The organism is Streptomyces sp. NPDC051582 (assembly GCF_040681715.1).
Taxonomy (GTDB): Bacteria; Actinomycetota; Actinomycetes; order Streptomycetales; family Streptomycetaceae; genus Streptomyces.
Map to the genome: position 1 here is coordinate 1 of NZ_JBFAZJ010000011.1, position 224,943 is coordinate 224,943.

General features: G+C 72.5%; 200 protein-coding genes and 1 pseudogene (1 of these 201 only partly in view). 108 read left to right on the forward strand and 93 right to left on the reverse strand.

Annotated features, from left to right (window positions below; all coding sequences use genetic code 11):
* Positions 1-164: 164 nt before the first annotated feature.
* From AB0M92_RS16140 to AB0M92_RS16150, 3 genes are all read right to left on the reverse strand, one after another.
* Positions 165-2,156, reverse strand: a complete 1,992-nt coding sequence (locus tag AB0M92_RS16140; RefSeq protein ID WP_366102772.1) for an ABC transporter permease — start codon at positions 2,154-2,156, stop codon at positions 165-167.
* Positions 2,157-2,319: 163 nt separating this feature from the next.
* Positions 2,320-3,141: a molybdate ABC transporter substrate-binding protein gene (modA, locus tag AB0M92_RS16145; protein WP_366102773.1), complete on the reverse strand. Its 822-nt coding sequence runs from the start codon at positions 3,139-3,141 to the stop codon at positions 2,320-2,322.
* A 130-nt stretch (positions 3,142-3,271) separates the two neighbouring features.
* Positions 3,272-3,667, reverse strand: coding sequence for a molybdopterin-binding protein (locus tag AB0M92_RS16150; protein WP_053692665.1), 396 nt, complete (start codon positions 3,665-3,667; stop codon positions 3,272-3,274).
* 134 nt (positions 3,668-3,801) lie between these two features.
* Between AB0M92_RS16150 and AB0M92_RS16155 the strand changes: the two genes are divergently transcribed.
* Positions 3,802-4,266, forward strand: coding sequence for an RNA-binding S4 domain-containing protein (locus AB0M92_RS16155; protein ID WP_366102774.1), 465 nt, complete (start codon positions 3,802-3,804; stop codon positions 4,264-4,266).
* A 46-nt stretch (positions 4,267-4,312) separates the two neighbouring features.
* On the opposite strand, the gene AB0M92_RS16160 is transcribed toward AB0M92_RS16155, so the two are convergent.
* The 6 genes from AB0M92_RS16160 to AB0M92_RS16185 form a co-directional block, all read right to left on the reverse strand.
* A complete protein-coding gene (locus AB0M92_RS16160) occupies positions 4,313-4,717 on the reverse strand; it encodes a PTS fructose transporter subunit IIA (RefSeq protein WP_366102775.1) in 405 nt (134 codons plus the stop codon).
* Positions 4,714-5,316, reverse strand: coding sequence for a dihydroxyacetone kinase subunit DhaL (gene dhaL / locus AB0M92_RS16165; RefSeq protein WP_366102776.1), 603 nt, complete (start codon positions 5,314-5,316; stop codon positions 4,714-4,716). Before dhaL ends, AB0M92_RS16160 begins: the two co-directional genes overlap by 4 nt.
* Positions 5,317-5,347: 31 nt before the next feature.
* Complete coding sequence (gene dhaK / locus AB0M92_RS16170; RefSeq protein WP_366102777.1) at positions 5,348-6,352, reverse strand: dihydroxyacetone kinase subunit DhaK; 1,005 nt, start codon at positions 6,350-6,352, stop codon at positions 5,348-5,350.
* A 115-nt stretch (positions 6,353-6,467) separates the two neighbouring features.
* Positions 6,468-8,285: a glycoside hydrolase family 15 protein gene (locus AB0M92_RS16175; RefSeq protein WP_366102778.1), complete on the reverse strand. Its 1,818-nt coding sequence runs from the start codon at positions 8,283-8,285 to the stop codon at positions 6,468-6,470.
* Positions 8,286-8,331: 46 nt separating this feature from the next.
* A complete protein-coding gene (locus tag AB0M92_RS16180) occupies positions 8,332-9,912 on the reverse strand; it encodes a GMC family oxidoreductase (RefSeq protein ID WP_366102779.1) in 1,581 nt (526 codons plus the stop codon).
* A gap of 129 nt (positions 9,913-10,041) precedes the next feature.
* Positions 10,042-10,974 carry a cyclase family protein gene (locus tag AB0M92_RS16185; RefSeq protein ID WP_366102780.1) on the reverse strand — a complete coding sequence of 311 codons (933 nt, stop codon included), beginning with the start codon at positions 10,972-10,974 and terminating at the stop codon, positions 10,042-10,044.
* 293 nt (positions 10,975-11,267) lie between these two features.
* Here AB0M92_RS16185 and AB0M92_RS16190 point away from each other — a divergent pair, with 293 nt between their 5' ends.
* Positions 11,268-13,013 carry a cation:proton antiporter gene (locus AB0M92_RS16190; protein WP_366102966.1) on the forward strand — a complete coding sequence of 582 codons (1,746 nt, stop codon included), beginning with the start codon at positions 11,268-11,270 and terminating at the stop codon, positions 13,011-13,013.
* 21 nt (positions 13,014-13,034) lie between these two features.
* Here AB0M92_RS16190 and AB0M92_RS16195 read toward each other — a convergent pair whose 3' ends face one another.
* The 3 genes from AB0M92_RS16195 to AB0M92_RS16205 are packed head-to-tail and all read right to left on the reverse strand — an operon-like array spanning position 13,035 to position 16,443.
* The gene (locus tag AB0M92_RS16195) at positions 13,035-14,087 is read right to left on the reverse strand and encodes a cytochrome d ubiquinol oxidase subunit II (protein ID WP_366102781.1); all 1,053 of its coding nucleotides are present in this window, start codon (positions 14,085-14,087) and stop codon (positions 13,035-13,037) included.
* Complete coding sequence (locus AB0M92_RS16200; protein ID WP_366102782.1) at positions 14,084-15,556, reverse strand: cytochrome ubiquinol oxidase subunit I; 1,473 nt, start codon at positions 15,554-15,556, stop codon at positions 14,084-14,086. Before AB0M92_RS16200 ends, AB0M92_RS16195 begins: the two co-directional genes overlap by 4 nt.
* A gap of 44 nt (positions 15,557-15,600) precedes the next feature.
* Positions 15,601-16,443: an SDR family oxidoreductase gene (locus tag AB0M92_RS16205; protein WP_366102783.1), complete on the reverse strand. Its 843-nt coding sequence runs from the start codon at positions 16,441-16,443 to the stop codon at positions 15,601-15,603.
* A 273-nt stretch (positions 16,444-16,716) separates the two neighbouring features.
* On the opposite strand from AB0M92_RS16205, the gene AB0M92_RS16210 reads away from it, so the two are divergent.
* Positions 16,717-17,634: an aldose 1-epimerase family protein gene (locus AB0M92_RS16210; protein ID WP_366102784.1), complete on the forward strand. Its 918-nt coding sequence runs from the start codon at positions 16,717-16,719 to the stop codon at positions 17,632-17,634.
* 55 nt (positions 17,635-17,689) lie between these two features.
* Here AB0M92_RS16210 and AB0M92_RS16215 read toward each other — a convergent pair whose 3' ends face one another.
* Positions 17,690-19,657, reverse strand: coding sequence for an amino acid transporter (locus tag AB0M92_RS16215; RefSeq protein WP_366102785.1), 1,968 nt, complete (start codon positions 19,655-19,657; stop codon positions 17,690-17,692).
* A gap of 360 nt (positions 19,658-20,017) precedes the next feature.
* Here AB0M92_RS16215 and AB0M92_RS16220 point away from each other — a divergent pair, with 360 nt between their 5' ends.
* A complete protein-coding gene (locus AB0M92_RS16220) occupies positions 20,018-20,653 on the forward strand; it encodes an alpha-ketoglutarate-dependent dioxygenase AlkB (RefSeq protein WP_366102786.1) in 636 nt (211 codons plus the stop codon).
* 32 nt (positions 20,654-20,685) lie between these two features.
* On the opposite strand, the gene AB0M92_RS16225 is transcribed toward AB0M92_RS16220, so the two are convergent.
* The 3 genes from AB0M92_RS16225 to AB0M92_RS16235 all read right to left on the reverse strand — a co-directional run bounded on the left by AB0M92_RS16225 (position 20,686) and on the right by AB0M92_RS16235 (position 22,874).
* On the reverse strand, positions 20,686-21,969 hold the full coding sequence (locus AB0M92_RS16225; protein ID WP_366102787.1) for an SUKH-4 family immunity protein: 1,284 nt from the start codon (positions 21,967-21,969) through the stop codon (positions 20,686-20,688).
* Positions 21,970-22,041: 72 nt separating this feature from the next.
* Entirely contained in the window at positions 22,042-22,368 is a 327-nt protein-coding gene (locus tag AB0M92_RS16230; RefSeq protein WP_366102788.1) for a YkvA family protein, read from the reverse strand.
* Positions 22,369-22,409: 41 nt separating this feature from the next.
* Positions 22,410-22,874, reverse strand: coding sequence for a MarR family transcriptional regulator (locus tag AB0M92_RS16235; RefSeq protein ID WP_366102789.1), 465 nt, complete (start codon positions 22,872-22,874; stop codon positions 22,410-22,412).
* A 144-nt stretch (positions 22,875-23,018) separates the two neighbouring features.
* Here AB0M92_RS16235 and AB0M92_RS16240 point away from each other — a divergent pair, with 144 nt between their 5' ends.
* A complete protein-coding gene (locus AB0M92_RS16240; RefSeq protein WP_366102790.1) occupies positions 23,019-23,576 on the forward strand; it encodes a DoxX family membrane protein in 558 nt (185 codons plus the stop codon).
* A 95-nt stretch (positions 23,577-23,671) separates the two neighbouring features.
* The gene (locus AB0M92_RS16245; RefSeq protein ID WP_366102791.1) at positions 23,672-25,474 is read left to right on the forward strand and encodes a glycoside hydrolase family 15 protein; all 1,803 of its coding nucleotides are present in this window, start codon (positions 23,672-23,674) and stop codon (positions 25,472-25,474) included.
* A 145-nt stretch (positions 25,475-25,619) separates the two neighbouring features.
* On the opposite strand, the gene AB0M92_RS16250 is transcribed toward AB0M92_RS16245, so the two are convergent.
* From AB0M92_RS16250 to AB0M92_RS16260, 3 genes are all read right to left on the reverse strand, one after another.
* Positions 25,620-27,026, reverse strand: a complete 1,407-nt coding sequence (locus AB0M92_RS16250) for an APC family permease (RefSeq protein ID WP_366102792.1) — start codon at positions 27,024-27,026, stop codon at positions 25,620-25,622.
* A 324-nt stretch (positions 27,027-27,350) separates the two neighbouring features.
* The gene (locus AB0M92_RS16255; RefSeq protein ID WP_366102793.1) at positions 27,351-29,531 is read right to left on the reverse strand and encodes a SpoIIE family protein phosphatase; all 2,181 of its coding nucleotides are present in this window, start codon (positions 29,529-29,531) and stop codon (positions 27,351-27,353) included.
* Positions 29,500-30,894: an MFS transporter gene (locus AB0M92_RS16260; protein ID WP_366102967.1), complete on the reverse strand. Its 1,395-nt coding sequence runs from the start codon at positions 30,892-30,894 to the stop codon at positions 29,500-29,502. Before AB0M92_RS16260 ends, AB0M92_RS16255 begins: the two co-directional genes overlap by 32 nt.
* Positions 30,895-31,102: 208 nt before the next feature.
* On the opposite strand from AB0M92_RS16260, the gene AB0M92_RS16265 reads away from it, so the two are divergent.
* A complete protein-coding gene (locus tag AB0M92_RS16265) occupies positions 31,103-32,035 on the forward strand; it encodes a LysR family transcriptional regulator (protein ID WP_366102794.1) in 933 nt (310 codons plus the stop codon).
* A 106-nt stretch (positions 32,036-32,141) separates the two neighbouring features.
* Entirely contained in the window at positions 32,142-33,017 is an 876-nt protein-coding gene (locus AB0M92_RS16270; protein WP_366102795.1) for a class I SAM-dependent methyltransferase, read from the forward strand.
* Positions 33,018-33,094: 77 nt separating this feature from the next.
* Here AB0M92_RS16270 and AB0M92_RS16275 read toward each other — a convergent pair whose 3' ends face one another.
* Positions 33,095-34,003 carry an alpha/beta hydrolase gene (locus AB0M92_RS16275; protein ID WP_366102796.1) on the reverse strand — a complete coding sequence of 303 codons (909 nt, stop codon included), beginning with the start codon at positions 34,001-34,003 and terminating at the stop codon, positions 33,095-33,097.
* A gap of 216 nt (positions 34,004-34,219) precedes the next feature.
* Here AB0M92_RS16275 and tdh point away from each other — a divergent pair, with 216 nt between their 5' ends.
* The 3 genes from tdh to AB0M92_RS16290 all read left to right on the forward strand — a co-directional run bounded on the left by tdh (position 34,220) and on the right by AB0M92_RS16290 (position 37,593).
* Positions 34,220-35,248: an L-threonine 3-dehydrogenase gene (gene tdh, locus AB0M92_RS16280; RefSeq protein ID WP_366102797.1), complete on the forward strand. Its 1,029-nt coding sequence runs from the start codon at positions 34,220-34,222 to the stop codon at positions 35,246-35,248.
* Positions 35,249-35,383: 135 nt separating this feature from the next.
* The gene (locus AB0M92_RS16285; RefSeq protein WP_366102798.1) at positions 35,384-36,592 is read left to right on the forward strand and encodes a glycine C-acetyltransferase; all 1,209 of its coding nucleotides are present in this window, start codon (positions 35,384-35,386) and stop codon (positions 36,590-36,592) included.
* Positions 36,593-36,678: 86 nt separating this feature from the next.
* Complete coding sequence (locus tag AB0M92_RS16290) at positions 36,679-37,593, forward strand: LysR substrate-binding domain-containing protein (protein WP_366102799.1); 915 nt, start codon at positions 36,679-36,681, stop codon at positions 37,591-37,593.
* 50 nt (positions 37,594-37,643) lie between these two features.
* Here AB0M92_RS16290 and AB0M92_RS16295 read toward each other — a convergent pair whose 3' ends face one another.
* The gene (locus AB0M92_RS16295; RefSeq protein ID WP_366102968.1) at positions 37,644-38,423 is read right to left on the reverse strand and encodes a DeoR/GlpR family DNA-binding transcription regulator; all 780 of its coding nucleotides are present in this window, start codon (positions 38,421-38,423) and stop codon (positions 37,644-37,646) included.
* A 150-nt stretch (positions 38,424-38,573) separates the two neighbouring features.
* Here AB0M92_RS16295 and AB0M92_RS16300 point away from each other — a divergent pair, with 150 nt between their 5' ends.
* Entirely contained in the window at positions 38,574-39,476 is a 903-nt protein-coding gene (locus AB0M92_RS16300; protein WP_366102800.1) for an SIS domain-containing protein, read from the forward strand.
* Positions 39,473-40,309 carry a class II fructose-bisphosphate aldolase gene (locus AB0M92_RS16305; protein WP_366102801.1) on the forward strand — a complete coding sequence of 279 codons (837 nt, stop codon included), beginning with the start codon at positions 39,473-39,475 and terminating at the stop codon, positions 40,307-40,309. The genes AB0M92_RS16300 and AB0M92_RS16305 overlap by 4 nt, the downstream gene beginning before the upstream one ends.
* Positions 40,310-40,398: 89 nt before the next feature.
* Here the strand turns inward: AB0M92_RS16305 and AB0M92_RS16310 are convergent, their stop codons facing one another.
* Entirely contained in the window at positions 40,399-41,205 is an 807-nt protein-coding gene (locus AB0M92_RS16310) for a hypothetical protein (protein ID WP_366102802.1), read from the reverse strand.
* A gap of 181 nt (positions 41,206-41,386) precedes the next feature.
* On the opposite strand from AB0M92_RS16310, the gene AB0M92_RS16315 reads away from it, so the two are divergent.
* Positions 41,387-42,577: an acyl-CoA dehydrogenase family protein gene (locus tag AB0M92_RS16315; RefSeq protein ID WP_366102969.1), complete on the forward strand. Its 1,191-nt coding sequence runs from the start codon at positions 41,387-41,389 to the stop codon at positions 42,575-42,577.
* Between the two features lie 464 nt (positions 42,578-43,041).
* Positions 43,042-44,649, forward strand: a complete 1,608-nt coding sequence (locus tag AB0M92_RS16320; protein ID WP_366102803.1) for a DUF6119 family protein — start codon at positions 43,042-43,044, stop codon at positions 44,647-44,649.
* A gap of 82 nt (positions 44,650-44,731) precedes the next feature.
* Here the strand turns inward: AB0M92_RS16320 and AB0M92_RS16325 are convergent, their stop codons facing one another.
* The 3 genes from AB0M92_RS16325 to AB0M92_RS16335 form a co-directional block, all read right to left on the reverse strand.
* A complete protein-coding gene (locus AB0M92_RS16325; protein ID WP_366102804.1) occupies positions 44,732-45,385 on the reverse strand; it encodes a CBS domain-containing protein in 654 nt (217 codons plus the stop codon).
* A 10-nt stretch (positions 45,386-45,395) separates the two neighbouring features.
* On the reverse strand, positions 45,396-45,863 hold the full coding sequence (locus AB0M92_RS16330; protein WP_366102805.1) for a cyclic nucleotide-binding domain-containing protein: 468 nt from the start codon (positions 45,861-45,863) through the stop codon (positions 45,396-45,398).
* A 94-nt stretch (positions 45,864-45,957) separates the two neighbouring features.
* Positions 45,958-47,385, reverse strand: a complete 1,428-nt coding sequence (locus tag AB0M92_RS16335; protein ID WP_366102806.1) for an MBL fold metallo-hydrolase — start codon at positions 47,383-47,385, stop codon at positions 45,958-45,960.
* Between the two features lie 176 nt (positions 47,386-47,561).
* Between AB0M92_RS16335 and AB0M92_RS16340 the strand changes: the two genes are divergently transcribed.
* The 13 genes from AB0M92_RS16340 to AB0M92_RS16400 all read left to right on the forward strand — a co-directional run bounded on the left by AB0M92_RS16340 (position 47,562) and on the right by AB0M92_RS16400 (position 62,180).
* Positions 47,562-48,638, forward strand: coding sequence for a zinc-dependent alcohol dehydrogenase family protein (locus tag AB0M92_RS16340; RefSeq protein WP_366102807.1), 1,077 nt, complete (start codon positions 47,562-47,564; stop codon positions 48,636-48,638).
* Between the two features lie 5 nt (positions 48,639-48,643).
* Complete coding sequence (locus AB0M92_RS16345) at positions 48,644-49,330, forward strand: pyridoxamine 5'-phosphate oxidase family protein (protein WP_366102809.1); 687 nt, start codon at positions 48,644-48,646, stop codon at positions 49,328-49,330.
* Entirely contained in the window at positions 49,327-50,085 is a 759-nt protein-coding gene (locus AB0M92_RS16350; RefSeq protein WP_366102810.1) for an HAD-IA family hydrolase, read from the forward strand. The genes AB0M92_RS16345 and AB0M92_RS16350 overlap by 4 nt, the downstream gene beginning before the upstream one ends.
* Positions 50,082-52,481 (forward strand): glycoside hydrolase family 65 protein, encoded by a 2,400-nt coding sequence (locus tag AB0M92_RS16355; RefSeq protein WP_366102811.1) that lies wholly within the window; start codon positions 50,082-50,084, stop codon positions 52,479-52,481. The genes AB0M92_RS16350 and AB0M92_RS16355 overlap by 4 nt, the downstream gene beginning before the upstream one ends.
* Positions 52,482-52,566: 85 nt before the next feature.
* Positions 52,567-53,016 (forward strand): universal stress protein, encoded by a 450-nt coding sequence (locus AB0M92_RS16360; protein ID WP_366102812.1) that lies wholly within the window; start codon positions 52,567-52,569, stop codon positions 53,014-53,016.
* 32 nt (positions 53,017-53,048) lie between these two features.
* Entirely contained in the window at positions 53,049-53,414 is a 366-nt protein-coding gene (locus tag AB0M92_RS16365; protein WP_366102813.1) for a DUF1801 domain-containing protein, read from the forward strand.
* 397 nt (positions 53,415-53,811) lie between these two features.
* A complete protein-coding gene (ppsA, locus tag AB0M92_RS16370) occupies positions 53,812-56,253 on the forward strand; it encodes a phosphoenolpyruvate synthase (RefSeq protein WP_366102814.1) in 2,442 nt (813 codons plus the stop codon).
* Between the two features lie 43 nt (positions 56,254-56,296).
* Complete coding sequence (locus AB0M92_RS16375; protein ID WP_366102815.1) at positions 56,297-56,794, forward strand: flavodoxin domain-containing protein; 498 nt, start codon at positions 56,297-56,299, stop codon at positions 56,792-56,794.
* A gap of 111 nt (positions 56,795-56,905) precedes the next feature.
* On the forward strand, positions 56,906-57,433 hold the full coding sequence (locus AB0M92_RS16380; RefSeq protein WP_366102816.1) for a hypothetical protein: 528 nt from the start codon (positions 56,906-56,908) through the stop codon (positions 57,431-57,433).
* Positions 57,426-60,104 (forward strand): cation-transporting P-type ATPase, encoded by a 2,679-nt coding sequence (locus AB0M92_RS16385; RefSeq protein ID WP_366102817.1) that lies wholly within the window; start codon positions 57,426-57,428, stop codon positions 60,102-60,104. The genes AB0M92_RS16380 and AB0M92_RS16385 overlap by 8 nt, the downstream gene beginning before the upstream one ends.
* A gap of 18 nt (positions 60,105-60,122) precedes the next feature.
* The gene (locus AB0M92_RS16390; RefSeq protein WP_366102818.1) at positions 60,123-60,407 is read left to right on the forward strand and encodes a dsRBD fold-containing protein; all 285 of its coding nucleotides are present in this window, start codon (positions 60,123-60,125) and stop codon (positions 60,405-60,407) included.
* A gap of 37 nt (positions 60,408-60,444) precedes the next feature.
* A complete protein-coding gene (locus tag AB0M92_RS16395; RefSeq protein ID WP_366102819.1) occupies positions 60,445-61,362 on the forward strand; it encodes an ABC transporter ATP-binding protein in 918 nt (305 codons plus the stop codon).
* A complete protein-coding gene (locus AB0M92_RS16400; protein ID WP_366102820.1) occupies positions 61,359-62,180 on the forward strand; it encodes an ABC transporter permease subunit in 822 nt (273 codons plus the stop codon). The genes AB0M92_RS16395 and AB0M92_RS16400 overlap by 4 nt, the downstream gene beginning before the upstream one ends.
* A gap of 14 nt (positions 62,181-62,194) precedes the next feature.
* Here the strand turns inward: AB0M92_RS16400 and AB0M92_RS16405 are convergent, their stop codons facing one another.
* Positions 62,195-64,555, reverse strand: a complete 2,361-nt coding sequence (locus AB0M92_RS16405; RefSeq protein WP_366102821.1) for a phosphoketolase family protein — start codon at positions 64,553-64,555, stop codon at positions 62,195-62,197.
* A gap of 238 nt (positions 64,556-64,793) precedes the next feature.
* Between AB0M92_RS16405 and AB0M92_RS16410 the strand changes: the two genes are divergently transcribed.
* Complete coding sequence (locus AB0M92_RS16410) at positions 64,794-65,669, forward strand: universal stress protein (protein ID WP_366102822.1); 876 nt, start codon at positions 64,794-64,796, stop codon at positions 65,667-65,669.
* Positions 65,670-65,728: 59 nt separating this feature from the next.
* On the opposite strand, the gene AB0M92_RS16415 is transcribed toward AB0M92_RS16410, so the two are convergent.
* Positions 65,729-66,436 (reverse strand): response regulator transcription factor, encoded by a 708-nt coding sequence (locus tag AB0M92_RS16415; RefSeq protein ID WP_366102823.1) that lies wholly within the window; start codon positions 66,434-66,436, stop codon positions 65,729-65,731.
* Positions 66,437-66,691: 255 nt separating this feature from the next.
* Here AB0M92_RS16415 and AB0M92_RS16420 point away from each other — a divergent pair, with 255 nt between their 5' ends.
* Entirely contained in the window at positions 66,692-67,018 is a 327-nt protein-coding gene (locus AB0M92_RS16420; protein WP_366102824.1) for an STAS domain-containing protein, read from the forward strand.
* A gap of 127 nt (positions 67,019-67,145) precedes the next feature.
* On the forward strand, positions 67,146-67,640 hold the full coding sequence (locus AB0M92_RS16425; protein ID WP_366102825.1) for a pyridoxamine 5'-phosphate oxidase family protein: 495 nt from the start codon (positions 67,146-67,148) through the stop codon (positions 67,638-67,640).
* A gap of 14 nt (positions 67,641-67,654) precedes the next feature.
* On the opposite strand, the gene AB0M92_RS16430 is transcribed toward AB0M92_RS16425, so the two are convergent.
* Positions 67,655-69,337 carry a GAF domain-containing sensor histidine kinase gene (locus tag AB0M92_RS16430; RefSeq protein ID WP_366102826.1) on the reverse strand — a complete coding sequence of 561 codons (1,683 nt, stop codon included), beginning with the start codon at positions 69,335-69,337 and terminating at the stop codon, positions 67,655-67,657.
* Positions 69,338-69,611: 274 nt separating this feature from the next.
* Between AB0M92_RS16430 and ppk2 the strand changes: the two genes are divergently transcribed.
* Positions 69,612-70,406 (forward strand): polyphosphate kinase 2, encoded by a 795-nt coding sequence (gene ppk2 / locus AB0M92_RS16435; protein WP_366102827.1) that lies wholly within the window; start codon positions 69,612-69,614, stop codon positions 70,404-70,406.
* 23 nt (positions 70,407-70,429) lie between these two features.
* Here the strand turns inward: ppk2 and AB0M92_RS16440 are convergent, their stop codons facing one another.
* From AB0M92_RS16440 to AB0M92_RS16465, 6 genes are all read right to left on the reverse strand, one after another.
* On the reverse strand, positions 70,430-71,422 hold the full coding sequence (locus AB0M92_RS16440) for a nitroreductase family protein (protein WP_366102828.1): 993 nt from the start codon (positions 71,420-71,422) through the stop codon (positions 70,430-70,432).
* 24 nt (positions 71,423-71,446) lie between these two features.
* Positions 71,447-72,325, reverse strand: a complete 879-nt coding sequence (locus tag AB0M92_RS16445; protein WP_366102829.1) for a universal stress protein — start codon at positions 72,323-72,325, stop codon at positions 71,447-71,449.
* 112 nt (positions 72,326-72,437) lie between these two features.
* Entirely contained in the window at positions 72,438-73,034 is a 597-nt protein-coding gene (locus tag AB0M92_RS16450; protein WP_366102830.1) for a CBS domain-containing protein, read from the reverse strand.
* 13 nt (positions 73,035-73,047) lie between these two features.
* On the reverse strand, positions 73,048-73,680 hold the full coding sequence (locus AB0M92_RS16455; RefSeq protein ID WP_366102831.1) for a CBS domain-containing protein: 633 nt from the start codon (positions 73,678-73,680) through the stop codon (positions 73,048-73,050).
* Between the two features lie 68 nt (positions 73,681-73,748).
* Positions 73,749-74,618 (reverse strand): universal stress protein, encoded by an 870-nt coding sequence (locus AB0M92_RS16460; RefSeq protein ID WP_366102832.1) that lies wholly within the window; start codon positions 74,616-74,618, stop codon positions 73,749-73,751.
* A gap of 33 nt (positions 74,619-74,651) precedes the next feature.
* Positions 74,652-75,287, reverse strand: coding sequence for a CBS domain-containing protein (locus AB0M92_RS16465; RefSeq protein WP_366102833.1), 636 nt, complete (start codon positions 75,285-75,287; stop codon positions 74,652-74,654).
* A gap of 276 nt (positions 75,288-75,563) precedes the next feature.
* On the opposite strand from AB0M92_RS16465, the gene AB0M92_RS16470 reads away from it, so the two are divergent.
* The 5 genes from AB0M92_RS16470 to AB0M92_RS16490 all read left to right on the forward strand — a co-directional run bounded on the left by AB0M92_RS16470 (position 75,564) and on the right by AB0M92_RS16490 (position 82,000).
* On the forward strand, positions 75,564-76,472 hold the full coding sequence (locus AB0M92_RS16470; protein WP_366102834.1) for a universal stress protein: 909 nt from the start codon (positions 75,564-75,566) through the stop codon (positions 76,470-76,472).
* Positions 76,469-77,332 (forward strand): universal stress protein, encoded by an 864-nt coding sequence (locus AB0M92_RS16475; protein WP_366102835.1) that lies wholly within the window; start codon positions 76,469-76,471, stop codon positions 77,330-77,332. The genes AB0M92_RS16470 and AB0M92_RS16475 overlap by 4 nt, the downstream gene beginning before the upstream one ends.
* Before the next feature lie 7 nt (positions 77,333-77,339).
* On the forward strand, positions 77,340-79,913 hold the full coding sequence (locus AB0M92_RS16480) for a cation-translocating P-type ATPase (protein ID WP_366102836.1): 2,574 nt from the start codon (positions 77,340-77,342) through the stop codon (positions 79,911-79,913).
* Positions 79,910-80,194, forward strand: coding sequence for a DUF1918 domain-containing protein (locus AB0M92_RS16485; protein WP_366102837.1), 285 nt, complete (start codon positions 79,910-79,912; stop codon positions 80,192-80,194). The genes AB0M92_RS16480 and AB0M92_RS16485 overlap by 4 nt, the downstream gene beginning before the upstream one ends.
* 75 nt (positions 80,195-80,269) lie before the next feature.
* The gene (locus tag AB0M92_RS16490; protein WP_366102838.1) at positions 80,270-82,000 is read left to right on the forward strand and encodes a GAF domain-containing protein; all 1,731 of its coding nucleotides are present in this window, start codon (positions 80,270-80,272) and stop codon (positions 81,998-82,000) included.
* A gap of 15 nt (positions 82,001-82,015) precedes the next feature.
* Here AB0M92_RS16490 and AB0M92_RS16495 read toward each other — a convergent pair whose 3' ends face one another.
* The 3 genes from AB0M92_RS16495 to AB0M92_RS16505 form a co-directional block, all read right to left on the reverse strand.
* Positions 82,016-82,714 (reverse strand): response regulator transcription factor, encoded by a 699-nt coding sequence (locus AB0M92_RS16495; RefSeq protein WP_366102839.1) that lies wholly within the window; start codon positions 82,712-82,714, stop codon positions 82,016-82,018.
* A gap of 88 nt (positions 82,715-82,802) precedes the next feature.
* Positions 82,803-83,441, reverse strand: coding sequence for a CBS domain-containing protein (locus AB0M92_RS16500; protein WP_366102840.1), 639 nt, complete (start codon positions 83,439-83,441; stop codon positions 82,803-82,805).
* Positions 83,442-83,467: 26 nt separating this feature from the next.
* Positions 83,468-83,932 (reverse strand): cyclic nucleotide-binding domain-containing protein, encoded by a 465-nt coding sequence (locus tag AB0M92_RS16505; protein ID WP_366102841.1) that lies wholly within the window; start codon positions 83,930-83,932, stop codon positions 83,468-83,470.
* Between the two features lie 276 nt (positions 83,933-84,208).
* Between AB0M92_RS16505 and AB0M92_RS16510 the strand changes: the two genes are divergently transcribed.
* From AB0M92_RS16510 to AB0M92_RS16525, 4 genes are all read left to right on the forward strand, one after another.
* Positions 84,209-84,679 carry a pyridoxamine 5'-phosphate oxidase family protein gene (locus AB0M92_RS16510; RefSeq protein WP_366102842.1) on the forward strand — a complete coding sequence of 157 codons (471 nt, stop codon included), beginning with the start codon at positions 84,209-84,211 and terminating at the stop codon, positions 84,677-84,679.
* Between the two features lie 87 nt (positions 84,680-84,766).
* A complete protein-coding gene (gene sulP / locus AB0M92_RS16515) occupies positions 84,767-86,470 on the forward strand; it encodes a sulfate permease (RefSeq protein WP_366102843.1) in 1,704 nt (567 codons plus the stop codon).
* Between the two features lie 168 nt (positions 86,471-86,638).
* On the forward strand, positions 86,639-87,088 hold the full coding sequence (locus AB0M92_RS16520) for a hypothetical protein (protein ID WP_366102844.1): 450 nt from the start codon (positions 86,639-86,641) through the stop codon (positions 87,086-87,088).
* 138 nt (positions 87,089-87,226) lie between these two features.
* Positions 87,227-87,715, forward strand: a complete 489-nt coding sequence (locus AB0M92_RS16525; protein WP_366102845.1) for a hypothetical protein — start codon at positions 87,227-87,229, stop codon at positions 87,713-87,715.
* 1,162 nt (positions 87,716-88,877) lie between these two features.
* Here the strand turns inward: AB0M92_RS16525 and AB0M92_RS16530 are convergent.
* From AB0M92_RS16530 to AB0M92_RS16560, 7 genes and pseudogenes are all read right to left on the reverse strand, one after another.
* The gene (locus tag AB0M92_RS16530; protein WP_366102976.1) at positions 88,878-90,056 is read right to left on the reverse strand and encodes a hypothetical protein; all 1,179 of its coding nucleotides are present in this window, start codon (positions 90,054-90,056) and stop codon (positions 88,878-88,880) included.
* Between the two features lie 231 nt (positions 90,057-90,287).
* Positions 90,288-90,743, reverse strand: a pseudogene (locus tag AB0M92_RS16535) (TniQ family protein); the annotation flags it as partial.
* Positions 90,740-92,656 (reverse strand): TniQ family protein, encoded by a 1,917-nt coding sequence (locus AB0M92_RS16540; RefSeq protein WP_366102846.1) that lies wholly within the window; start codon positions 92,654-92,656, stop codon positions 90,740-90,742. The gene AB0M92_RS16540 and the pseudogene AB0M92_RS16535, both read right to left, overlap by 4 nt.
* On the reverse strand, positions 92,653-93,915 hold the full coding sequence (locus AB0M92_RS16545) for an AAA family ATPase (RefSeq protein ID WP_366102847.1): 1,263 nt from the start codon (positions 93,913-93,915) through the stop codon (positions 92,653-92,655). Before AB0M92_RS16545 ends, AB0M92_RS16540 begins: the two co-directional genes overlap by 4 nt.
* A complete protein-coding gene (locus tag AB0M92_RS16550) occupies positions 93,912-94,673 on the reverse strand; it encodes a hypothetical protein (RefSeq protein ID WP_366102848.1) in 762 nt (253 codons plus the stop codon). The genes AB0M92_RS16545 and AB0M92_RS16550 overlap by 4 nt, the downstream gene beginning before the upstream one ends.
* Before the next feature lie 592 nt (positions 94,674-95,265).
* Positions 95,266-96,063 carry an ADP-ribosylglycohydrolase family protein gene (locus tag AB0M92_RS16555; protein ID WP_366102849.1) on the reverse strand — a complete coding sequence of 266 codons (798 nt, stop codon included), beginning with the start codon at positions 96,061-96,063 and terminating at the stop codon, positions 95,266-95,268.
* Between the two features lie 81 nt (positions 96,064-96,144).
* Positions 96,145-97,326, reverse strand: a complete 1,182-nt coding sequence (locus AB0M92_RS16560) for an agmatine deiminase family protein (protein WP_366102850.1) — start codon at positions 97,324-97,326, stop codon at positions 96,145-96,147.
* 175 nt (positions 97,327-97,501) lie between these two features.
* Between AB0M92_RS16560 and AB0M92_RS16565 the strand changes: the two genes are divergently transcribed.
* Positions 97,502-98,161: a TetR/AcrR family transcriptional regulator gene (locus AB0M92_RS16565; RefSeq protein WP_366102851.1), complete on the forward strand. Its 660-nt coding sequence runs from the start codon at positions 97,502-97,504 to the stop codon at positions 98,159-98,161.
* A 13-nt stretch (positions 98,162-98,174) separates the two neighbouring features.
* Here the strand turns inward: AB0M92_RS16565 and AB0M92_RS16570 are convergent, their stop codons facing one another.
* From AB0M92_RS16570 to AB0M92_RS16595, 6 genes are read right to left on the reverse strand one after another with little or no spacing between them, the layout of a single operon-like run.
* Entirely contained in the window at positions 98,175-98,984 is an 810-nt protein-coding gene (locus tag AB0M92_RS16570; RefSeq protein ID WP_366102852.1) for an ATP-binding cassette domain-containing protein, read from the reverse strand.
* Entirely contained in the window at positions 98,981-100,042 is a 1,062-nt protein-coding gene (locus tag AB0M92_RS16575; protein WP_366102853.1) for an ABC transporter ATP-binding protein, read from the reverse strand. Before AB0M92_RS16575 ends, AB0M92_RS16570 begins: the two co-directional genes overlap by 4 nt.
* Positions 100,039-100,896 carry an ABC transporter permease gene (locus AB0M92_RS16580; protein ID WP_366102854.1) on the reverse strand — a complete coding sequence of 286 codons (858 nt, stop codon included), beginning with the start codon at positions 100,894-100,896 and terminating at the stop codon, positions 100,039-100,041. The genes AB0M92_RS16575 and AB0M92_RS16580 overlap by 4 nt, the downstream gene beginning before the upstream one ends.
* Positions 100,893-101,852 (reverse strand): ABC transporter permease, encoded by a 960-nt coding sequence (locus AB0M92_RS16585; RefSeq protein WP_366102855.1) that lies wholly within the window; start codon positions 101,850-101,852, stop codon positions 100,893-100,895. Before AB0M92_RS16585 ends, AB0M92_RS16580 begins: the two co-directional genes overlap by 4 nt.
* Positions 101,849-103,495 (reverse strand): ABC transporter substrate-binding protein, encoded by a 1,647-nt coding sequence (locus AB0M92_RS16590; protein ID WP_366102856.1) that lies wholly within the window; start codon positions 103,493-103,495, stop codon positions 101,849-101,851. The genes AB0M92_RS16585 and AB0M92_RS16590 overlap by 4 nt, the downstream gene beginning before the upstream one ends.
* 27 nt (positions 103,496-103,522) lie before the next feature.
* Positions 103,523-104,545 carry an agmatine deiminase family protein gene (locus tag AB0M92_RS16595; RefSeq protein WP_366102857.1) on the reverse strand — a complete coding sequence of 341 codons (1,023 nt, stop codon included), beginning with the start codon at positions 104,543-104,545 and terminating at the stop codon, positions 103,523-103,525.
* Between the two features lie 273 nt (positions 104,546-104,818).
* Between AB0M92_RS16595 and AB0M92_RS16600 the strand changes: the two genes are divergently transcribed.
* Positions 104,819-105,391 (forward strand): TetR/AcrR family transcriptional regulator, encoded by a 573-nt coding sequence (locus AB0M92_RS16600; RefSeq protein ID WP_366102858.1) that lies wholly within the window; start codon positions 104,819-104,821, stop codon positions 105,389-105,391.
* A 38-nt stretch (positions 105,392-105,429) separates the two neighbouring features.
* Here AB0M92_RS16600 and AB0M92_RS16605 read toward each other — a convergent pair whose 3' ends face one another.
* From AB0M92_RS16605 to AB0M92_RS16620, 4 genes are all read right to left on the reverse strand, one after another.
* Positions 105,430-107,193: an urease subunit alpha gene (locus tag AB0M92_RS16605; protein WP_366102859.1), complete on the reverse strand. Its 1,764-nt coding sequence runs from the start codon at positions 107,191-107,193 to the stop codon at positions 105,430-105,432.
* The gene (gene ureA / locus AB0M92_RS16610; protein WP_366102860.1) at positions 107,190-107,891 is read right to left on the reverse strand and encodes an urease subunit gamma; all 702 of its coding nucleotides are present in this window, start codon (positions 107,889-107,891) and stop codon (positions 107,190-107,192) included. The genes AB0M92_RS16605 and ureA overlap by 4 nt, the downstream gene beginning before the upstream one ends.
* Positions 107,892-107,920: 29 nt before the next feature.
* On the reverse strand, positions 107,921-109,087 hold the full coding sequence (locus AB0M92_RS16615; protein ID WP_366102861.1) for an agmatine deiminase family protein: 1,167 nt from the start codon (positions 109,085-109,087) through the stop codon (positions 107,921-107,923).
* Positions 109,088-109,260: 173 nt separating this feature from the next.
* Positions 109,261-109,848, reverse strand: a complete 588-nt coding sequence (locus tag AB0M92_RS16620) for a helix-turn-helix domain-containing protein (protein ID WP_366102862.1) — start codon at positions 109,846-109,848, stop codon at positions 109,261-109,263.
* Between the two features lie 131 nt (positions 109,849-109,979).
* Between AB0M92_RS16620 and AB0M92_RS16625 the strand changes: the two genes are divergently transcribed.
* The 6 genes from AB0M92_RS16625 (at position 109,980) to AB0M92_RS16650 (ending at position 118,126) form a co-directional block, all read left to right on the forward strand.
* A complete protein-coding gene (locus AB0M92_RS16625) occupies positions 109,980-111,677 on the forward strand; it encodes a serine/threonine-protein kinase (RefSeq protein WP_366102863.1) in 1,698 nt (565 codons plus the stop codon).
* Positions 111,678-111,724: 47 nt separating this feature from the next.
* Complete coding sequence (locus tag AB0M92_RS16630; protein WP_366102864.1) at positions 111,725-112,906, forward strand: agmatine deiminase family protein; 1,182 nt, start codon at positions 111,725-111,727, stop codon at positions 112,904-112,906.
* A 154-nt stretch (positions 112,907-113,060) separates the two neighbouring features.
* Positions 113,061-113,429, forward strand: coding sequence for a hypothetical protein (locus AB0M92_RS16635; RefSeq protein WP_366102865.1), 369 nt, complete (start codon positions 113,061-113,063; stop codon positions 113,427-113,429).
* A 93-nt stretch (positions 113,430-113,522) separates the two neighbouring features.
* Positions 113,523-114,452 carry an oxygenase MpaB family protein gene (locus AB0M92_RS16640; protein WP_366102866.1) on the forward strand — a complete coding sequence of 310 codons (930 nt, stop codon included), beginning with the start codon at positions 113,523-113,525 and terminating at the stop codon, positions 114,450-114,452.
* 33 nt (positions 114,453-114,485) lie between these two features.
* Positions 114,486-116,561, forward strand: coding sequence for a serine/threonine-protein kinase (locus AB0M92_RS16645; RefSeq protein ID WP_366102867.1), 2,076 nt, complete (start codon positions 114,486-114,488; stop codon positions 116,559-116,561).
* Positions 116,558-118,126, forward strand: a complete 1,569-nt coding sequence (locus tag AB0M92_RS16650; protein WP_366102868.1) for an NAD(P)/FAD-dependent oxidoreductase — start codon at positions 116,558-116,560, stop codon at positions 118,124-118,126. Before AB0M92_RS16645 ends, AB0M92_RS16650 begins: the two co-directional genes overlap by 4 nt.
* Before the next feature lie 6 nt (positions 118,127-118,132).
* On the opposite strand, the gene AB0M92_RS16655 is transcribed toward AB0M92_RS16650, so the two are convergent.
* On the reverse strand, positions 118,133-118,594 hold the full coding sequence (locus AB0M92_RS16655) for a nitroreductase family deazaflavin-dependent oxidoreductase (protein WP_366102869.1): 462 nt from the start codon (positions 118,592-118,594) through the stop codon (positions 118,133-118,135).
* Positions 118,595-118,738: 144 nt separating this feature from the next.
* Here AB0M92_RS16655 and AB0M92_RS16660 point away from each other — a divergent pair, with 144 nt between their 5' ends.
* Positions 118,739-119,125, forward strand: a complete 387-nt coding sequence (locus AB0M92_RS16660; protein WP_366102870.1) for a VOC family protein — start codon at positions 118,739-118,741, stop codon at positions 119,123-119,125.
* 43 nt (positions 119,126-119,168) lie between these two features.
* Here AB0M92_RS16660 and AB0M92_RS16665 read toward each other — a convergent pair whose 3' ends face one another.
* Positions 119,169-120,914, reverse strand: a complete 1,746-nt coding sequence (locus tag AB0M92_RS16665; protein ID WP_366102970.1) for a serine hydrolase — start codon at positions 120,912-120,914, stop codon at positions 119,169-119,171.
* A 263-nt stretch (positions 120,915-121,177) separates the two neighbouring features.
* On the opposite strand from AB0M92_RS16665, the gene AB0M92_RS16670 reads away from it, so the two are divergent.
* The 3 genes from AB0M92_RS16670 (at position 121,178) to AB0M92_RS16680 (ending at position 125,146) form a co-directional block, all read left to right on the forward strand.
* Positions 121,178-122,284 carry a nitronate monooxygenase family protein gene (locus AB0M92_RS16670; protein WP_366102871.1) on the forward strand — a complete coding sequence of 369 codons (1,107 nt, stop codon included), beginning with the start codon at positions 121,178-121,180 and terminating at the stop codon, positions 122,282-122,284.
* 14 nt (positions 122,285-122,298) lie between these two features.
* Positions 122,299-123,852 (forward strand): acyl-CoA synthetase, encoded by a 1,554-nt coding sequence (locus tag AB0M92_RS16675; protein ID WP_366102872.1) that lies wholly within the window; start codon positions 122,299-122,301, stop codon positions 123,850-123,852.
* Positions 123,853-124,006: 154 nt separating this feature from the next.
* Positions 124,007-125,146 carry an ionic transporter y4hA gene (locus AB0M92_RS16680; RefSeq protein ID WP_366102874.1) on the forward strand — a complete coding sequence of 380 codons (1,140 nt, stop codon included), beginning with the start codon at positions 124,007-124,009 and terminating at the stop codon, positions 125,144-125,146.
* A gap of 52 nt (positions 125,147-125,198) precedes the next feature.
* Here AB0M92_RS16680 and AB0M92_RS16685 read toward each other — a convergent pair whose 3' ends face one another.
* Complete coding sequence (locus tag AB0M92_RS16685; RefSeq protein WP_366102875.1) at positions 125,199-127,670, reverse strand: penicillin acylase family protein; 2,472 nt, start codon at positions 127,668-127,670, stop codon at positions 125,199-125,201.
* A gap of 167 nt (positions 127,671-127,837) precedes the next feature.
* Between AB0M92_RS16685 and AB0M92_RS16690 the strand changes: the two genes are divergently transcribed.
* Positions 127,838-129,358, forward strand: a complete 1,521-nt coding sequence (locus AB0M92_RS16690) for a fatty acyl-CoA synthetase (protein ID WP_366102878.1) — start codon at positions 127,838-127,840, stop codon at positions 129,356-129,358.
* A gap of 27 nt (positions 129,359-129,385) precedes the next feature.
* Here the strand turns inward: AB0M92_RS16690 and AB0M92_RS16695 are convergent, their stop codons facing one another.
* Positions 129,386-130,207 carry a YhjD/YihY/BrkB family envelope integrity protein gene (locus AB0M92_RS16695; RefSeq protein ID WP_366102879.1) on the reverse strand — a complete coding sequence of 274 codons (822 nt, stop codon included), beginning with the start codon at positions 130,205-130,207 and terminating at the stop codon, positions 129,386-129,388.
* An 87-nt stretch (positions 130,208-130,294) separates the two neighbouring features.
* Positions 130,295-131,596: a phenylacetate--CoA ligase PaaK gene (paaK, locus tag AB0M92_RS16700; protein ID WP_366102881.1), complete on the reverse strand. Its 1,302-nt coding sequence runs from the start codon at positions 131,594-131,596 to the stop codon at positions 130,295-130,297.
* Positions 131,597-131,726: 130 nt separating this feature from the next.
* Here paaK and AB0M92_RS16705 point away from each other — a divergent pair, with 130 nt between their 5' ends.
* Positions 131,727-132,590, forward strand: a complete 864-nt coding sequence (locus AB0M92_RS16705) for an alpha/beta hydrolase (protein ID WP_366102882.1) — start codon at positions 131,727-131,729, stop codon at positions 132,588-132,590.
* A 127-nt stretch (positions 132,591-132,717) separates the two neighbouring features.
* Here AB0M92_RS16705 and AB0M92_RS16710 read toward each other — a convergent pair whose 3' ends face one another.
* Positions 132,718-134,349, reverse strand: coding sequence for an acyl-CoA synthetase (locus tag AB0M92_RS16710; RefSeq protein WP_366102883.1), 1,632 nt, complete (start codon positions 134,347-134,349; stop codon positions 132,718-132,720).
* Between the two features lie 190 nt (positions 134,350-134,539).
* Here AB0M92_RS16710 and AB0M92_RS16715 point away from each other — a divergent pair, with 190 nt between their 5' ends.
* The 6 genes from AB0M92_RS16715 to AB0M92_RS16740 all read left to right on the forward strand — a co-directional run bounded on the left by AB0M92_RS16715 (position 134,540) and on the right by AB0M92_RS16740 (position 139,790).
* Positions 134,540-135,340 (forward strand): crotonase/enoyl-CoA hydratase family protein, encoded by an 801-nt coding sequence (locus AB0M92_RS16715; protein WP_132758958.1) that lies wholly within the window; start codon positions 134,540-134,542, stop codon positions 135,338-135,340.
* A 182-nt stretch (positions 135,341-135,522) separates the two neighbouring features.
* Positions 135,523-136,485 carry an OB-fold domain-containing protein gene (locus AB0M92_RS16720; RefSeq protein ID WP_366102884.1) on the forward strand — a complete coding sequence of 321 codons (963 nt, stop codon included), beginning with the start codon at positions 135,523-135,525 and terminating at the stop codon, positions 136,483-136,485.
* Positions 136,485-137,555, forward strand: a complete 1,071-nt coding sequence (locus tag AB0M92_RS16725; protein WP_366102885.1) for a thiolase domain-containing protein — start codon at positions 136,485-136,487, stop codon at positions 137,553-137,555. The genes AB0M92_RS16720 and AB0M92_RS16725 overlap by 1 nt, the downstream gene beginning before the upstream one ends.
* Positions 137,552-138,727 carry a thiolase domain-containing protein gene (locus AB0M92_RS16730; protein WP_366102886.1) on the forward strand — a complete coding sequence of 392 codons (1,176 nt, stop codon included), beginning with the start codon at positions 137,552-137,554 and terminating at the stop codon, positions 138,725-138,727. The genes AB0M92_RS16725 and AB0M92_RS16730 overlap by 4 nt, the downstream gene beginning before the upstream one ends.
* Positions 138,728-138,895: 168 nt before the next feature.
* On the forward strand, positions 138,896-139,126 hold the full coding sequence (locus AB0M92_RS16735) for a DUF397 domain-containing protein (protein WP_107438645.1): 231 nt from the start codon (positions 138,896-138,898) through the stop codon (positions 139,124-139,126).
* Between the two features lie 193 nt (positions 139,127-139,319).
* Positions 139,320-139,790, forward strand: coding sequence for a hypothetical protein (locus AB0M92_RS16740; protein WP_366102887.1), 471 nt, complete (start codon positions 139,320-139,322; stop codon positions 139,788-139,790).
* Positions 139,791-139,809: 19 nt separating this feature from the next.
* Here AB0M92_RS16740 and AB0M92_RS16745 read toward each other — a convergent pair whose 3' ends face one another.
* Positions 139,810-141,009, reverse strand: coding sequence for a low temperature requirement protein A (locus tag AB0M92_RS16745; RefSeq protein ID WP_366102888.1), 1,200 nt, complete (start codon positions 141,007-141,009; stop codon positions 139,810-139,812).
* 26 nt (positions 141,010-141,035) lie between these two features.
* Here AB0M92_RS16745 and AB0M92_RS16750 point away from each other — a divergent pair, with 26 nt between their 5' ends.
* From AB0M92_RS16750 to AB0M92_RS16760, 3 genes are all read left to right on the forward strand, one after another.
* Positions 141,036-141,440, forward strand: coding sequence for an ACT domain-containing protein (locus tag AB0M92_RS16750; RefSeq protein WP_366102889.1), 405 nt, complete (start codon positions 141,036-141,038; stop codon positions 141,438-141,440).
* Positions 141,441-141,567: 127 nt separating this feature from the next.
* Positions 141,568-144,402: an AAA family ATPase gene (locus tag AB0M92_RS16755; protein ID WP_366102890.1), complete on the forward strand. Its 2,835-nt coding sequence runs from the start codon at positions 141,568-141,570 to the stop codon at positions 144,400-144,402.
* 337 nt (positions 144,403-144,739) lie between these two features.
* Positions 144,740-145,240 carry a hypothetical protein gene (locus AB0M92_RS16760; protein ID WP_048477977.1) on the forward strand — a complete coding sequence of 167 codons (501 nt, stop codon included), beginning with the start codon at positions 144,740-144,742 and terminating at the stop codon, positions 145,238-145,240.
* Positions 145,241-145,256: 16 nt separating this feature from the next.
* Here AB0M92_RS16760 and kstD read toward each other — a convergent pair whose 3' ends face one another.
* Positions 145,257-146,960, reverse strand: a complete 1,704-nt coding sequence (gene kstD / locus AB0M92_RS16765) for a 3-oxosteroid 1-dehydrogenase (protein ID WP_366102971.1) — start codon at positions 146,958-146,960, stop codon at positions 145,257-145,259.
* A gap of 354 nt (positions 146,961-147,314) precedes the next feature.
* Positions 147,315-148,439 carry an aminoglycoside phosphotransferase family protein gene (locus AB0M92_RS16770; RefSeq protein ID WP_366102891.1) on the reverse strand — a complete coding sequence of 375 codons (1,125 nt, stop codon included), beginning with the start codon at positions 148,437-148,439 and terminating at the stop codon, positions 147,315-147,317.
* A gap of 231 nt (positions 148,440-148,670) precedes the next feature.
* Here AB0M92_RS16770 and AB0M92_RS16775 point away from each other — a divergent pair, with 231 nt between their 5' ends.
* The gene (locus AB0M92_RS16775) at positions 148,671-150,152 is read left to right on the forward strand and encodes a hypothetical protein (protein ID WP_366102892.1); all 1,482 of its coding nucleotides are present in this window, start codon (positions 148,671-148,673) and stop codon (positions 150,150-150,152) included.
* Positions 150,153-150,221: 69 nt separating this feature from the next.
* Here AB0M92_RS16775 and AB0M92_RS16780 read toward each other — a convergent pair whose 3' ends face one another.
* Both AB0M92_RS16780 and AB0M92_RS16785 read right to left on the reverse strand, forming a co-directional pair.
* Positions 150,222-151,655: a SpoIIE family protein phosphatase gene (locus AB0M92_RS16780; RefSeq protein ID WP_366102893.1), complete on the reverse strand. Its 1,434-nt coding sequence runs from the start codon at positions 151,653-151,655 to the stop codon at positions 150,222-150,224.
* 209 nt (positions 151,656-151,864) lie between these two features.
* Positions 151,865-152,113 carry an SCO4226 family nickel-binding protein gene (locus AB0M92_RS16785; protein ID WP_366102894.1) on the reverse strand — a complete coding sequence of 83 codons (249 nt, stop codon included), beginning with the start codon at positions 152,111-152,113 and terminating at the stop codon, positions 151,865-151,867.
* A gap of 296 nt (positions 152,114-152,409) precedes the next feature.
* Between AB0M92_RS16785 and AB0M92_RS16790 the strand changes: the two genes are divergently transcribed.
* The 4 genes from AB0M92_RS16790 to AB0M92_RS16805 all read left to right on the forward strand — a co-directional run bounded on the left by AB0M92_RS16790 (position 152,410) and on the right by AB0M92_RS16805 (position 158,796).
* Positions 152,410-154,620: a molybdopterin cofactor-binding domain-containing protein gene (locus AB0M92_RS16790; protein ID WP_366102895.1), complete on the forward strand. Its 2,211-nt coding sequence runs from the start codon at positions 152,410-152,412 to the stop codon at positions 154,618-154,620.
* Between the two features lie 35 nt (positions 154,621-154,655).
* A complete protein-coding gene (locus tag AB0M92_RS16795; protein ID WP_366102896.1) occupies positions 154,656-155,111 on the forward strand; it encodes a (2Fe-2S)-binding protein in 456 nt (151 codons plus the stop codon).
* Positions 155,112-155,373: 262 nt separating this feature from the next.
* Complete coding sequence (locus tag AB0M92_RS16800; RefSeq protein WP_366102897.1) at positions 155,374-156,795, forward strand: helix-turn-helix domain-containing protein; 1,422 nt, start codon at positions 155,374-155,376, stop codon at positions 156,793-156,795.
* A 51-nt stretch (positions 156,796-156,846) separates the two neighbouring features.
* Positions 156,847-158,796, forward strand: coding sequence for an APC family permease (locus AB0M92_RS16805; RefSeq protein WP_366102898.1), 1,950 nt, complete (start codon positions 156,847-156,849; stop codon positions 158,794-158,796).
* On the opposite strand, the gene AB0M92_RS16810 is transcribed toward AB0M92_RS16805, so the two are convergent.
* On the reverse strand, positions 158,705-159,940 hold the full coding sequence (locus tag AB0M92_RS16810) for a helix-turn-helix domain-containing protein (protein WP_366102900.1): 1,236 nt from the start codon (positions 159,938-159,940) through the stop codon (positions 158,705-158,707). The two genes, AB0M92_RS16805 and AB0M92_RS16810, sit on opposite strands and share 92 nt — an antisense overlap.
* A gap of 185 nt (positions 159,941-160,125) precedes the next feature.
* On the opposite strand from AB0M92_RS16810, the gene AB0M92_RS16815 reads away from it, so the two are divergent.
* The 8 genes from AB0M92_RS16815 to AB0M92_RS16850 all read left to right on the forward strand — a co-directional run bounded on the left by AB0M92_RS16815 (position 160,126) and on the right by AB0M92_RS16850 (position 167,969).
* Positions 160,126-160,686: a TetR family transcriptional regulator gene (locus tag AB0M92_RS16815; protein WP_366102901.1), complete on the forward strand. Its 561-nt coding sequence runs from the start codon at positions 160,126-160,128 to the stop codon at positions 160,684-160,686.
* Positions 160,687-160,821: 135 nt separating this feature from the next.
* Positions 160,822-161,070 carry a helix-turn-helix domain-containing protein gene (locus tag AB0M92_RS16820; protein WP_048477985.1) on the forward strand — a complete coding sequence of 83 codons (249 nt, stop codon included), beginning with the start codon at positions 160,822-160,824 and terminating at the stop codon, positions 161,068-161,070.
* A gap of 261 nt (positions 161,071-161,331) precedes the next feature.
* Entirely contained in the window at positions 161,332-161,751 is a 420-nt protein-coding gene (locus AB0M92_RS16825; RefSeq protein WP_366102902.1) for a hypothetical protein, read from the forward strand.
* Entirely contained in the window at positions 161,748-162,539 is a 792-nt protein-coding gene (locus AB0M92_RS16830) for a transcriptional regulator (RefSeq protein ID WP_366102903.1), read from the forward strand. The genes AB0M92_RS16825 and AB0M92_RS16830 overlap by 4 nt, the downstream gene beginning before the upstream one ends.
* Before the next feature lie 80 nt (positions 162,540-162,619).
* On the forward strand, positions 162,620-163,066 hold the full coding sequence (locus AB0M92_RS16835; protein WP_366102904.1) for a roadblock/LC7 domain-containing protein: 447 nt from the start codon (positions 162,620-162,622) through the stop codon (positions 163,064-163,066).
* 138 nt (positions 163,067-163,204) lie between these two features.
* Positions 163,205-163,579, forward strand: coding sequence for a hypothetical protein (locus AB0M92_RS16840; protein ID WP_366102905.1), 375 nt, complete (start codon positions 163,205-163,207; stop codon positions 163,577-163,579).
* A gap of 179 nt (positions 163,580-163,758) precedes the next feature.
* The gene (locus AB0M92_RS16845) at positions 163,759-167,349 is read left to right on the forward strand and encodes a bifunctional glycosyltransferase family 2 protein/CDP-glycerol:glycerophosphate glycerophosphotransferase (protein WP_366102906.1); all 3,591 of its coding nucleotides are present in this window, start codon (positions 163,759-163,761) and stop codon (positions 167,347-167,349) included.
* 137 nt (positions 167,350-167,486) lie between these two features.
* Positions 167,487-167,969 carry a VOC family protein gene (locus tag AB0M92_RS16850; RefSeq protein WP_366102908.1) on the forward strand — a complete coding sequence of 161 codons (483 nt, stop codon included), beginning with the start codon at positions 167,487-167,489 and terminating at the stop codon, positions 167,967-167,969.
* On the opposite strand, the gene AB0M92_RS16855 is transcribed toward AB0M92_RS16850, so the two are convergent.
* Entirely contained in the window at positions 167,966-168,703 is a 738-nt protein-coding gene (locus tag AB0M92_RS16855) for a Sir2 family NAD-dependent protein deacetylase (protein ID WP_366102909.1), read from the reverse strand. The genes AB0M92_RS16850 and AB0M92_RS16855 overlap by 4 nt on opposite strands.
* Positions 168,704-168,869: 166 nt before the next feature.
* Here AB0M92_RS16855 and AB0M92_RS16860 point away from each other — a divergent pair, with 166 nt between their 5' ends.
* Both AB0M92_RS16860 and AB0M92_RS16865 read left to right on the forward strand, forming a co-directional pair.
* On the forward strand, positions 168,870-169,304 hold the full coding sequence (locus AB0M92_RS16860; protein ID WP_366102910.1) for a hypothetical protein: 435 nt from the start codon (positions 168,870-168,872) through the stop codon (positions 169,302-169,304).
* A 34-nt stretch (positions 169,305-169,338) separates the two neighbouring features.
* Positions 169,339-170,214: a GNAT family N-acetyltransferase gene (locus AB0M92_RS16865; RefSeq protein WP_366102911.1), complete on the forward strand. Its 876-nt coding sequence runs from the start codon at positions 169,339-169,341 to the stop codon at positions 170,212-170,214.
* Between the two features lie 78 nt (positions 170,215-170,292).
* Here the strand turns inward: AB0M92_RS16865 and AB0M92_RS16870 are convergent, their stop codons facing one another.
* The 3 genes from AB0M92_RS16870 to AB0M92_RS16880 form a co-directional block, all read right to left on the reverse strand.
* Positions 170,293-170,736 (reverse strand): SSI family serine proteinase inhibitor, encoded by a 444-nt coding sequence (locus tag AB0M92_RS16870; protein ID WP_366102912.1) that lies wholly within the window; start codon positions 170,734-170,736, stop codon positions 170,293-170,295.
* Between the two features lie 241 nt (positions 170,737-170,977).
* Positions 170,978-171,439 (reverse strand): cyclic nucleotide-binding domain-containing protein, encoded by a 462-nt coding sequence (locus AB0M92_RS16875; RefSeq protein ID WP_366102913.1) that lies wholly within the window; start codon positions 171,437-171,439, stop codon positions 170,978-170,980.
* A gap of 171 nt (positions 171,440-171,610) precedes the next feature.
* Positions 171,611-171,913: a hypothetical protein gene (locus AB0M92_RS16880; protein ID WP_366102914.1), complete on the reverse strand. Its 303-nt coding sequence runs from the start codon at positions 171,911-171,913 to the stop codon at positions 171,611-171,613.
* A 217-nt stretch (positions 171,914-172,130) separates the two neighbouring features.
* On the opposite strand from AB0M92_RS16880, the gene AB0M92_RS16885 reads away from it, so the two are divergent.
* Together AB0M92_RS16885 and AB0M92_RS16890 are read left to right on the forward strand one after the other, a co-directional pair.
* Entirely contained in the window at positions 172,131-174,041 is a 1,911-nt protein-coding gene (locus AB0M92_RS16885; protein WP_366102915.1) for a cellulase family glycosylhydrolase, read from the forward strand.
* 204 nt (positions 174,042-174,245) lie between these two features.
* Positions 174,246-176,978 carry a DNRLRE domain-containing protein gene (locus AB0M92_RS16890; RefSeq protein ID WP_366102916.1) on the forward strand — a complete coding sequence of 911 codons (2,733 nt, stop codon included), beginning with the start codon at positions 174,246-174,248 and terminating at the stop codon, positions 176,976-176,978.
* A 102-nt stretch (positions 176,979-177,080) separates the two neighbouring features.
* On the opposite strand, the gene AB0M92_RS16895 is transcribed toward AB0M92_RS16890, so the two are convergent.
* The gene (locus AB0M92_RS16895; RefSeq protein ID WP_366102917.1) at positions 177,081-177,533 is read right to left on the reverse strand and encodes a DUF3224 domain-containing protein; all 453 of its coding nucleotides are present in this window, start codon (positions 177,531-177,533) and stop codon (positions 177,081-177,083) included.
* Between the two features lie 118 nt (positions 177,534-177,651).
* Here AB0M92_RS16895 and AB0M92_RS16900 point away from each other — a divergent pair, with 118 nt between their 5' ends.
* Positions 177,652-178,638 carry a WYL domain-containing protein gene (locus AB0M92_RS16900; protein ID WP_366102918.1) on the forward strand — a complete coding sequence of 329 codons (987 nt, stop codon included), beginning with the start codon at positions 177,652-177,654 and terminating at the stop codon, positions 178,636-178,638.
* A 5-nt stretch (positions 178,639-178,643) separates the two neighbouring features.
* On the opposite strand, the gene AB0M92_RS16905 is transcribed toward AB0M92_RS16900, so the two are convergent.
* Both AB0M92_RS16905 and AB0M92_RS16910 read right to left on the reverse strand, forming a co-directional pair.
* Complete coding sequence (locus AB0M92_RS16905) at positions 178,644-179,204, reverse strand: GNAT family N-acetyltransferase (protein ID WP_366102919.1); 561 nt, start codon at positions 179,202-179,204, stop codon at positions 178,644-178,646.
* Between the two features lie 52 nt (positions 179,205-179,256).
* A complete protein-coding gene (locus AB0M92_RS16910) occupies positions 179,257-179,703 on the reverse strand; it encodes a hypothetical protein (protein ID WP_366102920.1) in 447 nt (148 codons plus the stop codon).
* A 97-nt stretch (positions 179,704-179,800) separates the two neighbouring features.
* Between AB0M92_RS16910 and AB0M92_RS16915 the strand changes: the two genes are divergently transcribed.
* On the forward strand, positions 179,801-180,109 hold the full coding sequence (locus tag AB0M92_RS16915) for a hypothetical protein (RefSeq protein ID WP_366102921.1): 309 nt from the start codon (positions 179,801-179,803) through the stop codon (positions 180,107-180,109).
* Positions 180,110-180,173: 64 nt separating this feature from the next.
* Here the strand turns inward: AB0M92_RS16915 and AB0M92_RS16920 are convergent, their stop codons facing one another.
* Both AB0M92_RS16920 and AB0M92_RS16925 read right to left on the reverse strand, forming a co-directional pair.
* Positions 180,174-181,013, reverse strand: coding sequence for a MerR family transcriptional regulator (locus AB0M92_RS16920; RefSeq protein WP_366102922.1), 840 nt, complete (start codon positions 181,011-181,013; stop codon positions 180,174-180,176).
* A gap of 62 nt (positions 181,014-181,075) precedes the next feature.
* Positions 181,076-181,528 carry a hypothetical protein gene (locus tag AB0M92_RS16925; RefSeq protein WP_366102923.1) on the reverse strand — a complete coding sequence of 151 codons (453 nt, stop codon included), beginning with the start codon at positions 181,526-181,528 and terminating at the stop codon, positions 181,076-181,078.
* Between the two features lie 328 nt (positions 181,529-181,856).
* Here AB0M92_RS16925 and AB0M92_RS16930 point away from each other — a divergent pair, with 328 nt between their 5' ends.
* Entirely contained in the window at positions 181,857-182,609 is a 753-nt protein-coding gene (locus AB0M92_RS16930) for a peptidoglycan-binding domain-containing protein (RefSeq protein ID WP_366102924.1), read from the forward strand.
* Positions 182,610-182,652: 43 nt separating this feature from the next.
* On the opposite strand, the gene AB0M92_RS16935 is transcribed toward AB0M92_RS16930, so the two are convergent.
* Positions 182,653-183,396, reverse strand: coding sequence for a glucose 1-dehydrogenase (locus AB0M92_RS16935; RefSeq protein WP_366102925.1), 744 nt, complete (start codon positions 183,394-183,396; stop codon positions 182,653-182,655).
* 186 nt (positions 183,397-183,582) lie between these two features.
* On the opposite strand from AB0M92_RS16935, the gene AB0M92_RS16940 reads away from it, so the two are divergent.
* Entirely contained in the window at positions 183,583-184,659 is a 1,077-nt protein-coding gene (locus AB0M92_RS16940) for an RNA ligase (ATP) (protein ID WP_366102926.1), read from the forward strand.
* A 57-nt stretch (positions 184,660-184,716) separates the two neighbouring features.
* On the opposite strand, the gene AB0M92_RS16945 is transcribed toward AB0M92_RS16940, so the two are convergent.
* Positions 184,717-186,027 (reverse strand): ROK family transcriptional regulator, encoded by a 1,311-nt coding sequence (locus AB0M92_RS16945; protein WP_366102927.1) that lies wholly within the window; start codon positions 186,025-186,027, stop codon positions 184,717-184,719.
* A 229-nt stretch (positions 186,028-186,256) separates the two neighbouring features.
* Between AB0M92_RS16945 and AB0M92_RS16950 the strand changes: the two genes are divergently transcribed.
* From AB0M92_RS16950 to AB0M92_RS16970, 5 genes are all read left to right on the forward strand, one after another.
* A complete protein-coding gene (locus AB0M92_RS16950; protein WP_366102928.1) occupies positions 186,257-187,573 on the forward strand; it encodes a sugar ABC transporter substrate-binding protein in 1,317 nt (438 codons plus the stop codon).
* Positions 187,574-187,583: 10 nt separating this feature from the next.
* Entirely contained in the window at positions 187,584-188,531 is a 948-nt protein-coding gene (locus AB0M92_RS16955) for a sugar ABC transporter permease (RefSeq protein ID WP_366102929.1), read from the forward strand.
* Positions 188,524-189,408 (forward strand): carbohydrate ABC transporter permease, encoded by an 885-nt coding sequence (locus AB0M92_RS16960; protein WP_366102930.1) that lies wholly within the window; start codon positions 188,524-188,526, stop codon positions 189,406-189,408. The genes AB0M92_RS16955 and AB0M92_RS16960 overlap by 8 nt, the downstream gene beginning before the upstream one ends.
* A gap of 22 nt (positions 189,409-189,430) precedes the next feature.
* On the forward strand, positions 189,431-190,816 hold the full coding sequence (locus AB0M92_RS16965; protein WP_366102931.1) for a GH1 family beta-glucosidase: 1,386 nt from the start codon (positions 189,431-189,433) through the stop codon (positions 190,814-190,816).
* A 142-nt stretch (positions 190,817-190,958) separates the two neighbouring features.
* Positions 190,959-191,876: an NADP-dependent oxidoreductase gene (locus AB0M92_RS16970; RefSeq protein WP_366102972.1), complete on the forward strand. Its 918-nt coding sequence runs from the start codon at positions 190,959-190,961 to the stop codon at positions 191,874-191,876.
* Between the two features lie 60 nt (positions 191,877-191,936).
* On the opposite strand, the gene AB0M92_RS16975 is transcribed toward AB0M92_RS16970, so the two are convergent.
* From AB0M92_RS16975 to AB0M92_RS16990, 4 genes are all read right to left on the reverse strand, one after another.
* A complete protein-coding gene (locus AB0M92_RS16975) occupies positions 191,937-194,093 on the reverse strand; it encodes a discoidin domain-containing protein (protein WP_366102932.1) in 2,157 nt (718 codons plus the stop codon).
* Between the two features lie 335 nt (positions 194,094-194,428).
* Entirely contained in the window at positions 194,429-197,338 is a 2,910-nt protein-coding gene (locus AB0M92_RS16980; protein ID WP_366102933.1) for a poly(A) polymerase, read from the reverse strand.
* The gene (locus AB0M92_RS16985) at positions 197,338-199,158 is read right to left on the reverse strand and encodes an RNA ligase family protein (RefSeq protein WP_366102934.1); all 1,821 of its coding nucleotides are present in this window, start codon (positions 199,156-199,158) and stop codon (positions 197,338-197,340) included. Before AB0M92_RS16985 ends, AB0M92_RS16980 begins: the two co-directional genes overlap by 1 nt.
* A gap of 89 nt (positions 199,159-199,247) precedes the next feature.
* On the reverse strand, positions 199,248-199,889 hold the full coding sequence (locus AB0M92_RS16990; RefSeq protein ID WP_366102935.1) for a TIGR03086 family metal-binding protein: 642 nt from the start codon (positions 199,887-199,889) through the stop codon (positions 199,248-199,250).
* A 99-nt stretch (positions 199,890-199,988) separates the two neighbouring features.
* Between AB0M92_RS16990 and AB0M92_RS16995 the strand changes: the two genes are divergently transcribed.
* Positions 199,989-200,963, forward strand: a complete 975-nt coding sequence (locus AB0M92_RS16995; protein WP_366102936.1) for a WYL domain-containing protein — start codon at positions 199,989-199,991, stop codon at positions 200,961-200,963.
* Between the two features lie 7 nt (positions 200,964-200,970).
* Here AB0M92_RS16995 and AB0M92_RS17000 read toward each other — a convergent pair whose 3' ends face one another.
* Together AB0M92_RS17000 and AB0M92_RS17005 are read right to left on the reverse strand one after the other, a co-directional pair.
* Positions 200,971-201,621 (reverse strand): NAD(P)H-binding protein, encoded by a 651-nt coding sequence (locus AB0M92_RS17000; protein WP_366102937.1) that lies wholly within the window; start codon positions 201,619-201,621, stop codon positions 200,971-200,973.
* A gap of 119 nt (positions 201,622-201,740) precedes the next feature.
* The gene (locus tag AB0M92_RS17005; RefSeq protein ID WP_366102938.1) at positions 201,741-202,181 is read right to left on the reverse strand and encodes a hypothetical protein; all 441 of its coding nucleotides are present in this window, start codon (positions 202,179-202,181) and stop codon (positions 201,741-201,743) included.
* Positions 202,182-202,715: 534 nt separating this feature from the next.
* Here AB0M92_RS17005 and AB0M92_RS17010 point away from each other — a divergent pair.
* From AB0M92_RS17010 to AB0M92_RS17020, 3 genes are all read left to right on the forward strand, one after another.
* Complete coding sequence (locus AB0M92_RS17010; protein ID WP_366102939.1) at positions 202,716-203,741, forward strand: NUDIX domain-containing protein; 1,026 nt, start codon at positions 202,716-202,718, stop codon at positions 203,739-203,741.
* 144 nt (positions 203,742-203,885) lie between these two features.
* Entirely contained in the window at positions 203,886-204,380 is a 495-nt protein-coding gene (locus AB0M92_RS17015; RefSeq protein WP_366102940.1) for a hypothetical protein, read from the forward strand.
* A gap of 198 nt (positions 204,381-204,578) precedes the next feature.
* Positions 204,579-205,523 carry a class I SAM-dependent methyltransferase gene (locus tag AB0M92_RS17020; protein ID WP_366102941.1) on the forward strand — a complete coding sequence of 315 codons (945 nt, stop codon included), beginning with the start codon at positions 204,579-204,581 and terminating at the stop codon, positions 205,521-205,523.
* Positions 205,524-205,646: 123 nt separating this feature from the next.
* On the opposite strand, the gene AB0M92_RS17025 is transcribed toward AB0M92_RS17020, so the two are convergent.
* Both AB0M92_RS17025 and AB0M92_RS17030 read right to left on the reverse strand, forming a co-directional pair.
* Positions 205,647-207,146, reverse strand: coding sequence for a DEAD/DEAH box helicase (locus AB0M92_RS17025; protein ID WP_366102942.1), 1,500 nt, complete (start codon positions 207,144-207,146; stop codon positions 205,647-205,649).
* 65 nt (positions 207,147-207,211) lie between these two features.
* Positions 207,212-207,706 (reverse strand): MarR family transcriptional regulator, encoded by a 495-nt coding sequence (locus AB0M92_RS17030; protein ID WP_366102943.1) that lies wholly within the window; start codon positions 207,704-207,706, stop codon positions 207,212-207,214.
* A gap of 108 nt (positions 207,707-207,814) precedes the next feature.
* On the opposite strand from AB0M92_RS17030, the gene AB0M92_RS17035 reads away from it, so the two are divergent.
* Both AB0M92_RS17035 and AB0M92_RS17040 read left to right on the forward strand, forming a co-directional pair.
* On the forward strand, positions 207,815-208,168 hold the full coding sequence (locus AB0M92_RS17035) for an HGxxPAAW family protein (protein ID WP_366102944.1): 354 nt from the start codon (positions 207,815-207,817) through the stop codon (positions 208,166-208,168).
* A gap of 117 nt (positions 208,169-208,285) precedes the next feature.
* Positions 208,286-208,492: a cold-shock protein gene (locus AB0M92_RS17040; protein ID WP_366102945.1), complete on the forward strand. Its 207-nt coding sequence runs from the start codon at positions 208,286-208,288 to the stop codon at positions 208,490-208,492.
* 76 nt (positions 208,493-208,568) lie between these two features.
* Here the strand turns inward: AB0M92_RS17040 and AB0M92_RS17045 are convergent, their stop codons facing one another.
* Positions 208,569-209,150: a TetR/AcrR family transcriptional regulator gene (locus AB0M92_RS17045; protein ID WP_366102946.1), complete on the reverse strand. Its 582-nt coding sequence runs from the start codon at positions 209,148-209,150 to the stop codon at positions 208,569-208,571.
* A complete protein-coding gene (locus tag AB0M92_RS17050; protein ID WP_366102947.1) occupies positions 209,147-209,500 on the reverse strand; it encodes a DUF1304 domain-containing protein in 354 nt (117 codons plus the stop codon). The genes AB0M92_RS17045 and AB0M92_RS17050 overlap by 4 nt, the downstream gene beginning before the upstream one ends.
* 89 nt (positions 209,501-209,589) lie before the next feature.
* Between AB0M92_RS17050 and AB0M92_RS17055 the strand changes: the two genes are divergently transcribed.
* Positions 209,590-210,585 carry a BtrH N-terminal domain-containing protein gene (locus AB0M92_RS17055; protein ID WP_366102948.1) on the forward strand — a complete coding sequence of 332 codons (996 nt, stop codon included), beginning with the start codon at positions 209,590-209,592 and terminating at the stop codon, positions 210,583-210,585.
* 40 nt (positions 210,586-210,625) lie between these two features.
* On the opposite strand, the gene AB0M92_RS17060 is transcribed toward AB0M92_RS17055, so the two are convergent.
* The 3 genes from AB0M92_RS17060 to AB0M92_RS17070 all read right to left on the reverse strand — a co-directional run bounded on the left by AB0M92_RS17060 (position 210,626) and on the right by AB0M92_RS17070 (position 212,497).
* Positions 210,626-210,829, reverse strand: coding sequence for a ferredoxin (locus AB0M92_RS17060; protein ID WP_048478639.1), 204 nt, complete (start codon positions 210,827-210,829; stop codon positions 210,626-210,628).
* Between the two features lie 5 nt (positions 210,830-210,834).
* Positions 210,835-212,022: a cytochrome P450 gene (locus tag AB0M92_RS17065; RefSeq protein WP_366102949.1), complete on the reverse strand. Its 1,188-nt coding sequence runs from the start codon at positions 212,020-212,022 to the stop codon at positions 210,835-210,837.
* 136 nt (positions 212,023-212,158) lie between these two features.
* Entirely contained in the window at positions 212,159-212,497 is a 339-nt protein-coding gene (locus AB0M92_RS17070; protein ID WP_366102950.1) for a thioredoxin family protein, read from the reverse strand.
* 300 nt (positions 212,498-212,797) lie between these two features.
* Between AB0M92_RS17070 and AB0M92_RS17075 the strand changes: the two genes are divergently transcribed.
* Genes AB0M92_RS17075 through AB0M92_RS17085 form a run of 3 tightly spaced genes read left to right on the forward strand, consistent with a single transcriptional unit; the run spans position 212,798 to position 215,093 of the window.
* Positions 212,798-213,436 (forward strand): molybdopterin-dependent oxidoreductase, encoded by a 639-nt coding sequence (locus AB0M92_RS17075; RefSeq protein ID WP_366102951.1) that lies wholly within the window; start codon positions 212,798-212,800, stop codon positions 213,434-213,436.
* Positions 213,433-214,773 (forward strand): Dyp-type peroxidase, encoded by a 1,341-nt coding sequence (locus tag AB0M92_RS17080; RefSeq protein ID WP_366102952.1) that lies wholly within the window; start codon positions 213,433-213,435, stop codon positions 214,771-214,773. The genes AB0M92_RS17075 and AB0M92_RS17080 overlap by 4 nt, the downstream gene beginning before the upstream one ends.
* Positions 214,774-214,823: 50 nt before the next feature.
* Entirely contained in the window at positions 214,824-215,093 is a 270-nt protein-coding gene (locus AB0M92_RS17085) for a hypothetical protein (RefSeq protein ID WP_366102953.1), read from the forward strand.
* Positions 215,094-215,110: 17 nt separating this feature from the next.
* On the opposite strand, the gene AB0M92_RS17090 is transcribed toward AB0M92_RS17085, so the two are convergent.
* Entirely contained in the window at positions 215,111-215,485 is a 375-nt protein-coding gene (locus tag AB0M92_RS17090; protein WP_366102954.1) for a hypothetical protein, read from the reverse strand.
* Between the two features lie 174 nt (positions 215,486-215,659).
* Between AB0M92_RS17090 and AB0M92_RS17095 the strand changes: the two genes are divergently transcribed.
* The gene (locus AB0M92_RS17095; RefSeq protein WP_366102955.1) at positions 215,660-216,019 is read left to right on the forward strand and encodes a YciI family protein; all 360 of its coding nucleotides are present in this window, start codon (positions 215,660-215,662) and stop codon (positions 216,017-216,019) included.
* Between the two features lie 111 nt (positions 216,020-216,130).
* Positions 216,131-217,351: an RNA polymerase sigma factor gene (locus tag AB0M92_RS17100; RefSeq protein ID WP_366102973.1), complete on the forward strand. Its 1,221-nt coding sequence runs from the start codon at positions 216,131-216,133 to the stop codon at positions 217,349-217,351.
* A gap of 19 nt (positions 217,352-217,370) precedes the next feature.
* On the opposite strand, the gene AB0M92_RS17105 is transcribed toward AB0M92_RS17100, so the two are convergent.
* Positions 217,371-218,939, reverse strand: coding sequence for a condensation domain-containing protein (locus AB0M92_RS17105; RefSeq protein WP_366102956.1), 1,569 nt, complete (start codon positions 218,937-218,939; stop codon positions 217,371-217,373).
* A 61-nt stretch (positions 218,940-219,000) separates the two neighbouring features.
* Between AB0M92_RS17105 and AB0M92_RS17110 the strand changes: the two genes are divergently transcribed.
* Complete coding sequence (locus AB0M92_RS17110; RefSeq protein WP_366102957.1) at positions 219,001-219,147, forward strand: hypothetical protein; 147 nt, start codon at positions 219,001-219,003, stop codon at positions 219,145-219,147.
* A gap of 73 nt (positions 219,148-219,220) precedes the next feature.
* On the opposite strand, the gene AB0M92_RS17115 is transcribed toward AB0M92_RS17110, so the two are convergent.
* Positions 219,221-219,967, reverse strand: coding sequence for a GntR family transcriptional regulator (locus AB0M92_RS17115; RefSeq protein ID WP_366102974.1), 747 nt, complete (start codon positions 219,965-219,967; stop codon positions 219,221-219,223).
* Between the two features lie 294 nt (positions 219,968-220,261).
* Here AB0M92_RS17115 and AB0M92_RS17120 point away from each other — a divergent pair, with 294 nt between their 5' ends.
* The 5 genes in view from AB0M92_RS17120 to AB0M92_RS17140 are tightly spaced (at most 5 nt apart) and all read left to right on the forward strand, a layout consistent with a single transcriptional unit that may run on beyond the window.
* The gene (locus AB0M92_RS17120) at positions 220,262-221,389 is read left to right on the forward strand and encodes an extracellular solute-binding protein (RefSeq protein ID WP_366102975.1); all 1,128 of its coding nucleotides are present in this window, start codon (positions 220,262-220,264) and stop codon (positions 221,387-221,389) included.
* On the forward strand, positions 221,389-222,300 hold the full coding sequence (locus tag AB0M92_RS17125; protein WP_366102958.1) for an ABC transporter permease subunit: 912 nt from the start codon (positions 221,389-221,391) through the stop codon (positions 222,298-222,300). The genes AB0M92_RS17120 and AB0M92_RS17125 overlap by 1 nt, the downstream gene beginning before the upstream one ends.
* A complete protein-coding gene (locus AB0M92_RS17130) occupies positions 222,288-223,247 on the forward strand; it encodes an ABC transporter permease subunit (RefSeq protein WP_366102959.1) in 960 nt (319 codons plus the stop codon). The genes AB0M92_RS17125 and AB0M92_RS17130 overlap by 13 nt, the downstream gene beginning before the upstream one ends.
* Before the next feature lie 5 nt (positions 223,248-223,252).
* A complete protein-coding gene (locus tag AB0M92_RS17135) occupies positions 223,253-224,362 on the forward strand; it encodes an ABC transporter ATP-binding protein (RefSeq protein ID WP_366102960.1) in 1,110 nt (369 codons plus the stop codon).
* Positions 224,359-224,943, forward strand: the 5' portion of a protein-coding gene (locus AB0M92_RS17140) for an HAD family phosphatase (protein WP_366102962.1). 138 nt of this gene lie beyond the right edge of the window; the window shows 585 of its 723 coding nt (coding positions 1-585); it begins with the start codon at positions 224,359-224,361; its stop codon lies off the right edge, out of view. Before AB0M92_RS17135 ends, AB0M92_RS17140 begins: the two co-directional genes overlap by 4 nt.

Below are 224,943 nucleotides of genomic sequence, written 5' to 3' on the forward strand. Positions count from 1 at the left end.
CGCCACCATGCACAACCTCGCCATGACACGGTGAAACAACAGGTCAAAAGCCACTCAGGCCCGCCCACGACAGACCTTCTGCAACACCCTTTAGGTCGTGTCGTCAAAGTCTCGTCTGGTCGGCCCTCCCTCCCGGGCGGACGACGCCACTTTGACGACACTCCCTAGAGCTCGACGAGCGTGACCTCGGTCGCCTTCACGCTGGTCCATACCTTCGAGCCGTCGACCAGGCCCAGTTCGGCCGCCGCCTCCGGGGTGATCTCCGCGACGAGGTCGGGGGCCTCCGCCGAGCCGACGAGCACGCGCAGTCGGCTGCCGACCGCGGTGATCTCCCGTACGGAGCCCCGCCAGACGTTGCGCGGGCTGCCGGCCGGCCGGTCGCGGTGCACGGACACCGCCTCCGGGCCGATGATCGCCAGCGCCCGGGAACCCTCGGGCAGCGCCTCCGCCACCACCAGCCGGCCCCCGGCGGCGAGTACGAGGCCGTCGGCCGACGCGGTGCCGGGCCAGGCGTTGCGGCCGAGCATCCGGGCCACCCAGGGGGAGCGGGGGTGGCGGGTGACCTCGGCCGGCGGGGCGTCCTGGAGGGTGCGCCCGTCGGCGAGTACGAGGACCCGGTCGGCCAGCGAGACCGCCTCGACCGGGTCGTGAGTGACGATCAGGCAGACCCCGCCGAAGCCGGCCAGGTGGGTGCGCAGGGTGTGCCGCACGCGGGCCCGGGTGGTCTGGTCGAGGGCGGCGAGCGGTTCGTCGAGCAGCAGCAGGCGGGGCCGGGCGGCCAGCGCGCGGGCCAGGGCGACGCGCTGGGCCTGGCCGCCGGACAGCTGCGCGGGCTTGCGGGCGGCGAGGTGGCCGACGCCGAGCCGGTCCAGCCACAGCTGCGCCTCGCGGCGGGCTTCGGCACGCGGCAGCCGGCGGGCGCGCAGTCCGTACGCGGTGTTGGCCAGCGCGCTCAGGTGCGGGAACAGGGCGCCGTCCTGCGGGACCCAGGCCACCTGGCGCTTGTGCGGGGGCAGCGCGGTGACGTCGGCGTCGCCGAGCCGGAGTTCGGCGTGGGCGCGCGGGGTGAGCCCGAGCAGGGCGCGCAGCAGCGTGGTCTTCCCGGCGCCGTTCTCGCCGACGACGGCGATGGTGGTACCGGGAGCGGCGTCCAGAGTGAGCTCGTTGAAGCCGGTGACGGTGGCGTGGAGCGGCCAGTGGCCGCCGTCGTGCTGGTCGGCCGGAACACCGGCGGGAACACCGGCCGGAACGTCGGCGGCACCGTCAGCGGGCAGCGCGCCGCCCGGCGCCCGCCCGGCCTCGGCACCAGCGGCCGCCGTCTCGTCCGCCGGCGCCGGCGCCTCGGCGGGTCGTGCGGCGACCGGGGTACCGGTCCAGCGGCCGCGCAGGGCGATCAGCACGGCCATGGCGATCACGAGCAGCAGCAGCGAGACCGAGGTGGCGGCTTCCGGCTCGTCCTGGAGCAGCAGGTACACCTGGAGCGGCAGGGTCTGCGTGGTGCCGGGCAGATTGCCGGCGAAGGTGATGGTCGCGCCGAACTCGCCGAGCGCGCGGGCCCAGGTGAGCGCGGCGCCCGCGATCAGGCCGGGCGCCACCATCGGCAGGGTCACGGTGAAGAACACCCGGACCGGCGAGGCGCCGAGGGAGGCCGCGGTCTCCTCGTAGCTCTGCTTGAGGCCGCCGAGCGCACCCTCCAGGCTGATGACGAGGAAGGGCATGGCGACGAAGGTGGCCGCGACGACGGCCCCCGACGTGTGGAACGGCAGTGTGATTTCGAACGTGCCCTCCAGCCAGGGCCCGAGCAGTCCGCGCCGGCCGAAGCCCAGCAGCAGCGCCACACCTCCGACGGTCGGCGGCAGCACCATGGGCAGCAGCACCAGCGAGCGGACGAACGCCTTCCCCTTGAACTCGACCCGGGCCAGCAGCCAGGCCAGCGGTACGCCGAGGAGCAGCGAGAGGCCCAGCGCCCACAGCGACACGAAGAGCGAGAGGCGCAGCGCCTGGACCACACCCGGGCTCGTGAGGTGGGTGGTGAGCTCGCCCCACTCGGTGCGGCTGAGGATGCCGATGAGGGGCAGCAGCAGGAACGCGACGGCGAGCAGCGCGGGCAGCGCCAGGGTCAGGGGGGGCCGGGTGCGGGTGCGGTGTCTGCTCATGTGGGTTCCTGGCTGGAGCGTACGGGGGACGGCAGTACGAGGAGGTACGAAGAAGTACCAGGAGCGCGACCGGTACGCGGCTTTCGGCGCGGGACACGGCGAAGGGACCGCCCGTCCCCCCGGACCGGGCGGTCCCTGTCGATCCTTGCGGCCGCGGCGGCGGTTACGCCTTCTGGAAGCCCGCGTCCTGGAGGATCTTCTGCGCCTCGGGCGTGCTCAGCCAGGCCACGAACGCGGCGGCGGCTTCGGCGTTCTTGGACGACTTGAGGGTGGCGGCCGGGTAGGAGGCCACGGCGTTCTCGGCGTCCGGGATGTCCACGACGGAGACCTTGTCACCGGACTTGATGGTGTCGGTCTTGTAGACGAGGCCGGCGTCGGCCTCGCCGAGCTCGACCTTGCTCAGCACGGCGCGCACGTTGGCCTCCTGGGAGACCGGCTTCACCTCGATCTTCTGGGCGTCGAGGATCTGCTTGCTGTACCGGCCGACGGGGACCTCGGGTGCGGCGAGCACGACCTTGAGCTTGGTGTCGGCCAGGTCCTTCAGCTCGTCGACCTTGAAGGGGTTGCCCTTGCCGGCGGCGATGACCAGGCGGTTCTTGGCGATGATCGCCGGGTCGTTGGTCTCGGACTTCAGACCGTCCATGGTCTTGGTGTCGGCGGTGACCAGTGCGTCGGCCGGGGCGCCCTGCTTCACCTGGGCGGCGAGCTCCTGGGAGCCGGCGAAGGAGAAGGTGACCTTCGTGCCGGGGTGGGCCTTCTCGTACGCGGCACCCGCCGTCTTGAAGACGTCGGTGAGCGAGGAAGCGGCGAGGACGGTGAGGTTCGCGGCCTTGGCCTCGGCCGAGGCGGAGGCGCTCGCCGAGGGGGAGGCCGCGGCGTCGGAGTCCTTCTTGTCGCTGCTGCCGCAGGCGGCCAGCGCGGGCACGAGGAGGGCGGCGGTCAGCGCGGCGGCGAAGGTACTGCGGCGGTTCAGGATCGGGGACATGAGCTGGTGCTCCTCGGTCGGGTCGGCGGCCGGCCGGGTGCCGGTTCCGCGCGGTGGTGACCCGCGCCGGTGACGGGCGGAGCGGGTGGGAACGTACGTTGGTGCCGGAGCGCCTGAAGGGCCTGGAGGGTCAGGTGCGGTCGATGTGCACGCTGGTGGACTTCACGCGGGCGGTGGCCTGCATGCCGACCTCCAGTCCGAGCTCCTCGACGGCCTCACGGGTGAGCAGGGAGACCAGGCGGTGAGGACCTGCCTGGATCTCGACCTGAGCGGCCACGTCTCCGAGCTTGACGGCGGTGACGATGCCGGGGAACGCGTTGCGGGCCGAGGTGTACGGCTCCTCGTCCTCGGCGTGGGCACCTTGTCCCACGGCCACGGAGAACGCGGCCAGGTCGCGGCCGTCGATCAGTCGCCGGCCGGCGTCGTCGCGGTGGGTCGCGACACGGCCGGCGTCGGCCCAGCGGCGGGCGGTGTCCGGGCTGACGCCCAGCAGGCGCGCCGCCTGTCCGATGGTGTAGGACTGCATGAGCGACAAGGTAGGGGCACGTGTCCCGCATTTGCAATTCCCTTGGGCTGATACACATGGCAGATGCCATGCCCCTTGGTGATTCCGCCAATAAGCATTCCGCTCGGGGTGACCCGGCTGGCTAGAGTTTCGGCATGGCTGATGAAGCAACGGGAACGGGCGCGGGAACCGCAGGAACCGCGGGGGCCACTGAGGTCACGGGAGCCACGGGAGCCACGGGAGCCACGGGATCCGCCCGGGTGGACGCCTGGATCTGGTCGGTCCGTCTGACGAAGACCCGCTCGGTCGCGGCGACCGCCTGCCGGGCGGGCCACGTGAAGGTGAACGGGGAGCGCGCGAAGCCGGCCCAGGTGGTACGGGCGGGGGACGAGGTACGGCTGTTCCACGCGGGGCGCGAGCGCATCGTGGTGGTCAAGCGGCCGGTGTCGAAGCGGGTGGGTGCGCCGGTCGCCGCCGAATGCTTCGTCGACAACAGTCCGCCGGCGCCGACGCGCATCGAGGCCGAGGTGGTCGGCGTCCGTGACCGCGGCACGGGCCGCCCGACCAAGCGCGACCGCCGCGAGATCGAATCCCTCCGCGGTGCCGCCCGCGGCCGCTGACGGGACGGGGCCGCCGGGCGTGACCCCTGGACCCCCGGGCCGGGGGTCAGCTCTTGCGGTACGTGTACGCCTCCTCGGCCGCCGCCGCCACCGCGTCCAGGGGGGCGCCCGCGGAGGCGGCCACCACCGCGGCCACCGCCCCCTCCAGGAACGGCGCGTCCAGCAGCCGCGAGCCCGGCGGGAGCCCGTCCTCCCCCAGCAGCGCCTTCACCGTCAGCACCGAACTGCCCAGGTCCGCCAGGAGCGCGACCCCCGCACCGGCGTCCACCGCGTGCGCGGCCGCCGCGATGCGGTCCGCGTCCGTACCCAGGCCGCCGTCCGGGGTGCCGCCCGCCGCGGCCACGGCGGCCACCGGTCCGCCCGCCGCGAGGCCCCGCGCCAGCTCCGCCACGGACTCCGCGACCACCGCGCTGTGCGACACCAGCACGATCGCGACCAACGGCCCGCTCACTCGGCGTCCGCCACGTCCGCGAGTGCGCCCAGCAGCAGGGCCGCCGAGGTGGCCCCCGGATCCTGGTGCCCGATGCTCCGCTCACCGAGGTAGCTCGCGCGCCCCTTGCGGGCCTGCATCGGCACCGTCGACAGAGCCCCGTTCTCCGCCGCGTCGGCCGCCGCACGGTACGAGTCGCTGAGCGCCGCCACCCCCGGGACCAGCGCGTCCAGCATGGTCTTGTCCCCCGGCGCCGCCCCGCCCAGCCGGGCCACCGCGCCCACCCCCGTGTACAAGGCCTTGCGCAGCGCCTCGTCGGAGACCTCGGCGGCCTCTCCGAGCTCCTTGCCGGTACGGCGCAGCAGCGTCCCGTACAGCGGGCCCGACGCCCCGCCGACCGTCGAGATCAGCGTCCGCCCGGCCAGCGCCAGCACCGCCCCCGGGGCCGCGGCGGGCTCCGTCTCCAAGGCCGTCCGTACGGCCGTGAACCCGCGCAGCATGTTGCTCCCGTGGTCGGCGTCCCCGATGGGGGAGTCGAGCTCGGTCAGCCGGTCCGCCTCGCGCTCCACCGCCGCCCCGGCCGTCGTCATCCAGCGCCGGAAGAAATCCGCGTCACGCAATGGAGCCTCCTCACCGTGTCCGCCCACCTTCTCAGCACCCCCACCGCAGCGCCGCCGTCCGCACCGGCGCGTCCCACAGCCGCAGCAATTCCTCGTCCGCGCGGCACAGCGTCACCGAACACCCCGCCATGTCCAGGGACGTGACGTAGTTCCCGACCAGGGTCCGTGCCACCGGCACACCGCGCTGCGCCAGCACCCGCGCCACTTCCGCGTGGAACCCGTACAGCTCCAGCAGCGGCGTCGCCCCCATCCCGTTGACCAGTGCCAGCACCGGCCCGTCCGCCGGTCCCACCTGCGCCAGCTCCTCCAGTACGGCGCCCACCGCCACCTCGGCGATCTCCCGCGCCGGCATCATGGCCCGCCGCTCCCGGCCCGGCTCGCCGTGGATGCCGATGCCCAACTCCAGCTCCCCGTCGGGCAGGTCGAAGGTCGGACTGCCCTTCGCGGGCGTCGTGCACGCGCTGAGCGCCACGCCGAAGCTCCGCGAGGCCGAGTCGACCCGCCGGGCGAGCGCCGCGACCCGCTCCAGCGGGGCGCCCTCCTCGGCGGCCGCACCGGCGATCTTCTCGACGAACAGCGTCGCCCCGGTGCCGCGCCGCCCCGCCGTGTACAGGCTGTCGGTCACGGCCACGTCGTCGTCGACGAGCACGCGCTCCACCCGCAGGCCGTCCTCTTCGGCGAGTTCGGCGGCCATCTCGAAGTTCAGCACGTCCCCGGTGTAGTTCTTGACGACGAAGAGCACCCCCTGCCCGGAGTCCACGGCCGCCGCCGCCCGCAGCACCTGGTCGGGCACCGGCGAGGTGAACACCTCCCCGGGGCACGCGGCCGACAGCATCCCGTACCCCACGAACCCGGCGTGCAGCGGCTCGTGCCCCGACCCGCCTCCGGACACCAGCCCGACCCGGCCCCCGCCGCGCGCGTCGCGCCGTACGACGACCCGCCGCTCCACGTCGACCTCCAGCTCGGGATGCGCGGCCGCCATCCCCCGCAGGGCGTCGGCGACGACGGTCTCGGGACTGTTGATCAGCATCCGCATGTGTGTCTCCTGATCGGGTCTGCCGGTGAGCCTGTGGGCGGTGGGCCCACGGCGACGGTAGAGCAGCCCGCCGCCCGGGACCAGGCCGCCGCGTCGGGCGGGGAGGGACCCGGGTTCAGTGCCGCAGGGCGTCGAGCGCCTCGTTCAGCGTGGTCGCGGCCATGATGAGCGACAGGTGGGTGAAGGCCTGCGGAAAGTTGCCGAGTTGCTCGCCACTGGGGCCGATCTCCTCGGCGAACAGACCGATGTGGTTGGCGTACGTGTGCATCTTCTCGAAGGTGTAGCGGGCTTGCGGCAGCCGCCCGGCACGGGCGAGGGCGTCGACGTAGAGGAACGTGCAGAGGCTGAACGTTCCCTCCGAGCCGCGCAGTCCGTCGGGAGAGGCCGCGGGGTCGTACCGGTAGACGAGGCTGTCGGACACCAGGACGCGGTCCATGGCATCGAGGGTGGACAGCCAGCTCGCGCTCCTCGGCGCGAGGAATCCGACCCGGGGGATCAGCAGCAGCGAGGCGTCCAGGACGTGGCTGCCGTAGTGCTGGACCAGGGAATGCTCCTTGTCGCTCCAGCCGCGTTCCATGACCTGTTCGAGGATGTCGTCGCGGGCCTTGGTCCACAGGGCGGTCGCGGCCGGCCGGCTGAACTCGGCGGCGACCTTCAGGCCGCGGTCGAACGCCGCCCAGCACATCACGCGGCTGTAGGTGAAGTCCTGCCGGCCGCCGCGGGTCTCCCAGATGCCCTCGTCGGGCCGGTCCCAGGAGTCGGCGAGCCAGTCCAGCGTCCGGGCGAGCGCCTTCCAGCCGTGGTAGTCGCCCTGCACGGCGACCGCGTGGCCCTCGGACAGGGCGTACAGCGCCTCGCCGTAGATGTCGAGTTGCAACTGGTCCATGGCCGCGTTCCCGGCCCGCACGGGGTACGAGCCCCGGTAGCCCTCGAAGTGTTCGAGGACCTCCTCGGTCAGGTGCGCGTCACCGTCGACCCGGTACATGATCTGCAGGGGCTCTCCGTCCGGACCCTCGTGGGCGCGCAGCCGGTCGCCGAGCCAGTGGGTGAACCGGGCCGCCTCCTCGGCGAAGCCGAGGTCGAGCAGGGCCCGTACCGACAGGGATCCGTCCCGCACCCAGGTGTAGCGGTAGTCCCAGTTGCGCTCGCCGCCGACCTGCTCGGGAAGACCCATGGTGGCGGCGGCGACCGGCGCGCCGGAGGGGGCGTACGTGAGCAGCTTGAGCGTGATGGCCGAGCGGTACACCATCTCGGCCCAGCGGCCGTGGTAGTGCGAGGTGCGCACCCACTTCTGCCAGTAGTCGACCTGTTCCCACAGCTCCTCGGTGATCCTGTCGCGCTCCGGCGGCGGCGGCGCCGCGCTGCCCTCCGCGCCGGTGGTGAACACCGCGGCCTCCGCCTGGCCCGCGGTGAGCGTGATCGTGGCCCGGACGTCCTCGCCGTCCCGTTCGAGCGGAAAGGTGGCCTGCAGGAACGCGGCCGCCCCGGGGGCCCGGAAGGTCGCCCGGCGCTCCGTCATGTCGAGCCGGTGGGGCGTCCGCGCGTAGTCGAAGCGGGGGCGGCATTCGAGGGAGAAGCGCACGGTGCCGCGCACCGCGCGGATCACGCGCACGAGGGTGTGCCGGTCGGACGGGGTGAGGCCCTGGTGGACCGGCATGTAGTCGACGGTCTCGCCCACTCCGTCGGGGGACATGAAGCGGGTCACGACGACGGCCGTGTCCGGGTAGTAGAGCTGCTTCCACGTCCCCTCGTCCTGTTCCGGCGCGAGCAGGAAGTGACCGCCCTTGTCGTGGTCGAGCAGCGCCGCGAAGATGCTGGGGGAATCGAATCGCGGAGCCGCGAACCAGTCGATCACTCCCCTGGACGACACCAGAGCCGCGGTCTGCAGGTCCCCCACGAGTCCGTGGTCGGCGATGGGCGGGTAGCGGTCCATGTCTGTCCTCCTCGGGACGGCTCAGCGGTGATCCGCCCGGTCCCGGTCATTGCAGTCGCTCGGCGAGGTGGTCTGCGACGCGCAGGGCGTTGGCGATCGCCGTCAGCGACGGGTTGACCGCGCCGATGCTCGGGAAGAAGCTCGTGTCGACCACGTAGAGGTTGTCGAGGTCGTGGGCCTTGCAGTTGACGTCGAGGGCGGAGCTCCGCGGGTCGCGGCCGAAGCGGACGGTGCCGGCCTGATGCGCCGTGGCGCCGATGGGCATGCCCTTGTGCAGGTAGATGCTGTGCGGCAGCAGATGGTGTTCGTGCATGCCCAGACGCCCGAGCATGCCCTGCAGTTTGTGCCGGAGCCGCTTGAGACCGGCGGTGTTGTTGTTCTCGTCGAGGGCGAGGTGGATCCCGCCGTCCGCGTCGAGGGTGACGCGGTTGTCCGGGTCCGGCAGGTCCTCACCGCAGAGCCAGAAGTCGACCGCGTGGTGGGCGAGCACCTCGAAGGGCATGTCCGGGGTGACGGCGCCGGCCCAGCGGGGTGCCTCGCCGTGGATCTGCTCGGAGTCGGACTTGCCGAGCATCTGGATCCCGCCCAGGGGGAAGTCCCAGTCGTCGCTGCCCAGGTACCAGTCGTGCAGTGCCAGCGTCTTCTGGAACCTGGTGCCGTTCGGCTCCTTGGACACCGCCATCAGGGCCAGGTTGTTGTGCCGCATGTAGTGCCGGCCGACCGTGTCCGAGCTGTTGGCCAGGCCCCGGGGGTGCCGGTCGTCGGCCGAACGCAGCAGCAGTACGGCGGAGTTGACCGCCCCGCAGGCCACCACCACGATGCCGGCGCAGAACCGGACGGTCGACCCGTCGCCCAGCTCCGCGACGACCGAGGTGACGCTCCGCCCGGTGGCGTCCGTCTCCAGCCGGCGCACGTCGGCGTGCGTGACCATTTCGACGTTGGCGTGTTCCAGGGCCGGATCCACGCAGATGACCTGTGCGTCCGACTTCGCCCCGACCAGGCAGGGGAAGCCGTCGACGCGGTCGCAGCGGATGCAGGCGCTCCCGTGCGCCGCCCGCCCCTGGTCGTCCTGGAGGAGGTTCACCCCGATCGGAAGATGGAAGGGGTGCAGGCCCTGCTTCTCCAGATCATCGCTCAACTGCTGGATGCGCGGCTCGTGTTCCACCGGCGGATGGGCGTACTGGGCACTGGCCGGGCCCTCGGTGGGGTCCTCGCCGTGCCGGCCGTGGACCAGGTAGAGGTGCTCGGCCTGCGTGTAGTACGGCTCCAGATCGCCGTAGTCCAGCGGCCAGGCGGGAGAGATCCCGTCGTGGTGGCGGATTTCGCCGAAGTCCTCGGGGCGCATGCGGAAGAGCGCCGCGCCGTAGAACTTGGTGTTCCCGCCGACGTAGTAGTTCACCTCGGGCGGGAACCGCTCGCCGTGCTTGTCGTACCAGAACTCCGGTGCGCGGTACTTGCCTTTGACGAAGACCTGGGTCGAGTCCCAGTTGTCCCGCTCGCGCGGCAGGTAGCCGCCGCGTTCGAGGAGCAGGATCCGCTTGCCGGTGGGCGCCAGCCGGTGGGCGAGCGTGCCGCCGCCGGCTCCGGTGCCGATGATGATGACGTCGTACTCCCGCGCCTCGGGCATGCGGGCCACCTTCCCGGAGCACGGATCTGCTCCTGTCGGGTGAGTCGGGGTCCGTATCGCCCCTACAACGTAGCTCCGGAGGGGATGCCCAGCGAGTCGGCGGGCCGGACGGCCCGCACGCCCGGCCGGTCACAGGATCGCGAGGGGATTGACGGGAGAACCGGTCGCCGCGGACAGCCGCAGCGGTGCGATCACGCAGGCGAACGACCAGCGGCCCTCCTGTTCGCAGAGGGGGACCAGCTCCTCGAACTGCAGGTAGTCGAGCAGGTGCAGCCCCATCGCGTGGATGGCGAGCACGTGTACCGGGTACGCGACGCTCCGCACGGCACTGGGAGCCGTGTCGCTGTTGCCGTCACTGCCGAGCACGGCGACCCGGCGTTCGGCCAGGAAGCGCAGGGCCGTCGGGTGGAGTCCCGCCCGCGCTCCCGCCGCGTCCCAGGCGCCGAGCTCCCGGCGCCGGCGCCGGTGCCCGACGCGTACGAGGAGGATGTCGCCCGCGCCGACGCGCAGCCCCTGCCACTCTTCCGCCGCCGCCAGGTCCTCGGCGCTCACGTGCGATCCCGGTTCGAGCCAAGGGGTGCCGTACAGGCGCGGGATGTCCAGGAGCACCCCCCGGCCCACGATGCCGTCGCGGGCCAGGTCGATGGAGAGAGCCGAGGCGCCGTCCGGGGAGAGCACGTCCGCGGCGGGAACCCCGCCGTGCAGGGTGCCCTCGTAGATGACGTGGCAGAGCGCGTCGATGTGGCTGTCGACGTCGCCGTGGATGTTCATGGCGATGCGGTCCCGCGCGAACTGCAGGCCGTCCGGGTCCGGGGCGCCGCCGGCGGGCGCGGTGAGCCGGTGCTGCGCCGGTTCGGCGTTGTCCGGTCCCTCGCGGGTGTTCACGGGCGCGGCGAGCGAGACCGTGCGGCCGGAGCGGACCTCGCCGAGGGCGGCGAGCGTCCGTGCGGGGGTGAGGGTGGCCAGAGCTCCCCGGGGTGCGCCGGCGCCGGGTGCCGCACGGCGCAGCTCACGGTGGAGCGACCGGAAGCCGGCCTCGGTCATCCCGTCGGGCGTACCCATGTCCCCACCATCGGGCACACCGGTTGCCGGCGCGCGCCGAGCCGCGATCCGGCCGCATCCGATTTGCCGAGCTCCCGGGCCGCCGCGTTAATGGACGAGCGGCCTCGTGCGGGCCCGACGCACCCGTGCGCCGCCCTCTCACACGCGGAGGTTCGCTTGGACATGCTGCACGTCCGGGCCGTGAGCCCGCCGGACCTCAGGGGACGTGTCATGGCCCTGTTGAGCGCCCGGCCGTGCCTCCTCGACCTCTCCCACCGCAACCGGCGGACCGGGCAGTGAACGCGGCCGCCGCGCTGTCGCAGGACCAGGTGTTCACGGGCCTCGGACTGATCGTCGTCCTGGCCGTGGGCTCCCAGCTGCTGGCGGGCCGGCTGCGCATCCCCGCACTGATCGTCCTGCTGCCGGTCGGATTCACCGCCGGCGCGCTGACCGGAGACGTGAACCCCGAGAAACTGCTCGGAGCCGCCTTCTCCCCACTGGTCTCGCTGGCCGTCGCGGTGATCCTCTACGACGCCGGGCTCGGCCTGGACCTCAAACGGTTCAGGGCGCACACCCGCCGGGTCGTGGTGCGGCTGATCTGGCTGGGCGCGCTGCTCACCGCGGGGTCGGCGGCGCTCCTCGCCGGCGTTGTGCTGGGGATGTCGGCGGGCTCCGCCGTGATGCTGGGGGCCATCCTGATCGTGTCCGGCCCGACCGTCGTCGGACCGCTGCTCAACTTCGTGCGTCCCACGGAACGTCTCCAGCACGTCCTCATCTGGGAGGGCACGCTCATCGACCCGGTCGGAGCCATCCTGGGCGCCCTCGTCTTCCACGGCGTGGTGGCCGGGAACGGCAGCGGCGTCGTCGGCAAGGTGGTGCAGTTCACCACCAGCGCCGCGGTGGGCCTGGCCGGCGGCGTCGCGGGGACCGCGGTGCTCGTGCTGCTGCGCAGGCTGCGGCCGGGGTCGGTGCTCGGGACCACGGTCCAGCTGGCCGCGGTGATCGGGGTGGCGGCGGGCTGCAACGTGATCCGGGACGACACGGGCCTGATCGCCGCCGTTCTGATGGGGCTCGCCGTGGCGAACCTGCCCGGCGCCGAGACGGACGCCCGCAATCCGTTCTTCGAGACCCTGGTGCACCTGGTCATCGGTCTGCTGTTCATCTCCATCTCGGCCACCGTCAGCCCCCGTTCGCTGCGCCACGTGGTGCTGCCGACCCTGGTCCTCGTCGTGGTCCTCGTCCTGGTGACCAGACCGCTCGTGGCGGCCCTCGCCTCGCTCGGCACGGATCTGACGCGCGGGGAGCGCGGGTTCCTGGGATGGATGGCGCCGCGCGGCATCGTGGCCGCGGCCACCGCCTCGACGTTCTCCGCCGCGCTGGCCGCGCAGGGCGTGGGCGGCGCGTCGAAGATCCTTCCCGCCACGTTCGTGGTGATCGTGGTGACCGTCACGCTCTACGGGCTCACCGCCGGTCCGGTCGCGAAACGGCTGGGCGTCGTGCGCCCGTCGCGCTCCCGGCCGCTGCTCGTGGGCGGTGCTCCCTGGGTGGTCGATCTGGGACTGGCCCTGCGGTCGGCCGGGCTGGAGGTCGTCATGTGGGCGGGTCACGATGCGCAGCGGGAGCGGATCAGGGCCGCCGGGCTCGAACTGGCCCCCGGGGAGCTGTTCGCCGCGGCCACCGGTTCGGGCGCCGAGCTGGAGGGCCTCACCGGCGTCCTGCTGCTCACCGACGAGAGCGACTTCAACGCCCTGGCCTCCATGAACCTCCAGGGCAGCGTGGAGGGACCGGTGTACCGCCTGGGGCCGGCGACCGACACCCAGGGCGTCGTCGCCCCGTACACCGGCGGTCAGGTGCTCTTCGATCCCTCGCTGACCGGAGCCGAGCTGTCCCGCCGCTACGACCGGGGCGCCCGCCTCGTCACGCGCCGCCTCGACGGCCCCGTCCCGGCCGGACACCACCTGCTGTTCCTGGTGCGTGCGGACGGCACGCTGCTGCCCGTCACCCGGACGGGCGGTCCGGTGCCGCGGCCCGGGGACGTCGCCGTACTCCTGGGCGGGTGACGGAGCCCGGCACCGGCACGGTCACCGGTCCGTGCCCGGATCCCGGTTCGCGGACGTGCCCCGCAGGTCGTTCTCGGCGAGGGGCTGCAGGGTGCCGCTGGTGTCCAGCCGGTAGAGGAGGACCAGCGGCGGTCCGACCAGCACGATCGCGATGACCGTGACCAGGAGCAGCCAGCGCAGGGTCGTCGAGGCTCCGGCCGCCTGGTCCACGGTCAGCGAGGTGGGGATGAGGTAGGGCCGCTGGGCCAGCCCCCAGGCGAGCACGACGAGGGCGACGCTGCCGACCGCCGTGATCCTCGCCCAGCCCGTGGCCGTGCGGTACAGCAGTCCGGCCGTGGCCACGGCGCAGACGACGGCCGCCAGGACGACGGCGAGGCCGGCGCCGCCGGTGAGGCCGTCGTAGACGTAGCGCGCGTCGTGGTGGGTGACGGCGAGGCCGACGACGGCCAGCACGGCGATGACCCCGAGGCTGCACCAGGCGCGCAGCCGGAAGTAGTGGACGAGGTCGGGGGCGTCGAAGCGGCGGGCGTCGGCGGTGAGGAACACCGCGCCCAGGAAGGCGGTCGCGGCGACGGTGAGCAGCCCGGCGAGCACGGAGGTGCCGTTGGACCACGCGTCGGCGGACGCCTTCGTCCCCGGAGCGACCCGGCCCGTGGCCAGGCCGCCGACCACCGCTCCGAGGAAGAAGGGCACCAGGAGGGAGGACACGGCGAAGGCGGCGCCGTAGATCCTGCGGCGGGCGAGGCGTGTCATGGGCTTGCGGAGGGCGAAGCCCGCACCGCGCAGGACGAGGCCCACGGCCGCGAGCGCCAGGGGGAGCCACATGGCCGTGAAGACCGTCTGGAACAGGATCGGAAAGCCCGTCCACATGAACACGAGGACGAAGATGAGCCAGACGTTGTTCGTCTCCCAGACGGGCTCCATCGCGTGGTCGATCAGCCACCGGGGGCGCCTGCCCCGTTCGGTGCCGCCCGCGAAGAGGTCCCAGAACCCGGCCCCGTAGTCGGTCCCGCCCGCGCACGCGTAGGCGGCCACGGCGGCCAGCAGCACCCAGGCCACGACGTCCTGGATCATCGCCCTCCTCCGTCACCGTGTGCGCAGTCGTGGTCCGGTGCGGCCGCGGCGGTCGTCCGGCGGGGCCCGTAGGGGGTGTCGCCTTCCGGGGTGCCGGCGGGGTGCGCGTCGCCGTGTCGTTCATCGGCGGCCCGCCAGCGGGTGCGCATCGTGAGCAGGACGCCCAGGAAGGTGCCGAAGATCAGGACGTAGACCACGATGACGATGGCGAGCATCGCCCACAACGACGCGGCCCGGGTGTCCGTGACGGCTTCGGACACCCGCATGTTCTCGTAGACGATCCAGGGCTGGCGACCCACTTCGGTGGTGATCCAGCCGCATTCCACCGTCAGCAGGCAGGCCGCCCCGGCCACGGCGGCGCACCGGAAGAACCACGGTGAGCGCGGCAGGTCGCGGCGCCGCAGCCAGCACCAGCCGTACCACAGCGCGAGCAGGATGAGCAGGCTTCCGATCGTCACCATGATGTCGAACGCCCAGTGGGCGATCGTGGCCTGGGTCGCCGTGGGGCGGTCGCTCGCGGGGACCGACGACAGACCCGTCACCTGGGTGTCCGGGCTGAAACCGGCGAGGATCGAGTCCAGTTGGGGGATCTTGATCCCGCCGGAGATCGACCCGTCGGGATGCAGGCGCCCGAACAGGTACTCGGGCATGTGGGTGCCGGTCTTCCAGACGATCTCGGTGGCGGCGAACTTGATCGGCTGCTTGTGGAAGACGGACCGGGCGATGGAGTCCCCGAGCACGAACTGCACGGGGGTGAGGATCGCGGCGACGGTGAACGGCACGGTGAAGCCGAGCCGGTGGTAGTGGTCGCGCCGGCCGCGCAGCCAGCCGACCGCGTACACCCCCGCCACGACGTAGCCCGCCGTCAGGACGACACCCGCGACGAAGTGCCAGTACTCGGGGCCGAACATCGGCGTGAAGATCGCCTGGCGGACCTTGACGTCCACGGGGTTGCCGTCCGCGTCGAGCGAGAAGCCGCGGGGCGTGTTCATCCAGGAGTTCGCGGCGATGATGCCGAACGCCCCCAGCAGCGCCGTCAGCGGCAGGGGCAGGCCCAGCCAGAAGTGCGTCCACGGCTTCAGCCTCCGCCAGCCGTAGAGGTAGATGGCGATGAGGATGGCCTCCAGGAAGAACGCCCACGCCTCGACCCCGAACCCGAGGCCGAAGACATCGCCCCACCTGCCCATCAGGCCGGGCCAGAGCAGGCCGAACTCGAAGGAGAGCACGGTCCCGGTGACGATGCCGATGGCGAACTGCACGGCCATGACCGCCGACCAGCGCCGCGCGAGCAGCAGGGCGACCGGGTCGCCCTTGCGCAGCCCGCGGTAGTGCATCAGGAGGGTGATGGCGGGCAGGGCCACGCCGAAGGGCACGAGCAGGATGTGGGAGGCCAGGGTGAAGGCCATGAGTTCGCGGGCAGGGAGCAGCTGCGGAGGGGTGTCCGCCATGATCGCGATCGCGGTGTTCATGTGAGCCTTAGCAGTTCGTGCCGGACGGCCGGAGGATCGGGGCCTCAGCCACCGGTGGCGAACCCGGGGAACAGGGTCATGCCGCCGTCCACGTAGATCGTCGTCCCCACGACGTAGTCGAGCAGGTCGGAGGCGAGGACGGTCACGGCGTTCGCGATGTCCTCGGGGTCCCCGACGCGGCGGTACGGGATGAGCTTCAGCAGGTCCGCCTCGGCCTCGGGGGTGTCCCAGGCGCTGCGGTTGATGGGCGTGCGGATCGCACCGGGCGCGACGGCGTTCACCCGGATCCGGTGCGGGGCGAGCTCCTGCGCGAGCGTGGCCATGAGCATCTGCACGCCGCCCTTGGAGGAGGCGTAGTTGACGTGCCCGGCCCAGGGGATGATCTGGTGCACCGAGCTCATGCAAATGATCTTCCCTGCGGAGCGGGAGACCTCCGGCACGACGCCGCGGCGCAGGAACTCCTTGGTCGCCTCACGGGCGCACAGGAACTGACCGGTGAGGTTGACGTCCAGTACCTTGCTCCACTGGGCCACGGTCATGTCGGTGAACGGGGCGTCCCGCTGCAGACCGGCGTTCGCGACCATGATGTCGATGGTCCCGAACTCCTCGACCATCCGGGCCACCATGTCGACGACCTGGTCCTCCTGCGACACGTCCCCCTCGTGCGCGTAGGCGCGGACGCCGAAGCCCTCGATCTCCCGCACCACCTCTTGCGCGGCGTCCTGTCCGGCGACGTAGTTCACCACCACGTCGGCGCCGGCGCGCCCGAGGCCGATCGCGGTGGCCTTGCCGATGCCGGAGTTCGCCCCTGTCACCAGGGCCTTCTGCCCCTTGAGGACCTGAGGAACGAGGGGCGTTCGACCACGGTCACTGCTGCTGGCTTCCACTGAAACGCTCCCTGGGTGCTGACGGGGACACGAAATCCGCGCCACCACGAGAGCACCGCGGCATTGCCGCGGCCCGGTGGCACGACGGGCACTGACCCGTTGGAGTGCTCTCCCGGACCGAACGGCCCAAAGGGACCGGGAGGAAGACCGGCGCGTACGTGCCCACGGCTCGGGGGCCCGGCCGAGGTGCGATGCCCTTCCCGCGGTGATGGAATGGAAGCACCCGGCGTGCGCGAACCGAACCCCCGACCGCCACCGGCGAGGATGGCGAACATGCATCGAACGGGTGCCCAGTTCCGGCTGACCTGTGGTTCTCAGACCGTCGTCGTCGTGGAGTTGGGCGGCGCCCTGCGCCACTACTCCGTGGCCGGGCGCCCGGTCGTCGACGGTTTCGAGGCCGATGACCGGATCGAGGGCGGACGCGGACAGCTCCTCGTGCCGTGGCCCAACCGGATCGGAGACGGCCGGTACCGGTGGCAGGGCCGGGAACTACAGCTGCCGGTCAACGAGGTCGAACACGCCAACGCCATCCACGGCCTGCTGCGCTGGACCTCGTGGCAGGCGGTGGAGCAGGCGGAGGCCCGCGTGGTGCTGGCGACCACGCTCTGGCCGCAACCCGGCTACCCCTTCCACCTGGTGGCGCGGGCGGAATACGCCCTCGACCCCCACGGCCTGACGGTCGAGATCACCGCCGGGAACGTCGGCGAAACCCCCGCGCCGTACGGAGTCGGCCAGCATCCGTACCTGGCGGTGGGGCCCCGCACGGTCGACGACATGCTGCTGTCCGTGCCCGCCCGGACCCGGCTGCGCACCGACGACCGCGGCCTGCCCCTCGCCTCCGAGCCGGTGTCGGGAACGCCCTTCGACTTCGCCGCGCCGCGGCCCATCGGCCCGCAGACGCTGGACACCGCCTTCACGGACCTGCGGCGGGAGGCGGGCGGGCGGGCCGTCGTACGCCTCGCCGAGCCGTCCGGCGCGTACGGCACCGATCTGTGGCTCGGTGAGGGGGCGCAGTACGTGCAGGTGTTCACCGGGGACACCCTGCCCGAGCCGCACCGGCGCCGGAGCGTCGCCGTGGAGCCCATGAGCTGCGGCCCCGACGCCTTCCGCCGTGACCCCGCGAGCGTGCGTCTGGAACCGGGGGCCCGGCACACGCTGCGGTGGGGGCTCGCGCCCTGGCCGCGGGAGTGAGCGGCTCCTTCGCCGCGCCGAGCGGCCCTGATGGCGCCGCCCCCGGCCGCCGCCCTCAGCCGGCGTGCACGTGGGGGCGGCGGCCCCGGTCGGGCTCCGCCTCGCGGATGACCTCGCGGGTGACGGGGGCGACCTCGCCCTGTCCGAAGAGGAAGAACCTGAAGAAGTTGGCCATCGGATTGCCCTCGGTCCACTCGAAGTAGATGTGCGGCCGCTGCCCGGTCTCGTCCCGTACGTGGAGCAGCAGCGCCGCGAGCGCGTTGGGGATGCTGGAGCTCTCCAGGGTCAGGACGCGGTACCGGTCGTGCAGGACTTCTCCGCGCACGCGCATGCCCGATTCGAATTCGGACGCGTCCAGGACGGTGACCTCGACGAACATGACGTCGTCGGCGGCCGGGATGTCGTTGTCGGCGCGGATCTGCCGCACCTTGTCGCGGTACTCGGCCTTGTCGCGGCTGTCCGGCTCGTTGGCGATGAACCGGATCGTCCGGTTGGCGGTGTCGCGGATGAACCGCTGCGCCATGTCGTCGAACTCCACGTGCGTGACGCGCAGCTCGAAGACGCGGGCGAGGCGGGAGAGCAGCGAGAGGGCCATGATGCCGGCGATGAAGCAGGCACCGATCTTGACGCCGTCGGGGCGCTCGGCGACGTTGACGCCGGTGGTGTAGACGAAGACGGCGGAGATGATCCCGAAGCCGATGGTCCAGCCGCGCTCCCCGGCCCGGCGGGCCGCGATGGTCACGGCGACGGCCGCCGAGGTGATCAGGACGAGCACACCGGTGGCGTACGCGCCGCCCTGGGCGTCGACGTCGGCGTCGAAGAGCCAGGTCACCAGGAAGGCGATCAGGGTGAAGACGATGACCATCGGGCGCAGGGCGCGGGCCCAGTGCGGGGCCATGCCGTAGCGGGGCAGGTAGCGGGGCATCAGGTTGAGCAGGCCCGCCATCGCCGAGGAGCCCGCGAACCAGAGGATGAGGATGGTCGAGACGTCGTAGACGGTGCCGAAGGCGGAGCCGAGGTACTCGTGGGCGAGGTAGGCCAGGGCGCGGCCGTTGGCCTCGCCGCCCGCCTTGAACTGATCGGCGGGGATCAGCAGGGTGGTGACGAAGCTGCTGGTGATGAGGAAGACGCTCATGATCACGGCGGCCGTGGTCAGCAGCTTCTTCGTGCCCCGGATCCGTCCCGCCGGCTTCTCCTGCGTGTCGTCCGGGGAGCCCTGGACGTGCGGCATGACGGCGACGCCGGTCTCGAAGCCGGACAGGCCGAGCGCGAGCTTGGGGAAGACCACGAGCGCGATGGCGATCATCATGAACACGTTGCCGTGTTCGGCGGTCAGGGCCTGCATCCAGTCCCCGATGACGTGCGGCTCGCTGATGACCTGCCACAGCCCGACCCCGATGACGACGACGTTCAGCGCGAGGTACGTGAAGACCAGGACGACGGCCACCCCGATGGCCTCGCTGAACCCCTTGAGGAACACGCCGCCCAGCAGGGCGATCAGGATCAGGGTGATCAGCACTTGGTGGCCGTTGAGCGTGCTGGTCAGGTGCGGGTTCTCCACGAGGTGGGCGGTCGCGTCGGCCGCCGACAGGGTGATCGTGATCAGGAAGTCGGTCGCGGCGAATCCCAGCAGGGTCAGGACGAACAGCTTGCCCTTCCAGAAGGACAGCAGCCGCTCCAGCATCGCGATGGAGCCCTCGCCGTGCGGGCTCTCCTCCGAGACCCGGCGGTAGACCGGCAGCGCGCCCAGCAGGGTGAGCACCACGAGCACGATCGTCGCCAGCGGGGACAGCAGGCCGGCCGCGAGCGCGGCGATGCCCGGCTGGTAGCCGAGGGTGGAGAAGTAGTCGAGGCCGGTCAGGCACATCACCCGCCACCACGGCCGCCCGTGGTCGGCGGCCGCGGCCGTTCCGCCCGCGCCGGGCTCCTCCTGGGGCCCGTGGCCCGACCGGTGTCTCGTCTGGTCGGTCAGGCCTTCCAGGAGCCATGCCCTGAGGCGGCTCTGCTGGGCGGGGGTGGCCATCGCGGGTGCTCCTTCGTACGGCTTGGATCCGGCCATCGGTGCGACGGCCGGGCAAGCGTACGGAATTCGATCATTCGTGCACGCGCGCGATCTCATCCTGACGGGGCCCCGACGGCGCCGCCCGAGGGACTGCTCCGGTTGGACGGAGGTGCGCGCTCTACCCCGACCCCGCCTCCCACCTGCGCAGACGTACGGCACCGAGGGCCGGTGCCCCGGACGGCCGGACCCGCCGGCCCCGACCCGTCTTGACGGCCCCTTAACGGTTCCCTAGCGCTACCTTGACGGCCGGTTTCCGGGCAATCGGACGGCGCGGCAACCGTGAATCGATCGAATGTTCGAGTGGCGCGATATGATGGGTCCGTGAGCACGATCCCCGGCCTCCAGGGCTCCCTCTTCGATCAGGGCGACGAGATCCGCCTCGGCCCGCTCTCGGGGCTGCGCCGCACCGCGCTCGGAGCGGGCGCCTGGGTCGAGCACCTGCCCGGCTGGCTCTCGGGCGCCGACACGCTGTTCGAGCGCCTCGCCGAGGACGTGCCGTGGCGGGCCGAGCGGCGCCGGATGTACGAGCGCGAGGTGGACGTACCCCGCCTGCTCGCCTTCTACGACGAGGCCGAGCCCCTGCCGCACCCGGTGCTGGTCGAGGCCCGCGCCGCGCTGACCCGGCACTACGCCGCAGAGTTGGGGGAGCCCTTCACCACCGCGGGACTGTGCCTCTACCGCGACGGCCGCGACAGCGTCGCCTGGCACGGGGACCGCATCGGCCGGTCCGCCACCGAGGACACGATGGTGGCGATCCTCTCGGTCGGCGACCCCCGCGATCTCGTACTGCGTCCCCGTGACGGCGGCCCCACCCTGCTGCGCCTGCCCCTGGGCCACGGCGACCTGGTCGTGATGGGCGGCTCCTGCCAGCGCACGATGGAGCACGCGATCCCCAAGTCCCGCAGCGCCGTCGGCCCGCGCATCAGCATCCAGTACCGCCCCCGCGGCGTCCGCTGAGCGCGGGGCGCCCCGCAGCGGCCGTAGGCGCTTCAGTAGCCGTAGACGCTCAGCTCGGTGATGGACGCGAAGACGTGCTCCCAGACCGCGGCGCCGGGCTCTTCGGGGTCGCCGGACCCCAGGACGCCCGGCTCCAGCCCGCCCACCTCCCGGAGGAAGGAGCTGTGGCCGCTCTCCTGCGGGTACGGGTCCCAGCACGCCCCCATGAACCGCCGCACGGCCTCCAGGAGGCGTACGAACGTCTCCGTGTCCCGGGCGAAGGGGAACGGCTCCTCGCCGTTGCGGGCCAGTGACACCGCGCCGGTCTCCGGGTGGAGGAGCACACGGCCCTCGTCGGCGTAGCCCAGCTCGAACGTCCCCAGGTGCAGCAGCCCGCCGGAGCCGGCTCCGGGCTCCGCCCGCGCGGGCCCGCCCTCGCTCCAGGCGAGCGCGAACGAGGTCACGCCCGCAGCCCAGTGACGGGGCAGGCCCACCGTGCTGAGCAGCTCGCGGGTCGGCGGGTGGGTCAGCTCCGCGGGCAGCCGTGCCCGCGGCACGCGGACCGTGCGGTCGGCGCCGAACACCGCCTCCACGCGGGCCGCGTCCAGCGGGAGGCCGCCGGGACCCGGACCCGCGAACCACGGGTCGTTCCCGCCCTCGTCCCACGAGGAGGTGTCGGCGCCGCCCGTGGGCCAACCGGCCTCCGCCACCGCCCCGTTGCGCTCGACCACCACGATCCCGCGGGCCTCGGTGAGCAGGAAGCGGCCCCCGCCGAGGGGCTCGGGCTCCTCCCACGTGCCCGGGCAGTGCAGGGCCCAGGCCTCCTCGTCCGGGTCGAAGAGGTACGGCTCCTCCTGCGCCGGCTCCGCCGTGCGCCGGGTGAACTCCCCGGCGGCGGGCGCCGGGCGGGGCTCGCCGGTCGCCAGGTCGAACCAGCGCTCCTCGGTCCACAGCGACCAGACCTTGAGCAGGCTCCGGCCGTCCGGCCCGTCGAAGACGCCGGCCGAGGCGTCCCCGCTGAGGTTCGGCTCGGCCCGGAAGGCACCGACCGGCCGCCACCAGGCCCAGACGGTCCGCCACGGCATGCCCGGTTCGGCCGCGGCGATCCGCTCCGCGTACGCATCGTGCCCGAGCACTTTCGCGGCGAAGTGCAGCCAGGAGCCGAACTCCGCCCGCGACACCTCGGCGCAGCCGAAGACGGCCTGCGCCTGCGTGAAGACCTCACGGCCGACGCCGCCGCCGTCCGCGGGGCCGGGCCACTCCCGTATCCGGGCGGCTCCGGCCTCCAGCAGGGCGGCGGGGGAGGAGAAGGGGGCGTCACGTTCTTCGCAGGGCATGCCGACCATGGTGCCCCAGGCCACTGACAGTCCCCGGTCCAGGGGGTGTTGGGGCGGCGCGGCGCCCTGCCGCTAGGCCGGGTCCGGCTCCTTGGCCGAGGCGGGCTCCGGAGCCTTCACCGCGCCCGGCTGCCGCACCGCCGCGGCCGCCGCGTGCAGCGAGCGCAGCGCCAGCAGCAGCACGCCGATGTCGTCGAGGTACACCGGGTCCGGGATCAGGTCCACCGGAGAGACGGTGTAGATCACCGCGACCCAGAACAGGGCCTTGTCGCGCAGCGGGATCCCGGCGTCGAGCAGGAGCCGCCGGGCGGCGAAGACCCGTACGAGGAGCACGCCGGCCACGATCGCCAGCCCGAGGGCGACGACCGCCGCGATCGTCAGCCAGACCGTCCAGTCCATGTCACCCCTATACCCCGTTCGGACCCGTTGAGCGGTCCACGCTATCCACCGTGCTCGCGCAGCCGGCGGCTCACCTCGCCCAGCCCGTCCGCGAGCGCTTCGAGCTGCGCGGGCGTGAGCACGTCGATCAGCGCCTCCCGGACCATGGCCACGTGCCCCGGCGCGGCCTCCTCCAGGCGGGCCCGGCCGGCGTCCGTGAGGACGGCGAAGACCCCGCGCACGTCGGAGGGACAGCTGCGGCGGCGGACCAGGCCCGCCTTCTCCAGCTGGGTGACCTGGTAGGTCAGTCCGCTCTTCGAATTGATCAGGCCATTGGCCAGTTCCGTCATCCGCAGCTCGCCGTCCGCGGCCGCGGAGAGCCGTACGAGTATCTCGTACTGCGGGTGCGAGAGGCCGGAGTCGTCCTTGAGCTGCTGGTCGAGGCGGCGGTTCACCAGGGCGGAGGCGGCCAGGAAGCCGCTCCAGGCGCGCATCTCGCGCTCGTCCAGCCATCTCGTTTCAGCCATGGGCCCAGCCTACACGGGTTGTTCCAATTTGAATCACTCGTTAGGGTCGGGGCTGGCGGTTCGAATTTGAACAACCTGTGCACCATCCTGCTCCACCGCAACTCCGTCCCCGCCCGGACCGCCCGACCGGAAGGATCCCCCCCCATGACCAGCCCCTCCGTCACCACGACGAAGCCGCAGGCCGCAGCCGTACCGGCCGTCCCGCTCGCCTTCTCCACCCCCGCCCACGACGCCGGCCTGCTCCTCCTGCGCGTCGTCCTCGGACTCACCATGGCCGGCCACGGCACCCAGAAGCTCTTCGGCTGGTTCGGCGGCGGCGGCCTCAGCGGCACCGGCCAGTTCTTCACCGCCAGCGGCTACCCCGCGGGCGACGCCATGGCCGTGGTCGCCGGCCTGACCGAGACCCTCGGCGGCCTCGGCCTCGCCCTCGGACTGCTCACCCCGCTCGCCGGGGCCGCCGTCGTCGGCACCATGATCAACGCGATCGCCGTCCACGGCGCCGGCGCGTTCTTTGCCCCGAAGGGCATCGAGTACGAGCTGCTCCTGACCGTCGCCGCGGCCGCCGTGGCGCTGACCGGCCCCGGCAAGTACGCCGCCGACCGTTTCCTGCCCGTCGTGCGCGGCCACCGCCTGGCCCACGGCCTCCTCGCCGTCGCCCTCGCCGTGGTCGTCGCGGGCGGGCTGCTCCTCGTACGCAACTGATCCTCGCGCACGGATCCTCGCGCACGGATCGTGCGCCCGAGGGTGCCCGGGTCCCGGATTGATTGGGCCCGGGCATTCGCGGGAACAGCGCACAAATGACACAACCCATCGAAGACTACGCACTCATCGGCGACCTCATGACCAGCGGGCTCGTCGGCCGCGACGGGTCCCTCGACTGGCTGTGCCTGCCGCGTTTCGACTCGCCCGCCTGCTTCGCCGCCCTCCTCGGTGACAAGGAGAACGGCCACTGGCGCATTTCCCCCGCCGGGGCCCCCGATGACGAACAGTGCACCCGCCGCGCCTACGTCGACGGCTCGCTGGTCCTGGAGTCGTACTGGGAGACGCCCGAAGGCGGCTCGTTCAAGGTCGTCGACTTCATGCCGCAGCGCGACGACGCCCCCGACGTGATGCGCATCGTCGAGGGCCTGAGCGGCGAGGTCACCGTACGCAGCGTGCTGCGCCTGCGGTTCGACTACGGGAACGTCGTCCCGTGGGTCCGGCGCGTGGACGGTGAGCGGGTCGCCGTCGCCGGGCCCGACTCCGCGTGGTTCCGCAGCGAACCGGCCGTGCCCACCTGGGGCGAGGCCAACAGCACCTGCTCGGAGTTCAGCCTCGCCGCCGGCGAACGGGTCGCCTTCGTCCTCACCTGGCACGCCTCGCACGAACCGCGCCCCGAGCGCTGCGACCCGTACGAGGCACTGCGCACCAGCCTGGCCGACTGGCGGGACTGGTCGGCCCAGTGCACCTACGAGGGCCCGTACGAGGAGGCCGTCACCCGCTCCCTGATCACCCTCAAGGCCCTCACCTACGCCCCGACCGGCGGCATCGCGGCCGCCGCCACGACCTCCCTGCCCGAGGAGATCGGCGGCGTCCGCAACTGGGACTACCGGTACTGCTGGCTGCGCGATGCCACCCTGACCCTCGGCTCCCTCCTGGAGACCGGATTCCTGGACGAGGCCCGCGCCTGGCGGGCCTGGCTGCTGCGCGCGATCGCCGGCGACCCGGCCGACCTCCAGATCATGTACGGCATCGGCGGCGAGCGACGGATCCCCGAATTCGACCTGCCGTGGCTGCGCGGCTACGCCTCCTCCGCCCCGGTCCGGGTCGGCAACGCCGCCGTGGACCAGCTCCAGCTCGACGTCTACGGGGAGGTCCTCGACTCCCTCTACCTGGCCAGGTCCAACGGCCTGCCCGGGGAGCGGCACGCCTGGCGGATCCAGCTCGCGCTCCTGGACTTCCTGGAGCGCAACTGGCGGCGGCCGGACGAGGGCCTGTGGGAGGTGCGCGGTCCACGCCGGCACTTCGTGCACTCCAAGGTCATGGCCTGGGTCGCCGCGGACCGGGCCGTCCGCACGATGGAGAGCGACCCCTCGCTGCTGGGAGACGTCGACCGGTGGCGGACCATGCGGGACGAGGTCCACCGCGACGTGATCGAGAACGGCTTCGACCCGGTACGCGGCACCTTCACGCAGTACTACGGCTCCCGCGAGCTCGACGCGGCCACGCTGCTCATCCCGCGGGTCGGGTTCCTGCCGCCCGACGACCCGCGCGTGATCGGCACGGTGGACGCGGTCCGGGCCGAGCTGGGCAGCAGCGGCCTGGTCCGCCGCTACAGCACCGAAGGGCCGTCCGTCGACGGGCTGCCCGGCGGCGAAGGGGCCTTCCTGGCCTGCTCGTTCTGGCTCGCCGACGCGCTGCACATGACCGGGCGGGACAAGGAGGCGCGGGAACTGTTCGAGCGGCTGCTGGCCGTCCGCAACGACGTGGGGCTGCTCGCCGAGGAGTACGACCCGGTGGCCGGCCGCCAACTCGGAAATTTCCCGCAGGCGTTCAGCCACGTCGGTCTGGTGAACACGGCCATCACCCTGGGCCGCCCCACCGGCCCCCCCGCCGGCTGACCACCCGCCGCGGGCGCAGGGGTCGGGCGCGGCGGCCTGTCGCGAGCACGCGGCGGACGCGCCCTTCGGCGAGGCCGTCATCACGAGGGGCGGGGCCCACGGGAACCGAACCCGTACCGCCCCGCCCCTCGCGCGCGGGAGCGGATCAGACGAGGGCGGGCTCGTCGTCCTCGGGGATGCTGACCAGCCAGCGGGTGTCCTGGCGGGGCCGCAGGTACAGCGCCCAGTACAGCGTGGCCACGGCCACGATCCCGCCGGTCCACAGCAGGTACTGGGTCTCCTGCTGCGTCAGGATGTACGCCAGTACGGCGATCAGCGCGATCGGCACGGCCGGCCACAGCGGCATCCGCCAGGCGGCCACCTCGCGGTGCGCCCCGCGCCGGGCGAACAGCGCGGCCACCGCGACCAGCAGGTACATGCCGGTCACCGAGACGCCGGTGACGCCGTACAGGGTGTCGAGGTTGACGAAGCACAGGGCCGCGCCAGGGACGCCGACGAGGAGCGTGGCCACCCAGGGGGAGCCGAAGCGGCCCAGCTTGGACAGCGCGTGGTTGACCGGCTCCGGCCAGGCCTTGTCGCGGGCGGAGGCGAAGAGCACGCGCGAGTTCTGGATCACCATGACGATGCCCGCGTTGATGATGGCGAGGGCGACGCAGAGGCTGACGAAGGTGCCGACGGCCGAGTTGGACCAGGCGGTGACCATCCCGCCCAGGTCGCCCTCGGTCAGCGCCGAGAGGTCGGGGGCGCCGACGGTGATGGCGATGACCGGGATCAGGATGACGGCAGTGGAGATGGCGAGGGTCGCGAGCACCGTACGGGCGACGTTGCGCCGCGGGTTCTCCAGCTCCTCCGACAGGTAGACGGCGGTCGAGAAGCCCTGGGTGATGAACAGGGCGATGGCGAGCCCGGAGACCACCATCATCGCGGTCACCGTGGACGTGCCGCCGCCCTCGGCGGCGACCGTGCCGTGCACCAGCGCGTCGGCGCCGCGCTCGCTGTGCGCGAAGCCCAGTACGGCCACCAGCGCGGCCGCGACGACCTCCAGCACCAGGAAGATGCCGGTGATCCAGGCGTTGGCGCGCAGGTCGAGGAGGCCGGCGAGGGTGGCCAGCAGCATCACGCCGCCGCCCGCGACCGGGGCCGGTATGTGCACGATCGGCGCGAGGTAGTCGGCCGTGCCCATGGCGATCACCGGCGGCACGATCATCACGACCAGCAGGGACAGGACGAACACCAGCCAGCCGGCCAGCCGGCCCGACATGGTCGACACCATCGCGTACTCGCCGCCGGCGCTGGGAATGAGGGTTCCGAGCTCCGAGTAGCAGAACGCGACGCCGATGCAGAGCAGCGACCCGATGGCGATCGTGAGGGCGGTCCACGTGCCGAGGCTGGAGAACAGGTCGGGCACGACGACGAACAGGGTCGAAGCGGGCGTCACGCACGAGAGCGTCAGCAGTGTGCCGCCGACGACGCCGATGGAACGCTTGAGCTTCTGGGGGACGGGCCCGGTGGCGGGGGCGAGGGCCTGAGGGGCGCTGATCGTTTCAGACATCGGTGCGGGGTTCCGATCGGCTGGTGCGGTGAACTGAGGTGCGGGAGCGGTATCGCCTCCGAGGCGGTGGTCAGCAAGGTGGTTCGGTGGCTCCCGGGCCGATATCGAATCCCTGCGGGATTCGCAGGTCAAGAGCAGTTCTGCTGCGGATTCCATCGTCCGCCGCCGCGGCGGCGGCCCACAGCGGCGTTAAGACCGCGTAAACGCTGCACGGAATGCGGGTGCGGGAACCGCAGCGGAGCGCGGGCAAATTTTCTTCCGCTTTGCCGACATGTGCCCGCGGCGACACCGGCTGCCCACGGAGTGGGCACTCCGGGCGGGGCCTCAGGTCCTCGCGTCGGCCCGCTCGCCGGTGCGCGAGGCCAGCAGCAGGGCGATGTCGTCCGGCCGGTCCGCGCAGTCCCCGGACCCGCCGATCAGCCGGTCGGCCGTCTCGGTCAGCGGAGAGGGCCGGGCCGCGGCCAGCGCCGCCCGCAGCCGCTCCACCCCGAGGTCGATGTCCTCCCCGGCCTGCTCGACCAGCCCGTCCGTGTACAGGGCGAGCACCGAGCCCGGTGCCAGCCGCAGGTCCGTCACCGGATACGTGGCGCCGGGGTCGATGCCGAGCACCACTCCGCCCGGCAGGTCCAGCACCTCGGCCCGCCCGTCCGCGTGCCGCAGCAGGGGCTGCGGATGCCCGGCCCGGACGGCCCGGGCCCGGCCCGACACCGGGTCGAGCAGCACGTAGCAGCAACTGGCGAACTGACCGGGATCCAGGCCGATCAGCAGCCGGTTGGTGCCCGCCATCACCTGCTCCGGCGCACCGCCGCCGAGCGTGAAGGCCCGTACCGCGCTGCGCAGCTGGCCCATCGTCGCGGCGGCCGCCACCCCGTGGCCCTGGACGTCCCCGATCACCAGCGCGAGCAGGCCGTCGCTCGTCTCGACCACGTCGTACCAGTCGCCGCCCACGTCCATGCCCTGGGTGCCCGGCAGGTACCGGCCCACCGTCTCCACGTTCTCGCGCACCGGCAGCCGGTGCGGCAGCAGCGCCGCCTGCAGCCCGCGGGCGAGCGCGGCCTCGGTGTCGTAGCGCTGTGCCCGCTCCAGCGCCTGCGCGATCAGCCCGGCCAGCGCCGTCAGTACCGTGCGCTCCTCGGGGCTGAACCCGCGCGGCGCGTCGAAGCCGAGGATGCAGGAGCCCACCGGCCGGCCCGAGGCGATCAGCGGCAGGAAGGCGCGGGCCCCGACGTGGGCGTCCAGCGGGATCCCCGGATAGGCCTTGGCCAGGTGCTCCATCGACTCGAAGAACATCGGCCGGCCGGTGGTCAGCGTCTCCACGCCCGGCAGCCGCACGTCGAGCGCGACCCCGTCGAACCGGTCGAGGAAGCCCTGGGGGAACCCCGTCTCCCACGCCAGGTGCAGGTGCCGCTCGTTGAGCAGGTAGATCGCCAGCTGGCGGCCGCCGAAGGCGGGGAGCAGCTCCTGCGTGACCACCGCGGACACCTGGCGGGCCGTGACCGCCTCGGTCAGCGCGATCGCCAGGGACACCGGCCGGTACAGCGCCGAGGCGCGGTCGGCCGGCGAGCCGAGCCCGGCCTCCGACCGCGCCACCGTCCCCGGCGCGTAGCCGGGCGGTTCGGCGGCGCCGATCGTCACGGTCACCCCGTCCGCGCCCGGGTACAGCTCCACCTCCACCCAGCCGGCGTCCGGCTGCCGGCCGAGGCGGGCCGGGAAGCGCACCGGCTCCCCGGCCATGAACGCCCCGCGGAAGTGGTCCTCGTACGCGGGCTGCCCGAGCCAGGGCACGGCCTGCCACAGCACCCGCCCGCGCAGCTCCGGCGCGTCCAGGCCCAGCAGAGCGGCGGCGGCGCGGTTGACGTAGCGGATCCTGCCCGCGCGGTCCACGGAGAGGAGCGCGAGGGTGAGCCGCTCCACGGCCTCGCGGGCGCCCTGCGCGGTGTCCGGCGGCGGTACCCCCACCGGATCGCCCGTCCAGGACACCGGCTCCCCGGCCACGGCCAGCGCGGCGAGCTCCTCGGCCAGCCCGTCCGCGGCGCTGCGCAGCCGCTCCCGGTCGGCCGCGTCGACCGAGGCCCCGGGCGTGGCGGGTCGCAGCACGAACAGCACGCCGAACCGCTCCGCCCCGGCCATGACCGGCTCGTAGAACGACCCGAAGGGGAACGGGAGCCCCGCCATCAGCTGCGGGAAGCGCCGCATGGCCACCTCCGCGTCCGGCAGGTGCACCGACTGTCCGGAGCGGAAGGCCTCGGCGACCGGGTACGGGCGGTTCACGTGCATCCGCCACCAGGGCCGGAACAGTCGTCCGGGCAGTCCCGAGACCACGGCCAGCAGCAAGGGGCCCTCGGCTCCCGAGCGCAGGTAGATTCCGCCCGCGAACCCGCCGACGGCCTGCACCGCACCGACGCAGGTCCGCGCGAGCACCCGGGCCGTGGCGTCGGCGGCGGGGCCGCTGTCCGGTCTCGCCGTCACACAGTCAGCATGCGCCCCCGACGCCGGACGCTGCATCCCGGGCTCCGGCGGCCTTCCGGTAGCCGGCCACCACCGCGAGCGCCGCCAGCAGCAGCACCGAGGCCACCGTGCGCAGCGCGACCCCCATCGCGTCCGTGAAGGCGCCGATCTGCGCCGCGTCCCGCGGATCGCCGTGGAACCGGGAGGCCAGCACCGTGCCGACCACCGCCACTCCCAGCGCGGCGCCGATCTCCCGGGCCGCGGTGTTCAGCCCCGAGCCCAGCCCGGCCTGGTGCGCGGGCAGCTCGGCGACCACGGTCAGGGTCAGCGAGGGCGCGCACAGGCCGGTGCCGACCGACAGCACGAGCAGGTAGCAGGCGTACAGGGCGTACGGGGTGCCCGCGTCGACGGTGGAGACCAGCAGCAGCCCGGCCCCGATCAGGCCCAGCCCGGCGCCGACCGGCAGCCGCGGGCCCGTCCGGTCCGCCAGCCGGGCCCCCAGCTTCGGCACGAGCGCCATGCCGACGGTCAGCGGGACGATCGCCAGACCGGTGAGCGCGGGCGAGAAGCCCTTCGCGTACTGGAGGTACTGGGCGTTGACGAAGAAGAGGGAGAAGAGCCCGAAGAAGGCGGCGCCGATGCCCAGCGAGCCGGCCCGCAGCCTGCGCGAGGCGAAGATGCGCGGGTCCAGCAACGGGCGGGCGGCGCGCAGCGCGTAGCCGGTGAAGGCCGCGAGCAGCCCGGCGCCGGCGGCGAAGGCGATCAGCACCGCCGCGGAGCTCCAGCCGTACGAGGGCCCCTCGATGATCCCGTACACGACCGCGAGCAGCGCCCCGGCGAGCAGCAGCGCCCCCACGGGGTCGACGGAGGCGTCGGAGCGGGCCGGGGTGCGGGGGACCGTACGGGCGACGGCGAGCGCGAGCAGCGCGCCGAGCGGGACGACGGCCCAGAACAGGGCCCGCCAGGTCAGGAACTCCCCGACCAGGCCGCCCCCGACGTTGCCCGCCAGGCCCCCGAGGCCGGCGGACAGCGTCCAGGTGGCCAGGGCCTGGCCGCGGCGCTCGGGCGGGGTGAGGTGGATCAGCACGGACATGGTGGCGGGCATGATCAGGGCCGCTCCGGCCCCGCACAGCCCGCGCCCGGCGATGAGGACCGCCGGGGCCGTGGCGAGCGCGCTGAGCGCACCGCCCGCGGCGAACAGCCCGAGCCCGGCCAGCAGGGCGCCCTTGCGGCCGTACCGGTCGCCGAGGGCCCCGGCCGGGATCAGCAGCGCGGCGAAGACGATGACGTAGGCGTCGACCGCCCAGACCAGCTGGCCGGCGGTCGGGTGCAGGGTGGAGGCGGCGAGCTGCGGGATGAGCAGGTTGATCGCGGCGACCATGGCCTGTGCGACGAGCACGCAGGCGCACAGGACGAGCAGCGCCGGCCGGGTGAGGGCGGTGGGCGCCGGGGCGGACGCGGCGGTGTCGGGATCGCGGGCATCGCGCTTGAGGGCATGGCGGAGCACGGCTCCTCCTCGGAGTCGGTGAAAGGGGTGTCGGGGAGGGGAGCGCGGTCGGCGCCATCCCCCTTGCTCCACCGTAGGGTTGGGGTGACCTGCTTTCCAGTGCAAGTTCTGCAAGGGATCGATGCGTGTGACGCAATCCGGGCTGGACCTCAACCTCCTCGTCGCCCTCGACGTCCTCCTGGAGGAGTCGAGCGTGTCCCGCGCGGCCGCCCGCCTGCACCTCTCCGAGCCCGCCATGAGCCGCACCCTCGGCAGGATCCGCAAGGCCCTCGGCGACCCCGTGCTCGTGCGCGCGGGACGGACCATGGTCCCGACCCCGCACGCCCTCGCCGTGCACGGCGAGGTCCGCGCCGTCGTGGAGCGGGCCCGGGCCCTGTTCCTGAGCGGCGGACAGGTCGACCTGCCCACCCTCACCCGTACCTTCACCGTGCTGGCCCACGACGCCTTCGCCGCCACCTTCGGGTCCACGCTCTTCTCCCGGGTGGCCCGGGAAGCGCCCGGCGTACGGCTGCGGTTCCTGTCGGAGAGCCACGTGGACACCCCGGCGCTGCGCGAGGGCGTCGCCGACCTCGAACTCGGCGTGGTGGACAGCGGATCCCCCGAGGTGCGCGTCGAGCGACTCTTCGACGAGCACATGATGGGCGTGGCCCGGGCCGGCCACCCGCTGCTGCGGGGCCGGATGACCGCACGCCGGTTCGCTGCCGCCGAGCACCTCATCGTCTCCCGGCGCGGCCGCCTGGAAGGCCCCGTGGACACGGCCCTCGCCCGCCAGGGCCTGTCCCGGCGGGTGGTGGGCACCGTCGGCTCCTACCCCGCCTCCCTGTTCATCCTGCGCGAGAGCGATCTCGTCGGCCTGATCGCCTCCCAGGCCGTACCGCTCGCCACCGAGCTGGGGCTGGAGGCCTTCGAGGTGCCGCTCGACCTGCCGACGCTGCCCTTCGGCCTCGCCTGGCACCCGCGCCACGACGCCGACCCGGCGCACGCCTGGCTGCGGGGCTGCGCCCGCGAACTGCTCCCGGCGGTCGCCGGGCACCCCGTACGCCGTACGCACTGACCCGAACGCCTCCCCCGTCCGGGGGACGGGCCGCCGCACCCTGCCCTGGTCGGGGGCGTGCGGGGAACGATACGCACGCGTCCCACCCCGCCACGGAAGGCAGAACATGCGTTTCCAGTACGACACCATCGGCGAGCGCTTCGTGGAGGCGAAGACCACGGCGGCCTTCGCCGCGGCCGACACCCACACCCTGCTCGGGGCGCTCGACGCGCTCGGAGGGGTGCACGGGCTCGACACCATCGATCTGGCCTGCGGATACGGCTACAACACGCGGCTGCTGGCGCGTGGCGGGGCCCGCCGGGCCGTCGGCGTGGACATCTCGGAGGAGATGATCCGGCTGGCCCGCGCGCACGGGGTGATCGGCGGGGGCGGCGTCGGCGCGCTGGAGGGCGCCGTGGGCGCCGTACGTCAGGTGGGCGCGGCGGACGCGGCCGGTGAGACGAGTGCGGCGGATGCGCCGGGTGCCGCGGGCATGGCCTCGGGAGCCGGCGGGGGCGCCGGGACGGCCCCCGCCGTCGAATACGTCGTCGCCGACGCGGCCAAGCTGCCGCGGATGGGCCCCTTCGACCTGGCCACCGCCGTGTACCTGTTCAACCAGGCCGGCGACCGGTCGGCCCTGCACGCCATGTTCCGGTCCATCCGCGCCAACCTGCGCGAGGGCGGGCGGCTGCTGGCCATCGTGCCGAACGCCGGGGCGTACCCGCACGTCGACTGGTCGCCGTACGGGGTCCGGATCGTCGACCGCGTCCTGGAAGGCGACGCGCCGCTGCTGAAGGCGCAGTTCCTGACCCGGCCCCCGGCCGACTTCGAGTTCCGCGAGTGGGCGCACGCCGACTTCGCCGAAGCCGCCGTCGAGGCGGGCTTCTCCACGGTCGGCTGGCAGCCGAACCGGACCCCGCCCGCCGAGGGCGCGCGCGACGAGGCGTACTGGACCGCGTACCGCGCCTGGCCGATCAGCTCGCTGATGACCTGCACGGCATGACGGCCCGCACGGCATGACGGCCCCTGCGATGACGGCCCCCGCGATGACGGCCCCCGCCCCGGCGCCGCGGGCCCGCCCTACTCCTCGGCGGCGGACCTGATCAGCTCGACGATCCGGTCCCGGGCCACCCGCCCCTCCGGCACCGGCAGCAGCGGGTATCCGTGCGGCAGCCCCGGCTCCTCGTGGAACTCCACCTCGGCCCCGTGCGCACGGGCCCGGCGCAGCAGCTCCCGGCTGTCGGTGGTCAGCACGTCCCGGGTGCCGGTGAACACCGTCATCGGCGCCAGCGCCGCGAACGAGCCGTGCAGGGGGCTCACCCGCGGGTCGTCGGTGGCCAGGGTGCCCGCGTACAGCCGGCCCGCCTCCAGCAGCCCCGACCGGGCCTGGAGCGGGTCGCCCGCCTCGATCGCCGCCTGGTCGGGGTGGCTCATGGTCAGGTCCAGCCAGGGGGATATCAGTACGATCCGCGAGGGCTGGGCCCCGGTACGGTCGCGCAGGCGCTGTGCGGCGGCCAGCGCCAGCCCGGCGCCCGCGGCGTCCCCGATGAGCACCGTGCCGCCCGCTCCGCCGCTCGCGATCAGCCCGCTGAGCAGGTCCGCGGCCACCGGGACCGTCCGGTCGGCGGTTCCGCGCGGGGCGAGGATGTACGCCGGTACGACGACGCGGGCCCGCGCCCGCGTGACCAGGGTCCGGATCATCGACCAGTGCGGCCGGACCAGTTCGTTGATGTACCCGCCTCCGTGCACGTACAGCACCTGGGCCGCGGGCTCGATCCCGCGCGGCGAGGCGTCGTACACCGGCCAGGCACCGACGAAGGTGCGCGAGACGTCGGCGACGCGGCCCAGCGAGCGCGGCGGCAAGTGCGAGGCCGGCCGGCGGGCCGTCTCCGCCACCCGTGCGCGCACCGCTTCCGCCGTCGCGAACCGTCTTCGCCGTCCCGCCGCGATCAGCGCGACCGACAGCGCTCTGCTGCGCAGACTCGGCACGCCCCTCACCTCCCCATTCCCTGCCCCGGCCGCGGGCCCCTGCCCAGGCCACAGCCCTTCACGTGAGGAGCATAGGCGTGAAGCTGGGCTGTCGACCCGCTTAAGAAATCCTCGATGGACTGATCACCTCCGCGCTCGGCAGATTGGTGCCTGTCGATACGTCGCACCCGCATCCGTGGTTGCAACGTCCCCTCCCGCATGCCTGGAGCCACGCCCATGAAGGCACTCGTCAAGCACAAGGCCGAGCCCGGGCTGTGGCTCATGGACGTCCCCGAGCCCGAGTACGGCCCCGGCGACGTGCTGATCAAGGTGCTGCGCACCGGCATCTGCGGCACGGACCTGCACATCCGCTCCTGGGACGGCTGGGCGCAGGGCGCCGTCAAGACCCCGCTCGTGCTCGGCCACGAGTTCGTGGGCGAAGTCGCCGCGGTCGGCGCTGACGTACGGGACATCGAGCTCGGCGCGCTGGTCAGCGGCGAGGGCCACCTGGTGTGCGGCCGGTGCCGCAACTGCCTGGCCGGCCGCCGCCACCTGTGCCGCAGTACGGTCGGCCTCGGCGTCGGGCGCGACGGCGCCTTCGCCGAGTATGTGGTCCTGCCCGCGCAGAACGTGTGGGTGCACCGGACCGCCGTGGACCTGGACGTGGCGGCGATCTTCGACCCGTTCGGCAACGCCGTGCACACGGCGCTGTCGTTCCCGCTGGTCGGCGAGGACGTGCTGATCACCGGCGCGGGCCCGATCGGCATCATGGCGGCGGCCGTGGCCAAGCACGCCGGCGCCCGCAACGTCGTCATCACCGACGTCAGCCCCGAGCGCCTGGAGATCGCCCGCAAGGCCGGCGCCACGCTCGCGCTCGACGTCTCGAAGGCGACGATCGCCGACGCGCAGGCGCAGCTGGGTCTGCGCGAGGGCTTCGACATCGGCCTGGAGATGTCCGGCCGCGGCGAGGCCATGCGCGACATGATCGACAACATGACGCACGGCGGGCGGATCGCGATGCTGGGCCTGCCGGCGCAGGAGTTCGCGGTGGACTGGGCGAAGGTGGTCACCTCGATGATCACGATCAAGGGCATCTACGGCCGCGAGATGTTCGAGACCTGGTACGCGATGACGGTGCTGCTGGAGGGCGGGCTCGACCTCAGCCCGGTCATCACCGGCCGCTACTCGCACCGGGACTTCGAGGCCGCGTTCGACGAGGCGGCAACCGCCCGCAGCGGCAAGATCATCCTGGACTGGACGGCGTAGGGGCGTTCCGCCCTCCGCCTCCCTCCCACCGAACCATCTCCCTCCGGCCGGGCCCCGCCCACCCTCCCCCCTCCGCGGGGCCCGGCCCCCTTCGTCAGCCGCACGACTCCGCCGCACAAGGAGAAGCCGAAGCCCATGTTCGAGTCCGTACGCGAAGACCTCCGCACCACCCTCGACGAGATCCGCGCCGCGGGCCTGCACAAGCCCGAGCGCGTCATCGGCACTCCGCAGAACGCGGCCGTGGCGGTCACCGCCGGCGGGGCCCCCGGTGAGGTCCTCAACTTCTGCGCCAACAACTACCTGGGGCTGGCCGACCACCCCGAGGTCGTCGCCGCGGCGAAGGACGCGCTCGACCGCTGGGGCTACGGCATGGCCTCGGTCCGCTTCATCTGCGGTACGCAGGAGGTGCACAAGGAGCTGGAGGCGCGCCTGTCCTCGTTCCTCGGCCAGGAGGACACGATCCTCTACTCCTCCTGCTTCGACGCCAACGGCGGCGTCTTCGAGACCCTGCTCGGCGCCGAGGACGCGGTGATCTCCGACGCCCTCAACCACGCGTCGATCATCGACGGCATCCGCCTCTGCAAGGCCCGCCGCTTCCGGTACGCCAACCGCGACATGGCCGAGCTCGAAGCCCGCCTGAAGGAGGCCACCGAGGGCGGCGCGCGGCGCAAGCTGATCGTCACCGACGGCGTCTTCTCCATGGACGGCTACGTCGCGCCGCTCGCCGAGATCTGCGACCTGGCCGAGCGCTACGACGCCATGGTCATGGTCGACGACTCGCACGCGGTGGGCTTCGTCGGCCCCGGCGGCCGCGGCACGCCGGAGCTGCACGGGGTCATGGACCGCGTCGACATCATCACCGGAACCCTCGGCAAGGCCCTCGGCGGGGCTTCCGGCGGCTACGTCGCGGCCCGCGCCGAGATCGTCGCGCTGCTGCGCCAGCGCTCGCGCCCGTACCTCTTCTCGAACTCCCTCGCCCCGGTCATCGCCGCCGCCTCCCTGAAGGTCCTGGACCTGCTGGAGTCGGCGGGCGACCTGCGCGAGCGGCTCGCCGCCAACACCGCGCTCTTCCGCACGAAGATGACCGAGGCCGGCTTCGAGATCCTCCCCGGCGACCACGCGATCGCCCCGGTGATGATCGGCGACGCGGCGGAGGCGTCGAAGATGGCGGAGCTGCTGCTGGAGCGCGGCGTGTACGTGATCGGCTTCTCCTACCCGGTGGTCCCGATGGGCGCGGCCCGCATCCGGGTCCAGCTCTCGGCGGCCCACTCGACGGCGGACGTGGAGCGCGCGGTGGCCGCCTTCGCCGACGCCCGCGCGGCCCTGGCGGCGGCGCGCGCCTGAGACCGCTCCGGCGCGGCGGGCTCCTGCCCGCCGGCCGGCAGGCCCGGGCGGCCGGGGCGGCTCGCTCCACCTGCGAGAATGGTGGGGTGATCGACCCCCGCCGGCTGCGCATCCTGCGGGCCGTGGCGGACCACCGTACGGTGACCGCCGCGGCCGCAGCCCTGTACCTCACCCCCTCCGCCGTCTCCCAGCAGCTCGCGGCGCTGGAACAGGAGACGGGGCACGCGCTGCTGACCCGCAGCGGCCGCGGCGTACGGCTGACGGCGGCCGGCGAGATCCTGCTCGTCCACACGCATGAGGTCCTCGCCCAGCTGGAGCGCGCCGAGGCCGAACTCGCGGCCTACGCGGGAGGCACGGCCGGCGAGGTGACGGTGGCCGCCTTCGCGACCGGCATCGCCGAGGTCCTCGCCCCCGCGATCGCCCGGCTGGCCCGCGAACACCCGGGCATCCGCCTGCGCGTACGGGACGCCGAGGGCGACCAGAGCCTGCCGCTGCTGCTCGACGGCGAGGCCGACCTCGCGCTGGCCGTCGAGTACCGCGGCGCCCCGGGCGCCGACGACGGCCGGCTGTCGGTGCTCCCGCTGTACGCGGAGCCCTTCGACGCGGTGCTCCCCTCGGGACACGCGCTGGCCGATCTGCCCGAAGTCCCGCTCGCGGACCTCTCCGACGCGGACTGGGTGGGGCAGTACCCGGGGAACCCCTGCCACGACGTGACCCTGCTCGCCTGCGAACTGGCGGGCTTCCAGCCCAGGTTCGTGCACTCCTCGGACGATTTCCGCGCGGTGACGGCCCTCGTGGGCGCCGGGGCGGGGGTGGCCCTCGTCCCGCGCTCGGCGCTGCGCGGCATGGACCTCAAGGAGGTCCAGGTGCGCCCGGTATCGGGCTCGACCCCCACTCGGAGGGTCTTCGCGGCCACCCGTCGCGGGGCGGAGTCCCACCCCCTGATCGCCCCGATCCTGGAGGCCCTGTCGCGGGAGGCGGGACGCCTGCCGACGCACTGAGGTGCCGGGCCGGGGCCGGTGCGGCGGGGCCGGTGCGGCCCGGCCGGCCGTCAGACCCTCCGTACTTCGACCCCCGCCGCCTCGAACTCGGCCGCGACCCGGTCCGGCAGGGCCGTGTCCGTGACCAGGACGTCCACCGACCGGGTCGGGCAGATGCGGGCGAAGGCGCGGACCGCGAGTTTGCTGGAGTCCGCCGCGATCACCACCCGGCGGGCCCGTTCGCACAGCAGGCGGTTCATCGCCGCCTCGTCCTCGTGGCGGGTCGCCGCGCCGTCCGCCGGGTCGAAGGCGTCCACGCCGACCACCGCCGTGTCCATCGTCAGCTGGCCCAGCACCTGCTGCGCCAGCGGGCCCGTCAGCTCGTACGACTGGGGACGGGCCACCCCGCCCGTCAGGACGATCTTGAACTGCGGTCTGATGACGAGCTCGCCCGCGATGTTGAGGGCGTTGGTGACCACCGTAAGCGCCGGCGAGCCCGCCGCCAGGTCCGGGCGGCCGGCCAGCGCCCGGGCCACCTCCGTGGTCGTCGTACCGCCCGTCAGGCCGATCACCTCGCCCGGGGCGATCAGCTGCGCCACCGCCTCGCTGATGCGGTGCTTCTCGGCGGCGCGCCGCGAAGTGCGGTAGCGCAGGGGGAGTTCGTAACTGACGCCGTGCACCACCGCTCCGCCGCGCGTGCGGACCAGCAGCTGCTGCTCGGCCAGCTGGTCGAGGTCGCGGCGGATGGTCGCGGCGGACACGCCGAGGGCCTCCGCCGCCGGCTCGACCTCCAGCTCGCCCCGCTCCACCAGCAGGTCCAGCAGTGTCTGCCAGCGCTCCTTGCGGGTCATGGACCCCACGGCGATCGACCCCCTCGGGTGTGCTCCAACGGCCTAGGCGTCGACATTAACCCAGGAGAACAACCCCCCTGGGTGCTTGAAGTTGCGTGAAATGGGCCGCTACCTTGCAGGAAACTGCACCCACCACGTCAGGGAGCCGGCATGAGCCACGTCGCGTACGAGTTGGGCACGCAGCCCGAGTGCTGGGAGCGGGCCGCCGAACTGGCCCCGGCCCACAAGGCGTTGCTGCCGCGGCCGGGGGAGCGTACCGCGATCGTCGGGTGCGGGACCTCTTACTACATGGCCCAGGCGGCCGCCACCCTGCGCGAGGAGATGGGCCAGGGCGAGACCGACGCCTTCCCCGCCTCCGAATTCCCCCTGCACCGCCGCTACGACCGGGTCGTCGCGCTCACCCGCTCCGGCACCACCACCGAGGTGCTCGACCTGCTGTCCGGGCTGCGGGACACGGGGGTGCGCACGACGGCCGTCATCGGGGACCCGGCGACCCCGGTGATGACCCTCGCCGACGAGCTCGTCGTACTCGACTTCGCCGACGAGCAGTCCGTCGTGCAGACGCGCTTCGCGACCACCGCCCTGACCCTGCTGCGCGCCCACTTCGGCCTGCACAGCCCCTCCGTCGTCGCCGACGCCCGGACCGCACTCGCCGAGCCGCTGCCCGAACAGGCATCCAGCCGGGGCCAGTTCACCTTCCTCGGCCGGGGGTGGAGCGTGGGCCTGGCGCACGAGGCCGCGCTGAAGATGCGCGAGGCCTCCCTGTCCTGGTCCGAGTCGTATCCGGCGATGGAGTACCGGCACGGTCCGATCAGCGTCACCGGGCCCGGCACCCTCACGTGGTCGCTGGGCGAGGCGCCCGCGGGGCTCGCGGAGCAGGTGCGGGCCACGGGGGGCCAGTGGGTGGCCGGGCGGCTGGACCCGCTCGCCGAGCTCGTACGCATCCACCGGCTGGCGATCGCGGTGGCGGCCCGCCAGGACCTCGATCCGGACCAGCCGCGGAACCTGACCCGTTCGGTGATCCTGACCGCCGGCGAGGAGGCGGTCCGATGAGCCTGGTCTCCGCAGGGACGCTGGTCCTGGACGCGGCCGCGGCGGGCCGCGCCGTCGCCGCGTTCAACATCATCACGCTGGAACACGCCGAGGCCGTCGTCGCCGGGGCGGAGCGGGTGGGCCTGCCCGTCATCCTCCAACTCAGCGAGAACGCCGTGAAGTTCCGCGGCGGGCAGCTGCTGCCGATCTCGCGCGCCGCCGCCGCGTGCGCGCAGGCCGCAGGGGTCCCGGTTGGCCTGCACCTGGACCACGTCAAGAGCCCCGACCTGCTCCGGCAGGCGGCGGACGCCGGGTTCGGCTCGGTGATGTACGACGCCGCGCAGCTCCCGTATGCCGAGAACCTGGAGGCCACCCGCTCCGCGGCCGACTGGGCGCACGCCAACGGGCTGTGGATCGAGGCGGAGCTCGGCGAGGTGGGCGGGAAGAACGGCGCCGCGCCGCTGGACCCGCACGCGCCGGGGGCGCGTACGGATCCGGACGAGGCCCGGCGGTTCGTGGCCGACTCGGGGGTCGACGCCCTGGCCGTGGCGGTCGGCAGCAGCCACGCCATGACCAGCCGCACCGCCGAGCTGGACCACGCGCTGCTGGCGAGGCTGGCCAAGACCGTGGACGTGCCGCTCGTGCTGCACGGCTCCTCGGGGCTGCCGGACGCGGAGCTCGCGGCGGCGGTGGCGGGGGGCATCAGGAAGGTCAACATCGGCACGGCGCTGAACCTGGCCATGACGGAGGCGATCCGTACCCATCTGACCCCGGCCGACCCCCGGCCCTACCTGACGGCGGCCCGCGCGGCGATGGCGGCGACGGCCGCGGCGATGATCACGGCGCTCGGCTGACGGTGCTCGGCTGACGGCGCCGGACCGACGGCGCCGGACCGACGGCGCCGGACCGACGGCGCCGGACCTGCGGGCGGGGCGCGGGTGGGTCAGCGGGCCACGAGCCGGGCCTGGTGGCACGTGAGGGCGTGCCAGCGGGCCCGGTCCGGCGTCGCGCCGCGCTCCAGGGTGCGGCGGGCCTCGATCGCGGTGACGTGGCGGTCGGTGGACAGGCACAGGAGGACGAACAGGTCCGTGTGCGCGCGCTCGACCGTCTCCTCGTAGTACCACTCGGCCGTGACGGTCCGCCGGCCGGCCAGGAAGGGGCGCTGGAGGAAGTCCTGTACGCCGAGGGGGAAGTGGCCGAGCACCCCCTGTGCCTCCGGCGGGTCCAGGACCAGCCGCTCCACGGGTGCGCCGGGCCGGCCGGGGGCCACGGGCGAGCCGACGCCCGCCCGCGGCGGCCGGGCGTCGAAGGAACGGGTCAGCAGCGACCCGGGCTCCACCCGGACCCGCTCGCCCCGCTGCCCCTCGGCCCTGCCGCCCCGGTACACCGGCTCGACCCGGCACAGGCCCCGGTCTCCGAACACCACCGCGAACGGTGCTCCGTCGGCGTAGACCCGGGCCCACCACACCAGGGACCGGCCCGCCTTCTCCAGGGTCCTGGCGCGTACGTCGTCCGGCAGCAGCTCCCAGGCCCGCAGGCGGTCGGGGGTCTCGGGGTCGACGGGCAGCGAGCCCGGCTCGTGGATCTGGGTCACGCCCCCGGGGACCTCGTCCCGCCCGGTGGGCACCAGGTCCCCGGGCGTGCGGTCAGGGGCGGCGGGCGGCTGCTCCCGGCGCCCCGGCGACCGGTCCCGGCGCTCCGGCATCGGGTCCCGCCCGGCCCGTTCCCGCTCCCAGGCCTTCTCGTCCACGCATCCCCCCGGATCCCCGAACTCTCCTGAGCCGAAAGCTCATTGTGGGTCACGAAGCACCATCCCGCCGCCGGTCGGCGCAATCGGCGGCCCGCGAGTCCTTCCCCCTTCTTGGAACACGTTCTACTCTGTGCGCCGCCACCACAGCGACCGGCTGGACCGCGAGACACCCGGAGGGGCCGTGCACCTCGAATACACGCCTGAGCAGCAGCAGTTGCGCACCGAGCTGCGCGCCTACTTCGCCGAGCTGGTGCCGGAGGACGGCTACGCCCGCTACGAGGACCCCGCCGCCCAGAAGCGCTTCTACCGGGAGACCATCCGCAAGCTGGGCTCGGACGGCTGGCTCGGGGTCGGCTGGCCCAAGGAGTACGGCGGCCGCGGGATGTCGCCCATGGACCAGTTCATCTTCTTCGACGAGGCCGCGCAGGCCGTCGTACCGCTGCCGCTGATGGCGCTCAACACGGTCGGGCCGACCATCATGCAGTTCGGCACGGACGAGCAGAAGGCGTACTTCCTCCCGCGCATCCTCTCGGGCGAGATCGACTTCGCCATCGGGTACAGCGAGCCGGACGCCGGCACCGACCTCGCCGCCCTCAAGTGCAAGGCAGTCCGCGAGGGCGACGAGGAGAGCGGCACGTACCTGGTCGACGGCCAGAAGATCTGGACCACGAACGGGGACACCGCCGACTGGGTCTGGCTCGCCGTCCGCACCGACCCGGACGCCCCGGCGCACAAGGGCATCACCATGCTCCTCGTACCGACCGCCGACCCCGGCTACTCCTGCACCCTCATCAACACCCTCGCCTCGCACGACACCACCGCCAGCTACTACGAGAACATCCGCGTCCCGGCGACCCGCCGCGTCGGCCGGGAGAACAAGGGCTGGCGCCTGATCACCAACCAGCTCAACCACGAGCGCGTCACCCTCGCCGCCCACGGCACCATGGCCATCCGGGCCCTGCACGACGTCCAGCGCTGGGCCGCGGAGACCAAGCTGGCCGACGGCCGCCGGGTCATCGACCTCACCTGGGTCCGCGGCCGCCTGGCCCGCACCCACGCCCGCCTCGACGCGATGAAGCTGCTCAACTGGCAGATGGTCAACGCGGTCCAGGACGCCACCCTCACCCCGCAGGACGCCTCCGCCGTCAAGGTCTACGGCTCCGAGGCCCGCCGCGACGCGTACGCCTGGCTGATGGAGATCGTCGGCGCGGCCGGCTCCCTCAAGGACGGCTCGGCGGGCGCGGTCCTGCACGGCGAACTCGAACGCGGCTACCGCAGCGCCGTCATCTTCACCTTCGGCGGAGGCAACAATGAGATCCAGCGCGAGATCATCTCCTGGATCGGCCTGGGCATGCCCCGCGTCCGCCGCTGAAGGAGTGTGACTCACAACGATAGTTGACACATAACAGCCGTTGTTGTCACCGGACGTGCGTGCGAACGCGCGCTGAACTCAGATGCCCGTTCGCCAGCCTGAACCCACGATGCTTCGGCGGTCCGTGCGTCGGCGCGTTACGGCGTGCGTACGCCGCCCGGGCGCGCGGCAACGGTCGCCAGCCGGGGAGAGGGTGCGTGCCGCTGTTGTCTGACGTCGGGCAGGTCTTTGCCGGATCTGGGGGCAGCAGCGTTGGAAGGACTCCCCGCTCCTGCTGGCACCTTTCTCGGCTGGCATCCGCGCGAAACTCGGGTGGTCAGTTCAGTGGCGGGGACGCCTCCTGTCTGCTTTCTTGGTAGGTCCTGCGTTGTACGTGCGTGGAGGCTGCCTTGGGCAATACCCGCAAAACCCGACCCGCCACCCGTAAGTCCACGCTCCACCGGTTGAGGGCCGAAGGGCATGCCGTGGAGCTGAGCGAGTTCGTGCGTGACAGGTACCTTGACGGCGCTGACTATGAGGTCCGGAACTTCACGCGTGAAGGCATCGAGGGACTGCTGATGACGGGAGGAGTCCCTCGCGAGCGCGCTGATTGGTGCGACACCGTCGAGTCCATCACCGGCCTGAACGTCAACGAAAGGAATCATGCTGCAGCCGGCCTGGTCATCATGCGTACGGCCCGTGGGGTCTATGCGCTGAGTTACGGAGTAGGGCACCACATGCTGGATCCCTATTACCGCGATGACGAGTTCGGGCTGGAATTCGCAACCCGCTGCCTCGACGACGCTGGAGTCATCAAGGTCCGCAATCAGATCATGGACGGCCGGGGCAGGGTCGACGAGTACTCGGTCTCGCGCGGCGAACGCATCGACGATTTCGGACTGGACCGCTTTGGTGCTGTTGTCCGCCGCATATGCGGAACCGTAAGCGGGCTGGCGCTGACGTCATTGGAATCGGGCCGGATACGTCGAGTACGGGTCGAATGCTCCCAGGCCACCATAAAACTCCCTCTGGCCACCAGCCTGGAAGAGTTCCTCAGCGACCTACGGACGATCGAAGACGTCTGCGCAAGACCCGATCCCCTACCCCAGCTGCGATTCGTCAGCAGGGTCCATACCCTCAACAATGGCAGCCGCAAGGCTGTCGAAGCCCAGAAGATCCTCGAGGGCCTCCTCGCAGACCCGGGCAGTCCCCGCCTGACCACCGGAGTTCCCGACGCCTGTCAGGAAAGCCACAGCTCGGCCCAGGCGTTCCGCATCCGACGCGGAGCCCGAGTGATCGAAACCAACGAGCTCGAATTGAGCCAGCTGCTGGCCTTCGTGAAGGACAAGCCGCACGGCGAGCGACTGAAGGCGCTCGCCGACGTCCGGGTGACCATGTTCAGCGACGACGACTGCCAAACCCCTGCCGGCGTCGCCACCAATGGCAAGGAGTGGCTGATCGCTGACATACAGGCCAACCCCGACCGGCTGTTCTACGGCAACGGAAAATGGTTTGAGGTGGGAGCTGGCTTCATCGAAACCCTCGAAGAGGAGCTCACCAGCCTCTTCGAGGCCCCGCGGACCGTCACGCTGCCCAGCTGGACGAGGGGACCGCTCAACTCAGACGGTCAAGACTCCCACGATGAAGACTGGTTCAACCACCGGGCAGCCGAGCAGGACGGATACCTCCTCTTCGACAAGAAGAATGTCCGCACCAGCAAATTCAAGGGCGGGGGGTTGGAGATCTGCGACGTCTTGGGCCCTGACAGTCAGCTGATCTGCGTCAAGAAGGCCACCTCGAGTACCGCCCCCCTCAACCACCTCTTCGCCCAAGGGGTTGTCGCCGTGGAGACCTTGCGGAGTGATGCGGAGGTGCGAGCCAAGTTCCTCAAGCAGGTAGCCGCCCACAGCCCAAACCACCGCCTCATCCAAGACTTCGGTACGCTCCGCGTGGTCTTCGGCATCCTGCTGAAGGACGGCGAGGATATCGCCGTCGACTCTCTCTTCGCCTTCGCTCAAGTCTCGCTGCTACAAGCGGTGCGGAGGCTGCGCGCCATGAACGCGGACGTCGAGGTCATCGCCATCCGGCGCTGACCGCAGGGCTTGCTCGTCGCTGCGCTCCTCGTAGGTACGTGCTCTGCGTGGCATCGTCACGGCATGGCTCGGCGGTTGGACTTCACGCCTCGGCCGGTGCATCCAGTCGGCAGTGGACGTCGACGATGCCCTCGACAGAGCGGGTGAGGCGTTCTGCCAGGGGGATCAGGTTGCCGTCGCGGACCTCGCCGGTCAGGGTGGCGATCCCTTGGGCCACGGTGACCTTGACTGCCTCGTGGGAGAGGGGGAAGAGGCGGTCGACGACGGTGCGGCGGATCTCGGTGGCGAGTTCCTCGTCGGTGCGGAGGAAGACCTTGAGGAGGTCGGCGCGGCTGACGATGCCTTGGAGGGTGCCGTCGGCGTCGACGACCGGGAGGCGCTTGATGTGCCGGTCGGCCATGAGGCGGGCGGCCTGCGGGAGCGTGGCGTCGGGGCGGATAGTGACGGCCGGGGTGGTCATCATGTTCTCGGCCCGGGTGGAGCCGGCCTTGGCGGTGTCGCCCAGGCGGCGCATCTGCTCGATCAAGCCGGGGCGGTGCTCGTGGAACTCCTCCTTGGGGAGGAGATCGGCCTCGGAGACCACGCCGACGACGTGGCCCTCGCCCTCGATGACGGGCAGGGCGGTGACCTTCCACCGTTCCATCGCGGTGGCGATGTCCTTGAAGCGGGTCGAGGGGGTGACGGCGATGACCTCGGTGGTCATGACGTCGGCGACGGTGTACGGGGTGGAGGTCATGGCGGGGTCCTCAGCGTGCGTAGACGAGCGGGGTGCCGCTGCCGTGAGGGGCGAACAGGTCGAGGAGTCGGGTGCGGGCGGAGTCGAGCCGGTCGGCGATGGCGGCCGCGACGGTGGTGGAGACGGACCGGCCCACGGCCGAGTCCTCGTTGCACAGCTCTCGTATGGCGGCGGCGTCGAACTCGAGGGCGCGCACTTCGTGAGTGGCGGTGGCGCCGAGGTGCCAGGTGTAGGGGCGGAACATCCAGGACCAGCCGAGCAGTTCGCCGTAGCCGAGGGTGTCGATGACGGCGTTCTTGCGGCCGGGGACGTGGGTGTCGAGGTCGACGGTGCCGCATTCGATGATCCAGAACTTCTCGGCCCGCTGGTGTTCCTTGAAGATGCGGGTGCCGGCCGGGAACGTGACCTGGTGGGAGTGGGCCAGGGCCTCGCGGGCTTCGGGGGGCATCTGTTCGAGGATGCTGTGCATGGTGCTCATGGAGTGCCTCCAACCCTTCGCATCCACCCTGCTCGGTGGGCACCCTGGCCGGGAGGGCCGCGCGGTGCACACCGTGGGGACCGTCCGGCCCGCCTCAGCGGACCAGGACGGCCTCCCCGGACTTGGGTACGACGGCCGTCCATTCCAGCTCGTGGTCGATGCGGTCCCGCAGGGTTTCGGAGGCGGTCTCCTCGCCGTGGACGAGGTAGGTGGTGTGCGGGGCCGGGGCGGCGCGCAGCCAGTTGATGATCTGGTCGGCGTCGGCGTGCGCGGAGAAGTGCGGGACGTCGGCGACCTCGGCGCGTACGGGGACGTACTCGCCGAACATCTTCAGCACTCGCGCGCCGTCCACCAGGTCCCGGGAGCGGGTGCCGGCGGCGGCGAAGCCGACGATGACGACGGCGTTGCGGGGGTCGGGCAGGAGCCGGTGGAGGTGGTGCAGGACGCGGCCGCCGGTGGCCATGCCGGCGGAGGAGACGATGATCGCAGGGCCGGTGGAGTCGTTGATGTCGATCGATTCCTGGACGGTCCGGGCGGCCAGGAAGGGCTCCGGGCTGATCGCGGCCTCGCCGGCGGCCAGGATCTCCGGGCGCAGCTCGGACGCGTGGGAGCGGACGGCGTCGCGGTAGACGTCCAATGCCGCCAGGGCCATGGGGCTGTCGACGTAAACGGGTACGTGACGGGGGAGGGTGCCGTCACTGCGCAGGGTGGCCAGCTCGTGCAGGACGACCTCGGTGCGGTCGATCGCGAAGGCCGGAATGACCACGGTCCCGCCACGGGACAGCGTCCGCGTGATCGCCGAGGCGAATTCCCGGCGGCCGCTTTCGTGGTCGTGGCGGCGGTTGCCGTACGTGGACTCCATCAGGAGGACGTCTGCGCCGGAGAACGGCTCCGGCGGTAGGAGGAGCGGGTGGCCGGGGCGGCCGAGGTCACCGCTGACAGCGAGGGAGTGGCCGTCCTCCAGCGTCAGGTGCGCCCAGGCGGAGCCGAGGATGTGCCCTCCGTGGTGCAGCATCAGCTTCGTGCCGGCCATGATCTCGATCTCGCTGCCCACGGTCACCGGGTCGAAGTACTTGATCGTCTGGTCGACGTCATCGTCGTCGTAGAGCGGCTTGGCGGGGCGGTGCGTGGACCAGCCGTGCTGGTTGGCGTGCTCGGCGGCTTCCATCTGGAGGCGGGCGCTGTCGCGGAGCACGATCTCGGCGAGCCGGGCGGTGTGGGCGCTGGTCAGGATGGGGCCGCGGAAGCCGTGCCGGACCAGGCGCGGCAGGTAGCCGCAATGGTCCAGGTGGGCGTGGGTGACGACGACGGCGTGGATGTCCGAGGCGTCGCAGGGCAGCTTGTCCCAGTTGCGGCGGCGCAGGTCAGCGACACCCTGGAAGAGTCCGCAGTCGACGAGGATCCGGGCGTGGTCGCTCTCGACCAGGAACTTGCTGCCGGTGACCGTCCGCACTCCGCCGAGGAACCTCAGCAGGGCCGGGCGGGCGGAAGCAGGAGACGGGAACGGGGCTGACTGGGACATGGCAGCAGCCCTCCTTTCGGAACGGATGCCGGTCTCCACCGTCGCACCGGAACGCCCCGTCCGCTGGGGACCTACCGGCCCCGGGTAGGGGCCGACCGGCCCAAGCGGGACAGAGGGACACAGGCGCAGGCTGACGGTGACCCCTCCCGCGCAGCGCACAGAGAGAAGGCCGCGCCATGAAGGCACTCGTCTTCCACGGACCCGGGCAGACCTCCTGGCAGGACGTTCCGGACCCCTCCATCAAGGACGCCGCCGACGCGATAGTCCGGGTCGACGCCGTCACCATCTGCGGCACCGACCTGCACATCATCAAGGGCGACGTCCCCGAAGTGACCCCCGGCCGCATCCTCGGCCACGAGGCCGTCGGCACAGTCGTCGAGACCGGCGGCGACGTGCGCACCGTCCGCCCCGGTGACCGCGTCCTGATCTCCTGCATCTCCGCCTGCGGCCGCTGCCGATTCTGCCGTGAAGGGCACTACGGCCAGTGCCGCGGAGGCGGCGGCTGGGTCCTGGGCCACACGATCGACGGCACCCAGGCCGAATACGTACGCGTCCCCTTCGCCGACCTTTCCGTCCACCCGCTGCCCAGCGCCCTGGCCAGCCACGACGCCGTACTGCTCGCCGACATCTTCCCGACGTCGTACGAGGTCGGCGTGCTCAACGGCGGCGTGCGCCCTGGCGACACGGTTGCCGTGGTCGGTGCCGGACCCATCGGACTGGCCGCCATCGCCACCGCCCAGCTCTACAGTCCCGGGCGGATCATCGCCGTCGACCTCGCCGCCTCCCGGCTCGCTGCCGCGCGCGACCTCGGCGCCGATGCCACCGCGAGCGCGGACGAAGAGCCCGAGCGCCTGGTCGAGGACCTCACGGACGGACTCGGCGCGGACGTGGTCATCGAGGCCGTCGGCGTGCCCGAGTCGTTCGAGATGTGCACCCGCATGGTCCGCCCCGGCGGACGGGTCGCCAACATCGGCGTACACGGCAAACCCGCCGTCCTCCACCTCGAGGACCTGTGGATCAAGGACGTCACCATCACCACCGGTCTCGTCGACACCCACTCCACGCCCATGCTGCTGCGCATGATGGCCGCCGGCCGCCTGCCGGGGGCCGCGATGGTCACCCACCGCTTCGAGCTGGACCAGATGGAAGAGGCGTACGACGTCTTCTCGCGCGCCGGCGAAACCGGCGCCCTCAAGGTCGTGCTCGGCGGACCGCAGCACGACACGGTCGCCGTACCGCCCCAGGAGCAGTGAGTGCCGTGAAGAGCACATCGAGTACCCGCCCGCAGCAGTCCGGCGAGCCGGCCGGACACACCGACCTGGGCCGCCGCCTGGCGGCCCGCCGTGAAGCACTCGGCCTGAGCCGCGACGAACTTGGGCGGCGGTGCGGTGCCGACGGGAGGTACATCGCCTACCTGGAAGAGCGCGCCTCCAGCCCCGCCATCGGTACTCTCGTGCGGGTGGCCGACGCCCTCGGCCTCAGCGTCGACGACCTGACCGGCGCCAGCGCCCACCGCGTCGCAGGGCGGGCCGCCGCCCGGCGCGACAGTACGCTCGTACCGCTGGACGAGACCGAATGCCGACGACTGCTGAACACCCACGGCGTCGGCCGCATCGCGATCTTCACGCCCGAGGGCCCTGCCGTCCTCCCCGTCAACTACCTGATCGCAGGCCGCGACATCGCCTTCCGGACCTCCGTGGAAGCCGTCACCGCCAGAGCTGCCGGAACCGAGGTCGCCTTCGAGATCGACAACATCGACGACGTGACCGCCACTGGTTGGAGCGTGCTGGCCGTGGGCGAACTGGCAGCGGTCACAGACCCGGACGAGATTCACCACCTCAACACCACTGCTCGCTCCCAACCCTGGGCCGGTGGTCCGCGCAGCCACTGGATGAAGCTCACCCCCACCCGTATCACCGGCCGTCGCGTGGTGCACGACTCATGAACGACCTCCGCGCGGTCGTTTTCGACACGGACGGAGTGCTCCTCGCCACGGCGGACCGCCACGCGGCCGCCTGGAAGGAGACCTTCGACGGCTGCCTCCCCGAGTGGCAGCCATCGCAGGCCGGTGCACGACCGCGCCCGTTCGACGCCGTCCGCGAGTACCGGGACCTGGTAGACGGCAGGTCCCGTCTCGACGGCGTACGAGCCTTCCTCGCCGCCCGCCGCATCGACCTCCCACCCGGAACGCCTGAAGATCCACCCGGGTGCGCCACCGTCCACGCGGTCGCCGCCCGCAAGGAGGCAGTCTTCTCCGCGATGCTGCGGACCGACGGCGTCCGTACATTCGACGACGTGCGGCCCGCGCTCCGGCGACTACGGGAGATGGAGGTGCGATGTGCGGCCGTTTCGGCTTCGCGGCACGCTCGTTCCCTCCTGGAGTGCGCACAGCTCATCGGCTACTTCGACGCACTCGTGGACGGCCAGGACGCCGCCGCACTTGATCTTCCGGGCAAGCCCGACCCTGCCCTCTTCCTCGAAGCTGCCGGCCGTCTCGGCGCGGCCCCCGCCCGCACTGCCGTGGTGGAGGACGCACTGGCCGGCGTCGAAGCGGGACGACTAGGCCGTTTCCGCCTGGTGGTGGGACTTAACCGCGAAGCCGACCCGCACATGAGGGACGCCTTGCGCGCACGCGGCGCCCAGCTCGTCCTACCCGACCTCGTCGGGCTGCCCGCCGTACTCGAAGGAGACCGCCCGTGAGTACGGCCTGGCTCTGGGAGTACCAGCGCTACGACCCCAAGGCCGAGCGGCTCGTCGAGTCCCTGTGCACCCTGGGCAACGGTCGCTTCGCCACGCGTGGTTCAGCGCCCGAATGCGTCGCCGACGACGTCCACTACCCGGGTACGTACCTCGCAGGCTGCTACAACCGGCTGGACTCCACCGTTGACGGACGCACGGTCTCCAACGAGGACATGGTCCGACTGCCGGACTGGACCGCCCTGCGGTACCGCTGCCTGCCCGAGGGCGCACCGCCAGGCGACTGGCTCACGCCCGACCACCCGTCCCTGCGCCACAGCAACGTGTCGCTGGACCTGCGTGCCGGAACGCTCTCCCGTCGCATGCTTTTCCACGACGCCGAGGGCCGTCGCCTGAGCGTCACCCACACCCGCCTCGTCCACATGGGCGATCCGAACCTGGCCGCTCAGAGAACGGTGTTCAGAGCGTACGGCTGGAGCGGCCGGATCGATATCGAGTCCGTACTCGACGGCGACGTCACGAACGCGGGAGTCGACCGTTACCGCGCCCTGGCAGGGCGGCATCTCGTCGAGCACCGGGCCGGGGCGGAGGCGGGGGGCACCGCCTGGCTCTCCTGCACCACAACCAGCTCCGGGGTACGGATCGGGCTCGCGGTGCGGACATCGGCACGTCCTCTGGCACCGGTGGGCGGGGCAGGCGCAGCCACCACCGCCACGCAGACGTTCGTTCTGCCGATCAAGCGGACGGCCCCGGTCGTCGTTGTGAAGACAGCCGCCCTGTGCACCTCGCTCGACCGTCCCCCGGCCGATCCGCTGCGGCGGAGCATCGACTGCGCCACACACGCCCCGGACTTCCCTTCCTTGCTGAACTCCCACCGGACGTCCTGGCAACGCCTTTGGAACGAAGGAGAGTTGAAGGTGCCTGGAGAGACGGGCAAGGTTCTGCGGCTGCACGCCTTCCACGTGCTGCAGACCCTCTCGCCGCACACCGCCGAGCTCGATGCCGGCGTCCCTGCCCGCGGCCTTCACGGCGAGGCCTACCGGGGCCACGTCTTCTGGGACGAGCTGTTCGTCCTGCCCTACCTCGCCCTCCACCTCCCCGAGACCGCTCGCGCCCTGCTGATGTACCGGCACCGACGGCTCCCCGCGGCCCGGGACGCCGCGCGCAGGGCGGGAGCGAAGGGAGCCATGTTTCCCTGGCAGAGCGGTAGTTCCGGCAGCGAGGAGACGCAGCGGCTGCACCTCAATCCGCGCTCCGGCCGCTGGCTGCCGGACCACTCCCACCTCCAGCACCATGTCGGGTCGGCCGTGGCCTGGAACGTGTGGCGGTACGGTCAGGCCACCGGGGACGTCGGGTTCATGCACGGCTCGGGCGCCGAACTCCTTATGCATGTGGCCCACTTCTGGGCCGACGCGGCGACGTGGGACACCGGCCTCGGCCGCTACCGGATCCGCGGCGTCGTCGGACCCGACGAGTATCACGATGCCTACCCGGACGCCGTCGCTCCCGGCATCGACGACAACGCCTACACAAACGTCACCGCCGCGTGGGTACTCTCCCGCGCCCTCGACCTCTACGGGGAACTCCCGGCGACCCGGCGCGCGGAGCTCCTTACGCAGCTCGGCATCGGCCCCGACGACCTCACAGTCTGGGAGGACGTGTCCCGCCGCCTGTACGTGCCGTTCCATCGCGGCGTGATCAGCCAGTTCCACGGCTACGGGGACCTGGCCGAACTCGACTGGGACGGCTACCGTGCCCGCTACCAGGATGTCCGCCGCCTGGACCGCATCCTGGAAGCCGAAGGCGACACCCCCAACCGCTACCAGGCCTCCAAGCAGGCCGACACCCTCATGCTCGGCTACCTCTTCCGCCCCGCAGAACTCGAACAAACGTTCCTTCAGCTCGGGCATCGCCTCGACGACGGCATCTGGCGCAGAACGGTGGACCACTACCTGCGGCGGACCTGCCACGGCTCCACGCTCAGCAGCCTCGTCCACGGGTGGGTCCTCGCCCGGGAACAGGGCCCTGACGCTTGGCGCTACTGCCAGGAAGCCCTGCTCAGCGACATCACCGACGTGCAAGGCGGCACCACCGGCGAAGGGATCCACCTCGGCGCCATGGGCGGCACCCTCGACCTCGTCGAGCGCGGCATCGTCGGACTCGAGCCCCACGGCGACGGCTTGCACATCGACCCGGTACCCCTCTCCGAAGTGCCCAGTTCCTCGTTCTCGATCTCTTACCTGGGGCACCGGGACATCCGTATCCGGTTCCGGCCTGGCCGGCTCGGCATCAACGTCCCCGCGTCACTCCTGGGCCCGGTGCCCCTCGTCCTGCCCGGCGACCGGTACGAACGCATCGCCGCAGGCCAAGAGCGGTGGTTCCGGCTACCCAAGGGATGACCCGGTAGCCACCCCGTGCTCGCGTGGCGGGGCGATCGTGATGCGCACACTGTGGATGTATCAGCCGTTGGGAAGGGTGAACGGAATGGACAGGCAGCATGAGGCTCCGCGGATCGTGGTGGGCGTCGACGGATCGCCCTCGTCCCAGGCCGCGCTGCGCTGGGCGGTCCGGTACGCAGGGCTGGTGAGCGGGCGAGTGGAGGTGGTCGCGGCATGGGATCTGCCCGGTGCCGCATCGTGGTCGGCTCCAGCGGTGGACACCACGTTCGACGAGGAGGAGGCCGAGCGGCGCCTGGTCGAGGAGGTCCGCGCGGTGCTCGGTGAGGACGGCGCCTCCTCCGTGCACCAGCGCCTGGTACGCGGCAATCCGGTCGACGTCCTGGTGGATGCGGCAGAGGGTGCAGCCATGTTGGTCGTGGGCAGCCGTGGTCGAGGTGGCTTCAGCCGAGCCTTGCTCGGTTCGGTGAGCCAGCAGGCGGCCCTCCATGCTCCGTGCCCGATCACCATCGTCCGGGCGGACACCCCCGTCGAATAGCCCCACCTCGGGCCGGCACATAACCTCACGGGATGGTGCAGAGCAAGGCAAGCGACGTCGACGACTACCTGACCGAGGTTCCCGAGGAGCGCAGAGGCGCACTGACCAAGGTGCGGCAGCTGTGCCGTGAAGAGCTGGCCGACTTCGACGAAGTCATGGCGTACGGGATGCCTGCGTACGAGCGCGACGGCGCCTGCGAGATCGCGTTTGCCAGCCAGAAGCAGTACATCTCCTTCTATCTCATGCGCGGTGACGTTCGCGAAGCGTTCGAGGAACGGCTGGCCGAGCACGACATGGGCAAGGGCTGTCTGCGGTTCCGCAGGCCGGCGAACATCGACTTCGACCTGCTGCGGGACCTCCTCAAAGCAACGGCTGCCCGCCCCGGGAATGCCTGCTGACACCTCCACCTCTCCTCGCCGAGGTCATCGGCGTCCCCGGCGCGCGGTTGACGGTGGTTCCCACTCATGGTCCTGAGCAGGACGGACACAGTCCTGCCGCGGGCTGGGCCGCCGCCCGGTACCGGACCCTGAGCCGAGTTGCCCCGCTCGGAAGCGGGCCGCTCGGCCCCGTGTGAATGGCCCCCTCGGCACTGCGGTCTTTCCGGCCTACGGCGTGATCGTGGAACCCGGACGCCATCCCGGCGCCACCTTCCGAAGAGGGTGACCACGATGCAGCGCATTCGGATCCAGACCCGGCCCAAGCAGCCCCGCAAGCCTGCCCCGCTGGATCTGCGCACGCCGTCCGGCCGCCCCCTGCCGTACTGATCCTGGCCGATACGCAGCCCCGGAGGACGTCATGGGACACATGCGACGCGTCGTACCGTTCACCGAGCTCGGCCGAGGCGACATCGGCAGGGTCGGCGGAAAGAACGCTTCCCTCGGAGAGCTGACCGGACGGCTGACCGCCGCCGGCCTGCGTGTGCCATCCGGCTTCGCCACGACCGCCGACGCCTACGAAGAGCTGCTCGACGGACACGGTCTGCGTACCCGCATCCAGGAGCAGCTCGACCGGCTCCACGACGGTGTCGCGCTCGAAGACGTCGGAGCGGGCATCCGGTCCATGATCATGGGCGAGCTGCTGCCCGCACCCCTCACCACCGAGATCCTCACCGCGTACGAGGACCTCGGCCGGGAGTTCGGACGATCCGGCCCGGAGGTCGCCGTACGCAGCAGCGCCACCGCCGAGGACCTCCCGGAGGCCAGCTTCGCCGGCCAGCAGGAGACCTACCTGAACGTGAGCGGCGCCGTACAGCTGCTGGACGCGGCGCACCGCTGCTTCGCCTCCCTCTACACCGACCGTGCGATCGACTACCGGGAGCGAATGGGCTTCGACCACCTCCAGGTCGCCCTGTCCGTCGGCGTCCAGGTGATGGTCCGCTCCGACCTCGCCGGGGCAGGCGTGATCTTCACCCTCGACCCGGAGAGCGGCTTCCCGAACGTCGTCGTGGTGAGCGCGGCCTGGGGCCTGGGCGAGACCGTGGTCAGCGGGCAGACCGACCCCGACGAGTACACCGTCTTCAAGCCCGGCCTCAAGGACCCGGCCCTGAACCCCGTCATCGACGTGCGGATCGGCGCCAAGCGTCGCAAGGCCGTCTACGCGGAGCGCGGACTGACCGATACCGTCGACACCACCCCCGAGGAACAGGCACGCCGGGTTCTGACCGACGCGGAGGTGCGGCAGCTCGCCGAGTGGGCCGTCGCCGTCGAGGACCACTACGGCTGCCCGATGGACCTGGAGTGGGCGAAGGACGGCATCACCGGCGACCTCGCGATCGTGCAGGCCCGGCCCGAGACCGTGCAGTCCCGCCGGCTCGCCACGACGCTGCGGCGCTGCCGCCTGACCACCGCCCCGGGCGACGCCCTCGTCGAAGGCATCGCGGTGGGCGAAGCCATCGGAGCGGGTGCCGTCTGCCGTATGGACACGCCCGTGGATCTGGACCGCTTCCCGGCCGGAGCCGTGCTGGTCACCTCGATCACCGACCCGGACTGGGAACCGGTCATGAAGCGTGCCGCGGCCATCGTCACCGACCACGGCGGACGCACCTCCCACGCCGCGATCGTCAGCCGTGAACTCGGCGTACCGGCGGTCGTCGGCACCGGGAACGCCACGGAGGCGCTGCTTGACGGTGCCGCTGTCACCGTCTCCTGCACCGAAGGCAACCGGGGCAAGGTGTACTCGGGCCGCCTCCCGTACGAGGAGACCGAAACGGACCTGTCGGCCCTGCCCGCCACCCGTACCCGGGTGATGCTCAACCTCGCCGATCCGTCCGCTGCCTTCCGCTGGTGGCGGCTGCCCGCTGACGGGGTCGGTCTGGCCCGCCTGGAGTTCATCGTCGCGCACCAGGTCAAGGTCCACCCCATGGCCCTCCTGCATCCGGAACGCTTGGATGCCGCCGACCGCTGTGCCATCGACCAGCTCACCGAGGGCTACCTCGACCGCGGCCGGTACTTCACCGACCGCCTCGCGTACGGCATCGGCCGGATCGCAGCCTCCCGCTGGCCCGCCCCCGTCATCGTCCGCACCAGCGACTTCAAGACCAACGAGTACGCCAAGCTCCTGGGCGGCCGGCCGTTCGAACCGGTGGAGGCCAACCCGATGATCGGATGGCGGGGTGCCAGCCGCTACTACAGCGACGGCTACCGGGAAGGCTTCGCCCTCGAATGCCAGGCCCTGCGCCGGGTGCGCGAAGAGATGGGCCTGACCAACGTCATCGTCATGATCCCCTTCTGCCGCACCCTGCTGGAGGCCGACAAGGTCCTTGAGGTGATGGCGGCCGAGGGACTGCGGCGCGGCGAGAACGGCCTCAAGGTCTACGTGATGGCCGAGATCCCAGCCAACATCCTCCTCGCCCAGGACTTCGCCGAGCGCTTCGACGGCTTCTCCATCGGCAGTAACGACCTCACCCAGCTCACCCTCGGAGTCGACCGTGACTCGGAGGCCCTGGCCCATGTCTTCGACGAGAACGACCCGGCCGTCACCGATCTCATCCGGATCCTCCTCCCGCGGGTCCAGACCCTGGGACGTCCGGTGGGCCTGTGCGGCCAGCGACCCAGCGACGACCCGGCGTACGCCGCCTTCCTCGTCCGGGCCGGTATCGACTCGATCTCCGTCGCCCCGGACAGCTTCGCCGCGGTCAAGCAGCACGTCGCCGCCGCCGAGGAGAGCCGCTACGGAGAGGACCGAACGGCCCCTGTCGGGATCCGTCCGGCCCAAGCGGACCGGCCCTCGGCCGCGTGAGAGTGGCATCAGCCCCGGACCACGGAACCAAGGAGCACCCGCCATGAGCACCAAGCGAGTCCTGGTCGCCTACGGCACCAAGCACGGAGCCACCGCAGGCATCGCCGAACAGATCGGCAAGACCCTCCGAGAGGACGGTCTCGACGCAGTGGTGCTGCCCGCCGATGATGTCCACGACGTCCGCGCCTACGACGCCGTCGTCCTCGGCGGCTCCCTCTACGCCGGCCACTGGAGCAGCAAGGCCAAGCACTGCGCAGAACGCAACGCCGAATCCCTCCGGCACCGCCCGGTATGGATGTTCAGCAGCGGCCCGCTCGACCGCTCCGCCGAGGAACACGACATCCCCCCGGTCTCCGCCGTCGCCCGGGAGATGCAGCTGGTCGGAGCGCGCGAGCACATGACCTTCGGCGGCAGCGTCACGGCCCACACGCCGGGATTCCTCGCCAAGGCACTGACCCGGCAGGGCAAGGGTGGGGACTTCCGCAACCCCGAACGGATCCAGAACTGGGCCCACCACATCAGCGCCGAGCTCGCCGCCTGACGGAACGGCCCGGCTCGGCACGCACCAGGACGGAGGCGAGCCATGCGCTACCGGACGGGGGAGACGGGGGACAACCCTCTTCGGCGGGATGCCGACCGCACCCGGACGCGTATGCGTGCCGCCTTCGCGCTGACCTGCCTGCTGGCGGTCGTCGTCGGCTTCGTCCTCGGCCGGGCGGCCTGGACGGACGGTGACCGCACCGCCGAGAACATCGCACGCCACCGGCACACCGTGACGGCCACCACGGTCAGCGAGACGACCTACCGAACTGGGGACCAGCCAAGCAGTCGGCCGGTCCCCGTAGCGACCGCCAGCTGGCGCTACCCCTCGCAGCGCCTGCACACGGAAACCGTCCCGGTTCCGGCAGGCACCCGGAACGGTGACACGGTCCGCGTGTGGGTCGACGCAAACGGCCGTGTGGCCACGGCGCCGCCCAGCCAGGCCGACATCGTTCTCCACGCGCTGGGGATCGGAGCGGGAGCACTGTCCGGGATCGTGCTCGTGGGTGGCTGCCTCGTCGCCGTGCGTCTCCGTATCGTCGACGCGCGCAGCGCACGGTCCTGGGAGTCCGAGTGGGCGGGCGTCGAGCCCCTCTGGTCAGGGCGTCTGCGGCCCGAACAGGGAGCCGGCGATGACTGAGACCACCGCCGGCCCGGACCTCACGCCGGACACCAAACCGGACCCCCTGGAGCCTCTTCCGCTACTCCGTCGCGAGCTGCACACCGGCCCTCTGGGCCTGTCGAGCCGGGAGGCGGCACGCCGACTGGCCGTCTACGGCCCGAACGAGGTCCGCCCCACCACCCGCTCCAGCATCCTGAGGGAACTGCTGCGGCAACTCGTACACCCGCTGGCCCTGCTGCTGTGGGCTGCGGCGGCCCTCGCCTTCACCGCGGCCATCGCGGTGCTCGGCTGGGCGATCGTCGCGGTCATCCTCGTCAACGCCGGATTCGCACTCGTCCAGGAACGGCAGGCGGAGAAGGCCGTCGAGACGCTGGCCCGCTACCTCCCCGCACAGGCCCAGGTGATTCGCGATGGACAGGCACAGCGGGTCCCGGCCCGTGACCTGGTTCCCGGCGACCTCATCGCCCTCGACGAAGGCGACCGGGTACCCGCCGACGCCCGTCTGACCGAGGGAGGCATCGAGGCCGACCTCTCCATGCTGACGGGCGAGTCCACCCCGGTCGAGCGTGTTGCCGGCCCGGGGCTGGAGGGCCTTTCGCTGCTGCAGGAGCCCAACCTCGTCTTCAGCGGCACCACCGCCACCGAGGGCCAGGCGCAGGCGATCGTCTTCGCCACCGGGGACCACACCGAGCTCGGTCGGATAGCGGCCCTCAGCCAGCGCACCCGTCGTGAGCCGAGCCCGCTGGAGCGGCAGGTCAAGAAGGTCGCCTGGCTGATAGCAGCGGTTGCGGTCGGCATGGGCGCCGTCTTCCTCGTGACCGGGGTGGCGGTCGGCCTGCCGCTGACCGACTCGCTGATGTTCGCCATCGGCCTACTCGTCGCCAACGTGCCCGAAGGCCTCCTGCCCACCATCACCCTCGCCCTCGCCGTGGGCGTACGGGTCCTCGCCCGGCAGGGCGCGGTGGTCAAGCGGCTGAGCGCCGTCGAGACCCTGGGCTCCACCAACGTCATCTGCACGGACAAGACCGGCACTCTCACCCGCAACCAGATGCGCCTCCACTCCACCTGGGTGCCGCCGAACGAGGATGCAAGCGGTACGGAGACTGCCGAACTGGTCCGTGCCGCCGCCCTGTGCACCACCGTCACCCGCGAGCGAGACGGTGCGCTGCACGGGGACCCGACCGAGATCGCGCTGGTCGAGGGAGCCTCACGACACGCCGCGCCCCTCGATCCGGCCGACCGGGACGCCCGTCGTCGGGTCTGCTTCCGCTTCGACCCGCGCCTGCGCCGCATGTCCGTGATCCATGGCGGAGAACACGGCACCCTCCACGTGATCGTCAAGGGTGCACCCGAAGCCGTCCTGGCGCTGCTGGCCGAGGGTGAGCCGGCCGGCGAGGCCCAGCAGGCCGCCGACGCTCTGGCAGCGGACGGCATGCGTGTGCTGGCCGTCGCGGTGCGCGAGCTGTTGACCGGCAGCGAGGCAGCGCTCACGCGGCGGCAGGATGCCGAGCGGGACGTGCACCTGCTCGGCCTCGTCGGCCTGTACGACCCGCCGCGCCCTGAGGTCGCCGCAGCGGTCCGGCGCTGCCACGAGGCGGGTCTCACCGTCCACGTCGTCACCGGCGACAACGGGGCCACCGCCGCGGCCGTGGCACGCGCCGTCGGCATCGGTACACCGAAGCTCCAGGTGGTCGCCCAGTCCGAAGACATCGACGACCGTGAGCTCGACCAGCTCCTCCGCCAGGACGGTACGGAGATCGTCTTCGCTCGCTCCTCGCCCGAGACCAAGCTGAAGGTGGCCGATGCCCTCCGGGCGCACGGCCAGATCGTGGCCATGACCGGCGACGGGGTGAACGACGCCCCGGCCCTGCACCGTGCCCACATCGGTGTGGCCATGGGGCTCTCCGGCACCGACGTCGCCCGCGAGGCGTCGACCATGGTCCTGACCGACGACAACTTCGCCACCATCGTCACGGCCATCGAGTCCGGCCGCCGCGTCTACGACAACGTCCGCAAGTTCATCGTCTACATCTTCGCCCACCTCACCCCCGAGGTCGTGCCCTTCCTCGTGTTCGCCCTCTCCGCAGGGGCCGTACCGCTACCGCTCACCGTCTTGCAGATCCTCGCCATCGACCTCGGAACCGAGACCCTCCCGGCCCTTGCCCTCGGCCGCGAGCGCGCCGAGCCGGGGATCATGTCCCGACCGCCCCGGCCCGGCTCTCAGAGCGTGATCAACAAGGACATGCTCGTGCGCAGCTGGGGCTGGCTCGGCACCGTCTCCGCCGTCCTCGTCATGACCGCCTTCTTCTACGTCTTGTGGCGCGCGGGCTGGCACCCGGGCGACCCCACCGGACCCGGAAGCGCCCTGCACCACGCCTACCTCACCGCGACCACCGCCACCTTCGCGGGAATCGTCACCTGCCAGGTCGGCACGGCCATCGCCGCCAGAACCGATCACGCGGCCCTGCGCGACATCGGGTTCTTCACCAACCCGCTGCTGCTCGCCGGCATCGCCTTCGAGCTCGTCTTCACCGCGGCGCTCGTGTACGCGCCGCCACTCCAGAACCTCTTCGGTACTGCGGCCCTCCCGCTGGACGTAGTCCTCCTCATCTCCTTCTTCCCACCGCTGGTCTGGGGAAGCGACGAGGTCCGGCGCTGGGCACGACGCCGACACCACCGATACTCCTGACCCGACTGGAGGCACACCATGTCGCACACGAGCGAATGGAAGGCCCGCGTCTACCTCTTCGAGGAAGAGCACACGACCAAGGTCCGCGTCGAACTCGACACCGGCACCACCCGTCTCACGGGCCACGGCACCGCGCGCTGCAACCCGACCGACAAGGACGTCCCCGAGATCGGCGACGAACTCGCGGCCGCCCGGGCACTGGAGAACCTGGCCGCACAGCTCAAGCGCACCGCTTACGGCGACATGGCGGCAGCGGGTGCCGCATCGCAGCACGCCCCCCTCGCGGCGTACGACCTTGGGTGAGCGGGCGGGTCTCCGGCAGCGGGCTCAGACTGGATTCATGGGTGACGGGCCGGCGATCGAGCTGACCGGACTGACCAAGAGGTACGGGCCGGTGCTGGGCGTCGACCGCCTGAGCCTCACGGTGCGACCAGGTGAGGTGTTCGGCTTCCTCGGGCCGAACGGTGCGGGGAAGACGACCACGCTGCGGTGCCTGACGGGGTTGCTCCGGCCGAGCGAGGGGCGTGTTCGGGTGCTCGGGCTGGACCCCATCGCCGATCACCGCGGCGTGGCCCCGCACCTGGGATACCTGCCGGGTGAACTGCGCCTGTACCCGGAACTCTCCGGAGCGGAAACGCTGGATCTACTGTCCGCGCTCCAGGGCGCCCCCGTGCCCCGCCGCGGCGAGCTGTGCGACCGGCTGGGGCTGACGCCCGTGATCCTCGCCCGCCCAGTCGGGGGCTACTCGCGGGGCATGAAGCAGAAGCTCGGTCTGGTGCAGGCGATGCAGCACGACCCGCACCTGGTGGTGCTCGACGAACCGACCGAAGGGCTCGACCCGTTGGTCCAGGAGACGTTCTTCGCGCTGCTGGGCGAGGCTGCCACGGCTGGACGCACCGTCCTGCTCTCCAGCCACATCTTGCCGGAGGTGCAGCGCACGTGCGGGCGGGTGGCGATCATCCGGGACGGGCGGCTTGTCACGGTCCAGAGCGTGGCCGGCCTGCGCGAGGCCCGTGCCCGGCGGATCAGGTTGTCCTTCGCGGACGGACAGGGCGCACGGCCACTGGGCGACGCCCAGCGTTGGGCACCGCGCTGGCAAGGAGACCGGGTGGAGCTGCTCGTTCCGCCGGGCGAGGTGGTGGGTGCCCTGCGGGCACTGCTCGGCCCGGCGGTGGTCGATGTCACGGTAGAGGAGGCCGGGCTGGACGAGGCCTTCATGGACCTGTACCGCAACGGCGCCGCGCGGGAGGGGCCGTGAGACGGCGGTTGCCGCTGCTGTGGCTCGCCCTGTACCGGCGGCGCCGGATGCTGGCCGCGCTGATCATCGGGATGGTCGTCTTCGAAGCGCTCATCGTCGTCGTCGCCAACGCGATCCCGCCCGGTCAGCTCTTCGCGGCGGGCGGGAAGGGACCGCCCTCGGCCTACCGGGCCTTCAGCGGATCCAGCGGCGACGTTTCGATCGCCAGCTACCCCGGGCTGCTGGGCGCGGGCCTCACCCACCCGTTCTGGATCGCCATGCAGCTCACCGCGATCGGTTCGCTCGCCGCGGCAGCGGTGGCGGCGGACGTGGAGTCCGGGACGGTGGAACTGGTCATGGTGCGTCCCGTCACCCGCATCCGATTGCTGACGGAGCGGACCGCCGCACTGGTGCTCGCGGCGCTGGCCCTGAACCTGGCGGCGACCCTCACGGTAGCGGCGGGGGTGGCCCTGTCACCGGATATCCACCGTGTGGTGCCGATCGGCGGGGTGTTCGCCGCCGGGGTCATGGGGCTGGGCTTTGCCCTGTGCCTGATCGGGCCTGCGATGGCCGTATCGGCGATGGGACGACGGCGGGCCCAGGTCGTCGGCGCGACCATCGCGATCGGAGCCGTGGGATTCGCCGTCAACTTCATCGCTCTGGCCTGGGCCCCGGCAGCCCCGCTCAGGTTCCTGAGCCCGTTCCACTACTACGCCCCGGGCGACGCCCTGGCCGAAGGCGGCGTGCTCTGGCCGCAGCTCGGAATCCTCGTCGGCGTGGGACTCCTGGGCATCCTGCTGGCTCACGCGGTGCTCCGCCGCCGAGACCTCGCGCCCTGAGCTCGTCTCCGGGCTCAGTACGGCCAGGACCAGTCAGCGACCTCCGGCAGGTCGGTGCCGTGCTCGCGGATCCAGCTGTGGTGGCGGATGCGCTGGTCGGCCATGGCCTGGCGCAGTCCCTCGGCTCGGCCGGCCAGCCCTGGGACGCGGTCGATGACGTCCATGACGAGCCGGTACCGATCGAGGTCGTTGCGCACGACCATGTCGAAGGGGGTGGTCGTCGTGCCGGACTCCTTGTACCCGCGCACGTGCAGGTTCGGGTGGCCGGCGCGGCGGTAGGCGAGCCGGTGGATGAGCCACGGGTAGCCGTGATAGGCGAAGATCACCGGCTTGTCGGTGGTGAAGAGCGCGTCGTACTCGACGTCCGTCATGCCGTGGGGGTGCTCCTCGTGGGGCATGAGCCGGGCGATGTCGACGACGTTGACGACCCGGACGGCCAAGGAAGGGAGGTGCTCGCGGAGCAGGGCCGCCGCGGCCAGGACCTCCATGGTGGGTACGTCTCCGGCGCAGGCGAGTACGACGTCCGGTTCACGGGAGCCGTGTTCGGTACCCGCCCACTCCCAGACGCCGGCACCCCGCGTCACGTGGATGCGGGCCTCGGCGATCGGCAGCCAGTCGAAGCAGGGCTGCTTGCCGGCGACGATCACGTTGACCTGGTCGCGGCTGCTCAGGGCGTGATCGGCCACGGCGAGGAGGGTGTTGGCGTCCGGAGGCAGGTAGACCCGCACGACCTCGGGGCTCTTGTTGAGGACGTGGTCGACGAAGCCGGGGTCCTGGTGGGAGAAGCCGTTGTTGTCCTGGCGCCAGACGTGTGAGGTGAGCAGGTAGTTGAGGGAGGCGATCGGGACCCGCCAGGACAGTTCGCGCGAGGTCTTCAACCACTTGATGTGCTGGCCGACCATGGAGTCGACGATGTGGGCGAAGGCCTCGTAGGTGGAGAAGAGTCCGTGGCGGCCGGTGAGGAGGTATCCCTCCAGCCAGCCCTGGCAGACGTGTTCGGAGAGGATCTCCATGACGCGGCCGTCACGGGACAGGTTGCGGTCCGTGGCCTCCGTCATGCCTTGCCAGGCCTTGCCGGTGGCGTCGTACAGGTCGTCCAGCCGGTTGGAGGCGGTCTCGTCCGGTCCGACGACCCTGAAGTCGCGCCGTCCTGCTGTCTCCCCCATGATCTGGGCGAGGAAGTGCCCCAGGACACGGGTCGGTTCGTGGAGGGTACGGCCGGGCTTGTCAACGGGGACGGCGTGTGTGTCGAGCACGGGCAGCGGCAGCGGCTGCAGCATGCGGCCTCCGTTCGCGTACGGTACGGCGCCCAGGCGGCGCTCGCCGTCCGGGATGCAGGCCAGAACCTGCGCCGTGGGCCGGCCGTCGGTGTCGAAGAGCTCCTCCGGCCGGTACGAGCGCAGCCAGGCCTCCAACTGCCGCAGGTGGGCGGGGTTCTCGCGCACCCCGGCGAGCGGTACCTGGTGCGCCCGCCACGTGCCCTCGACCGGGTCGCCGTCGACGGTTGCGGGTCCGGTCCAGCCCTTTGGAGTGCGCAGAACGATCATCGGCCAGCGTGCGCGCTCGTGCTGCGGTCCGGTGCCCGCTGCCCGGGCTTCCCGCTGGATGAGCGCGATGCGGTCCAGGGCGTGGTCCATGGCACGGGCCATGGCGTGATGCACCTGGGCGGGGTCGCTGCCGGTCACGTACAGCGGTTCGTGCCCGTAGCCGCGCAGCAGCGCGTCGAGCTCGTCCTCGGGGATCCGGGACAGGACCGTCGGATTGGCGATCTTGTAGCCGTTGAGGTGCAGGATCGGCAGGACCGCGCCGTCGTGGACCGGGTCGAGGAACTTGTTCGAGTGCCAGGAAGCCGCCAGCGGCCCCGTCTCGGCCTCGCCGTCCCCGATGACGCAGGCGACCAGCAGGTCGGGGTGGTCGAAGGCGGCGCCGTAGGCGTGGGCGAGGGAGTATCCGAGCTCGCCGCCTTCGTGGATGGAGCCGGGGGTTTCGGGTGCCACGTGGCTCGGTACGCCGCCCGGGAAGGAGAACTGCCGGAACAGCTTCGCCATGCCGGTCGCGTCCCGCGTGATGTCCGGGTAGGTCTCGGTGTACGTGCCCTCCAGCCAGGAGTTGGCAAGGACGGCCGGACCGCCGTGGCCGGGCCCCCAGATGCACAGCGCGTCCAGCGCGCGGTCCTTGATCACACGGTTGAGGTGGGTGTGGACGAGGTTCAGGCCGGGTGAGGTGCCCCAGTGGCCGAGCAGCCGCGGCTTGATGTGCTCCGGCCGCAGCGGCTCGGTGAGCAGCGGGTTCTCCATGAGGTAGATCTGGCCGACAGCCAGGTAGTTGGCGGCGCGCCAGTGCGCGTCGAGTTCCGGAATGGGGTGCGTGGTCATGCCCGCTCCTGAGTGCGACGGTCCGGGAACGTTCGTCGACTGAGCCGACGCCTCCACGCTGCCTGCCCCGAGCCGCTGCCGCGAGGGGAGAACCGGCCCTGGGGGAGGGACTGTCGGCCCCTGTGCGCCACGGCGCCCGGCCGCGAGGGTGGGGGACATCGGCGCCGGTCTCCCCCGGCCGGCGCCACTCCCCTGACGGCCGACCCCGATGCCCGGCATCGGTTTGGAGGACAGACTCGTGAAGCGCAATCTGGTGGTCGGAGTGGACGGATCCCCTCAGAGCCGGGCTGCGGCGGACTGGGCCGCGCGGGAAGCCGTACGGCGTGACCTGCCCCTGCACGTGGTCCACGCCTGGCTGTGGCAGCCGCTCGCCGCCCCGATCGTCCAGGACCGCGACACCGAAGCCCGCCGCGCCGACGACGTGCTGAAGGAGGTCGTGGGCGAGCTCACGCACCGGTACCCGGGACTGGACCCCGCTGCGGAAGTTCTCTCCGACGCGCCCGTCCCGGCCCTGCTGCACGCGGCCAAGGACGCGGAGATGCTCGTCATCGGCACGCGCGGACACGGAACCCTGGTCGGATTCCTGCTGGGCTCGTACGGCCGGCAGGTGATCGCCGCCTCCGAGTGCCCCGTCGTCTCCGTACGCTCTGCGCACGGCAGGCCGGTCGCCGTACCGGAAGAGGGTGAGGTCGTCGTCGGACAACAGGGCGGCGTGGAGGAGTCCGCCGAGGTACTGCGCGTCGCCTTCGAAGCGGCCGCGGCACGCAAGGTACCGCTCCGTGCGGTCCGGGCCTGGAGCCTGCCCCCGGTCTACGGCTACAGCCCCGGGTCGATGTGGATCGCCGACCAGTTCGGCGGCCTGGAGCCGTATGAGAAGGCCGCGCTGGAGCAGGCGCTGGAGCCGTGGCGGCTGAAGTACCCGGAGGTCGAAGTCATCGCGCACGTGGAGCAGGGCAGCGGTGGCCAGGTGCTGCTCAGCGCCGCGTCGGACGCGCAACTGCTCGTCGTGGGCCGCCGCGTCCGCGAGTCTGCGGTGGGGGCGCACATCGGGTCCGTGGCCCATGCCGTCCTGCACCACGCGATCTGTCCTGTCGTGGTGGTCCCGCACGCCTGATCCGTCCTGGGGCGGGCGGCAGGTCGGGCACGCGGTCGTACCGCGTGCCCGACCGCCGACTACTCCGAGCTCGGGAACGGGCGCTGGCTCGGCGGAATCAGCGTATGACTGGCGATCACGGCGGCTTGGACGCGTCGCTCCACGCCCAGTTTGGTGAACAGGCGCGAGATGATGTTCTTGACGGTCTTCTCCGCGAGGTACAACCTCTTGCCGATCTCCCGGTTCGTGAGCCCCTCGCTGACCAGGACGAGGACCTCCTTCTCCCGGTCGGTGAAGCCGGGCAGACCCGGGACCTGCTCCTCCTCGGGCGCGTCACCGCGCATGCGGGCCATCAGCCGGGTCGTGGCTCCCGGATCGAGCATGGACTGGCCCGCCGCGACCGTGCGGACGGCGGTGACCAGGTCCGTACCGGTGATCTGCTTCAGCACGTATCCGGAGGCACCCGCCATCACGGCGTCCAACAGGGCCTCCTCGTCGTCGAACGAGGTGAGCATCAGGCAGGCCAGCTCGGGCATCCGCGAGCGCAGCTCACGGCACACGCTCACGCCGTCGCCGTCCTGGAGCCGTACGTCGAGGACCGCCACCTGGGGGCGCAGCGCGGGAATGCGGATCAGGGCCTGCTCCGCCGTCCCCGCCTCACCGACCACGCTCAGGTCGGGCTCCGCGTCCAGCAGGTCGTGCACCCCACGGCGTACGACCTCGTGGTCGTCGAGGAGGAAGACCGTGATCGGCGTCCTGGTGGGGGAGGGGGCACCGCTGTCGGTCATGACGCAACTCCTTCGCCTGGTTCGTCCTGGGTGCACGAACCCCGGCATCTTGCCTGCCGAAGGGGCCTGACGGCCAGGGCCGATCGGCCCTCATTCGGCCCCTGTCACGAGCGATGCGGGACGAGGAACGGAGGACCTTCGGCCCTGCGCAGGGGGCATGCGGTCCTTCCCGGGGCCGGACCGGCCGCGGTGAGCTGGTGTCGCACGGGGAAAGGAGCGGCTCGACCGCAGAGCCGCACACAGCGTGGAGGTTCCATGACGACCACCTTGATCGACCTGAAGACCGCGGTGAGGAACGACGGCGAGGTGCGGGTCACCTTGGCCGGAGAGCTCGACTTCCACACGGCGCAGCAGGTGGAACCCCGACTCATCGCCCTCGCCGCATCCGGTCACCGCAGCCTCGTCCTCGACCTGCCCGGGATCTCCTTCTGCGACAGCGCGGGCGTCGACCTCTTCCTGCGCGTGCACCACCGCTGCCACTCGACCGGGACCCGTCTCCGGCTGGTGGACGTACCGCCGCTGGTGGCCAAGTCGATGCGGGTGCTCGGCGCCGACCGGGTGCTGTGGCTCGCGCCATCCTGACCAGGGCGGTGTCCGAAACAGGGCCCCGGCTCGGGACCGTTGGTCCCTGGTCCTCGTGGTGGTCGGGAGGGAGGCTGGTGACTCGGAAGCCGCAAGGACCGATCGAAACCGGATGAAGGTGCGCAGCATGGACGAGGCCGGTGGCATACGGCGCACCAGTGGTCAAGAGGGGGATTCGACGGCCACCCGGCGCATGCGCGAGCTCGACAGGGCCGAGGCGCTGAGGCTGCTGGCGACGGTGTCCCTGGGGCGCATCGTCTTCACGCAGCACGCCCTGCCGGCAGTCCGCCCGGTCAACCACCTCGTCGAGGCCGAGGACGTCGTCGTGCGGATCCACGACGACGGAGCGCTCGCCTCCCTCGTCGTCCCGGCCGATGGCCCCGGCGTGGTCGTCGCCTATGAAGCGGACGCCATCGATCCTGTTACCCACCTCGGCTGGAGCGTCGTCGTCACCGGCTACGCCTGCCCGGTGACCGATGCTGAGGACGCAGCTCGGTTCGCTTCCCTGCTGCGGCCCTGGGCGGGACGGTCCATGGCCCGAGCCTTGCGGATTCGTCCGGACCTCGTGACCGGATTCCGGTTGGAGGCGCAGACGCTGCCGGAACCGGTCACCCCGCGGTGACCGCGTCGGTCCGGTCAGCTTCCGGCGGCAATCGGCGCCCGCCACACGAGTCGGCTGCCTCCCTCGGCGGGGGCGTCCACGGTGAAGGACCCGCCCAGGCCCTGCGCCCGGTCTTCGAGGTTGCGCAGCCCGCTCCTGCGGCCCTGGGCCGGGATGCCCCTGCCGTTGTCGGAGACCGTCAGTACGACCTCGCCCGGTTCCGCCTTGAGGGTTACGGCGACCCGGCTCGCGCCTGCGTGGCGGGCGGCGTTGCTCAGGAGCTCGCCGAGTGCCGCCATCACGTGATCGGCCACGTCGGACGGGACGTCCGTGTCGAGCAGGCCCTCCATGCTCAGGCGCGGCGGATGGCCGAGGGTGGTGGCCGCATCCCCCACGGCCCGGGCAGCGCGGGCCCGCAGACCAGGGCCGCTCTCGCGGTCCTTGGTGCGCAGACCGAAGATCGTCGAGCGGATGATCTTGATGGTTTCGTCCAGGTCGTCGACCGCACGACCGACACGCTCGGCGGCCCCCTCGTGCTCGACGAGCCGCGCGGCGCTCTGGAGGGTCATGCCGGTGGCGAAGAGCCGTTGAATGGCCAGGTCGTGCAGGTCCCGCGCGATCCGGTCCCGCTCCTCCAGCAGTGCGATCTGCTCGGCGTCCCGACGCCGCTCGGCCAGCTCCAAGGCGATGGCTGCCTGTCCCGCGAAGGCGACGAGCGGCTCCAACTCGTTCTCGCCGAACACGGGCTCGCCGGCCGCGCGCGCGAGCAGGAGTACGCCCCGGCTCTCGCCGCCGGCGGTGCCCAGCGGGACCGCGACGGCGGGACCCAGCCCACCCTGTGTCTGGACATCGGCCGCATGGATGCTGTCCTCGGAGGCGGGCACGACCGTGACGGGCTGCCCCGTCCGGTGAGCGGTCCCCGACAGGGAGCCCGCAAAGGGGACGACGAGTCCCTGACGGGCCTTGCTGTCCGCACCGGCCGCGAACTCCACGAACAGCCCCTCGGCCCCCGTCACCGGAATCGAGACGTCGGCGATACGGGCCCCCGTGATCTCCTGGGCCCGCAGGGCGATGAGCTGCAGCACCGCCGGACGGGAACTGCCCGACAGCAGGCTTTCGGTGATCTCCGCGTTGGCCTTGAGCCACCGCTGCTGGCGCTGCGCCCCCTCGTACAACCGTGCGTTGTCGATCGCCACGCCCGCCGCCACCGAGAGGGTGGAGATCACCGTCTCGTCCTCGGTATCGAAATCGAGTCCGCCCCGCTTGTCGGTCAGGTAGAGGTTTCCGAACACCTCGTCACGCACCCGGATCGGCACGCCGAGGAACGTGCGCATCGGCGGGTGGTTCGGCGGAAAGCCGTACGACGAGGAATGCGCGCCCAGGTCGGTGAGGCGCAAGGGCTCCGGGTGGTGGATGACCTCGCCGAGTAGACCGTGACCGGCAGGCAAGGGCCCGATTGAGGCGATGGCCTCCTCGCTGAGCCCCACGGTCAGGAACTGGGACAGAGAGCGCCCATCGGCCCCGATGACCCCCAGCGCCCCGTACTCGGCGTCCACGAGCAGGGCAGCCGCCTCGACGATCCGCCGCAGCACCTGGGCCAGATCCAGCTCGCGGCCCACCGAGACGACCGCCTCCAACAGGCTGTGCACCCGGTCGCGGGTGCCGCGTACGGCGTCGATGCGTACTTGGAGCTCGTCGAGCAGCTCGTCCAGCCGCATCCGAGGCACCTGCGTCAACGGATCCCCGACACCCACGTGATTCCCCTTCGCTGCCCGTCCCGTCCGGAGCCAGCGTATCGGCGCGGTCGGGCTGGAGGAGGGCATCCGCCGCGGCACCGCGGACGGGGGGAGCGGATGCCCGGTCAACGCTGGGTGTGAGGTCCGGTCCGGCGTTTCGACACACCCGTGCGGCGCGCGAGAAGGCCTTGCGCGCCGGCGCGCGCCGTGACCGACTTGATCGCAGCACTGGACGACGAAAGGGACGGTGGCGTCGATGACCCTCAAGAAGGCGGTCTACGAGAAGGAGCTGCTGAGGCTCCAGACGGAGCTGGTCAAGCTCCAGGAGTGGACGCGTGCGGAGGGCGCCCGCCTGGTCGTCGTCTTCGAGGGCCGTGACGCCGCGGGCAAGGGCGGCACGATCAAGCGCGTGGCCGAGCACCTGAACCCCCGTGTCGCGCGCATTGCGGCCCTGCCGACACCGACTGAGCGGGAGCGTACTCAGTGGTACTTCCAGCGGTACGTCGAGCATCTGCCCGCCGCCGGAGAGATCGTCCTCTTCGACCGCAGCTGGTACAACCGCGCCGGGGTGGAGCACGTCATGGGGTTCTGCAAACCCGTCGAGCACCAGCGCTTCCTGCGCCAGTGCCCGCAGTTCGAGCGCATGCTGGTCGAGGACGGGATCCTGCTCCGCAAGTACTGGTTCTCCGTCAGCGACGCGGTGCAGGGGGAGCGGTTCCGGCGCCGGGCGGAGGACCCGCTGCGCCGGTGGAAGCTCTCTCCGATGGATCTGGAGTCCCTCACCCGCTGGGAGGCGTACTCGAGGGCCAAGGACGAGATGCTCGTTCACACGGACACGGCCGACGCCCCCTGGTACGTGGTCGAGAGTGACGACAAGCGCAGCGCGCGACTCAACATGATGGCCCATTTGCTGTCCTCGGTTCCCTATGAAGACGTGGCCGTACCCTCGCTGACCCTGCCTCCGAGGCCGCCGTCCACGGGCTACCAGCGTCCGTCCAAGGAGCTGCAGACCGCCGTACCCGACCACGCGGCCACCCTCGGAAAGGGCTGAACCGAGGTGGGGGCCGGTGGTGTCTACTCCCGGATTTCCAGGACCTCGGTCAACGGACGCCGTGGGGTGTCGGGGCCTGCGGGGCCGTAGCCGAGGCGGAAGACCATCTGCACGTGTCCCATGGCCGCGACCGGGTCGCGGGCCGTCCATCGCAGCTCAGGCCATTCCAGCGGATGGGAGGTCATCGACGTGGCAAGGCCGTCGGCGGTCGCCTGCAGCAGGACCCGCTCCATGGCCTGGCCTGCGCGCAGCCAGTCGGCTCTCGTATCTCCCCCGGTGCTGAGCAGGGCCAGCTGCGGACGCTTCTCGAACACGGCCCAGCCGCGATCCGGTATCGGGTTGGCCCAACCGAAGTCGCGCACGGGGGCGGCCCGGCCGGATGCCTTGGGCCCGAATGCGGCGGCGGGAATGCCGTCGCGGCGCGTCCCCGCATCGCTCTGCGTATGGGAGGTCCAGGCCGTAGTCTCCGCCCGGGCGAGCGGATCGATCTCCTCGCGGTGCTCGGCGTCCCGTACCAGCCCGAGCACGGTGTCGATGTGCCAGGTGTCCGGGACGGTGAGGCGGCAGCCCTCCAAGTGGGCGGCGGCCCACAGACCGTCCAGCAACGCCGTCGGCACCGGCTCCTCGCCGAAGGGGTACCGGCTGGTGTGCCGACGCCGGATGGCGCCGTGCAGGGAGGCCAGTTCGCGTTCCGCGTCCGCGGTGTCGTCGGTGGTCACCGTGGCGAGCAGCCACGGTTCGGCGTCGTCGGGCAGCAGCCGCACGCGGACCGGGAGGCCGAGCGAGGCGGCGGACACGCGGAGGTTGAACAGTGCCGCGCCGCAGCCGAGGTGGAGGCTTCGGTGGTCCGGGTCGGTTCGGGGCATGGCGCGGTCCGGATCGCCGTACAGGGCGAGTGCACCGCTGCCGACATGGAATTCGAACTTCCACGGTTGGGCGTTGTGCATGGACGGGGCGGTGACGGCGTCACCGACGAGCCGGATGACGGTGTCGGGGTCGAAGTGTGTTGCGGTCACGGGACTGTTCCTGTCTGTCCGGCCTCAGTCGTGCGCCACGATGGCGACCGGTGAGGTGGCGTGGTGCATCACCGCGTGGGTGATGGGACCGATGCGGCCGCCGAGAGCCGGGCGGCGGTTGCGCCGGCCGACGACCACGAGTGCCGCGCCGGACGCCGCGTCCAGGATCTGTATGGCGGGCTGGCCGATGACGACGCGTGCGTCGACGGCGAGTCGCGGGTACTTCTGTTCCCAGGGCCGCAGCAGTCCGCGGAGCGTGGTCTCGAGCCCGTCGGCCATCTCCCTCGCGACGCCAGGATCGAGGTGGGGAGCGTAGGAGAACACCGGCGGGAGCGACCAGCCGTGTACGACGACGAGCGGGCAGGCCCGTCGGTCCGCTTCCTCGCAGGCGAAGGCGAAGAGCCGGTCGCAGTTGCTGCGCAGGTCCACTCCCAGCACCACCGGTCCGGCGCCGTCCGCGGGACCGGGCGGTTGGTCTTGGCCGTCGACGGAGCGCACGAGGGCGACGGGCGTCTCGGTCTCGGGGATGGTCGCCGAGGCGGTCGAGCCCACGACGAACCCTGCGACGGCGCCGAGACCACGGGAGCCGAGGACGAGCAGGTCCGCCTCGGCTGCGGACGAGGCGAGGACTTTCGAGGCCGTGAGCCCGCTCGTGCCGCGGGTGCTGATGTCCAGTGTGCCGTGATCGCGCAGCAGCCTGTCCCGCGTGAGAGCAAGGAGGTCCTCGGCCCACTGAGGACGCGGTTCGGGGAGTGGAGCGGCGAAGGGCCCGTACTGTGCCCAGTCCTCCGCATGGACGAGTTCCAGAGCCGCGCCGCGCAGTTCCGCCTCGTTGGCGGCCCAGCCGGCTGCTGCGCTGCCGGCGCTCGATCCGTCCAGACCTACCGTGATCAGGTTCGACATGGTGTTCCTCCCGGGGCCGTATGGCCGGCTTCCTCCAGGTTCTTCCGCTTGCCGTGTCCCTGGGAAGGTCCGAGCGGGCCAACCGGGGACCGTTCGGCCCTCCTTTGCCCGCTCAGCTTCGCTCGGCCTCAGTGCAGGTGAGTCTGCTGTCGACGTCGACGACCCCGTCGACGCTTTGGCAAAGGCGGACCACCACGGGCAGCAGTCCCGGCTGCGGCACGGTGCCGCTGAGTGTCACCAGGCCGTCGTCGACTTCGACGGTGATGGCCGAAGGAGCGAGGTGGAGTGTCCGGGTGAGTACGTCCTCGAGGATCTCTGCCTGTATCGCGTGATCGCGGCGGAGGAAGAGCTGGATCAGATCGCTGCGACTGAGGATGCCGACCAGGCGGCCTTCCTCGTCGACGACCGGCAGCCGCTTGACCCGGTGCCGTTGCATGACGCGGGCGGCGCGCACCACGCTCCACTCGGGCCGTGCCGTGACGGCCGGGCTCGTCATCAGCTGCTCGGCGGTTGCCGCACCGCCGACGGGCCGCCGACGGAGCAGGTCGGCTTCGGAGACGACCCCGACCGGGTGGCCGGCTTCGTCGATCACCGGCATGGCGGTGATGTCGAACTCCTTCAGGAGCCTGGCGATTTCCTTGAAGGCGGTCGCGCGCCGGACGGTGACGGCGCTGGGCGTCATCAGGTCCGCGACGCTGCGGTGCCTCATGGCGGTCGTGCCCTCATGCCGAGACAGGGGCGACGAAGTCCGCCTTGACGTCCACGACGCCCGGTACGGTTCCGGCGGCGCGTACGACGATGTCTTCCATCGCGGGGTCCGGCAGCGACCCGCTGAGGTAGGCGATGCCGTTGGCGACGTGGACGTGCACCTCGACGGGACCGTGCGCGTGGACGTGCGCTTCGGCGGGAAGTTGTGGGAGCAGCTGGTACATGACCAGCTCGCGGATCTCTGCGCCGATGTCCTCGTCCGGGCGCAGGAAGACCTTGAGCAGGTCACCGCGACTGACCACGCCGACGAGGCGGCCCTCGCCGTCGACCACGGGAAGGCGCTTGAGGTGCCTGCGGGCCATCAGACGTGCCGCGGTGGGGATGGTGGCGTCTTTCGTGACGGTAACGGCCGGGCGGGTCATCAGTTGCTCGGCGGTGGTGTCGTGGGCCGTGTCGGCGCCCTGGGGCTTGAGCAGCAGGTCGGCTTCGGAGACGACGCCGACCACCTGTCCTTCCTGGGCAAGGACGGGGAGGGCGCTGACGTTCCACATACGCAGCTCTTCCACGATGTCCTTGAACGCGGCTCCTCGGTCGACAGAGATCACGGCGTGAGTCATGACGTCCTCGACGTTGCGCAGGTGCTTCATGGTCTTCCTCCTCGACGGGACGGCCGGTACTCGCGATGGTGCGAGGGCGTTCACCGGATGCGGCTCCTTCAGTCGTGGGCGATGACGGCCACGGGGGATGCTGCGTGGTGCAGGACCGCGTGGGCGGCGGTGCCCAGGTGCGCGCCGAGGGGAGAGTGGCGCACACGGCGTCCCACAACGACGAGTCCCGCACCCTGGGTGGCCTTGACGAGATGCTCGCCCGCCGACCCCGTGAACACGGTGTGGATGACGTTCACGTCGGGGAACTTGTGCTGCCAGGGCAGCAGCATGTCGCCCACCATGTGCGTGACGCTCCTGCCGATGTCCCGTTCGTTGTCCGGGTCGAAGAAGGGGGCGTAGCTGTAGGCGGTCGGCATCTTCCAGCCGTGCACCGCCCGCAGCGGGCAGTCGCGCCGGGCCGCCTCTTCGAAGGCGAAGGCGAGCACCCGGTCGCACGCTTCATGGATGTCGACGCCTACGACGATCTCGGCGCCCGAGCCCGTGCCCGGCCCGTCCGGATCGTCGGCGAGGCGGACGAGGACGACGGGGGTGTCGGTCGCCACCACGGTGGACGTCGCCACCGAGCCCATGACGAAACCGACGAGGCCGCCCAGACCGCGCGATCCCAGAACAAGCAGCCCGGCGTCGGCGGCCTCGGCCGCGAGGGCGGCGGCCGGCCGGGCCGTCAGGCAACGGGTCGTGATCTCCAAGCTCTGGTGGCGCCGGTGCAGCTCCTGTGCGGCTTCGCTCAGGGCCTGGTCCGCCCAACGGTCCACGTCCTGGCGGCCCAGGCCGGGGTACACCGGGTCCAGAGGCCAGTCAACGGCGTGCACCAGCCGCAGCGGCACCCGGCGCAGGACGGCCTCCTGCGCTGCCCAGCGGGCCGCTGCCCTGCTCTCCGGGGAGCCGTCGACTCCGACGGTCACGTGGTGTTGCATGGCTGCGATTCCCTTCGTACCATCCGGTGTTCATCACCACGGCATTGCGTGCCGGTCCGCCTGAGTGGCCGCCGTGTCGTCGGTGCGGGCGGTGACACGCGATGCCACAGCGACGACTCCTTCGACTTGCTCGACGAGGCTGATGAGCGGGGGGAGCTGACTCCGGCGCTCGACACGGCCGTCCAAGGTGACGAAGCCGTCCACGACGTGGACGTCGACGTCCTCAGACGGCACACCGAGTACCTCCGTGAGTACCTCGTCGGTGACACGTCGGCGTATCTCGGAGTCCGGGCGCAGGAACATGCGGAGCAGGTCCCGGCGGGTGACGATGCCGACGAGCCGGTCCTCCACGTCCACGACGGGGAGGCGTTCGATACCTCGTCGGGTCATCAGCCGTGCCGCGTCAGCCACCGTCTCCTCGGTGTGGACCGTGACCGCGGGCGCGGACATGACCTCGCCCGCGGTGGGCGGCCCAGGTGCCGGTGTGGTCATCTCAGGGAGATGGGAGCCCGGCACCGCGTGGGCAAGCAGGTCTGTCTGCGAGACGACGCCCACCACACGGTCCTCGTCATCCAGGACAGGGACCCCGGAGATGTCGTACTGGGCGAGGAGCTTCGCGACATCCTTGAAGCCCGTGCCCGGGGCCACGGACACGACCTCGTCGGTCATCAGGTCTGCCACCTTGATGTGCTTCATGAGGCCCTCCTGCTCCGCCGTGCCCCACGAGGCTGGTGTCCGGTGTGGGGTGTGCCCCCACCATCCATCGACGATCGCCGGCGATCGAGGGCCGAACGGTCCCGACCGGGGCCCGTCAGGGCCCGACGTGACTGGTCGACCACGACGGGACCTTTGGTCCCGTCGCCGGTCCCGGGCGGCCCTCTTGCCGAAGCGCCGGAGGTGCCAGCGTGAGGGGTGTCCCTCATAGGCTCTCGGTTGGGAGGAATCGTGGAAACCACATTCCGCACCCCGGATACCAGCTCGGTCATCGTCGGCGTGGACGGCTCGGAGTCGGCACAGGTCGCTGCCTTGTGGGCAGCCAAGGAGGCCGTACGCCGGGACCGTCCCCTTCACATCGTCTTTGGCGCCGACACCGACGGCAGGGCCTTGTACCTGTCGGCGGAGACCATCGAACGGGTCCGCGTCAACGGTCGGGCGCTCCTGGACCAGACGGCGAAGACCGTGTCGGCCGAGCACCCGGGGCTGAACGTGACCACCGAGTTCAGCCGCGCGGGCGCCGTCGACAGCCTGCACCGGGCCGGCGGGCTCCACGGCACGGTCGTGGTGGGCAACCGCGGCCTGGGCGGGTTCAACTCCCTCATGCTCGGCTCGGTCGGGCTGGGAACCGCAGCCATCGCCATGACGCCCGTCATCGTTGTCCGTGGCGTCGAGGGGGCCGAGGAGACCGACACCGTCCTCGCGGCCATCCGCGATGAGCACGACCTCCTGATCGCCCGGTACGCCGCCAAGGAAGCCGAGCTGCACAAGGCCTCCCTGCGGCTGCTGCACGTCTGGAACGTGCTCCAGTCCGTCGGCGAAGTGGTCAGCATGCTCGACGGCGTCGACGAGATCGCCGGCGGGCACGCTGAGGCCCTGCGGGCCGTCACGGACGTGGTCCGCGGGGAGTTCCCCGACCTGGAGGTGAAGGCCGATGCGGAGAAGAGCATCTCCGTGGCCCGTGTCCTGGTCGAGGCGTCCCGTCACGCCGACCTGCTCGTCATGGGCGGCCGCCGGGCCCCAGGCTCCCTCGGGCTCGCCCCCAACCTGGGCAAGGCCACGCACAGCCTGCTGCACCACGCCCACTGCCCCGTCCTCCTCATCCCCCGGACCGGCACCGACTTCGGGAGCCGGTCATGACCAGTCACCAGACAGGAAGCCATGACCTCGTCGTGGGCATCGATCCGGACAGGGACTGGCACCTCGCCCTGGCCTGGGCCGCCGACGAGGCGCAACGGCGCCGGCTCCCGCTGCGCCTGGTGCTCGCCGTACCGCCCCAGCACGACACCCATCACGTGGACGGCACCCCCGACCAGATGGCCCTGCGGCAAGCCGGATCCGACAGACTCGAACAAGCGTGCAACTGGGTGCGTGACCGCCAACCGGAGGTGGCGGTGACCAGTGATCTGCGCGGCGGATTCCCGGCCCATGTGCTGGGCGGCGCGGCGCGGGAAGCCCGCATGGTCGTCCTCGGATCCCGGCACCTGAGCCGCACCGCCGAGTTCTTCAGCGCCGGCTCCCTCGTGGTCCCCGTCACCGCCCAGGCTTGTTGCCCGGTAGTCGTCGTGGGCGACGCCGAGCACATCAGCCAGCAGCCGCCGTACCTCGTCGCGGGCATCGACGGAAGCACGTCCGCCACCGCCGCACTGGCCTTCGCCTTCGACGAGGCCGACCTCCGGGGCGCGGCGCTGCGGGTCGTCTGCGTGTGGCAGCCCCCGTTGATCATGCTGGACGACGAAGAGGTGGCGCTGCGGGCACAGCGGGCCCTGCTCTCCGAGGCCACCGCCGGCCTGTCCGACAAGTACCCCGACGTGCACGTGACCCACGAGGTCCTCACCGGCCACCCCGTCGAGGAACTCGCCCAGGCTGCCGAGCACGCCCTGTCCGTCGTCGTCGGCCGACGCGGCCGCGGCGGATACACCGGCATGCGGATCGGGTCCGTCGTCCACGGCCTCCTGCACCGTGCGCACTGCCCGGTGATCACCGTCCCCACCGGATGAGCCCGCCATGACCAGCCGCGCGATCGACCAGCCTGTCGGCTCCCCAGCCCCGGCGGGGCTGACCCAGGCCGAGGCCGAACACAGACTGGCCCGCTACGGACGCAACGAGGTGGCTCCTCCGCAGCCCCGGTCCCTGCGCCGGCGGGTTCTGGCACAGCTGCGTGATCCACTGATCATGGTGCTGCTCGGTGCCGCACTGCTGACCATCGCGATCGGCGATCACCCGGACGCCGTCGTCATCGGTCTGGTGGTCGTCTTCAACACGACCGTGGGCGTCAGCCAGGAGGTCCGGGCGGACCGCGCGGTCGCCGTGCTCTCCGCTCTCTCGGCCCCACACGCCCGAGTACGGCGCGACGGCGAAGCGCACGACGTGGCGGCAGCGCTCGTGGTGCCGGGTGACAGCCTGCTCCTGGGCGAGGGAGACATCGTCGCCGCGGACGCAGATCTCACCGAGGCGTCCGCTCTCCTCATGGACGAGTCGATGCTCACCGGCGAATCGGAACCCGTAGCCAAGGCCGCCGGTGACACGGTCGGCGCCGGCACCGTCGTGGTGCGCGGGCGGGGTGTCGCGACCGCCACGGCCACCGGTCCCTCCAGCGCCCTCGGCCAGATCGCGGCGCTCCTCGACGGGGAACGCGGGCCGACCCCGCTCCAGCGCCGCCTTGCCTCCCTCGGCCGCGTCCTGGCCGCGGCCACCGTCGCCCTGTGCGTGCTGTTCTTCGCCCTCGGCCTCGTACGCGGTCTCGACGTGAGCACGATGGCCGTCACCGCCATCAGCCTCGCCGTCGCGGCAGTACCCGAGTCGCTGCCCGCCGTCGTCACCCTCGCCCTCGCCCTCGGGGCCCGCCGCATGGCGGCCCGGGGGGCCCTGATCCGACGCCTTCCGGCCGTCGAGACACTCGGCTCGGTGAGCGTGCTGGCCACGGACAAGACCGGCACCCTCACCGAGGGCCGCATGGTCGTCCAGCACGTGTGGACGCCGTCCGGATCCGCCGACGTGTCCGGCAGCGGTTACGAACCCGAAGGAGCCCTGACCCGCGCCGGCCACTCCCTGGCACCCGAGCAGCTCCGCCCCCTGCAAGAGCTGCTCACCACGGCCGCACTGTGCAACGACGCGAGCCTGAAACCGCCCCAGGGCGGATCCGGCGTGTGGACGGCCGTGGGCGATCCCATGGAGGCCGCCCTGCTGGCAGCCGCTGCCAAGGCGGGGTGCCCCGACCCGGCCGAGCTGCACAGAGCCTGTCCCCGAATCGGCGAGGCGCCGTTCGACAGCCTCCGCAAACGGATGACCACCCTCCACCATCTGCCCGACGGCAACGTCCTGGTCTGCCTCAAAGGGGCGCCCGAGGCCGTCCTGGCTCCCACGGTGCTCGCCGAGCCGCCCGAGGTCCTGGACCGGGCCCGCCAACGTGCAGCCGAGCTGGCCGCGCACGGATTCAGGGTCCTGGCAGTGGCAGGCACCGAACGGCTCCAGTGGAGCCGACCCGCCGCCGAGGCGGAACACGGACTGAGCCTTCTCGGCCTGATCGCCATCAGCGATCCCCCGAAAGCGGCGGCAGCGGCCACCTTGGCAGCCTGCCGCGCCGCCGGCATCACCCCGGTCATGATCACCGGCGACCATCCGGCGACGGCCCACGCCATCGCCGTACGCATCGGACTCGTCGAGGACGGCCGGGCCGACGCGGTCGTCACCGGACCAGAGCTGGCCGCGGCGCCGGACACCGACCTGACCGCGGTCCGGGTCTTCGCCCGGACCGATCCACAGCAGAAGCTGGACATCGTCCACGCCTGGCGGGCCCGCGGCGCAGTCACGGCCATGACCGGGGACGGGGTCAACGACGGCCCCGCCCTCCGCCAGGCCGACATCGGCGTCGCCATGGGGGCCCGCGGCACCGAGGTGGCCCGCCAGGCCGCCGACCTCGTCCTCACGGACGACGAGCTCTCCACCGTGGTCACGGCCGTCGAGGAAGGCCGCCGCGTCTACGACAACATCCGGCGCTTCCTCGTCTACGCCATGGCCGGCGGAACGGCCGAGATCCTCGTGATGCTGGCAGGTCCCCTGCTCGGCTTGGCCCTCCCGCTCAGGGCGGGACAGATCCTGTGGATCAACCTCCTCACCCACGGCCTCACCGGCGTGGCCATGGGCGCAGAGCCGGCAGCACCCACGGCGATGCGGCGGCCGCCCCGGCCGCCGGGACAGCACATTCTGGCCGCAGGCGTGTGGCAACGCCTCCTCGTCCTCGCCGCTGCCGTGACAGTGTTCAGCCTGACCGCCGCCATCGGCGCGCGTGGCATGGGCCTGCCCTGGCAGAGCGTGCTCTTCCTGTCCCTCCTCGGAGCCCAGCTGGGCGTGTCCCTGGGGCTGAGGGCCCGTTTGCTCACCACCCAGAACCTCTTCCTCCCCGCCGCCGTGGCGGCCTCCGCCCTCCTCGCGATGGCTGCCCTGCACGTTCCCGCCCTGCAGTCGCTGCTGGACACCCAGCCGGTGGGCTGGGCCGGCGCAGCCCTGGCCACTGCGGCAGCCCTCGCAGCATTCGTCACAGCCCGGCTCCTGCGGAGCGCATTCCACCGAAAGGCATGACCATGAACACGTATTCACCTGCGGACGCGCACGGCATCCATGCCGCAGTGGGCGACCAGATCCTCGTCGGCGGTCCCATGGTCGGAAAGCCCGGCCGTGACGGCGAAGTCGTCGCCCTGCACCACGACGACGGCACCCCGCCCTATGACGTGCGCTGGTCCGACACCGGCCGCACCAGCGTGTTCTTCCCCGGCCCCGACGCCCACGTCCGGCACCTGCACGACGAAACCGGCCCGCCGCGGCACGAGGAGAGGCCGAACGGCGCAACGGCCTCTTGCTGACTGGGAAGGCCCTCCGGCCGGAGATACCGTGGAAGCGCTGGCCCTCTCATCATTGCTGCCGTACGGAGGTGGGGCGTGAGCGCTGGTGACCCGCCTGCCCGAAGTGGTGTCCCGCGGCTGCGGCTCGACGAGCTGCTCGACGAGCTCCAGGTACGCATCGACGAGGTCAGGGGTACCCGGGACAGGCTGAACGGCCTCCTGGAGGCCGTCATGTCGGTGGGTCGGGAACTCGACCTGCCGCATGTCCTGCGCGGCATCGTCGAGGCGGCGGTCGTACTCGTGGACGCCGAATACGGGGCCCTAGGCGTCATCGGGGACGGCAAGAAGCTGGACGAGTTCCTGCCCGTCGGCATCAGCGACGGCCTCCGGGCACGGATCGGGGACCTGCCGTCGGGCCACGGCATCCTCGGTGAGCTGATTCGCCACCCCGAACCACTGCGGCTGTCGGAGCTGTCCGAGCATCCCGCCTCGTACGGATTCCCGGAGCACCACCCGCCGATGCACTCCTTCCTCGGTGTCCCGATCCGGGTCCGCGAGGAGGTCTTCGGCAACCTCTATCTGACCGAGAAACGCGGCGGAGCAGAATTCGACGCCGAGGACGAAGCGGTCCTGTCCACCCTCGCCGTCGCGGCCGGCATCGCCATCGAGAACGCCCGTCTGTTCGCGGAGGTACGCCTGCGCGAGCGCTGGCTGGAGGCCAGCTCGGACATCACCAGCGCCCTGCTCTCCGGAGCGCCGGAGGAGGAGGTCCTCGAGGGCATGCTGGACCGGGCCAAGGACATCACCGGCGCGGACATGGGTGTCTTCTACCTGCTCGGCTCCGCTGGTGAACTGCGGGGCTCCCTTGCCCTGGGGGAGGGAGCGGAAGCGCACCGCGGGATCGTCCTGCCCAGCACCCGGGGCACCCTCGCCGAAGCCGCGCTGGCCCGCGACGGACTCATCGCGGTCCCCGACGTGGCGGCCGATGAGCGTGTCACCGTCCAGCCCGAGAGGTGGACCGGCTTCGGCCCGGCCGTGGCGGTCACCGTCGGCACGAAGGAAAAGCTCAGCGGCGTCCTGATGCTCGCCCGCCGGCACGGCCGCCCCGGCTTCGCCGGATCGGAGATCGCCGCGCTGCCGGGGTTCGCCGGCCAGGCCGCCCTCGCACTGGAGCTGGCCGACCGGCGCCGCGACGCCGAGCAGATGAGCCTGCTGGAAGACCACGACCGCATCGCCCGCGACCTCCACGACCTCGCCATCCAGCGGCTCTTCGCCACTGGCATGACCCTCCAGAGCGCCCAGCGCTTCGTCGACCACCCCCAGGCGTCCGAACGCCTGGCGCGCGCCGTGGACGACCTGGACGCCACCATCAAGATCATCCGTTCCACCATCTTCGGACTCCGTGAGCACGAGACCCCCGGGCAGACGTCCAAGCTGCGATCCCGGCTGGTCACAGCGATGGACGAAGCCGCAGCAGCTCTCGGATTCGCCCCGGCCCTGCGAATGGAGGGCCTGATCGACACAGACGTACCGTCGGCGGTCGCGGACGAGGCCCTCGCCGTGGTGGGGGAGGCACTCACCAACGTCGCCCGCCATGCCGAGGCCACGCAGGCGGAGGTCTCGATCGTCGCATCGGCCGGAAACCTGACCGTCACCGTGACCGACGACGGTGTCGGCCTGCCCGACAGCGGTAGGCGCAGTGGACTGCGAAACCTCGCAGAACGCGCGGAGAGACTGAACGGCCGGATGAAGGCCGCAGCGCGGGATGACGGAAAGAGAGGCACTCGCCTGGAGTGGCAGGTGCCCCTGGTTCCACCACCGCAGTGACCGACTCCGGCGTCACTACTGCTTCGCCGTCCCGGTGCCGTCCTCGTGCACCTGGGCGGCGATCACGGCCGCCTGGACCCTCCGCTCCACGCCGAGCTTCCCCAGCAGCCGTGAGATGTGGTTCTTGACCGTCTTCTCGGACAGGTAGAGCTGCTTGGCGATCTGCCGGTTGGTGAGGCCGTCTCCGATGAGTTCCAGGACGGCCCGCTCGCGTTCGGAGAGAGCCGCCAGTCGGGCGTCCTGCGGTTCCTTCGCCACCGCAGGATCCCGCAGGGAGTTCATCAGGCGCGCGGTGGTGGCCGGGTCGAGCATGGACTGCCCGGTCGCCACCGTCCGTACGGCGGAGACCAGGTCGGAGCCCTTGATCTGCTTCAGCACGTACCCGGCGGCGCCCGCCATGATCGCGTCCAGCAGTGCGTCCTCGTCATCAAAGGACGTCAGCATCAGACAGGCCAGGCCGGGCATGCGCGAGCGCAGCTCGCGGCAGACGGTGATGCCATCACTGTCGGGAAGCCGCACGTCGAGCACGGCCACGTCCGGGCGCAGCGCAGGCCCGCGAGCCAGTGCCTGCTCGGCCGTGCCCGCCTCGCCCACGACGGTGATGTCCGGTTCGGCGTCAAGGAGGTCCCGCAGTCCGCGCCGGACCACCTCGTGGTCGTCGAGGAGAAACACCCTGATCGGAGCTCCGGCGGAGGCATTCGGATCGTCGGACATGATCGCCCCTGGTGCAGTGCCAATGACGCATTTCCCATCGAATTGTCTCAGGAAGGCGCACAAAACACCCCGTAATCGTGAGGCGGCACTATGCGGCCACGGCGCCGTCCAGCTCCATCCGGACGTCCACGACACCTTCGACCGCGCGGATCGCCCGTGCGAGCAGGGGCACCAGGGCCCGGTCCCGCAGCGGGCCGCGCAGGGTGACCACGCCGTCCTGGACGCCGAAATCCGCGTTCACGCCGGGTGCCAGCTCGCTGAGGACGCTCTGGCGGATCTCCTCCGCGAGCTCCTCGTCGGGCCGCAGAAACACCTTCAGCAGGTCACTGCGACTGACCACGCCCTCCAGCATGCCGAGCGCGTTCACCACGGGGAGGCGCTTGACGTGCTTGCGCGCCATGATCCTGGCAGCTTCGGCGACAGGCGCGTCGGGGTGCACGGTGATCGCCGGGCTCGACATCAGCTCCTCGGCCAGCACCCCTCCGGCCTTCGACGCTTCCTCCAACTGATCAGGCAGGGTGGGGTCCGTACGCCGGAACTCCTCCTTCGGCAGCAGATCCGCTTCCGAGACGACTCCGACGACGCGCCCCTCGCCTTCCAGGACGGGGACCGCGCTGACCTCCCATTGGTGCATCAGCTCGACGATCTCCTTGTAGGAAGCTTCGCGGCCGATGGCGACGGCGGTGTGCGTCATGACATCACTGACGGTGTAGCGGGATGCGGGCATGACCGGCTCCTTCGGCGTACGGACGATCAGAGGAAGCTGCCGCTGCCGTAGGGCGCGTACAGATCGAGAAGGCGCACACGGGCGGCCTGCAGCCGGTTGGCAAGGACCTGCCCGACCCAGTGGCCCAAGGCAGAACCGAAGGCAGGGTCGGCGTCCATCAGTGCCCGCACGCGCTGCGCGTCGAACTCGTACGCGCGGACGGGCGTCATCGCTTCGGCGCCCAGGCGCCAGGAATAGGGCTTGAAGAGCCACGAGCAGCCGACCAGCTGGCCGGCGCCGAGGCTCTCGATGACCGCGGCGCGCCGCCCTGGCACATGGACGTCCAAGGTCACGGTGCCGGAGCGGACGATCCAGAAGCGGTCGGCGTGGCCGCCCTCGCGGAAGAGATGGGTCCCTTCTGCGAAGTTGACCTCTCGGGCCAGTTCCATCAGGCGGGAACGGCAGTCTGCGGGCAGTGCCTCGGAGATACGGGTGGGTGAAGGGGTGCTCATGGACGGCCTCCTGTTCGAGTCCGTCTTCAGTCTTGGTCTTCCCACCGGTCCCGAGCATGGGCCCTGTGGTCCCGTCCAGGGGCCGATCGGCCCCTGTCCGAGATCGGAGTGCGCGGAGAACCTTGCAGCAGACGGTCCGTTCACGCCTTCACCCCTGGCCGACCGGCAGGCGCGCGACATGCGGGAACGGGCACGGCATGGTGAGCGGGGTGTTCACCTCCCGTGCCATGCCGTCGATCCGGATCCCGCCTGCTCGCTCGACGAAGGGCGACCACGATGAAGAGCCACCCGGCCGGTGCGACCACCGCTTCGCCTGCCGACAGCGTGCCGGGACGAAAGATGGAAGAGCTCGGGACTGACGAGGCGCTGCAGCTGCTCGGCACCGCCGAACTGGGCAGGATCGTCTTCACCCGTCACGCACTGCCGGCGGTACGCCCGGTGAACCACGTCCTCGACGCTGGCGACATCATCGTCCGCGTCCAGGACGGATCGACGCTGGCGGCGCTGCTCGCGACCCAGCAGGGTGCGGGCGTGGTCGTTGCCTACGAGGCCGACGACATCGACCCGGGTGAACATCTGGGCTGGAGCGTGGTCGCCACCGGCTACGCCACCGCTGTCACCGACGCGGACGAGATCGAACGTTACGCGCGCCTCCTGGAGCCCTGGGCCGTGGGCAGCGCATCGCGCGCGATCCGGATTCGCCCCGACCTGATCACGGGCTTCCGCTTGCGCGAGGGCAGCCCGTAACGTCGCCCGCACGCGCGCTTCGCCTCCACACCGCCCTCCGCACGTCACGATGGTGCGGCACACACCCGCAGGAATTCCGGAGGTGCCATGCCGAAGCGCGGATGGACCGTGGCGGTCCCACCTGCTTTCCACGGCTACCGCTTCTCCTGGCTCCGGGGTGACGTACTGGCCGGCATCACGGTCGCCGCATATCTCGTGCCACAGGTCATGGCCTACGCCGGCGTTGCCGGCCTCCCGCCGGTCGCCGGGCTCTGGGCCGCCCTCCCCGCCATGGTCCTCTACGCCCTCAGCGGGTCCTCCCGTCTGCTGTCCGTAGGACCGGAATCAACCACCGCCCTCATGACCGCCGTGGCCGTGGGCCCGCTGGCGGCCGGCGACCCCGCGCGCTACGCGCTGCTCTCGGCGGCCCTGGCCGTCGTGGTCGGCCTGCTCAGCCTCGTCGCCTGGGCCGTGAGGCTGGGCTTCCTCGCGGATCTCCTCTCCCGCCCGGTGCTCGTCGGCTACCTGGCCGGCGTCGCCCTGATCATGATCGTGGACCAGCTTCCCCGCCTGACCGGAACCACCAGCAGCGGATCGCACTTCTTTCCCCAGCTGTTCTCGTTCCTCCACCACCTCGGTGACGTGCACTGGCCCACCGCCCTGCTCGCCGGCGGATGCCTCGCCCTTCTGTTCGCTCTGCCCCTCCTGTGCCGACCGCTGCCCGGGCCTCTCGTCGTGCTGGCGCTCGCCACGGCAGCGGTGGCGGGCTTCGCCCTCGACGAAAACCACGGAATCAACGTCATCGGAGCAGTCCCGACCGGCCTCCCGGGCTTCGCCCTGCCCGATCCGTCCGACTACGCCGACTTGGTCCTACCGGCAGTCGGAGTGCTCCTCGTCGGATATTCGGACGTCGTCTTGACCGCGCGCGCCTTCGCCCGGCACGACGATCCGCACCCCTTGGCCGCCAACCGAGAACTACTGGCGCTCGGCGTGTCCAACCTCGGCGCCGGCGTCCTGCACGGCTTCCCTGTCAGCAGCAGCGCCAGCCGCACCGCTCTCGCCGACTCCGCCGGCGCCCGCACCCAGGCGTACTCCCTCGTCGGCGCCGTATGCGTGGCCGCCGTACTGCTCTTCCTGGGCCCACTGCTGGCCCACACCCCGTCCGCCGCCCTCGGCGCCATCGTCGTCTACGCCGCCGTACGCCTGATCGAGGTGGGCGAGTTCCGCAGGCTGGCGGCCTTCCGACGCCGTGAGTTCCTGCTCGCGCTCGGCTGCGGTCTGGGCGTCCTTGCCTTCGGCATCCTGTACGGCGTGCTCCTTGCCGTGGCGCTCTCCGTCGCCGAACTGCTCATGAGAGTCGCCCGCCCCCACGATGCGGTCGAAGGCATGGTGCCCGGACTGGCCGGCATGCACGACATCGACGACTACCCGACCGCGCGCACCATTCCCGGTCTCCTCATCTACCGCTACGACTCCCCGTTGTTCTTCGCCAACGCCGAGGACTTCCGCCGCCGGGCCATGGCATCGGTGACGGTTCAGGACGAACCGGTGCACTGGTTCGTCCTGAACACCGAAGCGAACGTCGAGGTCGACATCACGGCCCTCGACGCTGTCGAGGCCCTGCGCTCCGAACTCGCTCAACAGGAGATCGTGTTCGCCCTCGCCCGCGTCAAGCAGGACCTGCGCCACCCCCTCGACGTCTATGGCCTGACAGCAAAGGTCGGCCCGGAGCGCATCTTCCCCACGCTTCCCACAGCCGTTGCCGCTTACCGGGACTGGCAACGCGCCACAGGCCGCCCTCCAGCCCTCTGAGCATGACCGCGACCGAGTAGGCGGACGCTGAGCACGGGAGGATCAGCATCGGACCTGCCTCGGAGGCGCTGCGGCCCTTTATGATTCCAGGAGCGCCAGCATGACTTGTCCACGCACTTGCTGTCTGTCTTGAGCGCCCCGTAGCCGCAGTCGTCCGTACCGCGTCAGATGTGGTTCGAGGAGATTCCGGATGAGTTTATAGAGATCGGGGTGCCGACGGCCGAGCTCCTCGCGGGCGTCGCGCGCCGCTGCCATAAGGAGCGGCTTTTCGGGATGAGCATGCTCGGCGATGCTGATGGCATCGTGTACGGCATACCGAAGGCGCCGGTTCTCCCCGTACCGCTGGAGCAGGTTCCCGAGGAGGCGCCGTCGGCCCATCAGTTCTCTCACCTCGTGGAGCGACTGTGGGCGCAACTCCTCCCAGGCCAGGGGAGCGAGGTTTTGAGCAGAGGAGCTGAGTGCACCCGGTGCCACATCAGTCTGGAGCTGCTTCAGATGCTGGCGCCAGCGGTGCAGGAGGAGCGGATGACAGAGGGCGTCATCGCGGTCGGCCTGCGTACTGGCATCGTGAAGCACGCGGAGCCGGAACTCGCCCTCGCTCATGCTGTGGACGTGTAGGGCATCCCCATGGAGGGGAGCGTGAATCAGACCACGTGCCGTGGCACGCTCGATGGCGCCGCGTCTGGTCCGGACGGCCGCTGACGCTTCCGGTGGCAACCCGGCGGCCGCCGCGTATTCGGTGAACAGCTGGCGAAATTGCGGTTCGAGATGTTGGGCGAGCCAGAGGAGCGCCTGCTCTCTCGGATCATCCGTGGCCGGGAGTCCGGGCAGGACCCCGGCGGCGGTGAGGTCCTCCGTACGGCGTCGCTGAAACTCCTTCCGGGCTTCCTGGGCGCGTTGCGCTACGGCCGTGTATTGCCAGTCGAGGTGTTGCGCCTCTTGGTCCCACAGGCCGACGGCAAGGCATCGTTCCTCACGACGGATCTGCAGGTCGTGCTGGGCGTGCGTCAAGGCATCGATGGAAGCGGACAGTCGATCGCCGTCGTAGACAGCTCCAAGCGGAGGGCCTCAAGGTTCGGGTCCGGCGGAAAGATCGTCACCTGGCTATCGCACGGTTTCGCCCCCACATCTGTCAGTGCAGACCTCTGCCCTATTTGGCAGGATCCGCGCAGCCGTGACGTTGCTGCGGAGCGTTCTGCTGGTGCGCGCGCCGGCGTTCGGGGTTTGGGAGGAGGAGAAGTGTGATGAAGCAGGTGTGGTCCGTGGCCATCCGGCCCGGCGACTATGGGCCGGTCCTCAGCTGTCACAGCTGCGGCAGCGTGAACAGTGCCGGTCGAGACGTGCGGTCCGCGGCCTTCGGGCATCTGGCGGAGCATGCCCGGAGAGAGGCTCTGCCGCAGCACCTGCGGGTCTGCCGATGCTCCGAGCAGGGTTGCCGTTGGCACCGCAGCCGTCGTGGGTGTCATGGAGCCCTCGAGCTCGTCCTCGTCAGAAGTGAAGGCGGGCGCCGCTGGACACTGGCCGAGGCGTGCCTGGCGTGCGCTCGGGCGACGGAACAGGCCGCGGTTATCCCTTCGACCGTTCTGGCGGTCCGGCCCTCGCTCAGGCCCGGCGCCACGGTTCCGGCCGGGTACCGGCATGGTGACGCGCAGCGGCGGCGGGTGGCCTACCTACTCAGTTACCTGGCCTCGGCGTTGGATCCGGCTGTGGGCGCGCATGCCCGTCTGGTGGCCGTGCAATTTGCGCTACGTGCTTCGCGGGCGGGAGGAGTGCGGCTCCCTGGAGGTCTCTTGCGGGGGATGGGTGTGCACAGCCGTGTGAGTTTGTGGCGGGAGCTTGAGTTCGAGGGATGGCTGCGATGGTCCGGATGCTGGTCGGGAGCCAAGCGCAGTTCTGCTGTGGAGGCTCAAGTACTCGATGGCGTGGCGCTCGTGCAGAGTCCAGGGCGGACCGACCGCGCTCGCGCCGCCGACTGGGCGTTGCGAACGACTGCAGAGGCACGGCACCTGGGCGCATCGGCCTCGGAAGAGCTGCTCCTACTCGTGTTGGCGGCACATGTGCCGCCCACAGCGAGGACCGGTGTTGCCGAGCTCGAGCAACTAGCCCGCTGCTGCGCGCTCCCGGCAGTGTCGTTCCCGCACGCGCTGCGTGCACTGCACGGGAAGGGAGTAGCAATGTCGTGGTCGATCACCTCGGACATGCAGGACGTCAGCTGGTCATCCCCGACCCCGGTGACTGTGGCGTAGCCGCGACCGCTGGTGCCGCTGCGCTTGTACAACATCCCGTTGATGGTGAGGGAGCGTTCACCGTGCTCCGCGCGGCCGGAATCCTGGTGGCCGCTCGACGAAGCGCGAGTCTCCCGAGTTCGAGCGGACTCTCAACAAAGCCGGCGTCGCAGCGGGGGCGCCTATGGTCCCGGAACGAGGCCATCAGCGTAGTCGTTGATGCGCAGGAGGAAGCGGAGCCTGGCTCCTCTGCGGTTGCTCGGGGTCTGCAACTGTCCGATGGCGGCGACCAGTCGCCTGGTGGTTTGCTGTGCTTGGCGAAGTGCCTCGACCGTCGGGCTGTGCAGGTAGTCCCCTTGGGTGACGCGAGCCCACACGAGCGCAGATACAACGGCCTGAATCAAGAGGGAATCCACCTTGGCGAGGTGGGCCAGGCCGGCAGTCAGCGCTTCGAGATCATCCGCTGGGATCTGCCAAGTGCTCAGCGTTCGCCGGCGCGCGGCGAAGTCAACGCGTAGCGTGGTCGTGTCCAATTCCTTGGCAACAGTCTCGACCGCCACGTCGAGCAGCGGCCAGAGGTCGCCGGGCAGCAGGCTTCGCTTGATTACGGTCAAACTACGCTCGGCGGTGATTCGAGGAATTCCCAGGGTCGTGGCGCATTGTGGCCAGGTTCCGCCGCCGGCCATTTCGACGAGCTTTAGCGAAGCAACTCGGCGTAGGTGCCGTAGATTCCAGACACTCTTGATGTTCTTCTGGGATGCGAGCTCAGTGAAGTGCGCGCCGAGCCATGCCTCCGGCAACAGGGCAGGTACATGCCCGATTCCGAAATGACACTTGCGTGACGGAAGGAGTTGTCCGGCGTGGGGGTGGCCGCCAGCGCGGTTAAAGCCTAGGGATCTCCGGACGAGGGCCTTTGCCAGATCTGTGGAGACTTCCATGCGCCGGAAGGCCGCCCCGATATTTGCCCCGTTACGCATGAACGCCGTGTCGGCGAGGGGCTGGATCCGCTCGCGCAGGGCTGTACCGTCTTGGCCCCGATCGCCGAGCAGGGTTTCCGCAGCAAGCAGAAGTGCTCCGCACTCGGCCGGGTCTTCGGGCGCGGCCCACGCGTCACGAACCCGCTTGCCCGGTCCGCACCTGTCGCGGAGAGTGGTCCAAATGGCCACGTGTTCGGCAATCCGGTCGGCGAGGGCCGTTGAGGCGGCGAAGCGTGCGCTGTCAGGCCAGCTGAGCCGGATCAGCTGAGCGGCAGCGATCAGGTCGGGAAAGAAGTACTGCTCTGATGCCGAGTACTCTTCATTTGTCGCTGGTGACTGCCTGGGCATTAGGTATCGGTCGATACGACCCTGCAGTCCGAGCATAATGTCGAGGTCGCTGTCCGGTCTCGTGCCCGCACAAGCCACCCGGTCAAGACGTGCTCCACACACTAGTGTCTGGCTGCCGGTATCGGCAGGCCTGGAGACGAGGTGGCGGCACTGTGCGGGGTGTATGCCAGTGACCGCGCGCTGTGTGATGAGCCCTTGGCGCTCGGTATTCGAGGGCAGGTTCTGACGACCTCCGCACTGCGGACACCCCTGCTCCAGAAGGCGACGGTGGGCAGTGCATGCGAAGGAGACCGGGAGATGCCAGCGCAGTTTCCACGGGCCGCCGTACGCGTTCTGGACATTACTCCCGTCCCCGGTCAGGCAGATAGGACAGTAGCGGCTGGACAGGCTGAGGGCCCAAGTACGTCGAGCAGAGCTCAAATTGCGACTGTCGTCCAGACGCAGGGCAGCCAGCGGTGCGTAGGAGTTTGCCATGGCTGACAGGGTGAGTGAATCGGCCTCACCGTCGCGTAAAGATGCGGTTTCTTCAAGAGACTTGGCAGCCTCTGAAGGCAAGGTCAAGAGGTACTGGGCAGGAAGCCGATGCTGAAAGTGGCTCAGACCGCACAGCGTGGCGATTCTGGCAGGTGAGCGATCCAGGCGGTAGGCCAGTCGCAGGATTAGACCCGGCAGAGACTCTTCCGGCAATGGAGCTAGGCCCCGCGCGAGCGGACGTGTTGTCAACGGATAGGATCAAGCGTGCGTGTGGCACACGGGGTAACCCGGCTCAGCACTTCGAATCGCAAGTCCGCCCCGTCGTCACAGGCTCGGGCGAGCTGTGTGGCATAGGCCACGAGCCGCTGGCGCAGAGCGACGTAGGAAGGCCTGCGTTGTTTCCTGTTCGCGAATAGCCCGGCCTGTTCGGTCAGCCGATGCGGAGAGGGCGAAGTGGAGCGGCGTTGAGTTACCGCCGGGCTGTGAAGGTAGCTGGACTCATTGACCACGCACCAGATCACGGCTTCGCCGACTTGAGGGTCCCCGGTCGCCTGACGTTGTTCGAGGCCGGGGATCCCCTCGCACAATGTCATCCAAATTTCGGGCGAAAGACGCCAGTCTGCCGTTGAAAGGCGCCGGCGGGCGTAGTTGATGCGACGGTCCTGTGCGTTCAGGTAGTGCGCGACCTCGTCGACCACATTCTCGAATACCAGCCAAAGGCCAGGGTCCGTCAGTTCTTTCCCCAATACGTTCATGGTCCGGCTGGCGCTGCTTCGAGGAATGCCGAGGGTTTCCGCGCATGCTCGCCAGGTACCACCGCAGATCAATTCGGTCAGCCTGAATGAGGCGGCCCACCGCAGATGGCGCTCCAGGATAGTGGTCATCGGGGGCAGCTGGTGCAGCAGAGGCTTGAAGTATGTGTCAAACCAGTCCTCAGGAAGGAGGGGAGGGATCTCGGAGGCGCGGAAATGGAAAGACTGCGAGCAGACCCGCGACGTGGAGCGTTTCTGGAACCCGTAGATGCGGGGTGCGGTGGCACGGAGCAACGTGGCCGAGGCATGGCTGTCTTTCAGGAGCTTGTTGCCAATGGAGGCCGAGCGGCGGTGTACCTCCCGGGTGAGCGGCTCGATGCGCTCGCGTAGGGGTACGAGGTCCCGATCGCCGAGGACGGTCGCGGCTGCGAGCAGCAGGGCCGAGGTCTGTGCAGTACTTCGGGGTGCGCTCCGCTGGATCTGAACTCCGCGTTGGGCTGGGTTATGAACGTAGGGCGTGGCGTATTCGTCCACGAGGTCCATGAGTGTGGTGGAGGGCACGAATGTGGCGCCCATGGGCCAGCTCAGTGTGATCAGGCGTGCGGTGGTGATCAGGTCGGTGAAGTAGGTCTCCGGTGCCTCTTCCTCGGCCGCACCCTGCAGCCGGCCCGGCATCAGCCTTAGGTTCAGGTTGTGTTGGAGACCGAGGACCCGCTGTAGGTCCGGTGGTGGCAACGGGGTGGCGGCGTCATCGCGGGCATCCAGCCGTGCGCCGCATGGCGTGGCGCGAGCCCGAGGTTTGGGTGGTGGTCCGGGAGCCGGGTTGCGGCACTGGGATGGGTGGAGGCCGGAGACATGGGGGATTCGGACGAGGCTATATCGCCGGAGGATGCGTCCGCTGAGTGGCTGTGCGCAGTGCGGGCAGGCGCTTTCCAGAAGACACGAGTGCTGGGTGCAGGCGAACGTGACGGGCAGGTACCAGCAAAGTTGCCAGGCGCCACCGAACGCCCGTTGGACAGGACTGCCGTCCCCGTGCAGGCAGGCAGGACAGTAGCGGCTGTCGGGATTCGTGGCCCAGTTGATATGCGACGTGGAGCCGATGTCCGCTCTGCCGGTACGGAGCTTGGCCAGCGGTGGGTAGGTCTTGGTGAGTTCCTGGAGAGTCAGCGCCTGAACCTCCGGCATGCTCAGGTGCGCGACCGAGGCTAGTTGTCCGGCGGCTTCCGGGCTCAGTCCGCGGAGCTGGTCCTGGGGAATGCTGTCGCTGCGACAGGTCAGACCGCACAGCACCGCCAGGCGGTGCGGAGTGACGCCCATTCGGTAGGAGAGACGCAGGAGAAAGCCGGCCAAGGACTCGCCGGGCAGCGGATCGAGGCTGCGTGCGAGTGGACGGGGGGTCGGTTGCGTCATCCTGCGGACTCCGCTGTCGGCCCGGCGTCGTCGTAGACGGTGTTTCTGCTTCTCTGTCTCTTCTTCGGCGAAGGCTTGACCGGTGGGATCAGCGGCTGCTCACCGGAGTCGGCATCCAGGTCGGGAAGATCGGTCGGACTGACAGCACAGCGGTTCAGCAGGTCCTTGGTCAGCCACTCGCTGCCTTCCTCGATCGCGACTCGGCAGCCGCGCTGCACCAACTTCTCCAGGAGACCGACCACCCCGTTGGTGCGCTGGAACAGATATTCCGGCATGGATCCTGACGTGAGTACACCCTCAGTGTCGTGGAGGAGGCGCAGGCTCCTTTCCAAGGCTGCCAAGTGGTTCACCCAGGCGACGATCTTCTCAGGCGTGTCGTAACTGAACGGCTGCAGGTCAATCATTTCGAAGCGACGCTCATGCTGGGTCGAAGCATACGGATTGGGGCTGCGTCCGCGATCGTTGACCGGGGGAATGACCCATTCTTTGGTGACGGGATTGAAACTGCCGCGCCGTAACAGCCCCGAGGTGGGGATGCCCACGCCTACGAGGATGAGAGTGACGGACATGCTCATAATTTCCAGCAGCAGGTCCAAGACATCCTGGTCGCGTTCGCGATGGAGCTTCAGGCGTGTGATGTCGTCGATCACAAGTGCTTTCGTCGCGTGTGCATAGATGGCAGCGTTCACGGTTCTGATCAGGTCTGCTTGGCGCATGTTCTTGTAGTCCTCGCCGTAGAAGTCGAGGATGCGCTGACAGGTGGAGACAGGAGTTGCCTGGACAGGGCAACGTACATACACGACGGGCGCCAGCAAATCCCTGGTGCCCGCCATGGCCTCCGGATTCACGTATTCGTTCACCTCCAGCCAGTTTTCCTCGAATGCCGCCAGCGCCGCGCAGACCGTCTCCGTCTTTCCCTGGGCGCCACCGCCGTTGACCATGACCCCGGTCCGGATACCGGCCTTGTGGCTGTACGCGCCGTCCTCGATCCGTGCGTTCACCAGCCAGTCCACCGCCTCGCTCATCGGGGTGGACTGCAGGGGCAGGCTGCTGTGGGTGGCCAGCCGATGCAGGTCGTGAATGCGGCGTCGACGGGGTGTTAACTGCAGGTATTGCTCCATGCTGAGCACGGGTGCCGGCACGAAGAGATCGCGGGTACGCACCCACCGCTGCCAGCCCTCCACACGGGTCCGGTCGACCGGCGGACCGGGCAGGAACGAGGCGACGGCAGCTCTGCGAGGCTTAACGGGCTCGCTCACGGCTGGCCTTCCAGGCTGCAGCGCTGCACCAGGTTCCCAAATGGCTGTGGACCGTCCTCGGCCGTTAGAAGCAGCTGCTCCTGCACCCGCAACGGGTCGCTCATGGGCCTTCGTCCGGCCGAGAGGGTGTCGATCAGGCCCACTACGTGGTCGTGCCAACCAGCAACCACTGAGTAGTTCCACCCGGCCACCAGGGCGACCTCCGCCGCAGCGGCGAACTTCACCTCGTCCTCGGCTTCGATCCGCTCCGCCGGCCGCACGTCGATCAGCCACGGCGTTCCGTCGGTGAGCAGAAGGTAGTCCGGGATGTGCGCGATGCTCCCGTTAACGCTCTGGAAGCGCAGACGGAACGGTTGGGCGAGAGCCTCCACTAGGGATCCTGAGAAGTCCGCTGCCAGAAGGAGGAGTTCCTCCTCGAAGCTCTCGAAGCCATGGTGGCGGCCAGTGCTGACCAGATAGCCAAGGCCCGGACGATGCCACTGATCGGTTCGCCAAGTGAAGCGGCGCACGGGAACGCTGGAGGTCATGTCGACCTCGCACAGGTCCTCAACGGCGTAGTCGGTCGCCGTCCTCCCAAAGCGCCAGGCCGTCGTCCACCGGGCAGTCCAATCCGACCGCATGACCAGCTGGCTGAAAGCATCAGCCGAAATGTCGTGCACTCGCGCGAGATCATGCAGTGTCGATGTGTCCGACCATGGGTTGGTTGCCCGCGGTGCGCAGACTGGCTCGCGATCGAGAAGCAGGGTCTGAGGAGCCACGTCTCCGCCTTACATGCCATGAGTGCGGTGGAAATTGCGAAGAGCATCGTGATTGTCTTCTGACTTTCGCAACTCGTCTCATCACACCGAGAAGTGAGTGGCCCGGCCTGTGGTAGGCGCCCCGGCAGCCTTGAGGGAGCGCTTCACGGAGGCATTCCGGCGGGGTGTCTTTCAGGGCTCAGCCCCGCAGTCGCTGACCACGAGCGGCCGAGGACCCGTACGTGACGGAGCGAGGCGGCGTACGCGAGCGGCTGGACGAAGGGCCCCGCGATGTGCACCCCTGGCAGCCGCGTCGGTAATCAAGGCACCGCGGGCGCGCTTTCGAGGGAATGATCCAGCAGCAGTCCGGGAAGGAGTCGGGAGCGACGAAGCGGGCGAGTGCGCATCTTGCGCTGCTGGAGGGGGGAAGAAGCGTCTTGGTCAGCGCCGCGGCCGGAGGGCCCGAGTGTGTGTACCGATGTGCCAAGAACCCTCGGTAGACAGCGCCACCTGGTGCCGAAGCTGGTTGGCATAAGTACAGGTCAATCGGATGGGCTGGGGACACCTAGCGTCTGTGGTCACAAGGAGGCCGGATCGGCCCCGCTGCCGGTCCTTACTCCAGGACGTCCGCGGGCAGGGGTTCGCGGGCGGCGTGCCAGGCGTGTGGGAGGGGGGTGACCCCCGTGCGTGCGGCGATCACCCCGCCCGCGACGGCACAGGTGGTGTCGATGTCACCGCGGCCGGCGACGGTGGACCACAGGCCCTCGTGCAGGTCGTCGAGGTGGCCCGCCGCGCACCACAGGGCGTACGGGACGGTGTCGGGTCCGGACATCCGGTAGCCGGAGCCCAGCACCTTCGCGGCGTGGCGGACCGAGGCGTGCGGGGACATCCGGGCGGCGATCCGGACCCCGGACCGGACGTCGCCGTCAGGGAGCCGCTCGGCGACGGCCCCGAGGAACTCCGGGCGCGCCGGGGCGGGCCCGCCCCGGCTGCGGGTGGCCGGCGCCGCGGCCACGGCGACCGCGACGGCCGCGGTGGCGGCCTCCGGGTGGTGGTGCGAGACAGCGCTCTGCGCGGCGGCCTGCTCGGCCACGGCGTCGAGGTCGGCGGCGAGCCAGGCGCCGAGCGGGGCGACGCGCATGGCCGCGCCGTTGCCCCAGGAGCCCTGGCCGCAGAACTGTCCGGCCACCACCTCCCGCCAGGACTCGCCGGCGCCGATGCGGCGCAGTACGTCGTGCATCGACGCCCCGTAGCCGCGGTGCGTGTCGGCGGCGTAGGCATCGGCGAGGCTCAGGGCGAGACGGTCCTGTTCGACGGCGCCGCCGCCCTCGGCGAGTTCCCGTACGAGGACGACAGCCTGGGCGGTGTCGTCGCTGGCGCGTGCTTTCCGGGCACGGGGATTTCTCGCCATGACATCGCCATGACTCAGCGCCTGACCGCGGGGTGCCCCGGTGGTTTCCTCCACCGGGGCACCCCCTCTGCCGTGGAGGGGTTACGGGACGGGCTGTTGCTGGGTGACGCAGTGGATTCCGCCGCCGCCCGCGCCGAGACTGTCGATGTTGAGCTGTTCGACCGTGCGGCCCGGGAAGAGGCGCTGGAGGGTGGACTTGGCTCCGGTGTCGGCGCGGGAGTCGCCGAACTGGGGAGCTATGACCGCGCCGTTGCACACGTAGTAGTTGGCGTACGCGGCGACGAAGTCGGGGTTCGTGGAGCGGATCCGGCCGTAGTCGGGGCCCTGGAGCCTGGTGACCGCGATGGGGTTGCCCTGGGCTCCGGTGGAGGTGGAAAGGATCTGGTACTGCTGGCGCGCGTCGTTCGACCAGGGGTCGGTGTCGCCCGCGAGCGGCATCTGGACCATCCCCTGGCCCGGGGCCGGGAAGCGTGATGTGGCGTCGACGTGGTCGTCGGTGATGTCGCGGCCGAGCACCCCCTTGAACCAGATCACCTTGGAGGCGCCGAAGGCGCTGCACATCGCCGCCTCGATCTGCGACTGGGTCAGGCCGGGGTTGCGGTCGGGGTTGATGATGCTGCTGCGCGTGGCCATGAGGGTGCCGGCGCCGTCGGTCTCCACCGCGCCGCCCTCGCCCACGAAGGCGGCGGCGGTGAAGGGGACCCCGGCGTAGGCCGCGATGCGCGAGGCGACCAGGGCGTCCTTCGCGTGGGTCTGCTGGTTGCCCCAGCCGTTGAAGTTGAGGCCGACCGTGTCGAGTCCGCCCGCGCCGTTCGTACGGAACACCGGGCCGCTGTCGCGCATCCAGCAGTCGTCGACGGGGATCGAGCCGATCACCGTGACGCCGGATCCGCAGGCGCTCCTCGCCTTCGAGACGCTCGCCGGGTTGGCGCACATGACCACCGGCTCGTACGCGGCGATGGTCTTCGCGATGAGGGCGATGTTGGCCTGAACGCCCGCCAGTTGCCGTCCCCAGATGGCCGAGCTGTCGGGCCAGGCCATCCAGGTGCGGGTGTGCCGGACGGTGTCCAGCGGGACGGCGTAGCCGCCGGCGGCCGCCGGCCGCGCCGAGGGGCGGGTGGCCGCGAAGGCCTCGCCGCCCGCCACCGCCAGTGCGGCGCCGGCGGCCGCGAGGCCCGCCGCCGTCAGGAAGCCCCTCCGGTCCAGGGTCCGTTGCGGCGTTCTGCCGGGGGAGGGGTCCTGGGGTGCAGCGTGATCGTTCATCACTGTTCTCCGATCGGCCGGGGGTGGATCGCTCCACCGACTGGCCCGGAACGTATTACTGACCGAGCGCTCGGTCAATAATTTGGAACGCACCAACTCACCTGGAAATGAACGATGTTGATGCTGCTTGATCGTTCTGACGCCGGTGCGGACGCGGGGTCGTTAGAGTGACGCCGTGGCAGCAGAACTGGCAGCACGAGCCGAGGGCGGGCGGCCGCCCGCTCCGTCCCGCACCACCCGCACCGCCCGTACGTCCGCGAAGGGCGAACAGACCCGCGCGCGGCTGATCGCCGCCGCCCGTACCCTGCTCGCCGGCGAGGGTTTCGCCCGCTTCAGCACCCGCAACGTCGCCGCGCTCTGCGGGATCTCGCACGGGATGTGCCACTACCACTTCCAGGACCGCACCGCCCTGATCGTGGCCGTGGTCGAGGACATCGGCCCCGAGTGGATCGGCCCGATGGAAGCCGCGGTCGACCGCCCCGGCTCCTTCGCCGAGCGTGCCGAGCGCGTGATCGGACTCCTCACGCAGCCCGAGGGCCCGGACCTCTCACGCCTGCACTCCGCCCTCCACTGGTTCGCGTTGAACGACGACCGGGTCCGGGCCGCGGTCGACGGGGACTACCGGCGCTGGCGGGAGTGCTTCGTACGGCTGTTCCAGGTGCTGGCGGACGAGCACGCCGGCGCCTTCGACCCCGTTCCGCCGGGAACGGCGCTGGCCGCCGCCGCCGACGGGCTCGCCGCCCTCCAGTCCCTGGATTCCGGCGTCGACCCCGAGGCCACCGTGCGCATCCTCGTCGCGGGCCTCGCCGAGGCCGCCGTACGCCGCCACCCCTGAGCCGCGCCCCCTCTCACAGGGCCCGGCGCGCCGCCGCGATGCCCTGCGGATCCCAGCCCGGCCGGGGCACGGACTCCAGCAGCAGCCGGGTGTACGGATGCTCCGGCGCGGCCAGGACCCGCGCGGTCGGGCCGGCCTCGACGATCCGGCCGTGCCGCATGACGACGACGTCGTCGGTCACGCAGCGCACGACTCCGAGGTCGTGGGTGATGAACAGGTAACCGATTCCCGTCTGTTCGCGGACATCGGCGAGAAGGTTCAGGATCTGCGCCTGTACGGACACGTCCAGGGCGGCCACCGCCTCGTCGAGCACCAGGACGGCGGGCTCCACCGCCAGCGCCCGGGCGATCGCCACGCGCTGGCGCTGCCCGCCCGACAACCGTCGCGGCAGCGCGTCCGCCTCCCGGGCCCCCAGGCCCACCTGGTCGAGCAACTCGGCGATCCGCCGGGCGTGATCGGCGTCGGGGAAGTGCAGCCGCAGCGTTTCGCGGAGCGCTCCGCCCACGCTCGTGCGCGGGTCGAGGGACAGGAACGGGTCCTGGAAGACCATCTGCACCTCCCGGGCCCGTGCGAGGCGTTGCGCCTTGCCGCGCACGGCTGCCCGCGCGTGATCGCCCCGGTCCCGGCCGTGGACCAGGACGCTTCCGCCGTCCGCGTGCTCCAGACCCACCACGATGCGGGCGGTGGTCGTCTTTCCCGAGCCCGATTCGCCGACGATGCCGAGCGAACCGCCTTCGGCCAGCCGGAACGAGACGTCGTCCACCGCCCGTACGGGCCCGTAGGCCCGACGCAGGCCGACGGCTTCCAACACGGTCTTCCTCATCGGTGGCTCTCCTTCCGGGCGGGGGACCGGCCGGACCCGCCCTGCTCGCCGGGCCCCTCGCCGCGAGCCCGGTCGGTGTGGTGGCAGGAGGCGAGGTGGCCCGGCAGGCCGCCCGCCGGCGGCAGCAGCCCCGGCGCCTCCCGGCCGCACAGGTCGGTCGCGTACGGACACCGCGCCGCGAACGGGCACCCCGTCACCTCCTCGCGCAGGCTCGGCGGCCTGCCCTCGATCGCGGCGAGCCGGCCCCGCGGCGCGTCCAGGCGAGGGGTCGATTCGAGCAGCGCGGCCGTGTACGGGTGGCGCGGCCGCGCGAACAGCTCCTCGGCCGGGCCCGTTTCGACGATCCGGCCCGCGTACATGACGTACACCCGGTCGCTGATGGCCGCGGCGAGCCCGAGGTCGTGGGTGACGAAGAGCAGGCCGGTGCCGAAGGCCTCGCGCAGCTCGCCGAGGAGCGCCACCACCTCCGCCTGCGTCGTGACGTCCAGCGCCGTGGTGGGTTCGTCGGCGAGGATCAGCGCCGGGTCGCCCATCAGGGCCGCCGCGATCATGACCCGTTGCAGCATGCCGCCGGAGAGCTGTCCCGGGTACTTCCGCAGCGCGGCGGCCGACAGGCCGACCGCCTCCAGCATCCGCACCGCCCGCGCCTGCGCGGCCTCCTTCTTCATCCGGGCGTTCAGGCGAAGGCTCTCGGTGAGGAAGTCACCGACGCGGCGCATGGGGTTGATGGCGGCCCGCGGGTCCTGGAAGATCATGGCCGCCGTGCTCGTACGCAGGATCCGCAGCTGACCGGCGCTCATGCCGAGGACGTCGTCGCCCACGACCCGTACGGACCCTTCCGCCTCGGCACCCGCCGGCAGCAGCCCCAGCACGCTGCGGGAGGTGAGGGTCTTGCCGGAGCCGGATTCGCCGACCAGGGCCACCGTCTCCCGCGCGGCGACGGTGAGGTCGACGCCGTCGAGGACGGGCCTGGCACCGTCCGGGAGCCGCAGGCGCAGCCCCCGGATGTCGAGGGTGGCCAAAGTCGCCGGCGTGTCCGGGGAATCGGGAAGGTTCAACGGTCCCTCCTGGCGACCTTGTCGGCCTGGCGCTCGCCGACGACGTTGAAGGCGACCACGGTCAGGATGACGGCCGCGCACGGCACGATCGCCGCGAGCGGGTAGCCGGACTGGACGGCGGTCTTGCCGTCGAAGACCATGCGGCCCCAGTCGGGCGTCAGGGCGGGTACGCCCAGGCCGAGGAAGGAGAGGCCGGCCAGGTCGATCAGGGCGTAGCCGAAGTTGACCGTGGACTGGGCGAGGACGACCGGGGCCACCCCGGGGACGACATGGCGCAGGCAGATCTGCAGCCCCGAGTGCCCCTGCACCCGGTAGGCCTCCACGTACGGGCGCTCGCGCTCGGCGAGGACCAGGGAGCGGGTGAGCCGGCTGACGTACGGGAGGTACGCGATCGCCAGCGCGATCACCGGCGCCATCAGCCCCTCCCCGTAGACCGAGACGATCAGGATCGCCAGCAGCATGCCGGGGAAGGCGAAGACGAGCTCGGTGCTGCGGGACAGGACGGAGTCCAGCCAGCCGCCCCGCCAGGCGGCGGCCGTCCCGATGGCCACGCCGGCCAGGGTGGAGAAGACGACCACCCCGAGCGGTCCGAGCAGTGAGGTACGGGCGCCCAGGACCAGCCGGGAGAGCGTGTCGCGCCCGGAGGCGTCGACCCCGAGGAGGTGCTCGGCGGACGGCCCGGCCAGGGCGTTGCCCAGATCGACGGTGTTCGGGTCGTACGGGGCGATCCAGGGGGCGAGCAGGGCGACGAGGACGACCAGGGCGACGAAGCCCAGGCAGAGCGCGGACAGGGGGGCGCGGGTGCCGCGGATCCGGGCGAGGCCGGGCCGGCGCAGCAGGGTGGCGGTGCTCATGCGGCCTGCTTCCGGGGGCCGAGGGCGACCCGGGGGTCGACCAGCGGATGGAGGAGGTCGACGAAGAGGTTCACGGTCATGAACAGGGCGACCATGATGAGGGAGATGGCCTGCACGGTGGGGAAGTCCTTGGTGGTGGTGGACAGTTCGAGCAGCTGGCCGATGCCGCCCACGCTGAAGGCCGACTCGACCAGGACGGTGGTGACCAGCAGCGTGGAGACGATCAGCCCGCCCGTGGTGAGCACGGTGCCCAGGGCGTTGCGCAGCACGTGCCGCCGGACCACCAGGTGCTCGGCGACCCCGCGGCTGCGGGCCACGGTGACGTGCTCCTGGCCGAGGACTTCGAGCATCGCGGCGCGGGTGACGCGGGCGAGCATCCCGATCAGGTAGAGCGCGAGCGCGACGGCGGGCAGCGTCAGGTGCCACAGCATCCCGCCGAGGCCCTCGCCCGTGCCCCCGGTGGGGAACCAGTGCAGTTTCACCGCGAACAGGCCCTGGAGCAGGACCGCGGCCACGAACGAAGGGGTGCCGATCGCGAAGGTGGTCGTGAAGAGGATCGTCGAATCGGCGGCGCCGCCGCGGACCGCGCCGATCCAGCCCAGCAGCAGGCCGGCCGCCAGGACCAGCACGAACGCCATGGAGATCAGCAGCAGGGTGCTGGGCAGCCGGTCCGCCAGCAGCCGGGACACGTCGGTGCGGTACGTGATCGAGCGCCCGAAGTCGCCCTGGACCACCTGGCCGAGCCAGCGCAGGTACTGCACCGCGAACGGCTCGTCCAGGTGGTACTGGGCGTTGATCGCCCGCAGCGCCTCCGGGGAGGCCGACCGCCCGGCGAGCAGGAAGCTCGCCGGATTGCCGGGCGCCAGGTACACGGCGCCGAAGATGACGAACGAGGCGCCGAACAGGGTGGCCGCCATCTCGGACAGCCGCCGCAGGGCGAATCTCAGGAAGCTCATCGCGCGGCCGCCCCGACGTCGGCCGCCCAGGGCTGGTAGAGGTAGGAGATGGTGGTGGGAGCGCCGGTGATCCGCTTGTTCAGGAAGACCGCCGTGGGCCATTCGGCCACCGGGATCCACAGGACCTGGTCGGCGGCCTTCTTCTGCAGCTCGGCGGCCGTCGCCGTCCGGCGGGCCGGGTCGTACTCCGCCCGGGCCTTGGTGACGAGTTCGTCGTAGGCCGGGTCGCTGTAGCCGGCGTAGTTCTGGAACGCCCCGGTCTGGAAGTTGCCCAGCAGGTCCATCGGATCGGTGATGGATTCGTAGTACGTCTCGGGGAACATGTCCAGGCCCTCGCGCGCCTGGGGGTCGGTGAACAGCGCGGTGAAGGCGTTCGGCGCGATGGTCTTCAGCCGGACGTCCAGCCCGATCCTGCTCCCCGCCGCCTGGACCGCCGTGGCCAGCAGCGACACGTCCTGGCCGATCGCGCTGGTGGCGATCGTGACCGTCTTGCCGGTGGCGCCCGCCTCCTTGATCAGCGCCTTGGCCTGCTCGATGTTCTGCTCGGGTGACGGCAGTCCGTCGAAGGCGGCCTTGCGGACGTCCTCGGGGGCCGCGGCCCAGACGGCCCTGGTGGTGAGGGAGCTGGTGGCGGTGCCCGCACCGGCCAGGCCCGCCTTGACGAACCCGCGGCGGTCCAGTGCCATGGACAGCGCCCGGCGCACGCGCACGTCGCCGAGCACGCCCTTCATGCTGGTGACGTTGACGTTGACCGTGCTGAGCCCCTCGCCGAAGTAGAGGGTTCCCGCCCCGCTCTTGGCCAGCCGGTCGTAGCTCTCCGTGGGGATCAGGTACCCGCCGTCGGCCTCGCCGGTGAGCATGGCGTTGGTACGGGCGGACGGGTCGGTCAGGAACGTGAAGACCGCCTTGGCCGACTTCGCCCTGGTGCCCCAGTAGCCGTCGAAGCGCCGGAGCTCGATCGACTGGCCCTTGTTCCAGGCGCCCAGCTCGAAGGGGCCGGTGCAGTCCAGGCTGCCCGAAGTGCCGTAGTCCTTGCCCGCCTTCTCGACCCCCGCCTTCGAGGCCACGACGCCGGCGGCGGTCGCCATGTACTGGGGGAACTGCGAATCGGGCTGCTTCAGCCTGACCGTGACCTGGAGCGGGCCCGTCTTGGTGATCGACTCTACGTCGGTGAAGTTGCTGTTCCAGGCGGAGCCGCCCTCCGGGTCGGCCTGGCGGCCGAGGCTGTAGACCACGTCGTCGGCGGTCATCACACCGCCGTCGTGGAACTTCACGCCCGCGCGCAGGTCGTAGACCCAGGTGTTCGGGTCGGGGTTGGTGGCCTTCTCGGCCAGGCCCGGAGCCACGGTGAGCTGCGGGGTCCACCGCATCAGGGACTCGCAGACGTTGGACACGATGGTGTTCTGCGGGTAGTCGAAGGCCGAGACGTAGTCGAGCGTGGGCGGCTCGGCGTACAGGGCCCAGGTGAAGGAGTCCAGCTCGCCGGCGGCGGGCGGGGTGCTCGCGGAGAGCTTGAACGCGGCGCCACCGGGGGCCGGTCCGTCCTTGGGCGGGCCGGAGCAGGCGGCGACCAGGGAGACGGCGGCGAGGGCGGCGAGGGCGGCGGCGGTGCGGGAGGCGGACCGGGGAAGGGATCTCGGCATCGGTGCTCTCTCTTCCTTGCTCGGCGCTCAGCGGGAGGTGGCGACGGGCACCGGGGACGGCACCTGCTGGGTGATGCAGTGGACGCCGCCGCCCCCGTACGCGATCACGCGGGAGCGGACGCCGACGACCTTGCGGCCGGGCAGCGCGGCCGCGATGACGGCGAGGGCCCCCTCGTCCTCGGGCACCCCCGCGACCGGGACGACGACCCCGCCGTTCGCGACGTAGAAGTTCAGGTAGCCCACCTCGGTCTCGCGGCCGGCCACCTCGACGAAGGCGCTCTGCGGCAGGTCGACGATCTCCAGACGCCGCCCGGCGGCGTCGGTGGCCTCCTCCAGGACGGCGCGGTTGACCCGCATTCGCTCGTGGTCGGGGTGCTCCGGGTCGCTCGGCAGCTGTACGACCACCTTGCCGGGGGCGACGAAGGCGCAGACCCCGTCCACGTGCCCGTCGGTCTCGGTGTCCAGCAGACCCCCGTAAGGCAGCCAGATCACCTTCGTGACACCGAGGCGGGCGATGAGCTCGGCCTCGATCTCCCCCTTGCTCATCCCCGGGTTGCGGTTGGGGTGCAGCAGGCACTGCTCGGTGGTGATGAGCGTGCCCTCGCCGTCGACGGTGATCGCCCCGCCTTCGAGGACCATCGGGGAGGCGATGCGCTCCACGCCCAGGTGCTCCAGCAGGGCGCCCGCTATCTTGTCGTCGGTGTCGTACGGGTGGTGCTTGCCGCCCCAGGCGTTGAAGCGGAAGTCCACGCCTGCGCGCCGTCCGTCGGACCCGAGCACGAAGATCGGCCCGGAGTCGCGGAACCAGGAGTCGTCCAGCGGCAGTTCCACGACCGTGACGCCCTCCCCGCACCGCTCGCGGGCCTCGGCGCCCGAGCCGGGCAGCGCCACCATGGTCACCGGCTCGAACTGCGCGATGGCGCTCGCGACCTGTGCGTACTCCGCCTTCACCTCGTCGAAGACCTCACCCCACAGCTCCCGCCGGGTGGGCCAGGCCATCAGGCAGCCCTCGTGCTCGGTCCACTCGGCCGGCATCCGGAAATCCGTCATGGTCACTCCTGTGTGAAGGGGTGGGGGAGGGGGCGTGTGCCCCGCATCCTCCTCCGTACTGAAAATTCAGTCAATGGTTCTGGCCAACCGGTTGGCGAATCGGCCAGGCGTGCGCCCTGTGAGGGGTTCCTGACGGCCGCGACGGACCGGCAATGGTCCGAGATCATGTCCTTGACCTGTGCTGACGGCAGAATTATGAGATCGGATGCGTGCCTGATGATTCGATCAGGAAACAGCCCCTGGTGACCGGTTCGGCGGGTAGAGTGACACCTCGTGTCAGACCGTCGAACGGAAATACTCAGGGCCGCCACGCGAGTGATCGCGCGCCGCGGCGTGCGCGGACTGCGGGTGGGAGAGCTCGCCGCCGAGGCGGGGGTCTCCACCTCGCTGATCTACTACCACTTCACCGACCGTGCCGGGATCCTGCGCAGGACCCTGGAGTTCATCAGCGACCGCGCCGACCGCTACACCGCGGAGCGCGTTCCGGGACTCGACAGCGTCGACCCGCGGACGGAGCTGCGGCAGGTACTGCTCCTCGAACTCCAGGACACCCCGGAGGTGCGGGAGAACAGCACCGCGTGGGGAGAACTCAGGGCCAGCGCCGTCTTCGACGCCGACCTGCGCGAGGACGTGGCCCGGGCCACGCACACCTGGGTGCACGAGATCGCCGACCTGCTCGCGCACGCCCGGCCGCTGGGCACCGCCCCGGCGCACGCGGCCGCGGCCGAACGGCTGACGGCCCTCCTCGAAGGCCTGAGCGTCCGCTGGCTCAGCGGCTCCCTGCCCCTGGAACACGCCCGCAGGCTCCTCGGCGACGCCATCGAGGTGGAGCTCGACCGGACCTGAGCCGGGCGGGTTCGCGGGCGGCCGGTCGAGAGCGGCGGCTACAGGAAGTAGAGACGGCCGAGCGAGACCGAATCGGCGGGCGCCGAGACGAGGGGCTCGCCGTCGAGCGAGACCAGGCCCGTGCCGGGGTGCACGTCGACCGTGCCGGTACGGGCGTTGCGGAGCATGTTCCCCGGCCCGATGCCCCGGGTCCCCCGGACCGCCACGCGGCGCCGGCGCGTCGGCATCAGATCGCCGCTCCGGACGGCGGCCTCCGCGACGAACGCGACCGAGATGTCGGCCGCGGTGGCCCCGTGGGCCCCGAACTGCGGTCCCAGGACCAGTGGTTCGCACCGGTCGGTGGAGGCGTTCGGATCGCCGGTGACCCCGTACGCGGGGAAGCCGGACTTGAGGACCAGCTGCGGTTTGGCGCCGAAGTACTGCGGCCACCACAGCACGATGTCGGCCAGCTTGCCGACCTCGATCGAGCCGACCTCGTGCGCGAACCCGTGCGCGATGGCGGGGTTGATCGTCAGCTTGGCCATGTAGCGCAGGACGCGCTCGTTGTCGTCCCCGCTCGCCGCCGTGCCGTACGAGTCCCCGCCGTCCAGGGGGCCGAGCTCGGCCTTCATCTTCCCGGCCATGGCGAAGGTGCGGCGGACGGTCTCGCCGGCGCGGCCCATGCCCTGGGCGTCGGAGGAGGTGATGCCGATGACCCCGAGGTCGTGCAGGACGTCCTCGGCGCCCATGGTCCCGGCCCGGATGCGGTCGCGGGCCATGGCGGCGTCGCCGGGCAGGTCGACCTTGAGGTCGTGCGCCGAGACGATCATGCCGAAGTGCTCTGCCAGCGCGTCCCGGCCGAAGGGCAGGGTGGGGTTGGTGGAGGAGCCGATGACGTTCGGCACGCCCGCCATCTTCAACACGTTGGGGACGTGTCCGCCGCCGCAGCCCTCGATGTGGAAGGCGTGGATGGTGCGGCCGTCCAGGACGCTCAGGGTGTCCTCGACGGACAGGCATTCGTTCAACCCGTCCGTGTGCAGGGCGACTTGGACATCGTGCTCCTCGGCCACCCGCAGCGCGGTGTCCAGGGCGCGGGTGTGCGCGCCCATGTCCTCGTGGACCTTGAAGCCGCTGGCGCCCCCCTCGGCGAGCGCCTCGACGAGCGGGGCCGGATCGGAGGAGGAACCGCGGGCGAGGAAGCCGATGTTGACGGGCCAGGCGTCGAAGGCGTTGAAAGCGTGGCGCAGCGCCCAGGGGGAGTTGACGCCGACGGCCCAGACGGGGCCGAACTCCTGGCCGATGATCGTGGTGACGCCGGAGGCCAGCGAGGCCTCCATGATCCGGGGCGAGAGCAGGTGGACGTGCGTGTCGACGGCCCCTGCGGTGGCGATCATGCCTTCGCCGGAGACGATGGTCGTCCCGGTGCCGACCACCACCTGCACTCCGTCGAGCGTGTCAGGGTTCCCCGCGCGCCCGATGGAGGCGATGCGGCCCTCGCGGATGCCGATGCTGGTCTTGCGGATGCCGAGGACGGCGTCGATGACGAGGACGTTGCTGATGACGAGGTCGCAGGTCTCCCGGACGGCGGCGGCCTTCAGGTGCAGTCCGTCGCGGGCGGTCTTGCCGAACCCCGCCAGGAACTCGTCGCCCGGCTTCTGGGAGTCGGACTCGACGCGCACGATGAGGCCGGAGTCGCCCAGGCGCACCCGGTCCCCGGCCCGCGGTCCGTGCACGGCCACGTAGTCGTACGGGTCGGTGGCGTCGGCCGGGATCGCGCCGGGCCGGCCGTGACACCCCGCGGCGTCGAAGATGCTGCCACTCATGCCTGCTCCTGGTATGCGGTGAGGTAGCCCGTGGCCCGGGCCTTGGCCAGCGCGGCCTCGCGGGCGCCGGGGGCGTCCAGGGGGCCGTCGACGAGCCCGGCGAAACCGATGGCGACGCGCGCCCCGCCGATCGGCACGAGCTCCACGAAGACGGTGGCTCCGCAATCGAAGCGGACCGTGGAGCCGGCCGGTACGGCGAGCCTCGTGCCGTACGCCGCCGCGCGGTCGAAGGCGAGGCGCGGGTTGGCCTCGAAGAAGTGGAAGTGGGAGGAGACGCTGATCGGCACGGTGGCGGTGTTGCGCACCGGCAGCCGCAGCGCCGGTTCGGCGGGCCGGTAGCCCTCGCCGTCCCCGGGCATGGTCGCGCCGGGGGCGGCGAGGCCGAGTGAACCCCGCTGCCGGAACGGGTCGTCGATGACGCAGAGCCGCGTCCCGTCGTCGAACACCGCCTCGACCTGGAGGCTCGTGACCACGTCGGGTACGCCGGGCAGCACCTCGTCGGCGTCGAGGATGCCGCGCCCGGCCTCGATCGCCTCCGCGAGGCGGCGGCCGTCGCGGGCCGCCTCGCACACGGTGTCCGTGATCAGTGCGGTCGCCTCGGGGACGTTGAGCTTCACGCCCCGGCGGCGCCGGGCGCGCGCCAGTTCCGCTGCCGTGAAGATCAGCAGCCGGTCCCGCTCGGTGGGTGTCAGTCGCATACTGCCTCGTTCCCGGGCTAGGTCGTGTCTTACGGGAGCGGCTCGTGCATCGTGGAGCAGTGGATCCCGCCGCCGCCCGCCATCAGCCGGTCGACGTCGATCTGGACGATCTCCCGTCCGGGGAAGGCCTCCGCCAGAGTGCGCACGGCGGCCGCGTCCTTCACCGCGTCCCCGAACTGGGCGGTGATGACCGCTCCGTTGACCACGTGGAAGTTGAGGTAGGAGTCCACGAACTGGGAGTCCTTGGAGCGGACCGTGTCGGGGCCCTCCACCCGGATCACCCTCAGCCGCCGCCCCCGGGCGTCCGTGGCGCGGGAGAGGATCGAGAACTGCTCGCGGGCGTCCCGCGCCCAGACGTCGTCGCGGTCCGCGGGCGGAACCTGCACCATCACCACGCCCGGGCGCACGAAGCGTGAGGTCACGTCGATGTGGTCGTCCGTGATGTCCTTGCCCTTGATGCCGGGGACCCAGATCATCTTGTCCGCGCCGTACGCGTGCAGGACGGCGTCCTCGATCTCGGCCCGGCTCATGCCCCGGTTGCGGTTCTTGTTGACCAGGCTGCTCTCCGTGGCCATGAGGGTGCCGTCGCCGTCGGTCTCGATCGCCCCGCCCTCGCCGACGAACTCCGTCCGGCCGAAGCGCAGGTGGAGGTCGTCCGCGACGAGCCGCGCGACGTCGGCGTCGTACGCGTGCGTCTGCTTGCCGCCCCACCCGTTGAAGCCCAGGCCGAGGGCGTCGAGCCCGCCGCGGCCGTCACGGCGGAAGACCGGTGCGATGTCCCGCATCCAGAGGTCGTCCGTGGGGATGGAGTCGATCACGGTGACCGCCGGTCCGCACAGGGACCGGGCCTTGGCGGCGGTGTAGGCGTCGGGGGCGCACAGGACCACCGGCTCGTGGCGGGCAATGGTCCGGGCGATCAGGGCGATGTCCTGCTGTACCCCGGCGAGGCGCCGGCCGCCCCAGACGGAGGACCGGGACGGCCAGGACATCCACGTACGGGCGTGCGGTACGTCGTCCCGGTCCACCCAGCGGCTCGGCATCGCCGCACTCGCCCGCTGCGGCGCCGCCGCCGTGGCGCCCAGGGCCACACCCGCGGCTCCGAGCCCCGCGGCTCCGAGGACGCGCCTGCGGGAGGGCTGGGCGGAGCCGAACAGGCGGCTGAGGAGGGAGCGGCTGTCGTCGTGGGAGGTGCTCATGTCCCGACTCTGTCATTGACTGAAAATTCAGTCAAGACGTGGAGCGAACAGAAGCCCCCGCCCGGAAGCGGGGGCTGGAGGGGCCGGGGTCGAAGGGGGTGCAGGGGGCTCGCCGGGGCGGCTCGCCCGGCGGGTGGCTCACGTGTCCGGGTCGCCTCACGCGCCCGGGCGGCTCACCCGCCCGGCTGCGCCAGGTGCCGGAGCTCGGCCGTGATGGCCGTGGTCATCAGTTCGCGCGCGTGCGCCAGGGGCAGGCTGCCGCTCAGCCAGCGCGAGCTCAGCCCCTCGACCAGGGCCGTCAGCCGCTCGGCGGCTCCGGCGAGCGCCGCGGCCCCCGCCATGGGCCGGACCCGGCCCAGCAGTTCGCCCACTTCCTGTACCCAGACGAGGGTGGCGCGGGCCAGGTCCTCGCGCAGGTCGGGGTCGAAGACGGCCGTCGCCCGCAGCTCTCCCCAGGCCGTGCTGTTCTCCCGTACCGCGGGGCTGTCCTGGAATTCGAGGAGGAGGGTCTCCTCCAGCTCGCCCTGGGCGTCCAGCGGGGGAGCGTCGGGCTCCCGCTCCGTGGTGTACCGTCCGGCGCGGTCGTTGATGAACTCCAGCGTCGCGCGCAGGATCCCGGCGCGGTCCTTGAAGTGGTAGTAGATCAACGCCGTGGACACGCCCGCCTCGGCGGCGAGCTCCTCCACGCGCAGGCCGCGCACGCCGCGTCGGGCGATGACCCGCGCGGCCCCTTCCATGATTGCTGTTCGACGGTCCGCCACGCCGACACCCTACCTGGGTGCGCATGACACGTACGACCCGATTCCTGACTGAAATTACAGTCGGATAGGATCCGAGGCCGTTCGGGCGACCGCACATCCGCCGATCCGCCCCCGTCGCCGGGAGAGCCACCATGACGACACCACCACCGGGCACCGCCCCGCACCCCCTCCGGGCGCCCGCCGCCGACGATCCCCGCGAAGTGGGCGGCTATCGCGTGGTCGCGCGGCTCGGCGCCGGCGGGATGGGCCGCGTCTACCTCGCCTACACCCCGGGCGGCCGCCCGGTGGCGCTGAAGGTGGTCCGCCCCGAGCTCGCGGGCGACCCCGAGTTCCGCCGCAGGTTCGCCCGGGAGGTGGCCAGCGCGCAGCGCATCCACGGGCTCTACACCGCCCAGGTCGTCGACTCGGGCGCCGACGACCCCACCCCGTGGCTGGCCACCGCGTACGTCCCCGGCCCCTCGCTCCAGCAGGCGGTGCACGCGTACGGCCCGCTGCCCGTGCGCACCGTGCTGCTGCTCGTCGCCGGCATCGCCGAGGCGCTCCAGGAGATCCACCGGGCCGGGGTGGTCCACCGCGACCTGAAGCCGGCCAACGTCCTGATCGCCGCGGACGGACCGCGCGTCATCGACTTCGGCATCGCGCGGGCCGCGGACGCCGGCGCGCTGACCGGTACCGGGCTGCGGGTGGGGACGCCCGCCTTCATGGCCCCCGAACAGGCGCTGGGCCGGCCTGCGGGCCCGGCCACGGACGTCTTCGCGCTGGGCGCGCTCGCCGCCTACGTGGCCGGGGGCCGGCCGCCGTTCGGCGAGGGCGCCGAGCCCGCGGCCCTGTACCGGGTGGTGCACGAGGAGGCGGACCTGCGCGCGGTCCCGGCCGAACTGCGCCCGCTGCTGCGGCACTGCCTGGCCAAGGATCCGGCGCACCGGCCGAGCACCGCCCAGGTGGTCGAGGCGGTACGCGGCCACCCCGCGGCCGGCGGGGAGCTGCGGTTCACCGAGGACTGGCTGCCGCACCAGGTCACCACCGAGCTCCGCCGCCATGTCGATGCCGACCTGCCCGTGCCACCGGACCGGGTGTCGGACGGGGTGCCGGGCGGGGTGCCGGGCGCCGCGCCCGCAACCGCCTTCGACGCGGCCCGCACCGTGACCGCCCCGCGCGTCGTGCCCGTTCCCGGCCCGGCCGAGGGCGGGGAACCGCAGTCGCGCGGCGGCCGCAGAAGGGCTCCGGCGCCCGGGCGCGGGCGGGGCCGTACGGCGGTGGTGGCCGCCGCCGCCCTGCTGCTCGGGGCCGCCGGGGCCCTCGCGCTGATCGACCCCTACGACGGCGGTGGTGACGAAGGCGAAGCCGACGGCCCGGCCGGGGCCGTCGCCGGGGCGCCCGCCCCGACCCCGACGGCCGCCCCGACGGCCGCCCCGACCCCGGCGCCCACCCCGCCCCCGTCCGCCGCGGCCCCCGGGTACGCCGCCGTCCACACCGGCACCGAACTCACCGCGCCGGACCAGACCTACGAGTTCGACGTCAGGGCGGGCCGGGTCGTACCGCAGGAGACCGTCTCCTGGTACGTCGGCCGGAGCGCCACCGAGTTCCACGTCCCCGAGAGCAGCGACGCGTACGTCCTGCCGGCGGGGCGGCAGGGGCTCGCCGACTGCCTCAAGGGCATCGACGGCCGGCCCGTCACGGCGCTGCCCTTCGCCACGCTGCGCGCCGGCCGGACCTTCTGCGTACGGGACCGGGACGGGCGGGACGTCGGGATCGTCACCGTCCTCACGGCCGGCCCGGGCGAGGGGCCCGTGAAGGTCTCCGTGGACTACTACCGGCGCGAGGGATGACCCGCCGGCGGATTGACTGAATATTCAGTCAGTGTCAGAGTGGAGGCATGACCTCCCCTTCTTCCATGTCCCGCCGTACCGCTCTGCGCGCCTTCGCCGGTATCGGAGGTGCACTCGCGTTCGGAGCCGCTGCCTGCGCTCCGGCCGATTCCGGCGAGGCCGGTACCGACGCCTCGACGACCCCCGGCCCCGGGACGATTTCGGCCGCGGGGCGCAGGTTCCCCGCCGAGTGGGAGAGCCACGCGCGCACCTTCATGTCCTGGCCCGCACTGGACCGGGTCTGGTACGAGCAGCTGCCGGCGGTACGGGAGGACATCGCGCGGGTGGCCCGCGCGGTCGCCGCGTACGAGCCCGTCGTGATGCTCGCCCGTCCCGATCAGCAGGCGGCGGCGCAGAAGGCGTGCGGCTCGCAGGTCGAGGTGATCGCGGTCCCGGTGGACGACCTCTGGGCGCGCGACACCGTGCCGGTGTTCGTCGAGGAGCCGGGCAGGCTGCTCGGCGTCGACTTCAACTTCAGCGGGTGGGGCAACAAGCAGGAGCACCGCAACGACGCCCAGGTCGGCCGGGTCCTGCTCGCCAAGTACGGGATCGAGCGCGTGCAGGCACCGCTCGTCGCCGAGGGCGGTTCCTTCGAGACCGACGGCCAGGGCACCCTGCTGGTCACCGAGAGCTCGGTGGTCAACAAGAACCGCAACCCCGGCAAGAGCCGCGACCAGATCGAGGCGGAACTCAAGAGCACCCTCGGCATCAAGAAGGTGATCTGGCTGGCCGGAGTGCGCGGCCAGGACATCACCGACGCGCACGTGGACAGCCTCGTCCGGTTCACCGCCCCCGGTGTCGTCCTCCTGGACCAGGCGTTCCCCGGCTCCCCGCCGGACGTCTGGTCGCGCGCGGCCGACCAGGCGAGGACGGTGTTCAAGGAGGCGACCGACGCGCGCGGCAAGCGTCTGGAGGTCGTCGACCTGCCCCAGCCGGACCTCGACAAGATCACCGGCCGCGGGGACGCCTTCGTGTCCACGTACGCCAACTTCTACGTGGCCAACGGCGCGGTGTTCATGCCGCGGTTCGGGGACGCCGCGGCCGACGACCGGGCGAAGGGGATCCTCCAGGAGCACTTCCCCAGCCGGGAGATCGTCCCCGTGAAGATCGACACCATCGCCTCCGGTGGGGGCGGCATCCACTGCTCGACGCACGACCAGCCGGGCAAGCCGGCCGCCGAGCAGCCGTAGCCCGGGGGCGTGCGAGGTGGTGCGGTACAGGGTGAGTGCGCTTCCGCGCGCCGGGGTCAAGCCCCCTGACACGCCGGTCGGCGGCAGCCAGAATCAGTCGCCCGCAGGCAGTTTTCAGCCTGTGCCGCACCATCCCTGAGGGGGAACCGTGCACGTGAAGTCCATCCGCACACGTCGGCTCCGGCGCTGGGGGCGCGCCGCGACCGTCGGTGCGGCCGGCGCCCTGCTGGCGCTGACGGCCGCCACCCCGGCCGGGGCCGCCACCGCCCAGCCCAAGACCACGGGCCTGACACCCGCCTACGACAGCCCCTTCGCCCCGCAGGCCCTCGTCGGCGGCATCTTCGGCGGCTGGCCGGTGACCATGCGCTGCTGGCGCGACGGGGCGTGGGCGAACGGCACGAACCGCTGGTTCCTCGTCGAAGGGGGCGGATACGACCCGTACTCGGGCCGCCCGGCCTACGTACGGGGCTTCGTGTCGGCCAACAAGATCACCAACCAGGTCAAGGTCGATCGCTGCCGCTGACCCGGCACGCACCCTGCTCCGGCCCGCCGCGCCTCGGTAGGCTGGAGCGGAGGGCGATCCGGGAGCCGTGAGGGAGTTACGGGAGGTACGGGAATGGCCGCGACCCGAGACACCGCATCCGCATCCGCATCCCCACCGGTCCCGCCCGGGCCCGACCCCGGGCTCTTCGGCCCCGCCTCCGTCACCTGGCAGTGCCACGGCGACCCGATCATGTGGATCGCCGGAGTCCGCGCCCTCTACCTCCAGGCCCTGCACCCCCGCGCGGTCCGCGGGGTCGTGGAGAACAGCGACTTCCGCTCCGACGCCTGGGGGCGGCTCTTCCGAACCGCCGACTTCGTCGGCACCGTCACCTACGGCACCACGGAGTCCGCCGAGCGCGCCGGCGCCCGCGTCCGCCGCATCCACCGGGCCCTGTCCGCCACCGACCCCGCCACCGGAGAGCGGTTCCCCGTAGACGACCCCGGACTGCTGCTCTGGGTGCACTGCGCGCAGATCGACAGCTTCCTGCACGTCCTGCGCCGCTCCGGGGTCCGCCTCACCGCCGCGCAGGCCGACCGCTACGTCGACGAGAACCGGGCGGGCGCCCGCCTCGTCGGCCTCGACCCGGCGCAGGTCCCGGCCGACACGGCTGCCCTGGCCGCGTACTTCGAGGAGGTCCGCCCCGAGCTCGCCGCCGGACCCGACGCCCGGGCCGTGGTCGCCTTCCTGCGGAGCCCGCCCACCCCCGCCCTCCTCATCCCTGGCCGAAACCTGCTGTGGCGCCCGGTCGCGGAACTGGCCTACGGTTCCCTCCCCGGCTACGCGCACCGGCTGTACGGGCGGCCGGCGCCGCCGGCGCCCGTCATCACCCGTCGCCTGCGCCTCACCGGTACCCTGCTGCGCAGCATTCCCGCAGGTCTGCGGTGGCAGCTGCCTCCAGGTCACATCTTGAAAGCGATGCGCCGCATGGGCCCCGGGAGCCGCCCCTCGGCGTACACACTGCGTACATCAGCGGCCATACTGGACCGGCCGGGGAGGGCGTAGGACGGAGCACGACAACGGGGGCGGCTTTAAGACATGGCGGAGTCCAGACTGATCCAGGGCCGTTACCGGTCACTCGATCTGATCGGGCGCGGCGGCATGGGCGAGGTGTGGCGCGCCCGGGACGAGTCGCTCGGCCGGCAGGTCGCCGTGAAATGCCTCAAACCGCTCGGGCCCGAGCAGGACAACCACTTCACCCAGGTCCTGCGCGAACGCTTCCGCCGCGAGGCGCGCGTCGCCGCGTCCCTCCAGCACCGCGGGGTCACCGTCGTCCACGACTTCGGTGACGACAGCGCCGCGGGCGGTCCCCTCTACCTCGTCATGGAGCTCCTCGACGGCCGCAACCTCAGCCAGCTCCTCGACGACAACGAGACGCGCCCGCTCCCCGTGGACGTGGTCGTCGACACCGCCGAGCAACTGGCCGCCGCCCTCGGCTACACCCACGACCAGGGCGTCGTCCACCGCGATCTGAAACCCGCCAACATCATGCGGCTCACCGACGGCACGGTGAAGATCTGCGATTTCGGCATCGCCCGCCTCGCCCACGACATCGGCTTCACCGCCAAACTCACCGGCGGCGCCATGGCCATGGGCACCCCGCACTACATGTCGCCCGAGCAGATCGCGGGCGGCGAGGTCGACCACCGCAGCGACCTCTACTCCCTCGGCTGCGTGCTGTACGAGATCGCCACCGGCGCCCCGCCCTTCGACCTCGGCGACTCCTGGTCGGTGCTGGTCGGCCACCGCGACAACGCGCCCGTACCGCTGCGCGAGCACCGGCCCGAACTGCCCGAGTACTTCGAGCACGTGGTCCTGGACCTGCTGGCCAAGCGCCCCGAGGACCGCCCCGGCGACGCCCGCCACCTGCACCGGCGGCTCGTCGAGGGCCGCGTCGGCCCCGGCGGCCTGCCCGGCGCCCAGGCACCCCTCCCGGCGTGGGCGCACGGGATGACCGCGGGCCGCAAGGCGGGCACCGGGGCCCGCCCCGCGAGCGGCGCCTGGGCCGTGCTCACCGGCTCCTGGACCGCCGGGCGCCCCGGCGGCGAGCACCGGATCCTGCGCCCCGCGGCCGCCGAGGACCCCCGGCTCACCGCGCCGTACGGGATTGCGACCCCGGGCTCCTCCGCGCTCGGCTCCCCGGCGGAGTCCGGTCCCGAGGCGCTCTGCGCCGACCACACCCGGGCGTTCGCCCTCAGCCGCGCGGACCGGCCCGAACAGGCGCTGGCCCTGTACGAAGCCGTCGCCGAGGGGCGCACCCGGGTCCTCGGCGCCGACCACCCCGACACCCTCGCGGCCCGCCAGGAGGCGGCGTACGAACTGGGCCGGCTCGGACGCCACCGCGAGGCCCACGACGTCTACCGCGCGGTGCTCGTCGCCCGGGAGCGCGCCACGGGCCCGCTCCACCCCGACACGCTGCGCTGCCGCCACAGCCTCGCCTGCGCCCTCGGCGATCTGGGCCGGTTCGCCGAAGCCCACCGCACCGCCGCCGAGGTCGCCGCCGACCGGGCGGCCGTGCTGGGCGCCGAGCACGCGGACACGCTGCTGACCCGGTACGAGGTCGCGTACGCGCTGGGCCGCCTCGACCGCTGGCAGGAGGCCCTGGACGGGTTCCGCCACGTCGCCGCCGTACGGGAACGGGTGCTGGGCCGCGACCATCCGGACACCCTCGCCGCCCGCTACGAGGTCGGCATCGCGCTCGGCCGGACCGGCCACGCCGCCCAGGCCCTGGACCTGTTCCGGGGCCTGGTCCGCGACCGCACCCGCGCGTACGGCGCCGCCGACCCCGAGACCCTCCGCGCCCGGCACGTCCTCGGCGTCAACCTGGGCCGGCTGGAGCGCTGGGAAGAGGCGGTGGCACAGGCCCGGCAGGTGGCCGCCGCCCGGGCCGGGGCGCTCGGCGCCGAACACCCCGACACCCTCGTCAGCCGCCGCGAACTCGCCGTGGGGCTCGGCCGGCTGGGGCGCTGGGACGAGGCCCTGCCGGTCTACCGGGAACTCTCCGGCATCCGCGAACGCTCCCTCGGCGACGACCACCCGGACACGGTGGCGGCCCACGCCGACGAGGCGCACTGTCTGGAGCGGCTCGGCCAGGTGTGTTACCAAGAGCCATGACGAGCTTCGGGCACGATGTATACGACGACGTGATCGTGGGCGGCGGGCACAACGGACTGGTCGCCGCCGCGTACCTGGCCCGGGCGGGCCGATCCGTGCTGGTCCTGGAGCGGCTCGGGAACACCGGCGGCGCCGCGATCTCCACCCGCCCCTTCGTCGGCGTGGACGCCCGGCTCTCGCGCTACTCGTACCTGGTCTCCCTGCTCCCGGGGAAGATCGTGCGGGACCTCGGGCTGGAGTTCGCGGTCCGCAAGCGGACGGTGTCCTCGTACACGCCGGTCGAGCGCGACGGGCGGGCCGCAGGGCTCCTGGTCGGCGGCGGGGAGTCCCGCACCCGCGAGTCGTTCGCGCGGCTGACCGGCTCGGAGCGGGAGTACGAGAGCTGGCGCGCCTTCTACGGGCGGACCGGGCGGCTCGCCGGGAAGGTCTTCCCGACCCTGACCGAGCCGCTGCCCACGCGGGCGGAGCTGCGGGCCCGGATCGACGACGAGACGGCCTGGCGGATGCTGTTCGAGGAGCCGCTCGGGCGGGCCGTCGAGGAGCACTTCGCCGATGACCTGGTGCGGGGCGTGGTGCTCACCGACGCCCTGATCGGCACGTTCGCGGACGCGCACGACGCCTCGCTCGTCCAGAACCGCTGCTTCCTGTACCACGTCATCGGCGGCGGCACGGGGGACTGGGACGTTCCGGTCGGCGGGATGGGGGCGCTCACCGACGCGCTGGCGACCGCGGCCCGGGCGGCCGGGGCCGAGATCGCGACGGGGCACGAGGTGCTCCGCATCGAGACGGACGGGCGGGCGCCGGCCGAGGTGACCTTCCGTACGGCGGCCGGGGAGGGGCGGGTCGTCGGGCGGACGGTGCTCGTCAACGCCTCGCCGCGGGCCCTGGGCGAACTGATGGGCGAGACGGAGCCGGCGCCGCCGGTCGAAGGGGCGCAGCTGAAGGTCAACATGCTGCTGCGGCGGCTGCCGCGGCTGCGGGACACCTCGGTGGATCCGCGCGAGGCCTTCGGCGGCACGTTCCACATCGCCGAGGGCTACGCGGAACTGGCACGGGCCTACGCCGAGGCGGCCACCGGCGAACTGCCGTCCGTACCGCCCTCGGAGATCTACTGCCACTCGCTGACCGACCCCACGATCCTCGGGCCGGAGCTCGTGGCGCAGGGGTACCAGACGCTGACCCTGTTCGGCCTGCACACCCCGGCCCGGTTGTTCGGACACGACAACCAGGGCGCGCGCGAGGTGCTGCTGACCGGGACGCTCGCGCAGCTCGACGCGCACCTGGCCGAGCCGATCACCGACTGCCTGGCCTTCGACGCGGACGGGCGGCCGTGCATCGAGGCGAAGACCCCGCTGGACCTGGAGCGCGAACTGCGGCTGCCCGGCGGGCACATCTTCCACCGCGACCTGTCGTGGCCGTACGCGCAGGACCAGGGTGCGGCCGGCCGCTGGGGGGTGGGGACCCCGTACGCCAACGTCCTGCTGTGCGGCGCGGGCGCCGTGCGCGGAGGCGGCGTCAGCGGGGTCCCCGGCCACAATGCGGCGATGGCCGTCCTGGGGCACTGACCGCGCTTACGCGGCGGCTCCGGCGGGCTCGATCACGACGATCGGGATCTCGCGGTCGGTCTTGCTCTGGTACTCGTCGTAGTCCGCCCAGTGCTTGACCATCACGGGCCAGTACGCGGCGCGCTCCTGGGGAGTCGCGGTGCGGGCCGTGCCCTGGAGCACCTTCGGGCCGACCTGGATGCGGACCTCGGGGTGGGCCGTGAGGTTCTTGTACCAGAGCGGGTGCTCGTCGTCGCCGCCCTTGGAGGCGACGATGAGGTAGCGGCCGTCGGCCTCGCCGTAGATGAGCGGGGTGCGCACGGCATTGCCGGAGACCCGGCCCACGGTGGTGAGCAGCAGCGTCTGGGTGCCGTTCCAGTGGTGGCCCTCGGCCCCGTCCGTCGCGACGTACTGCTTGACGTGGTCGAGCTGCCAGGTGCCCTGCTTGGGGTCCTTCGGGTGGTCCCAGTCGATGTCGGAGGTCGCCATGTGCCTGTACCTGCCTTCGCTGTTGAACTGCCTGAGAGGGGGGGGTTGAACACTCAACGGAACTCAACGAGTGCCAACAGCGGCGGGCACGGTTTCATGCCCCCGGCGCCTGCTTCGGGCCGGGAGGCGCTCTAGGATCGGGCCATGATCGCCGAATTTCAGTGTGTGGTGCTGGACTGCCCCGATCCGCTGCGACTCGCCGAGTTCTACCGGGAGGTGGTGGGCGGGACCGTCAACCGGCCGGACCCGCGCTGGTCGGTCGACGAGCACTGGGCGACGCTGCACGTCCCGTCGGGTCAGGTGCTCGCGTTCCAGCGGGTGGCGGACCACAGGCCGCCGCAGTGGCCGGACCCGGCCCGTCCGCAGCAGTTCCACCTGGACTTCGCCGTGCCGGACCTGGACCGGGCGCAGGAGCAGGTGCTGGCCGTCGGAGCCACCCTCCTGGACGCCCGCGCCGGAGCCGTCCCCGACGACTGGCGCGTGTACGCGGACCCGGCGGGCCACCCGTTCTGCCTGGTCCGCGAGGGCTGACACGGCTGCCGGCCGCCCCGGGCCCGGCCGTACCCCCGGCGCCTCAGTCCGCCGAGCGGGTCCAGCCCGTGGGCCGGATGCGGGAAGCGTCGGCCGGGCGGTCCTCCGCGAAGAGGAGGCGGGCGGGTTCCGCCACGCGGATGACGTCCACGTACACCCCGCGGCCGACGTAGCGGCCGGTCGCGGCGTGCCGGAAGCGGAGGTGGACCGGGCGGCCCGCCCAGGGGGCGAGGGGGGCCTCCAGGCGGTGCCAGATGCGGCCGGACCAGCCGCCGGCGCTGCCGTGCGGCCACTGTTCGGGTGTTCCGCCCGTCGATCGCGTCGTGCTGAAGGGCAGCGGCTCCCACGTCCGCCCGTCGGCCGATGCCTCCAGGTGGAAGGCGCCCGCGCCGGGGACCGTGTCCCACCACACGGCGCAGCGCAGCCGGGCCGCGGCCGTCGCCGGGGTCAGCGGCGGCAGGGTGAGGGTGCCGGAGCCGCCGGTCTCCATGCCGGAGTACCAGGCCGGGCCGCCGTGCTTCGTACGGACCGGGACGGCGCGGGCGAAGCGGTTGCCGACGGCGACGCGGGGCGCGCTGCCGGCCCGCCAGGTGCGCACGGGGTGGACGGAGTTGCCGAGCAGGATGAGGAAGGAGTCGGTGGAGGGGTCCAGGACCAGGGAGGTGCCGGTGAAGCCGGTGTGGCCGGCGGAGTGCGGTGTGGCCATGGCGCCCATGTACCAGTGCTGGTAGAGCTCGAAGCCCAGGCCGTGGTCGTCTCCGGGGAACGCGGTGTTGAAGTCGGTGAAGAGCAGTTCGACGGAGGCGGGGCGCAGGATGCGCCTGCCGGCGTAGACCCCGCCGTCGAGGAGGGTGCGGGCGAGGACGGCCAGGTCGAACGCGGTGCCGAAGACGCCGGCGTGGCCGGCGACGCCGCCGAGGGCGTACGCGTTCTCGTCGTGGACCTCACCCCAGACCAGCCCGCGGTCCAGGCCGGACCAGGGCGGCCGCTGGACCTCGGTGGCGGCGGTGACGCGGCGCCAGGAGAGCGGCGGCTTGTACCGCGTGCGGTGCATCCCGAGCGGAGCGGTGATCTCGTCGTGGAGCAGGAGATCCAAAGTGTGGCCGGTGATCCGTTCCAGGAGCAGCTGTAGCGCGATGAGGTTGAGGTCCGAGTACCGGTACACCGTCCCGGGGGTGTCCTGCGGGCGCACCCCGCACAGCAGCCTCAACTGCCCCTCGCGGGTGGGCTGCTGGTAGAAGGGGGCCCAGGAGCGCAGCCCGGAGGTGTGCGTGAGCAGCTGGCGCACCGTGATCAGCTCTTTGCCGCCGCCGGTGAACTCGGGCAGGTACCGGTCCACCGGAGCCTCCAGCTCCAGCCGCCCGCGCTCCATCTGCTGCACGGCCAGCAGCGAGGTGAACAGCTTGGTCAGCGAGGCCAGGTCGAAGACGGTGTCCTCGGCCATCGGGATGCGCTGCGCCGCGGGGAACTCCCGCACCCGGTCGGTGCGCCCGTCGTAGTCCGCGTACCGCACGGCCTCGCCCGTCGCACGGTGCAGGGCGATCGTGCGGCCCCGGCCGGCGAGCACCACGGCGCCCGCGTAGTAGGGGTGCTCGGGGGAGGGGCCGAGAAAGCGCCGGGCCTCGTCGGCCGCCGCCTCCAGGTGCTTCTCCACCAGCCCCGCCTGCCGTGCGGACCCGTACCGCAGGCGCAGCCCCTGCAGTGCCCGCCGTTCGGCGGGATGGCCGGCAGCCCCGGCGGCCCCGGGCAGCGCGGCGTGCAGGAGCAGCACCCCGCCGAGCGCCAGCAGCCGCCCCCCGAGCCGTCGCCGGCTCGGTCCGCTCCGGGGAGCCCCGCCTCCGGCCGGGTCCGCCGACCGGGCCCGGCTTCTGCGGCGTGCTTCCCCGTCCCCCGCGTGCTCCTCCACCACCGGCCTCCTGTTCGCCGAACCGCGCCCTCCCGAAGTATCTGCCCGCCCGCGCGGCGGGCCCCGCACCGACCGGCCCGTAAAGAATCTGACGAGTCATCAGAAACCTCTTCCCTCGACCGCCGGGCTGCGGCATGCTGCCGCCCATGGAGACGGAGCTGAGCAGGAAACTGGGAGTCGAGCACGCCATCTTCGGCTTCACGCCCTTTCCGGCGGTCGCCGCGGCCATCACCCGGGCCGGCGGGTTCGGCGTCCTCGGCGCCGTCCGCTACACGGCCCCGGACGAGCTCAAACGCGACCTCGACTGGATGCAGGAGAACACCGACGGCAAGCCGTACGGCCTCGACGTCGTCATGCCCGCCAAGAAGGCCGTCGACGGCGTCAGCGAGGCCGACATCGAGGCGATGATCCCGGCCGCCCACCGCGCCTTCGTCCGCGACACCCTCGCCAAGCACCACGTCCCCGAGCTGGCCGAGGGCGAGGCCTCCGGCTGGAGGATCACCGGGTGGATGGAGCAGGTCGCCCGCAGCCAGCTCGACGTCGCCTTCGACTACCCCATCAAACTCCTGGCGAACGCCCTCGGTTCCCCGCCCGCCGACGTCATCGCGCGCGCCCACGACCACGGGGTCCTCGTCGCCGCCCTCGCCGGCAGCGCCAAACACGCCCGCCGCCACGCCGAAGCCGGCATCGACATCGTCGTCGCCCAGGGATACGAGGCCGGTGGCCACACCGGCGACATCGCCACGATGGTGCTGGTGCCCGAGATCGCCGAGGCCGTCGCCCCGCTCCCCGTCCTCGCCGCCGGCGGCATCGGCAGCGGTGAGCAGATCGCCGCCGGACTCGCCCTCGGCGCCCAGGGTGCCTGGCTCGGCTCCCTCTGGCTCACCACCACCGAGGCCGACCTGCACTCCCGCGCCCTCACCGAGAAGCTGCTGGCCGCCGGCTCCGGCGACACCGTCCGCTCCCGCGCCCTGACCGGCAAGCCCGCCCGCCAGCTCCGTACCGAGTGGACCGACGCCTGGGACGACCCGGCCGGCCCCGGCGCGCTCCCGATGCCGCTCCAGGGGCTGCTCGTCGCCGAGGCCGTCTCGCGCATCCAGAAGCACGAGGTCCGACCGCTGCTCGGCACCCCCGTCGGCCAGATCGTCGGCCGCATGAACTCCGAACGCAGCGTCCAGGCCGTCTTCGACGACCTCACCAGCGGCTTCGAGCGCGCCATCGACCGCATCAACCGCATCGCCGGCCGCGCCTGAGAGGTGTGATCAGCATGAGTGAGCAACGACCCAACGGATTCTGGGCCCAGGCCGCCGCCGACCCCGGGCGCACCGTCCTCGTCACCCCCGAGGGGGAGGAGTGGAGCGCCGGGCGGCTGCACGCCGACGTCAACCGCCTCGTCCACGGACTGCGCGCCGCCGGACTGGAGAAGGGCGACGTGTTCGCCGTCGTCCTCCCGAACGGCGTCGAGTTCCTCACCGCCTACCTCGCCGCCTCCCAGGCCGGCTTCTACCTGGTCCCGGTCAACCACCACCTCCTCGGCCCCGAGATCGCCTGGATCGTCTCCGACTCCGGCGCCAAGGTCCTCATCGCCCACGAGCGCTTCGCCGGGGCCGCCACTGCCGCGGCCGACGAGGCGGGCCTGCCCGTGAGCCACCGCTACTGCGTCGGAGAGGTCGCGGGCTTCCACCCGTACGCCGCACTCCTCGGCGGGCGGCCCGCGACCGTGCCCGAGGGGCGCACCCTCGGCTGGGTCATGAACTACACCTCCGGCACCACCGGCCGCCCGCGCGGCATCCGCCGCCCGCTGCCCGGCAAGCTCCCGGAGGAGACGTACCTCGGCGGCTTCCTCGGGATCTTCGGCATCCGGCCGTTCGACGACAACGTCCACCTGGTCTGCTCGCCGCTCTACCACACGGCCGTCCTCCAATTCGCGGGCGCGGCCCTGCACATCGGGCACCCGCTGGTCCTGATGGACCGCTGGACCCCGCAGGAGATGCTGCGGCTCATCGACGGCCACGCCTGCACGCACACCCACATGGTCCCGACGCAGTTCCACCGGCTCCTCGCGCTCCCGCAGGAGACGAAGGACGCGTACGACGTCTCCTCGATGCGGCACGCGATCCACGGGGCCGCGCCCTGCCCGGACCACGTCAAGCGGGCGATGATCGACTGGTGGGGCACGTGCGTGGAGGAGTACTACGCGGCCAGCGAGGGAGGCGGCGCGTTCGCCACCGCCGAGGACTGGCTGAAGAAGCCGGGAACGGTCGGCAAGGCTTGGCCGATCAGTGAGCTCGCAGTCTTCGACGACGACGGCAACCGGCTGCCGCCCGGCGAACTCGGCACCGTCTACCTGAAGATGAACACCGGCGGCTTCAGCTACCACAAGGACGAGGGCAAGACGAAGAAGAACCGCATCGGCGACTTCTTCACCGTGGGCGACCTCGGGCTGATCGACGAGGACGGGTACCTCTTCCTGCGCGACCGCAAGATCGACATGATCATCTCGGGCGGGGTGAACATCTACCCGGCGGAGATCGAGTCGGCGCTGCTCACCCACCCGGCGGTCGCGGACGCCGCCGCCTTCGGGATACCGCACGCCGACTGGGGCGAGGAGGTCAAGGCGGTGGTCGAACCGGCCGAGGGCTTCGTCGCCGGGGACGCCCTCGCCGCGGAGATCCTGCACCACTGCGAGCGTCAGCTCGCCGGTTTCAAACGGCCCAAGTCGGTCGACTTCATCGAGACGATGCCGCGCGACCCGAACGGCAAGCTCTACAAGCGGCGGCTGCGCGATCCGTACTGGGAGGGCCGCGAACGCGCCGTGTGAGCGCGCCGAGTGTGGCGGACCGGGATCCGAACCCCGCGACCCGAGCTGCGGACTCGGTCCGCCACGCCCGACAATTCGTGAGAAGTGCCACGTCAGAGCCCCGGATGCGCCCCTTGAGCCGCACATCGCGGACACTTCTGGCAACTTGGCTGATATGAGTACGGCTACCCGCAGATTCCCCCTGACCGACTGGACCGTCCTGGTCCCCGTGGTGGCGCTCCTCGCCCTCGTCTTCAGCTGGGGACGCGATCTGCCCGGATTCGCCGTGGGCCTGGTCGCCCTCTGCCTCTGTGGCGCGGTGCTCGCCGCCGTGCACCACGCCGAAGTGGTCGCCCACCGGGTGGGCGAGCCGTTCGGCTCGCTGGTCCTGGCCGTGGCCGTCACCGTCATCGAAGTGGCCCTCATCGTCACCCTGATGGCCGATGGCGGGGACAAGACCGCCTCCCTGGCCCGGGACACCGTGTTCGCCGCCGTCATGATCACCTGCAACGGCATCGTCGGCCTGTCCCTGCTCGTCGGAGCCCTGCGCAACCGGGTCGCCGTCTTCAACGCGGAGGGCTCCGGCGCGGCCCTGGCCACCGTGGCGACGCTGGCCGTCCTCAGCCTGGTCCTGCCGACCTTCACCACCAGCAAGCCGGGGCCGGAGTTCTCCACGGCCCAGCTGACCTTCGCCGCCGTCGCCTCGCTCGCCCTGTACGGGCTGTTCATCGCCGTCCAGACGGTCCGTCACCGGGACTACTTCCTGCCGGTGGACACCGGGACCGGTACGCAGCGGGCGGCCGGGGCCGCGGGCGGCGACGCGGGGCAAGCCGACGGGGAGCACGCAGCGCCGCCCACCTCCCGCGCCGCCCTGGTCAGCCTCGGCCTGCTGCTGGTCGCGCTCATCGCGGTGGTCGGCGACGCCAAGGCCGTCTCGCCCACCATCGAGAAGGGCGTCGCCAGCGCGGGCCTGCCCAACGCCGTCGTCGGCGTGATCATCGCCCTGCTGGTCCTGGCCCCCGAGACCCTCGCCGCCGTCCGCGCCGCCCGCCGCGACCGCGTCCAGACCAGCCTCAACCTGGGCTACGGCTCCGCCATCGCCAGCATCGGCCTGACCATCCCGGCCATCGCCCTCGCCACCATCTGGCTGTCCGGCCCGCTGCTGCTCGGCCTCGGGCCGATCCACATGGTGCTGCTCGCGCTGACCGTCGTGGTCAGTGCCCTCACCATCGCGCCCGGCCGGGCGACCCTGCTCCAAGGCGGGGTGCACCTGGTCCTGCTCGCCGCCTACCTCTTCCTCGCCGTCAGCCCCTGAGCAGCCGCCGGTGGGGCCGGACCGTTCCGGCCCCACCGGACCATGGCGCAGGTCAGCGGCGCTCGCGCGGCCAGACCACCTTCAGCTGCGGCGAGGTGAGGATGTCCCGCTCGCAGAACCGCGAGGTCACCCAGCGCTCCTGCGAGAACAGCCGGGTCTGGTCGGCGTAGTGCGGCGAGTTCGGGTTCGACGACTGGCCGTACGTCAGCAGCGTGCGCGCCACCGGGCAGCGGCCGCCGTCCCAGCCGACCGCCTGGATGTGGCTGGAGCCGTGCACGACCTCCGCATAGCCGCCGGCCGCCGCGTTCCAGGGCGCCTCGATCTTGTTCCACACGCCCAGCGCCTCGGTGCCGCCCGGCACCGGCAGCTTCTGCCCGCCGCGCACCACGAACTGGTGCTCGCCGAGCGGCGCGTCCGGCGCGATGCCGGCCGCCGCCAGCTCCGCGACCGTGTCCGCGAGTGCCCGTGCGATCCCGGGCGCCGCCCGGTTGAGCGTACGAGGGGTGCGGACGGGGTCGGCCGCCGAGAACGGCACCAGCCACAGGTCCTTGGCCGGCGTGCTCGCGGTCAGCTTGCGCCAGAACCGGTCGAAGAGCAGTGCCCCGCGGCTGCCGCTGTCGGCCGTACGGTCCCAGCCCGCCAGCACCGCGCAGGCCGCAGAGACGTCCACCGACCGGCCGTCGCTCGCGGTGGCCGCGCCGCCGGGGAGGGCGGCGCAGGCCTTCGCCGCGTCGGCGGCCGCGAGATCGCCGGCCGGCACCCGGTTCGCGAACTGCTGCTTCTGCAGGTCCGCCACGCTCAGCCCGCCCTTGGCGGCCATCGCGGAGACGTCCTCCACCGCGCCCCGGGTCCGCAGCGAACGCGGTGTGCCGAAGCTGCCCCAGATCCGCTCGTAGCCGGTCACCGGCGTCTCGGCATTGGCCAGCCAGGCGCTGTCGTTGGAGTTCTCGGCGTACGGAGCGTCGCGCAGCGTCGGCGCCTTCCCCGGGCCGAACACCCCCGGCTGCACCGCGTCCGGGTCCGAGCCGAGCGCGCAGTCACCGCGCGCGCCGTCGAGGACGGCGAGCCCGGAGGCCGGGTACGTGGCCCTGCCGAGCGGGGTGGAGCAGCGGGCGGCGAGTTCGTCGGTGATGCGGGGGAGCACCTGGGACTGGGCGAACAGCGTTCCGCCTGCCGAGTCCGCGGCGACCGTGTTGACCCAGGGCAGGCCCTGCGTGCGCTTCAGCGCGTCCTGGATCCCGGCGACGGAGCGGGACTTGCCGAAGGCGAGGGCGGTGTCGGAGCCGCGCAGGTTCGCCGCGTTCGGGTCGTTCAGCGCGTACGCCGTCCCGGTCGTCCAGGGCAGCGGGAGGGTCGGGCCGAGGCCGGTGACCACGGGCCCGTAGCGGGTCCACCACTGGGTGCGGGTGACGGGGGCGCCGCCCGCCACCTGGACGCTGACCCGGCGCTGCGTCATCTTCTCCGGCTTGCCGTCGACCAGGTAGGCGGTCGGGTCGGCCGGGTCCAGGGTGAGCTGGTGCAGGTTGACGGGGGTGCCGGTGGCCACCGTGTGATTCCAGGCCACCTTCTCGTTGAAGCCGATGTTCACCACGGGAGTGCCCAGCAGCGAGCCGCCGGAGACGTTCAGTTCGCCGGGTATGGTCTGCTGCGACTGCCAGAACCGGCGGCCGCCCTGCCAGGGGTAGTGCGGGTTCCCGAGGAGCAGGCCGTGGCCGTTCGCGGTGGTGGAGCCGGCGAAGGCCACCGCGTTGGAGCCCATGTCGTAGCGGCCGGTGTCGAAGAAGGCCCGCGCGGCCTCGGCGGCGGCCGCCGGGTCGGTGGCCGGGGCGGTGGCCGGGGCGGCGTTGGGGGCGGCGGTGGAGGAGGAGTCCCGTCCCGGCGGCTGCGCCGCGGCGATGTCGTCCACGGCGCGCCCCTGGCCGCCGATCACCGAGACGGCGAAGGCGCGGGCGGCCACGTCGACGGCGGTGACCGGGCGGACCCAGGCGGCGCCCTTGCAGGCCGGGTCGGTGATCTTGTTCTGCGCCAGCCAGGCGTTGTACCCCGCGGCCCAGCCGCGCATCAGTTCCTTGAGGTCCCGGGTGGGGCCGGCCGGGGCGGGCGCGGCGAGCAGCTTCTCGACGGTGCCGGCCTCCCGGACCCCCTTGAAGTACAGGTCGCTGGTGAGGTTCTTGCCCGCGGAGGACAGCGAGCCGTCGGTCGCGGCGTCGGGGCCGAACCAGCGGGAGCGCTCGCCGGCCACGGTGACGAACCCGTCGGCGAGCACACAGGCCTGATCGGCGGCCTGGGCCCATCCGGTGCCGAAGCCGAGGTGTGCGTAGTCCTGGGCCAGGATGTGCGGGATGCCGTTCTCGGTGTACCGGATGACGGCCGACAGGCCGCCGCCGGAAGGCCCGCGGTCGGCGGCGGCCGTGGCCGCCGAGGCCTGCGGGGCCGCCGCGGTGGCGGCGAGCAGGGCGGCGCCGAGGAGCGCGGCGCGCCGGAGCAGCGGGCGGGTGCGGCCGTGTCCGTCGAACGGGTGCAAAGTGCCTCCCAAGTAGCCTGTGGCTGGGCGGGGTTGCCCGTGGTACAGGCGGTGCTCGTGTGCCCCCACACTCATGCAGGCGGCCTGACGGTCTGTCAACATGCCGTTCGGTGTCCCGGTGGTCCGGGTCATTGACCGCGGCCGTGCGCGCAGACGAGGATCACGCCATGACGGCAGCGCGGGCGGTGCGGCAGAACACGGTCGACGGGCTGGTGCGCGACAGCGCGCTGCGCGTCCCGGACCGGCAGGCGCTCACCTACGGCGAACGGACGTGGACGTACGCGGAGCTCGACGCCGCGGTCTCCACCGGGGCCGCCGTCCTGCGGGAGCGGTACGGGCTGGCCGACGGCGACCGGGTCGCGACCTTCGCCCACAACTCGGACGCCTACCTGCTCGCCTTCCTCGCCTGCGCCCGCGCCGGGCTCACGCACGTCCCGGTCAACCAGAACCTGACCGGCGAGGACCTCGCGCACATCCTGGACGACTGCACGAGCGCGCTGGTCCTCGCCGACCCGGAGCTGGCCGCGCGGATCCCCGAAGGTCACGCCGTACGGCCGCTGCGCGACGCGCCCGGCTCGTTCCTGGCGGAGCTGGCCGATCCGCTGCCCTTCGTACCGGACCGCGATCAGTACGCCGTGGCGCAGCTGCTCTACACCTCGGGGACCACCGCGCTGCCCAAGGGCGCGATGATGACGCACAAGGCCCTGGTCCACGAGTACGAGAGCGCGATCGAGGCCCTGGACCTGGCCGAGGCGGACCGGCCGGTGCACTCGCTTCCGCTCTACCACTCGGCGCAGATGCACGTCTTCCTGCTGCCGTACCTGGCGGTGGGCGCGCGGAACACCATCCTGGACGCCCCGGTCGCCGAGGAGATCTTCGGCCTGGTGGAGGCGGGGCGGGCGGACAGCCTGTTCGCGCCGCCCACGGTGTGGATCGGACTGGCCGGCCACCCGGACTTCGGGCGCCGCGAGCTGGGTGCGCTGCGCAAGGCCTACTACGGGGCCTCGATCATGCCGGTGCCCGTGCTGGAGCGGCTGCGGGCGCGGCTGCCCGGGCTCGGCTTCTACAACTGCTTCGGCCAGAGCGAGATCGGCCCGCTGGCCACCGTGCTGGGCCCGGACGAGCACGACGGGCGGATGGAGTCCTGCGGGCGGCCCGTGCGCCACGTCGAGGCGAAGGTCGTCGACGAGGACGGCGCGGACGTGCCGGACGGCACGGCGGGCGAGGTGGTGTACCGCTCGCCCCAGCTGTGCCTCGGGTACTGGAACGATCCGGAGGCGACGAAGAAGGCCTTCCGGGACGGCTGGTTCCGCTCCGGTGACCTCGCGGTGCGGGACGCGCAGGGGTACTTCACGGTCGTCGACCGGGTGAAGGACGTCATCAACTCGGGCGGCGTGCTGGTGGCCTCCCGGCAGGTCGAGGACGCGCTGTACACCCACCCGGGGGTGGCCGAGGCCGCGGTGGTGGGCCTGCCCGACGAGCGGTGGATCGAGGCGGTCACGGCGGTCGTGGTGCCGCGCGGGGAGGTCACGGAGGCGGAGCTGCTGGCGTACGCCCGGGAGAGGCTGGCCCACTTCAAGGCCCCGAAGCGGGTGCTGTTCGTGGACGCCCTCCCGCGCAACGCCAGCGGCAAGATCCTCAAGCGCGAACTGCGGGACCGCTTCGGACAGGAGGAAGGGCCGGCCTGATCGGCGGGACGACCCCGGGCCCGCGGGTCATTCGGTCAGCCGGCCGGTGGCCCGGAGGCGGCGGAGGGTGATGTCCTCGTGCACCAGGCGTCCGACCAGGGCGCCGCCGTAGACGACGAAGCCCACGCCGACCAGCCAGGACTGGACGACCAGCAGCGTGCCGAAGGGGCCGTACGTGACGGCGTTGGACGCGATCAGCGGCGAGAACACCAGCTGGGAGAAGAGCCGCAGGCCGAGCAGGCCCAGGCTGGTGGCCACGGCCCCCGGCAGCAGGGCCCGCCAGCGGACCCTGCCGCCGAGCAGCAGGCGCTGGGAGCCCCAGAAGAAGAGCATGGTGCCGAGCAGATCCCCGGTGGTGCCGAGGACCGTGCCGACGGCGTCGTTCGACGGGGCGGGGATCTCGACGAGCAGGCCGAGGTAGCAGACCAGCAGGGCCAGCCAGACGACGTGCCGCCACATGGTGTGCCAGCGGGCGGTGGGCAGGTCCCAGACCTTCTCGTACCCGGTCTGCACGGCCGAGCCGAAGGTCAGGCCGAAGACGGCGAGGGCCGCGAGTCCGAACGCCGTGGTCCGCTCCAGCGCCAGGTCGGCCGCGCCGAACAGCATCTCGACCCGGGCCCGGGAGGACTCGGTGACCCCGAGGGCCTGGCCGAGCCAGCGGCCGAAGCCGGAGCCGCTGCCGGGGGCGGCGGCCGCGACGACCACCAGCAGCGGCACCAGGGTCAGGAATCCGAGGGCGGCGAAGCCCATGGCGCGGTGCATGAGCTCCATCTCCCGCCCCCGGCCCCACGCCAGCCCGACCGGGGAGGCCTGGAGCCGGTCGTGGAGCCGGCGGAAGAACGAGGTCACGCCTCATGGACTACCCGGACGGACCCGCCGGCTCTCGGAGGCTCCCCCGAAGTAGGCCCGAAGGGGTGGTTTCGCCGGGTGGTTCCGCTACCGCGCCTCCCTGAGGTCCATCAGGCGCTTGATCTTGCCCACCGACCGCTCCAGGGTTTCCGGGTCGACCACCTCGACGGCCACCGAGACCCCGATGCCGTCCTTGACCGCGCGGACCACGGAGGCGGCAGCGGCCTCCCGCTGGCCCGCATCCGCCTCCCGGCGCGCCTCCACCCGGACCGTCAGCGCGTCCATCCGGCCCTCCCGGGTCAGCCGCAGCTGGAAGTGCGGGGCCAGGGCGGGCGTGCGGAGCAGGATCTCCTCGATCTGCGTCGGGTACAGGTTGACCCCGCGCAGGATGATCATGTCGTCGCTGCGGCCGGTCACCTTCTCCATCCGCCGGAACGCCGGCCGGGCCGTACCCGGCAGCAGCCGGGTCAGGTCCCGGGTCCGGTACCGGATGATCGGCATGGCCTCCTTGGTGAGCGAGGTGAACACCAGCTCCCCGGACGCGCCCTCCGGCAGGACCTCGCCGGTGAAAGGGTCCACGACCTCCGGGTAGAAGTGGTCCTCCCAGATGTGCAGGCCGTCCTTGGTCTCGACGCACTCCTGCGCCACGCCCGGGCCCATCACCTCGGACAGGCCGTAGATGTCCACCGCGTCGATGTCGAGCCGCTGCTCGATCTCCCGGCGCATCTCCTCGGTCCACGGCTCCGCGCCGAATATCCCCGTACGGAGCGAGGTGGCGCGCGGGTCGATGCCCTGGCGCTCCATCTCGTCCAGCAGCGTGAGCATGTACGAGGGCGTCACCATGATGATCTCCGGCCGGAAGTCCTGGATCAGCCGGACCTGGCGGTCGGTCATCCCGCCCGACGCGGGCACGACCGTACAGCCGAGCCGCTCCACGCCGTAGTGCGCCCCGAGGCCGCCGGTGAACAGGCCGTACCCGTACGCCACGTGCACCATCTGGCCCGGTCTGCCGCCCGCCGCCCGGATGGACCGGGCCACCACGTCCGCCCAGGTGGAGAGGTCCTTGTCGGTGTACCCGACGACGGTGGGCCGGCCCGTGGTGCCGCTGGAGGCGTGGATGCGGCGCACCTCGGAGCGAGGCACGGCGAACATGCCGAAGGGGTACTGGTCGCGCAGGTCGGCCTTGGTGGTGAAGGGGAAGAGGGCGAGATCGGCCAGGGAGCGGCAGTCGTCGGGGTGCACCCCGGCCTTGTCGAAGGCCTGCCGGTAGTGCGGCACCCGCTCGTAGGCGTGGCTCAAGGTGGCGCGCAGCCGCTGGAGCTGGAGCGCGGCCAATTCGTCGCCGCTCAGCCGCTCGCCGTCATCATGGACATCCGCGTGCGCCGTCATGCCGTCACCTCATCTTGAGCCGTGAACCGGAGCTTTGATTCGAGTTAACCGACCGATCATTCGGTAGATTGCCCCAGCCCGACGGCTAAATCAATGACTCGAACGAGTGATCGCATGGTGGGATGGCCCCATGTCGATCTTCACCTCTTACGACGGAACCGAGCTCGCCTACCACGTCAAGGGCGAGGGCGAGCCGCTCGTCTGCCTCCCGGGCGGCGCCATGCGGGCCTCCGCCTACCTGGGCGACCTCGGGGGGCTGACCGCCGGGCGCCGGCTGATCCTCCTCGACCTGCGGGGTACGGGCGACTCACGGGTCCCGGCCGACGAGTCCACGTACCGCGTCGACCACCAGGTCGCCGACGTCGAGGCCCTGCGCAACCACCTCGGCCTGGAGCGCATGGACCTACTGGCCCACTCCGCCGGCGGAAACCTCGCCCTGCTCTACGCGGCGGCGCACCCCGACCGGCTGCGCCGCCTGGCCCTGATCACCCCGACCTGCTGGGCCGTGGGCCTCGACTCGACCCCGGAACGGCGCCTGGAGGTGGTCCGCGCGCGGGCCGGCGGCGAGCCGTACGACACGGCCATCGCCGCGTACGAACGGATCCACGGCATCCTGGCGGCCGGCGGCACCCCCACCCCGGCGCACTGGCGCGAGATGATGCCGCTCGCCTACGGGCGCTGGGACGACGAGGTGCGCGCCCACATCGACGCGAGCGGCCGCGAGAAGAACGCGGCGGCGAGCGTCGCCTACGCCGGCCCCGGCGCCTTCGACCCGCCCGCCACCCGGGCCGCGCTGCGCCACCTCGCCGGCGAGGTGCTGGTGCTGGCCGGGGAGCTGGACGGCAACCCCACGGCCGCCCTCGCCGCCGAGCTCGCGGGGCTCTTCGCGCAGGGCGTCACCGACGTCCAGCCGGGCGGCGCGCACTTCCCGTGGCTGGACGACCCCAAGTGGTTCGCGGCGCGCCTGGAGCACTTCCTGACCACCGGAGCCTGACCGGCGGACCCGGCGGACCCGGCGGACCCGGCCGAGGCGGCCGAGGCGGCCGCCCGGCCGCGCGGCGGCGGGCGGGACCCGACGGGGCCCCGCCCACCGTGTGCCCGCCCGCCGCGACGGCGGCGCGTCAGTGCGCCGCGTCCGCCTCCGTCGCCACCGACTTCGCCCAGCGGTAGTCCGCCTTGCCGCTCGGCGAGCGCTGGATGGCCGGGGTGACGACCAGCTGGCGCGGGATCTTGTACCCCGCCAGCCGGGTCCGGCAGTGCCGCTGGATCTCGTCCAGGGTCGGCTCGGGCGCGCCCGCCCGCACCTGCACCACCGCCGCCACGTGATTGCCCCACTTCGCGTCCGGCACCCCGGCGACCAGGGCGTCGTAGACGTCCGGATGGGACTTCAGGGCCTGCTCGACCTCCTCCGGGTAGACCTTCTCGCCGCCCGTGTTGATGCACTGCGAGCCGCGCCCGAGGACGGTGACGATGCCCTCCTCGTCCACCGTCGCCATGTCCCCGAGCAGCACCCACCGCTCGGAGCCCTTCCGGAAGAAGGTCTCGGCGGTCTTCGCCGCGTCGTTGTAGTAGCCGAGCGGAACGTGGCCGCGCTGCGCGAGCCGCCCCGGCACGCCCACGGGAACCGGCTCGTGCGTCACCGGGTCCACCACCTGCGTACGGTCGTTGACCACGAGCCGGAACCCCTTCTCGGGGCCGGAGTCCTCGGCCGCCCTGCCGTTCGAACCGGACTCGGAGGAGCCGAAGTTGTTCAGCAGCATCACGTTCGGCACGAGCCGCCGGAACTCCGCCCGCACCGTTTCCGACATGATCGCCCCGGACGAGGAGACGCTGAACAGCGAGGACAGGTCGGTCCCCCGGAGCGGCCCCTTCAGGGCGTCGATGAGGGGGCGGAGCATCGCGTCGCCCACCAGCGAGACGCTCGACACCTTCTCCTTCTCGATCGTGCGGAGCACTTCCTCCGGCGCGTACTTGCGGTGGATGACCACCCGCTGGCCGTAGTTGAAGGCGATGAACGAGGTCAGGGTCGACGTGCCGTGCATCAGCGGGGGCGCCGGGAAGAAGGTCAGCCCGGCGCCCTTCGACGCGACCCGTTCGGCGAGCTCCTCGGGCCGCTTCACCGGCTCGCCCGAGGGTTCGCCGCCGAAGAGCCCCGCGAAGAACAGGTCCTCCGCACGCCACATGACGCCCTTGGGCATGCCCGTGGTGCCGCCCGTGTAGATGATGAACAGGTCGTCGGGGGAGCGGGGCGGGAAACCGCGCCCGGGCGAGCCGGCCGCCTCGGCGTCCGCGTACGCGACCGGCGCGATCGAGGGCTCCGGCGCGCCCTCGGGGGCGTCCCCGACCCGGATCAGGTGGCGCAGCTTCGTCGTCTGCGGGAGGGCGGCGGTCACGCGCTCGGTGAACTCGCCCTCGAAGACGAGCGCGGCGAGGTCGGCGTCGTTGTAGAGGTAGACCAGCTCCTCCTCCACGTACCGGTAGTTGACGTTCACCGGTACGAGGCGGGCCTTGAGGCAGGCCAGGACGGTCTGGAGGTACTCGATGCCGTTGTAGAGGTGCAGTCCCAGGTGCTCGCCGGCCCTCAAGCCGCTGTCCAGCAGGTGGTGTGCGATGCGGTTCGACGCGGCGTCCAGCTCCGCGTACGTGAGGCGGCGCTCGGCGCCGGTGCCGGGGTGGTCCACGTACACGAGTGCCTCGCGGTCCGGAACCACGTCGACGACCGACTCGAACAGGTCGGCAAGGTTGTACTCCACCGTTCCTCCTCACCCCCGAGGTTTCCCGTTGCCGGGCCGTGGCTGTGCTGCCCCGCGGCGGTCATTAGAGCGCCGCTCAGCCCAAGTGGGAAGGGCGTGGCCCAAGAAATCTGACTGGGTGTCAGAAAACTATTGAACTGCACCCGGCCCTCCTGCAACCTGTTCTAGGTCTTGAGACGGGAGGACGGCAATGGGTGGGACGGAACACCTGACCGTGGACCGCCACGGCGCCACGCTGGTGCTCACCATGAACCGGCCGGAAGCGAAGAACGCGCTTTCGCTGCCGCTGCTGGTGGGGCTCTACGACGGCTGGCTGGAGGCGGACGCCGACGACACGATCCGCTCGGTGGTCCTCACGGGCGCGGGCGGGGACTTCTGCGCCGGGATGGACCTCAAGGCGCTGGCCGGGAAGGGGATGGCGGGCGACCAGTACCGGGACCGGCTCAAGGCCGACCCCGACCTGCACTGGAAGGCGATGCTCCGCCACCACCGGCCGCGCAAGCCGGTGATCGCGGCGGTGGAGGGGTACTGCGTGGCCGGCGGGACCGAGATCCTGCAGGGCACGGACATCCGGGTCGCGGGCGCGGGCGCCACCTTCGGGCTGTTCGAGGTCAAGCGGGGCCTGTTCCCGATCGGCGGCTCGACGGTACGGCTGCCCCGCCAGATCCCGCGCACCCACGCCCTGGAGATGCTGCTCACCGGCCGGCCGTACTCGGCCGAGGAGGCGGCGCGGATCGGGCTGGTCGGGCAGGTCGTCCCCGAGGGGACCGCCCTGGCCAAGGCCCTGGAGATCGCCGAACAGGTCAACGCGTGCGGGCCGCTGGCCGTCGAGGCCGTGAAGGCCTCGGTCTACGAGACGGCCGAGCTGACGGAGACGGAGGGCCTGGCCTCGGAACTGCTGCGCGGATGGCCGGTCTTCGACACCGCGGACGCGAAGGAAGGGGCCCGGGCCTTCGCCGAGAAGCGGCCCGCCGTCTACCGGCGCGAGTAGCCCCGGCCCTCCGCAAGCGGCCCAGCCCGTGATCCCGGCCCGCGCTCCTCGCCCGTGATCGCCGCCCGTGAGCCCGGCCCGTGAGCCCGGCCCGTGAGCCCGGCCCGTGAGCCCTGCTCCTGACCCCGGCTCGGGACCCCGGGCCCCCAGCCCCAGCCGTTCAGACCATCGGAGAGACAGCCATGACACCCGCCGCGTCCCCGCCAGAGGTGCTGCGCGCGCCCCTCGTCGTCGAGTTCCCCTTCACCCGCTCCCTCGGGCCCGTCCAGAGGGCCTTCCTGACCGGACTGCGCGAACGCGTCGTCCTCGGCGTCAAGACCACCGACGGCAAGGTGATGGTCCCACCCGTCGAGTACGACCCCGTCACCGCCGAGGAGATCCGCGAGCTCGTCGAGGTCGGCACCACCGGAACCGTCACCACCTGGGCCTGGAACGGCTCCCCGCGCCCGAACCAGCCCCTCGGCACCCCCTTCGCCTGGGTACTGGTCCGCCTCGACGGAGCCGACACGGCGATCCTGCACGCCCTCGACGCCCCCGGCCCCGAGGCCGTCCGCACCGGCATGCGGGTACGCGTCCGCTGGGCCGGGGAGCGCACCGGTGCCATCACCGACATCGCCTGCTTCGAGCCCGACGCGGGAGGGGCGGCGGGGCGGGCGGCCCCGCACGACGGGCAGTTCGACGACGCCGTCACCGGCATCGTCGCCGCCGCCCGCCTGGACTACACGTACAGCCCCGGCCGCTCCCAGACCGCCTACATCAACGCGCTCGCCGAGCGGCGGACCGTCGGCGAGCGCTGCCCCTCCTGCCACAAGGTGTACGTCCCGCCGCGCGGCGCCTGCCCCACCTGCGGGGTCGCCACCACCGACCAGGTGGAGGTCGGCCCTGCCGGGACCGTGACCACGTACTGCATCGTCAACATCAAGGCCAAGAACCTGGACATCGAAGTCCCCTACGTCTACGCCCACATCGCCCTCGACGGCGCCGGCCTCGCCCTGCACGGCCGGATCGGCGGCATCCCGTACGACCAGGTCCGCATGGGCCTGCGCGTCGAACCCGTGTGGAGCGAAGGCGGCCGCCACCCCGACCACTACCGCCCCACCGGCGAACCGGACGCCGACTACGACGCGTACAAGGAGCTCATCTGATGCCCACGACGAGCAGGTACGCGCGGGACGTGGCCGTCGTGGCCTTCGCGCAGAGCGACCACCGGCGCCGCAGCGACGAACTCAGCGAAGTCGAGATGGTCATGCCGGTCCTGCACCGGGTGCTGGAGCAGACCGGCCTGAAGGCGGGCGAGATCGGCTTCACCTGCTCCGGATCCAGCGACTACCTCGCGGGCCGGGCCTTCTCCTTCACCATGACCCTCGACGGGGTCGGCGCCTGGCCGCCGATCTCCGAGTCGCACGTCGAGATGGACGGCGCCTGGGCGCTGTACGAGGCCTGGGTCAAGATCCAGACCGGCGAGGCCGACACCGCGCTGGTCTACTCGTACGGGAAGTCCTCGCCGGGATCCGTACGGGACGTCCTGACCCGGCAGCTCGACCCGTACTACCTCGCACCGCTGTGGCCCGACTCGGTGGCCCTCGCCGCCCTCCAGGCCCAGGCGCTGATCGACGCGGGCGAGACCGACGAGGCCGGGCTCGCGGCCATCGGCGCCCGCAGCCGGACCGCCGCCGAGGCCAACCCGCACGCCCAGCTGCGGGGTGCCGTCGCGCAGGGCGACTACCAGGTCCGGCCCCTGCGTACGGGCGACTGCCCGCCCATCGGCGACGGCGTGGCCGCCGTCGTCCTCGCCGCGGGCGACACCGCGCGGCGGCTGTGCCCGCGCCCCGCCTGGATCACCGGCATCGACCACCGCATCGAGGCGCACGGCCCGGGCCTGCGCGACCTCACCGACTCCCCGTCCACCCGGATCGCCGCCGAGCACGCGGGCGTGTTCGACGCCCCGGTGGACACCGCCGAGCTGCACGCGCCGTTCTCCTCCCAGGAAGTCGTGCTCCGCAAGGCGCTGGGCCTCGGCGGGGACGGCGTCGCCGTGAACCCCTCCGGCGGGGCGCTCGCCGCCAACCCGGTCATGGCCGCCGGCCTCATCCGCATCGGCGAGGCCGCCGCCCGGATCCACCGCGGCGAGTCCGACCGGGCCGTCGCGCACGCCACCTCCGGCCCCTGCCTCCAGCAGAACCTGGTCGCCGTCCTGGAAGGGGAACCCGCATGACGAGTACGGGGAAGGAGCCGGTCGCCGTCGTCGGCATCGGCCAGACCAAGCACGTCGCCGCCCGCCACGACGTCTCCATCGCGGGACTCGTGCGCGAGGCCGCGGTGCGCGCCCTCGCCGACGCCGACCTGACCTGGGCGGACATCGACGCGGTCGTCATCGGCAAGGCCCCCGACTTCTTCGAGGGCGTGATGATGCCGGAGCTGTACCTGGCGGACGCCCTCGGGGCGGTCGGCAAGCCCATGCTCCGCGTCCACACGGCCGGTTCGGTCGGCGGCTCCACCGCGCTGGTCGCCTCCAACCTCGTCGCGGCCCGGGTCCACCGCACCGTACTGACGCTGGCGTTCGAGAAGCAGTCCGAGTCCAACGCCATGTGGGGACTGTCCCTGCCGGTTCCCTTCCAGCAGCCGCTGCTGGCGGGCGCCGGCGGGTTCTTCGCCCCGCACGTGCGCGCGTACATGCGGCGCACCGGCGCGCCCGACACGGTGGGCTCGCTCGTCGCGTACAAGGACCGGCGCAACGCGCTGAAGAACCCGTACGCGCACCTGCACGAGCACGACATCACCCTGGAGAAGGTCCAGGCCTCGCCGATGCTGTGGGACCCGATCCGGTACTCCGAGACCTGCCCCTCCTCGGACGGGGCCTGCGCGATGATCCTCACCGACCGGGCGGGCGCGGCCCGTTCGGGGAAACCGCCGGCCTGGGTGCACGGCGGGGCGATGCGCAGCGAGCCGACGCTGTTCGCGGGCAAGGACTTCGTCTCGCCGCAGGCCGGCAAGGACTGCGCGGCCGACGTCTACCGGCAGGCCGGGATCACCGATCCGCGCCGCGAGATCGACGCGGTGGAGATGTACGTGCCGTTCTCCTGGTACGAGCCGATGTGGCTGGAGAACCTGGGGTTCGCACAGGAGGGGGAGGGCTGGAAGCTCACGGAGGCGGGGGTCACCGAACTCGACGGCGACCTGCCGGTGAACCCGTCGGGCGGCGTGCTGTCCACGAACCCGATCGGCGCCTCGGGCATGATCCGCTTCGCGGAAGCGGCGCTCCAGGTCCGCGGCCAGGCCGGCGAACACCAGGTCCCGGGGGCCCGCCGGGCCATGGGTCACGCCTACGGCGGCGGCGCGCAGTTCTTCGCGATGTGGCTGGTGGGAGCCGAACCGCCCGCCTCCTGACGGGAATCGGGCCCGGCGGCGAGCGGGCGGCCCCGGCGCGGGGCGCGGTGCCGGACCGGCCACGGGTGACGCACCGTGGCCTGTGCGGCACCGGCAGCGATGGTTACTCTGGCCCCCGGACGACGACGTACCGGGAGTACCGTGAGGAGCACGCACGTGGCCGAGAGCATGACTTCACAGCCCCTGGCTGCCGGCTGGGGCAAGCCGGACCTCGATCTCAGCGGGGCGGACTGGCAGTCGAGCAGCCGGGGAGCGGGCGACGTCCAGATCGCCTTCGTCGAGGGGTTCATCGCGATGCGCAACGGCGATCGCCCCGAGAGCCCCTCGCTGATCTTCGCCCCGGACGAGTGGCGCAAGTTCGTACTGGGCGCGAGGGGCGGCGAGTTCGACTTGACGTAGTCCACACCTACGGCGTGCCGGGCCGGCCGCCGGCTGCGGGGCCGGCGGCCGGACGCGCCGCCCGGCCGCCGGCCGCGGCTCGTGACGGGCGCCGCAGGGCCGGCCGCCCGGTGGTGCCCGGCGCCGAATCGCCTTGCACCCCGCGCAGCGCCCCCGCACCATGGGGGCATGACGATCATCCGCCGAAAGGGCGATGCCGCGTAGACGGCCCGGCGCGCTGCGCGCCGAACGGGGAACGTACGAGGACCGCCGGCCGCCCGCCTGGGCCTGGCGACTGCCGTCCGTGGACCGGCTCCCGCCCGCCGCCGCGGCCGCGGTCCACTGGGCCCGGCCCGGTCGCGGCGACGAGGTCGTGGAGCTGCTGGCCCGGTACCGGGCCTTCCTGGGCCGCCCCGGCGGCCGCCTGCTCCCGGCCCCGTCCTCCTGCCCGGCCTGCCCCGGCTGCGCGCGCGACGACATCGCCGTCGTCCGGGACGAGCTGGCCGACCTCCACCGCACCCTGCCGCCCGCCGCCCGCACCGCGCTGGGCCGCGTCCTGCACGGCCTGGACGCGGAGTTCCGGCGGCGCACCCTTCCCGAACCGGACCCGCCCGCCGCCCGGTGGACCGACGGGCGCGGCCGCCCCCTCGCCTGGTGGCACCGCCGGCTCTACGCGTGCACCTGACCCGGGCGGCGCCGCGGGGCTACGGGGCCGTCGGTCCGGCCCGTGGCGGCCTCGGCGGGAAGCGGTCCACCATGACCCGGGGCCAGGCTGCCGCCAGCACCAGCAGCCACACCAGTTGTACGGCCGCGGCGCCCCCGGCCAACGCCCCCGTCACCAGTACGGTGGCCAGCGGCGGCCCCACCAGCAGCAGTACCTCCCGCACCCCGCGGCCCGAACCGAGCGCCGCCACGCCCGCGATGGCCAGGTACACCGCGGCGCTCCCGCAGAGCAGCCACCGCACCGGCCCCGGAACCGGGTGGTCCGTGTACTCCACGGCGTTGCCGAGCGCCGCCGCCAGCGCCGCCACCGAGCCGGCGACGAAGCAGTGCAGCGGCAGGACCAGCCGTACCGGAAGCACGTCCCACGCCAGCAGCGGCACCCCGTCCGCCCCGTGCCGCAGCGACAGGGACCACAGCAGGAGCAGCAGCAGGAACGCGCCGACGCCCACCGCGTACAGCGCCGCGTCCCATTCCGCCTCGGAGGCGGCGGCCACCACCTGGGCCACCGCCTCGCCCAGCACGATCAGCTGGAACAGCCCCAGCCGCTCCCCGAGGTGCGGCGCGTCCATCATCGCCGCGACCGGCTTGGGCGAGGAGCGCCGTCTGCGCGCCGCCTCCTCGGCGTACTGCGCCTCCACCCGGGCGGCCAGCCTCTTGCCGGAGACCGTGAACATGACCGCCAGGTCGATGGCCAGCCCCAGCGCCCACAGTGCGTACCGGGCCGTGCCGTCGAACCACATCGACACGATCCACGGTGTCAGCCCCAGCCCCAGCTGGGTGATCGGCAGGTCCGGCACGTACTCGCCGCGCCGCTCCCACGCCTTGCCGGCCAGCGCGCGCACCAGGACGTAGGCCAGCGCGAACGCCCCCGCCCGGTCCTCCCGCACGCCGTGCACCGAGGCCGCCATCACCGCCATGCCGAACATCCCCGCCAGCACCGTCCACGTGCGCGTCTCCTCGCCGCTGACGTTGCCGTACACCGTGAAGAGCATCCAGCCCGTCCAGAAGGCCAGGAACATCAGCGCGTACAGCGCCAGATCGCCCGGGCCGGGGCTCCCGTGCAGCAGGTGCGCCAGCTGGGCGACGCCCGCCACCGCCGTCAGGTCGAAGAACAGCTCCAGCCAGGAGGCGTGCCGTTCACCCTCGGCGGGCGCAGAATCTACAGGTGCGGGATCGGTCATACCGGGATGATAAGTAGGGTGGCAGTATGAGCGGCGAGAGCGACCTGAGGAAACTGCTGAGCGGCATGCGCCCCGAACTGCACGAGGGGCATTACGTCTTCTGCACGGTCCCCGGAGCCACGGCGCCCCCGCCCGGCACCACTCCCGTCGCCACCGTCCTGGAGACCGAGGGGCTCACCCTCGTGCTGCGCCGGGAGGAAGCCGACGCCGCCGGCCTCGCCTACGACTACACCGCCGGGTGGATCACCCTGCGCGTGCACTCCGCCCTCGATGCCGTCGGTCTGACCGGAGCCTTCGCCGCCGAGCTCGCCGCGCACGGACTCAGCTGCAACGTCATCGCGGGCCACCACCACGACCACCTCTTCGTGCCCGCCGAGCGGGCGGCCGAAGCCGTCGCCGTACTGGAAGAACTGGCGACCCGTTCGATGTAATTGAGACACCGGTAAACGGTACGGACACCCGATCCCGAAGATTCCGATCTTTCTCGGCCGAACGCCTTCGCCCGTGCGTGCGCGGGCGTACGCTGATGCCCCCGAACCGGCCTGGGGGGTACCAGCCATGACGGAACGCCCGACCCGTATGCGGCGCAAAATGTTCGAACGCGCGGCCGAACTCGCCATCGTGGACGAGGCCCTGGAGCAGCTCGGCGGCGCCAGGACCCCGACCGGGACGGGGACCGGGACCGGGACGGGCGGCGCGCTGCTCGCCTTCTCGGGTCCCGCCGGCCTCGGCAAGACCACCCTCCTCGCCGAGGTGCGCCGCCGCGCCCTCGCCCGCGACTGCACGCTGCTGGCCGCCCGAGGCGGCGAGCAGGAGCAGACCCAGCCCTTCCACGTCGCCCGCCAGCTCATCCAGCCCCACCTGGCCGGCCGCTCCGAGGAGGAACTGCACGCCGCCCTCGGCAGCTGGTACTCCATCGTCGGCCCCGCGCTCGGCCTCTGCGCCCCCGAACAGGGCGCCCCGCCCGACCCCCAGGGCCTGCGCGACGGCCTGGACTGGGTCCTCACCCACCTCACCGTGCAGCGGGCGCCCGTCGCCCTCGTCCTCGACGACGCGCACTGGGCCGACCCCGAATCCCTCTCCTGGCTTGCCGCCTTCGCCCCGCGCGCCGAACACCTCCCCCTGCTCCTGGTCGTCGCGTACCGGCCCGAGGAACTCCCCGCCCACGCCGAGGCCTTCCGTACGCTGCCCGGCCGCGCGGGACACCGCCCGCTGGCCCTGGCACCCCTCACCGAGGCCGCCGTGTCCGGTCTGGTCCGCGAGACCGTCGGCGACCACGCCGACGACGCCTTTTGCAGGGAGGCCTGGGCCGTCACCACCGGCAACCCCTTCGAGGCGGTCGAGCTCACCGCCCGGATCCGCGACAAGGGCCTCGACCCCACCTCGGCCAGCGCCCCGCTGCTGCGCGACCTCGCCGCCGCCCAGCGCGGCAGCGGCCTCGTCGCCCGCTTCGAGCGGCTCGGCCCGTCCACCGTCCGCTTCGGCTGGGCCTGCGCCGTCCTGGGCACCGCCATCCCGCAGGAGCTCGCCGCCCGCGTCGCCGGGCTCGGCCCCGAGGAGGCCGCAGGCGCGACGGTGCGGCTGCGCGAGGCCCGCATCCTGTCCGGACCCGGCGAAGAGCCGTACGCCGGGCTGGAGTTCGTCCATCCCCTGATCGCCACCGCCCTCTACCGGGCCATCCCCGACGCCCTGCGCGTCGCCCTCCACGGACAGGCCGCGGTCGCCGTCGTCGACGCCGGACTCGGCTCCTCCGCCGCCGCCCGCCACCTGCTGGAGACGCACCCCGAGAACGACCCCTGGGTGGTACGGACCCTGCGCGCGGCCGCCGCCGAGAACCTGAGGGCCGGCGCTCCCGAGGCCGCGCGCCGCCAGCTCGCACGCGCCCTGCGAGAACCCCCGGACTTCGACGAGCGGGCCGCGGTGCTGTACGAGCTCGGCTGCGCCTCCCTCCTCACCGAACCGGCCAACACCGTCAACCACCTGCGGGCCGCGCTCGCCGAGCCCTTCGACGACCCGGCCCTGCGCCAGGGCATCGTCATCCGGCTCGCCCAGGTCCTCGCCCACAGCGACCGCCTCGCCGAGGCCTCCGACGCGCTCGCGCGGGAGATCCCGCACACCCGGGACGTCCGCGCCCGGCTGCGCCTGCAGTCCGAGCAGTTCATGTGGGACGCCTTCGACGCGGTCGAACCCGACTCCCCGGCCCGCTCGCGCCGGCTGACCAGGCTCGCCGACCGGCTGACCGGCCGCGACCTCACCGAGCGGTACGTCATCGGCCTGCGCGCCTGGGACGCCTGCCTGCGCGGGGAGCCGGTGGACGTGGCCCTGCACCACGCGGTGCGCGCCCTGGGCACGGAGTTCAGCTGGGCGCACGAGGACCGGGGGTTCGAGGTGCCGGTGCTCGCCGCCATGGTCCACATGTACGCGGACCGGCCCGGCCGGGCGGAGGAGCTGTTCGAGGCGGGCACCGCCGAGTTCGAGCGGCACGGCTGGCGCGGGGCCCACCTGTCGTTCGCGTACAGCCTGCGCGCGTACATCCGCTACCGGCGCGGGCGGCTCGCGGAGGCCGAGGAGCTGGCCCGGGCCGGGCTCAGGCTCGCCGAGCGGGTGGGGCGCGGCACGCCCGTGCACTGGTACGCCATCGCGATCCTCGCCACGACCCTGCTGGCGCGGGGACGGGTGGACGAGGCGTGGGAGCTGGCGCGGGAGCACGCGTTCGGGGAGTCCTTCCCGGCGGCCGTGGTCTTCCCCGACTCGCAGACCGTGTACGCGGAACTGCTGCTGGCCCGCGGCCAGACCAAGGCGGCGGCGGCCGAACTGGAGGCCGTGGACCGCAGGCTGAGCCCGCGCGGGATCCGCAACCCGTCCTGGTGCCCCTGGCAGCTGCACCTGGCCCGGGCGGTGGCGGCGGAGGAGCCGGTCCGGGCGCGGGCCCTGGCGGCCGACGCGATCCGGCGGGCCCGCGCCTTCGGCGCCCCGTCGGGGGTGGGGCAGGCGCTGCGGGTGGCGGCGGAGGTGGCGGCGCCGGGGGAGCGGACGGGGCTGCTGAGGGAATCCGTCGAGCTGCTGTCGGCCTCGCCGGCGGGGTACGAGCTGGCGTGCGCGCTGGCCGCGCTCGGCACGGAGCTCGGGGACGCGGAGCTGCTGGCGCGGGCGGTGGAGACGGGGCGCGAGTGCGGGGCGGACGGGCTCGTGGCGAGCCTGGGCGGCGCCCCGGGGGACGGGGTGTGGGCGGACGGGCTGACGGAGGAGGAGCACCGCGTGGCGCAGCTGGCCGTACGGGACGATCCGGCGGCCCGCGGCCGGGAGCGGGAGCTGTCGGCGGTCTGCCGGAAGCTGGGTACGGACCGGCCCGGCCTCGCGGAGGCCCTGGAGGCCCACGCGCGGGACCGGTGAGGTCGTGACGATGTGCGCTGACGCCGTCCCGCCCGGTGTCGGGCACCCGAGCCCGGTGCATCGCTCGTCGGCCCGCGTCCCGCTCGACCACCCGACCCGGGCCCTGTCCTTCGGATCATGGCGGGGCGTCGGGGCCGGCAGGCCGGCCCGTCCGGCGTTCGCGGACCGACCGGGTCCCCGGCGGGCCCGGGAACGGCGGGCCGGGGTCGGGCCGGCGGCCTGGACCCGCCCCCGCCGGGCCCGGGCGCCCCGCCCCCGGCGGGCGGGACCGGAGACGGGAGGCCCCCGGTGGTGGCCCCGGGGCCGGAAATGCGGGGCGGGCACGTACCATGGCGGCATGTCCTTCCTCCGCCGCAACCGCGCCGCCACACCCGCCGGCCCGGACTTCGACGTCCTGGCCATGGACCCGGGGGACTGGCCGGGCAATCTCGGGGCCGGGCTGCTGCCCGCGCCCGACGGCAGCTGCCAGGGCGTCTTTCTCCGCTACGACCTGTTCGGCGGACGCGGCCCCGCGATGATCATCGGCAACCTCCCCGAGGGATCCCCGGCCCGGGAGCTCGACGACGGCCAGGTCCCCTTCGAGGTGGCCCAGCTCCTCGACGCCCTCGAAAACGACGAGGACGTCGAGGTCACCGGCATCGAGGACTGCCCCGTCATGCAGGGCGACAACCTCCTCATCGTCCGGAAGGTCAAGCTTTCCGAGGGCCGGATCAGCTGCGTGCAGTTCGACCGCAGCGACAACGTGCTGGTCACCATCGCCAGCTGGGACCGGCCCATCACCGACGACCTGTACGCCCTCCTGAAGCCCCTCCCCGCCGAGCTCTTCCAGCAGGGCTAGGAACGGCCGGAGCGGGCTAGGGGGTGTCCGCGATGTCGTTCGCCGCCACGTAGCCGAACGTCATCGCGGGGCCGATCGTCGATCCCGCCCCCGCGTAGCTGTGCCCCATCACCGCCGCGCTCGCGTTGCCCGCCGCCCACAGGCCCCGGATCACCGAACCGTCCGGCCGCAGCGCGCGGGCCCGGGCGTCCGTGACGATGCCGCCCTTCGTGCCCAGGTCACCCGGAACGATCTTGAAGGCGTGGAACGGCGGCGCCCAGATCGGGGCCAGGCAGGAGTTCGGCTGCACCCCCGGGTCCGTGTAGTAGTGGTCGTACGCCGTGTCGCCCCGGTGGAAATCGGGGTCGGTGCCGTTCCACGCCTGCGCGTTGAAGCGGTTCAGGGTGGCGCGCAGCGCCCCCGCCGGCACCCCGATCTGGCCCGCCAGCGCGTCCCAGGTCCACGCCTTCTTCGCCGCACCCGCCTCGTACCAGGCGTCCGGGAAGACGATCGTCGGCAGGACGTCCTTGAACAGGTACTTGTTCCGGTAGTTCTGATCCACGATCAGCCAGGCCGGGATGTGCGAGCCCGTCGCGCCCCGGTCCTTCTCGTACATCACGTGCACCACGTCGCTGTACGGGCCCGCCTCGTTGACGAACCGCGCGCCCGCCCGGTTCACGATCAGGCCGCCGGGCAGCGTGCGCTCCGCCAGGCAGAAGTACGGCTCCCCCGGGAGCGGGATCGACGGACCCCACCAGGCGTCCTCCATCAGGGCCAGCGCCGCCCCGGCCCGCTGCCCCGCCCGGATCCCGTCGCCCGTGTTCTCCTTGGCGCCGACCGACCACTGGGTGCCGATCGGCTGCTGCTGGTACTGCGCCCGCATCTCCGCGTTGTGCTCGAAGCCGCCCGAGCCGACGATCACGCCCTTGCGGGCCCGTACGACACCCCGTACGCCCTCCTTCTCCACCACCACGCCGGTGACGGCACCGCCCTCCTGCACCAGGTCGACCAGCGGGCTGTTCAGCCACACCGGGACGCCCGCCCGCATCAGCCCGGCCCGCAGTCCGGCCGCCAGCGCCTGGCCCATCGTCAGCGGCTTCTGCCCGCACAGAGCGGCCTTCGCGCCGCGCGCCAGGCACTCCGTGGACACCGCGAGGCCCTTGGCGTTCACGGCCGCCAGGTTCAGCCACTTGTAGTCCTGGCTGAACACCACCATCCCGGCGGGCACCGGCATGTACGCAGGGTTGAGCCGGGCCAGTTCGGGCCCCAGGATGTTGCCGTCGATCTGGTCGGGCTCGATGGACCGGCCGTTCGGCAGCCCGCCCGGGAGGTTCGGGTAGTAGTCGCTGTACCCGTCCATGTACCGGAAGCGCAGCGGGCTGTTGGCCATCACGAAGTCCAGCATCCGGGGACCGTTGGCGAGGAAGGCCGCCTGCCGGTCGGCCGGTGAGCCGTCGCCGACGACCGCCGCCAGGTACGTCGCCGCCTTCTGCGGGGTGTCCGGGACTCCCGCGGCCAGGATCACCGAGTTGTTCGGCAGCCAGATCCCGGCCCCGGAGCGCGCCGCCGAACCGCCGAAGGTCGGGGCCTTCTCGACCACCAGCACGCTCAGGCCCCGCCGGGCGGCGGTGAGCGCGGCGGTCATCCCGGAAGCCCCGGACCCGACCACGACGACGTCGTACTCGCCGAGCGGAAGTCCCGCACCGGACCCGGCCGCCAGCGCGGCGGGCGACGGCAGCACGGCCGCGGCGAGCACCCCCGCACCGGCCCCGGCGAGGACGGCACGGCGGGAAGGAGGGGAGGCCGGGGGAGCGGGGGGAGCAGGGGGAGCGGAAGGAGCGGAAGGAGCGGGGGGAGCGGGGGCGGGACAAGCGGACTCGGCGCTTGCGGACATGGGCGGGCTCCAGCGGAGTGGGGAGGCGGGACGTCGGCGGCTCCAGCATTTCTGATGCTGAGTCAGAAAAGGTGTTCGGGGGATCATGTGATGTCAAGACATGCGCAGGGGTGGCGATACGGCCCGGAACGCACGAAATCCCGTGGTACGCACACCGGGTGCGTACGGCACGGGATTTTCGTACGGGGTCGGGCCGCCGGGTCAGCGGGTCCCTACCGCCGCGCGTACCGCCCTGCGGGCCATGCCGCAGTCGTCGTGCAGACGGCGCAGCAGCAGCCGCTGCTCCTCGCCGGAGGACAGCGAGCCCGCGGGCAGCGGGTGGTTCGGGGCGCTCGCCAGCATGGAGCGCTGGACCGCCGTCTCGCACATCCGGATCTCCCGCGTCAGCACCAGCATCAGGTTGACCAGGAACGCGTCCCGCGAGGCAGGACCCGCCGACTGGGCGAGCCGGCTGATCTGGCTGCGCGCGGCCGGGGCGTCGCCCAGCACAGTCCACAGCGTGGCCAGGTCGTAGCCGGGCAGGTACCAGCCCGCGTGCTCCCAGTCGAGCAGCACCGGCCCCGCCGGGGACAGCAGCAGGTTCGACAGGAGCGCGTCACCGTGGTTGAACTGCCGCTGGACGCCGGCCAGTTTCAGCCCGCAGAGCAGCTTCTGGAGGTCACCCAGATCCCGGTCCGTGAGGAGTCCCAGCTCGTGGTACCGCGCCACGCGCTGCCCGTAGTTCAGCGGGTCCCCGAAGAGATCGGTGGGGGGACGCCACTGGTTCACCCGGCACACCGCGCCCAGCGCGGCCCGTACGTCGGCCCGCGGCGGGGCCTCGACGGGGTGCCTCTGCAAAGCCGCGACCCGGCCCGCCATCCGTTCGACCACCAGCGTGCAGTTCTCGGGGTCCGCGGCGATGAGCCGCGGCACCCGGACCGGCGGGCGGTGCCGGACGAACGCCCGGTACGCCGCTATTTCGTGCCGGTACCGCTCGCGCCATTCCGGCGAGTGGTCCAGTAAAACCTTGGCGACCGCGGTCATCCGCCCCGTCGTCCCGACCAGGAGGACCGACCGGCCGCTGCGCCGCAGCACCTGGACCGGCGCGAACTCCGGACAGATCCGCTGCACCGAGGCCAGGGCGGTGCGCAGTTGCGCGCCCTGCGGCCCCGAGAGGTCGATTCTTCCGCTGAGCGGCTGCGATCCGGCACCCGGCATCCGCCGCGCCCGTACGGCGCCCTGCGCCGGTGCCGCCTGGCGGCCGGGATCGAGGTAGGGGCCGCCGCCCGCCTGGAGCGTGCGGTGCGGCCGGACCGGGGCGGACACGGAGGACGTTGCTGCGTACATGGCGTTTACGGATCCCTTCGTGCGCCGACGAGTTGCGTACGCCACCCCGCCGGTCCCGTACTTCACCCTGGGGAGTTCCGCCCGGAGACCGGGTCGGGGAGGCGCATTCCTACCTGACACCGGGCCGTGGGTGGCGGACCACGAAGCGTGCCCTGGCGAAGCCTGGCGAATATGCGCGGGGCCTCTGACGGCGGGCTAGTGTCAAATCAGCCGAGAACCTGGGGGCTTGACGTGAGCAAAGGACCAAACACCCGCCTGAACGACTTGTTCGGCCTGGCCGGCTGGTCGAAGGGTGAGCTGGCGAGGATGGTAAACCGGCAGGCGGCGGCCATGGGCCACCACCAGCTGGCCACCGACACCTCGCGGGTACGGCGCTGGATCGACCTGGGGGAGACCCCGCGCGAACCGGTGCCGACCGTACTGGCAGCCCTGTTCACCGAGCGGCTCGGTCGTGTCGTGACCATCGAGGACCTCGGGTTCGTACGGCAGCGGCGCACCACCAAACGGCAGCCGGACGGGGCGAAGGAGAACCCCGACGGAATGCCCTGGGCGCCCGAACGCACAGCCGCGGTCCTCACCGAATTCACGGGAATGGACCTCATGCTCAACCGTCGCGGTCTGATGGGCGCGGGTGTCGCGCTCACCGCCGGCTCCACCCTCACCCACGCCATGAACGACTGGCTCCACACCGATCCCGCCCCCGTCAAGGCCCCTCAGAACTTCGGCGACTCCTACCAGGCCGATCCGATCGGCTACGACCGCTACGAAGCCGCCCCCATCGGTTCCCAGGAGATCGAGGCGCTGGAGCGCTCGGTGGAGGTCTTCCGGGCCTGGGACGCCTCCCGCGGAGGCGGGTTGCAGCGCAAGGCCGTGGTCGGCCAGCTCAACGAGGTCGGCGGGATGCTGGCGTACCACCACCCCGACCACCTCCAGCGGCGGCTGTGGGGGGTGGCGGCCAACCTGGCGGTGCTGGCGGGCTGGATGTCCCACGACGTGGGCCTCGAACCCACCGCGCAGAAGTACTTCATCATCGCCGCGCACGCGGCCCGCGAGGGCGGCGACCGGCCGCGGGCCGGTGAAGCGCTCTCCCGGGCAGCGCGCCAGATGGTCCACCTCGGCAAGCCCCACGAGGCCCTGGACCTGATGAAGCTGGCCCAGTCCGGATCCGGCGAGCAGACCCTGCCCCGCACCCGCGCCATGCTGCACACCATCGAAGCCTGGGCGCAGGCCGCGATGGGCAAGGGCCAGGCCATGCGCCGGACCCTCGGCGAGGCCGAGGACCTGTTCGCCTCGGACAAGGGTGACGTCCCCCCGCCGTGCTGGATGCAGAACTTCGACGAGGCGGACCTGCACGGCATGCATGCCCTGGCCTTCCGGACCCTCGCCGACCACGACCCCTCGGTCGCCCCGATCGCCCAGCGGCACGCCCGCGAGGCGCTGCGGCTGCGCTCGGGAGGCCACCAGCGGTCGCAGATCTTCGACTACATCTCCATGGCGTCGGCCTGCTTCATCGCCGACGACCCGGAGCAGGCCGACCGCTACGCCCGGCTCGCGCTGGTCTCGATGAACGAGACCTCCTCGCACCGGACCTGGGACCGGCTGCGCGAGATGTACCGGCTGACCGGGCAGTACGCCGGCTACGCGCGGATCGAGGACCTGCGCGAGGAGATCAAGACGGCCCTGCCGAACAGCCCGTCGCAGCGCACCGTCTAGCAGCGCACCGTACGGAGAAGAGAAAGGCCGCGCCGTGCGGCGCGGCCCTGAAGACTCGTTACGAGGTGCTCAGCCGCCGACCCTGGCGACCAAGACGCAGGCGTCGTCCTCGCGTTCGCCCGCACCGAACTCCCCGACCACCATCCGCACGCAGTCCTGCGCCGACCGCGCGGCCGTGAACCGCGGCGCGAGGGCCAGCAACCGCTCGGCGCCGTCCGCCCGGCCGAACTCGACGCTGCGCGGCGTCAGTCCGTCCGTGTGCAGGACGACCACGTCGCCCGGCTCCAGCCGCTCCTCGGCCTGCCCGTACGCCGCTCCGGAGGTCGCGCCCAGCAATACGCCCTCCGGCGGCCGCAGGGCGCGGCCGGAGCCGCCGCGGAACAGCAGGGGGGCGGGGTGGCCGGCCTGCGCCCAGGACAGCAGGCGGCGCGCGGGATCGTAGCGGCAGCACACGGCCGAGCCGAGCGCCGGCTGGACCGAGGCCTCAAGGAGCTGGTTGAGCCAGCCCATCAGCGGGCCCGGCTCGATCCCGGCCATCGCCATGCCGCGCAGGGCGCCGAGCATCATCGCCATCCCGGAGGTGGCCGTCACCCCGTGCCCGGTCAGGTCACCCACGGTCAGCAGCGAGCGCCCGTCGGGCAGTTCGAGGGCGTCGTACCAGTCACCGCCGATCAGGGCGCTCGTCGCGGCGGGCAGGTAGTGCGCGGCGACGTCGAGCGCGCCGGTGGTGTGGTGCGGGAGCCGCAGGGAGCCGCGCCACGGGGGGAGCACGGCTTCCTGCAGCTCGACCGCCAGCCGGTGCTCGGTCTGCGCGATCTCCCGCCGGCGCTGCAGCGAGTCACGGGACTCGCGTACGGCGCGCTGGCTTCGGCGCAGCTCACTCACGTCCCGGAACACGGCCCACATCGAGGCCGTGCAGCCGTCGGAGTCGAGTACCGGCTCGCCTCGCATGTGCAGCGTCCGGACGCGGCCGTCGGCCCGGACGATGCGGAACTCGCCGTCGATCGGCCTTCCGTCGACCAGACAGGCCGTCACCATCGAGGTGAGCAGCGGCTGGTCGTCGGAGAAGAGGTTGGAGCCGAGTTCGTCGAGGGGGAGCGGACCCGCCTCGGGCGAGCGGCCGAAGATCTGGAACAGCTCCTCGGACCAGTTGACTTCGTCGGTCAGCAGGTTCCACTCGGCGCTGCCGACGCGGGCCTGCTGCGGCTCGGGCGCCGTCGCGTCGCCCTCGGCTGCGCCACCGGCGCGTCCGTCGAATTCGGGGGCGGCCGGCAGACCCTCCCTGAGCTGCCCCAAGTGCTCGCCCAGGTCGTCGAGCTGGTGGACGGCGAGGTCGCACAGTGCACGCTGCCACCGCCCCTGGGCGTCGTCCTCGTCGTCGGCCGTGTCGCGGCGCACCGCGTCCACCTCGCCGCGGAGCCGCCGGGTCTGCGAGATCAGCGCGTCCACCGACCCTGGCTCGGGCGGCTGCGCGGGACGGTCCGCGAAGAGGTGGGACGGCATGAGAACTCCGATACAGGCGGCGCGGTACGGCCATGTCTGAAGGAAGGACCGGTAACGACTGTTGCACAGGCGGCGACTGGCCGTAAGCCGTTTGGCAACATCCGTAAGAGCCTTGCTTCGGGCATATGCCAAAGGCCTCCCGGCCCTCCCTTTCGCCTGTACGAACGTTTCCGGTCAGCCCTTCCGGGGCCTGCCGGAGCTCCTCGGCGTCACACGACGATCGGCACCGGGTGGATCTCGCTGGCCGGGTGCCCGGTCCGCTCGTGGATACGCATCACCGCGTCCGCCGAGGGCGCCTCGGACAGGCAGTACACCGTGCCCGAAGCGGGGTCGGCCCAGGCGCGCTCGAAGTGCACCTTCTCCTCGCCCTCGATGGCCAGGTCCGCCTTGTGGGCGGCCATCAGCTCGGCTTCGGTAATGCCCTTCATGCCGTGGTGGACATCCATGTACATGGTCACCGCGCACACCTCCTCGCGTGATGTCGGCGTGTACCGCCATCTGTCCTTCCATCGTCCTCCCGCGGCCGGAAACCGGCGCTCCGGAGGGCGGGGATCGATCGTACGGACGAGACGTGCGACCCGTCCGGCGGCGGAATCCGTACACGACCCGTACGCGACCCGGATCAACGGCCCCGCGGGGGTACCCCCCGAACGAAGGACCCCGTCCCCGCGCGGGCAGGACGCCGCCCCGCTTCCCAGCCCATCCGGCGATCGCTACGCTACGCGTCGGTAACGAACGGATGGGGACGTAGAACATGACCGGGCAGAACCGCCGCTCCTTCCTGACGTACCTCGTCGCCGCGCCGACGCTCGCCCTCGTCACGCGGGCCGCGGCCGACGCCCTCGCCCCGGAGCCCGCCCGCGCCGTCGTCCCCAGCCTGCCCGCCCCCGCCGATCTGGTGGACCTCGGCGACCTGTTCATCCTGGCCGGCGCGCCCACCTCCGCCCTGCTGGCGCTCTCCGTGGAGACGGACGGGAGCATCCGCTTCCGGCTGCCGCGCGAGGAGGTCGGCCAGGGCCTCACCACCGCCGTCGCCATGCTCGTCGCGGAGGAGCTCGACGCCCCGCTGGCCGCCGTCCGCGTGGAACTCGACGACGCGCGGCCCGAGCTGCTGTTCAACCAGCTCACCGGGAGCTCCAACTCCATCCGCTCCCTCTACGGGCCGGTACGCCAGAGCGCCGCCACCGCCCGGGCCCGCCTGGTCGCCGCGGCCGCCCGCCGCTGGAACCTCGCCGCCTCCTCGCTGACCACCGCGGGCGGCGTCGTACGGGCCCCCGACGGGCGCACCGCCGGATACGGCGGCCTCGCCGCGGCCGCCGCCGACCCCGCGCTGATCGTCCTCGGCGCCACCCCGAAGAAGACGGAGGAGCACTCCCTCATCGGCAGGCCCACCCCGCGGATCGACGCCCGCGCCATGGTGACCGGCGCCCAGCGGTACACGCTCGACCTCGACGTGCCCGGCGCCAAACCCTGCGTGCTGCGCCGCCCTCCCAGCCTCGGCGGCAGCGTCGAGGACGTGGCCAACCTCGCGGCCGTCCGGGCGATGCCCGGCGTCCTGCACGTGGTCACCATCGCGACCGGGGTCGCGGTCGTCGCCGAGACCTTCGGCCAGGCCCTCGACGCCAAGGCCGCCCTCCGGGTCACCTGGGGCCCCGGCCCCGCCGACCGGCTCTCCGACGAACAGGTCCGCGCCCGGCTGCGCGCCGCCACCCCGCCGCTCCTGGTGCCGCCGCTGCTCACCCCGTACGTGGACGCCGAGTTCGACTTCGCCTTCGTCAGCCACGCCGCCATGGAGACCAACTCCGCGGTGGCCGACGTACGGGAGGACCGCGCCGAGATCTGGTCCGGGCTCAAGTCCCCGATCGTGGCCCGCCAGACCATCGCGGCAGATCTGGGCCTGCCGCTCGACAAGGTCACCGTGCACGTGGTCCAGGCCGGCGGCTCCTTCGGGCGCCGGCTCTTCTTCGACGCCGCGCTGGAGGCCGCCCGCGTGTCGAAGGCCTGCCGCCGCCCCGTCCGGCTGATGTGGACCCGCGTCGACGACACCCGGCACGGGCGGATGCGCCCCGCCACCCACCACAAGATCCGCGCCACCCATCTGCTGGGCGAGGTGCTCTCGTTCGAGCACCGGGTGGCCGCCGCCGAGACCGACTTCCGGCACGGACTCGGCGAGATCATCACCGCCACCGCCGCCGGTCTGCCGCCGGGCATCGGCAACGCCACGCTGGCGCAGACCCTGTTCCACACCACCGTCAAGTCCCCCTACCACTTCGGGCTCACCACCCACGGGCTCAGCGAGGTGCCCACCGGCATCCCGACCGGCTCCTGGCGTTCGGTGTACTCGGCCAACACCCGGGGCGCCGAGGAGATCGTCGTCGACGAACTCGCCGCCCGGACCGGCAAGGACCCTTACCGCTTCCGGCGCACCTTCCTGAAGACCGACGCCCAGCGCGCCGTGCTCGACAGGGCGGCGACGGCGGGGGAGTGGGGACGGGCGATGCCGGCGGGCTGCGCACAGGGCATCGCCTTCCACGAGGAGTACAAGTCCCGCACCGCCTGCCTGGTCGAGATCGACGCCCGCGACCCGGAGCACGTCCGCGTCACCAAGGCCGTCATCGCGGTGGACGTGGGCCTGCCCGTCAACCCGCGCGGGCTGGAGGCCCAGATGATCGGCGGTCTCACCGACGCGATCTCCACCACCCTGAAGGCCGGACTGCACCTGGACAAGGGGCTGCCGCTGGAGGGCAGCTACAGCCAGTTCCACTGGGCGCGCCAGCGCGACACCCCGCGGGACGTGCGGGTCTTCGTACTGCCGGCCACCGGGGAGGAGCCGGGCGGCGCGGGCGAGCTCGGCGTTCCGGCGGCGGTCGGAGCGATCGCCAACGCCTGGGCCAGGGCCACCGGTTCCAAGCCCCGCAGCTTCCCGCTCGACTTCGACGTCGACTTCACCCCGTATCCCCGCTAGCCGGTCGCCGGCAGCCCAGTCCAGGAGAGTGCTCCGTGCCCTCGCACACCTTCACCGTCAACGGGCGCAGCGTCACCGTGGACGCGCCCGACGATCTGCCCCTGCTGTGGGTGCTCCGCGACATGCTGGGCGTGCACGGCCCCAAGTACGGCTGCGGCGTGGACGTCTGCAAGGCCTGCACCAGCCATCTCGACGGGGTGGACGTCCGCCCGTGCGTGGTGCCCGTCTCCGCGTGCGCGGGAAGGACGGTGACCACCATCGAGGGGCTGGCGAACGGGGACGAGCTGCATCCCGTGCAGGAGGCCTGGATCGAACAGGACGTCGCCCAGTGCGGTTTCTGCCAGCCCGGCCAGATCATGGCCGCCGTCGCGCTGCTGAAGCGCACCGCCACGCCCACGGACGAGGACATCGACGCGATCGCCAACATCTGCCGCTGCGGCACCTACTTCCGCATCCGGGAGGCGATCCGCAGCGCGGCCGCACGGATGTGAGCGCCCGGGCCCCGGGAATTCCCCCGTTCGTCCCGGGGCCCCGGCCGCTCGGGCCAAACCTAGGCGGGCGTGGGCCGGTTCGCAGGGTCCGCCCTGCACAGTGACCGGGCGGGACGGGTATCACCGGGCACAGTGACGCGTGGAATGGTGGACTGTGACCGCGACGGCGCGCCCCGGACCGAAGGGACCTCCCATTTCGCACCCGCCCCTTGCGACCACGTCCGCGGACCGGTCCCGCAGCCGGGCCGAGGACGTCCTCAAGGTGCACCGGCTCGCCCACTCCGGCGGCTCGGCCGCCCTGCTGGAGTGGCTCGCCGCCCGCCTGGACGGCTGGACCGGCGTGGTGGACGCCGACGCCGGCGCGGCCGCGGGCCCCGAGCTCGCCGTCCGCGGGGCCGCGGAGCTGAGGACCCGGGGCGTGCGCTCGGCCGTCCTGCACGGCGAGCGCTCGGCCGCGCTGCTGTTCGCGCTGGACGGGGGCCGCGCCCTGGCCGCCGTGCTCGACCTGCCGCACCATCCGGGAGCGCCCGCGCTGCTCGCGGACGCCGCCGCGGCGCTGGCCCTCGTCCTGCGCGCAGAGGAGGCCGAGCGGCGCGAGGAGCGGGCCGAGCTCGCCGAATCGCGGGCCCGCGAGGCCGTCCTGCACCTGCTGATGAACGGCCGGCTCTCCACCGCCCACCAGATCGCCGAGGCGCTCGGCCCCTCGCTGCCCGATCCGCTGCGGATGTACGTCGTGGAATGCCGGGCCGGGCAGCGGGGCGAGGTGGCCCGGATCTGCGGGGAGCTGACGGGCGGCCGGGCCTGGATCGTGCGCTGCCCGGTGTACGTACGCCACCTCATCGCCCTGGTCCCGGCCGCTCTCGCGGCGAGCTCCGCCGGGCACGATCCGCTGGCGGAGGCGCTGGTGGGAGTGGCCCGGGACCGTACGGTCGGGGTCAGCGGGCAGCTGCTGCTGCGCGAGGCCCCGGCCGCGTACACCCAGGCCTTCCACGCCCTGGCCGTGGCCCGCGGCCGCGCCGCGCGCCGCGCCCGCTTCGGCCCCGGGCCCGAGCCGGAGCTGGCCGCGCACGCGGCCGGGACCGGCTGGGCCCGGGCGCTGCTCGCGCCCCTGCACGCGTACGAGCCCCGGCGCCCCCAGGATCCCGGCGCGCAGGAGCTGCGGGCCACGGCCCACGCGTGGCTGAACTTCGGCCCGCACGCGACGCGGCTGCTGAAGATCCACCGCAACACCCTGGCCACGCGGCTGCGCCTCGTGGAGTCGGTGCTGGGCACGGAGCTCGCGGGGCTGCCCGGGCAGGCGGAGCTCTCGTTCGCGCTGCGGCTGACCCCGGGCGGGCCGGGGGCTCCCCCGGGCGCCGGGGCCGCGGGCGCTCCCGCCGATCTGGACGCCGTACTGCGCCACCCCGACCTGGCGGCCTGGGCCCGTGCGCATCTCGCGCCGCTGACCGGACCCGACGCCCCGCCCGGCGCCCGCGAGACCGTACGGGCCTGGCTGCGGCACGACGCGCACCTGGTGCCGGCGGCGGCCGCGCTCGGCATCTCGGTACCGGGGGCGCGCAAGCGGCTGATCCGGATCGAGGCCCTGCTGGAGCGCTCGCTGCTGCAGTCGCCGAGCGCCCGCCACGACCTGTGGCTGGCCCACCGGGCCGAGGAACTGGCCGGGTTCGCGGGGTCCGCGGCATGACACAGGCTCAATGAGGGACAAACCGCATGAAACATGCACGATCATGCCGGAATGAGGCGTATCAATCTGAAGCGCGTGCTGGTGGGTGAACCGCTCGACACCGCACGACTGGGCGAGACCCTGCTGCCCAAACGGCTCGCGCTGCCGATCTTCTGCAGCGACCCGCTCTCCTCCGTGGCCTACGCCACCGAGGAGATCCTGTTGATCCTCGCCCTCGGCGGGGTGGCGCTGCTCCACCTCGCCTGGTACGCGGCCGCCGCCATCGTCTTCCTGATGATCGTGGTCGTCGCCTCCTACCGGCAGACCTGTTACGCCTATCCGGGCGGCGGCGGCGCCTACATCGTCAGCTCCGAGAACCTCGGTCAGACCGCCGCCCTCACGGCCGCCAGTGCGCTGCTCGTCGACTACGTCATGACCGTGGCCGTCTCCGTGGTCTCCGGCGTCGACGCCATCACCTCCGCGATCCCCTCCCTCAGCGACCACGAAGTCGGCCTGTCGGTGGGCTTCGTGGCGCTGCTGATGCTGATGAACCTGCGCGGCGTACGGGAGTCGGGACGCATCTTCGCCATTCCGACCTACGGATTCGTCCTCGTCATCTACGTGATGTTCGCCGTGGCGGCCGTCCGGCTCGCGACCGGCGACGCCATCCGCGCCGAATCGGCCGAGCTCCCGATCACCCCCGAGGGCACGTTCACCGGCCTGGGCCTGGTGCTCCTCGCGATGCGGGCCTTCGCCTCCGGGTGTACGGCGCTGACCGGCGTCGAGGCGATCAGCAACGGCGTCCCCGCCTTCCAGAAGCCCAAGAGCCGCAACGCCGCCAACACCCTGGCCGCGATGGGCGCCCTGTCGGTGACCATGTTCCTCGGCATCACCATCCTCGCCATGGTCTACGAGGTGCACGTCGCCGCCGACCCGACGGAACTGGGCCTGCCGCCCGGCACCCCGATGTCCACGGCGCTCGCCCAGATCGGCCGCGCCACCTTCGGGAGCTGGCACTTCCTCTTCTACCTGCTCCAGGCCGTCACCGCGGGCGTGCTGATCCTCGCCGCCAACACCGCCTTCAACGGCTTCCCGATGCTCGCCTCGATCCTGGCCAAGGACCGGTACGCGCCCCGCCAGCTCTTCAACCGCGGCGACCGGCTCGTCTACTCCAACGGGATCGTGCTGCTCGCGCTCGCCGCCGTCGCCCTCATCATCGCCTTCGACGCCCAGCTGACCCGCCTCATCCAGCTCTACATCATCGGCGTCTTCGTCTCCTTCACCCTCTCCCAGGCGGGCATGGTCCGGCACTGGCGGCGCGTGCTCGCCTCCCCGGCCACGCCCAAGGCGGAGCGGATCCACATCCACCGCCGGCTCGCGATCAACGCGGTCGGCGCCACCCTGACCGCCGTGGTCCTGGTCATCGTCCTGCTCACCAAGTTCACGCACGGCGCCTGGCTGGTCGTCATCGCGATGCCGCTGCTCTTCTTCGGCATGAAGGGCGTCCGCCGGCACTACGACCGGGTCTCGGCCCAGGTCGCCGTCGCCCCCGGGGTCAAACCGCGCAAACCCTCCCGCCACCACGTGCTGGTACTGGTCGCCAACGTGCACGCCCCGACCCTGAAGGCGCTCGGCTACGCGCAGGCCCTGCGGCCGGACAGCCTGACCGCCGTCACGGTCGCCGCCGACGAGGAGGACGCGCGGCGGCTGCGCGAGGCCTGGGCGGAACACGATCCGGGCGTACCGCTGAAGATCCTGCACTCGCCGTACCGCGAGGTCGTCGGCCCGGTGCTCGCGCACGTGCAGGAGCTGGCCGCCGCCGAGGGGACGGACATGCTGTCCGTCGTGATCCCCGAATACGTGGTGGGGCACTGGTGGGAGCAGCCCCTGCACAACCAGAACGCGTTCCGGCTGAAGGCGAGGCTGCTGTTCATGCCGGGGGTCGCGGTGATCGACGTACCGTACCTGCTGGAGTCGGCGCGGCCTGCGGAAGCGGCGGCGGCTGCGGAATCGACGAGTTGAGCGGGTCGTTCGCGCGCTGGAGGACCGCCGCATGGGCCAGGGCCAGCTCCACCACGTGCGCCGGATCGGAGAGGGTGCGCCCGGTCAGCTGCTCCAGGCGGCGTAGCCGGTTCGAGACGGTGTTGCGGTGGCAGTACAGCCGCTGGGCGGCGTACGTCGTCGAGCCCTGACAGGTCAGCCAGGTGCCCAGCGTGGTCAGCAGCACCCGGCGGTCCTCCGCGGGCAGCGCCAGCACCGGGCCGAGCACCACCTGCCGCAGCCGGCCCGCGAGTTCGGCCTGGGAGGCGACCAGTGCGCCGGGCAGCCGCTCGTCGAGCAGGGCGGTGCAGGGACCGCCGGACGCGGGGGCCGTGCGCAGCGCGAGCGCGGCCAGCCGGCGGGCCCGGGCCAGGTCGTCGGGGGTCTCCACGACCGGGCTGATCCCGGCCCGGATCCTGAGCGGGGCGAGTAGCTCCCTCACGGACTCCAGCGGGTGGTGGCCCAGTTCCACCAGGCCGGTCTCGCCCTCGGCGCGGATCCGCCACAGCACGCGCGGGGCCTTCGCGTCGGGAGGGTCGACCGACGCGCCCGGGGCGAGTACGACCACGGCGAAGCGGCCGCGTTCGGGAAGCCCCAGCTCGGCCGCGGGCCCGCTCGCCGGGCCCGCGCCGTCGAGCAGGGCGTCCAGCAGGGCCGCCCGGTGCTCCCGTTCGCGATCGGAGCGAGCGGTCTCCGCACGTCGGTAGGCATCGGACAGTGCGTCCGACAGCTGGTCCTGTACGTCCCACAGCACGGCCGCGGCCGGCAGCAGCCGGGGCAGCGCCGCCGGATCGTGCGCGGCCACCGACTCGCCCAGGGTCTGCCACACCATGCGGCCGCCGCGCCGGCGGGCGCGCAGCAGCGAGGCGAGCGGCAGGCCCCGTTCGGCCAGGAGCGCGCCGGTGGCGCGGGCGTCGGCGAGCTCCACGGGCAGCCCGCGCAGGGCGCGGTCCAGGCCCTCGACGCACTGCCGCAGGTCCAGGCGGATCCGCTCGCGCAGCTCGGCCCGGCCGAGCAGGGCGGCGTACGCGGGATCCTCGGCCAGCGTCCGGTCGGCGAGCCGGTCCGCCGTCACGGTGATCCGGCGGGACAGGTCCTCTCGTATCTCCTCGATGATCCGCTCCATGACGGGCAGAGTGACACGGGGGAGGGGGCGGTGGGGAGGGCCGGGACCGAGCCGGGTCCGCTAGCGTGTCCGAATCACTGCATGTGAAGTGGCCGGGCGGCCGCGCCCGCAGTCCCCCGCCGCCCCGCACGCCCACCCGCCACCCCGCAGCCGCGCACCCGCCCATGACCGTCAGGGAACCGCCCATGCGCCAGAACCCGGAGCGCCGTGCCGCACTCCTCGACGCCGCCATCGAAGTCCTGGCCCGGGAGGGCTCACGGGGCCTGACCCTGCGCGCGGTGGACGCGCAGGCGGGCGTACCGACGGGCACCGCCTCGAACTACTTCCGCGACCGCGCCCAGTTGCTCGTCCAGATCCTGCACCGCACCCGGGAGCGGCTGACCCCCGAACCGGCGGACCTGACCGGCCCGCCGGACACGAAGGCGCTGCTCGGGCAGGTCCTGGCGCGGGCGAGGCGCGAGCGCAGCGTGCACATCGCCGTGCTGGAGCTGCGGCTGGAGGCCACCCGGCGCCCCGAACTCCGGTCGGAGATGGCCGGGTTGCGGGGCGCCGGGCCGCAGACGGACCTGACCGGGCACCTGGACCGCGGCCTGCCGGGCGACCGCGAGGGCGTGGTCCTCCTCCACCTGGCGATGCTGGGCCTGATCGTCGAAGACCTCACCGTCCCCACCCTCCTCGACCCGTATCCGGTGGAGGACCTGATCGAGACGATGGCCGAGCGCCTGCTCCCGCGCCTCGCGCAGTAGCGGGCGCGAAAGGGCCGGCGGAGCCGGGGGCGTGGTGATCTTATGTCCGGGTGGTGCGCGAGTCAGCTGGGATTGTGGGCGGTGAAGGACTTTCATGGGGGTGCCAGGACTCGTACCGGAGCAGGGGGAGTATTCATGGTCACCGACGGCGGTCAGAAGGACAGCGACAGCGCACCCACCCTGATCGGTTCCGTGCAGCGGGCGCTGCGCCTCGTGGAGGCGATGCACGCAGAGAACGGGGCGACGGCGAAACGGCTCGCACGCGTCACCGGAATTCCGCTGCCGACCGTCTACCATCTGCTGCGCACCCTCAGCCACGAGGGCTACGTCGAGCGCGAGGGCGGCGCCTTCCGGCTCGCGGAGCACCTTCCGCTTGCCTCGTGAGCCCCGGCCGAGCCCCTCGGCCGAGCCCCTGGTGAACGGCGTGCGCCCCGTGCGCCCCACGCGCCCTCTTGCGCGACCGACGGCCGTGATCAACATTCGTGATCAGAAGTCGACGGGTTCCGGCCATGCAGCCGCGTGGTTCTGTGCATGTTCCCGCGGAAAATGCCAGAAGCCCCTTCCGCGCTGTGGAACGTGAGTAAGTTCCCTCCTGTCGCGCCGTAGACCGTGCACCTCGCACGTCTGGCCGGGAGGGGAGCCCGCGTGCCCGGGATCGACGAATGCCTGCTCGAAGCCATGGCCCTGCCTGGTGCGCGGGGGGCCGCGCTGGTCGACTGGAGCAGCGGACTGGCCCTCGGCACCGCCGGGGAATCGCCGGTCGGCGACCACGAGACCACCGCGGCCGAGACCGCCGAGCTGGCCCGGGCGGCCGCCGAGTACGAGTCCTTCGCCCAACCCGCTCCCAATTCCGCATCGGAACCGGACCTCGGCCAGGCGGGCCCGAGCCTGCCCGTGGAAGACCTGATCGTCACGACCCGCACCGGCTACCACGTCCTCCGCTTCGTCGAGACCAGCTTCGACAGCAGCGTCTTCCTCCACCTGTGGCTGGACCGAACCGACGGCAACCTCGCCCTCGCCCGGCACAGACTCCGCATACTCGCCGAGGGGCTGGTCCTCAGATGACACCCGCCCAGGTCGGCGGCTTCGCCGCCGTCGCCGTCTCGCCCCTCCTGACCCGGCTCGCCGCCGAGCGCGCCACCGGCGCCCTGTTGCGCGACCGCGGCACCCTCTTCCTGGAGGACGGCCGCATCGTGCACGCCGAGAGCCCGGCCACCCCCGGCCTCGACGTCCTGCTCACCACCGGCGGCGGCCTCGCCCCCGAACGCTGGCGCGAGGCCGTGGACCGGGCCGGCGCCCGCCGCCAGGTCGCCCGCTTCCTCGTGGACAGCGGGGGCCTGGCCGGCGGCGAACTGGAGATCTGCCACCTCGCCGCCATATTCGACGCCGCCTTCTTCGCCCTGTCCCCGGGCACCGGGCCGTCCCGGTTCCGCCGCGGGGCCACCCACTGGATCGGCTCCGTCCGCTCGGTCCCGGCCGCCGCCGTCGAGCGCGAGACCCGGCGCCGGCGGGAGCTGCTCGACGCGGTGTGGCCGTATCCGCTGCTGGACACCTCGCCCGTGGTGCCCCGGGCCGCCGCCCCCGGCCAGACCGTCACCGCCCGCCAGCGGACCCTGCTGGCCAGGGCGGACGGTGTGCGGACCCCCGCGGACCTCGCGTGGGCCCTGGGCCGCCCGGCCTTCCACACCCTGCTCGACGTGCGGCGCCTCGCGGCGGCCGGACTGGTCGAGACCCCCCACGCGCCGGTCCTGGCGCCGGTCGAAACACCCCTGCCCGACTGGATCACCCAGACCCAATCCCCGGACGTGGCGCTGCTCCGCCGGTTACGCGACGCACTGGAGGCAAGCCTGTGAGGCTCCCGCTGCGACCGGCCCTGCGCTCCGAGCGCGCCGACCGCTCCGAGCGGAGGCAGCCCGAAAGGAGCAAGGCCGACATGAGCACGGCGATGGTGCCCCCCGAGGCCGAAGCCGAGATACTCGCCGAGCTCCGCAGGCTGCGCGCCCGGGTTCCCCAGCTCACCGGCGCCCTCGCCGGCAGCGCCGACGGCCTCGTACTCGCGCAGGACAGCGCCGCCACCGAGGTGGAGTCCGTCGCGGCCCTGACCGCGGCCGCCCTCGGCGTGGCCCAGCGGCTCAGCGACTGCACCGGCCAGGGCGGATTCCGTGAGCTGCTCGTACGGGGCGAACACGGATACGTGGCCACGTACGCGGCCGGCGACGCCGCCGTCCTCACCCTCATCGCGGAACCCCGCGTCAACGTCGGCCGGCTCCACCTGGAGGCCCGCCGCTCCAGCCTGCGCATAGCGGAGCTCATCGACCAGGTCCTCGGGCGCCGCGGCCCCGAAGTCCCGCACGTCCACATCCGTACGGACCAGGTCTAGTTGATGCGGACATATCGGGCGTAACCGGTATGGACCGGACGTGCAGAACCGTAAGAAACCTTCTGAAATCACCAGAAAACGGCCTGGAATTCGCCAGAACCCGGAGCCGGAACCCAGAGAAAGAAAGAGGAGCCAGTCATGGCCAATGTGGAGACCGCCCTCAAGGAGACCCTCGCCACCATCGACGGCGCGATCGGTGCCGCCCTGGTCGACTACGGCAGCGGTATGGCCCTCGGTACCATCGGCGGCGGCAAGGACCTCGACCTCGCCGTGGCCGCGGCCGGCAACACCGACGTGGTCCGCGCCAAGGTCCGCACCATGGAGATGCTCGGCCTCAAGGAGGAGATCGAGGACATCCTGATCACCCTCGGCGGCCAGTACCACCTCATCCGGCTGCTCAAGAGCCGCGACTCCAAGGGGTTCTTCCTCTACCTCGCGCTCGACCGCGGCCGGGCGAACCTCGCGATGGCCCGGCACCAGCTCAAGAAGATCGAGGCGGAGCTCGAAGTCTGAGCAGACGTTCGGTCCGAGCTCGACGCCGAGGTGGCGGGCGGCTGAATTCTTTGCCGTCCGCCCCGGGAGTCACAGACCATATGTCCAGGATGGGGGGACTTTATCATCCTGTTACCGAGTAGGATGCTCTCATCACCTGATCATCGAAATAGCTTGAAACGCTGGAGAACCCGCCACCCATGCCCCCGCGCCTGAGCATCGTCGTCCCCGTCTACAACGTCGAGCTCTATCTCGACGAGTGCCTGGAGTCCATTGCCGCCCAGACGTTCGCCGACTTCGAGTGCATCCTCGTCGACGACGGGTCCACCGACACCAGCGCCGTCATCGCCAAGGCCTTCGCCGCGCGGGACAAGCGTTTCCGGGTCGTCATGCAGGAGAACGCCGGACTCGGCGCCGCCCGCAACGTGGGCGCCCGCCACGCCTGCGAGGGCAGCGAGTACCTGGCCTTCGTCGACAGTGACGACACGATGCCGGACTACGCGTACGAGCGCCTCATAGCGGCCCTCGACGAGACCGGATCGGACTTCGCCGGCGGCAACGTCAAGCGGTTCCGCTCCGTGGGCATGCAGCAGTCCTGGGGCCACCGGGCCGCCTTCGCCAAGACGCAGCTGAAGACCCACATCTCCAAGTTCCCGGCGCTGGTCACCGACCGCACCGCGTGGAACAAGGTCTACCGGCGCAGCTTCTGGGACGAGCACGGCTTCCAGTACCCGGAGGGCATCCTCTACGAGGACGCCCCCGTCAGCATCCCCGCGCACTACTTCGCCGCCAGCGTCGACGTCATCAGCGACTGCGTCTACCACTGGCGCGTGCGCGAGACCGGCGAGCGCTCCATCACCCAGCGCTCCACCGACCCGGTCTCCCTGATCGACCGCGTCACCTCCGTGCGCCTGGTCCGCGAGGCCCTCAAGGCCAAGGAGGGCGCCAAGTACGCCCGCTACCTGCGCGACTACGACTACAACGTGCTGAGCGAGGAACTCCCGCTCATCTACAAGTACGTCGGTGAAGGCGGAGCCGACTTCCGCGCCGCCTTCGTCAAGGAGGTCGGCGGCCTCGTCCGCGAGATCGGCACCGGCCCCTGGTCCGACCTGACCGTCGCCGACCGCCTCAAGGCGTACCTGGCCCGCGAAGGCCGCGTCGAGGACTTCATCGCCCTCACCAAGCACCAGAGCGACTACTCGTACAGCGTCCCCGTCAAGGGGCTCGCCCGCCCGCAGGCCGACTACCCGTTCCTGAACGGCCGTCCGCCGGTCCCCGCCAAGATCCTCACCCTCGGCCCGCGCGAGCGCCGCGTCGTCAGCCGCCTGGAGCAGGCCGTCTGGAGCGACGGCAAGCTCCTGCTGCGCGGATACGCGCTGCCCGGCCACCTCGGCGCGGAGAGCCGCCTCGGCTCGCGCAAGATGCTGGTCTTCCGCGAAGGGGGCAAGCGCCGCCGCACCGTGGTCACCGCGCGCACGGTCGCCTCCCCGATGGCCACCGTCAACGCCCCGCACCTCGCGCTGCGGCACGCCGACTGGGCCGGCTTCACCGCCGTCGTCGATCCCACCGCCTTCCAGACGGGCGGCAAGTGGAACGACGGCATATGGACCACCTCCGTCGCCGTCACCGGCGCCGGCGGCCTGCACCGCTCCCGCCTCAAGGGCGGTGAGTCCGACACCGGCCAGAACCCGCCCGCCCACTGGGTGACCCCGGACGTCCGCATCGTCCCGAACGCCACCGGAGCCCTCACCATCCAGGTCGAGACCGTCCGGGCCCGCGCCCTGGACGTCCGCCCGTCCGGCGAGGACGCCGTCGAGGTGAGTGGAGAGCTCGCCGCCGAGATCGGCGCCGGCGCCACCCTGCGCGCCGAGCACGTCTCCACCGCCGCCGTCCTCACCTTCCCGATCGAGACCGCCGCCGCGAGCGGCTCCGGCGGCGCCGGCCGGATCCCCTTCACCGTGCGCGTACCGCTGGCCGGGCTGGCCGCCGTACCGGACGCGGAGTGCGAGCCCGGCGAGTGGGCCCCCGAGCCGTGGAGCCTGACCGTGGTCGGCGCCGACGGCTCCGAGCACCGCCTCGCGCACGACGAACGCGGCGGCTTCGACGGCCTGGTCGTGCCCCTGACCGGCGGGGACACCGACCGCGCCCTCTTCGCCAAGCGCGGCAACACCGGCCACCTGACCCTCTCCGTGCAGCCCACGCCGCCGCTCGTCGACTCGGTCACCGGCCAGGACGGCACCCTCACCCTGAAGGGCCGCCTCGTCGCGCCCGGCGACGAGCCCTACGAGCTGGTCCTGCACGACGCGCACGGCACCGAGTTCAGCTACCCCGTCAGCCGGGACGGCGACCGCTTCGAATCCACCTTCGAGCCCGTCCTCCCCGAGTCCTACGCGGGCCGCGCCACGCTGCCGAAGGGCCGCTGGTGGCCCACCCTGCGCCCGCTCGCCCAGGGCGGCACCACCGCGGGTCTGCTCGGCGTCGACCGCGGCGCCCCCGTGCAGTTCGCGCCCACCGCCCTGCACGCCGGACCGACCGCGATCACCGTCCAGGGCCGCCGGATGCGCGTCGAGGCCCGCTTCTACGACCGCATGGTGATCGTCTCCGACCCGCTGCTCAGCCCGCACGACCGCTCCCGGTACGCCCAGCGCGTCACCCGGTACGAGACCTACCCGGCGCAGCGCGCCCTGCCGGTCAAGGACATCGCCGTCTACGACGCCCACCAGGGGAACGGCACGGGCGACTCGCCCCGTGCCATCCACGAGGAGCTGCTGCGCCGCGGGGAGAAGCTGGACCACGTCTGGCTCGTCCGCGACGGCCGCGCCGAGGTCCCCGCGACCGCCCGCGCCGTGCCGTACGACAGCACCGAGGCCTGGGAGGTCCTGGCCCGGGCCCGCTACTACGTCGTGAACGACAACGTGCCGCGGCGCTTCCAGCGCCGCGCCGGCCAGATCGTCGTCCAGACCTGGCACGGGACGCCGATCAAGGAGATCGGCCACGACTTCATCCACGACTACTACACGAGCCCCGAGATCCTGGAGGGGCTGGAGCACGACAGCGCCCAGTGGTCGCTGCTCGCCTCCCCGAGCTCGTACGCGACGCCCCTGCTCAAGAGGGCCCTCGGCTACCAGGGCGAGGTCATCGAGTCCGGCAGCCCGCGCACCGACGCGCTCGTCAAGCCCGACGCGCAGCGGATCGCCGAGGTCCGCCGCCGGCTCGGCCTGCCCGAGGGCAAGAAGGTCGTCCTCTACATGCCGACCTGGCGCGAGAACCGCGAGGGCTGGTCCGGCGGCTACAAGCTGGACCTCCAGATCGACCTGGACGCGGCGCGGCGCGAGCTCGGCGAGGACCACGTCCTGCTGGTCCGCGGCCACCACCACGTGACCGAGCAGGTACGGGACGAGGTGCGCGACGGGTTCGTCGTCGACGTGTCCCGCTGGCCCGACGCCACGGACCTGCTGCTCGTCGCCGACGTACTGATCTCGGACTACTCCTCGGCGCTGTTCGACTTCGCGCTCACCGACCGGCCGATCCTGCTCTTCACGTACGACCTTGAGCACTACCGGACCACGCTGCGCGGCTTCAACTTCGACCTGGCGGCCAAGGCCCCCGGCCCGCTGCTGGCGGACTCGGCGAGCCTGATCGAGGCCGTACGGGGCGCGGACGCGATCGGGGCGGAGTTCAAGGAGGCGCGGGCCGCGTTCCGCGCCGAGTTCTGCGATCTGGACGACGGCGGCGCCGCCGAGCGCGTCGTCGACCGCATGCTCTCCATGGCGGCGAAGCCCGCGGTGTAAGCCGTTGGAGTGCATTCAGGACGCGTTACCGACCGGCCCCGGGCCCACCGATGAATTTCGGGCCCGGGGCCGGTCTGTATAGGAGCGGGAGGGCGAACCGCCTTCCCGCTTCGACCGGCACACGCCTGGAGGCAGTCATGACGAGCAACGGTTTCACCACGTGCCTGTGGTTCGACGGCAATGCGGAGGCCGCCGCCGACTACTACGTGTCGCTGTTCAAGGACGGCAAGCTCGGCGGGGTCGCCCGTTACCCCGAGACCGGGCCGGGCCGGACGGGTGCGGTGATGACCGTCGAGTTCGAGATCAACGGCCAGAGGTTCGTCGGCCTCAACGGAGGCCCCCAGTTCACCTTCAGCGAGGCGGTCTCCTTCCAGATCGACTGCGACGACCAGGCCGAGGCCGACCGCTACTACGACGCACTGACGAAGGACGGCGGGGAGGAATCCGCCTGCGGCTGGGTCAAGGACAAGTTCGGGTTGTCCTGGCAGGTCATCCCGGCCGGCTTCACCGAACTCGTCGCCGACCCCGACCCGGAGCGGGCGGCCCGCGCGATGGCGGCCATGATGAAGATGAAGAGGCTGGACCTCGCCGAGCTCCGCCGCGCGGCCGACGCGGGCTAGCCGGGGCCGGGGTCGACGATGCGGGTCAGCAGGGCCGGGAGCGCCGTCCCGATCGGCTCGCGGATCACCTCGTCGGCGAGGGAGTCGTACGGGGTCTCCTCGGCGTTCACGATGATCAGGCGGGCCCCGGCCTCGGCGGCCATACCGGCCAGCGAGGCGGCGGGCTGCACCTGGAGCGTCGTCCCGACGGCGATGAACACCTGGCAGCCCTTGGCCACGGCGACGGCCCGGGCCAGCACCTCGGGGTCGAGCCGCTCGCCGAACATCACGGTCGCCGACTTGAGGATCCCGCCGCAGGCGAGACAGGCGGGGTCCGGGTCCCCGGCGGCGACCCGGGCCAGCGTCCCGTCCATCCCCGACCGGGCGCGGCAGTCCGTGCACACCACCGACCGGGCGGTCCCGTGCAGCTCGAACACCTTGCGCGGCGGCATTCCGGCCTGCTGGTGCAGTCCGTCCACGTTCTGGGTGATCACCCGTACCGGGGTGCCGGTGCGCTCCAGCTCCGTCACGGCCAGATGCGCGGCATTCGGCTGCGCCGCCAGGGCCCCGACCTCCACGCGCATCCGCCAGGAGCGGCGCCGGATCTGCGGATCCGCCATGTAGTACGCGTACGTCACCAGCTTCTCCGCCTCCGGATCCCGGCGCCACAACCCCTGCGGCCCCCGGTAGTCCGGAATCCCGGAATCGGTCGACATCCCGGCCCCACTGAACACTGCGACGAGCGGCTTCCCCATGCTCCGACCCTACGTACGGCCGGGCCGGACCCGCGACCGCATTGACGGGGCCCACGGCGCCCACGCGTCCGAGAGGGGCGTTCCTGCGGTGAATCCCGCCCCCCACAGGAGTGAGATCCACGGCCCACCCCTGCCCGTGAACACCCCCGGTGGTTACACATCCCGCATGAAGACCACCTCGTACAGCGTCGGTGCCCTGCTGCTGGCCCTGCTCGTGCTGCCGGCCCCGACCACCGCCTTCGCCGCCGTCGCCGACCCCACGCCGGTCGCCGTCCGCCACCGGCACACCGCCTCCGAGATCAGCGCCTTCCTCACCGCCTTCTACGGCCACCACGGTCCTTCCGCGCTCGACCGTGAGCAGAGCATCTCGCAGCAGCTCAGGGAGAAGCAGGCGCACGCTCCGACCTCCGACGTGCTGCTCTGCGCCCAGAACGAGCCCCGGGACATCGTGGTCGGTGCGGTCACCGTCGCCCAGTCGGCGGGGGTCGGCTGGGCCACCGTCACCACCCACTGGTCGGCGGACCAGACCGACACCTTCACCGCGTACGTGCGCCTCGACTCCCGGCCGATCAAGCTCGACGACGTGATCTGCGCGGGCTGACCCCCCTCGTACGCCGTCTGGTACAACACCGGACATGACGGGATTCGAGATCGGCGGCGCGAGCGCCGCCGACATGGAACTGATCCGCCACTGGGCCGAGGAGGAAGGGTGGAACCCGGGGGACACCGACCGTTTCGCCTTCGCGGTCGCCGATCCGGCCGGCTTCCTCGTCGGCCGGATCGGCGGCGAACCGGTGGCCTGCATCTCGGCCGTGCGGTACGGGTCGGACTTCGGCTTCATCGGCTTCTACATCGCCCGCCCCGACGTCCGCGGCCAGGGCTACGGGATCCGGCTGTGGCAGGCCGGGATGGAGCGGCTCGACGGGCGGCTCGTCGGCCTGGACGGGGTGGTCGACCAGCAGGACAACTACCGCAAGTCCGGGTTCCGTTCCGCCTGGAACAACGTCCGCCACGAGGGCGTCCCGCGGCCGAACGGATCGGGTGGCGGTGGCGGTGGTGGCGCCGGTGGCGGCGCCGGATTCGAGGTGGTCGACGCCGCCTCGCTGCCCTTCGAACTGCTCGCCGCGTACGACCGGCGGTTCTTCCCCGAGTCGCGCGACGCCTTCCTGTCGGCCTGGACCGGGCTGCCGGGCCGTACCGCCCTCGCCGCCGTCCGCGACGGCCGCATCGAGGGCCTCGGCGTGGTCCGCCCGTGCAGCGGGGCCTCGCGGATCGGCCCGCTGTACGCCTCCGCCCCGGCGGTGGCCGCCGCCCTGCTGCACCGGCTCGCGGAGCACGCCCCCGAGGGGGTGGTCGCCGTGGACGTGCCGGACGCGAATCCGTCGGCCACCGCCCTCGTGACGGGTCTGGGGCTGGAGCCGACCTTCGAGGCCGCCCGGATGTACACCGGCCCGGCCCCGGAGGTCGAGCTGGCCGGGCTGTACGGGGTGACCAGCCTCGAACTGGGCTGACGGGCGCGGGGCGGGCTCCCGCCGTGGGCGCCGGGCGGCGGTCGCACGACGCCGCCCGGCCGCTCGCGCCGTGCCCGTTCAGAAGCCGAACAGCGCGCCGCTGGTGTGCCGCAGGCCGCACGGGTTGCCGAAGGTGTACGAGTAGCTCATCCGGCGGCCCTGCCACACCCCGTCCGCCGTCACCGTCATCGGGTTCCACTCCCGGGTGCAGTCGACGCCCGCGCCGGGCGCGGCGACCGCGTCCAACTGGTGCGCGTTCGCCCGCAGTTCGGCGCAGGCGGCGGCGGGGGACGGGTGCGTCCCGCCCGGGGTCGGCGCGCAGACGAGGGTCACGGCGCGCAACACGGTGCCGTGGATCGGGTCCTCCCCTGCGGTGATGCTCAGGACGAGGGCGGAGGGCGCGTACAGGCTGTCCGCCCCCGACGGTGCGGCGTCGGCGGCTCCCGGCCAGGCCAGGGCCGTGAGAGCGGTGAGCGCCATGGCGGCGGAACCGAGGCCGAGACCCTTTGCGATGGACCGCATTTCGAACTCCCTTGAGTGGTTGTTTCGGATAGCGGACAGGAGTCTTGCCGACACGGACCGTGAACGCCCGGTCGCACCTCGATTTTTCGTCACCGATCGTAAGTGAATGTATGCAGACCGCAGTGGTGCGGGGTGTGCTGACCTGTGGCGCAGCCATCCGCCGAAACGGCCGAACACACGCGCTGAAACATTCCCGGGGGCGTGTTCGGCCCCCGGGAACGCGTGCCGGGCGGCAGTCTCGCTAGCGGGCCGTCGCGATGCGCGGGGCGTAGAGGTCGATCAGCCGGGTCCGGGTCTGCTGGAGCCGCAGCGCGAGCACGCGTCCGACCCAGTGGCCGATGGTGGAGCCGAACGCGGGATCGGCGTCCATCAGCATCCGTACGGCGGTCGCGTCGAACTCGTACGAGCGCACCGGGGTCATCGCCTCGGCGCTCAGCTGCCAGGTGTACGGCGGGAAGAGCCAGGACCAGCCGACGAGTTCCCCGGGGCCGAGGTTCTCGACGGGGGCCGGCCGGTGGGCGGGCAGCGGGATCTGGAGCGTCACCGTGCCGGATCGCACGATCCAGAAGGACTCGGCGCGCGCGCCCTCCTCGAAGATCCTCGCACCCTCGGGGAAATTGACCTCGCGGGCCTGGGACATCAGCCGTCCGCGGTATTCGGCGGAGAGGACGGCGGCGATTCGGATGGGGGAAGGTGTGCTCACGACGGCCTCCGATCAGGGCCCCCCGTTACCCCCAGTGTGACCGACATCCGGAAGAATCCGGGCGCGGCGCATCACCCGGTTGTCCGGTACCCCCGCGGGCGGCCCGGCACACCCCGGGCGCGGTCGGGGCCGCCGACTCCCCGAAGTCGGCCGGTCGCGCCCCGCAGGGGGTCAGTCCTCGGCGTTGGCCTCCAGGCAGGCCAGCTCCATCGCGTCGAGGACCGCCTCGTGGCTGCGGCGGCTGAGCTCGGCGACGTTCTCGATCTGCGCCGTGGCCCAGGCCGCCAGGGTCATCACCAGGACCCGCAGCCCGTCGGTGCCGTGTTCGGCCAGGATCGCGTCGGCGACGATCATCGCGTCCTCGGGCACCTGCTCCGGCGGCTCCAGCCCGGCGAGCCCGCGCAGCATCGTGAGGGTGCGACGGGAGATCTCCGGCGTCATCCTCGCCAGCCGCATGTCCTCTTCCTCGTCCATCCGCCCCACCCTCCCGTTCGGCGCCGTCCCCCCAGGGCACGGTAGGCGCTGACGGCCCCGCGCGGGGCCGTTTCGCCAGGGTGGCCGCACGTAAGGGAACGGCCCGGGCCGCGGAGGCCGGAAAGTCGGTGCCCGCGTGGGTTCCATGGTCAGCAACCGGCCGGTAACTTGGCCGCGGCATCCGCCAGTTGCCTCACCCCCCCTTCGCAGGAGCGACATGAAGAGCCTCATCCGCGCGCTGTCCGGCGCCCTCCTGCTGCTGGCGGGAGCCCTGCCGGCGGTGGCCGCGCCGGCATCCGCCGCGGCCGCGCCCCTGTCCGCCTCCCCGGCCGAGGCGTGGACCCCGCCGCTGTCCACCCGCGGCCGCTACGTCGTCGATGCGCGGGGGAACCGGTTCCGGCTGCGCTCCGGCAACTGGGACGGCGCCCAGGGCTCCTGGAACGGCGGCGGCGACCGCAACGACCCCGCCACGCACCACGCCGGACAGGACTCGGGCGGCATCCCGCTCGGTCTGGACCGGGTACCGGTCCCCACCCTGCTGGCCGACTTCCGGGCCCTCGGCCTCAACAGCATCCGGCTGCCCTTCTCGAACGAGATGCTCCACACCACCGCCCCCGTCCCGGACGAGGCCGTCGCCGCCAACCCGGCGCTGCGCGGCCGCACCCCGCTCCAGGTCTACGACGCCGTCGTCGCCGCGCTGACCGACGCCGGCTTCGCCGTCATCCTCAACAACCACACCGGCACCACCCGCTGGTGCTGCGGACTCGACGGCAACGAGCGCTGGAACAGCGGCAGGTCCACCGCCCAGTGGGCCGACGACTGGGTGTTCCTGGCCCGCCGGTACCGCGACAACCCGCGCGTCGTCGGCGCCGATCTCTACAACGAGGTCCGCCGCGACGTGCTCGACGACCCCAACTGGGGGCTCGGCGACAACCACGACTGGCAGGCGGCCGCCCAGGAGGCGGGCGACCGCATCCTCGCCGAGGCCAACCCGAACCTGCTCATCGTGGTCGAGGGCATCAACTGGACCGGCATCCCCCTGGACGGCCTCCCGCACGGCCGTCCCACCCTCACCCCCGTCCGCACCCTGTCCCACACCCTCGTCGTCTCCAACAAGCTGGTGTACTCGGCCCACTTCTACGGGTACACCGGCCCCCGGCACAGCGGCGCGACCGGCATGGGCGAGACCCATGACCTCCGCTACCAGGACATGAGCCGGGCCCAGCTCGAACAGACCCTCTACGACCAGGCCTTCTACGTCTCCGCCGAAACCGGCAACCACTTCACCGCACCCGTCTGGGTCAGCGAGTTCGGCACCGGTGCCGACGAGACCGGCGCCCTCCCGCGCGCCTGGTTCCAGAACCTCACCGGCTACCTGAACGCCGTCGACGCCGACTTCGCCTACTGGCCGCTGGTCGGCTGGAGCACCACCGCCCAGGGGGCCCCGGGCGGCGACTCCTGGGCGATGCTCCGCTACGACGCCTCCGGCCGCCGCTCCGGCGTGCTCGACGCGGGTGACTGGCGTACCCGGCCGTGGACGGCCCTCGCCACCCCCGGGCGCACCGGCCCGATCCCCGTCACCCCCTCCTGGTACCAGCTGGCCACCGACCACCGGGACCACAATGCCTCGCTGCTCGCGCGGGCCACCGGTGACTGGGACAACGGGGCCCGCAAGGCGGTCTGCCCCGACGGTTCCCGGCTGGCCGGACTCGGCCACACGGACGGGCGCGGCCTGTGCGGCACCTCCGACCTGCGGGCCGCGACGGGCGGGCACACCGTGGTCCGCGACGAGGCGTACGTCCCCCCGGGCGGTGACTGGGCCTCCGGCTACACGAAGCTCCAGTGCCCGGCGGGGCAGTTCCTGATCGGCTACAGCCTGCGCGGCGAGCGGGTCTCGGCGGCCCTGTGCGCGCCGGGCCGCACGGCCCTGCCGGCCGGTGGCCGCACGCTCTGGTTCGACCGCGGCGACAACCGCCCGTCCGGCGCTCCCGGCGGCGAGTTCGCGTACGGGGACTACAAGGGCCAGTGCCTGGCGACCGAGTACGCGGCGGGGATCGCCTTCACCACGCGCGCGGCCTCACGCCCGGGTCCGGCGGCCCTCCTCTGCCGCCCCCTGCCGCCCGCCTGACCCGGAGCTCCACCCTCCAGCGGGAACGATCATGGCGAGAAGCGAGTGTCGGCCCCGGAGACCTCCAATTTGGCATCCAATGCGTCAAGTGGGGTGAACGGGGGTGCGAACGGGCCTAGTGTGCGCCCGTACGGATGGTCGAGAACGGCGGCCGAACGTCTGTTTTCGGCCATCACCGCACAGTGACACCGAACTGGGGGGTTCATGCGCAGATCCAGAGGGCTCGCGGCCGCACTCGCCCTGTCCTTGGCCGGGACCGGCGCGGGCGCGGTCCTCGGCCTCGTCCCGCAGGCGGCGGCCATCACCCCGCCCGTCGCCTTCACCGCCGACCCGCTGTCGACCTGGCAGCCCAACGGCGTGGTCTGGGCCCTCGCCGAGGCGGGCGGCACCGTCTTCGTCGGAGGTACCTTCTCCGAGGTCCGCCCGCCCGAGGGCTCGGGCGGCGCCGAGCAGACCGCGGTGAACTTCGCCGCGCTCGACGCCGCGACCGGAGCCCCGACCTCCTGCCACCTCTCCTTCACGGTCGGCGGCGGCACCGCCACCGTCCGCGCCCTCACCCTCTCCCCGGACAAACAGACCCTCTACGCCGGCGGCTACTTCGGCGCCGTCAACGGCACCCCGGTCTCCAGCCTCGCCGCGATCGACGTGGCGACCTGCACGGTCAAGACCGGTTTCCGCCCCGCCTTCGCGGCCACCGTACGAGCCCTCGCCGTCACGAACGACACCGTCTACGCGGGCGGGGACTTCCTGACCGTCGCCGGCCAGCCGCGTCAGCGGTTCGCCGCCGTCGACGCCGCCGACGGCACGCTGCGGCCCTTCACCGCCGACGCCGACGAACCGGGCCGCGCCGTCGAGGTGACCCCCGACGGCGACCACGTCGTCCTCGGCGGGGACTTCTTCACCGTCAACGGCGCGAACACGCACGCGCTGGCCGTCGTCGACGCCACCAGCGGCGCGCTCACCAAGACGTACGCCGGCTTCATCGAGACGAACTCGGTCGTCAAGGACATCGCGACCGACGCGACCGGTTTCTACACCGGCAACGAAGGCACCGGCGGCGGCGTCTTCGACGGCCGGATCGCGGTCAACCTGAGCGACTTCAACCAGCGCTGGCGCGACACCTGCCTCGGCGCCACGCAAGCCGTGCTCCCGTACCAGAACGTGCTGTACAGCGCCTCGCACGCGCACGACTGCTCCAGCGTCGGCGAGTACCCGGACGGGCAGCGCCACCACCTGCTCGCCCAGCCGACCACCAGCGTCGGCAAGCTGGGCTGGGCCCCCGACACCAACGACGGCATCGGCGAGGGCATCGGCCCGCGCGTGATGGCGGTCGGTTCCAAGGGCGCAGTCCAGTACCTGTGGGTCGGCGGCGAGTTCACCACCGTCAACGGCTCCGCACAGCAGAGCCTGACCCGCTTCGCCTCCACCGGCGATACGGGGGCGCCCACCGTGCCCGTCGCGACCGCGGCGAGCTTCAAACCCGGCGAGGTGCAGGTGCGCTGGCGCACCAGCCTCGACCTGGACGACAGCGCGCTGACCTACCGCGTCTACCGGAACGGCTCGGGCACCCCGATCGCCACCGTCACGGCGGACTCGCTCTTCTTCAAACGTCCGCAGGCCTCCTGGACCGACACCACCGTCGTCGCCGGGCAGTCGTACACGTACCGGGTCACGGCCACCGACGCGGCCGGCAACACCAGTGCCCTGTCGGCGACCGCGAGCGTGACCGTGCCGACCTCGGTCGACGCGTACCCCAACCAGGTGCGTGCGGACGGCGCCCAGCTGTTCTGGCGCTACGACGACGCGTCCCTGCCGAACGTCGCGGACTCCTCGGCGAACGGCAACCAGAACGGCGTGCACCTGAACGGCCCGGCCCTGCGCCAGACGCCCGGCGCGGTCTCGGGCGCGAGCACGGCGATCGGCTTCAACGGCACGGACACCCGGGTCTACGGAGACCAGCGCCAGACCATCGGCGGCAGCTACACCATCGAGACCTGGTTCAAGACGAACACCACCCGGGGCGGCAAGCTCTTCGGTTTCGGCAACAACCAGGTGCGCAGCAGCAGTCAGTACGACAAGCACATCTACATGACCAATGACGGGCGCCTCGTCTACGGCGTGTACACCGGAGCCACCCGCACGATCACCACCGGCGCCGGTTACAACGACAACCAGTGGCACCACGTCGTCGCCACCCAGGGGCCGGGCGGCATGGTCCTCTACGTGGACGGTGCGCAGAAGGGCACCCTCGCCGTCACCACGCACGAGAACTACGCCGGCTACTGGCACGCCGGCGGCGACAGCCTCGGCGCCTGGCCGAACCCCCCGACCAGCGAGTTCTGGGCGGGCCAGCTCGACGAGACCGCCGTCTACCCGAGCATCCTGAGCGCGGCCCAGGTGCAGAACCACTACGCCCTGGCCACCGCCCCGGCCGACTCGGTCGTCCAGGTGCAGGCCGCCGAGGACACGTACGCGAACGCGGGCGCCCCGGACGGCAATTACGGAAGCTCCTCCTCGCTCGCCGTGCGCGGATCCTCGCTGTACACGAGCTACCTGCGCTTCAACCTGCCGGCCGCGCCCGCGGGCACGGTGCTCAAGTCGGCCTCCCTGAGCGTGAAGACGAGCACGATGGGCGGAGCCGGTACGGCGGACACGGTCTCGGTGGTCCCGGTCACCGGTACCTGGACGGAGGCGGGCACCACCTACAACAACCGCCCCGCCACGGGCGCTCCGGCCCTCGGCAGCTTCGCCGGGATCCCGGACGGCTCGGCGGTGCACACCACCGGGCTGAACGCGGCCGCCCTCGCGGGTGCGCTCGGCACGGGCTACGGCCTGGCGCTGACCAGCCCCGGTACGGACGCACTGTGGCTGTGGTCCTCCGAGGCGGCGGCGAACGAGGGCACACCGCAGCTCACGCTGACCTTCGGCGCGCCGTAGCCGCACGGTCGTACGGCCACACGGCCGCACGGCCGCAGGGAAAAGGGCGGGACAGGGGGCGCGGGCCGATACGGTCCGCGCCCCTCTGCCGCCCGCCGTCTCCTACGCCACGGTGTAGCAGAACTCGTACGCGACGGACGTGTCGCCATGGCGGTACGTGAACGCGCCGGAGCCCGACAGCCCGGCCAGCTCTCCCGACCCGGAGCCGGCGACCACCTCGAACGTGCACCGGGTGCCGTCGGCGTCGAACGTGCCGCGCTGCTCCAGGACGAAGGCGCCCGCACGGCCGTCGACGGCGCCGGACAGCAGCTCCAGACCGGTGTAGGAGCCGGTTCCCTCCCCGGTGTACGTGATCGTGTAGCCGGCGTCGGTCGCCGCGGCCTCGATGCCGCCCGCGAAGGCGTTGACGACCGTCGAGCGGGCGAGCCGCGGGGTGGAGTCGGCCGCCCCGATCGGCTCCTCCTGCCAGTCGGCGAACGTGAAACGGCCGGTGGTGGTACGGGGGGTGGTCGTACGCGGAGTGGTCGTACGCGAAGTGGTCGTACGGGCGGACATGGAGGACCTCCTGGTTCACGGCCGGGCGGCTTCGTGTTCCCCCGGCGCCGCACCAGCCTGTCCGGCATACCTGACACCTCCTGTCATGTATGCCGGCTCCCCGGTCCACAATGGCCCCATGCGCGCCGACCGGCTCCTCTCCCTGCTCCTCCTGCTGCAGAACCGCGGCCGGATGACCGCCCGCCGGCTGGCCGCGGAGCTGGAGGTGTCGGTCCGTACCGTCCACCGGGACATCGAAGCCCTCGGCGCCTCGGGCGTCCCCGTCCAGGCCGACCGCGGACCGGCCGGCGGCTACCGGCTGATGGACGGCTACCGCACCCGCCTCACCGGCCTCACCGACGCCCAGGCGGGCTCCCTCTTCCTCGCCGGTGCCCCCGGGCCCGCGCGGGAACTCGGGCTCGGAGCCGATCTGGCCGCCGCCCAGCTCAAACTGCAGGCGGCGCTGCCCGCCGCGCCGGCCGAGCGGGCCCGCCGGCTCCAGGACCGCTTCCACCTGGACGCCCCGGCCTGGTTCCGCGACGCCGATCCCGTCCCGCACCTCGCGCAGATCGCCCAGGCGGTGTGGGACCAGCGCGTTCTGCTCGCCGACTACCGCCGCTGGAGCGGCGAGGAGCGGGTCGGGCGCCCGCTGCACCCCCTCGGCCTCGTCCTGAAGGGCGGCATCTGGTACCTGGTGGCGCGGGCCGCCGACGGGCGCATCCGCAGCTACCGGGTCTCACGCTTCCTCGCGGTGGACACCGCCGAGGAGGTATTCGAACGCCCGGCCGACTTCGAACTCGCCGTGCACTGGGCGGAGTCTGCGCGACGGATGGAGGAGGCGATGCGCCAGGGGACCGCTCGGCTGCTGCTCTCCCCGCGCGGGCGCCGCCTGCTCCCCATGCAGTTCGGCGCCGCCGGGGTACGGGCCCTGACCGGCGCCGTTCCGGCCGATCCCGCGGACCCGGACGGCCCGGTCCGCGTCGACCTGGAGATAGAGTCCCAGGCCGTCGCGATCGGCGACCTCCTGCGCCTGGGCACCGAAGCCGAGGTCCTGGCCCCACCGGAACTCCGCCAGGCCCTGGCGGCCACCGTCGCCGTCCTCGCCGAGCGCTACGGCCGAGGCTGACGGCCTCAGGCGTGATCCGTCAGGGACGGCCCGGGAGCCGGGCGGCGCTCCCAGCGGACTTCGCCGTCCTCCCAGTGGGGGGTCGGGCCGAAGCCGCAGGCCGCGGCGACCGCCGCCGAGGCGTGGTGGCCGGGGTGGATGTGGGCGATCAGGCGCCCGACGGGGAGCCCCGCCAGCCACGTGGTGACGGCCCGGGCCGCCTCGGTGGCGAAACCCCGGCCCTGCCAGGGGGTTCCGATCACCCAGGCCAGTTCGGCCGTGTCCCGCCCGGGAGTGATGGTGGCCTGCACGGTCCCCACCAGTGGCCCGTTCCCGCGCAGCCCCAGTACCCGGTTGCACCACACGACCGCCGGGTCGGGAGACCCGGCCGCCAGCCGGGCGTAGCGCTCGCGCAGCGCGTCGGCCGTGAGCGGGGCACCGCCGATGAACGCGTGCAGTGCGGGATCGCCCAGTACGCGGGCCATCTCCGCGGCGTGCTCGACGCGCAGGGGGAGCAGGTCCAGCCGGCCCGTGGTGAGCGGTTCGCCCCGGACGGTGCGGTCCGCCACTGCGTCGAGCATGCCCATCGGTCGAGTCTGCCCGGCCGGGCGGGCTTCGGCAAACCGGGTTTCGTGCCCGTCAGCGGGGCGCTTCCACCTCCAGGAAGCGGCGCCGGCGCGGGCCCCGGTAGAGCAGACAGCCCCAGCCCAGGGGTTCCAGCGCGGCCGCGCAGGCCGTCAGCCGTTCCTGCTCCGCCTCGGCCGCGCCGCCACCGGGCGGTCCGAGCCAGGTCACCTCCACCGTCGCGGCCCCGGACGTACCGGGCGCCACCCGGTACCCGGTCCGCGTACGACGGCCCTGCGCGTCAACCGCCGACGGCGGGATGCCCGCCGCCTCCAGTACGAGGGCCACCGCGCGCGCCATCCGGCCCAGCTCCCACGGGGCGGGAACCGCCGCCCCGGCCGGGCCGTTCACCAGACGGCGGATCTGCAGCATGCCCTCGTACGCCGCGCGGACCTCGGCCTCCCGCGCCGCGGTGGCGGGCTGCTGCGGCCCGTCGCCGGTGGCGGGTTCGAAGGACGCCATCGCCACTCCTCCCTCGGCCCGTTCTGAGTACCTCACACCCAACGACCTGAGTATCCGCCCCGATTCCCCGCGACCGCGCCGCTGGTCGAATGGGGGCATGACCTTCGACGCCACCGCCCGCCCGCGCCGCATGCAGCACGTGACCACCGCCGGCTCCGCCCTGGCCGTGGCCCTGGTCCCGCTCGTCGTCGGGGTCCTGGTGGCCAAGGGCATCGCCGCCGACCCGCACGCCCCCGTCAACGCCCTGATCACCGGCGGCGGCCAGCGGGCGGGTCTGCCCCGCTCCGAGTGGCGCCGGCGCGGCCACGCCACGTTGCGCCGCCTGCGCACGGCCCGCCGGCTCACCGCCCGCCGCCGGCCCGCCACCGCCTGCGCCCGTGCGTGCCCGCGACGCCCTGCCGCCTGACGCGGAGCCCGACGAGCCGGCCGCGGGTCGGCCGCGGCTCGGCTGCCCGCCCGTGGCCGCCGGGTCAGATGCCCGGCGCGAGGGGTTCCTGGAGTTCGGTGACCCACTCGTCGGGGTCCTCCGGGCAGGCGAGGGTGAGCTCGCGCGCGTAGCCCGCCGAGCGGTGGCCGTTCGCGTCGATCCAGCGCGCGAGCGCCTGGGAGGTGGGCAGGATGCCTTCCATCGAACCCCGGTGCACCGCGGTCGCGGCCCGCTCGACCCCGGGCAGCTCCACCACCCGTACCGCGCCCCCGAGGGCCTCGGCCCGCACCGAGGCCCCGACCGGCAACCCGGCGTGGACGAGGACGGCGCCGGCCTCCGCTCCCGGCGCGTCCTCGTAGTACGCGATCCCCGGGCCGGTCGGGACCACCCCGGCAGCCCCGATCCGGCGGCAGAGCTCCTCGTAGAGAGGGCCGATGACCGGCCCGATGTCCTGCGGCTCGTAGCTGCCCGCGACCCCGGTCAGCTCGACGAGCCGCACGGGCGGAAGGCCTTTGACGACGATGTCGACGGTGGACATGGATCCCTCGCTCTCGATGGTCCGGAGCCTCGTCTCGACCTGGCCCAGCCGGGCCGCCGCGGCGGCCATGGCCGACTCCAGTTCCGCCCGCCGCAGCCGCAGCATGCCGCGCAACTCCTGCGCGTCCAGCCGCTCGTCGAGGATCGACCCCACCTGGTCCAGGCTGAAGCCGAGCTCCTTGAGCGCGATGACACGGTTGAGGCGGGCGAGTTGCCCGGCCTCGTAGTAGCGGTAGCCGCTGGTGGGGTCGACACGTGCCGGGCGCAGCAGTCCGATGGCGTCGTAGTGGCGCAGCATGCGGACCGAAACCCGGCCGTGCTTGGCGAAGTCTCCGATGGTGAACATGACGTCCTCCAGTCCAGGCCCTGACACGGGGGGAGGGTCAAGTCCTGGGCGGTCCGTGCCGGTCAGCGGCCATATTGCCGGATGCAGAGATCCACGATGGAGGGCGGTACGGATCCCTCGGCCGCCGAGCACAGCTCGTCGGGGCGGGGCAGCGGGGGCGCGGCCTGCTGCCGCGGGATGCGCGGCGCCGCGGGCTTGGGAGGGCGCGCACGGCGGGGCGTCGCGGGCGGTTTCACGCCGCGTACGGCGGGCGGCCGCTCCGGCGCGGCCCGGAGCGGAGGTGCGAGCGGTGGCGTGGCCGGTGGCTCCGGGAGCGTTCCCAGCGGCAGCGGCACGGACCGCGGGGCAGGGGGCGGCAGCTCGGGCGGGGGCGGGGCGTCGGCCGTGTCCTCGGCGTCCGCGGGCGCCGACGTGCCGCGCTCCGGCGCGGGGGCCGCCTCCCGGCCGACGGAGACGCAGCCGGCGCTCGCGAGCAGCGCGACGAGGGACAGGGGCAGGGCCCGGCGTAACTGCATCCGCCCACCATGCCGCACCGCGGGCCGCCCGCGGGCCCGCGCTCACGCGTCCGGGTGAAGCGGCCCCGGGGGCGGCCGGAGTCGGCTATGGAGCCCGCGGCGGCGTCCGGCCCCGGGCCCCGGCCCTCGGCCCCGGTCGGCGTCCGCACCGTCACGGTCCGGATGCCGAGGGCTACCGGAGCGAAGAAGCGGTACGGACGGATGGGGCAGATCAGACACCCGGCTTGACCAGGGCCGTCCCGGGAGGAAAGAGTTCGCCGATCAAGCACAGGGTGGGGGCCGACACCGCACCGCCGCGCCGGTCCCCACCCCCCGCCGGGAGACAACCGTGTCCCACCACCCCGATGAGAGCGCAGGCGCTCCCGACGGCCGGCTCTTCGTACGCCCGTACGTGGCCGCCCCGTCCGGCCGGCCGTCCCGGTCGGCGACGCCCGCCTGGCCGCACAGCGGCCCCGTCCCCGTGTCGTTGCGCGCGCCCGAAGCCCGGGGTGACGAAGCCCCCGGGCCGACCGCCTCCGGCACTGTTCCGGAGCGCGCCGGCCGGGTTCCGCTGGTGGCCCTGGCGCTGCTCGCCCTCGCCGCGGCCGGCGGGCTGGTGTTCCTGCTGAGCGGGCCCGACCCGGAGCCCCGGCGGGCCGTTGAGCCGCCGGAGTTGTCCGTCCCGGTGCTCCCGGCGCGCAGCCCCGGAGCGGGATCCGACGCCGAGCCCGCGCCCGAAGGGTCCGTAGGGGCTTCCGCGCCCCCGGCGTCGGCATCGGGATCGGCCTCGGCCTCGGCCTCGGCATCAGCGGGATCCGCCGGACCCGCGGCGGGCCGGGCCCCCAAGACGGCGGCGCCGAGCGGCCCGTCGGGGGCGGCGTCCTCGGGGGCGTCGGGAACGCTGCGGATGGGGGACAGCGGGCCCGAGGTGCGTGCCCTCCAGGAGCGGCTCTACGGGCAGGGGTTCACGTACGTCCAGGTCACCGGCGAGTACGACAGCCAGACCAAGCGCGGGGTCGCACAGCTCCAGCGGGACCGTGACGTCAAGGGCGACCAGCCGGGGGTCTACGGCCCGGCGACCCGGGCGGCGTTCGGGGGCTGAGGCCGGAGCCGGAGACGGAGCCGGAGCCTGCGGGGCTCCCGTGTCAGCGGCCGCCCGACACCCGCAGGATCGCGCCCGTCGTGTACGAGGCGTCCGGGGACAGCAGCCACGCCACGGCCGCGGCCACCTCCTCCGGCTGCCCGGCCCGCCCGAGCGGGATCCCGGCGGCCGCCCTGGCCGGCCGGTCGGGGTCGCCCATCGCGGCGTGCATCCCGGTCTCGATGATGCCGGGCGCCACCGCGTTGACCCGGATCCCGTCCGGCCCGAGCTCCTTGGACAGCCCCACCGTCAGGGCGTCGGTGGCGGCCTTGGTGGCCGCGTAGTGGACGTAGTCGCCGGGGCTGCCGAGCGTGGCGGCGGCCGAGGACACGTTCACGATGGCTCCGCCGCCCGCCTCCGCCATGTCGCGGGCGGCGCGGCGGCAGCACAGCAGGTACCCGAGCAGGTTCACCTCGACCACGCGCCGCAGATCCTCGGTCGCGGCGTCGGCGAGCCGGCCGAGGGGACCGGTCACCCCCGCGTTGTTCACCAGCCCGGTCACCGGGCCGAACTCGGCCCCGGCGATGTCGAAGAGCCGCTCCACGGCGCATTCCTCGGAGGTGTCGCCGCGTACGGTCGCACAGCGCGCGCCGGTCGCCCGTACGCGCCGCGCGACGGCTTCGGCCGCCGCATCGTCGCGGACGTATCCGAGCACCACGTCATGGCCGTCCGCGGCCAGGCGCAGACAGGTCGCGGCGCCGATGCCCCTGCCGCCTCCGGTGACGACGGTGACCGGACCACGTGGCATGGGGACCTCCTGGGCGGCGCGGAGTGACGGGTTGGCGAGGGCGCGTCAGGCTAACACCGGGATTTCGGCTGGACCAGCGCAAATGCCGGGCAGCAGAGTGGTCGTCGTCGCGTACGACGCCACTCGTCCGAACCGTGTCCGAACCAAGCCCAGCCAAGTCCGGGCCACATCCTAGGAGTCGAGCACATGTCGACCTTGCGGGTCACCGCCGAAGAGCTGACCGTCCACGAGCATCCGAACGCCGATGCGCTGGAGCTGGCCCAGGTGGGCCTGTACCGGGCCGTCGTCGCCAAGGGGGCCTACCGCAGCGGCGATTTCGCCGTCTACATACCCGAACAGGCCGTACTGCCAAGAGAGTTGATCGAGGAGCTCGGTCTGACCGGCCGTCTCGCGGGAGGCTCCGCCGACCGGGTCAAGGCGGTCCGGCTGCGCGGCGAGCTGTCGCAGGGACTGGTGTGCCGGCCGAGCGCGCTGGCGGACGTGGACCTGGCGCGGGCGGCCGAGGAGGGCGTGGACTTCGCCGAGCTGCTCGGGATCACCAAATGGGCGCCGCCCGTGCCGACGACGATGAGCGGAGAGGTGGAGGCGGCCCCCGAGCTGCTTCCGTGGGTCGACATCGAGAACCTCCAGCGGTATCCGGACCTGTTCGAGCCGGGCGAGCCGGTCGTCCTCACCGAAAAGCTCCACGGCACGGCCTGCCTGTTGACGTACGTCGTCGAGGACGGCCGGGTGCTGGTCTCCTCCAAGGGCTTCGGCTCCAGGGGGCTGGCCCTGCGCGAGGACGAGCGCAACCTGTACTGGCGGGCCGTCCGCGGCCACGGCGTGCCCGAGGTGGCCGCGAAGCTGGCCGGGCGGCTGGGAGCCACCCGGATCGGCGTCTTCGGCGAGGTGTACGGCGCGGGCGTCCAGGACCTGTCGTACGGAACGGACGCCCGTACGGCCGCCACCGGGCCGGGATACGCCGTCTTCGACGTATCGGCGGAGATCGACGGACAAGTGCGGTGGCTGGACCCGCAGGAGCTTTTCCCGGACGGCGAACTGCCACTGGTTCCGCGGCTATTCGAGGGCCCGTACGCGCTGGACACGGTGCTGGAGCTCGCCACCGGCCGGGAGACGGTGTCCGGCCGCTCCTCGCACCTGCGCGAGGGCGTGGTGATCCGCCCGGCCACCGAACGCCACAGCCCGGTGGTCGGCGGCCGCGCCATAGCCAAGGCGGTCAGCCCGGCGTACCTCACCCGCAAGGGAGGCACGGAGTACGAGTGACCCCGGCGCCCGCCGGGGTCCCGGTGGCGGCCACCCGGCGGAGGGTGGCGCCCGGACTCAGGGCCGCCGGGCCGGAGATCCGGCGCGGACCTCCAGGGACGTGCGCCAGCCCGGGGGTTCGGGCCGCGCGGGGCGGGGCGCGGGGCGGCCGCCCGTGGCGAAGAACGCCGACAGCGGGAGTGTCGCCGCGCCGACCGTCACCGCGTCCGGTCCCAGGGAGCCCAGGTCGATGGTGACGCGGTCGGCGGGGTGGCGCAGCGCGTACCGGGCGGCGTGCTCCCGTACGGCGGGCAGGATGTGCGGGCCCAGCAGCAGACCTGCCCAGCCCCCGATCAGGATGCGCTCCGGCCGGAACAGGTTGATCACGTCCGACAAGCCCGCGCCGAGGTACTCCGCGGTCTCCTCCAGCACCTCCAGGGCCACCGGGTCGGCCGCGAGGGCCGCCGCAAGCAGCGCCGAGAGGCCCTCCTCCTCGTCCGCGGCCTGCGCGGCGCCGCCGCCCCGCTCCGACCAGCGCTGCAGCAGGGACTCGGCCCCCGTGTAAGCCTCCAGGCAGCCCAGCGCCCCGCACCGGCAGCGCCGGCCCCGTACCGCGACCGTCAGGTGTCCCCACTCCAGGGGGGTGCCCGCCGTCGTGCCCCCCTCGGGGGAGCCGTCCGTGATCAGGCTGGCGCCGACGCCCGAGCCGAACAGGACGACGACCGCCTCGCGCGCGCCGCGTCCCGCCCCGAACCACATCTCGGCCTGGCCGAGCGTGCGCGCGCCGTTGTCGATGATGTACGGCACCTCCGGCGGCACGGCCCCGGTCGCGCGCAGCAGCGCCTCCAGCGGGACCGCGTCCCAGCCGATGGTCTGGCCGTGGACCACCGCCCCGCCCGGTGCCTCGCGGTCCACTATGCCGGGGACGCCGACACCCACCCCCAGCAGCCGGTCCGTCCCGACCCCGGCCTCCGCGAGGACGGCGGCGATCCCGGTGCGGACGTGGTCCACGATCGGGCCGACGTCGTAACAGCCGCGCGGCTGCAGCGGCAGTTCGGCGCGGGCGAGTTCGGTCAGCGCCAGGTCGAACAGCTCGACACGGACCCGGGTTTCGCCCACGTCGACCCCGATCATGTGGGCGCTGCCGGGGGCCACGCGCAACAGGGTGCGCGGCCGGCCGCCGTCCGAGTCGACGATGCCGGCCTCCTCCAGGAGTCCGTCCGCGACGAGTTCTCCGACCACGTTGCTGACGGAGCCGGAGCTCAGCCCGGTGGCGGGCCCCAGTTCCTGCCGGCTCATCGGCCCGCCGAAGTACAGCCGCTGGAGCACGGCGCTGCGGTTGCCGCGCCGCAGGTCCCGTACCGTGCGGCCGCCACGCCCTGTGGTCATCTGGCTCCTTCCGTCCTGCCGTCCGTCCCGCCTTCGCTCGCAACATACCCCTGCGAGACCTCTTGACGCGACCCTTTCACGGGGCTTAACTCACGTCCTGAATTAAGGCCTTGAGGCGCTGGACCCGATGCGATGGGTGCCGCCCGAGCGCCACCGCCGAAGCATCGCCACCCGGGCCGAGTGCACCCGCCAGGCCTTCTCCGACCCTGCCGAAAGGGGCCGATCCGCCATGCGCAGAACCCGAGCCGCCGCTGCCGCCGTCACCGTCTCCCTGCTCGCCGCCGCCACCGCCTGCGGCGGCGGCACCGCGGACTCCGGCGCCGGCTCCAACACCGCCCCCGAGGAGCTCACGTACTGGGCCTCCAACCAGGGCCCCGACCTCGCGGCGGACCAGGCGGCCCTCACTCCGGAGCTGAAGAAGTTCGAGGAGCAGACCGGCATCAAGGTCAAGCTCGAAGTCGTCCCCTGGTCGGACCTGCTCAACCGGATCCTGGCCGCCACCGCCTCCGGCCAGGGCCCCGACGTGCTCAACATCGGCAACACCTGGTCCTCCTCCCTCCAGGCCACCGGCGCCCTGCTCCCGTGGAACGACGGGAACTTCGCCGCGATCGGCGGCAGGGACCGCTTCGTGGAGTCGGCCATCGGCTCGGCGGGCGCCGCCGGCCAGGACCCGGCCGCCGTCCCGCTGTACTCCATGGCGTACGCGCTCTACTACAACAAGAAGATGTTCCAGGAAGCGGGCATAGCGAAGCCCCCGGCCACCTGGGACGAGATGGTCACCACCGGCCGGCTGCTGTCCAAGGACGGGAAGTGGGCCCTCGGCGCGGAGGGCGGAAACCTCTCCGAAAACATCCACCAGGCCTTCGTCTTCGCCAAGCAGCACGGAGCGGACTTCTTCGACGCGGCCGGAAAGCCCGCCTTCGACTCCCCGGGCGCCGTCGACGCCGTCAAGCAGTACGTCGACCTGATGGCGAAGGACAAGATCATCGCGCCGGGCAACGCCGAGTACGCCCAGAACCAGTCCCTCCAGGACTTCGCCAACGGCAAGACCGCCATGGTCCTGTGGCAGAGCGCCGCATCCTCCTTCAAGAGCCACGGAATGAAGGAGGGCGACTGGGGCGTGGCGCCGGTGCCGGTACCCGCCGGCGGCACGCCCGGCACCGGCGCCGACACCAATTCCATGGTGGCCGGCATCAACCTCGCCGTCTTCAAGAACACGGACAACATCGACGGCTCCCTCAAGTTCGTGAAGTTCATGACCGGCGACGAGGAACAGAAGATCCTCAACAAGACGTACGGCTCCATCCCGCCCGTCAAGGCCGCGCAGAGCGACCCCGCCTTCGCCACCGACGACCTCACCGTGCTCCGCACCACCCTGGGCACGAGCGCCGCCCCGCTCCCGCAGGTCCCGCAGGAGTCCCAGTTCGAGACGGCCGTCGGCACCGCCGTCAAGGAGCTCTTCGCCGACGCCGCGGCGGGCCGCCCCGTCACCACGGAGTCGGTCAAGGCCAAGCTCATCAAGGCACAGCAGCAGATGGCGAGCTGAGACCGGCCCGATGACTACCGGAAGCCGCGTGTCCAACAAGTACGCACGCCTGCGCCGCAGTTCCCTCCCGTACCTCCTGCTCCTGCCCGCCCTGCTCCTCGAACTGCTCATCCACCTCGTCCCGATGGTGACGGGCATCCTGATGAGCTTCCGTCAGCTGACCCAGTTCTTCATCCGCGACTGGTCCCGCGCCCCCTGGACGGGCCGGGCCAACTACGAACTCGTCCTCGACGTCAACCGGCCCGTCGGCGAGGCACTCTTGCGCTCCTTCCTCACCACCTGCCTCTTCACCCTGCTCTCCGTCGGCCTGTGCTGGCTGCTGGGCACCGCGGCGGCGGTGTTCATGCAGGAGAGCTTCCGCGGCCGCGGCCTCCTGCGGGCCCTGTTCCTGGTCCCGTACGCCCTGCCCGTGTACGCGGCCGTCATCACCTGGGCCTTCATGTTCCAGCGGGACAACGGCCTGGTGAACCACGTCCTCCACGACCAACTGGGCCTCGGCGGCGCCGAGCACACCTTCTGGCTGCTCGGCGACAACAGCTTCTGGGCCCTGCTGACCGTCTCCGTGTGGAAGGGCTGGCCGTTCGCCTTCCTCATCGTGACCGCCGCCCTCCAGAACGTCCCGGGGGAGCTGTACGAGGCCGCCGCGCTGGACGGGGCGGGCATCTGGCAGCAGATCCGCCGGATCACCCTGCCCTCGGTCGGAGCGGTCAACCAGGTGCTGATCCTGGTGCTGTTCCTGTGGACCTTCAACGACTTCAACACGCCGTTCGTGCTGTTCGGCAAATCGGCCCCCGAGGCGGCCGACCTGATCTCCCTCCACATCTACCAATCCAGCTTCGTCACCTGGAACTTCGGCACCGGCTCGGCCATGTCCGTCCTGCTGCTGCTCTTCCTGCTGCTGGTCACCGCCGGGTACCTGCTCGCCACCACCCGCGGCCGGAGGAACGAACATGCCTGACAGCCCCGGCCCCGGCCCAGGCCGCCGATCCTCTCCGTCGGCCCCGCCACCCTCCTTCCGGGTGATCCGCGCCGTCTTCCTCACCCTGCTCTCCGGCTTCGTGCTGCTGCCCGTCTACGTCATGGTCACCAGCTCCCTCAAGCCGCTCCAGGACGTCGCGGGCGGCTTCCGCTGGATCCCCGGCGGGATCACCGTCCGCCCCTACGTCGACATCTGGCACACCGTGCCGCTCGCCCGGTACTTCGTGAACTCCCTGATCGTGGCGGGCGCGGCCACCGCGGCATCCGTCGTCATCGCCGTCTTCGCGGCCTACGCGGTCAGCCGGCACCGCTTCCGCGGCAAGCGCCTGTTCACCGTCACCGTGCTCTCCACGCAGATGTTCCCCGGGATCCTCTTCCTCCTCCCGCTGTTCCTGATCTTCGTGAACATCGGCAACGCCACCGGGATCGCCCTCTACGGCTCCCGCGGCGCGCTGATCCTGACCTACCTGACCTTCTCCCTCCCCTTCTCCATCTGGATGCTCATCGGCTACTTCGACTCGGTGCCCCGCGAGCTCGACGAGGCGGCCACCGTGGACGGTTGCGGCCCGCTCGGCGCGCTGTTGCGCGTCGTGGTCCCGGCCGCCGTCCCCGGCATCGTCGCCGTGGCCGTGTACGCCTTCATGACCGCCTGGGGCGAGGTGCTCTTCGCCTCCGTCATGACGAACGACACCACCCGCACCCTCGCCGTCGGACTGCAGGGCTACTCCACGCAGACCGACGTCTACTGGAACCAGATCATGGCCGCCTCGCTCGTCGTCAGCATCCCCGTCGTCGCCGGATTCCTGCTCCTCCAGAAGTACTTGGTGGCCGGCCTCACGGCGGGAGCCGTCAAATGACCCTTTCGGCAGGAGCCGTCGAATGACCCTTTCCGAGACCCGTACCGGCGCCGCCTCAGAGCTCGGTGCCATCGACCTCGCCGCACTGCCCCGCCAGTTCGCCTGGGGCACCGCGACCTCCGCCTACCAGATCGAGGGCGCCGTCGCCGAAGACGGCCGGGCCCCCTCCATCTGGGACACGTTCTCCCACACACCCGGAGCCGTCGACGGCGGCCACACGGGAGACACCGCCTGCGACCACTACCACCGCTGGCGCGAGGACATCGCCCTGATGCGGGAGCTGGGCACCAACGCCTACCGGATGTCCGTCGCCTGGCCGCGCGTGGTCCCCGGCGGAGACGGCCCCGCCAACGCCAAGGGGCTCGCCTTCTACGACCGGCTGGTCGACGCTCTCCTCGCCGCCGGGATCACCCCCTCCGTCACCCTTTACCACTGGGACCTGCCCCAGGCCCTCCAGGACCGCGGGGGCTGGCCCGAGCGGGCGACGGCCGAGCACTTCGCCGCTTACGCCGGGCTCGTCGCCGCGCGCCTCGGCGACCGGGTCAGCCAGTGGGCCACGCTGAACGAGCCCCTGTGCTCGGCGTGGATCGGCCACCTGGAGGGCAGGATGGCCCCCGGCTGGACCGACCTGACCGCCGCCGTCCGCGCCTCCTACCACCTGCTGCTCGGCCACGGGCTCGCCACCCAGGCCGTACGGGCCGCCGCCCCCGGCGCCCGGATCGGCATCGTCAACAACCTCTCCACCATCGAGCCCGCCACCGACGGCGAAGCCGACCGGGCGGCCGCCGTGCGCATGGACGGCCACGTCAACCGCTGGTGGCTCGACCCCGTGCACGGCCGCGGCTTCCCCGCCGACATGCGCGAGGTCTACGCCGTCGACCTCCCCGAACGCCCCGGCGACCTGGCCGCCATCGCCGCCCCGCTCGACTGGACCGGCCTGAACTACTATTTCCCCCAGACCGTCGCCGCCGACCCGGCCGGCCCCGCCCCGTACGCCCGCCAGATCGACCGTCCCGGCGTCCCGCGCACCGGCATGGACTGGGAGGTCGACGCGGAAGGCCTCGAAACCCTGCTCATGCGGCTGACCGAGGAGTACGGGGCCCGGCGGATACACGTCACCGAGAACGGCTCCTCGTACCCGGACACCGTCGGCGCCGACGGCAGCGTCCACGACCCCGAGCGCGCCCGCTACCTGACCGGGCACCTGGCGGCCTGCGCCCGAGCCGCCCGCCGCGGCGCACCGCTGGCCGGGTACTACGCCTGGTCGCTCCTGGACAACTTCGAGTGGGCCTACGGCTACGACAAGCGCTTCGGCCTCGTCCGCGTCGACTACGCCACCCAGCGCCGCACGGTCAAGACCAGCGGCCGCCGCTACGCCGAGGTGATCGCCGCCCACCGGGCCCTGTGACACCGCGGGTCCTCGCGCCGCGCCGGGCCCGCCCCGCTTCTCGGGGTGGGCCCGGCTTTTCGTGATGGGATGGGGAAGGGCTGATTGCACCGGCTCACGGCACGCGCTTGAGGGAGAGGTCGGGTAGATGTCCGAGGACACCATGCGGGCGATGGCGTACGAGACCTACGGCGGGACGGAGGTGCTCACCGAGACCCGGCTGCCCATGCCCAAGCTCGCCCCCGGCGAGCTCCTCGTCCGGGTCAAGTGCGCCTCGGTCAACCCCGTCGACTGGAAGATCATGGCGGGCGGGCTCGACCCCCTGATGGACGTCGTGTACCCGGTCGTCCCCGGGTGGGACGTCGCCGGCACGGTCGAGCGGGTCGGCATCGACACGCCCGAGTTCGCCGTCGGCGACGAGGTCATGGCCTACGCCCGCAAGGACTTCGTGCACGGAGGGACCTTCGCCGAGTACGTCAGCGTCCCCGTACGGGCCGCGGCCGCCAAGCCCGCCTCGCTCGGCTGGCAGGAGGCGGCCGGCCTGCCGCTGGCCGGGCTCACCGCGTACCAGCTGCTCACTCGGCTCGCCACCGGCAAGGACGACACCGTCCTCATCCACGGCGCCGCGGGCGGGGTCGGGTCCTTCGGCGTGCAGATCGCCCGGGCGCTGGGCGCCCGGGTCATCGGCACCGCTTCCCCGCGCAACCACGACCGGCTGCGCGAACTGGGCTGCGAGCCGGTCGAGTACGGGGAGGGCCTGGTCGACCGGGTGCGTGCGCTGGCCCCCGACGGGGTCACCGTCGCCGCGGACTTCGTCGGCGGCGTCCTCGACGTCACCCAGGCGGTCCTCGCCCAGGGCGGCCGGCACGCCTCCATCGCCGACCCCACCGTGCTCGGCGCGGGAGGCCAGTGGATGTGGGTGCGCCCCGATGCCGAAGGGCTGGCCGAACTGGGCCGCCTCGCCGACAGCGGGCAGCTCAAGGTCACCGTGGCCAAGACGTTCCCGCTGGCACAGCTCGCGGAGGCCTTCGAACTCAGCCAGACGGGCCGCACCGCCGGAAAGATCGTCGTAGAGGTCTGAGGCCCCCTCGGCCCGCCGGCTCCGGGAGACCCGGGTCTCCCGGAGCCGACGGGGTTGGGGTCAGGGGAAGGAGACGACCGTGGACGGGGTCGTCGACGTTCCCGAGGTGGGTGCGCCCGTGGTGTTGATGACGTGCTCGTACTGGCCCTTGCCGCCGAGGGAGACGACGAGCAGGTCGTGGAACTTCACGCCCGGCTTCACCGGTGCCTGGAAACCATGGTCCTGACGGATCGTCGGATCCACGTTGTAGTAGCAGTAGCTGCCCAGGCCCCAGCCCTCGTGGACGGTCACCGAGTCGGCCACCTTGTACGCCGCGTAGCCCTTGGTGGAACCGTTCTGGACCGCGGCCTGATCGGGGGCGTCGTACGCCTTCTCGTTCTGGTAGAAGACCGTGCGGCCGCGCTCGCCGTTCCACTGCACGTCGTACTTGTTGAAGTGCTCGACGAACAGTCCGGTGGCCAGTACGTCGTCACCGTTCACGCGGAACCCGTAGTCGGCGCGGTTGGTCTCCCAGCCCACCCCGTCCCCGTGGTCGGCCCGCCAGATCCAGGTGTGGTCGACGATGGTGTCGTGGTTGTTGACCACCATGCCCACGGTGGCCTTGCCGGGGCCGGCGCCGCCGACCCGGATGAACACGTCCTGCACGGTCGTCGGGTTGGCGCCGTGGTCCGTGGCCGTTCCGGCCGGTCCTACCTCCAGCAGGCTCGGGGAGTTGACCGGGCCCGCGTCGATCAGGAAACCGGCGAGCCGCACCCCGTCCACGTCGGCGACCTTCATCGCCGTCACCCCGTTGTCCGGGACGAGCGTGGCAAGGCCCAGGCCCAGGACGACGGTGTCCGCGCGGTTCACCTGGAGGGTCTGGTCGACGTGGTAGACGCCGGGGGTGAAGAGCAGGTGCAGGCCCTGGGCCAGCGCCTGGTTCATCGTCGCGGCGGTGGTGCCGGGCTTGACCACGTAGAACCGGCTCAGCGGGAGCGAGGTGCCCTGCGGCGCGCCGTTGCCCCAGGAGGTGCCGCGCGCGTTCACGCGCTTGGCCGGGACGAAGACCTTGTACTCGGACCCGTCGAGGTAGAGGAAGGGCTTCTCCCGGGAGACGGGCGTGGTGTCGAGCGTGGTGTAGGGCGGGTTCGGGAACGACTGGGCGGGTGCGCCCTGGACCCCGGAGAAGACCTGGTTCCAGACGCCGTTGCCCCAGCCGCCGATCGCGCTGTCGCGCGTGTACCACTGCTGCTGCGAGTAGTTGCCGACCTGGCCGTCGATCTTCGAGTCGGCGATGTAGCCGCCCGAGGCCCAGCCGAAGCCGTCGGGGGCGAGGTTGAGCCCGCCCTTGACGTGCATGCGGCGGAAGGGCGCGGCCTGGGAGACGGCCCAGCGGTCGGTGCCGTTCACGGGGTTGAGCGCGAGGTTCTCGGCCGAACGCCAGAAGTTCTGGGTGGCGTTGCCGCCGAACCAGCCCGCGTCGACGGTCACGTCGCCGTTGATGGTGGTGTCGTCGGGGCTGAGGCCCAGGCCCGAGATGGAGGTGTAGAAGCCGATCTGGGCGTTGAGGCCGTTGTACGTGCCCGGCTTGAACAGGAACTGGTAGCGGCCGGTGCCGAACTGGGCCGACTCCTGCTGCCGGAACACCTCGTCGAGCCTGCCCTGGATGTTCGGGGTCGACGGATCGAAGACGATGACGTTGGGGCCGAGGTCGCCGCCGCCGGGCAGGGTGGGGCCCCCGCCGGAGGTGCCGAAGACCTGGAACTCGTAGAGGGAGTAACCCCATTCGGTGGCGCGCTGGGTGCCGTACACGCGGACGTAGCGGGCGGTGCCGCTGACGTCGAGGGTGGCGACCCCGCCGGTGGCCGCGGTCGTGGAATAGGCGGTGCTCCAGCCGGCGCCGTCGGTGGACAGCTCGATCCGGTAAGCCTTCGCGTACGCGGTCTCCCAGCGCAGTACGACCTGGCTGAGCTGGGCGGGGGCGCCGAGGTCGACCTGGATCCACTGCGGGTCGGCGAACTGGCTGGACCAGCGGGTGGCGTTGTCGCCGTCGACGGCGGCGGAGGCGGGCGTGCCGGCGTTCTCCTGGCTGGAGGCGGTGACGGGTCTGCCCTGGGAGAGGAGGACGGGCGCTGCCTGGGCGGCGCTGCCGGGGAGCAGTACGAGGAGGGCGGCGATCAGGGCGGCGGTGAGGGCGGCCGCGGTCAGGCGTGGTGGATGGTCGGAGAGGCGAGGCATGGGGGGCGCTCCTGACGTCTTGGATCCGGGGGATCGAAGCGTGAGTGAACTGCCCCGCCGCGAGGACCGTCAAGGGGTTCAGCGTTCACAAAGTGAAGGCCGCATGGTGTGTCAACTGGCCGTCAGGCCTGTGAACTTGGGGTTTCTTCAATCCTTGTGAAAAGTGTTGACGAAAAAAAGCGACCGGGCTCTACTGAGGCTCTTGACCGCTCCGTCCGGCGCGCCCGCCGGGGTCGCCGGGCGGGACGACGTGGTCAGGGATGTTCGAGGAATGGCCTCGTTCCGAGGTCGGGTGCTGCCGTGCGTTCGCTACTTGTCGGCCGGGAGCACCCGGTTCAGGAGAGGGCCGGGACCGCCCCGCACTCCGCCCACGTGACCTCGACGCCCGCGAGGGCCGGCGCCCACGGGGCGCAGAGGGCGGCCAGCCGGGCCGCGTCGGGCGGCGTGGCTCCGAGACCGATCGCGTACCGGGCCACGGTGTCGCCGCACTCGAACGGGCGGGGCCAGGCGTGCGCGCCCCCGACGCCGGCGGCCTCCAGGAGGCCGAGCAGGGCGCGCATCCGGCCGCGCGTCCGTCCCAGTGCCTCCTCGAACTCCGGGGGCGTGGCACCCCGTACGGTGACCACGGCCCACGCCGCGTGGCGGCGGTGCAGTGGCGGCGTACCCGCCCCCGGGGACTCCCACGCCTCGTACAGCTCCCGCCCGAGCAGGTCGCGCAGCGCCGGGCCGACCTGCGGCGTGCAGCTGCGCACCGGCTCGGAGGGAGTGAGGACGGTGACCGGGGCGTCCGGGCCCGGGGAGGTGGACGTGGACGGGGACGTGGACGGGTCGTGCAGGGCGATCGGGTCGCGCCAGTCCCAGGCGGCCCAGGTCCCGAAGAACTCCCGGAGCAGGGCCGCGGGGGAAAGGTCGACGGCCTCGCGGACCGTACGGGCCGCCAGTACCGCCCAGGCCAGCCCCGGCAGCCCGCCGAACGGCGCCGAGTCCAGGCCCCGGGCGCGGGCCCACGCCTTGACCTCCCGGGCCAGCCGGACGAACTGCGCATGCCGCTCGCCGCCCACGAAGTCCCCTACCGCATCGGCGTCGTCGACCGCGCCGAGCGCCACCGCGGCCGCCTCGCCGAGCTCGGCCCGTCGCCGCACGGCCTGGGCCGGATCCACCGCGCCCGTGCCGACGACCACCAGGTCCAGGTCCAGCCCGGCCGCGCGCAGCCGCAGCCCCGGCACGCGCGCGCCGACGACCTCCCGCAGCCGCTCGGCCTCCGGGAGCGCTGCCGCGACCCGCTCCCGTACCTCCGCGATCCCGGCGGCGCCCGGGAGGGCGGCGACCAGGTCGAGGTCGGCTCCGGGCAGGGCGCAGCCCATGCGGCGGGATCCCACGAGGTGCACCACACCGTCGCCCAGCGCTTCCGCGATCCGGGCGGCGAGGGCTTCGGCTTCGGCATCGGCGGCTTCGGCATCGGCGGCGCCGGCTTCGCGGGGCGGTGGTGCTTCGGGTTCCGGGTCCGACACCCACCGCCACGCACCCGTGCCGAGGTCCACCGTCGCCCGTACCCGCATCGGCCCGTCCCCGCGCCGGGACAGCACCGCCAGCTCCCCGACGCGGGCCGGAGCGCCGGCCGGAGCGCCGGACGGAGCGCCGGACCGCGTGCCGGACCCGGGCCCGGCCCCGCCGAGTCGCGCGGTGAACTCCGCCAGGGCCCGCTGCGGGTCCCGGCTGCGTCCGAGGGTCAGGTGCGGGGTGAAGCCGTCGCGTCCCCGGCACCCCGGGAACCGCTCCGCGAGCCCTCGCCGCAGCCGCTGCCACGGCTCGTCGCCGGCCGCCGCCGGGTCCAGCCACAGCGTGGCCTCCTCCCGGTGCCCGAAGCTGTGCACTCCGGCGAGCCGGGCGGTGAACGGAGCCGTCTGCGCGGCCACTTCGGCCAGCAGGGGCAGGGCCGCCTCGAAGGAGGACTCCGGTACGAAGCCGAACAGCAGGTTCACGTGCGCCGGCCAGCGGTGCACCGCCGGGTCGTGGGCGCGGCGCAGCTCCTCGACCGCCGGATCGTGCGGCGGCAGCCAGGCCACCGCCGTCCGCGCGGTCGCCCGTACGTCGAGCACCGCGCGGTCCCCGTCCTCCTCTGAGAAGTCCACCACCGCCTCCACCCCGAAGTGGTCGGAGATGAAGAGCCCGTCAGGTCCGGGGGAGTCGCCCCGAAGCGCGGCCTCGCGCACCCGCGCCCCCGCCGAGCGCAGCAGGACCCTGTCCAGCCGGCCCGGCCGCCCCGACAGCGAGCCCACCGCGGCCAGCGGGTTGGCCACCGGGTCGAAGGTCGGCGTGGTGTCCTGCGCCCCGTGCGCCTCCGTCCAGGCGTCCCGCATGCCCAGTGCCGCCGCCGGTCCCTGCGGTCCGCAGCGGCCGTCGTTGAAGTCGCCGAGCAGCGCCACGTCCGCGTCGATGCCACCCAACCCCTCGCAGATGCGGACCAGTTCGGCACCGCGTCGCCCGGCGCCGTTCTCCGTGTGATCGCTCGTCAGGTGGACGCAGGCCACGACGAGCGGGCCGCTCGCGGCCTCCACCGTCACCGCCGTGACCGCCTTGTGCGGACCCAGCAGATGGAGCCCCGCTTCCCGTACGGGCAGCCGGCTCAGCACCAGCAACCCGCTCGCGGCCACGTCCTTGCCGCGTGGATCCGTGCCCACCGTGTACCCGGCGCGCACCCAGGGCTGCGCCAACAACAGCTCTACCAGGGCCGGTTCGACCTCCTGGAGGGCGATCACATCGGCGTCGGCGGCAGCCAGGTCGGCCAGCAGCATCGGCCTGCGCCGGGCGGTGTCGATGCGCGGGGCGTCGTACCGGTCCCACAGGGTGTTCCAGGTCAGCAGCCGTACGGGCCGCGGCGCGGAGCCCGGCTCGGACGCCGCGCGCCCGGTCCCGGCCGGCCGCCAGGAGCCGCCGTCCGCCGGATCCCACGCGTGCGGGGTGCGGGCGGTGAAGAACGGGGCCCGCAGCAACCGTGGTTCGCGGATCCGGCCGGCCTCGGTGAGGTCGATCCGGTCCACACCGCTCGCCCGGTCCCACACGAGCTCCCCGTCCGCCTCGACGAACAGCACCCGGTGCCAGGGGATGTCGCCGCCCGGCACGAAGGAGGGCAGCGGGAGGCGCTTCGGCGGCGCCCCGCGCTGGTGCAGCCCGAAGACGAACCGGGCCGGATCGAAGCGGGGGTCCCAGCGGACCTGGTGGTAGAGCTCCTCACTGGTGCGCATCAGCCGTCCTCGCCCACTGCCGCGCCCGTGGTCGCGGCCGTCGGCAGCGACAGGGTCTGCGCCGTCGCCCCGATGCTGCCCGCGGTGTCCTCGACCGTGCCGCCCGCCCCGACGTACCGGATGCGGTGCGCCGCGCCCTGCCCCGGATACGGGGGAGTGAACCGGTGCAGCTGGGCGGCCAGTACCTGCGCCGGTACGGGATGGGGCCGGACGGCGTTGCGGCGGAGCAGCTCCGCCTCCTCGACCAGCACCACGACCTGGGTCACCAGCGCGTCCCGGCGCCGCGCGACCGCACCCGCGAGGCCCCGCTGCTGCTCGGTGAGGGAGGTGGCGTCCCACACCACCGTGCCCCCCGAGCCCGCCGCGGCCGCCAGTGCGGCGTCCAGCCGGTCCAGGCCCTCGCGCAGCACGTCGGCGTTGGCCCGCTGGTCCGACCGGGAACCCCGCGCGGTGCGCAGATCGTCGAGACTGATGTACGCGGCCACGCCCGGCAGGCTCCGGGCGTACGTGCTCTTGCCGCTGCCCGAAGGCCCGCACAGCTGCACCAGCCGAGGGAAGCGCCCGTCCCGCCACCGCCAGGTCGCGGCCACCGCCTCCTCGGCGGTGGAGATCCCGCCCCGGCCGAACGCCTCCCGGGCCTCCGCCCAGCAGCGGTCCGCCGCGTCCGGACCGAGGTCGCCGAGGGCCTCCCGCAGCCCCTCCCGCAGCGGGCCCAGCGGGTCGGGGCCGAGGAGCCCGGCCTCCTCCGCGCACAGCGCGGACCACTCGACGCGCTCGCGGGCCTCCGCGTCCACCGCCGCCGCCCCCGCGAGCGCGTGCAGCACCCCGAGATCGGCGGCGACGGCCATCCGGACCAGCCCGGCCCGCCGCCCCTCGTCCGGGAACGGCCTTTGCGGGTACGGGTGGAGCCCGACCAGGTCGGCCACCCGCCGGGCCGGCGGCATCCCGAGCGGCCCCGCCGCCGTCCGCGCCGCGATCCGGGCCCGCGGCGCGCGGTGCAGCAGGGCGGCCAGTACCCCGGCCAGCCGGGTCTCGCCGGTGCGGCCCGAGGCGTCGAGCCGGCCCGCCACCTCGGCGACGACCGGCTCGACGCCCGCGAGGTACGGCTCGCCTCCGCCGCCCGGCGCGGACTCCAGGCCGAGAGCGGCCGCCAACTGCCCCGCATCGGGCTCGGAGCCCGAGCGCACGGCCCACAGCGGGGCCTGCGGACCGAGCCCGTTCGCCACCACCTGCGCGTACATCCAGTGCGTGTCGGTCTGCACGTGGCCGCCGCGGACCCACTTGGCGACACTGCGCCCGAAGTCCGCCCGCGCGAAGGCGCCCGCCGTCCGTACGACGTACCCCTCCTGCCGGGTGGTGTCGAGCCGCAGCCTGCGCAGTGCGCGCTCGTCGAAGACGCCCCGCCAGAGCACGCGCGGGGTGGGTGTCCCGAGGCCGTGCAGGAAGCTCACGGTCCGGTCCCAGTCGAGGCAGTGCTCCCCGTCCCACACCGAGAACCCGTAGAACCAGCTGTCGAGGTCCTCGTACGGGAGCGAGTGACGGGCGTACAGGTTCTCCCCGCAGACCCGCCATCCCGCCGGTATGCCGGCGCCGATCCGGCTCTGGAGGCCCTTGACCCAGGCACGCGAGGGGTGGTGGCCTGAGTCCAGCGAGCGCGCGTGCAGCCCGTCCGCGTACAGGGTGGTGTTCTCCCCGTCCAGCTTCTCGGTGACCACGACCTCGTGCCCGGCCAGCCCCGCGAGCCCGGCGGCCCGCACGTCGTCCGCCGCCGCCCCGGGGGACCAGGGCAGATGAGGCGTGCGGGGGTAGTGCGTGCGCATGGTTGGCTCCGGGTCGACGACGGTGGTTCGCCGTCACTCTAGGTATCCGAGGCCGGGCCATCCACCCAATAACCCCCGGACCGGGTCCCTCAGGGCCGGCGTCCGGCCCAGGCCACGAGCCGGTCGATGGCCGGGGCGTCGGAGTCCACGGTCACCACATCGGCGAAGGGGATCCGCCCGCCGCGGGTCTCGGCCGGCAGCGCGCGGCGTACGACGCCGATCACCCGCTCGATCAGGGCCGGGTCCCACTCCGGGGCCTGTCCGGTCGCCGTGGCCAGGTCCCAGGTGTGCACGACGAGTTCGTGGGTGTAGACGGCCGCGGCGGCCGCGCCGGGCAGGACGCCCATCGGGAGACGCAGCTGCCGGCCGAGGACGTCCGGATCCGCCCACACCTGCGAGACCTCGCGGGCGCCCGGCTCCCAAGCCGCCGCCCACCCGCCGTCGGCGATCTCGTCGGCGAAGGACGGGACGCTGAACGGGTCCTCGCCGCGCCCGATCACCGAGATCCGGCGGACGACGGCGACGAGATGGCTCGACAGCCGCCGGACGTCGAACTCCTCGCAGGGGGTCGGGGCGTCGTACTGCTCGGGCCGGACGGCGGCCAGCGCACGGCCTGCCAGCTCGACGGCAGCGGCCAGGTCGGCCCGGGGATCGAAGGAGGAGGCGGCGGCGGTGCCGGCGGTGCCGGCGGAGCCGGACGGGGTCTCGATGAGCTGCTCGGTCTTGTTCATGGCTTCATCCTGGAAGGAAAAGTGGCCACCTTCTGGCCAGTTTTCCTTGGAGAATGAAAAGGCGAAGACGAGGACGCCCGTGCAGGAGGAAAGAGACCCGTGAGAGCCGACCGGCTGGTGGCGACCCTGCTCTTCCTCCAGGAGCGCGGCCGCGTCACCGTCCCCGAAGTGGCCGCCGAACTGGAGGTGTCCGAGCGCACCGCACGCCGTGACCTGGAGGCCCTGGCCGCGTCCGGCATCCCCGTGTACTCGCAGCGCGGCCGCGGGGGCGGCTGGTCCCTCGTCGGCGGGGCCCGTACCAACCTCACCGGACTGACCGCCGACGAGATCCGGGCGCTCTTCCTCGTCACCGGCCCCCTGTCGGCCACCCCCGAACTGCGCACCACTCTGCGCAAGCTGGTCAGGGCCCTGCCACCGAGCCTGCGGCCGCATGCGGAGGCCGCCACCCGTGCCGGAGTCGTCGACGCCACCGACTGGTCCCGCAACGCCGTCACGGCCGGTGCCGCCCACCGCTCCGCGCTCCAGGGCGCCGTCGTGGACGGGATCCGCGTCCGGCTCGGGTACGCGGGCGTCGGCAAAACGGCCGGCGAGCGCACGGTCGACCCCCTCGGGCTCGTGGCCAAGGCGGGGGCGGACTACCTCGTCGCCGGTACGGACAAGGGCCTGCGCACCTTCCGGCTCAGCCGGGTCACCTCCGTGGAACCGACCGGTGAACCGGTGGTCCGGCCGCCCGGCTTCGACCTCGCCGAGACCTGGCGGGCACTGTCCGGGGCCTTCCAGGACGGCATGAACGCGGTGACCGCGCGGGCCCGCGTCCGCCCCGACACGCTCGCCCTGCTGCAGCGCTTCCTCGGTGGCCGGGTGCGCGTCGGCGGTCCGCTGCCCGACGGCTGGACCGAGGTGTGGGTCGACGGGCCGGCCGCCAGGGCCCTGGCAGGGCATCTGGCCGGGCTGGGGGCGGGGGTCGAGGTGCTGGAGCCGCCGGAGGTACGGCAGTGGCTCGCCCGGCTCGGCGCCGAACTCACGGTGATGTACGCCGGGGAGGCGGCTCCGGACACGCCCACCGGCCGGTAGCCGCCGGTCAGTAGCCGATGGTGAACCGCTTCCCGGAATGCGCATCGCGCTCGATCTCGTCGACCAGGGCCACGGCGTAGTCCTCGGCCGAAATGCGGCTGAGGCCGTCCTCGTCCACGACGAGGTCGTCGAGGGCCAGCCGGTAGGTGCCCGTCCGCGCGCCCGGCGCGATCTGCGCGGCGGGGCTCAGGCAGCTCCAGCGGACCTCCTCGACGGGCACGGTCCGCAGGAAGTCCAGCGCCTCACCGTGGGCTCGCATGAGGGCACGGACCGGCTCCGGGATGCCCGGCGCGTCCCGGACCAGCGGGCCCTCGGGGGTGCGCAGCGAGCCGGCCCCGCCCACGACGATCACCCGGGGCCGGGGGATGTCCGGGCCCGGCGTGCAGACGCCGCCGATCAGGGATTTGACGGCGGACACGAGGATGTCCGGGTCTCCGGCGCCGGGGCCGACCGCGCTGACGACCACGTCCCGGCCGGCGGCCGCCTCTGCGACGGAGTGCGGGTCCAGGACGTCGCCGTGCATCACCTCGGCTCCGGAGTCCGCGAGCTTCTCGGGATCGCGGACCACCGCGGTGACCTCGTGGCCGCGGTCGAGTGCTTCGCGCAGGACGCGCGTTCCGATGGTGCCGGTCGCGCCGAACAGGGCGATCTTCGCCATGGCGACTCCCTGGGGGGTGGAGGCGGTACGGGCCTCAGGTCGGACCCGCGCCGCCCATCCAAGCGAACCCGTCCCTCACGCTCCGGGAGCCGGGCCGAATCCACACGGATGATCCACATCTACCGGCACAGGGCGACGATGGACGGGTGGACGGTGCCCTTGGCGGCCTCGCACAGGGAGCCCATGTCGTACGGACGCGGCTGCGCGGGCCGGGGCTTCGGCTGTGCGGGCGGGCGCTTGCGGGGTCCCGGCACGGGTGCCGGGCGTACGGGCCGCGCCGGCCGGTCGGGCGCGCGCTCGCGGCTCCGGGGCGGTGGAACCCGGACCTCCGCTGCCTGCTCCGCGGCCGCCGCGGCAGGCTCGGGCGCGGGCGGGGAGGGGGTCTGCGATGCCGGAAGCCGCCCCAGCGGCAGTGCTTCGGCCACCGCTCCCGGCTCCGCGGCCGGAGCCGTACGGGCCGCCTCCGCGGGCCGGTCGGGCCGTACGGTCACGCACCCGGCGGTCAGCGCCACCGCGGCGAGCATCAGGGGCAGGGGCAGGGCCGCCCGGCGTAACAGCATCTGCCCACCCTGCCGCACGCCGGCCGCCGGAACCTACGCGCGGTCACACGCACGAGTGACGGACGGCGGGCCCACAGGGGTGTGAAGGGCTCGGCGGCGAGGAAGCGGGCGGTGAAGGAGGCCAGGATGGCCAGGATCCCGGGCGGCCGCGCCGGGTGAAGGCGGGCGAGAACCCGGCGGGGAGGGCGAACGGCGCGGGCGCCCGCCCGTCGGCCGCGACGATCACGTACCCGGCGCCCTCGGGCCGTGGTCCCGGGCCGACATGGACGGCGAACATCCCGAGGGCGGCCGGCCCGCGGACGGCGTCGGCGGCGGCGAGCCGCCCGCGTCCGTGGGGGAAGCGTGGTCGGACCGGCGGTTTTCAAGCCGCCAGTCCGCGAGACGAATGTACCAACGACGGTGTAACAAGGTAATAAGGAGGTATAGGGGTGGCAAAGCGGTGGTCAGTGGCCACGAAGGTGTGACCGGCGTAACCCCATGGGGGCAAGGGCTGTTGCACGGGCAGAGGGTCCATCCACGGTGAACGGAGTTCCGATGCCGCAGCTGACCGACCAGGCCGTGAGCGAAGACGAGGACGAGGGCGACGGAAGCCGGCCGGGCACCCGGATGACACCGCAGGAGTACGGGGCTTCGCGGGCCGCGCTGTGGACCGGAGCCGTCGTCCTGGTCACCGACTCGGACGGCCGCGTCCTCGTCCAGAGCGTCGACTACCGCCCCGACCGGCTGCTGCCCGGCGGCGCGGTGGACGCGGGCGAGGCCCCGGCCGCCGCCGCGGCCCGGGAAGTGCGCGAGGAACTGGGCGTCGACGGCCGCTATCCGCGCGGGCTCGCCGTGGACTGGATCCCGGCCGACACCCCCGGCATCCCGCCCGAGATGGGTTTCCCGGGAGAGATCATGCACGTGTACGACGGCGGCACCTGGACCCCCGACCGGATCGACGGGATCCGCCTCCCGGCCCAGGAGATCACCGCCGTCCACTTCGCCGAACCGGCCGACCTCGCCGGCCTGATGGACCCGGGCGACGCCCGCCGCGCCCTGTCGGCGCTGCGCGCCCGCGTCAACGGCGGCGGCGCCGCCCTGCTGGAGGACGGCCGCCCCACCCTGGCGACCGCCCTGGACCGGCTCGGGGTCCTGCGCACCCGCCGCACCCCGCTGCACGGCACCTGGCACCCCGGCCCGGTGCCCGCCGGGCTGCCCGTACGGGAGCCCTCGGCCTGGCTGTTCGCCCCCGACGGGCGGGTCCTGGTGCTGATCTCGCGCACCACCGGCTCCGCACACCTCCCGTCCCCCGTGCCGGCCTCCACGCCGCTCGGCTACCGCCACGCCGACGGGGCGGCCCATCCCCGCACCGTCGGCCGCCTCCCCTCGCCGCTCCCGGCCGGCGATCCGGCGTACGCGCGCCTGCTGGCCACCCCGGAGCAGGTCCGCGAACTCGCCGACTGGGGTCCGGCCGGCCACGCCGAACTGGCCGCGGTCCACGGGGCCCGCATCCGCCTCTCCCTCCCGCCGTCCCCCCGCACCCCCCTCACCGAGCTCCCGGAGGAGGGTCCCGACCGCTGATCGCGCGGGACGCCGGTCTCCGGGCGCCGGGCCGCGCCCCGAGCCGGGCACGGCTCGCCTCGTGCCCTGCCGCTCGCGCCCCCGGGCCGGGGCTGAGGCACCCCTGGACACCGGACGTTCAGAGGGGTCGTGTGGAATGGGTGCATGGGGAGACGTGAGAACCAGACAGGGGCGGAGGGCACGGCCACCGTGCCCGAGCACTGGCGCTACGGCCGCCACCTGGACGCCCTGGCCACCGCCGCCGCCGGAGCGGGCGAGGCCGACGCGGTCGCCGCCGTGCTGCGCGATCGCGACCCGGTGATGGCCGAGAGCGCGGTGGTCACCCACCTCGACCGTCGCGCCGCCCAGCTGCTGACCGACCCGCGGTTCCCCGGCTGGGCCCGCGAGATGGGCACCGCGATCGGCCCCCGCGCCTTCCCGGCCCGCAGGCTGCGCGAATGGACCCTGCTCAAGACGATCGCCGACGGCGGGCCGTGGTCCCCGGCCGAGCTCACCGCCGCCTCCGACTGGTGCCAGCGCACCGCCGCCGGATCGCTCGGCTCGCACGAGGCACTCGGCCTGCTCGCCGCCACGGCCCGCACCCACCGCGTGCGCACCGTCGCCGCCGCGCGCCTGCGGCGCCGGAACGCCGCGGGCTGAGCCCGGGGAAAGCGAGCGCCCGGCGGGGGACCCCTCGGAAACGAGGGGCCGATCCGGAGCAAGACGGATACGGGCGGCAGCGGTTTTATCAGCTCCGCACAGGAGTCTCGTCACACGGCCGTTCGAGGGTTTAAGGTCTGCCTACCTGGCCGGGTATCAGCGTTGATTCCGATGCCGTTCCACTGGAGGCTGCTCTCCGTGTCGCACGTTTCCCACGCTCCCGTCACCACCCCCGACGGCGAGCCGGCTCCGCCCGCACCGACCGCGTACAACCAGGTCAACGGTTGGTTCTCGGGCTACGACCAGGTGCTCTTCGACTGGTTCCTGTCCCGCCGTGACGGCGGGGAGGAGAAGCCGGGCGATCTGCTCGAACTCGGCGCCTTCATGGGGAAGAGCGCGATCTTCCTCGGGGGATACCTGCGGGAGGGCGAGGAGTTCACCGTGTGTGACCTCTTCGACTCGCCGGCGCCGGACGACTCCAATCTCGCCGAGATGAAGGACTCGTACCCCACGCTCACCCGCCGCGGCTTCGAGACGAACTACCTGGCCTTCCGCGAGGCGCTCCCCACGATCATCCAGGCTCCGACCTTCGTCGTCGCCGACCGCGTCCGCCCGGCGAGCTGCCGGTTCATCCACATCGACGCCTCGCACCTCTACGAGCACGTCGTCCAGGACATCGAGTCCTCGCGCGTCGTGGCCGCCCCGGACGCCGTCGTCGTCTTCGACGACTACCGCTCCGAGCACTGCCCCGGCGTCGCCGCCGCCGTGTGGGCCGCGGTGGCCACCGGCGAGCTGCACCTCATCGCCGTCTCGGCGTCGAAGCTCTACGCGACCTGGGGCGACGCGGCTCCCTACCAGGCGGAGCTGCTGACCTGGCTGGAGGGCCGGGGGGACCTGTGGCACGGTGTGGACCTCGTGGCCGGCCAGTCCCTCGTCCGCATCGGCGACGAGGGCGCCGTCCCGCCCGCGCCCCCGGAGCCGCTGAATCCGGCGCCCGAGCCCGCGCCGGAGACCGTACGCACCGCGCACCAGCCGGGCCCGCGGCCGCGTGCCGGGCTCGCCTGGCGCAGGCTCGCCAAGGACCTGCTGCCGCCGGTGGTCACCCGCGCCATCGTGGCCTGGCGGCGGCGCCGCCGGGGCTGATCCGACGGCCGGCCCGCTCGCGGACGCACGTACGGCGCCGGCCCCTGCGGTGGGGGCCGGCGCCGGCGCTTCGAGGCGGCGTCCGCCGACGGTGTCCGCCGCCGACGGCCTCCGCCGGTGGCGTCAGCCGCCCTTGCGGACCCGCGCCGCGCGCCGCGCCTCGGCGAGCTTGCGCGCCTCCGAGGTCTTGCGGGACTCCTTGCCCACACCGGGCCGGCCCGGCCGCGTGCCGATCCCGCGGAAGCCGAGGTCCGTGCCCGAGGGCCGGCCCTTGGCGTCCGTCGGCTCGGCGCCCGCCAGCGGCACCCCGGAGGGGGCCTTCGCGCCGGTGATCCGGCTCAGCGCGGCCTCACCGGAGCGGACCTGGGTGGTGGTCGGCCGGATCTTGGCCTCGGCCATCAGCCGGACCATGTCCCGGCGCTGGTTCGGGGTGACCAGGGTGACGACCTTGCCGGACTCGCCCGCGCGGGCGGTGCGGCCGCCCCGGTGCAGGTAGTCCTTGTGGTCGGCGGGCGGGTCCACGTTCACGACCAGGTCGAGGTCGTCGATGTGGATGCCGCGCGCGGCGACGTTCGTCGCGACGAGGACCGTGACGGCCCCGGTCTTGAACTGGGCGAGCGTGCGCGTGCGCTGGGGCTGCGACTTGCCGCTGTGCAGCCCCTCCGCCCGTACGCCCATGGCCCGCAGGTGCTTCACGAACTGGTCCACCCCGTGCTTGGTGTCCAGGAACATCAGCACCCGGCCCTCGCGCGCCGCGATCTCGGTGGCGGCGGAGATCTTGTCGGCGGAGTGGATGTGCAGCACGTGGTGATCCATCGTGCTCACGGAGGCCGCCGACGGGTCGACGGAGTGGGAGACGGGATCCTTCAGGTAGCTGCGCACGAGCTGGTCCACGTTGCGGTCCAGGGTGGCGGAGAACAGCATGCGCTGCCCGGCGTGGTGCACCTGGTCGAGGATCTCGGTGACCTGCGGCATGAAGCCCATGTCGCACATCTGGTCGGCCTCGTCGAGGACGGTGATCTTCACCCGCTCCAGGTGGACGTCGCGCCGCCCGACCAGGTCGCTGAGGCGCCCGGGGGTGGCCACGACGACCTCGGCGCCGGTGCGCAGCGCGCTCACCTGCCTGCCGATCGACAGCCCGCCGACCACCGTGGCCATCCGCAGGTCCAGGGCCTGCGCGTACGGCGTCAGCGCCTCGGTCACCTGCTGCGCCAGCTCGCGCGTCGGTACGAGCACCAGGGCCAGCGGTCGCTTCGGGTCGGCCTTGCGGCCCGCGGTGCGCGCCAGCAGGGCCAGGCCGAAGGCCAGGGTCTTGCCGGAGCCGGTGCGGCCCCGGCCGAGGATGTCGCGGCCTGCCAGGGAATTGGGGAGCGTCGCCGCCTGGATGGGGAACGGCTGCGTCACCCCCAGGTCGGCCATCGTCGTCACCAGCTCACGGGGCAGGTCCAGCTCGGAGAACGCCTCCACCGGCGGCAGCGCCGGTTCGACCGTCTTCGGCATCGCGAACTCGCCCTTCAGGGGAGCGGTCCGGGGGGTCTTGCCGCCCGACTTCGCACCGCCCTTGGGGCCTGCCTTGGCTCCGGCCTTGATGCCGAAGCGCCCGTGAACCGACGGGTTCTTCATGCAGAACCTTCCGTGAGACGTGAAAAGGCGAATTTTACCATCGGGGACATGGCGCACCGGGCCCGTTACGGCGCCGCGGGCCCCAGTCGCCCGCTGCGCACCTCGGCGAGGTGGGCGGTCATCTCGACGGTCGCCCGCGCGAACCAGTCGGCGATGACGGCGACCTCGTCGGGGGAGTACTGCGCGAACACCGTGCCCAGCCGGGCGTAGAAGGGCTCGTACACGGCGAAGACCCGCGCGGCCGCCGCCGGGTCGGCCACCACGCGCACCCGGCGCCGGTCCGCGGGGTCCGGCTGCCGGCGGGCGTACCCGGCCCGCTCCAGGCGGTTGAGGACCCCGGTCACGGCGCCGGTGGTCAGGTTCGTCAGCTCAGCGAGGTCACCGGCGCCCAGCGGGTCGTCCCCGGCGCCCAGGACGTGGCCCAGGCAGGTCAGGTCGGTGACGTTCAGCCCCAGCAGCTGCGCGACCTCCTGCTGGCCGATGAGGCCCAGCGCGACGTACCGGTCCATGCGCGACAGCGCCTCCTGGGCCGTGGCCGCGGGGCGGGACTTGCCCTGCATGCAGATACTCCTTAGTGTCTAAGTAACTTAGCTCGTGAGATGCTTACCTTGTTGACTAAGGCATCTCGCCTTCCGAACCTACTGCCGCCCGTCCGTCTGGGGAGAATCATGAGCGCACACGGAGACGTCGACATGGGCCACACGGTCGCCGGGTGGACCGGCACCGCCCTGGCCCTGATCGGCTGTACCGGAGCCGGGGCCGCCGTGTGCGGGGCCTGGATGCCCGGGGTCTGGCTCGGCCTCGGCCTCGTCGTCGCGGCGGCGGTCGTCACCTGGGTCCTGCACCTCGCCGGCTGGGGCAAGCCCGGCGGGCCCCGCCCCCGTGCCGAGTGGGACTGGCGCATCCGCGACACCGGCGCGCGGACCGGGCACGCGCACTGCCTGGGCTGCCGGGCCGGCGGACCGCGCCGGGCCGCCGCCTCGGCGCCCCGCCCGCGCCCCGCCGAACTGGCCGGTCAATAGTTCGAACCTGCCCCGATCGGCCGCGCCTGAGGTGTGGTGGGTGTGACGCACGGGCAGGATTGGGTCGGCTGCACCGCACGTGCGGCCCGCGTGGAACGTTGAGAAGGATCAGTACTGATGGCAACAGGCACCGTGAAGTGGTTCAACTCGGAGAAGGGCTTCGGCTTCATCCAGCAGGACAATGGCGGCCCCGACGTGTTCGTGCACTTCTCCGCCATCCAGGGCACCGGCTTCAAGGAGCTCCAGGAGAACGAGAAGGTCGAGTTCGACGTCACCCAGGGCCCCAAGGGCCCGCAGGCGGAGAACGTGCTTCCGCAGCGGTGACACCACTGTGACGCCACTTCACGAGCCCAGCCCGTGACATGAGCCCCGCCGGTCGGTCCGGCGGGGCTCATGGCCGTCACGGGGCGGTGGGCCGGGAGCCCGCGCGGTGCAGGGCCAGCAGCAGCGGCCAGAGGTGGTCGGCCAGCTCTGCCGGGGAGCCGGGGACGCTGCCGTGCAGCCAGTCGGCGAGGATCCCGGTGAACGTGGCGGCCACCGCCGTGGCGACCAGGTCGGCGTTGGGTGCGCCGGCCGCCTCCCGTTCGGCGCGGGCGCGGGCGCGCAGCTCCCGGTTGAGCCGCTCGCCGAGCGGCCCGCCGCCGCCCGGCAGGAGCAGGGTGCGGTACAGGGGCGCGTGCGCGGCGGCGTCGGCCAGGAAGCCGGCCAGCGCGGCCGGGGGCCGGGCCGGGGCCCGCGCCCCGGGTTCCGTCTGCCAGGCGTGCAGGGCGTCGACCGCCGCGTGCACCACGTCGGCGCAGGCGTCGACGGCCAGCGCCGGGAGGTCCTCGTAGTGCAGGTAGAACGTGGCGCGCCCGACCCCGGCCCGGCGGACCACGGCCGAGACGCTGACCTCCCCGAGCGGCCGGTCGGCGCACTCGGCGAGCAGGCTCTCGCGCAGGCGGGCCCTGGTGCGGGCGGTGCGCGGATCCTCGGGGCTCACGTGGCCAGCAGTGCGGCGCCCAGGGCGAGCGCGCCGGGCAGGGCCTGGGCGACGAGGATGCGCCGGTTGGCGGTCGCGCCCCCGTACAGTCCGGCGACGATCACGCAGACGAGGAAGAAGACCTGCGTGGCGAGCGAGTCGATGACCAGTGACCAGACGAGTCCGGCGGCCAGGAAGCCGTTGTAGAGGCCCTGGTTGGCGGCGAGCGGTGCGGTGCGGCGGGCCAGCTCCTCGTCGAAGCCCGACAGGGCCCGGCCGGGCGGCCGCTGCCACAGGAACATCTCCAGGACCAGGAAGTACGCGTGCAGGGCGGCGACGACACCTATGAGGACCTGAGCGACCGTGTGCACGGCGACCTCCAGTTGATCGGCAACTTCCTGGACAACTGTACAGGAAGTCCCCGTCGGGTCCATGGGCGGGGCGCGGCTAGGCTGACCGCATGACTGTGCTCGTGTACGAAGACTTCGGAACCGGACGCCATCGCGAGGCCTCCCTGATCCGCCACGCCCTGGGCAGCGCCCACGACGAGGAGCTGATCGCGGGCCTGGCCGGCGGGATCGGCTTCATGTACTTCGTTTTCGAGTACGCGGGCCGGGCGCCCATCGCGACGATCGTCGCGCAGGCTCATCCCGAGCCCTGGGTGCAGGTCGCGCTGCGGCGCCTGCACATCCCCTACGACGCCACGCGCGCCACCAAACCCCGCTGGGGCCGGGTGCGCGCCGCGCTCGACGGCGGCCAGCCCGCCTTCTGCGTCGTCGACCGGTCGTCGCTGCCCTGGCACGAGGCCGACGCCGACGCCGAGATGATCGGCGCCGACCCGTACACCGTCGTGATCGCCGGATACGACGGCGACGACCTGCTGATCGAGGACGGGGCCGAGACCCCTTACCGGATCGATCGCGAGGAGTTCGGCGCCGCCTGGACCGCGCACCGCAAGGGCCGCCACCAGCTCGTCGTGCCCACCGGTCCGGCCGAGGACGAGCCGGACGTCGAGGGAGCCATCGCCGCGACCGTCACCCGCCTCACCGGGCCGGTGCTCGGCAACCAGTTCGACGTCAACTTCGGTTTCTCCGGCATGGAGAAGCTGGCCGCGCAGCTGCGCGACCGGACCACGAAGACGGGCTGGGAGCGGCGGTTCGGCAGTCCGGAGGCCTTCCGGGCGGGCACCGGGCGGCTGTACGCCTGCCTGGAGGAGGAGTGGACCGCCCCCGGCGCCACCCGGCCGCTGTACGCGGACTTCCTCGACCTCGCCGGGCGGCCGGAGGCCGCCTCGCTCCTGCGGGACTCCGCCGGGCACTGGTCGCGGCTGGCGGACCTGGCCCGTACGGCCGAGCCGGACTCCGACGCCCCCGCGCGGCGGTCCCTGTTCGACGAATGCGCCGAACTCGTGGACCGCTCGCTGGACCTGGAGCGCCGGGCCGTCGCCCTGCTCTGAGCCGTACGGGCCCCGTGAACCCGTGAGCCGGGTGCCGCTGTCATTCCTCCCGGATGCTGATCGCGGCGACCGGGCAGGCGCGGGCGGCCTCGCGCAGCAGCGGGCTGCCGTTGCCGTCCTCGCGGCCCGGGAGCACCTGGCTGAAGCCGTCGTCGTCCTGGGTGAACACGTCCGGTGCGGTCAGGGCGCACTGCCCGGCGCCGATGCAGACGTCCGTCTTGATGTCGATGCGCTGTGGCGACATGTCCCTCACCATGCCACGGGGAGTTCGACCATGCCCTGAATGGTGTCGCCGGGCCGGAACGGAATCCGGTCCGGCTCGGCCGCGAGGCGGAGCCCGGGCAGGCGCGCGAACAGCGTCCCGAGGGCGATCTCCATCTCGGCGCGGGCCAGGTTCTGCCCGAGGCACTGGTGGATCCCGAAGCCGAACGCGACGTGGTGCCGGGCGGACCGGTGCCAGTCCAGCGCGTCCGGCCGCGCGAACACCGCGGGGTCCCGGTTGATGACGGAGGTGGAGAACACCACCCCGTCGTCCGGGCGGATCGTCACTCCGCCGATCTCGATGTCCTCGGTGGCCACCCGCAGCATGCCGTCCGCGATGGACAGGAAGCGCATCAGCTCCTCCACGGCCACCGAGATCAGCGAGGGGTCGGTGCGCAGTTCGGTCAGCTGCTCCGGATGCCGCAGCAGGGTGAACGTACCGAGCGAGATCATGTTCGCCGTGGTCTCGTGCCCCGCGACGAGCAGGATCGCGGCCAGCGAGACCAGTTCCTCGACGTCGGTCTCGCCGGTCTCCAGGCGGGTCGCGACGAGCTCGTCCAGCAGTCCGTCACCCGGGTCGGTCCGCTTGCGCTCGATCAGATCGGCGAGGTAGCCGTTGATCTGGTCCCGGGCGGCCTCCACGTCGGCGAGCTCGGGCCCGCGCAGCAGCCGTCGCGACGCCCCCTCGAAGAACTCGTGGTCCTCGTACGGGACTCCGAGCAGGGCGCAGATCACCGTGGAGGGGACGGGCAGGGCGAAGTCGCCCACCAGCTCGGCCCCGGGTCCCCTGGCGACCATCTCGTCGATCAGCCGGTCCACGGTCTTCTGGATGGCGGGCCGCAGGGCCGCGGTCCGCTTCAGGGTGAAGCTCGGGATGAGCATCCGGCGCTGGGCGTTGTGCTCGGGGTCGTCGACGCCGAGCAGGGCCGTACGGCGGTTCTGGAGCCCCTTGAACCGCTTCGTGGGGGTGGGGAAGGCCTCGTTGCGCCGGTCGGAGGAGAGTCGTCCGTCCGACAGCAGGGCGCGCGCCTCGGCGTGCCCGGTGACCACCCAGACCGAGCGGCCGTCGAAGAGGGTGACCCGGGACAGCGGCCGGCCCTCGCGGAGCGGGTCGTACGCGGCCGGCGGGTGGTAGGGGCAGGTTCGGTCCTGGGGAAAGGCAACGGTCTCTGACATGCAGCACCTCGTAAGCATGGTTCCGTGGGTCCGTCTCGCCGGAATCCATTACATGCCCAAGGCACCTATCTGACCTATGCCACTTTCGGCCAGATGGACCGCTTTCGCCCGCCCGGCCGAGCGGCCTCCCGGACGCTCAGAGGTGGGCGTCCAGGAAGGCGCGGAGCTCGGCGCGGCTCATCGCGCCGGCGTGGTCGGCCACGGCCTCGCCGTCCTTGACGAGGACCACGGTGGGGGCACCGGTCACGGCGAAGCGCCTGGTCGGTTCGGGGCAGCGGGTCATGTCGGTGCGGACCGCCGTCAGGCGCGTGCCGTAATCCTCGGCCGCCTCGGCCACGAGCGCGTCCATCGCGCGGCAGGACTCCAGGGCCTTGGGCCAGGTCCCGATGAAGTAGGCGAGAACCGGCCCCTCGGTCATGCCGAGGATGAAGTCGAACTCCTGGTTCTCCAGCGGCTGGTGTACCCGACGTGCCATGGGCGGTGCTCCTGCTTCGTGTACCGAGTGATGTGCGGTTGGGGCCCCCATCATCGCCGCCGGGCCCGCAGGCCCCGAATTCCCGCCCGGAACGGGTGTTTCCGCCAAGAGCCCGGGGTGTTTGCCGGGGATTGCGGGCGGGCCGTTCGGCCGATGCTCCAGGGTCGCTTTCGCGGTGTGGGGCAGATGCGGGTCTTCAGATATGTTGCGCACGGCATTTTCGCCACAAGGGGGCCGATCACCTCGCATCTGCGAGGTAGTCGATCGGCGTGTCGGGAGGGGTCGTCCATGGAACGTCGCATGAACCTTCGGAGAGCGGGCCTCGTGCTCGCGGTGGGCGCGCTGGTCCTCGCGGGCTGCGGTCAGCCGGCGGAGGGGAAGGACGCGAAGGGCGCGAAGGACGCGAAGGCGGATGCGGCGGCTTCCGCTCCCGCGTCCGCCGGGGCCCCGGCGGGAGCGTCGGCGAAGTCCCCCGCCGCGCCGCTGAAGCCCGGCGAGGTGCGGGTCGGCGGCGAGGTCGCCAAGCCCTACACCCTCACCCTCGCCGACCTGCGCAAGCTGCCGCAGAGCTCGGCGCCGGTGAAGTTCACCAGCGCCAAGGGCGATCAGGAGCACACGTACGCGGGCGTGCCGCTGTACGAGGTGCTGAAGACGGCGGAGCCGCGCTTCGACCAGGGCAAGAAGAACGGCCAGCTGCGCGGGGTGGTCGCCGCGACCGGGGGCGGCGACTACCGCGCCGTCTTCGCCTGGGCCGAACTCGACCCCGGTTTCGCCAAGAGCCAGATCCTGCTCGCGGTCTCCGAGGACGGCGTGCCGTTCGACGACGCGGCCGGACCGCGGCTGGTCGTACCGCAGGACACCAAGGGCGGCCGGTACGTGTCCGAGCTGAACCAGCTGTGGGTCGGGGTCGTCGACCCGGTGGTCGACGGGGCGAAGTGACGGTGGAGGTCCGCGAGTCCGGGGAGACTGGGGAGTCCGGGGAGTCCGGCGAGTCCGGTGGGAGCGGGCGAAGCGGTCCCTGCGGTGACCGGTCCCGGGTCGCCCGCCGGGCCCTGCTCGGCGCCGGCGGGCTGGCCGCCCTGGCCGCGGGCGGCGCCGTACTGACGGGCTCCGGGGCCGGTGCCCGGTCCGGGGAGCGGCGCCCGGCCGCCGTCGTCCCCTTCCACGGCCCGTACCAGGCCGGGATCCTGACCCGGCGCCAGCCCTACGCGCATCTCGCCGCACTGGACCTCGGGCCCGGGACCGACCGGGCGCGGGCGGCCGCCCTGATGCGCGCCTGGACCGGGGCCGCGGAGCGGATGAGCCGCGGCGAGCCGCCGGCCGGGGGTGGTTCGGGGGCCGACGGCGACACCGGTGTCGCCCTCGGTGCCGGTCCCGCCGCGCTCACCGCCACCTTCGGCTTCGGGGCGGGCCTCTTCGACCGGCTCGGGCTCGTCGCGGCCCGGCCGGAGGCCCTCGCCCCGCTGCCCGCCTTCACGGACGACCGGCTCGATCCGGCCCGCTCCGGCGGCGACCTGTTCGTGCAGGTCGGCGCGGACGACCCGTTCGCCGCCGTGCACGCCCTGCGCACCCTCCAGCGGCTGGCCCGGGGTGTCGCGCGGACCCGCTGGGTGATGTCCGGGTTCACCCGGCCGCCGGGAGCGGCGTCCTGCGAAGCCGCGTCCCGCGAGGCCGCGTCCGGCACCCACCGCAACCTCATGGGCCAACTCGACGGGACCGCCAACCCGGCCCCGGCCGAGGACCCCGCGCAGCGGACCCGGATCCTGGTCACCGGCCCGGACGCGCCGGCCTGGCTGGCGGGGGGCTCGTACGTGGTCGTACGCCGGATCCGGATGCTCCTCGACACCTGGGAGGGGCTGCCCGTCCACCACCGCGAGGAGGCCGTGGGGCGGCGCGTGGCCGACGGGGCCCCGCTGAGCGGCGGCACCGAGCGCACGCCGGTGGACCTGGACGCCGCGCGGCCGGACGGGGTCCCCGCCATCGCGGCCAACGCCCACATACGGCTCGCCGCGCCGCGCACCAACGCCGGCGCGACGATGCTGAGGCGCGGATGGTCGTACTACGACGGCCTGCGGTCCGACGGCACACCGGACGCGGGGCTGCTCTTCGTCGCCTGGCAGGCCGATCCCCGTACGGGCTTCGTCCCCGTCCAGCGGCGGCTGTCCGGGGGCGACGCCCTCGGCCGGTACACCGAGCACGAGACGTCCGCCCTGTTCGCCGTGCCGGGCGGGGCCGCACCGGGGGAGTACGTCGGGCAGCGCCTCCTCGAAGGCTGAGGACCGGCGCGCGGGGCCCGGTTGTCAGTGGTGGCTGTGAAGCTGGGAGCATGGACGACAGGATGCTCAGGCGCCGGGTCTACGGCGCCGACCACGAAGACCCCGACCCCGGCGCGCGCCCCGGCCGCCTCTACGGCGAACTCGTGGGCGGTCCGCTGGACGGGCTCCTCCTGGACATCACGGGCTGGAGCCCGCGCCAACTCGCCGAAGAGGCCCGGCTCCCCACCGAGATAGGACGCTACGGGGCCGGCGGCCGGGCCCACTACCGCCGCCGCGCCTGCGATCCGGACCACTGGGACTGGTCGGGCGACAGCCCGTGATCGGGGCGGGCACGGCGTCAGCCGGAGGCGCCCCGGCTCACGTTGCGGGCCCACAGGACCAGCGGGAGCTGGAGCGGCAGCCGGGCGAGCGTCGCGGCCCGGAGGGCGGGGGAGCGGCGCCCGGCGTCCACGGCCATCTTCACGTTCGCCGGGAACACGCCGACGAAGAACGCCGCGGCGGCCAGCGCCGCCACCCGGCGGGTCCGCGGATGGGCGACACCTGCGGCCAGCGCCAGCTCGGCCGCGCCGCTCGCGTACGTCCACTGCCGGGCGGTGCCGGGGAGGGCGCTCGGGACGATCGCGTCGAACTGCTTCGGTGCGAGCGCGTGCGCGACGCCCGCGGTCGCCAGCAGTCCGGCGAGCAGAAGAGGGGAAGAAGGAGTGCGCGGCATCGGAAGGTCCTCTCGGAGGAGTCGGGGCCCGCGATCCTACTCGCGAGTAGGGCTTTTCGGGCCGGAAGATTCTTCCGGAAGAAAACCCCGGGGAGCTGTCGATCCGGACGTCTCCCGTTCGACGAAGCAGTGAGAGGCGGGGAAAGCCCCCGCCCGTCCGACCGAGGAGCCACCATGCCGCGCTTCCTTTCCCTGATCCGCATCGACGAGCAGGCCCTTCCCGCCGACACCGAGTTCCCGCCGGAGTTCGGGGAGCGCATGGGCGCGCTCATGGAGGAGATCACCAAGGCCGGGGTCATGCTCGACACCGCCGGGCTGCTCCCCACCGCCGAGGGGACCCGGGTGACCTGGTCCGGCGGCAAGCTGAGCTACACCGACGGGCCCTTCACCGAGACCAAGGAGGTCGTCGGCGGCTACGCCATCCTCCAGGCCAAGGACAAGGCCGAGGCGCTGGAGTGGACCAAGCGGTTCCTGGAGATCCACCCCGAGGAATGGACGGTCGGCGCCGAGCTGCGCCAGATCGACGGCGGCTGACCGCGCCACGACCGCCGCGACCGCGCCACGACCGCGCCACGACCGCGCGGGGCCCCGCGCCGCATTTGCCCTGTCTCGTCACGGCTGCTCTGATGGGTGGCCGTGACGGCAGTGAGCGCGACCCGAGCGGTCGAAACGGTGTTCCGGATCGAGTCGGCGCGGATCATCGCCGCCGCCGCGCGCATCGTGCGCGACGTCGGCATCGCCGAGGAGATCGCCCAGGACGCGCTGGTCGCCGCCCTGGAACAGTGGCCGGAGTCGGGTGTCCCGGACAGACCGGGCGCCTGGCTCATGGCCACCGCCAAACACCGCGCGATCGACCTCGTGCGCCGCAAGGAGACGTACGCCCGCAAGCTGGCCGAGGTCGGCCGGACCCTGGAGGACGTACCACCGCCCGCCGAGCCCGCGGCTCCCGACGACATCGACGACGACCTGCTGCGGCTGATCTTCACCGCCTGCCATCCCGTCCTGGCCACCGAGGCCCGGATCGCGCTCACCCTGCGCCTGATGGGCGGGCTCACCACGCAGGAGATCGCCCGCGCCTTCCTCGCCCCGGAGCCCACCGTCGCCCAGCGCATCGTCCGGGCCAAACGGGCCCTGGCCGGGGCGGGAGTCCCCTTCGAGGTCCCGTACGGAGCCGACCGCGAGCAGCGGCTCGACTCGGTCCTGGAGGTCATCTACCTCATCTTCAACGAGGGGTACTCGGCGACCGCAGGCGACGACCTCGTCCGCCCCGCCCTGTGCGAGGACGCCCTGCGGCTGGCCCGCGTCCTGGCCGCCCTGATGCCCAAGGAGCCCGAGGTCCACGGACTGGCGGCGCTCCTGGAGTTCCAGGCATCCCGGATCCCCGCCCGCACCGGCCCCGACGGGGAGCCGGTGCTGCTCGCCGACCAGAACCGCTCCAAATGGAACCGGATGCTGATCCACCGCGGTGCCCGCGCGATGCGGGACGCGGGGAGCGGCCCGTACTCCGTGCAGGCCGCGATCGCCGGCTGCCACGCGGAGGCCGTCCGCTACGAGGACACCGACTGGGCGACGATCGCCATCCTCTACGGACGGCTCGTCGAGCTGGTCCCGTCCCCGGTCGTGGAACTCAACCGGGCGGTGGCCGTATCGATGGCCGACGGCCCGCAAGCCGCGCTCCCGCTGGTCGACGCCCTCGCCGGGGAGCCTGCTCTGCGCGCCTACCACCTGCTGCCGAGCGTACGGGGCGACCTGCTGGAGCGGCTGGGCCGCCGGGAGGAGGCCCGGGCGGAGTTCGAACGCGCCGCTTCGCTCACGCACAACGCGCGGGAACGGGACCTGCTGCTGGGGCGTGCCGCCCGCATGTGAACACGGGCGGCCGGCGTCGTCAGGAGCGGTTGGCGGAGGGGGCGTACGGGGCCGCACCGCTCAGGGCCGCGCCCTCGCGGGAGCTGCCGTGCGGCGGCGTCCCGAGCGGGCGGCGCGGCGCGGTGAGGGCCACCGGCCGCCGGAAGGAACCGTGCCGGGCGATCTCCCGGACCGTCGCGCGCAGCGCCTCCTGGAAATCGTCCATCGTGCGGCGCGCGGCGTCGGTGTCCACGTAGATCGAGTTCATGTGCAGACCGTCGGCGTCCCGCTGGAACCAGGAGCAGGCACCGTTGGCCCGCGCCGACCACACGTGCGAGCTCGGCCGCCAGTCCTCGTGCCGCTCGGCGCCGGGACACTTGCGGGTGTCGATGTACGAGAAGAAGTTCACCGGATAGGGCCAGGAGCGGGCGGCGAACTCGGCGGGCGCCAGCAGCTGCCAGGCGCGGACGAACGGCACGTCGATGTGGTGCATCATCTCGCCGAACCCGGCCCGGACCGCCGCCATGACCTGGGCGAAGTCCCGGCCGGGCGAGGCGTCGAACTCGATCGGCATGGTGTTGACGAACCAGCCCACCGAATTGGCCCAGCCGGACCGGCCGCGCTCGCTGACCGGCATGAAGCCCCGGTACACGCCAGGGCCGCCCGCCTCGCGCAGACAGACGGCGACGGCAGCCAGGACCCCCATGAACGGCTTGCCGTCCACCGCGCGGCAGGCCTTCTCGAACACCTCGGTCTCGGCCGCGTCCAGCAGCGGCGAGGCCTCGTTGACGATCGGGTACATCCGGTCCGGCTCCACGCCGAGTTCGAGCGGGAACCGGGGGAAGAACTCGCCGCCGCCGCGTGCCATGAACGACTTCCAGTACCCGAGGCGTTCGTCCTCGCCCTCGATGGACAGGTAGCGGCGGCGCTGCTCCTCGGCGAAGTCGAGATAGCTCGGCGCGGGCGGCAGATCGATCTCCTCGCCGCGGCGCAGCGCCTCGTACGCGCTCTGCACCTCGTGGACCACGATCGGCATCGACAGGCCGTCGCACACGATGTGGTCGAAGGCCAGGTAGACGGTCGCGGACTCCTCGCGCAGGACGGCGCCCATGGTGAACAGCGGCCAGGACAGCGTGTCGATGCTGCGCTTGAACCGGTCGACCAGGAATCCGCGCAGGGCCTCGGAGGAGTCGAAGACCGCCACGGGCACCGTGTCGAGGGCGAGTTCCGCGGCCGGGATCGGCTCACACGCCAACTCGCCGGCCAGGCGGCGGAATTCACACCGGAGCACCTCGTGCCGGCGTACGAAGGCCAGCAGGGCCCGGGTCAGGGCCTGCTCGTCCAGCGCGCCCGTGATCTCGAAGGTGACCGCGATCCAGGACGCCACGGGGTCGTCGGCGCCGCGGCTCTCCTCGGCGACGGTGAAGTGCTTGTCCTGGTTGAACGAAGCCCTCCTGCCCGCCGCGTCGGCCGGCACCCCGGACGGCACCCCGCCCGGCCCGTCCCCCGTGCCGTCGGCGTCCGCCGCCGTCCCGGCCGTGGACCGCAACCGCCACTCGACGACCCGTCCCGGTGCCATCTGGTGCATCTCCAGAGGAAACTGCCGCATTCCGTCATCCCTTCGCCCCCAGAGTCAACCCCGAGGCCCTAACGACACCCGCCCCACGGAAGTGACGCCCACCAGTTCGTCCACCGGTGGGGGCGGCTCGCGCGGACGGGTCCTGCGCCGTGTCGGGGCGGACCTCCACGTGGTCCGCGGCCGGGTCGACCGCACTCGCGACGCCCTCGACAACGGCCGGGCCACGGAGCTGGGTTGACGCTTCGAGCGGGCCGCGGACCGGCTCCCCGGGGCCATCGACGAAACGGCCGCCGCGCTCGCGCTCCGAGCCGTCAGCCCACGCCCGTACGGCGCTCCAGGGGAGTGGCTACCGCGGAGTTGCTCACACTGAACGTCACGCTGCCGGCGCGGTAGCGGTCGTCGGTCCACTCGATCGGGCGCCCCGTGGCCGTGGCCGAGACGTGCCGCTGGCGCAGCAGCGGGCTGCCGCGCCGGATCTCCAGCAGCCGGGCGTCCTCGCTGCCGGCGGAGAGCGCGTCGATGAGGTGCTCGCCGTAGTGGGCGACGATCCCGGAGTCGTTCGCGAGGCTGTCCATCACGGAGCGGACGTCGTCCGCCATCGCCTCGACCGGGGCCGCGACCCAGTCGGCGAAGGCGGTCCGCTCCACCATGGTGGGCTCCCCGTCGAGGAGCCGCAGCCGCAGCACGGAGAGGACCTCGGCGTCCGGCGCGAGCGCGAGCCGCTCCGCCTCCTCGGCGGTGGCGGGCCGGCGGACCCGGGAGAGGAAGCGGCTGGTGACCTCCTGGCCGAGCCCCTCGGCCCACTGGGCGAAGCTGTTGAGCTCGCCGAAGCTGTGCCGCCGTTCCTGGCGCAGAACGATCCGCCGGGCGCCCTGCCGGGAGCCGATGAGCCCCTCCGCGGCGAGCGTGGCCACCGCCTGCCGGACGGTCCCGCGCGAGGCGGACCACCGGGCGGCCAGATCGCTCTCCGAGGGCAGCTGGGCGCCCACCGCGTACTCGCCGGAGAGGATCGCCGTGCGCAGCGCGTCGGCGATCTCCACATACCGGATCGTGCCCATTGCGTACTGCGCCCCCTCGCTGCCCGCGCCGTTGTCGCCGCATGCCGTCGACCGTATCCCGACGAGCCCCCCGAACCGGGCGTCGAAGATCATTGGACCCTCTCTGTCACGGCTTCTTTCGGTCAATCTCCTCTCTTCCCCGACTCGTGCCCCCCGGTCCAGTCCCCGTTCACCGTCCGTACAGCGAGGCCGGGCGAACTGGAGCCAACTTGTTCAGACAAGTCGACCCCCGTCAGGAACCCGTCTCCGGGAGAGACCGTGCTCAGTTCCTCCGCCCGCCGCGGTGCGGCCGTACTGCTCAGCGCCGCCGTCCTCACCACGCTCAGTGCGTGCGGCGCCGCTCCGGACAAGGCCGCCGGCACCGCCGGCGACGGCAAGTCCAAGGCCCAGCCGGGCGCCGCCGCCTCGGCTGCCGACCTCGGCGGCATGGACGCCCTCGTCGCGGCCGCCCAGAAGGAGGGCCAGCTCAACGTCATCGCGCTGCCGCCGGACTGGGCGAACTACGGCGAGATCATCAAGGCCTTCGAGGCCAAGTACAAGATCAAGGTCAACAGCGAGAACCCGGACGCCTCCAGCGCCGACGAGATCGCCGCCGTGAAGTCCCGCAAGGGCCAGACGCGCGCCCCCGACGTCATGGACCTCGGCATCGCCTTCGCGCGCAGCGGCGCCGGCGAGAACCTGTTCGCCCCGTACAAGGTCACCGCGTGGGACAAGATCCCGGCCGGTCAGAAGGACGCCGACGCCCGCTGGTACAACGACTACGGCGGCTACGTCTCCATCGGCTGCGACGCGGCCAGGATCCCGAACTGCCCGACGACGTTCGCGGACCTGCTGAAGCCCGAGTACAAGGGCAAGGTCGCACTCAACGGCAACCCGACCAAGTCCGGATCGGCCTTCGGCGGCGTCTACGCGGCCGCCCTCGCCAACAAGGGCTCCTTCGCCGACATCCAGCCCGGCATCGACTTCTTCGGCCGGCTGCGCAAGAGCGGCAACTTCATCCCGGTCGAGTCCACCCCGGCCACCGTGGAGAAGGGCGAGACGCCCATCTCCATCGACTGGGACTACCTGAACGCCGGCTACGCCGAGCAGTTCAAGGGCAAGGGAGTCGACTGGAAGGTCGCCGTCCCCACCGACGGCGTCTACGCCCAGTACTACTCGCAGGCCATCAACAAGGAGGCCCCGAACCCGGCGGCCGCCCGCCTGTGGATGGAGTTCCTGTACAGCGCCGAGGGCCAGAACCTGTACCTGGGGGGCCACGCCCGCGCGGTCCTGCTCCCGGTGATGACCCAGGACGGCACCGTCGACAAGGACGCCGCCGCCAAGCTCCCGCAGATCCAGGGCACCCCGGCCTTCCCCGCCTCCGCGGAGCTGGACATGGCCAAGGCCACCCTCGCCGAAAAGTGGGACAAGGCCCTCTCCTGATGTCCCCCTCCACCCCCACCTCCCACCCGGAGGGGACCCCCGCCGGCGGTGGCGCCAGCCGCCGCCGGCGGCGCGGCCCGCGTACCTGGCTCGCCGCCCTGCCCCTCCTCGCCTTCACCGGGCTCTGCTTCGGCATCCCCCTCGGCGCCATCGCGTTCGGCGCGGTCACCCGCACCGACCCGTCGACCGGCGCCACGCAGCTGACCGGCGAGCACCTCGGGCGCTCGCTCCAGGGCCCGTACCTCGACTCGCTCATCGGCAGCGTCCAGCTCTCCGCCCTCACCGCCCTGATCGGCGGGGTGCTCGGGGTCCTGATCGCGCAGGCCGTGGTCACCTCCCGGTCGCAGGCGCTGCGCAGCGCCGCGCTGACCGCGTCCGGCGTGCTCGCGAACTTCGGCGGAGTGCCGCTCGCGTTCGCGTTCATCGCCACCGTGGGCATCTCCGGAGTCGTCACCCAGCTCGCCGACCTCACCGGATTCGGCTGGAACCTGTACTCCTTCACCGGCCTGACCGTGGTCTACCTGTACTTCCTGATCCCGCTCATGGTGCTCGTGATCGCCCCGGCGCTGGACGGACTGCGCCCGCAGTGGCGCGAGGCCGCCCAGAACAGCGGGGCCAGTGGACGGCAGTTCTGGCGCCACGTCGGACTGCCGGTCCTGGCGCCCTCGCTGCTCGGCGGGTTCGTGCTGCTCTTCGGCACCGCCTTCGCCGCCCACGCCACGGCCGCGGCCCTGGTCGGCGGCTCCGTACCGCTGGTCACGCTCAAGATCGCCGACGCGCTGTCCGGCAACGTGCTGACCGGTCAGGAGAACGTGGCGCTCGCCCTCGGCCTCGACATGATCCTGATCGCCGGCCTCGTCATGGCGGTCTACCTGCCCCTCCAGCGACGGAGCGCCCGATGGCTGCGATGACCCCGACGCCCGCACCGACCGCCCCGGACGCCGCGGACACCGCCCCGGACTCCGGGGCGGCGCAGGCCGGCGCCACGGCGCGGACCCGCGCCCCGCGCCGCCGCCCCCGTCCCCGCGTCTGGCGCGGAGCCGTACTCCTGCTGGCGGGCGCGTACTTCCTCGTCCCGCTCCTGGCCTCTTTCGTCTTCACCGTGCACGTCCCCGGCCAGGGCGTCAGCTTCGAGGCGTACACCCAGCTCCTCGCCGCGGACGGGTTCACCGAGAGCATGCTGCTCTCCCTCGGGCTGGCCGCCGCGACGATCGCGGTGTCGCTGCTGCTCGCCGTCCCCGCGCTGGTCGCCGTACGCCTCGGCTCGCCGCGGCTGCGCCCGGTCGTGGAGGTGATGTGCATGCTGCCGCTGGTGGTCCCGCCGATCGCGCTGGTCACCGGTATCACCACCGTGCTGCGCTGGGGCCCCGAACACCTCTCGCGGACCCCGCTGTACCAGACGTTCCTGGCCGTGCAGAACGAGCGGTTCCCCGTCGTGCTCGTCCTCGCGTACACCGTGCTGGCGCTGCCCTTCGTCTACCGCTCCCTCGACGCGGGCATGCGCGCCATCGACGTGCCGACGCTGGTCGAGGCCGCCCGCAGCTGCGGCGCGAGCTGGCCGCACGTGGTCCTGCGCGTACTGCTGCCCAACCTCCGGGCCTCGCTCGCCGGAGCGGCGTTCCTCACCCTGGCACTGGTCCTCGGCGAGTTCACCATCGCCTCACTGCTGGGGTTCAGGCCCTTCGCCGTGTGGATCGTCACCATCTCCGGGGCCCACGCCAGGATGTCGGTCGCCGTCTCCATCCTCAGCCTGCTCATCACCTGGCTGCTGCTGCTCGTCCTCTCGCGGGCCGGGACCAACCCCGCCACGGTGTCCTCCGCCCCCCGTACGTCCCCCACCTCCCGCAAGGAGTCCTGACCTCCATGTCCACCACCCTTCCCGCGGCCAGGCAGGCCGAGGGTTCCGATGACCGCACGGACTCCGCGCCGGGCGCGCGCGTCGAATTCCGCGGTCTGCGGCGGGCGTTCGGCTCCACCGTCGCCCTCGACGGGCTCGACCTGACCATCGAGCCGGGCGAACTCGTCGCCCTGCTCGGCCCGTCGGGCTGCGGAAAGACCACCGCCCTGCGCGTGGTCGCGGGCTTCGAGCAGCCCGACTCCGGTGAGGTCCTGGTCGACGGCGAGGACATCACCCGCGTGCCGGCCAACCGGCGCGACGCCGGGATGGTCTTCCAGTCGTACAGCCTCTTCCCGAACCTCAGCGCCCGCGACAACGTGGCCTTCGGCCTGCGCGTACGCAAGGTCGGCGCGGCCCGGCGCCGCGAGCGCGCCGCCGAACTCCTCGACCTGGTCGGCCTGCCCGATCACGGCGACCGCTACCCGCACCAGATGTCCGGCGGCCAGCAGCAGCGCGTGGCCCTCGCCCGCGCCCTGGCCCTGCGCCCCCGCGTCCTGCTGCTCGACGAGCCGCTCTCCGCGCTCGACGCCAAGGTACGGGCCAACCTGCGCGACGAGATCCGCCGGCTCCAGCTCTCCCTCGGCATCACCACCGTGTTCGTCACGCACGACCAGGAGGAGGCGCTGTCGATGGCCGACCGGGTCGCCGTCCTGAACGCCGGCCGCCTGGAGCAGTGCGCGGCCCCCGCCGAGCTGTACGAGCGCCCCGCGACGCCCTTCGTCGCCGAGTTCGTCGGCACCATGAACCGGCTGCCCGGACGGATCACCGACTCCGGCCTGGTGGAGGTGGCCGGTTCCCGGCTGCCCGTCGACGGCCCCGTCCCGACGGCCACGCGGGAGGTGGAGGTGCTGGTCCGGCCCGAGAACGTCACCGCGACAGCCGACCCCGCAGGCACGGCCACCGTGGTCTCCGCGTCCTTCTTCGGCGCCGTGACCCGGCTCCACCTCGACCTGCCCGGAGGCACCTCCGTCAAGGCGGACCTGCCCTCGCGGGACGCGGGCGGGCTGGCGCCGGGCGCGCGGGCCGCCGTCGGCCTGGCCGAGCGCCCGGTGCTCGTCGTGGCCCGGTCCGCGTGAGCGCCCTCGCGGCCGTCCTGTTCGACATGGACGGCACCCTCGTCGACACCGAGGTGCTGTGGTGGCGGTCCACCGAGCGGATCGCGCGGGGCCTGGGCCACGAACTCACCGGCGCGGACGCCCCGGAGGTCGTGGGGCGCGCCGTCGAGGACACCGCCGCCCACCTCGTACGGGTCTCGGGAGGGGGAGACCCGTCCGAGGTGGCGCGGGCGCTGACCGCGGACTTCTTCCGCGAGGTGGAGGCGGGGGCCCCGATGCGGCCCGGCGCCGGGCGCCTGCTGGAGGCGCTCGAAGCGGAGGGCGTGCCCTTCGCCCTGGTCAGTGCCTCGCCGAGGCTGGTCGTCGACTCGGTCGTCGGCGGTTCACTGGCGCACGTCCCGTTCGCGTTCACGCTGTCCGCCGACGACACGGACCGGACCAAGCCGCACCCGCAGCCCTACCGCAGCGCCGCCGAGCGGTTCGGCGCCGACGCACGGGACTGCGTGGCGGTGGAGGACTCGCCCGACGGCGCGGCCTCCGCGGAGGCCGCCGGATGCGGGGTGCTGGTGGTCCCGTCGCTGCTGGAGGTGCCGGCATCGCCC

What these genes read in the sequence shown, in the direction of transcription:
- AB0M92_RS16540 (WP_366102846.1), bottom strand. Translation starts at nt 92,656, where the DNA reads ATGACGCAACCGACCCCCCGTCCACTCGCACGCAGCCTCGATCCGCTG.
- AB0M92_RS16625 (WP_366102863.1), top strand. Translation starts at nt 109,980, where the DNA reads ATGACGACACCACCACCGGGCACCGCCCCGCACCCCCTCCGGGCGCCC.
- AB0M92_RS16705 (WP_366102882.1), top strand. Translation starts at nt 131,727, where the DNA reads ATGTCGATCTTCACCTCTTACGACGGAACCGAGCTCGCCTACCACGTC.
- AB0M92_RS16585 (WP_366102855.1), bottom strand. Translation starts at nt 101,852, where the DNA reads ATGAGCTTCCTGAGATTCGCCCTGCGGCGGCTGTCCGAGATGGCGGCC.
- AB0M92_RS16830 (WP_366102903.1), top strand. Translation starts at nt 161,748, where the DNA reads ATGACACCCGCCCAGGTCGGCGGCTTCGCCGCCGTCGCCGTCTCGCCC.
- AB0M92_RS17135 (WP_366102960.1), top strand. Translation starts at nt 223,253, where the DNA reads ATGTCCACCACCCTTCCCGCGGCCAGGCAGGCCGAGGGTTCCGATGAC.
- AB0M92_RS16925 (WP_366102923.1), bottom strand. Translation starts at nt 181,528, where the DNA reads ATGCAGTTACGCCGGGCCCTGCCCCTGTCCCTCGTCGCGCTGCTCGCG.
- AB0M92_RS16420 (WP_366102824.1), top strand. Translation starts at nt 66,692, where the DNA reads ATGACGACCACCTTGATCGACCTGAAGACCGCGGTGAGGAACGACGGC.
- AB0M92_RS16815 (WP_366102901.1), top strand. Translation starts at nt 160,126, where the DNA reads ATGCGCCAGAACCCGGAGCGCCGTGCCGCACTCCTCGACGCCGCCATC.
- AB0M92_RS16195 (WP_366102781.1), bottom strand. Translation starts at nt 14,087, where the DNA reads ATGATCCAGGACGTCGTGGCCTGGGTGCTGCTGGCCGCCGTGGCCGCC.
- AB0M92_RS17090 (WP_366102954.1), bottom strand. Translation starts at nt 215,485, where the DNA reads ATGCCGCGCACTCCTTCTTCCCCTCTTCTGCTCGCCGGACTGCTGGCG.
- AB0M92_RS16940 (WP_366102926.1), top strand. Translation starts at nt 183,583, where the DNA reads ATGTCGACCTTGCGGGTCACCGCCGAAGAGCTGACCGTCCACGAGCAT.
- AB0M92_RS16365 (WP_366102813.1), top strand. Translation starts at nt 53,049, where the DNA reads ATGGTGCAGAGCAAGGCAAGCGACGTCGACGACTACCTGACCGAGGTT.
- AB0M92_RS16450 (WP_366102830.1), bottom strand. Translation starts at nt 73,034, where the DNA reads ATGAGGCACCGCAGCGTCGCGGACCTGATGACGCCCAGCGCCGTCACC.
- AB0M92_RS16655 (WP_366102869.1), bottom strand. Translation starts at nt 118,594, where the DNA reads ATGGCGACCTCCGACATCGACTGGGACCACCCGAAGGACCCCAAGCAG.
- AB0M92_RS17070 (WP_366102950.1), bottom strand. Translation starts at nt 212,497, where the DNA reads ATGGCACGTCGGGTACACCAGCCGCTGGAGAACCAGGAGTTCGACTTC.
- AB0M92_RS16605 (WP_366102859.1), bottom strand. Translation starts at nt 107,193, where the DNA reads ATGAGTGGCAGCATCTTCGACGCCGCGGGGTGTCACGGCCGGCCCGGC.
- AB0M92_RS16480 (WP_366102836.1), top strand. Translation starts at nt 77,340, where the DNA reads ATGACCAGCCGCGCGATCGACCAGCCTGTCGGCTCCCCAGCCCCGGCG.
- AB0M92_RS16580 (WP_366102854.1), bottom strand. Translation starts at nt 100,896, where the DNA reads ATGAGCACCGCCACCCTGCTGCGCCGGCCCGGCCTCGCCCGGATCCGC.
- AB0M92_RS16835 (WP_366102904.1), top strand. Translation starts at nt 162,620, where the DNA reads ATGAGCACGGCGATGGTGCCCCCCGAGGCCGAAGCCGAGATACTCGCC.
- AB0M92_RS16510 (WP_366102842.1), top strand. Translation starts at nt 84,209, where the DNA reads ATGAAGAGCCACCCGGCCGGTGCGACCACCGCTTCGCCTGCCGACAGC.
- AB0M92_RS16670 (WP_366102871.1), top strand. Translation starts at nt 121,178, where the DNA reads ATGGAGACGGAGCTGAGCAGGAAACTGGGAGTCGAGCACGCCATCTTC.
- AB0M92_RS16980 (WP_366102933.1), bottom strand. Translation starts at nt 197,338, where the DNA reads ATGCGCACCAGTGAGGAGCTCTACCACCAGGTCCGCTGGGACCCCCGC.
- AB0M92_RS16560 (WP_366102850.1), bottom strand. Translation starts at nt 97,326, where the DNA reads ATGAACGATCACGCTGCACCCCAGGACCCCTCCCCCGGCAGAACGCCG.
- AB0M92_RS16475 (WP_366102835.1), top strand. Translation starts at nt 76,469, where the DNA reads ATGACCAGTCACCAGACAGGAAGCCATGACCTCGTCGTGGGCATCGAT.
- AB0M92_RS16990 (WP_366102935.1), bottom strand. Translation starts at nt 199,889, where the DNA reads ATGAACAAGACCGAGCAGCTCATCGAGACCCCGTCCGGCTCCGCCGGC.
- AB0M92_RS17035 (WP_366102944.1), top strand. Translation starts at nt 207,815, where the DNA reads ATGAGCGCACACGGAGACGTCGACATGGGCCACACGGTCGCCGGGTGG.
- AB0M92_RS17015 (WP_366102940.1), top strand. Translation starts at nt 203,886, where the DNA reads ATGGGGAGACGTGAGAACCAGACAGGGGCGGAGGGCACGGCCACCGTG.
- AB0M92_RS16295 (WP_366102968.1), bottom strand. Translation starts at nt 38,423, where the DNA reads ATGACCCGCAAGGAGCGCTGGCAGACACTGCTGGACCTGCTGGTGGAG.
- AB0M92_RS16465 (WP_366102833.1), bottom strand. Translation starts at nt 75,287, where the DNA reads ATGACCGACGAGGTCGTGTCCGTGGCCCCGGGCACGGGCTTCAAGGAT.
- AB0M92_RS16485 (WP_366102837.1), top strand. Translation starts at nt 79,910, where the DNA reads ATGACCATGAACACGTATTCACCTGCGGACGCGCACGGCATCCATGCC.
- AB0M92_RS16965 (WP_366102931.1), top strand. Translation starts at nt 189,431, where the DNA reads ATGACCCTTTCCGAGACCCGTACCGGCGCCGCCTCAGAGCTCGGTGCC.
- AB0M92_RS16715 (WP_132758958.1), top strand. Translation starts at nt 134,540, where the DNA reads ATGGGTGGGACGGAACACCTGACCGTGGACCGCCACGGCGCCACGCTG.
- AB0M92_RS16340 (WP_366102807.1), top strand. Translation starts at nt 47,562, where the DNA reads ATGAAGGCACTCGTCTTCCACGGACCCGGGCAGACCTCCTGGCAGGAC.
- AB0M92_RS16780 (WP_366102893.1), bottom strand. Translation starts at nt 151,655, where the DNA reads ATGCCGTCCCACCTCTTCGCGGACCGTCCCGCGCAGCCGCCCGAGCCA.
- AB0M92_RS16240 (WP_366102790.1), top strand. Translation starts at nt 23,019, where the DNA reads ATGACCAGCCCCTCCGTCACCACGACGAAGCCGCAGGCCGCAGCCGTA.
- AB0M92_RS16845 (WP_366102906.1), top strand. Translation starts at nt 163,759, where the DNA reads ATGCCCCCGCGCCTGAGCATCGTCGTCCCCGTCTACAACGTCGAGCTC.
- AB0M92_RS16890 (WP_366102916.1), top strand. Translation starts at nt 174,246, where the DNA reads ATGCGCAGATCCAGAGGGCTCGCGGCCGCACTCGCCCTGTCCTTGGCC.
- AB0M92_RS16270 (WP_366102795.1), top strand. Translation starts at nt 32,142, where the DNA reads ATGCGTTTCCAGTACGACACCATCGGCGAGCGCTTCGTGGAGGCGAAG.
- AB0M92_RS16725 (WP_366102885.1), top strand. Translation starts at nt 136,485, where the DNA reads ATGCCCACGACGAGCAGGTACGCGCGGGACGTGGCCGTCGTGGCCTTC.
- AB0M92_RS16360 (WP_366102812.1), top strand. Translation starts at nt 52,567, where the DNA reads ATGGACAGGCAGCATGAGGCTCCGCGGATCGTGGTGGGCGTCGACGGA.
- AB0M92_RS16335 (WP_366102806.1), bottom strand. Translation starts at nt 47,385, where the DNA reads ATGTCCCAGTCAGCCCCGTTCCCGTCTCCTGCTTCCGCCCGCCCGGCC.
- ureA (WP_366102860.1), bottom strand. Translation starts at nt 107,891, where the DNA reads ATGCGACTGACACCCACCGAGCGGGACCGGCTGCTGATCTTCACGGCA.
- AB0M92_RS16900 (WP_366102918.1), top strand. Translation starts at nt 177,652, where the DNA reads ATGCGCGCCGACCGGCTCCTCTCCCTGCTCCTCCTGCTGCAGAACCGC.
- AB0M92_RS16185 (WP_366102780.1), bottom strand. Translation starts at nt 10,974, where the DNA reads ATGGGTACGCCCGACGGGATGACCGAGGCCGGCTTCCGGTCGCTCCAC.
- AB0M92_RS17030 (WP_366102943.1), bottom strand. Translation starts at nt 207,706, where the DNA reads ATGCAGGGCAAGTCCCGCCCCGCGGCCACGGCCCAGGAGGCGCTGTCG.
- AB0M92_RS16455 (WP_366102831.1), bottom strand. Translation starts at nt 73,680, where the DNA reads ATGAAGCACCTGCGCAACGTCGAGGACGTCATGACTCACGCCGTGATC.
- AB0M92_RS16975 (WP_366102932.1), bottom strand. Translation starts at nt 194,093, where the DNA reads ATGCCTCGCCTCTCCGACCATCCACCACGCCTGACCGCGGCCGCCCTC.
- AB0M92_RS16445 (WP_366102829.1), bottom strand. Translation starts at nt 72,325, where the DNA reads ATGTCGAACCTGATCACGGTAGGTCTGGACGGATCGAGCGCCGGCAGC.
- AB0M92_RS17115 (WP_366102974.1), bottom strand. Translation starts at nt 219,967, where the DNA reads ATGGGCACGATCCGGTATGTGGAGATCGCCGACGCGCTGCGCACGGCG.
- AB0M92_RS16915 (WP_366102921.1), top strand. Translation starts at nt 179,801, where the DNA reads ATGACCTTCGACGCCACCGCCCGCCCGCGCCGCATGCAGCACGTGACC.
- AB0M92_RS16405 (WP_366102821.1), bottom strand. Translation starts at nt 64,555, where the DNA reads ATGACCACGCACCCCATTCCGGAACTCGACGCGCACTGGCGCGCCGCC.
- AB0M92_RS16760 (WP_048477977.1), top strand. Translation starts at nt 144,740, where the DNA reads ATGTCCTTCCTCCGCCGCAACCGCGCCGCCACACCCGCCGGCCCGGAC.
- AB0M92_RS16805 (WP_366102898.1), top strand. Translation starts at nt 156,847, where the DNA reads ATGAGGCGTATCAATCTGAAGCGCGTGCTGGTGGGTGAACCGCTCGAC.
- AB0M92_RS17040 (WP_366102945.1), top strand. Translation starts at nt 208,286, where the DNA reads ATGGCAACAGGCACCGTGAAGTGGTTCAACTCGGAGAAGGGCTTCGGC.
- AB0M92_RS16885 (WP_366102915.1), top strand. Translation starts at nt 172,131, where the DNA reads ATGAAGAGCCTCATCCGCGCGCTGTCCGGCGCCCTCCTGCTGCTGGCG.
- AB0M92_RS16690 (WP_366102878.1), top strand. Translation starts at nt 127,838, where the DNA reads ATGACGGCAGCGCGGGCGGTGCGGCAGAACACGGTCGACGGGCTGGTG.
- AB0M92_RS16415 (WP_366102823.1), bottom strand. Translation starts at nt 66,436, where the DNA reads ATGACCGACAGCGGTGCCCCCTCCCCCACCAGGACGCCGATCACGGTC.
- AB0M92_RS16590 (WP_366102856.1), bottom strand. Translation starts at nt 103,495, where the DNA reads ATGCCGAGATCCCTTCCCCGGTCCGCCTCCCGCACCGCCGCCGCCCTC.
- AB0M92_RS16255 (WP_366102793.1), bottom strand. Translation starts at nt 29,531, where the DNA reads ATGCAGCGTCCGGCGTCGGGGGCGCATGCTGACTGTGTGACGGCGAGA.
- AB0M92_RS16530 (WP_366102976.1), bottom strand. Translation starts at nt 90,056, where the DNA reads ATGCTCGGACTGCAGGGTCGTATCGACCGATACCTAATGCCCAGGCAG.
- AB0M92_RS16595 (WP_366102857.1), bottom strand. Translation starts at nt 104,545, where the DNA reads ATGACGGATTTCCGGATGCCGGCCGAGTGGACCGAGCACGAGGGCTGC.
- AB0M92_RS16390 (WP_366102818.1), top strand. Translation starts at nt 60,123, where the DNA reads ATGTCGCACACGAGCGAATGGAAGGCCCGCGTCTACCTCTTCGAGGAA.
- AB0M92_RS16615 (WP_366102861.1), bottom strand. Translation starts at nt 109,087, where the DNA reads ATGAGCACCTCCCACGACGACAGCCGCTCCCTCCTCAGCCGCCTGTTC.
- AB0M92_RS16745 (WP_366102888.1), bottom strand. Translation starts at nt 141,009, where the DNA reads ATGACCGATCCCGCACCTGTAGATTCTGCGCCCGCCGAGGGTGAACGG.
- AB0M92_RS16750 (WP_366102889.1), top strand. Translation starts at nt 141,036, where the DNA reads ATGAGCGGCGAGAGCGACCTGAGGAAACTGCTGAGCGGCATGCGCCCC.
- AB0M92_RS17000 (WP_366102937.1), bottom strand. Translation starts at nt 201,621, where the DNA reads ATGGCGAAGATCGCCCTGTTCGGCGCGACCGGCACCATCGGAACGCGC.
- AB0M92_RS17025 (WP_366102942.1), bottom strand. Translation starts at nt 207,146, where the DNA reads ATGAAGAACCCGTCGGTTCACGGGCGCTTCGGCATCAAGGCCGGAGCC.
- AB0M92_RS16945 (WP_366102927.1), bottom strand. Translation starts at nt 186,027, where the DNA reads ATGACCACAGGGCGTGGCGGCCGCACGGTACGGGACCTGCGGCGCGGC.
- AB0M92_RS16570 (WP_366102852.1), bottom strand. Translation starts at nt 98,984, where the DNA reads ATGAGGAAGACCGTGTTGGAAGCCGTCGGCCTGCGTCGGGCCTACGGG.
- AB0M92_RS16985 (WP_366102934.1), bottom strand. Translation starts at nt 199,158, where the DNA reads ATGCGCACGCACTACCCCCGCACGCCTCATCTGCCCTGGTCCCCCGGG.
- sulP (WP_366102843.1), top strand. Translation starts at nt 84,767, where the DNA reads ATGCCGAAGCGCGGATGGACCGTGGCGGTCCCACCTGCTTTCCACGGC.
- AB0M92_RS16860 (WP_366102910.1), top strand. Translation starts at nt 168,870, where the DNA reads ATGAAGACCACCTCGTACAGCGTCGGTGCCCTGCTGCTGGCCCTGCTC.
- AB0M92_RS16150 (WP_053692665.1), bottom strand. Translation starts at nt 3,667, where the DNA reads ATGCAGTCCTACACCATCGGACAGGCGGCGCGCCTGCTGGGCGTCAGC.
- AB0M92_RS17075 (WP_366102951.1), top strand. Translation starts at nt 212,798, where the DNA reads ATGAACCTTCGGAGAGCGGGCCTCGTGCTCGCGGTGGGCGCGCTGGTC.
- dhaK (WP_366102777.1), bottom strand. Translation starts at nt 6,352, where the DNA reads ATGCGGATGCTGATCAACAGTCCCGAGACCGTCGTCGCCGACGCCCTG.
- paaK (WP_366102881.1), bottom strand. Translation starts at nt 131,596, where the DNA reads ATGACGGCGCACGCGGATGTCCATGATGACGGCGAGCGGCTGAGCGGC.
- AB0M92_RS16330 (WP_366102805.1), bottom strand. Translation starts at nt 45,863, where the DNA reads ATGAGCACCATGCACAGCATCCTCGAACAGATGCCCCCCGAAGCCCGC.
- AB0M92_RS16180 (WP_366102779.1), bottom strand. Translation starts at nt 9,912, where the DNA reads ATGCCCGAGGCGCGGGAGTACGACGTCATCATCATCGGCACCGGAGCC.
- AB0M92_RS16870 (WP_366102912.1), bottom strand. Translation starts at nt 170,736, where the DNA reads ATGCGGTCCATCGCAAAGGGTCTCGGCCTCGGTTCCGCCGCCATGGCG.
- AB0M92_RS16430 (WP_366102826.1), bottom strand. Translation starts at nt 69,337, where the DNA reads ATGCGGCTGGACGAGCTGCTCGACGAGCTCCAAGTACGCATCGACGCC.
- AB0M92_RS16755 (WP_366102890.1), top strand. Translation starts at nt 141,568, where the DNA reads ATGACGGAACGCCCGACCCGTATGCGGCGCAAAATGTTCGAACGCGCG.
- AB0M92_RS17005 (WP_366102938.1), bottom strand. Translation starts at nt 202,181, where the DNA reads ATGCTGTTACGCCGGGCGGCCCTGCCCCTGCCCCTGATGCTCGCCGCG.
- AB0M92_RS16675 (WP_366102872.1), top strand. Translation starts at nt 122,299, where the DNA reads ATGAGTGAGCAACGACCCAACGGATTCTGGGCCCAGGCCGCCGCCGAC.
- AB0M92_RS16720 (WP_366102884.1), top strand. Translation starts at nt 135,523, where the DNA reads ATGACACCCGCCGCGTCCCCGCCAGAGGTGCTGCGCGCGCCCCTCGTC.
- AB0M92_RS16955 (WP_366102929.1), top strand. Translation starts at nt 187,584, where the DNA reads ATGACTACCGGAAGCCGCGTGTCCAACAAGTACGCACGCCTGCGCCGC.
- AB0M92_RS16265 (WP_366102794.1), top strand. Translation starts at nt 31,103, where the DNA reads ATGCGTGTGACGCAATCCGGGCTGGACCTCAACCTCCTCGTCGCCCTC.
- AB0M92_RS16460 (WP_366102832.1), bottom strand. Translation starts at nt 74,618, where the DNA reads ATGCAACACCACGTGACCGTCGGAGTCGACGGCTCCCCGGAGAGCAGG.
- AB0M92_RS16245 (WP_366102791.1), top strand. Translation starts at nt 23,672, where the DNA reads ATGACACAACCCATCGAAGACTACGCACTCATCGGCGACCTCATGACC.
- AB0M92_RS16520 (WP_366102844.1), top strand. Translation starts at nt 86,639, where the DNA reads ATGTGGTTCGAGGAGATTCCGGATGAGTTTATAGAGATCGGGGTGCCG.
- AB0M92_RS17055 (WP_366102948.1), top strand. Translation starts at nt 209,590, where the DNA reads ATGACTGTGCTCGTGTACGAAGACTTCGGAACCGGACGCCATCGCGAG.
- AB0M92_RS16395 (WP_366102819.1), top strand. Translation starts at nt 60,445, where the DNA reads ATGGGTGACGGGCCGGCGATCGAGCTGACCGGACTGACCAAGAGGTAC.
- AB0M92_RS16730 (WP_366102886.1), top strand. Translation starts at nt 137,552, where the DNA reads ATGACGAGTACGGGGAAGGAGCCGGTCGCCGTCGTCGGCATCGGCCAG.
- AB0M92_RS16920 (WP_366102922.1), bottom strand. Translation starts at nt 181,013, where the DNA reads ATGTTCACCATCGGAGACTTCGCCAAGCACGGCCGGGTTTCGGTCCGC.
- AB0M92_RS16225 (WP_366102787.1), bottom strand. Translation starts at nt 21,969, where the DNA reads ATGCCCTGCGAAGAACGTGACGCCCCCTTCTCCTCCCCCGCCGCCCTG.
- AB0M92_RS16285 (WP_366102798.1), top strand. Translation starts at nt 35,384, where the DNA reads ATGTTCGAGTCCGTACGCGAAGACCTCCGCACCACCCTCGACGAGATC.
- AB0M92_RS16200 (WP_366102782.1), bottom strand. Translation starts at nt 15,556, where the DNA reads ATGAACACCGCGATCGCGATCATGGCGGACACCCCTCCGCAGCTGCTC.
- AB0M92_RS16660 (WP_366102870.1), top strand. Translation starts at nt 118,739, where the DNA reads ATGATCGCCGAATTTCAGTGTGTGGTGCTGGACTGCCCCGATCCGCTG.
- AB0M92_RS16175 (WP_366102778.1), bottom strand. Translation starts at nt 8,285, where the DNA reads ATGGACCGCTACCCGCCCATCGCCGACCACGGACTCGTGGGGGACCTG.
- AB0M92_RS16630 (WP_366102864.1), top strand. Translation starts at nt 111,725, where the DNA reads ATGACCTCCCCTTCTTCCATGTCCCGCCGTACCGCTCTGCGCGCCTTC.
- AB0M92_RS16640 (WP_366102866.1), top strand. Translation starts at nt 113,523, where the DNA reads ATGGCCGCGACCCGAGACACCGCATCCGCATCCGCATCCCCACCGGTC.
- AB0M92_RS16735 (WP_107438645.1), top strand. Translation starts at nt 138,896, where the DNA reads ATGACTTCACAGCCCCTGGCTGCCGGCTGGGGCAAGCCGGACCTCGAT.
- AB0M92_RS16790 (WP_366102895.1), top strand. Translation starts at nt 152,410, where the DNA reads ATGACCGGGCAGAACCGCCGCTCCTTCCTGACGTACCTCGTCGCCGCG.
- AB0M92_RS16505 (WP_366102841.1), bottom strand. Translation starts at nt 83,932, where the DNA reads ATGAGCACCCCTTCACCCACCCGTATCTCCGAGGCACTGCCCGCAGAC.
- AB0M92_RS17065 (WP_366102949.1), bottom strand. Translation starts at nt 212,022, where the DNA reads ATGTCAGAGACCGTTGCCTTTCCCCAGGACCGAACCTGCCCCTACCAC.
- AB0M92_RS16350 (WP_366102810.1), top strand. Translation starts at nt 49,327, where the DNA reads ATGAACGACCTCCGCGCGGTCGTTTTCGACACGGACGGAGTGCTCCTC.
- AB0M92_RS16495 (WP_366102839.1), bottom strand. Translation starts at nt 82,714, where the DNA reads ATGTCCGACGATCCGAATGCCTCCGCCGGAGCTCCGATCAGGGTGTTT.
- AB0M92_RS16155 (WP_366102774.1), top strand. Translation starts at nt 3,802, where the DNA reads ATGGCTGATGAAGCAACGGGAACGGGCGCGGGAACCGCAGGAACCGCG.
- AB0M92_RS16740 (WP_366102887.1), top strand. Translation starts at nt 139,320, where the DNA reads ATGCCGCGTAGACGGCCCGGCGCGCTGCGCGCCGAACGGGGAACGTAC.
- AB0M92_RS16215 (WP_366102785.1), bottom strand. Translation starts at nt 19,657, where the DNA reads ATGGCCACCCCCGCCCAGCAGAGCCGCCTCAGGGCATGGCTCCTGGAA.
- AB0M92_RS17095 (WP_366102955.1), top strand. Translation starts at nt 215,660, where the DNA reads ATGCCGCGCTTCCTTTCCCTGATCCGCATCGACGAGCAGGCCCTTCCC.
- AB0M92_RS16305 (WP_366102801.1), top strand. Translation starts at nt 39,473, where the DNA reads ATGAGCCTGGTCTCCGCAGGGACGCTGGTCCTGGACGCGGCCGCGGCG.
- AB0M92_RS16895 (WP_366102917.1), bottom strand. Translation starts at nt 177,533, where the DNA reads ATGTCCGCCCGTACGACCACTTCGCGTACGACCACTCCGCGTACGACC.
- AB0M92_RS16300 (WP_366102800.1), top strand. Translation starts at nt 38,574, where the DNA reads ATGAGCCACGTCGCGTACGAGTTGGGCACGCAGCCCGAGTGCTGGGAG.
- AB0M92_RS16770 (WP_366102891.1), bottom strand. Translation starts at nt 148,439, where the DNA reads ATGTACGCAGCAACGTCCTCCGTGTCCGCCCCGGTCCGGCCGCACCGC.
- ppk2 (WP_366102827.1), top strand. Translation starts at nt 69,612, where the DNA reads ATGACCCTCAAGAAGGCGGTCTACGAGAAGGAGCTGCTGAGGCTCCAG.
- AB0M92_RS16905 (WP_366102919.1), bottom strand. Translation starts at nt 179,204, where the DNA reads ATGGGCATGCTCGACGCAGTGGCGGACCGCACCGTCCGGGGCGAACCG.
- AB0M92_RS17125 (WP_366102958.1), top strand. Translation starts at nt 221,389, where the DNA reads ATGTCCCCCTCCACCCCCACCTCCCACCCGGAGGGGACCCCCGCCGGC.
- AB0M92_RS16840 (WP_366102905.1), top strand. Translation starts at nt 163,205, where the DNA reads ATGGCCAATGTGGAGACCGCCCTCAAGGAGACCCTCGCCACCATCGAC.
- AB0M92_RS16680 (WP_366102874.1), top strand. Translation starts at nt 124,007, where the DNA reads ATGAGTACGGCTACCCGCAGATTCCCCCTGACCGACTGGACCGTCCTG.
- AB0M92_RS16820 (WP_048477985.1), top strand. Translation starts at nt 160,822, where the DNA reads ATGGTCACCGACGGCGGTCAGAAGGACAGCGACAGCGCACCCACCCTG.
- AB0M92_RS16425 (WP_366102825.1), top strand. Translation starts at nt 67,146, where the DNA reads ATGGACGAGGCCGGTGGCATACGGCGCACCAGTGGTCAAGAGGGGGAT.
- AB0M92_RS16960 (WP_366102930.1), top strand. Translation starts at nt 188,524, where the DNA reads ATGCCTGACAGCCCCGGCCCCGGCCCAGGCCGCCGATCCTCTCCGTCG.
- AB0M92_RS16500 (WP_366102840.1), bottom strand. Translation starts at nt 83,441, where the DNA reads ATGCCCGCATCCCGCTACACCGTCAGTGATGTCATGACGCACACCGCC.
- AB0M92_RS16230 (WP_366102788.1), bottom strand. Translation starts at nt 22,368, where the DNA reads ATGGACTGGACGGTCTGGCTGACGATCGCGGCGGTCGTCGCCCTCGGG.
- AB0M92_RS16950 (WP_366102928.1), top strand. Translation starts at nt 186,257, where the DNA reads ATGCGCAGAACCCGAGCCGCCGCTGCCGCCGTCACCGTCTCCCTGCTC.
- AB0M92_RS16865 (WP_366102911.1), top strand. Translation starts at nt 169,339, where the DNA reads ATGACGGGATTCGAGATCGGCGGCGCGAGCGCCGCCGACATGGAACTG.
- AB0M92_RS16235 (WP_366102789.1), bottom strand. Translation starts at nt 22,874, where the DNA reads ATGGCTGAAACGAGATGGCTGGACGAGCGCGAGATGCGCGCCTGGAGC.
- AB0M92_RS17060 (WP_048478639.1), bottom strand. Translation starts at nt 210,829, where the DNA reads ATGTCGCCACAGCGCATCGACATCAAGACGGACGTCTGCATCGGCGCC.
- AB0M92_RS17085 (WP_366102953.1), top strand. Translation starts at nt 214,824, where the DNA reads ATGGACGACAGGATGCTCAGGCGCCGGGTCTACGGCGCCGACCACGAA.
- AB0M92_RS16855 (WP_366102909.1), bottom strand. Translation starts at nt 168,703, where the DNA reads ATGGGGAAGCCGCTCGTCGCAGTGTTCAGTGGGGCCGGGATGTCGACC.
- AB0M92_RS17105 (WP_366102956.1), bottom strand. Translation starts at nt 218,939, where the DNA reads ATGCGGCAGTTTCCTCTGGAGATGCACCAGATGGCACCGGGACGGGTC.
- AB0M92_RS16375 (WP_366102815.1), top strand. Translation starts at nt 56,297, where the DNA reads ATGAGCACCAAGCGAGTCCTGGTCGCCTACGGCACCAAGCACGGAGCC.
- AB0M92_RS17130 (WP_366102959.1), top strand. Translation starts at nt 222,288, where the DNA reads ATGGCTGCGATGACCCCGACGCCCGCACCGACCGCCCCGGACGCCGCG.
- AB0M92_RS16385 (WP_366102817.1), top strand. Translation starts at nt 57,426, where the DNA reads ATGACTGAGACCACCGCCGGCCCGGACCTCACGCCGGACACCAAACCG.
- AB0M92_RS16250 (WP_366102792.1), bottom strand. Translation starts at nt 27,026, where the DNA reads ATGTCTGAAACGATCAGCGCCCCTCAGGCCCTCGCCCCCGCCACCGGG.
- AB0M92_RS16140 (WP_366102772.1), bottom strand. Translation starts at nt 2,156, where the DNA reads ATGAGCAGACACCGCACCCGCACCCGGCCCCCCCTGACCCTGGCGCTG.
- AB0M92_RS16880 (WP_366102914.1), bottom strand. Translation starts at nt 171,913, where the DNA reads ATGGACGAGGAAGAGGACATGCGGCTGGCGAGGATGACGCCGGAGATC.
- AB0M92_RS16645 (WP_366102867.1), top strand. Translation starts at nt 114,486, where the DNA reads ATGGCGGAGTCCAGACTGATCCAGGGCCGTTACCGGTCACTCGATCTG.
- AB0M92_RS16555 (WP_366102849.1), bottom strand. Translation starts at nt 96,063, where the DNA reads ATGGCGAGAAATCCCCGTGCCCGGAAAGCACGCGCCAGCGACGACACC.
- AB0M92_RS16380 (WP_366102816.1), top strand. Translation starts at nt 56,906, where the DNA reads ATGCGTGCCGCCTTCGCGCTGACCTGCCTGCTGGCGGTCGTCGTCGGC.
- AB0M92_RS16210 (WP_366102784.1), top strand. Translation starts at nt 16,717, where the DNA reads ATGCATCGAACGGGTGCCCAGTTCCGGCTGACCTGTGGTTCTCAGACC.
- AB0M92_RS16810 (WP_366102900.1), bottom strand. Translation starts at nt 159,940, where the DNA reads ATGGAGCGGATCATCGAGGAGATACGAGAGGACCTGTCCCGCCGGATC.
- AB0M92_RS17010 (WP_366102939.1), top strand. Translation starts at nt 202,716, where the DNA reads ATGCCGCAGCTGACCGACCAGGCCGTGAGCGAAGACGAGGACGAGGGC.
- modA (WP_366102773.1), bottom strand. Translation starts at nt 3,141, where the DNA reads ATGTCCCCGATCCTGAACCGCCGCAGTACCTTCGCCGCCGCGCTGACC.
- AB0M92_RS16935 (WP_366102925.1), bottom strand. Translation starts at nt 183,396, where the DNA reads ATGCCACGTGGTCCGGTCACCGTCGTCACCGGAGGCGGCAGGGGCATC.
- AB0M92_RS16850 (WP_366102908.1), top strand. Translation starts at nt 167,487, where the DNA reads ATGACGAGCAACGGTTTCACCACGTGCCTGTGGTTCGACGGCAATGCG.
- AB0M92_RS16325 (WP_366102804.1), bottom strand. Translation starts at nt 45,385, where the DNA reads ATGACCTCCACCCCGTACACCGTCGCCGACGTCATGACCACCGAGGTC.
- AB0M92_RS16910 (WP_366102920.1), bottom strand. Translation starts at nt 179,703, where the DNA reads ATGGCGTCCTTCGAACCCGCCACCGGCGACGGGCCGCAGCAGCCCGCC.
- AB0M92_RS16970 (WP_366102972.1), top strand. Translation starts at nt 190,959, where the DNA reads ATGCGGGCGATGGCGTACGAGACCTACGGCGGGACGGAGGTGCTCACC.
- ppsA (WP_366102814.1), top strand. Translation starts at nt 53,812, where the DNA reads ATGGGACACATGCGACGCGTCGTACCGTTCACCGAGCTCGGCCGAGGC.
- AB0M92_RS16650 (WP_366102868.1), top strand. Translation starts at nt 116,558, where the DNA reads ATGACGAGCTTCGGGCACGATGTATACGACGACGTGATCGTGGGCGGC.
- tdh (WP_366102797.1), top strand. Translation starts at nt 34,220, where the DNA reads ATGAAGGCACTCGTCAAGCACAAGGCCGAGCCCGGGCTGTGGCTCATG.